The sequence below is a fragment of the Mycolicibacterium doricum genome, assembly GCF_010728155.1.
In the GTDB taxonomy this organism is placed as follows: Bacteria; Actinomycetota; Actinomycetes; order Mycobacteriales; family Mycobacteriaceae; genus Mycobacterium; species Mycobacterium doricum.
The window spans coordinates 3,590,751-3,820,319 of record NZ_AP022605.1 but is presented as its reverse complement, the minus strand read 5'-3'; the positions used below and the strand labels follow the sequence as shown (position 1 = coordinate 3,820,319).

Here is a 229,569-nt window from a genome sequence, read left to right as displayed (position 1 = left end):
GCCCCCGGGACGAGGTCGCGGGCTCATTGGGCCGAGGTGTGAATCACACGGCTGTACAGCCAGCGCCGGGCAGTTCGGCAGTGTTCTGTGTGATCCAGTTGGCGGGATTGTTGAGGATGCTAGTGGCAGTGGCGAAAGTTCCGTCGTCGGGTTCGGTCGCGATCGCGAGCCCGAGGGCGCCGGTTTCAGTTTGGTAGACGCCGATTTGACGGGCGAGGTAGTTGCCGTCGGGGTCAGGTCCCCAGCCGCCTTTGGTGGCCGCGTTGTCGAGGGCAGCCAGTCCCCATTGCTGTCCGGAGGCGATGTTGCGCATCTGGGCAAGCACGGGATCGGCATCGGGAATGCATGGCAACGTCCAGGCGAATCGAGCGGCGTCGGCTTGAGGCCAGATTGTTTGACCGTAGGGACTGTAGGGCGGCCTGATTTGTTCGGCTTGGACGTAGACGTCGGGGTTGGCGCCATCGGTGAGGACCTGGTGCACGGCCGCGGCCGCGGCGGCGGGGTCGCCGAGGGAGGCCCAGAGTTCATCGGCGGCGGCGTTGTCAGATGCGGTGATCGCCCGTTCGATCAAACTGGCGGTGTTGGGGTCGTGTCGGGTGGCGGCGATGGCTAGGCGCCCAAGCAATGTGTTTTGCTGGGGTTGCACGGGACGGCGCCGTAGGCGTTCACGATGCGCAGGTATCTGTTGGGTGGGCCCATGCGCCAGTATTCGGTTAGCACGTTGTAGGTGAACAGGCAGCTCGTAGCAGTGCTGCCGCGGCCGGCGCGGCTGCCGGGACCGGTGTGGTTGGGGTGGTCGATGCCGGCGTCGCAGCGGTGGTGGCTGGCGTCGGCGCCGGTGACGATCGGCGGCGGGGTGGAGGCCCAGTTCGTGGTGGGATCAGCCGCCACGGTGGGCGTCGGCAGAGGCGCCGGGGTATGGGTGGTCAGCGGTGGTTGTGCAGACGGCGTACTCGGGCCGGATCGATTGGCTGAGGTCACACCGATCACGAGTCCGATCGCCAACAGCAGTGCGGCGACGCCGGCCGCGCCGAGGCCGATCATCGGCCAATTGGGACCCGTGGCGGTCGGGACTGGCGGCTGGGCCGCCGTGTCGGCTGCCGGCGGTGGCGATGATGCTGCGCGGGTGTGAACGTCGGTGGCCGCCAGTACGACTGGACCTGCCATGGTTTCTAGCTGATCGGCCGGTATCGGTGAGGCTGGGGCGACGGTCAGGGCGCGCCCGGCGGCGCGTGCCAAGGCGCCGGCGGTGCCATAGCGTTCGTCAGGTTCCTTGGCCATGCCCCGGGTAATGACCGGATCGAACGCCGACAGAGCCGAGCTGGGCCGGGATGGTTGGGGTGGCGCGCTGCTCAGGTGTGCATTGAGCAGGTGTTGCATGCTGACGGTGCCAAACGGGCGGTCGCCGGTGAGGGTTTCATACAGCACGCAGGCCAGGGCGTAGATGTCAGAGGCGGCGGCGGTGGGTTCGCCGTTGAGTCGTTCGGGGGCCATGTAGGCCATGGATCCGACGGTCATGCCGGCTTTGGTGATGTGGTCTTCTCCAACGCGTTCAGCGATGCCGAAGTCGAGCAGGTAGGCGAAGTCAGTGCCCCCCGTAACGATGATGTTCTCGGGCTTGACGTCTCGGTGAAACAGCCCAGTTTTGTGAGCGTCATCGAGCGCGGTGGCAACCTGGCCGATGATGTGCACCGCGCGCTCGGGATCCAGCGGCCCGACAGCGATCAGTTCGCGCAGGGTGGCGCCGCGGACCAGCCGCATATCGATGTACAGCGAGCCGTCGATTTCGCCCCAGTCGTGGATCGGGATGATGTGGGGTTCTTGCAATTCGGCCGCTGCGTGGGCTTCGCGGGTGAAGCGGGTACGGTATTCGGGGTCTTGGGAGTACTCGTCGGCGAGGATCTTCAGCGCGACGAGGCGCTTCTTTTTGGTGTCGCGAGCCTGGTAGACCGATCCCATCCCGCCTTTGCCCAGCAGACTAATGATCTCGTAGACGCCGAATTGGGTGCCGACCCGTTTGTCCAGCGCACTCATCATTCCCCCGAAAGTTCTACCGATCGCTCCGCGGGATTGTACGACTTTGCAGGCGAATCGCGGGGGCATGTGGTTGAAGTTGGACCGCTCGCGATAAACGGGCTGGCGCCTCAGCCACGACATCCGAATGCCGTGTTGAGCCAGTGTTTTTCGCAGGCAGGCAGGCAGGCAGGCGCTATGCGCTTGTTCGTTTGGAGGTCAGCGGAATTGGGCCGGATACGCCACTGCCCGGCGGACAAACCTGCGCTCCCGTAGACATGCTTGGAGTGGGCAAACAGTATTGGCTTTGGGCGGAGGTCAGAAATTGGTGGCTTGGTAGCTGTTGCGGGGGTTGTATCGTGAAAAGGCGCATTCACCGGATTGCTGTTGGGTGCGCGATCGTTATGCGGGAGGGGTAGATGATGGGAGACCATCTGGGAGTCGATCCAGTCGACCTGCACATGTCGTCGGATCACATGGATATGCACCATGCCGACTTATCGGCTGCTCACGCGGCCGCAGATGCTGATATCGAGGCCGCACAGTCGGGGTGGGTGGGGGCATCCGCTGCGGCGTTACGTGCGAAGTTTGCCGAGTGGCAGGCCGCATCGCAGGAGATGCAGGCCGGCGTCGCTGCCCACGGCACAGCTTTTCGTGCGGCGGCCCATGGTTACACGACCGTGGATACCGAAAGTTCAAAAACCATCCAAAAGAGCTCAGAAGCTATCGAAAAACAGCTCTGATGGGCCTTACCCTTGCCGACATCGAGCGTTGGGATGCCTCGACACTTCGGGAAGTCGCTACTGCGCTCGGTAAGCGTGGTGCCAGCGCCAACGACGTCCGTTCCGGTTTGACAAAACTCCCGCTCATCGAAAGTTGGCAGGGCGGTGGTGGAGACGCGGCCCGTGCCTCATTGGACAAACTGAGCGCTTACCTCGCCTCCCATGGCGAGGAAATGGCCAGAGTCTCGTCGGCGACCAGGTCCAGCGCCGACGAGATCGAAGGCGTCAAATCAGCACTGCACCGCATCTACGAGGACGCCCGCAACGAAGGGTTCAGCATCGACCCCGTGTCCGGGGAAGTAACTGCTACCGACCAGTCGAAGGTTGGCGATCCTGTATATGCGTTGCAACAGGCGGACCTTGAAGTGCGGATCAAGGACCTGCTCGTCGCAGCAGATGAAGCGGACGACGGCTTGGCGAAGGCCATCACGGATGCGGGTGGGCATTCGGCTGGCACCGATCCGCCCGATGTGCGTGATGCCCTTGCCAAGCCGGTTCCCGATGATCCAAACCAGTTCCATGACTTTTGGGAGGGTCTGACGCCAGAAGAGCGTGACGCGCTCTATCAGCGGGACCCCACCATCGCCAACCACAACGGTATGCCTGGCGTCGACCAGGATTACTACAACCGCCAGACGTTGGACCGCGAACTGCCCCGGGCGCAGGCTGCCCAGGACCGCGTCGATGCCCTCAAGGCGCAGCACCCGGACTGGGCTGACGGCAAGAACATCCCGCCCCCTAATGAGCCCGGCGCGATCTTCGCTGACCGGCCTAAGTATGAGGCGTGGCAGCGCGAACTAAACGACGCCCAGAACGGCGCCAAGTACCTGCCGGACCTGCAGGCCATCGATAGGGCCGTCCGCGACAACCCCGAACGCAAACTGATGCTGCTGGACACCAAATCCGGCCAGCAAGTACACGCTGCCATCGCCGTGGGAGATCCCGACACTGCCGATCATGTCTCGGTGACGGCTCCGGGCCTGAACTCTAGCGTTCATGGCTCCATTGAGGGCATGGCCAATGAGGCCATGAACATGCGTAAGGAAGCGCTTGACCAACTCGATCTGGCCAAACGTAGTGACGAGACCGTCGCCGCCATCGCGTGGGTTGGTTACGACATGCCGCAGGTTCCCGGGTGGGATCAGTTGGGTGCGTCGGCAGAGGGCTTCTGGGATGTCTCGCATGACGATATGGCCCGCGCCGGAGCTCACGATTTGGCCGGGTTTTACGACGGCCTCGATGCTGCGCGTCAGGGTCCGCTGGATCTCACTGCGATCGGGCACTCCTACGGTTCGCTCACCACGGGACTGGCCTTGCAGGAATCTGGTGACCACGGTGTCGACAACGTCTTGTTCTACGGTTCGCCCGGTATCGAAGCGTCCACACCGCAAGACTTGCACATGCAACCCGGCCACGTATTCGCGATGGAGGCTCCCGATGACCCCATCCAAAAGGTGTATGACACCAGGGCCATCATGCAGGGCTTCCCGATACTCGGCACGTACCTCAACAACGAATTCGGTGACTTCGGACCAAATCCGGCCACCAACCCCAATTTCACCCAGCTCTCCACCGCGCCCACCACTTTGCCAATGCCTGATGGCCGCACGCTGGAAGGGGTGAGCGGTCCGCACGCGCACAGCCAGTACCCTCAAATGGGCGACAGTCAGCAGCTCCGCATCACCGGCTACAACATCGCTGCCGTCGTGGCAGGCACAACACCGATTCCGGACAAGTGAGCACAGCGCCTATGACCTTGAACCGCACCGTCCGCCACCAACTCAGCGTTATCACGTGCTTCGCGTCGGTTGCGCTACTAGGGACAGGATGTCACGTGAGCAATCCATACAAGCCCACCGACGCCGGCCAAGCTAGCCAAGCAGCTGACGCGCTGAAAACCCTGCCGTCACTTGAAGACACACACACGCAAGTGGAGTCCGCGATTATCAAGCTCGGCCAGCAGATCACCGCCATCGCTCCGTCAGTGACCTGGGAATGGCGACGTACGGACAGCAGAGGCGGCTGCAATCCACCGTACGAGCAATCAGACGGGCAACTGATACTGCTACGAAACTACGTATCTGACACCCCAATTCCCGAGCACAACTGGAAGCAAGCTCTCGATCTGGCGCAACAAGCAGCCTCTTCGTTGGGCGCAACCGAGCTCACCGTGTTCAAGGACCACCCCAACAATCACGACCTGCAATTCACCAGCGACACCGGGACGACGCTGCGCTTTGGATCCCAAGCCGCAGCGCTGATCACCGGCAGCACCGGGTGCCGACTGCCAAGCAAAATCAGGTAGCGGCCTCAATATCGTCTGCAGTGCGCGTGACGCTCACCAGATTGGCGCTGGCGCCTATCCCGCTCTGTCACTGGCCTGCCTCGATAGCAGCGACCTTGGTGGCGGCTTCTTCTCCGCAGAGGCGTTGCAGGTCGACCGGTCCTGCGGCGAGCAGGGCATCGATACGTGTATGCAGATCCCCTGAGGTGAGGTGGGAGTAGAGGTTAGCGCCGGGGCAGGCGGTGTCGGCGAAGTCTCGATGCCCGCCGAGGGTGCCGCTGGCCAGGTGGAACTGTTGGGCAGCCCAGGCGAACGCCGTTGCAGCACCGTTGAGTTGAGTATCGGAGGCGGTCTCCTGGTCGAAGTCACCCTCGCAGAGAACCAGGAAGTGTCCCGCTGGGTCATAGTTGGTTGCGGTGTCGCCAGCGAATTCCGGGCTGCGCAATTCGTAGATGTTGCCGTTGCGGTCAACGCCGACGTGGTAGGCGATGTCGATCCATCCCCGGTCGTCTGGTGGTACTGCTGATGCTGACGTAATCGGCTGGGGGCATTGCGGTTGTCACCGAGGACAACGGCGGTGTGGTGCAGCGTCATTCGGGTAATGGTGTGCAGACGTCCACCGGTTCTGGCCGGTGCCGCGCCCCAGGCTTGACGGCAGATCTCCACCATCGGCTGTCCGCCGGCCGTGGCGGCGGGTGGGCCAGGCTCCAGCGGCAGCGGACTGACCGCGATCGGTTCTGGCGGCAACGCCGGTGCGGTGTTAGTGGGTTGCGCGGTGGGCGTCGAAGTCGATTCGGTACTGCCAGCGCAAGCACCGAGCGTTGCGGCCAATCCGAGGCTGCCACTGAGCTGGAGCAGCCGCCGCCGACTCAGAGCGTCAAGCCGCGGCCCGCATCCGCGACTGGGCTGCATCTCCATCGTCGTCACGATACGCAGCAACTCAGGACGCCAGGGGCTCGTTGGCAAAACTGACCCGCATCCGGAACGGAGGGAATCACTCACGATGATGGGCCGTAAAAGGCCTGATCAACTCGGTGGAGCTGGGTAATATGCGCCCATGTCGATTGCCGAAGGGCAGGTGTTCGCCGGCTACCGCATCCTGCGATTGCTGGGAACCGGGGGAATGGGCGAGGTCTATCTCGCGCAACACCCACGGCTGCCCCGGCAGGAGGCGCTGAAAATTTTGCCATCGGCAGTCAGCGCGGACCCGCAGTTTCGTGCTCGATTCGCTCGCGAGGCCGACATCGCCGCGACGTTATGGCATCCGCACATCGTGGCCGTCCACGACCGCGGCGAGGACGACGGCCAACTATGGATCACGATGGACTACGTCGAAGGCAAAGACGCCGCGGAACTCCTGCGGAACCGCTACCCGCACGGGATGCCACCCGCTGAAGCATTCGAAATCGTGTCAGCGATCGCCGAAGCGCTCGACTACGCCCACGAACGGTATCTGCTCCATCGCGACGTCAAACCCGCCAACATTCTGCTCACCGACAAGCGTCAAGAAGATCGACGAATCCTGTTGGCCGACTTTGGTATTGCCCGTGATACCTTCGACAGTGGCGGATTGACCGCCACCAATGTGACGGTGGGCTCGGTCGCCTACGCTGCCCCCGAACAACTCACCGGTCAGCCGCTGGACGGTCATGCGGACCAGTACGCGCTGGCCGCCACCGCGTTTCACCTGCTCACCGGAACCGTACCGTTCTCCAATACTAACCCGGCGGTGGTGATCGGCAATCATCTGTCCTCACCACCTCCGAGGATTGCCTCCATCCGGCCCGACCTTGGCGACATCGATGACGTGCTTGGCAAAGCGATGGCCAAAGAACCACACCAACGGTTCGAGACATGCCGCGCCTTCGCCACCGCGCTTACCGGACGCGGGGCCCGCGCCGCTGGTCCCGGCGCCATCACCCAGCACGCAGTTCCAACATCGGCCGCACCAACCATGTACGCGCTCCCAGCGGCTCCGGCGCCGGAACCAGTTGTCCGTGAGGAGCACTCGTCACGGCGATGGGCGCTAATTACTGGAGCTGTCGCTGCCGGACTGCTCGCAGTCGGGCTGGTTGCGTTCCTTGGTGCTCGACTGGGCCAGCCATCTCCGCCCGCCGCACAACCTCAACCGACGGCCTCACCGTGGCCGGAAACCATCGACCCCCCATCTCAGCCGCCAACTGCTAGTGAGACCCCAACGCCGGCGACCCCGACTCGACTGCCCCCCGTGCCGACACCGCCGCCACCGACCACCACGCCTCCGGTACCGGCGACACGCTCCGGTGATTTGGGGCTGCGCCAGCCCATAAGCCGTCCAGCCTGCAACGGCCAATACATCGTCATCTTGGGCTCAGTCACCACCCCAGGCCTGTATGAGGCTGGGGTACAACGTCTTTTGGATGCCCACCCGGGTGCTTTCTATCTGCGCACCGACCAAACTTGTCCTTCGTTGCGCGCCGCGACGGAAGACGGAAACCCGATATACGCGGTGTTCGTCCCCGGCGGAAGTACTCAAGACCAGATGTGCGCCAAAGTGCAAGCCTACGGTGGTGACGCTTATGGCAAGGTGCTGGATTACGTCACCGACCCCGGATTTCCTTTCCGCTGCTGAATCGCAACCGGCTCATGATGGTTGGGAGCCCCCGATTGTTCCAACAGCGCGGGGCGTAGCTTGTCCCACACTTGATGTGGGTCAGACCACCTCGCCTGTCCCTCCTGCTCCTAGCGTCTGACCGCGGTATAGTCCGCGAATTTCTGTCCCATGCCAAGCGGCATTGCAGGATCGAATACGCAGACAGCCAGCGGCCCTGGCGAATCTCGGGACTTCGGAAGGGGCCGTGATTCTCGGCAGCGAGCCGACGCCTATCGCGCAGACAGATTCCGTGATTCATAATGAATCAGGAGGTGCAAAAATGTCGCCCGAAACCCCGATCCAGACCGCCGCCCAGAAACGACTCGCAGCCAAAGCTGCACGTCAACGAGTCTGCGAACGCGAGCTGGAACGAGAGATCTATGACGCTGCGGTGGTCCAAGGCCTCACCCAGCGGCAGATCAGCGAACTGGTCGCAAGTCAGTCTCAAGCGACCATCCAACGAATTTTGCGTCGCATCGCCGATGACCCAACCATGCTCGACGTGAAACCTGCCGAGATCATCGACCAGCGCACGGCCGGCATCATCACCACTCAGCAGATGATGGAAAGGCTCTTAGGCTGGAGTTACAGCGTTGGCCGGGTAGTCCGAATCAATGGCGTCGCCACCGACTCGTACATCGCCGGCGACTGGGATTCCATCGAAACTGCCTTCTACCGAGGCCAACTCACCGGAGACGAGTTTCAACGGCTGGCTGACCGCCAACCCCACGCCGACACCCGGTGAGCTATGCGTCCAAGTTGCCGACCAACTGGACACATTCCCGGCACCCCTGGACCTCTGTACTGCAATCCCGACGAACGGGCTAATCACTAGTCGCGATCACCGATATCGCGGTGGGCAACCTGTGTAGAAAATTCCGGATGTGAGTGGCCCGTCGCCAAGCAACCTTTGTCGGGCGCGCTTGTCAGTCGGCGGCCGTAGTGTCGGCCCAATGTCGAGGCGTCGTGGGGTTTACCTGGGCGGCCCAACGTTCCCTGATACGCCTGCCGTGCTCGGATCGCGGTCAAGGATCGTCGAAAACCGCGGGTCACACAGTCAAGGGAATGTTGATATCCGGAGCGTAACAAGTCAAGCCGGCTGTCCAGTGCCCGGCATGGGAAACGGGGGGCGAATGGATCGCGACTGTCTTAGAGCCTCGCGGCGTCGACAAGTACCCGTCAGAAGCGCCGGCCATTGTTACACTGCGCTGCAACGAGTGAGGCGAGAGCCGAAAATGGTCGGGGGATCAGGGTTGAGTAACCAGGACAAGGGGTCTCCCGGCGGGCTTCCTGTATCTGTGATGGAGCCTGGCCGATTCCTCAAATTGTTTTACGACCCCATCGCATACGACATCCAGACCAAGACAAAATTGTATCTGCATATCCTCCGCATTGACGCAGGGGATTTTGACCTCAAGGCACTGTTCAACGAACTATCAAACATCAGTCTGACCTACGTCCTCTCCCGTCAGAATGTAGAAAAGTATCTGGCCGACCCAAGCCGGATGATGGAATTCGCCAATAAGGTGCGTTCGCAGTTCAAGCCGCCCGATCCTAACGCAGGTGAGGGCGGAGAGCTGTTGTTGTACTCGTTTCTTGAAGCGCATCTCGGTGCTCCCAAGATACTCTCGAAGATGGAGCTAAAGACATCGACTGCGCACTATATACACGGTTCTGACGGCGTACATCTGCTCGAAGTAGCTCCGGGCGACTACCAGCTCATTTTTGGCGAGTCGAAGATGTACGGAGACGCCAAGGACAGGCCCGGCACGAGTGTCCGGCGCGGATTGAAAGCGGCATTCAAATCTATTGGGGATTTGCACGAAGCTGGGTTAGGGTTCGACACCTGGCTCGTGGAGTCGGAACTCCTCAAAGAAACTCTTGATGCGGAGCAGGTAAAGGCTCTTGCGGCGATTCTGTTGCCCCCTGCGAGCGGCGAAGGCTCTGCGCAGAAGTCGAACGATTTCGGAATCTTCGTCGGCTATGAGCTCGATGTTGTCGCGTATCCGTTCGGGGACCACACCAGAGAGGAAATCGCCCAGTATCTACGCGGTCTTGCTCAAGACCTCATCGCGGCCGAGATCGAAGCGATCAAGGACGAGATCAAGACGCGTGGCCTCGGAGGCTATTGCTTCCACCTCTACGCTGTTCCGTTTCTCAAGCGTCACGTCAACGGCACCGTCAAGGGAATCGAAGATGCCCGGGTTGACCTAGCTACTGAGTTGAGTGGTCGGGCCGAGAATGCCCGGTGAAAGTGCTGCTGACGCGCTCGGCAAACTAATCACAGGCCGGAGGGACTTCAGCCGCAGCTGCTCGTATGCGCCGCGCTCCCGCGACTGCGCAGGCTCGAGGCTGTCCGTCCGACCGAGCCCAATCCGGTGGGGCATGAGGCTCATCGAGATCTTCGACTGCCAACGCTGTTAGCGCGTATACCAGCAGATCTTCTCAGTCTCGAGCGGAAACGACGCGTACGCATGATAAGGCACGACGCGGGGGGTGTAGTCGTTTGGTGGTCGCGGGCTGTCGACGTGGGCGTGGTAGGCGAACGTCCTGCGAACGACTTCGTCACCGCGTTCCATCGGTATCCTTTCGGCCGCACCGTGCTCCCAGGCGGTGGCGTACAGCTGCACGTGCACCGCATCGGTTCCGATCGCGCCGAGCGATACGAGGACCCGGAAGTCGTGGCCGGCTGCGGCCGGCTCGACATGCAAAGCGCCGAACGACACCTCGCTCCAGTAGTTCGCGATCATCTCCCGCCAGCGTTGGATGTCGCTGCCGACCCGGCAGTTGTCGACAATGCGTGTGCGATAGGCGGCCGCGGCGGGGGTGTAGATGTCGTCGACGTATTGGCGGACCATGCGTTCCGAGGAGAACTGGGGCGTCAGCCTCCCCATGCTCTTGCGCACGCGCGCCATCCAGTCCTGCGGGACCCCGTCCTGGTCGCGGTTGTAGAACATTGGGACGATCTCGTGCTCGAGCAGGGTGTAGAGGCCGTTGGCCTCCTGGGCGTCCCAGTTCGGGTCGCTACCGTGTTCGGCTCCATCGCCGATCGCCCACCCCACCGCCGGGGTGTAGGCCTCGGCCCACCAGCCGTCGAGTTCCGACAGGTTGAGGCCGCCGTTGACGAGCACCTTCATCCCACTCGTCCCGCTGGCCTCCCACGGCCGGCGTGGTGTGTTGATCCAGACATCGACGCCGTTGACGAGTTGCTCGGCCAGCAGCAGGTCGTAGTCGGCGATGAACGCGACGTGCGAGCGAACATCGTCGCGTTGGGAGAACGCATACCAACGCTGGATCATCGCCTTCCCGATGGTGTCAGCCGGGTGCGCCTTGCCGGCGACGGCGATCTGAACGGGCCGTTCGGGATTGGTGAGAATGCGCGCGAAGCGATCGGGATCGTGCAGCAACAGCGCGGTGCGCTTGTACTCGGTGAAGCGCCGGGCGAAGCCCAGCGTCAGGGCCTCGGGATCGAAAATGCGCTGCCCTTCGTCGATGCGATCCGCGCCCGCGCCTGCGATCGTCAACTGGCGCGCCAGCCGTTGGCGCGCCCAGCCCACGAAGCGCTCGCGGTTGCAGTTGCGCATCTGCCACAACTCGGCCGTCGGGCGCTCCTCCATCCGCTCCACGATCGGCGTCGGCACGCCCCGCCACTGGTTGCGCAGCTCGGCGTTCGTCCACAACTCGTCGGCGGCCGGTGAGTCCCAGGACGGCACGTGCACGCCGTTGGTGACGTGCCCGACCGGAATCTCCTCGAGCGGACAGCGCGGAAACAGATCCGCGAACAGTTCCCGGCTCACCTCGCCGTGCAGCCAGCTCACGCCGTTGACGCGCGACGCCCCGCGAATCGCGAGGTAGGCCATGTTGAAAGGTTCGGAATCGTCGTCCGCCCGCATGCGGCCCAAGCCGAGGATCTTGCCGATGCTCACCCGCATCTCGGCTGCGAACGGCGAGAGGTAACCGATGACGTAGCTGGGATCGAACCGGTCGAAAGCTGCGGCGACGGGCGTGTGGGTGGTGAACACGGTGCCCGCCCTCGCGACCGTCAACGCAACATCGAACGGCACGTTCTGTTCCCGCACGATCCAGCTGGCGCGTTCCAACACGGCGAACGCCGCGTGCCCTTCGTTGAGGTGGCAGACGTGCGGATCGAGTCCCAGCTCGCGCAGCAGCCGCCAGCCGCCGAACCCGAGCGCCATCTCCTGCTTCCACCGCACTTCGGGATCGGCTGCATACAGCTGGGCGGTGATGCCCCTGTCCGACGGGTCGTTGGCAGGGTCGTTGCTGTCAAGCAAGTACAACCACAACCGTCCGACGTTGACGGCCCACGCGCGCAAATACACAGTCCGGCCCGGAAATTCGAGCGGAATGCGAATCCAGGCGCCGTCGTTGCCGCGCAACCGCTGCACCGGAATCTCACTCGGATCGCTGAATGGGTAGAGCTCGTGCTGATTACCCCTCGAGTCGAGAGCCTGACGAAAATACCCCTGCTGATAAAGAAGGCCGACTCCGACCACCGGTGCGCCGAGATCAGTCGACGACTTCATGTGATCACCTGCGAGGACACCGAGCCCGCCCGCGTAGATCGGCAGCGCCTCGGACAGACCGAACTCCATGCTGAAGTACGCAGTCAGATTGAGAGTCCCCGCTGCCTGCGACTGAGGAAACCAGAACGGGGCGCTGTTACGCTTCCGGCGATCCTCGATCAGGGCGCGCACCTGGGCAACGAACGCTTCGTCGTTGCCGAGCTTCTCGAGTTCAGGCTGGCCGACCGACTTGAGCACCGCCCAAGGATTGCGCGACGCAGCCCACAGCTCCGGATTGACGCGATGCCAGACACGATCAGCACGGTGCGACGAGATGAGCCGCATGTCGAGTGCGAGGTCGTCCATACCGTGTAGCGAGTCCGGGAGATCGATGTCCGTGCCATGATCCTCCATTGAGAGCACCTACCCTGTAGTTTGAGAGAGCGCCCGAGAATCTACCTCGGACGTCTGAACCCAAGACAACGCCTTCGTGACCGTACGGATGCTCGGCTTTCGCCGTGCGATGCTGACGCACCGCGATACCGACCGGAGGCCAAGAAATTAAGGACGGGCGCCAGAAGGCCCAGGACCGTGGTGCGGCCGCGGCCGCGCCTACCTGCTGATGTTCAAGGTTTCAACAACGCCGTCGCGCGTTGGGGCTTCGCATGACGGCCCCTCTAACCGGTTCGAAGACCTTTGTTGTCTGACCTGCGCCGGCCTGTTGTTACCGGTGTTGTTGACAGACATTGTCAACGCCCAGCGGTGGGATGCGTTGACGCAGGCCGAAGCGGAGGAGCTGCTCCGATGACGACACAGCCGACCAGGCCGACGCTCGACGGCGACAGATCGTTGAGCGAGGAGCCGTGGCGGACGGCGATGGCGTCCAGCCAGGAATCGAGCGCTTCCCCCGCCACGGGCGCGGTGTTCAGGGGTAGGCGGCGGCGCCGCGTGTCGTGCGGTGACGCCGGGTTCCACGGTCCCGGGTTTGGTTTCTCCTTCCTTGGGGTCGAACGGACACGGGGTTCCGCTCGGGTCAGGGGATGACGCGGAGGCGGTTGACGGCGGCGGCGAATTCCTGCGCCCAGGGCCAGGTTTCGGGCACCCGCAGGATCAGGTGGCGGGATCGTTTGACCAGGCGGGCCGCGGCGTGCAGCAGCCGGTAGCGCAGCGTGGCGGGTTCGGCCTTGGCCAGTGGTGCGTCCAATAACAGCAGCCGCGTCCAGCACAGCAGGTCGATGGCCAGGGCGACCGCGGTGACCCAGGCGGTGTTTGATCGCGAACGAGTGCGAGGGCCAGCGGGCCAGGCCGGTGCCCTTCCCTCCACCCGGGCATGCACCCGGTGGCGGGCCTCCAGCCGCTGGGCCTGTCCGCCGCGGGTGTTGGTCGCGATGAGCTGGTAGCGGTAGCCGTTGAGCTGCTCGAACAGCGACAACTGGCGCCTGTCCGGGGTGATGCCCGAGTCGGCGAGCCGAGTGGTGAGCCTGCACGACGTTGATGCCCGACCGATCCGCAAGGAATGCCTGGGCAAGCCCGTCGAGTTCGGCTACAAACCCAGATCCTCGACAACGCCGACGGCGCCATCCTCGATCACAACGTCGAGGTCGGCAACCCGCCGGATGCCCCACAACTGGCTTCGGCGATCGCACGGATCGCTGCATGTACCGGACACGCTCCGCGGGCAGCGACCGCCGACCGGGGCTACGGCCAGGCATCGGTGGAACAGATCTGCACGACCTCGGCGTGCGCAGTGTGGCGATACCGCGGGTGAGTAAACCCGGCGCGGCGCGCCTAAGCCTGAATCCGTGGATGGGTGAGTGGCTGATCGGCGTGTGAACAGCGAAAATGCCTTCTGTCCTAGGACATTCAGGATTGTCGAAGTCTTGAAACCCCAGTACCGGAAGGCATTCTCAGTGCAATCATCGCATACGTTCACGGTTGGGTCGGCGGTGTTCGACGAGGACAATCTGGTGTCGGCCGCAGGCCTGGTGCCGGTGCTGGAACTGGCGGAGCAGTCCGGTCTTTCGGGGTTGATTGACGAGCATGTGGACCTGCGGTCGACCCGGGTGAAGTCCGGGGCGGTCAACCCGGCCGGCAAGCTGACGTCGATCATCGCCGCGATGGCCTGTGGGGCGGACACCATCGATGACGCCGACCTGTTGCGCGCCGGCGGCACACCCCGGGTGTTCGACGAGGTGTATGCGCCCTCGACGTTGGGCACCTTCCTGCGCGAGTTCACGTTCGGGCACGCCAGCCAGCTCGCCGTGGTGGTCCGCGCGCATCTGGCGGCGCTGGCGGCGCGTACGCCGCTGTTGCTCGGGCATCGAGGAGCGCGCCTTCATCGACATCGACTCGCTGCTGCGCCCGGGTCTACGGCCACCAGAAACAGGGTGCCTCTTTTGGGCACGCCAAGATCGCCAGCCGCGCGTTGCTGCGCCTTGGTCTGTCCCCGCAGATCAGCACCCTCTCGACGGCGCAGGCCGCGCCGGTCATCGCCGAGGCGCAGCTACGCATGACCGTCGGCGGCGTCGCAACGATTGCTACCGCGCTCTAGCCATTGCCGCGGTGGTTTCAGGGCTCCTGAGTGCTGTGCTGGCGTTGGCGGTGCCGTTGCTTCCGGTAGTGGTCGACGAGCCGGCGCTGACATGGCCGCGCGCCGGTGACGTCGCTAGCGTTGATGCGCCGCTGGCTGGCTATGTGCCGCTGGATGTGGAGGTCACTATTCTGTGCGCAGTGGCTACGGGTGCCTCCGGCTCTGATCGGCTGGTGTTGGCCACGATCCCGCCGGCCACAGCGTAGGCGCAGAACTACGGGTTGATTGTGGCGGCTCAAGCCGCCGATGCTGCTGGGCCGGCACGGTTGGAGATCCGTCTGGCCGGCGCGGCCTGCAGGACTGAACCTCACCGCGCACGTGGATAACCGGTTCGCATCGACCCCATCGAGGGTGAAGCTCGCCGCAATCATCCTCTGCATCGCGGCTGCGGTGCTCACGCTGGTGATCGCGCACCGGCTTGACCGCTTCGACGGTCGCCGCGCCCGGTGGGCTCTTCCACGCCGCTGGCGCAGAGTGAGCTTGCTTGATGCGGTGGTGATCGGGGTTCTGCTGCTGTGGCATGTCGTCGGCGCGAACACCGCCGATGATGCCTGTCAACTCGGCATGGCCCGCGTGTCAGAGCAGGCCGGGTACATGGTGAACTATTTTCGGTACTTCGGCGTGCCCGAACACCGTTTGGGACAAGGTATTACCAACGTATTCGGACGGTTCATCCAGATATCGACGGCCAGCATCTGGGTGCGTATCCCAGCGCTGCTCCTGGCCGCCGCGACGTGGTGGCTGATCAGCTGCGAAGTGCTACCCCGTATCGGAACCTCGTCGGGTCGCGAACTCATTGGGTTCCCCGCGGTCCTGTTGGGCTCAGGTGTTCGCAGCGTGCTTGCGCCAGTGTGGCCGGTCCTCGACAACACCGACACCGTCGATTTCGTCGTCGGCCTGCACCGGTGCATGCGAGCAGGGGTAGCCCCGGCCACTGCGCTGAGTCAGGCTATCGGCGAGGTGTGTAATGCCGGGGTGCCCGCGGCCGTGTGGGGCGTATTCGCGGCATACGGGCAATGAGCTACGTGACTATGGCGCTGACCGCTGCGGCGGCGCGAAGCCGCACGCCTGACTGCGCGTTTCGACGCCGTCGCCGCATCAACCTATGCCGAGAACTGCCGTTTTCTGCAGCGTGGCAGCTGGCATGCCGTAGCTGACGGTTTCGGGTGTTATCGGCAGCGGCTGTTGCAATCGGCCTTTGTCTCCTCAACAGCGGAGCTCGCGGGTACGGCGTCTATGTGGAGTTCGCGCAGAGCTGGCATTGCGAGCCCGACGGAACTCCCCACTCGGGTAAGCAGCAGCGACTCACTCAATGTTTGTGGCGCGCGCGGGTTCTCAAACGCGCTCAACAGCGTTGCCCGCCGCGACCCAGTCAACTGAGACTGATAGTTGCCATCAGGTAGATCCGGCACTCGGCCGATCATCTTGGAAAGTCGTCGGCTGTACGCGACCGTCACGGGCGTCATGCCATAAAGGGCATCGTTGTTCCAATCAAGCTTGGACAGTTACCCCTGAGGAATTACGCGACCGTGGACAGAACTCCCGGCACCACAGGTTTGAATCCCCGTTCAACGAGCGATTACTGGCGAAGAGATGCCGCCGTCGGGAGTCCGGCAATCTTGGCTACGCGGGAAACGGGTTGCATGTCGTACGGGCTGGCGTAGTTGCCGTCAAAGCCGAGCAGTTCCAGCGCGCCATTGAGCCGTCGAAGCGTGTTCTGCGATCGGTTGGCGGTGTGGATGATGCACTGGGCACCCAGACCGTGCGCGAGATCGACGGCGGTGCGTGCGATCAAGAGGCGGCTCAGTGTCGAGCTGACCGGATGCAGCCCCAGATAGAGGGCCTGAGCTTTATTTGCCGGTGCCACGAACTCCGCGGCGAACACGTCTTGTTGGTGACTGACGTACAGGGTCGCGCCCAGCCGGACCGCGATACGCTGCTTTTCCTCCTGCGTTTCTAGTTCGCCGATATCGACGGAGAGGGCGTGGACGTCGGTGAACCCCATCTCGCCTAGCCGTAGCCCTCTCTCATGAGGGTACGGAGGCCAAGGCCGTCGTAATCTGCCGCGCCTTCGCGGCGCGATGCGACCGATGCCGAGCCCGAAACCGCTTCGGGCCGTCAAACCTCGTGCGATGGCGCGAACGTGGCCAGAAGGGACTGACGGGTCCGTCGACGGCTGACGGAAGGTCGATTGGTGACTGCGCGGCGGGTGCCGATGGACCTTCGGCCCTGGCCGGCGAGACCTAAGCCTCTGCCGCTAGCCACGCCGCAGGGCCGATCGTGGAAAAGGAAACCGGCCACGCTGGAGGTATAGCAATGATGTACGGAGATTGGGGCGGCTGGGGTTGGGGCTGGATGATGTTGATGCCGGTGTTATGGATCGCACTCATTGGCGTGATTGTGTGGGCGGTGGTGTGGCTCGCGCAGCCGGGCCGTCGTACCAGCAGTCGGCCCGACTACGGTCAACCGCGGCGCGAGACGCCGCAGGAGATCTTGGACCGGCGGTTCGCCTCCGGCGAGATCGACGCCGACGCCTATGTCGAAGCCCGGGATCGGCTCGCCGGTAAGCAGCCGAAGTCGTCATGACCTGGCTACGCCACCGCTGGCTGCCCGTGACTGTGCGGGTGAGCGCGGTCGGGGTGTTGGTCGGCTCGATCGCGTGGGTGGTGGGTGCCGGCTGGATGCCAACCCTGATGGGGGCCGGGCGGCATGATGGGCCCCGGCATGGGGGGCATGGCGATTGCCGGTGACGGGCCCGTGCGCGACCTTGATGATGCCGAGCGGGCCGCGGCACGGCTTGCCGACCGGTGGGGTCTGACGGTCGGTGAGGTGATGGAGTTCGACAACGGCTTCTATTCCCAACTCGCCGTACCATCCGGAACTCTTGCCACCGAGGTGCTCATCGGCCCGCGCAGCGGCGCGGTACAGGTTGAGTTCGGCCCGGCAATGATCCGGAACACCGCCTACGGCATGAACCCAACCAGCGCCGGCATCACTACCGTCAGCGGCGAGCAGGCCCGGGCGATCGCCGATCGGTGGCTGCAAGCCAACCGGCCCGGCGAGAACGCCGGCGGCGCCGACGCCTTCCCCGGCTACTACACGGTGCACACGCTGCGCGGCGATCAGGTCGCCGGGATGCTTTCAGTCAACGCCACCACCGGTGCGGTCCGGTATCACGCCTGGCATGGCCGGTTCATCGCGATGAACCAACACGACACCGACACCACAGGTGGAGGGCCGTGAGCCGTAAGGTGCTGTTCGTCCTCAACGATGCGCCGTACGGCAGCGAACGGGTCTTCAACGGCCTGCGCCTGGCTGTCGCCGTCGCCAGGCGGGAAAACAACGACGTGCGGGTGTTCTTGATGGGCGACGCGGTCGGCGCCGCCATCGCGGGCCAGAAGCTGCCAGACGGCTACTACCACCTGGACCGGATGATCGCTTCGTGTGCCCAGCACGGTGCCGACATCGGTTGCTGCAGCACCTGTCTGGACGCACGCGGTATCACCGATGACATGCTCACCGACGACACCCGCCGCTCCACCTTGGAGGAACTGGCCGACTGGACGCTGTGGGCCGACCAGGTGGTCACCTTCTAGCTTTGGTGTACGTCGCAGTCGACACACCCCGCGCACGTCGCTGACGTCGACGACCATCGCGCGCCCGTCACCGAGATCGACCAGCTAGGCGGAGTTGCCCAACCCCTCGCCGATCAGCGGAACGAGGTCAATCGTGGACATCACGCCTGCCCCAGACTCGTGAACCGTTACGCCTCCGCAGCGTCGCGGGCTTCGTCCGCACCTGTTCGCGGAATGAAGTCGTCGGGGTGATGTTCGTCGGCGTGGGCGCGACCGAGCCGGAACATCTCGTCGTCGTCGATTCCGGTCAGCGTGATCCCGCACGGGCACTCCATGGTGCGCATGACAGCCTCCACATGTCTAGCCGGGCTTCGCCCCATCCCGACGGGCATGCTGCTGCTGGTGTCGCTGGGGGCTTCGGTCCGGACGGGATGAAGACCCTGGTCCCGGACGGGATGAAGACCCTGGTCGAAACGTGTCGATCGGGTGTATGAACCGCATAGCGCGGTTGGTAGGCCTGCTGGCCGCCCGTCCGAACCGGAGCCCAATGATGACCGTAGCGCGCTGTGCCGGCGATGTCTTGTCCGATCACACGATGTTCGAGGTGGAGTCGATCGACCGCATGTATCTCAACGTGCGGGTGCCGCGGTTGGCCTATGGCGCCGGGGTGCAGGGCTTCTTCGTCGGCCACCGCGGCCACCACTACGCGTCGACGGCGTTGATGGATCCGATGACCAAGGCGTTCGTCGCCGACATCCACGGCTTCATCGCCGCGCGCGGGCTGGAGTTGGTGTCCTTCGGCAAGGAACGCAAAGACGACGTCGCCCAGCAGTTCCTGGCCCGGTTCAGCGGCACCGAGGGGGTGTTGTTCGTGGGCCGGGCGCAGGAGAAGGCGCTGGTGTGGCGCACCCAGCGCCGCTACAACCCCGCCACCGGGGAACCCTATGCCTGGCTGGTGCGCTCCACAGCGTTCATCAACTACTTCTATTTCTATTGCGTCGATGAGGATTTCGGCCCGTTCTTCATCAAGTTCGGCACGTACTTCCCCTACACCGCCAAGCTGTGCATCAACGGCAACGAGTGGGCCAAACGCCAGGCCGCCAAGGCCGGGATCGGATTCGAGGCCCTGGATAACGGGTTCGCCGCCGTCGATGACGTAGACTGGCTGCAGGCGATCTGCGACAGCCTCGGACCCGAGCGGATCGACGCGCTGCTGCGCAAATGGCTGACGATCCTGCCCAACCCGTTCACCAGCGAGGACGAGGCGGCCGGCTACCGCTACGAGCTGTCCATCCTGCAGGCCGAGTTCTCGCTGACCCAGATGCTCGACCGCCCGGTATCGGGCCGGATCTTCTTCGAGCAGGTTCTGCACGACAACCTCGACATCGGCCGCCCCGACCACGTCGGGCTGATCTTCGACCGCCGCGTCATCGCCAAGGGCCGCGCCAAAACCCAGGACGGTTCCGCACCGGGTGATCACCAACGGGGTAACCCCGTCGCTGCACGTGGACTACAAGAACACCAAGGTCAAGCAGTACTACAAACAAGGGAGGGCGCTGCGCACCGAGACCACGATCAACGACCCCCACGATTTCCGGGTCACCAAACGGCTGACCAGCCTGCCCGAACTGCGGCAGATCGGCTTTTCCGCCAACCGGCGCCTGCTCGGCGTCCAAACCATCAGCCACGACCCGATCCGGGGCGCCCAGGCGTTCACCGATCTCACCGCCCCCGTCGTCACCTGTCAGAACACCCGAATCCCCGGACTGCGCTTCGGCGACGCCAGGGTGCACGCCCTGCTGCAGGCCTTGCTCGTCCACCGGCTCCTGGTCCACGGGTTCACCAACCGTGACCTGCGCACCTTGATCGCGCCCCTGCTCGGCAAGACCGCCGAGGACATCACCGCCGGCCAGATGACCTACGACCTGCGGCGCCTACGCGCCCACGGACTCATCGAACGCGTCCCCCGCACCCGCCGCTACACCGTGACTGACACCGGCCTGCAGCACGCGCTGCTATTCACCCACGCCCACGACCACCTGCTACGCACCGGGCTCGCCCAGGTCACCGACCCCAGCCCACCACGAACATCCAAGTTGCGCAACGCAACTCGTGCATACCAAACCACTTTCGACGAACTCACCCAGCAGGCTCAGCTCGCCGCCTGACTCTTCGCGACTCCAACCACGTACTTGACTCAAGATTCACGGCTGCGCCGCTTAAGTGTTAAGCTTCGCTAAGTAGACGTTTGATCGCCTCACACCGTCGAACAGCCCAAGTGAATCGTCTGGTCGGGTCGGCCGCTTTCGTCCACGGTGACGTCTATCCGCTCGCCACGGCCTAGATGCACGCGCACAGTCCTCGGCCCGACCCATTCGATCCCTTCGAGCCTATTGCTGTCGAGGTTGACGCAGCCAAGATCTTTCTCCCGCGACAACAGGCCGTTCTGGGTACGAACACTCAACTCCCGCGTGGGGTCGATAATGTTCTGGTCCGCGTAAACGATCACTTCCATGCTGCCGTCAGGTGAGGGGTGAGGCGACAGCTCGTCAGGGTTCTCGCCAAAGGCCATGGCGAGGTATGCCAGGCCGACCACAACAACGCCCGCCATCACGAACAGGACTATGCCGACGGGCTTGAGCACCCGATGCCGGATGCCCACCCCACACGCGATCGCAAGCGAGGCACAGCCGGCGGTACCGAAGATGAATGGATGATGCAGCCAAGGGCGCAACTGGTAGTAGTCGTTCACCAACAGCCCGGTCAGCGCTAGCACCCACAGCAGCACACCGAGCACTGCCACAACAACCGCAGCTGTACGGAACCGATAGCTCACGGTATCGCTCGCCAAGTTTTGCCTCACATCCTCATCGGTTTCCCTGGTAACTCACCGTCTTCGCATTCAGCAAGTCGCATGCTCCCGTTCACAGGACGCAACCCCGAACGCGCGGCAACGCAGACCGATGACCGATTGATGTCCGTGTTCGTCGGAATGGTCAGTATCCCCCTGCCGTCGTGCCGTATCCACCCGGTTGTCCGGGGTCGTAGCCTCCTCGCGGATGGGGGATCGGCACTGGACCGGGTGCATTGCCCGGAACCGGTACGCTGCCGCTGGAATTACCTGTGGGGCCACCCACTGGGACTTCATTTGCTCCAAATCACGCCTTGTCCATCGGGGCGGATCACGACCGTTTCGCCATTGCGCACCGCCTGCTCGACCATGCCGGCGAGCTGCTCAGGAGAGGCATCGGGATTGGCGGCTGCGATTCGACGACCGACCTCGTTATTCCATAAGTCCATCGCCTCGTTGGAGGCGTTGTTGTTAGGGAGTCGCTCGTGCGCTGTCGTGAACTGGCCCGTCCACTCTTCCCCGAACCGCTGGGTCATCCGGGCGTTCCAGTAGGCGTGGCGAAAGGCGTCGTTGTGGTTGTTGACCTCGTTACCGCTGGGTGGAGCAAACCGGGAGTTGGCCTCGGCCCGCGCGGCCTCCTTGATCTGCTGCACGTCGCGCTGCCCCACTAATCCGAGATCGTCGAGCATCCGCGCCTCGCCGGCGGTGACGCTTTCCGCATCTGTGAAAATGCTCGCCGGCCATGGCGGCTCCCAGTCGACCATGCCATCGGGATCTTCTGTCACCTGATACCGCTCGAGGATCTCGTCCGGGGTCGGTTTCCGATCTCCATCTTCTGGGGATTGCTTGAAGTCGACTGCCTGGATTACGGTGCGCTCCTGGGATATGGGGCGTGGTCGGGTGCCTCTGGTGGGAACGTGAAGCCATGCATGCCAGCGGTGGCGTTGGTGATCTTGGTGGCGACTTGTTGGTCATGTTCGGCCAAATCGGCAGCGGCGGCGCGGATCTCGGCAGTGAGCGCATTCGCCTGAGGCTGTAGGGCCATCGCTTGCGCCACCGGCCTTCCCCCCACGTAAGCATTCACTGTGAGGTCTTCGCGTACCTCGAATCCCGCCGCGCGCGCGTCATCAACGGCACTGAGGACCCGTTGCTTGGCGGCGGTCAGGTCGCTTGCTCCGGCACGGGCAACCGTAGCCGCGTCCTTCAACCACCAGGCCGCCCCGCGCATCTGCATAAGATCGCCGTCGGCTCGATCCACCGCGGCATCGCGCGCTTGCCCCTCCCACCCAGAGGCTGCGAGTTGCTCGCGAACCCCGGTGAAAGTCTGCAGCCACGCATCGGCAACGGTGGTCCAGTGTTCCGCGGCTCCGTGTAGGTGGGTGACATCCCAGGCTTCGACAGCGTCCGAGTGAACCGAACTCACCGCAGCGCTGGTGGCCTGAACCACCGACCCGATACCGGCAGGCGCGGCCAAGCCGACGAGCTGACCAGCCATCGATAGCACTGAGCGGCGAGTACACCAAGCTCGTCGGTGTTGACCCAGCAAATCCAAATCGAGTATTCTAGAAGTTTGACTTCGTGGTCGCCTGCGGCACCTGCGCGGCGTATGGACGGATCCCATGACAACGTGCGGCCTTGGTGCGCGCCGCAGCAGCGCTAGGCGAACGCATCGGGGTATGAGCGCCGGTAGTAATTGACGACGGTATCCACAGCCGCGTCGAAGCTTATGTCGCCGGCGCCAACGCACAAGCAGAGATCCCCGAACCCATTCCACGACTGGAGGGCCAACCGATAGTGGGATGATTGCATCGACGGTTGTGATGGCCTCTGACGGTGTCATCGCGGAATTTGTCAAGTCAAATGAGACAGTGCTGATCAGTTGATTTGTGTTTCGGGTTCGTTGATGTAGACGGTCGTCTTCCTTTTCGGCCTCAAAGTTTCACGGTCGCCCGAGTTCTCCCCTGGTGGCGGCTGAGATCACGGGTTGATCTTGATTTCCGGGTTGTCGGTAGGCGGCACCGCCGCGTGTCGTGCGCTGACGCCGGGTTCCTCGGTCCCGGGGTGGCTGCTCCTTTCTTGGGGTCGAACGGACACGGGGTCTGCGGGTCAGGGGATGGCGCGGACGCGGTTGACGGCGGCGGCGAATTCCTGCGCCCAGGGCCAGGTTTCGGGGATCCGAAGGATCAGGTTGCGGGATCGTTTGACCAGGCGGGCCGCAGCGTGCAGCAGCCGGTAGCGCAGGGTCGCCGGTTCGGCCTTGGCGAGCGGGCCGTCCAAGAGCAGCAGCCGGGTCCAGCACAGCAGGTCGATGGCCAGGGCGACCGCGGTGACCCAGGCGGTGTTGATCGCGAATGAGTGCGATGGCCAGCGGGCCAGGCCGGTGTCCTTGCCGCAGCGGATGAACCCCTCCACCCGGGCGTGCACCCGGTGGCGGGCCTCCAACCGCTGGAGTTGCCCGCCGCGGGTGTTGGTCGCGATGAGCTGGTAGCGGTAGCCGTTGATCTGCTCGAACAGCGACAACTGGCGGCCTTCTTCGATCTTCTCGCGCCGCACCAGGATGCGCATGTCGGGCGGCCAGCCGGCCAGCCGGTCGCCGTCGGCGCCCTCGCGCAGCAGCCCGGTCAGCTCGGCCACGGCCGCGTCGTCGCGGGCCCGCCCGGCCGCATCCAGCGCCGGCTCCCACCCGGCGGCGGGCATCTGCCCGATCGCGACCCGGGCCCGCTCGTCGAGGTCGAACCCCACCGAGTAGGCCACCGACCAGCCCGCCCGCGCGTTGCGTTTGCGCAGGTGCTTGACCACGGCGTGGCTGGAGCCCGCCCCGTCGATGGTGATCAACAGGTTGCGCCGCCCCTTGGCCGGGATCGCGGCGATCGCCGCGTCGATGATCGCGATGTGATCCGCGGCGGTGTTCGACCCGGCGTTGCCGGGGCGGGCGATCGCCGCCAGCAGTTCGCCGGTGTTGTCGCACCACGCCAACAGTGGGTGAAACCCGTAGCCACCCTTGAAATTTCCCGCGGCGTGCTGCTTGTCGGAATGCGATTCAACCAGCGAGGCATCAATGCGGATCACGACCACGCCACCCAGGTCCCCATAACAGGTCCGCGACGGCGGATCGCGCCATGGCGAGCCTCGATCAACTCCCACACCCGCTCCCGGACGGTGTTGCGCACCAGCGCAACCCGGCCATGCCCTGGCGGTCGATCTCGTTCAGCGACCGCCACATCGTCGGGACCGACGCCACAGCCCCGAACAGCCGTTGCTGATTCCGCAGCACCGCGGTACCGGCCAGGTTCTGCGCGCCGCCCGCGATCGACACCGCCACGTCCCGCAACACCGCGCCCCGGTCGTGGGTCACCTCCGGCCGCGACAACGCCGCGGACAACCCGCTGGTCAGGCCCAGGTTGTCGGCCAGCATCCGGGGGATCACGTTGCCCGCGTGCCCGACCACGTCGTCGCCGCGGACCTCGACTCGAACAGTTTTCGACCAATCCGTAGTAGCCTGCATCTGATAGGTGCACTCCTCGAATCGATGATCAACGCCAGCAAACGTCGATTATCGTTGAGGCAGTGCACCTTTCACGTTCACGCCACACCTCAGCACCGAATTACGTGAACTATTGAGGTCGGTGGGGTGGGTCGGCGGCCGAATCGGGCGGGGTTGGCGTGGTAGGCGGCGGTCAGGGTGTTGTGGCGGGCCTCGTCGATAGCGTCGGCGGTGCCGAAGTGCACCGATGCCGGGGTGTGCCATCCGATGCCGGAGTGGCGGTGGACGTGGTTGTACTCGTTGAAGAACCCGTCCAGGTATATGTGCGCATCACCAAGGGAGGCAAACGATTTGGGGAAGTCGTGGACGTATTTCAGGGTCTTGAATTGGGCCTCGCTGTAGGGGTTGTCGTTGGATGTTAGGGGGCGGGAGTGCGATCGGGTGACACCGAGGTGGGCGAGCAGCTCCGACACCGATCCCGAGGTCATCGACGTGCCGCGGTCGGCGTGGATCGTGTGCGGGACCGCGCCGTTGCGGGAGACGGCCTCTTCGATGAAATCCTCTGCCTCCTCAGCGCTTTCGGTGGCCGACAGCAGCCATGCCGGGTTGTAGCGGGAGAAGATGTCGATGATGACGTACAAGTGGTACCAGACGCCCTTGGCCGGGCCACGAAGTTTGGTGATGTCCCAGGTCCAGACTTGGGAGGGGCCGTCGGCGAGCAGTTCGGGTTTGACCTTCGCCGGGTGCGTGGCCTGGCGTCGCCGTTCCCTGCTTTGGCCTGCGGCTTGGGCGATGCGGTACATGCTCGATGTCGAGCACAGGTAATTCCCTTCGTCGAGTTCACGTGCCCAGATCTGGCAGATCGCCAGGTCGGCGTACTTCGGGGTGTTGATCAGGGCGAGCACCTTCGCGCGTTCAGTGTCGGTGAGCGACTGACCGTTCTCCGGTGCCCTATGCGGCCTGGCGGGGCCCTCAACGGGCGGTGTGCGGTGCCGGTAATGGGTGGCGCGGGCGCGCCCGATCAGGGCACAGGCGCGGCGCACGGGTGCCCCGGCGGCCCGCAGGTCGTCGTAGGCGACGGTCATGGCTTGCTCAGTCGCGGCGGTGTGCCCGGCCCCTTGGAGATCGACTCCAAGAGACCGTGCAGTTTTCCCATGATCTCCAGCGCGGCCTCCGTCTGCGTGAGCTGCTTGGTCAGGCGGACGTTCTCGCGGGTGAGTCGAGCCACTTCACGGGCCGCTACCGATTCATTGGTGACGTTGACAGACAATCCGTTTCGGGACTTGCGGGTCGCGCCGGCCGTTTCCCTGGCTTGGGCCCATTCCCGCATCTGGGACTGGTAGAGTCCCTCACGGCGTAACACCGCGCCCTTCTCGCCGTGCGGGGCGGCGAGGTACTCATCGAGGATCCGGTCGCGGTACTGCGCGGTAAACGACCGCCGGGTCGGCCGGGGCGCCGGATCAACCGGCTGCTCGCCACCTACCGGGTTCGGGCTGTCCATGGGTCAGGTAACTCCAGTCTCGCCCTCGAAAAACAGTGAACTCGGGGAAGTCCGAGTGTCTCATCACAGCCTGACAGAGAGGGTCGCGGGATATCCCTGCAGGACGATTTCGTCACGAGACGCGAAGTAGTGCTGGCCCGTCCGCCGAAATGCCGGCCTGGGCGGCCGCCGCGTGCAGGGTGACACCATCGATGCCCTGCCGGGTGATCACGGCGCAGACGGCGGCGGACGGTCTCCCGGCGCTGCGTATGTCGACCAGCCGTGGCATGGCCCAAGCGTGCCACGTTGCGCAGACCCGGGATGCAGTGCAAACGTATTGCCATGGGCTCGGAGAACGCCGGGACGCCATCGGGCACATTCGAACAGCCCGCCGGCCTCTGGCGGCGATGGGGTGGGTGGTCTGGGCCGCCACGGCGTCGGCGAATCGTCCGCCCATTCCTGCTGGTCTCGGTGCTCGCGAACACGTGGCAGTGGTCGGGCCGCTCACAGCTCGGGCACTGGCGGAGCCGGGCCGGCCAGCGGCAATACCTCGACGCTTACCAAGAGGTGATGGGCGCGATGCCCACCCCGTCGCGCACCGCAGACATACCCACCGACTACGGCATCGTCCGGGCCTACCTGTTCACCCGCGACGCCGACGCAGACAAGACGCCGGCGGTGCTCCTGTCCGGCTGGGGTTCGGGTGCCCCGATGTGGAAGGAAAACCTCCCGGGGCTGCTTGAGGACCGCCCCGTCGTCGCTCTCGACGCACTCGGTGACGCGGGGATGAGCCTCCAGGCCGTCCCGCTGACGACCGCGGCAGACCAAGCCGCGTGGGTCGACCAGACCCTCGCCGGATTGGATATCACGCGGGCGCACGTTGTCGGGCACTCCTTCGGCGGGTGGACTGCCACGAACTACGCGATCCACTACCCGGGTCGGGTGGCCTCGCTCAGCGTCCTCGACCCGGTGCAGACCTTCTCGCCGCTGCGCTGGCAGATGTACGTGAAGTCCATGCCCGCGGCGTTGCCGTTCCTGCCGCAGAGCTGGCGGGACAAGGCACTGGCAGACATTGGCGGGGCCGAGGAGATCGACAAGAACGACGCCATGACCAGGATGATCTCTGCCGGCACCCGGTACTACATGTCGAAGCGGCCCTTCCCGTCCCGGTTCACCGACAGCCAGCTACGCGGCCTCACAGCACCGGTCTACGGCGCGATGGCCGGAGACAGCGCCGTGAACGCCGAGCCAGCGAAGGCGGTCCGATATGCGGAATCGACGGTCCGCGACATCCAGATTCGGCTCTGGCCAGATGCCTCCCACTCGCTGCCGATGGAACGGGTCCAGCCCGTCAACCGTGAATTGATTGCCTTCATGGCCGCGCACGACTACTAAAGATCCCCGCGAGCGCCAGACCTGCCGTTGCGAACTCCACTCGGAGTACGCGCCCCTTCCGGCTATGCGTCGAGCGCTGCTCTTATCTGCGCCGCCATGATCGGCACGCAGCAGCTACGGCAAGACATCTCGACGGCCCCACACACTTGAGCTGAGCGTCGATCCACCTCCGACTTGGACACACCGCTATTGGTGACCATCGCGGTGACCAGGTCATCGACGCTACGGGTGGACACCCCGTGCACGTAGGCCTCCAATTTCTCGTTCGCTGCGAACCATTCCCACCACACTGGCCACCGTCGTCAGTCGCGCCCCATCCCGCGCGACACCTGTGACGTCGCGCGTGATCGCAGCACTGCAAGGCCCATGAGGCCGAAAACAATGTCAGCGATGATCTCGAAAACAGCTGTCGCCCAAGACATCCAGGTGACCCGCGCACCCGGCGGCGCATTGATGAAGCTGTCACTAAAGAAGCCCCACGTCGGCAGCAGATGTGCAACAGAGAAGCCAGCTGCGCTGACAAAACCCACGACCACCGCAGAATGCGGCGCCCATTGGCTACCGAGAAACACCAGCAGGATGGTGACGACAGCTAGAGCGATTTGAATCATTCCCGCCACCATCACCGCGGGCGGGATGACATCCATGCCTCGCCGCAGGTGGTCTGCGCCGTGTAGCGCTACCGCAGCTCCAAAAACCACAGCGTAGATACGGAATCGGTTATCCCACCGATCCCGGTTTAGCTGTGATTGTCCGCGCACGTGAATCCCTTCATTGCGCTACTGCTACTACACACGGTAGTACGGATGCCTATTTAAGTACAGTCCTGCCTGGCGAGAGAGTGCAACGCAGATGAGGCGGGATGTGAGCCGTCCGAAATGTCTAGATGTGAGACACCCTTCCGGTGATGTGCAACGCGACACGCTCCAACCGGTTCACTCGCGGTACCTGCCGACGCTGACCACCAAGACTGGGAGCGCACCCGATTTGGAACCGCCGTAGCGGAACGATGATCCGCTTCAAGCGCGAGAACAGTTGCGTGAAACGACCTGCTCATTGAAGATGCCGTCCCAGTGGGATTCCGAGAGGTGGCCCCGTTGAGTGACCAAGTCAGCTGGCGGAAGCGCTGATCACACTCCACGCGCGCGGCTGCGGACGGTACTGACGTGCGCTTCGGCCTCGCCGATGGCGCGCCTGCGATGCGGACGTCAACGCTCCTGTCATGTGGTGGAGGGCAGCCAGTTGCCGTGGAAGCCCGCGGGGACGCGCTGCGGAATGGTCATGGTCGCTACATCTTCGAGGGTCTGCGCGTCGAGGAGGCACAGCTTGGTTTGTTCCTCGGCCAGATCGGTGACGAATCCCATCACAACGCCTTCACCCTCGGGCGCGGCTGGCGATGACGGATGGAAGACGAATTCTCCAACCGCCGAGCACGGGCCGAAGTCGCGTCGCGTCACGATGCCGTGGTCTGCGTGGGCACGGAACAGGTGGTGTTCGCCCGCTAGATCGTCGGTGCCTCCGACCAGCCAGCAGTCGTGCGTGCGTGCGGTGGTGAAGCGCTCGTCGTAGCGGGGAAATTCGACGTGTTCCTCGGCGAGCTGCTCTCGCCGGAACTGCCCAGCGCTGGTGTCAAGGTGCCAACGCTCGAGGCGGGGACGCCCTTCCGATGGGCCGGTGCGGTCGGTGTCGAATACACGATCGTGGACGACGAGATCGACTGTCACCCGGCGGTCAGCGCTAACCGCGTTGACGGGATGAAAGACGTAGCACGGGTCCACATCCAGCCAGTGGATGTCTCCGCCCGCGCGGGGTAGGAGGCCGACCCTGGGACGATACGTGGGATCCCACCGATATGGGAAGGTGCCGGCGGCGGTGTTGGGAAACAGGTTCATCACCATGTGCGGTATCCGAACGCGGCCGACCACCGCGTTCAGCGCCGCGGCGGCGAGTGCGCGCATCGGTGGCGGCACGCTGGCTGCCGCAGCGCTCGCCGCGTCGAACGTGACCGGGAGGTCATAGACGACCGCATAGTCGCGGGTCAGCGAGAACGCATGCACCATCGGGCTGCCGCCGACACGCACATCGGCCTTCTCCCTGAGCCGGCCGTCGCCCCCGATCACGCTGTAGCGCAGAGTCTTTCCGCGTCCGATGTGGTAGGAAACGGCATGCATATCACCGGTCAGCGGGTCAACGACGGGATGGGCCGAATACCCGCTGCTTACAGTCCCTCCAAAATCGCACACATCGATCGTGTCGAGGTCATCGGAGAGCTCCGCGCACGCGAGCCCGCCCTCGACGAGCGCAAGGGTCCGACCGGCGAAGCCGATGACATTGGTGTTCGCCGACGGCCCGTGTAAAGCGGATCGCCCGCGCTCGGCAGGTGCACGACGGCCGAGCCCCGCGGACGTCACTTCCGAGTCGACCCAGCGGTTGCGGTACCACAGTGCACGACCGCCGATGATCCGCACGCCGTGAACCATGCCATCACCGGTGAACCAGTTGTAGGTGGCGGGTGAAACCTGGGCTATGGGATTGGGCCCGTTGCGTACATAACGCCCGTCGAGCCAGTCGGGAATCGTGCCCTGGACCTCGAGGTCAAACTCGGTGACCTCGGTGCGCACTGGGGTGTAGCGCTCGGCGAGAAAACTCGTGTCCACGACAAGCCCTTCCGACGCAGTGCATAACACCGTTACAGATGTATAACACTGTTATGCCTCTGTCCGCAATGGATCGTTCCGTCCGGGGCACAGTCCTCGCCGCGGCTCTGGCAATCGTCGAGGAGGAAGGCCCCGCCGGGCTGTCTGTCCGTCGGCTCGCTGCCGACGCCGGCACGTCGACGATGAGCGTCTACACGCATTTCGGAAGCATCGCGGCGGTCGTCGCAGCGGTGATTGAACGCGGATTCATGACGCTGGCCGAACAACTCACGGCGGCCGGTACATCCGACGATCCGCTGGCGGACATATTCACCTTGGCCCTGGCGTATCTGGAGTTCGCGCGGCAACATCCCCAGCTCTACGCGACGATGTTCCAGTACACGTCCACCGAATGGACACCCAACCGACGGCAAAGCCCGGTCGAAGCCGGGAGTCCAACGACGTCGACCGCGGGCACGGCCGCATTCTCGACCTTCTCATCGATGCTCGGCCGACTCACCAATGACAACAAGGAGACCGGATTCGGGCTCGCCGTTCTCGGAGCGCAGTGCTGGAGCGCAGTTCACGGCGTGGCAATGCTGCGCCTAGTGGGCCACCTCGGAGATGACGACGTCGCGCAATCGCTGCTCATCGCATTGGCGGTCGGCAACGGTGCCGATCGTGCCGCCGCGCAGCGCGCATTCACGAAAGCGACGAAACGTCACATCGACCACGCATGAATGCGCTGAAGTTGCCCCTACAATCCGCGATTCGGCGCACCGCTAGGAATTGCACCATTCCGTGAGACAGATCGCGCCGGAACCGCCGTGAGACAAACACGAAGGAAAGCTCATCGCCGCCTCCATTCACACGCTGGGCGATCGCGCACAGTGCCATAAGCTCCCGCGTGGACCCCGACGTCATCTCGGGCCGTTGTCCGACACGGTGAGCAGGATCGGCCGGGCATCGTCGTCGGTGTCGAGGTCGACCCCGTCGGCACGACGCTCGACCCCGTCGGCACGACGCTCGACGGCCTCCAGCAGTGGATTCGTCGGGTCAGTCCACAGGGCAGACGCGGATGAGGTTGCCGTCGGGGTCCGTGATCACGAAGGTGCGGCCGAAGACGTCGTCGTGCGGCTCTTCCACCACATCGACTCCCTTTGCCGACCAACGTGCGAAGGCCTCGTCGACGGTGCACGCCGTGCCGGGCACCATCAGCCCGAGTTCGCTCGTGCGAGGGGTGCTCGAGACGGCGTGCTCGTTACGGCCGGTCCACAGTGCAAACAGGACGCCTGGGGCAACGTCGAACGCGACGTAGCGGGGGCTGGTGAAGGTCGGTTCGATCTCGAACAGGTCGCTGTAGAAGGCGGTGGCGGCCTCGGCGTCGCTGACGTAGATGAGGAACAGATTCGGTGCGGACATGGAGAGCTCCTCCGGTCGACGGGTATCGGTACTGAACCAGTGGACCAGTGAATCAAGACAAGACCTGTCGCCTTTTCGGGGAAGATTGCTCGACATGAAGGCATCGAGGCTGCTGCACCTACTGCTGATCCTGCAAAGCCGCCAGCGAGTGACCACCACCGAGCTCGCCGAGCGTCTGGAGGTGTCCCGGCGGACGATCCTGCGCGACGTCGAGGCCCTCTCGACAGCAGGCGTTCCGGTCTACGCCGAGCGAGGGCGCAACGGCGGGATCGTCCTGCTCGCCAGCGCACGGCTGAATGCCTCCCACCTGGACCCCGGTGAGATGGAGGCGCTATCCGTTGCGGGCTTGAATGACGAACTGCTCAACCAAATGGGACTCGCGGCGGCACACGAGACGGCCGCGCGCAAGATCGCCGCCCGCGAGGCTGCAGCGCCCGGGACGCGGACCGTGATCCGACTGGCTGAGCTGGTCGTCGTGGACAGCGGTGCATGGCTCGCCGGACCGGGCACGAACGTTGACGTCGCGGAGCTTGCATGGGCGCTTCGTCGGCGATGTCGGCTGCGGATCGAGTACCGACGCAGCGCGGAGGCACTGCCATCGTCCCGCGTCGTCGATCCATACGGACTTGTCGCGAAGTCGGGCCGCTGGTACCTCGTTGCCGACGTCGAAGCCACCGGCCGCCTGTTCGCCCTCGACCGGCTCTCGGACTACGAATTGCTCGACGCGCCGGCCGCCCTGCGCCACGGTCAGACCCTCCGCACTGTGTGGGCCGCCCTCAAGGAGCGTACTGAGTCGCCGGGGCGGGTCAGCGTGACCGTCCGACTCCGCGCGAGCCGACTCGACCTCGCGCGCCGCATCCTGGGTGCCCGCATCCACGCGGTCTCACAGGCGGAGGACGGCTGGTCCACGGTCATCGTTCGTTACCCGGACGTCGAGTCAGTACGCCAGCTGCTCCAGTTCGGCGACCACATCCAGGTACTCGTCCCCGAGATCGCCCGCGAACGCATCCGTCAGCTCGCCGTCGATCTTGCCGAGAGGCACTCGCCACAGCCGCAGGAGCTGCGACCGACCCGCCACGGATTCAACCAATATCCCTGACCAGTACACCTAGAGGACTGACGCGAATCACATCCTGCCGCACGACGTTAATGCTTTGAGTGCAGCGCAGCCGAGCTGCCATCATGAACCATGCCCGTCAACGAGTCGATTCGCATCAGGCAGGCCGTAGCCGAGGACGCCCCTTCACCCAGGTCGCTACCCACGGCGACATGATCTGCGGTCACGTCACCACGGGTCGCTGCCGAGACGATGACCTGCGAGGCGATGGGGAGATCTGGGCAATCTACGTCGACCCGCCCAGGTGGTGCTGCGGGATCGGACACCGCCTCATTGACGCCTGGCTGTGCGCAACTCCGCAGTCGGGGCCATGACAGGGCCTCCCTGTGGGTGCTGTCGGGTAACGACCGCGCCCTCCGCTTCTACGAATCGGCCAGGTGGCACTGCGACGGCACACAGCGAACCGACTCAATCGGCGACCACCCCGTCCACGAAGTGCGCTACCAGCGGTCACTGCAACCCATAGAGTCGGTGTCTCGGTTCTAAAGAAGCGGAAGGCGATCACATCTTGTCTCGCAGCGATGGGGTTGGCGTACCCAGCACCTTCGGGTGTCCATCAACCAGATCCTGCAGACCGGCCTGTTTTGCGCCTCTCTCTCACGAAAATTAGGTGACCACTGCTGGTGACCGATTCGGTGGCGGGTGTTATCCGGCTTGGGTGAGTGGTTCGAGGGTGACCCGGTAGCCAAGCGTTTCGAGTTGGCTGATCGCTTTTGCTTTGGTGCGGGTTGGTTGGCGTGCGGTGTAGTAGTCGGCGCCGAGGTCACGGTAGAACTCACCGTTGGTGAGCATGTTCCACATCGCTGTCAGTATCGAATGCTCAACGGCGACCAGTGCTTTCATCGGTCCTCGGCGGGCGGCGATGCGCCGGTATTTGGCCGACAGGTAGGTTCCCTTCGCGCGGGCCGCGGCCATGGCGGCGGTGCCGAGTGCGGCTTTGAGGTATCGGTTGCCGGGCCGGGTCTTGGTGGATTTGACCCGGCCGGCGGACTCGTTGGAACCGGGTGCGGTGCCCGCCCACGACGCCAGATGCCCCGCGGTGGGAAACACGCTCATGTCGGCGCCGGTTTCGGCGAGCACCACCTCAGCGACGATCCTGGAGACGCCCGGGATGCTGGTCAGCAGTTCCCGGGCCGCCGCGAAAGGTGTCATCGCCGCCTCGATCCGCTCGTCGAGATCGGCCAACGCCTGTCCGTACTGGTCGATCAGTGTCAGGTGCATGCGGATCATGTATCCGTGATGGGGGGTGAACCGGCCGGTCAGGGCCTCGGTCAGGGCCGGGATCTTCGACCGCATCCGCCGCTTCGCCAGGTCAGCCATCGCCGCCGGGGTGTCCTGGCCGGCGATCAGGGCCTCCAGCATCGCCCGGCCCGAGACCCCCATGATGTCGGTGGCCACCGAGGACAGTTTGATGCCGGCATCCTCGAGGATCTTCTCGATGCGCTGCACCTGGCGTGCGCGGTCATGAGTCAGCGCGGTGCGGGCGCGGGTCAGGTCGCGCAGCTCCCGGATCGGTGCCGGCGGCACCAGCGATCCGCGCAGCAACCCGTGGGCGCCCAGATCGGCCAGCCAGGCGGCGTCGGACACATCGGTTTTGCGGCCCGGCATGTTGCGGGCGTCGTGGGCGTTGACCAACATCACCGGCAACGCATCTTCGAGCAGATAGAAGTAGGGCTTCCAGTCGGGTAGCTCCGGCGCGTCGCCGCGCCGGAGCCCCCTAAGAACCGGCCGTGCCCGCTTTCCAGGCAACCGGCTCAAGCAAGCCCGAAGGCTCCTCAGTCGAGACGGCAGAGTGCTGGTGCACGCCGATGCGGTCTGGGTGACGGCCTCGGCAGTGTGTGTGGATGAGACGGAACGCGGTGTAACCCAATGACTCTGACCCCGAGTCGACGACGATCGCCTGACGGCGGATCGCCTTGGCGGTAGCAGTGATCCACTGCTCCCACTCGTCGGGGTGTCGCGGCTCGACCTCAGCGTGCAGCAGCAGCTGACCGCAGAGCGGACAACGCCCGCGCTGCTTGCCGATTAACCACGACCGGGTCCGGTCCAGCGGGGGTCTCCCGCGGCGGCGCCGGGCCGCCCAGTAGTCGGCCAGGGCGGGATCGTCCGGGGACGCCCAGCCCTTGACCAGGGTGTGCCGGGTGATCGCCGTCCAGGCGAATTTGACCAGGTAGGCGCCGCTGTCGCGGTCACCGAATACCCAGCGGTCGCGCCGAGAACGGTTCAACGCACCGAAGTAGCGGGACACGATCCAACGTCGTCCCTTGTGCGGATGGGTGAATCTGGCCCACTTATCGGTGAGCTTCCACACATGATTGTCCAGCGCGTTGAACACCCGGGCCGACACACAGTGCCGGTAGTAGGCCGACCACCCCCGAATGATCGGGTTGAGCCGGATGAGCACCATCTGGGCGTTATGGCCCCGCAGTGCCCGCATCTCGGCGGTCAGCCGTGCCCGGATCCGTTTCACGGCCGCCTTGCTCGGTTTGATCAGCAGCTTGCCGCGGTAGCGGCGAATGTTGAACCCCAGAAAGTCCACCCCGTCATTGAGGTGCACGATACGGGTCTTGTCCTCGTTGAAGACCAGACCCCGAGGTCGCAGCCATTCCGTGAGCCGCGCCTTGACCTGTTCGGCCTGTTCCCGCGAGTGGCACAGGGCTAGCAGGTCATCGGCGTACCTGATCAAAACTGGGGAGCCCGGCCGCGCCGTGCCGGCGTTGGTGCCGGTGCGGATGTAGCGGACTCCGGCGGCCTGTTCCATTCCGTGCAGGGCAACGTTCATCAGCAACGGGCTGATCACCCCGCCTTGTGGGCTGCCTTCCTCGGTCGGCGCGAGCCGACCTTGATCGATCACCCCCGCGCGTAGCCAAGCCGCGATCATTCCCCTGGCGGGAAACGAGCCGAGCTGCGCGAGAAGATGGGCATGATCGATGCGGTCGAACGCAGCGGCCAGGTCGGCGTCGAGCGCCCACACGCGTTTGCAGGTTGCGCCGCGAGCGGTCACGAAGATCGCCTGCATCGCGTCCTGACAGCTACGGCCCGGCCGAAACCCATACGATCGGGACTCAAACCGGGCCTCCCATTCGGGTTCTAACGCGTTGACCGTGAGCGCTTGCAGCGCCCGATCGGCAATCACGGGAATCCCGAGGCCGCGCCGTTTTCCGTTGCTCTTCGGAATGAACACCCGCTTGACCGGTCGGGGCCGCCATGTGGCGGTGTCGCGCTGCAGCCAGGTGGCCATCTCGGCCTTTTCCCATCCTGCGAGCACGACCCTGCCGTCGACCCCGGCCGTCTTGCGGCCAGCGTTGAGCTCGGTGACCCGCCGCACACTCAGCAGAGCGTTCGCGCGGGAACCAAGCATCAGTTTCTGCAGATTGCGGACCCGCTTGTGGTCCCCCGCCTGCGTCGCCGTGAAGATTCGTTGCCGCAGCCTCCGTACGTCGTCTTCGACCCGGCGCCAGTCCACGGCGTCCCAGTCGCTGATCTCGTCCTCAGGTCCGTTCACCGTCCCGGTGTCCAACTTGCCCATCGGTTCTGGAGTCTCCGATCGTCTGGTCTTCACAGGCTCACCCGACCCACGTCAGCTCCCTTTCGGGCCGGGCGGCACGCCCGTATCAGACCGGTTATGCGCCAGCCATCTGGCGGAGGGGCCAGATCGTGCGGTTGCCGGTTTCCCGTCGCCTTTCGGCGTGTCGGCGTTGGCTTCTTGGGTCATCCTGCGCCCGCTGGGGAGTTGCGCCTTCCTCACGGTTGGCCTACCGGCGACACCGGCCACCGGACCCCAACGGGGTTGTCATGTTGCGCATGAACAAGATTCGACCGGGCAGGGTGCCCCCTTTGCCCCGGGGACGATGGTGCGCTCCCGGCCGGCGATTACCCTCCGGCCGGCACCCGACGCTTTCCAGCGTCCAGTCCCTACGGCCCCGCTGACACATCCCATCGGCGGGGGTCACCTTCACGAGGCGTCATCGGGGGTTCACTCGCGTTCACCCATCACCCCAGGACAACTGGATGTCGCCCCGGAGCCGGGAAGCGACCCCGCTTCCCGCCGGTCTTTTCCTCGCCCACGGCTCCCGGATGGAACGGGAACCGCTTCGGCTTTGAACCCCGGGCTTCGCACCCCGCAGTCACCCGCAGAGCACGCCGAGGCGGAGACAGGCCCTTACGCACTGGCCCGAGTACTACACCTACGGCATCAACCGAACCTCCAAACGGTGCCTCCTACTTCACTCATGCACCCTCATGTCGCACGTAATCGCCGGTGGCTTCCATCACCACACAGCTGACCTTCTCGGCGAGCAGGTGCTCCCGCAACGCCAGGATCTGATTCGACATCGCCCCCCACGTCGTCACCGTCGCCGCCGTGGGGCGGCCCCCGGTGCCCTGGACACGCACGCAGACCTTGGCGTCCCGCTTGGAGATATCAATACCCGCGCACCGCGGATGTATCACATCCATGGCCGATCACCCTCTCGCATCATCCATCCGGCCAGTACCGGTATCACTGTGAGGCGTGCTGCGGGGAGGGCGGGTTTGACACAGAAATCTCTCACTCGTGCTCGAAGGCAACATTCCACGGTTCCCGCGGATGACGATCATGCCCTCCGCCACCATGCTGACGCGCAGGCTCACCGGCACCACAGACCGATCGGGGTTCTACCGCAACACACACCCAGAATCCTTCCCCTCACCCGCCCACCGCACCAGCGGGGGCGGCCAACCGCCAAACGCGAGATCCGCACCACATTTTCTGTCCCCACGGAGGGGCCAGCGAAGCGCCCCTGCATTGCTGACGAGAAAATAGCGCGAGCCCCAGGTCAGGCAGATGTTGATGATGGGCTACTTTCTGGGGTCCACGGTGCGCCGCAGGGCCCGGTCGGCCAGCGCGAGGTTCAGCCAGTCCTGACTGCCGCCGACACCCGGTTCGGATCTTCGCATACCGTCGATGTGCGAGCAGATTGCACGCCCGTGGTGACGCCGTCGATCAGAGTTGACAGGTAGATCTCACCCACCGTGGCGAAAACCAGAGAATCTGGTGGCAACCACCGTTGGTCGCGTGTGAGCGTGATGAGCGTGGCCGATGAGGGTCCGCCGAACCACAGGGTGAGAACGATCTCAGACCTTGCGCAGATGCGCGCTGCCCGTATAGCTTGGCATATACCCCGCTGGGGTATACCGATGAAGGGAGTATGAGGTGAGCAGGAGCACGTACGCGGTCACGGGGATGACTGCGTAGATTGCGTGCTGTCAGTCCGTGAAGAGGTCGGCGAGGTCGACGGCGTGCAGAACGTAGAAGTCAGCGCGACGACTGGGACGCTGATCGTGAACGCCGACGGATCTCGTGAAGGCATCAGGGCGGTTGGCCGCCTTCGGGGGTGGGGTTGGCGGTGGCGTTCGGCTGCGAACCACACGGTCAATGCACGTCAACCGATAGGCGAAGTCACTCAAGGAAAACATGACAAACCGCGATGACCACGCCGTAGCAACATCCCACATCAGTCGGCACGCCGACCACCACAGCCACGGCGAACACCCTGCACCCCACCCCGGGACCGACTACCACGGCCATGAAAGTCACACCGGCCACGGCGGCCATGGGGGCGACCACGTGGCCCAATTCCGCAACCTGTTCTGGATCAACCTCATCATCGCCATACCGGTCGTCGCGTTCTCAACCATGTTCGCGATGCTGCTCGGCTACGACGTCCCCGACTTCCCCGGCGCCCGCTGGATTGCGCCCCTGCTGGGGACGGTGATGTACGTCGTCGGCGGCCGCCCCTTCCTCACCGGCGCGCTGAGCGAAATCCGTTCTCGCAAACCAGGAATGATGCTGTTGATCGGACTGGCGATCACCGTCGCCTTCTTCGCATCATGGGGCGCGAGCCTGGGCCTGCTCCACCACGAGCTTGAATTCTGGTGGGAACTCGCCCTTCTCATCGTCATCATGCTGCTCGGCCACTGGGTCGAAATGCGCTCGCTGGCGCAGACAACCTCCGCGCTGGACTCACTGGCTGCGCTGCTCCCCGACGAAGCCGAGAAGATCGACGGCGACCGCACCATCACCGTGTCGCCGGCAGACCTGCACGTCGGCGATCTCGTCGTGGTCCGACCCGGCGGCAGCATCCCCGCCGACGGCAGGATCGTCGACGGACGCGCCGACATGGACGAGTCGATGGTGACCGGCGAATCCAGGCCCGTCGCCCGCGGTGTCGGCGACTCCGTCACCGCCGGCACCGTCGCCACCGATTCCGGACTTCGGGTCGAGATCACCGCCACCGGCGACGACACCGCCCTGGCGGGCATCCAACGCCTGGTCACCGAAGCGCAGAACTCGTCCTCGCGTGCCCAGCGGCTCGCCGACCGGGCCGCAGGCTGGCTGTTCTGGTTCGCCTTGATCACCGCTGGCATGACCGCGGCGGCATGGTCGATCGTCGGCGACCCCGACGCCTCGGTCGTGCGAGCGATCACCGTGCTCGTCATCGCCTGCCCCCACGCCCTTGGCCTGGCGATACCTCTGGTCGTGTCCATCGCCACCGAACGCGCCGCCCGAGGCGGTGTCTTGATCAAAGACCGGCTGGCCCTGGAAGGCATGCGTACCGTCGACGCCGTGCTCTTCGACAAGACCGGCACCCTGACCAAAGGCGAACCCACCGTGACCGCCGTCGAGACCACCGGAGACGACGACGGCGACACCGTGCTCGCGCTGGCCGCCGCCGCCGAAACCGACAGTGAACACCCCCTGGCGCGGGCCATCGTGAAAGCCGCCGAGGAGCGGGGTCTGACCGTGCCCCGCGCCAGCGGCTTCGCGTCCTCTCCCGCCGTCGGTGTGACCGCGGCTGTCGACGGGCACGAGATCCGAGTGGGTGGCCCGCGTCTCCTAGAAGAACTCGGCGCACGAGAAGTCCCCGCCGCCAGCGCGTGGCGCGGCGAAGGCGCCATCATCTTGCACGTCATCCGCGACGGCGCAGTGCTCGGGGGCCTGCGCCTGGCCGACGAGATCCGCCCGGAATCCCGCGAAGCCGTCGATGCGCTGCACAAGCTCGGCGTCGAAGTCGTCATGATCACCGGCGACGCTGAAGCCGTCGCCACAGCGGTAGGCAAGGAACTCGGTATCGACCGGGTGTTCGCCGGGGTGCGCCCAGAAGACAAAGCGTCGAAAGTCGCTGCGCTGCAATACGAGAGTAAGAACGTCGCCATGGTCGGCGATGGAGTCAACGACGCCCCTGCGTTGGCGCAGGCCGATGTCGGCATCGCCATCGGCGCCGGCACCGACGTCGCCATCGCCTCCGCCGGTGTCATCCTGGCCAGTTCCGACCCACGCTCTGTGCTGTCGGTGATCGAACTGTCCCGCGCCAGCTACCGCAAGATGAAGCAGAACCTCTGGTGGGGCGCCGGCTACAACCTCATCTCGGTCCCGTTGGCCGCCGGTGTCTTGGCGCCCATCGGCATCCTCCTGCCCATGTCGGTCGGCGCCATTCTCATGTCACTATCGACGATCGTCGTAGCGCTCAACGCGCAACTGTTGCGCCGTCTCGACCTGACGCCCGAGGCGAGCACCCGCGCCGTCCTTGATCGCTGACAAGCAGACTTTGGGCCAGGCCCCGAACAGAAAGTACAGGCCCGCAAACGTATAGCAGACCATTGTCAACATCACCGCGAGCTGGCCGGTCAATGAGGCCAACCGGCAACACCTGTAATGCCTTGCCGTGCGCGGCGACACAGCCAACATATGCACTTGTGCAACGAAACCTGAGACACCCGGCGCTTGGCTGTCACTCTCAGTGAGATCAATCGGACCGCCCATCATCTGGTGACGACCCGCAACCGGTGAAGACATCGGCACCGCACCGGTGCCATCTGGGTCCGGTGGACGAGAACTGGGACAGCGTCGCCGACTGGTACGTCGAGTTGGTTCGTGGCCGATCAGGCTATGCACCAGTTCTCCTCGTTAGATTCTACTGAATGCGCTGCCGGACAAACTTTCTAGATCGCCCCATCCTTGATGGCGGGGGTGGCGAGAGCATGCAATAGCCGCCGAGCCTGCACACCTCGCCGGAGCGGCGTACCGCCTCCACAACGGAACCGCACTAAGCTTCGTTGCCTGGCCGCAACGTCTTCAGTGCGCCGGCCCAGTCGACTAGTTCGTCGAGCATGCGTCCCAGTACGTCCTCCCGATGACGTCCCGGGTTGAATTGTCCGGGCTTGGAGGGATCGTCGATGGCGAAATCAGTGAACAGACCGAGTGCCACTTGGCTGCGAACCGCCGCCACTTTGACCTCGGCCATGGCGAGGCGCGCGTGTTCGACTGCGCGCGTGCCGCCATCGATGCCGTACCCGACGAAGCCGACGGCCTTATCGTTCCACTCTGCGAACAGGAAGTCGATCGCGTTCTTCAGCGAGGCGGGCATGGAGTGGTTGTATTCCGGGGTGACGATGACGAAGCCGTCTAGGGCGGCGATCGTCTGCGCCCACCGTTTGGTGTGCTCATGTATGTAGCCGCCGATGGCGGCAGGAACTGGTTCGTCGAGCAGCGGCAGATCGAAGTCCTTGACGTCCAGTGCAACCACGGTAACTGCACGATGCGCGAGCTTCGCTTCAGCCTGTCGGACGACCCAGTCCGCGACCATCGGTCCACGTCGGTTGGGCCGAGTGCTGGCGGTGATGACTCCTAGACGCAAGGCAACTGGCTCCATGTCGGCATGCATCGTCGGTCACCTCGATCTCGTTCCAAGTAGTACAACGACCATTGTACGTTATCCGCTACAATGGTCGTTGTAGCTGCGAGCTGAGGAGCGATCGGTGACGGCAAGGCTTCACGAGGACGACGGGTCCGCAACGGCGGCTCCAGTGACGGTGCTGGTGGAGTTCGCCGTTGACGGAACCCTCGAAGAGACGCAGAGCCTGGCGCTCCGTGTGGCCGGTGCAATCAAGGAGACGATCAGTGGGCGAGCGGGATTCGAGTCGGCAGCACTGATGGTCAGCACCGATGGACGGCGCATGGTCAATGTCGCACAGTGGGCGTCGGAAGACGCGTGGCGCGCGGCGACCGACGACTCCGACGGCCGGCATGCGCCAACGGACCGCGCTGCCGATCGCGACTGGTTGTCCCGACGCAGTGACGACGAACCGGTGGCGAAACTGCTGAGCGAAGGTGGAGCCACACTCGACCGCGTGGCGGTGTTCCGCCAGGTTGTCGCGGTTGATCGGCGCTCCGCTTGGCCTGCTCCGGCATCGACGTCAACCGACGTCAAACGGCCTGTCCTGCATCGAGACGACGCCGAAGCCCATGCGGCCGTGCAACATCTCGTCAGCCGGCTTCAGGACGGGCTCGACACTGCCGACGCCGATGTCTACGACGAGACCTTCGCAGCCGACGTCCTGTGGGGCACACCGCGGGGCGAGGTCGTCGATGGGGTCGACGTGCTGCTACCCATCCATCGACGGTTGATGGCCGCACAGACTGCGCCAGCGTCGACGTTCGAGCTGGTGTCGTGGCGAAGTCCGGCCCCGGGAGTCGCTGTCGCCCAGATTCGGCGGCGAGCGGATGCAGGTGCGCAATTCTCCGAGGTCGCGGTTTATACCCTCGTACGCCACGACCAAAGATGGTGGGTGAGCGCCGCCCAGAACACCCCGGTCCTCGACGAGGACGCCGGGGCGCGTCCCAACCGGTGAACCACGACGCACCAGTGTGCCATCATCCACCGGTGACCGGGTCCCGGGCAGACAAGCAACGAGACGTGCTCATGGGAGCGCTCAAAGTGTTCGCCCGCGACGGCTTCTCACGCGCGAGCATCGAATCCATCGCTGCGGAAGCGGGGGTGTCGACACGGACGATCTACAACCACTACGCGGACAAGGCGGAGCTGTTTCACACCGTCATCGTTGCCAGTGCCGACCGCACAGCGCGTCACCAGATCGACATCGTCCGCCGCCGACTCGGCACCGTGACCGACATCGACGCAGCGCTCGTCGGCTTTGGGACAGTGTGGGCCAGACCCGACCCCGACACCGCACTGCATTTCGCGTTGGTGCGGCAAGTGCGGGCAGATATCGACCACATTCCGATCGAGACCATCGAGGCATGGCAGCGGACCGGTCCACGCCAGGTGAAGGCTGAAATCGCTCAACATTTGCGGCGTTGGAGCGATTTGGGCCTCATCGCCATTCCGACGGGCCGACAGGCCGCAGAGTTGGCGGCCGCCCAACTTATCGCCCTCACCGCCGGGGTGGCCGACCGCCCCGGCGAGCCGCTTGGCGATGCCGCGCTCCTACGCGTCGTGAAATCAGGCGTACGGGTGTTCCTGGCCGCTCATCCGCCGCCTCCTTGACATGTCGCACAGGCGACACGTTCGTTCCCCGGGTACAGGAACTCGTCGACGCCGGCGCCATCCGACCAACTGCTGTCTCGGACGCGGTACTGGTCGCCTGGTCAAACGTCCACGGAATCGCGTCGATCGGGCGAGGGGGGCCGCTGGTGAATCCAGCCACCAACGACCGTGCGATCGACGTGGCCCAAGGTTACCGTCCGGGTCGCGGCAGTACAACGACGTCATCCGCCGAGGGCCCCGATCCTCGTAAGATGTGGCGTCCAGATTATCGACGGCCGGGATGCGACGTGACCTCCTCCGCAGTGGTGGCGACGATGAAACACAGATCCAAGGATCCCGGCGTGTCGGCAGCGCCCGATACCCCTCCGTTCAGCCTGGTCAGCGGTTGCCGACACTGACGGTTGGGAGTAGGTTATGCGCCGAGGTTGAGCCAAAGCCCGCCGCGATTGTTCATGGGCCTGCTGTGGCTCCTTTCCCGCGAGCCGAGCAGCACCGACCCGAGCAGCACCGACCATCGGTCCTAGGGGGCGTCGATGTCATGACCGCACTGCCACGATCACCGGCCGTCGAGTCGGCCGATGCGGATACCGCCCTGCGCGACCAGACAGGCGCCGCCCGGTTAACCCCTCACCAGCGCAGCACCGGCAGACTGCTCCCCGTCGCCGATGAGGTCGACGCTGCCAACGCTGAGCAACTCCTCGATCAGGTTGGCCACGACATGTGTGGTGAGTGGTTCTTGGTGGACGTGACCGCAGGGCAATCAGCGACGCCGCGAGCCTGCGGCCCCGGTACGCAATCGACGCCTAGCGCGCACGTCTTCGGCGTGCTCTGGTCACTGGTTGCCGGTCCTGCGGCTTCACGCCTTGTGAACAGCTCCGGTGTCGGTGACGATCTATCGACGAATGAGTCGCTCACCGCGGCTTTGGTGTCGGTGCAGTAACTCCCAGCTGGCACAGCGACGTGGACGGTGTGGCACGGTCGTCGACGACCGCCTGCCATTGCCTGACAAGGTGATCGAACCAGAAAAGGATACGGAACGTGCGCGTAGATGTTCTGAGTGCGGCCGCAATCACGCTGATGCCGATGTTGTTGGCCGTCGGCACCCCGACGGCGTCGGCGGAGCCATGTCCCGACGTCGAGGTGGTGTTCGCCCGCGGCACCGGCGAGCCGCCAGGGGTCGGACCGACGGGGCAAGCGTTCGTCGATGCCCTTCGCCAGCGTGCCGGCGAGAAATCATTCGGCGTCTATCCGGTGAACTACCCCGCCACCGACCAATGGGCCACGGGTATCGACGGCATTCGGGACGCGGGTGCCCACATCACGTCGATGGCCGCCACGTGCCCTGACACCAAGATGGTCCTGGGCGGGTATTCACAGGGGGCGGCTGTGATGGGCTTCGTGACCTCCCCTGCGGTACCCGACGGGGTCGATCCCGCGACCGTGCCGAAACCGTTGGAGCCCGACGTTGCCGAGCACGTCGCCGCCGTCGTGCTCTACGGGACGCCGAACATCAGGGCGATGAATTTCCTCGGCGAACCGCCCGTCGTCATCGGCCCCCAGTATGAGCCGAAAACCCTGAAAGTGTGTGCGCCCGAGGACTTCGTCTGTTCCGACGGGCTGAACTTCGCGGCGCACACGTCGTACGGCTATGACGGTCTCGTCGAACAGGGCGTCGATTTCGCCGCCAGCCGTCTCGGGCTCGAACCTACCGCGCCGCCGGATCAGTGGGACCCCCTGCCCGCACAACTGGTGCCCGCACCGGTGCCCGCGGCGCCCGCACCGGCACCGGCACCGGCACCGGCACCGGCACCGCTGGAAATGCCTTAGCTACAGCTAGGACTCGCGCGGCTGCTCTTCGCGGACTTCGATGGGATCGTTTACCGATCGTCGCGCAGCCGTACCTCTTTCGCGCCACGATCGATAAGTCGTGAGGCGAACCGCACGTGCCCGCTGCATCGGTGAGACGACTTCATCAAATCTTCATCGGATCGCGAACCGACCCATACTCGGATTCTTGACGCTGGATCGGAGCGGCGAGAGCTTGCCGCGTGGACGCATGATGTCACGAAGACGCATGGTGTCACGAAGGTGTGCGAGGAAAGGATCTGCGAATGCAACACCAAGGATTTGGATTTGGGCTCGCGGCGTTAGCGGCGTCGGCCCTGTTCGTCAGTGCCTGTTCGGATACGACGACAGACTCTCCGACATCGACGAGCACCACCTCGGCAGCAGCGTCGGCCTCGCCCAGCGCCGCCGGCAGCGATGCTGCCCATAACGACGCGGATGTCGCGTTCGCTGAAGGGATGATTCCTCACCACCAGCAGGCGATCGAGATGGTCGACATGCTGCTGGCCAAGCAGGGGATTGATCCCGAGGTCGTCTCAGTCGCGAACACGATCAAGAACGACCAAGGCCCTGAGATCGCCCAGATGCGCAGTTGGCTCCAGGAGTGGGGAGTCTCGTCTTCGTCGACGCCTGCGCCGAGCGGCACCGAGATGCCTGGCCACGATATGCCAGGCCACGACATGTCAGGCGACCAGATGCCCAGCGGTGAGATGGGTGACATGCCCGGTATGAGCGGCGGCGGACACGGCATGATGTCGGCCGCCGACATGGCTGCTCTTGAGAACGCGCAGGGCGCGGAGGCGAGTCGGCTCTTCCTGACGCAAATGATCGAGCATCACAAGGGCGCCATCATGATGGCTCAGCAGGAGATCGACAACGGCCAGTTCGCGCCGGCGGTCGAGTTGGCGCGCAGAATCGCGGCTTCTCAGCAGGCAGAGATCGACACGATGCAGGCGATGTTGGACAGGTAGCGAGGCGAGGGGCTGCCGGTCAGGTGTGCGCTGAGTCAGTCGTGACACGGTGTTGCTCCATGCGTACCGCCGCGGTGATGGGCAATTCGACGGTGAATGTCGCCCCGGCGCCTGGTCCAGGACTGGTGACTGTAATGGTTCCGCCGTGGGCGTCGACCAGCGCCTTGGCGATGGCGAGCCCCAACCCGGCGCCGCCGTGCTCGCGATCGCGGGCGGTGTCTGCCCGGTAAAACCGCTCGAACACCTGGGTCACGTGGTCGGCGGCGATCCCTTCACCGGTGTCGGCGACGGTGATCTTCAACCGGTCGCCTTGGCGAACACAGTGGACTTCTACCGACCCGCCGGGCGGTGTGTGCCGCAGCGCATTGTCCAGCAGATTGCCCAGGACTTGGGACAGGCGTTGCTCGTCGGCCCATAACGGCGGCAGCGGCTGCTGCAGGCTTACGTGCAGCCCGACTCCTTTGTCGTCGTAGCGTTCCTGTGCCGCAGCCACGCAGTGGCGCGTCAGACGGTCGACGTCAATGTTGGCGTAGGACATCGAAACGGCGCCCTCCTCGGCCTTGGCCAGGCCGAGGAGGTCCCCGGAAAACCGCACCAGGCGGCGGGTTTGGTCCCGCAACATGGCCGCGGTCTCCGGGGTCAGGATACGGACGCCGTCTTCGAGAGCCTCGATGTAGGCCTCCAGCACCGCGACTGGCGTGCGGATCTCGTGCGCCAAGTCCCCGAACAGTCGCTGTCTTGTCGAATCGACCGCTTGAAGCCGAGAGGCCATCTGGTTGAAGGCGGTCGACAGGGCGTCGAAGTCGTCGCCGAGGCGAGTTGGGGATACCCGGATCTCGTAGTTCCCTCGAGCGACATCAGTTGCGGCGGCGGCAACCTCGGTGATGGACCGTTGGAGTCGCCGACTGACGTAGAAGCTGACGGCGAGCGCGGCCAGCGCTGACACCGCCAGGGCGCCACCGATGGAAGTCACCGTCGCGTAGCCGTAGGCCTCTTCGGCGTGGACTTCCTCCGCGGAGTCCATCGGCACCCCCGCACGGTGGAGGTGCTCGCGAAACAGTGGCGGACCGACAATGGCGGCCACTACCGCGGTTGTCGCGGCTCCGACTGCAAGCACGATGGCTTGAGCTGCCAGCAGCCGCAGGCCGATGCCGGGACGGCCTCGCCGTCGACGACTGCTAGGAGTTGCCCAAGCCGGGGGCGTCACTGTCCGGTACCCATGCGGTATCCGACACCTCGCACCGTGGCGATGTAGCGCGGGCGAGCTGCGTCGTCGCCGAGTTTGCGTCGTAGATGCCCGATGTGGACGTCGACAAGGTGCTCGTTGCCGACCCATGGTCCGTCGCGGACGATCTCGAGAAGTTGTCGGCGGCTCAGTACGATTGCCGGCCGGGCGGAAAGGGCTTCGAGAATGTCGAACTCCGTGCGGGTCAACAGGATTTGTTCATCGTCGATGCGCACCTCACGGGCGGCGACGTCGATGCTCAACGGGCCGAAGCGACGCGGTGGCGCCACCTCCCGTTCGGCGGTTGCGGTGGTCGTTTGCAGGACTCGGGGCCGCCGTAACATGGCGCGGATACGCGCCACCAGTTCGCGGGGGCTGAAGGGTTTTGTGACGTAGTCGTCGGCGCCGACCGTGAGGCCGAGAACCGTGTCGAGTTCGGTATCACGAGCGGTCAGCATGACGACGTAGGCGTCAGAGAACGTCCGCAATTGCCGGCAGACCTCCAGCCCATCGATGCCGGGCAGACCGAGGTCAAGGATGACGACATCGGGGTCCAGGTGGCGCGCGACGGCGATCGCATCCACGCCGTTGCCGGCGACGACTGCCTCGAACTGCTCGCGTTCCAGGTAGCTGGCCACCACTTCGGCTAGGGGGACCTCGTCGTCGACGACCAGCGCGCGGTATCCCTTTGCCTGCTCAGCCGGTGTGCCCGGATGGTGCTCCATGTCCATATGGTGCCTGCTGCCGGCGCCGGCGGGACAGCCCCCGGTCCACGGCATCGAAGGTTGCAGCACGAGCAGCGACGCCCAATCGTCAAGCGATCTTGGCAGGCGGCGACTTTGGTTGAGGTTGGACTTGGCCGGGGTTGGCTACTCGGTGGCGTGGTTGCGTTCGGCAATGCGGATCGCGAGGAAGGTGGCGGCGCCGGCAAGGCCGGTCAGGGGCCAGCCCATGGCGATGCGGGTGATGGCGAGCCACGCGGTTTCATCGGCGTTGTAGAAGTGTTGCTGGACGAGGAATCGGGTGGTGAAGACGAGCACCCAGATCATCGTGGCGATGTCGAAGCTGAGCATTACCTTGGTGTTTCGCCGCCAGCTGGTGGCGTGGCCGTGGGCCCACGCCCACAGCAGGCCGACGGCGGGTCGGCGCAGCAATATTGACGCGGTGAAAACCAGGGCCAACAGCAGCGCGGTCCAGATGTGGATGACGAAGTAGTCTCTGCTCTGCCCGGTGAACAGCGATAGTGTGGCACCAACCACGACTCCGAGGAACCCGGCGAGTGCGGGCTGGTAACTGTCGCCTCGCAGCAGCCGCCACAGCAGCACGAGCCCGGCGGCGGTGAGTGCGAGGCCAAGCGCGGGCAGCAATGTCAAATAGGTGTCGGCGACGGCGAACGCGGCGATCGGCACGGTGGAGTAGATCAGCCCGGGCACGCCGCCGAAGCGACTGAACAGGTGCTGGGCCCTACTGCGGTCGAGTTGCACGCCCAATCCGCTCGTCGGCGGATCCCAGGCGTCCGGGCATGCTGTGTGCGATCGTGGCGTCGAGGAGTTGTTCGACCAGCTCGCCGCGTTGGGACACGTAGGCTGGATCGTTCCACCGATTGACTGACTCAGTGGGGTCGTCGACGAGGTCGTAGAGTTCGCCGAGCGGGCTACCGGGATAGCGGGTGAGGCGATGGCGGTCGGTGATCAGGGTGCGTGCGGATGCGGGCACCGGGAAGGGGAACCGGCTGGCCTGGGGTAGTTCTTCCTCGATGTAGGTCGAGCTGCGCACGGTGTGGTCGTGGACGGTCAGTGCGGGGGCCAGGCTGACGCCCTGAATGTCGTCGAAGGGGTCGACACCGGTGAGGTCCAGCAGAGTCGGCGTGATGTCGAGGGTGCTGGCCAGGGTGGTGGCCACTCCCGTGGTGACGCCGGGTCCGGTGATGACCAGCGGTACTCGTAGGCAACCGCCGTAGTGCATCATGCCTTTGAGCATCAGGCCGTGATCACCGAACATGTCGCCGTGGTCGGAGGTGAACACCACGATGGTGTTTCCGGCGGCACCGCTGTCGTTGAGGGCGGTCATGATCTGGCCGACACCGTGGTCGATGAATTCGATGGCGCCGGCTTCGGCGGCCGCGGCGGCGCGCAGCTGCTGCGGGGTGGGCCCGAACATCTGTACCGGCATCGCCGAGGGCGGCAGGGCGCGGAACCCGCTGAGATGGCTTGGGGCATCTACCCCGTAGTCGGCGAACGTGGCCGGCAACGCCATATCGGCGGGGCGGTGCCGGTGGTGCCAGCGCCCGGGCGCGGTGAACGGGTGGTGTGGGTCGGGGAAGGAGCATTGGATGAACCACGGTGACCGTCCGCCCGACAGCGCACCGATGGCCGAGACGGTGGCCTCGGTGACGAAGGTGGTGGAATACAGCTCCTCACCGAGGTGAGGTTGGTAGACCTGCCACCAGTGCGGGTCGACCCGGCGGGCGTGCCGCGGCCCTGCTCGGTTCAGGTCCTCGAGGGTGGCGCCTTTGCCCAACGCCCAGCGCAGATGGTGTCCGCCGACCATGTCGGCGTGGCCCAAAGTCAAGGCGATGTGGTCGAAGCCGTAATAGTCGCCGGGGTCGGCGAGCGAGGTCTGCAGGTAGCGGTCAGGGTCTTCGACATGGTCCCAGCCGGCCGGGTAGGGGTCGACGACCGCGGGCGACCGGGTGTCGACAGATTCGAAGCCAGCGCGCAGACCGTTCTGTAGATCGGCCTTGCCGACCAGTGCGGTGCGATAGCCGGAGCTGCGCAGCTGACGCGGCAACGTCATCGTGGTCCATGCCAAGGCGCCAGCGTTGGCCGTGACACCGTGGGAGGAGGGAGCCCGGCCGGTGAGCAGACTGGCCCGGTTCGGCATGCAGATCGGGTTGGCGACCCGGGCGCAAGGAAAGACGGCACCGCTCGCAGCCAGCGCGTCGAGGTGAGGGGTGCGGACATAAGGGCTGCCCCCGAAACCGGTGTGATCGCTGCGCAGCTGGTCACACATGATCAGCAGCACGTTGGGGCGGGCGGGATTGTCGAGCATCAGGTCTCCTGGCCGAGAGTTTGGGGGTAAGCCGATGTCGTGCCGGCGATCACGAGGCGCCGCCACGTCGGCGCGGCATCAGATAGAACGGAAAGTCCTTTTTGTTATAGCACATTCGGCGCGCGTGATTGCCGAAGCCGTGGACAAGGCCACCGGAAGGGACGCCAATCGGCGGAGACGGTGACAGATCGGGTCCTGCGGACGTCCGACGCGATGTCAGGTCGTGTCAGGGTTGTATTCGCAGAAGCGCGCGCACCGACGCGATCACGGTCTCGGTGAAGCGGGCGTGGTCCACGCTGCGTGCTCCGGAGCGCTGCGTGGCGATCCAGCCGACGTTGGCCACCCTTAGCAGCACGGCCACGGCTTCGGGGTCAGCGCACTGTGCCAGGCCGGCGTCGACGAGGCGGTTTAGCTCAGCGACGGCTTCGGCGCCGAAGAGGTCGACGATCTGTTGGCCGCGTTCCCGCAGCCGCGGTTCGGTGACCCGGTCCTGGTCGATGAACAGCCGCCGCAAAAACGGATCACGGACGACCTCACTGTTGAGCCGGCGCGCCCGGTCGAGGAAAGCCTCGACCCGGTCAGTCTCCTCGGTCGCCAACACAAAGCTGACAAGCCGCTCCACACGCTCGTTCAGCGCTGCGGTCAGCACACCGATCTTGCCGTCGGGAAAGTAGCTGTAAAGCGTGCCGATGGCGATGTGGGCCCGTTCAGCGATCTCACGCACCCCGGCCTTGTCATAGCCGACCTCGCCGAAGAGTTCCTGCGCTGCGGTGATGATGTCACCGTATTTCGCCGGCTGTTCCCCGGTGCTCGCCGCGGTCATGGCGCCACCCGGTAAGCGACGTGACACCGTAGAGCGTGCGGTCGCCGCCTGTAGAGCATGGCGTGACGTTAGCAGCGCCGCCGGGCTGGCCGGGCGCTACCAACCTCACCGCTGCCCACGGCGGGGGTGCGAGCGACTACCATGGTGTCAATTAGGACGATGCGTTATGGTGATTCTAGTCGGCGGGCACCCGAGCATGACGGTGGCTTGCATCAAGCGGGTCCTAAGTCGTCACTAAAGTCTTGCCGATGAGTGGACAGCATCGCGCGGTAGCCGGGGGCATCGTGATTGATCGCGAAGAGCAGCGACTGCGATTGAAGGAACGGATCGAAGCTGCGCAACAACGCATCGATGAACTGCGTGTTCGCCGAGAACAGATATCGCTGCGCGCGGCGACCCCAGGAGACGTCCAGCGCGCTCGCAACAACCTGCGGAAAGCTTCGCTTCGGGCAGTGGCGGCGCAGTTTGCTGTAGTCCGTCAGCTCGAGCAGTGTGCCGACGCCAGCGATGCCGCCGCCCGGGCACACGACTACGGGGCCGAACAGGCCTCGGTTGATCTGGCTGCCATCGCGCACTTGCACCTCGCCGAGGGGCACCGTTCGGCCGCCCACCAGTACCGCGAGCAGGCGAAACGTTACCGTGATTCTGCGGAAAGATGTACCAGCGAAGATGACGTTTGAGTCTTGAATTGCTGTGGCGGTCAGTCTGCTGCTACCCGCTGTGCAACGACCAACATCCCCCTCTGCAACGACCAACATCGACGGCCAACAACTCAGGACTACGGCCATTCAGGACTACAGCCATTCAGGACTACGGCCATTCAGGACTAGGGCCATCGTGGCCATCCGCGTGCTCCTCGCCGCTGTCTTGGGTGCCACTCGCCCTTGGGTGCCACTCGCCGATGATGGCAGCCGTTCGTCGGTCAGCAACGATCTGACGTCACATCTGAACCCAACGACATTCCTTCCTCACCGGGAAACGTGGGCCACCGGGCGCTGAGGGCTCACGAATGTAGATTCCACTGGCCGCAATCCTGGGCGAGGACGTCGTTGACGTCGACTTCGAATCCGCCGACCAACGGGCCTGGATTCGACTTGGTCGCCACGATGCGCTGGTAGAGAACGGCGTTGGGGTGGACGCGATTGCCGGACCAGGCCCGAGTCTGCCACGCCCACACGCGTCCTGGCGTGCGGGAGTTGCCGATCACGCCGTCGACGGCAGCCCAATGGCATACGTCGATGCCTCCGTATACGCCCGTACGCTGCACACCCAACACAGAGTTGATTCCTCGAAACCACTGCAGCGCAACCCTATTCCATGTCTCGCGGCTGATGTCCTCGTCGACGGAGAAGAAGATCGGTGCACTAGCGCCGCCCCCCGCCGCAGTGTGCAGCTGCCAGGCGGTGCGCGCGTCCGCCACACCGCCGGCGTACCCGCGGGTGAAGTCCGATGGTGCGGAGCCACCCGGCTTGCCGTATTGGTAATTGCTGACGATCACCAGCCCTGCCTTGGTCAGCGACTCGGCGTAGGGCCGCGTGATCGGCTTGGCGCCGAAGCTCGTGCCGGGACGTGACATCGAGACGTAATTCACCACCCCCGAGTATCCCGCAGCGCGAATGTGCGGTGCCGGGATCTGGTGCGCGGCGAAGTCGATCAGTTGCGGAGCAGCGGCCGCTGCGGCGGGAATGCCGGTACCTGCTGTGACCGCACCCAGTCCGGCGAGCGCCGACGCCACGGCGGCGCAGCGCAGCGCATCGCGCCGGGAAAGGGAGTGCGAAGGCCCAAGGCAACGCGTCTTCGGCGAGTCGTGCACGGCCCGATGCTAATGATGAGGCTTACGTTATCCGGGTAGCCTCGCCGAGAAATCAGGCGTCGCGAGCAGTGCGACAGCTTCGCCGACACTTCACGCGATGGCCCACAACCCGAGACTGATCACGAAGGCGCTGAGCCCCAGCGTCGTCTCCATGACAGTCCACGTCTTGAGGGTCGTCTTCACATCCATCCCGAAGAACCGACTGACCAACCAGAAACCTGAGTCGTTGACGTGGGAAAGCACCGTCGCGCCCGCCGCAATGGCCAAGACCAGCGCGGTGAGCTGGATATTGCTCAGGTCAGCCGTGGCGACGGCGGCACTGAGAAGGCCCGCTGTGGTCGTCAACGCGACAGTGGCCGATCCCTGCGCCACGCGAAGCAGCGTGGAGATGAGAAAAGCCTGCAGGATCAGCGAGACTCCGAGATTCGACAGGGAACTGCTCAGTGCTTCACCGATGCCGCTGAGCCGCAGCACACCGCCGAACATGCCGCCGGCGCCGGTGATGAGAATGATCGCGCAGATGGGGCCGAGAGCGTTGTCGAGGATATCGCTCACATCGGCCATCGTCCGGCCGCGCAACCCCAGCACCAGAGTCGCCACGATCACGGTGATCAACAGTGCGATCGACGTGTCCCCGAGCAACTTGAGATACTCCGCCCACGTGGCGCCCTCCTCGACCACGCCGGCGGTCATCAGGGTGTCGAGCACGGTATTGAAAGAGATCAGCACGAACGGCAGCAGCAGGACGCCGAGCACCGTGATGAAGGCGGGCGGTGTGCGGGTGACGGTGCGGGTGGCGCCTGCCGCCGACGTGCTGGGTTCGTCGGCGTCGCGGCCGCCGTTGACCTCGCCGAACAACGAGGTGGGGATGTCGACGTGCACCCGCCGCCCGATGATCTGGGAGACCAGGAACGCCCCGACGTACCAGGAGACGATGGCGACCGGCGCCCCGATGATCAAGGTGAGACCGATGTTGGCACCGAGCAGCTCGGCCGCCGCGACCGGACCCGGATGCGGCGGCACCAGGGCGTGCATGACCGCGAAGGCCCCGGCGGCCGGGAATGCGTACAGCAGCATCGAGCCGCCGAAGCGCCGTGCGACGGTCACGATGATCGGGAGGAAGACGACCAGCCCGGCGTCGAAGAAGATCGGGAAACCGAACAGCAGCGCGGCAACGCCGAGCGCGAGCGGCGCGCGTTTCTCGCCGAACCGGCCGATGAGGGTGTCCGCGAGCACCTGAGCGCCGCCGGTGATCTCAAGGAGGCGACCGATCATGACGCCGAACCCGACGAGCAGCGCGACCGATCCCAGAGTGCTCGAAAAGCCGAAGGCCAGCGCATCCGGGACATCGGCCACCGGGATGCCCGCAGCGAGTGCGGTCAGCGCACTCACCAGGACCAACGCCACGAAGGCGTGAAGTTTCACCTTGATGATCAGGAACAGCAGGAGAGCTACGGCGCCCACGGCGATCAGCAGCAGCGTGGTGGTGCCGAATGCGGGGTCAAAGGCCTCCACGCGAACCCCCGGCCGCGGTGTTGTCAGTACCTGGAATCATCGGTCCTCCTGGTCTACGTGGGAGTCTCGTGTCCTGACGTAAATTTCGACGATCGAATCGATGCTCTGGTCGATATCGATGGTGACCCCCCGTTCGTCGGGGTCGAGAGGCTCGAGCGTTTCGAACTGGGAAGCCAGCAGCGATGCCGGCATGAAGTGGCCCGGCCGGCTGGCCTGCCGCCTGCCGATGGTCTCGAGCGACCCCGCCAGATGGAGGAATTCCACCTCGGCGCAGTGCCGGCGCAGCTGGTCTCGATACTTGCGCTTCAGGGCGGAGCAACTCATCACTCCGCCGTCGCCGTGCAGCGCGAGCCACTCTCCGATCGACTCCAGCCACGGGTGTCGGTCGTCGTCGTCGAGGGCACGGCCGGCTGTCATCTTCGCGATGTTCTCCGGCGGATGGAAATCGTCGGCGTCGGCGAACGGAACCCGCAGTCGCTGCGCCAGCGCAGCCCCCACGGTCGACTTTCCCGACCCCGAAACACCCATGACCACGATCGGTCGTGCCATGCCCGCACCTGCTCATTGTGTACAGCATCACAACCCGGTAGTACCCGTCATGCTACTGCAAAGGCTGCTCCTCCGAAGCCAGCGGTAACGGGCGGTTTCGGGGGTCGCGTGCGAGGTGCAGTAGTCCCGCGACCGGTTGGTAACGATTCGAAACCTGTTGTGTTGCGGGATCAAACATCGGCACAAGCGTTGGCTCGCGGACACTATGGTCACGTGGTGCACCGGCGAACGGCCCTCAAAATCCCGCTGTACCTGGCGGCAGCCGCGGCACTGACCGAACTACCTCGCGTCTCCGCCCAGCCGATTCGGTGGTCGGCTGACCGCGCCAACACCTGGTATGCGGCGCAGGGATGGCTGCTCGGCGCCAACTACGTCACGTCGACCGCCGGTAACCAGATCGAGATGTTCCAGGCGGGCACCTACGACCCGCGTCGCATCGACGCCGAACTCGGACTGGCCCAGCGGATCGGTTTCAACACCGTGCGCGTGTTCCTCCACGATTTGTTATGGGCGACAGACAGGGCCGGCTTCAGCCAGAGGCTCTCCCAGTTCGTCGGCATCGCGGCGAGTCACCGGATCAAACCGCTCTTCGTCCTGTTCGACTCCTGTTGGAATCCCCAGCCGAAGCCGGGCCCTCAGCGCGCGCCGATCGCCGGAGTGCACAACTCTGGCTGGGTGCAGAGCCCTGGAGCGGCCCGTCTAGAAGATCCGGCGTATACCCGCGTCTTGCAGAGCTACGTCACCGGCGTGGTGGGCCTGTTCCGCAACGATCCTCGCGTGCTCGGCTGGGACGTCTGGAATGAGCCGGACAATCCGGCGCGCGACTACCGCAAGGCCGAGCACGAGGACAAGCAGGCACTGGTGGCGGCGTTCCTGCCGCACGTGTTTCAGTGGGTGCGCGCCGTCAATCCGGTGCAGCCGTTGACCAGCGGTGTATGGCAGGGGCGCTGGCGGGACCCTTCCGACCGTAGCGCGATCTGCAGCCTGCAGCTCGAGCACTCGGACGTCGTCAGCTTCCACAGCTACGGCGATCCCGCAGAGTTCGAGGCCCGCATCGACGAACTCACCCCGCTCGGACGCCCGATACTGTGCACCGAGTACCTGGCCCGCAACCTGGGCAGCACGGTTGAGGGCATCCTGCCGATTGCCAAGCGGCGCAAGGTCGCCGCCTACAACTGGGGGTTCGTCGCCGGGCGGACACAGACGTATCTGCCGTGGGATTCCTGGCAGGATCCGTACACCGAGGTTCCGGAGACCTGGTTCAGCGATCTGATCCATCCGGACGGACGGCCCCATGACGACAACGAGATCCGCGTGATCCAGAAGCTCGCCGGAGTGGGCAGCGCGAGCTGACCTCCGTCGGTCAGCTGAAGCGGACGTTCATCGTCGCCAGGCCGAAGATCTTCTTGCCCTCCGACTTCGCCGACACCACGATGACGCCGGAGCGTGTCGCCGGATCCAGCGATTTGATGCGGCCGGTGAACTCGATGTCAGCGCCTTCCTTGGCCGGCACGATCGCGGGTGCGGACAGCCGCACCGCGTAGCGGGTGACCGCACCGGGATCGCCTGTCCATGCCGAGGCGAACCCGGCGCCCAGGCCCATGGTGAGCATCCCGTGGGCGATCACGTCGGGCAGTCCGGCCAGCTTGGCGATGTCCTCGTCCCAGTGGATGGGATTGGCGTCACCGGCCACGCCGGCATAGTTCACGAGGTCGCCGCGGGACAGCCGGGTGTGACGTACCGGGAGTTCTTCGCCGACCTTCACCTCGTCGAACGAGCGCGTCCCCGGCGTACGCGCCACGCCACCGGCAGCGATCCGCACCTGAGCTTCGGGACGGACTGTTTTCTCGTATTCGGCGTCCAGCGAGCCGATCCCGGAGAAATCCACGTCGTGCATCATCGCGTTCTGCACTGCGGTCTTGACCTCTGGATTGAGATCCTCGGCGGTGACGCCGACGACGGTGGTGTGCAAGGTGTGCACCCGCTCGCCGGCCGTGTCGGTGAAGGTGTTGGTGACCGTGATCAGGTCCCGGCCGGCGATCCTGCGCACCGACGTCAGCTCGACGTCGACGTGCAGCTCGTCTCCCGCCACGATCGGCCGGTGCTGCTCGAAGACCTCTTCGGTCTGCAGGTAGGTGTCGTAACCGACGACGATCTGCTCGAACATGCGCCGGTTGCAGGACATCCCCGGGGCCGAGGTGAATGTCAGCGGCGCCACCAGGCCCGAGTAGCCCAAACCGGCTGCCGCGGCGACGTCCCAGTGCGCCGGGTGGTAGTCCTGCACGGCACGGGCATATTCGCGGACCTTCTCGCGGCCGACCAGATAGGTGTTGTCCATCTGATAGTAGTGGCCGACCCGGGCTTCGAGCGGCGACGCTTCCGGTGCTGCAGTCATGCCTTCACTCAACTCTTCTGTCGGCTTGTCTCTGTCGGCTTGTCGCGGAGACCGACCACAGCACACTAACCGGCGGCCACCCTCGCGCGACGAACCGATCCCGCAACCGGTGATCACGGCGTCGCGAACAACGCCCGCGGCGTACGCTGACCGATGATGGGCGCCCCGAAGGACCGGTTCCGGTGAGCCCCGGCGAGGAGGAGCCGGACTACCGCTTCACGCTGGCCAACGAGCGGACGTTCCTGGCATGGATCCGAACGGCGCTGGCGTTGATCGCCGGCGGCATAGCCGTCGCACAATTCGTGCCGTCGTTCGGCATACCCGGTTTGCGACACGGTCTCAGTGTGGCGCTGACCGCCGGTGGCGGCCTGCTTGCCGCATTGGCGGTGCGACGCTGGCAGCGCGTCCAAGCCGCGATGCGCCGTGACGAGGATCTGCCGGCCACCCTTGTTCCGCTGCTGCTCGGTGGGTCGATCTTCGTGATCACGATGGGGATCCTCGCGGTCCTGGTCATCTGGCCGCAATCCGGGCGGTGACATGCCAAGCCGCGAGCCCACCAAACCGGGGCTACCCGCCGAACGTACCCTGTTGTCCTGGGAGAGAAGCGCTTCGGGTTCGTCGTGGGGGGCGCGTTGGTACTGCTCCGCCAGCAGGGTCCGTTGGGGCCGGCGCGGACACTACTGACGATCACCGCGGCGCTGCTCGCGGTGCTGGTCCTCAGCCTCGGCTACCGGCGGACCACACAGATCCGGGACAGCCCGATCATTGCGGGCCGGGTGGTCATCTCCGCGGCAAGGGCGGAGGTGCTGGCAATCGGAGCAGCCACGCTCTGCTTCGCGACGGCCGTCGTTCTGGTGCTGTTGCTCTACCCGGTATAGACGATGGTCAGGCCAGGGCCAGGAACAGCTTCTCGAGCTCCGCTTCGGTCAACTGGGACCGACCGTCAGCGGCCTCTCCCGTTGCGCATTCCCGCAACCCGGTTGCGACGATCTTGAATCCCGCCCTGTCCAGTGCCCGCGAGACGGCAGCCAACTGGGTGACGACGTCCTTGCAGTCACGGCCCTGTTCGATCATCGCTATCACTCCGGCGAGCTGTCCCTGCGCTCTGCGCAGCCTGTTGAGCACCGCAGCGATTGCGTCGTCATCACCAACCATGGCACATCCCTTCCGACGGCAAGTGCAGCGTAGGTACCCGCCCGGGTATTCCCGACCCCGTCACGCGGCGGCGCGGCCAGAGGCCAGAGCGCCGGCCAGACGCCGCAGCGGGCAGTGTGCGTAGCGGGTGCACGCCACCGACATCGTCGCGGCGACCGCGGTGAGTCCGGCCGCGGCAATCCCGACACTCAGGTGAATCTCCTGTCCGAGGATGACCGACGACATCGCAAGCACGAACCAGCCGAAGGCTTTTCGCAGCGAATCGGGATTGACCATCGCCGTCAGCCGAGCCCCGGCCAGTGCGCCCACCACGGCTGCGCCCGTGACGGCCAAAGCCACCGTCCAGTCGATCTGAACGCTGGACAGGTACCCGCCGAGGCCGGCGAACGACTTCATGGCGATCACTACCAGCGACGTGCCCACCGCGACAGGCATCGGCAACCCGCCGAGGAGGGCGAGGGCGGGCACCACCAGGAAGCCGCCGCCGGCGCCGACCAACCCGGTGACCAGGCCGACCACCAGACCCTCGACGATGATCTTCGGGACGGGCAGGGGAGCGGTGCCGCCGGACGTCGCCACGTCCTTGCGTCCCCGCAGCATCGCGATCGCGGTGGCGACCATCATGACGGCGAAGCCGATGAGCAGCACGGTGCCCGGGATGAAGCGGGCCGACAACCCACCCGCGTAGGCGCCGGCCATGCCCGCGCCGCCGAAGATCAGGCCGGTGCGCCACTGCACCCGGCCGGCCCGAGCGTGCGAGATGGCGCCGACCGCACTGGTCACGCCGACGACCAGTAGCGACGTGGCGATCGCCTGTTTGGCGTCCATGCCGGCGACGTACGCCAAGAGCGGGACCGTCAGGATGGAACCTCCGCCGCCGAGCAGCCCCAGTGCGATACCGACGAAGACGGCCAGTCCGATGGCGAGGGCGGTCATGATCGAACCGACTTCTTGTCTGCGGCCGCCGAATCCACCAGCTGCGACACGATGCTCCGAGCGTCGCAGGTGGCGCCACGGTTGTAGGGCAGCTTCGACAGCATCATGCCCATCGCGCATGTGTTGGACAATGCGGCGAAGGTCAGTCCACCACCGATTGCGCCGGCCACCCACTTGAGTCTCGGGGCGGCGACGCTGCCCAGGATGCTGGTCACCACGATTGACCCGGCGACCAGCCGGACCTGGCGCTCGAGATCCCAGCGCTGCGCCCCGCGGTTGACTGCGAATCCGTTGGCCTGCCAGGCAGTGATGCCGCCGTCGAGGATGTGCACGTTGGTCAGTCCGGCGTTACGCAGTGTCTCCTCCGCCTGGGTGGCGCGCTGGCCGGACCGGCAGACCAGGACGACGTCCTCGTCGAGGTGCTCGACGATCTCGTCGCGGTGTTCGCGCAGCAGGTCCAACGGGACGTTGTAGGCACCGGCGATGTGAGCGGTCTCGAACTCACCCGGGGTGCGCACGTCGAGCACGCGGGGTGGCGTGGCGGACCCGAGCATCTGGCTGAGGTTGTGCGAGTCGATGGTGGCGGGAGCGGTCATGGGAGTGTCCTTTCGGTGGCGCGGCGGAGAATCGTACGTCCGATACCGCTGGGGGTATGTCGGAAGCAATGCTACACATACCTCCAGGGGTAAATGCAAGGCGGGAATTTCTTCGACCCGTCCGGACTTGACATACCCACGGGGGTATAGGAATCATGTCGGTCAGATGGCCGACCCGCCGAAGGAAAGGACCGCCACCATGAAGTTCATCCAGTACTACCTGGACTGCCTGTCCCACGCGTCGTATCTGATCGGCGACGAAACCACCGGCCGCGCAGTCGTCGTGGACCCGCAGCGCGACGTGGCGGAATACCTGGCGGACGCCAAGGAGTTCGGCTACACCATCGAGCGGGTCATCGAGACCCACTTCCACGCCGACTTCCTCTCCGGCCACCTCGAGTTGGCCAAGGCCACCGGCGCCAGGATCGTGTACTCCTCGGTCGCCGAGACCGAGTTCGACTCCATCGGGGTGGCCGACGGCGAGCGTTACTCGCTGGGCGAGGTGACGCTGGAGTTCCGGCACACCCCGGGCCACACGCCCGAGTCGATGAGCATCGTGGTCTACGAGCACGCCGATGACGAGGTGCCCTACGGCGTGCTCACCGGCGATGCACTGTTCATCGGCGACGTCGGCCGCCCTGACCTGCTGGCCTCCATCGGGTACACCCGTGAGGAACTGGCCGAGAAGCTCTACGACTCGTTGCACACCAAGTTGATGACCCTGCCCGACGCCACCCGGGTGTACCCCGCTCACGGCGCCGGCTCGGCCTGCGGGAAGAATCTCTCCACCGACCTGTGGTCCACCATGGGCGAGCAGAAGGAGACCAACTACGCGCTGCGGGCCCCCGACAAGGCCACCTTCATGGACCTGGTGACCGAAGGACAGGTGCCGGCCCCTGGCTACTTCGTCTACGACGCGGTCCTCAACCGCAAGGACCGCCAGCTGCTCGACGAGACCAAGATGCCGGCGGCGATGACCTACGAACAGGTGCGGCAGGCGATCGATGGCGGCGCCGTGCTGGTCGACGGCCGCAGTCCCGAGGAGTTCGCCCAAGGCCATCTGCGCGATGCCATCAACATCGGCCTCGAGGGCCGCTACGCCGAATTCGCCGGCTCGGTCCTGCCGTCGGACGTCGACATCGTGCTGTTCACCGAGCCCGGCCACGAGCTGGAAGGCAAGAACCGGCTCGCCCGAATCGGCTTCGACCGGGTCATCGGCTACGTGGACCAACCGTTCGAGGTGATGCTCACCCGTCCGGACGACGTGCAGATGGCGTCCCGGCTGACCGCGAAGGCATTCGACCAGCGCGCCGCGGAACTGCCCGACCTGCAGATCGTGGATGTGCGCAACCCGGGTGAGGTTGCCGCGGGAACCATCCCGAATGCAATCCCGATCCCGGTGGGTCAGCTGCCGGCGAGGCTCGGTGAGCTGGATCCGGCCAAGCCGACGGTCGTGTACTGCGCCGGGGGTTATCGCTCCTCGGTGGCCGCAAGCCTGCTGCGCCGACACGGGTTCGACGACGTCAGCGACGTCCTGGGCGGATTTGGCGCCTGGGACGAAGCCCGTCAGAGCGCCTGAATTGAAACCCGTTGCCGAGCGGGACTAAGTTCGGCGGGGTGATGTCCTCAGCTGCTGGTGCAGTCGCGCGGTGGATCGCTCCCTTGCTGACGGTGGCGGCCGTCGCCGGTACCGGTGCCCTCGTCGCGCCTGCGCCGTCGGCTCCGGCTCCGGCGGCGCGCCTGGCCGCCGACGCCAACCCGCTGGCCGGACGGCCCTTCTATGTCAATCCCACCTCCAAGGCGATGCGCGCCCTGCCGGGAAACTCTGACCCGCTGCTGGCTGCGGTGGCCAACACGCCCACGGCGTACTGGATGGACCACATCTCCACGCCCGCGATCGATGCGAAGTACATCGCCGATGCGCAGGCGGCCGGCACGACGCCGATTCTGGCGTTGTACGGCATCCCCAACCGGGACTGCGGCAGCTACGCGGCGGGCGGCTTCGGGTCCGCCGGCGCCTACCGGGGCTGGATCGACGGCGTCGCCGCAGCCATCGGCTCAGGGCCCGCGGCGGTGGTCCTCGAACCCGACGCACTCGCCATGATCGACTGCCTGTCGCCGGGTCAGCAGGAGGAACGCCTCGAACTCATCCGCTACGCCGTCGACACGCTCTCCCGCAATCCGGCCACCGGGGTATACGTCGACGCCGGTCACCCGCGCTGGGTGCCCGCCGACGTCATCGCGGGCCGGCTCAACCAGGTCGGGATCGAGAAGGCGCGCGGCTTCAGCCTCAACACCGCCAACTTCTTCACCACCGAGGAATCGGTCGGCTACGGCCAGGCTGTCTCGGGGATGACCGGCGGGAAGCCCTTCGTCGTCGACACCTCGCGCAACGGCGCCGGCCCGGTCGAGGGCGACCCGCTGTACTGGTGCAATCCGAGTGGGCGGGCACTGGGCGTTGCCCCCACGACGAACACCGGCAATCCGCAGGTGGACGCCTTCCTGTGGGTGAAGCGCCCCGGCGAGTCCGACGGTTCATGTCGCGGCGCACCCAGTGCCGGCACCTTCGTCAGCAGCTACGCCATCGATCTGGCGCGCAACGCGGGCTGGTGATCACCGGAGGTAGATTTCGGGCATGCAGCTCTTGCGTGACGCAGTCGTACTGATTCACATCGTCGGTTTCGCCGTCACCTTCGGCGCATGGGTGGCCGAAGCGGTCGCCGGTCGTTTCCACACCACCAGGCTGATGGACTACGGCGTGTTGGTGTCCCTTCTGACCGGGCTCGCGCTCGCCGCCCCGTGGCCCACCGACGTGGTGCTCAACTATCCGAAAATCGGGCTGAAACTCGCGATCCTGATCGTGCTGGGCGGCGTCCTCGGCATGAGCAACGCGCGTCAGCGCAAACGCACCGCCCCGGTACCGCGCCCGTTGTTCTACGCGGTCGGAGTGCTCTCGTTCGCCGCGGCGGCCGTCGCGGTGCTGTGGTGACAGGGCGTCATCCGACCACCAAGACCTCGGCGCCGACGACGGGAAGGTCGTCCATGCGCACCGCAGGCGTGGTGATGACGGCACAACGTGCAATGCGGTGCCCGGGACTGAGCGTTGAGGATATGAGTGTCGTCACCGATGCTGTGCTGGATATCGACACCACGGCTGTGAATGACCGGTCAGGCGGAGCGGACGACAGCCGTCGTGACGACGTGGAGCACAGCGTGTCCAACGTCACTACACCCGCACAGCCGCTCACGCCTCCGGCGGCGTCTGCAGCACTCCGCGCGCCAGCAGGTCCCGCAGCTCGGCCTGGGGATGCAGCTCCTCCCGGAAGGCGCGGCGCTGTGCGTAGAACTCCCAGCCGGGCTTCGCCGGGGGAGTGGACGACCGTCCAATCGGTCACGGCGCCGTCGACGCGAGCCCTGTTGCGGTCGCGGCCTGTCCGGCTGTCGAGCTCCGGATCGGGGGCCAAACCGGGGCGGTCGAGCACCCGGCACAGTGCCTGCAAGTCCGCGGGGAACAGTCCCCACGGCGCATCGTGGGTCGGGCCGTCGGACAGCTGGTGACCGTCGCGGACGAGCGCTTCGCCGGCGATCTCGGCGGCGAGGTGACTGGAGGTCCAGCACACGCAGGCCCGCCAGCGGAAGACCCTGGTCGCTCGGCTTGCGCCGCCTCGAACATCCCGTGCCACTGGCGTTTTGCCAGCAGGCAGATACGGACGTGCCGTCCCGACAGGGAACGACCGGGTAGCGCAGACGTTCGGTCGCCCAGTTGCGTTGCTGCGCGGCCGTCGGCACTCCTGCCGACGCCGTCCCCACGGTCCCGAACGGCGGGTCGAGCGCCTGCATCGCGCCCTCGAGGATCGCGAAGTCGACGCGGTCGCCGGCCCGGGATGCCCGAACGTGACAGTTCGCTCGTCAGGGCGTGCAGTACAGGGGCGGTGACCTGCCAGTCGCTGAAGTCCGAGTCGCGTCCGAAGTCGCTGATCGACAAGACGATCAGAGCCGGGTGGGTGCAGCGCAGCTGGTCGACGCCGAGCAGGCTTTCGGCTGCTGATCCAGGCTGGGTGTCCTCGATCAGGATGTCGGCGGCGGCAAGCATGTCGTCCACTGCTGCCGCGCCTGTTGAGCGCCGTCGCCAGGGGCACCGAATCCAGACCGATGCGGGCACCGACCCCGACGCGATGGTCGGTGACACCGGCCAGTCTCACCTCGGTCACGTCGGCACCCAGATCGGCGAGCAGACGGCCGACCGCGGTCATCGGACCGGACGACAGGTCGAGGATCCGGACCCCGGCCAGCGGCGGGTCGTAACGTCCGGTCATCGATCAGTTCCGGCGCGCGTCGCGGAACGGGATGTCGCGGTCGACTTCAGGCTCCTTCGGCAGCCCGAGGACCCGCTCACCGATGATGTTGCGCTGGATCTGATCGGTGCCGCCACCGATGGAGGTGAAGTACGCGTTGAGTGTCAGGAAGTTGATGTCGTCCGCTTCCGGGTTGTCCGGCCCGGCCAGCAGTGCCTCCGTTCCGATGATGGTGGTCTTCACTCGGGCTTCGGTGTGCAGGATGGCGGACATGGCGAGCTTGCCCAGCGACATGATCGAGCTGGACGTGCCCATCGAGGCCGATTCCTTCGCGCGAGTGTTGTTGAGCCCGTTGAGTTCTCGCAGTGCTAGCGCCGTGGCCAGCGAGTCCCGGATGACCGGATCGCCGAGGCGGCCGTGTTCGCGGGCGAGTTCGACGAGGCTGTCGGCGCGCGAACTGTTGCGGGACCCGCGACCGGTGTCGCCCATGATGGACCGCTCGTAGGCCAGTGCGGTCTGCAGTACCCGCCAGCCGTTGCCGGCACCGCCGACGAGGAAGTCGTCGGATACGTGTGCGTCACTGATGAACACCTCGTTGAAGTGCGATTCTCCGGTGATCTGCACCAGCGGCCGTACCTCGATGCCGGGTTGTTTCATCGGCAGGATGAAGAAGCTCAGGCCCTTGTGTTTGGGGACATCCCAGTCGGTGCGGGCGAGTAGCAGCCCGTAGTCGGCCGTCGCTGCTCCGGAGGTCCACACCTTCTGACCGTTGACCACCCACCGGTTGCCGTCGCGCACTGCGGTCGCGTGCACGCCGGCGAGGTCCGAGCCGGCACCGGGTTCGCTGTAGAGCAGGCAGGTGGTGGCGCGCTCGGTGAGGAAGTCGCGCATCAACCCTCGCTTGAGGCTGTCGCTGCCGAACCTCAGGACGGTGTTCGCCGGGATGCTGTACTTGTCGCGCCGCGCGCCGGGAGCCCGGACGGCCTTGAACTCCGTCTCGATCACCGACGCCAGGTGGTTCGGGTACGCCCGGCCGAACCACTCGGCCGGGTAGGTGGGGACCGCGTAGCCGGTGTCGAGCACTTTCTCCAGCCAGGCGACCCGTTCGGGGGACGCCACCCACGGATCGCTCGACCTCGGCAGGCCCTTCCAGTTCTGCGCCAGCCAGTCGCGCACCTCGGCGCGTAGGTCGTCGCCGCTCGGAGTCGTGTCGGTCATGGGTCAGGCGCCTTTCGACTGCAGGTAACGCTCGCGATGCAGGCGTGGGCCGCCGAACAGCTGCAGGCCGGTGCGGGCGCGGCGGAGGTACAGGTGTGCCGGATGCTCCCAGGTGAAGCCGATTCCGCCGTGCATCTGGATGGCCGCCGCGGTGGTGTCCCGGTACGCCTCGGCGCAGGCGAATCCGGCAAGCGCGATCGCTCCCGCGGCGGTGTTGGGGTCGTCGTCCCACCGGGACGCGGCGTTCTGTGCGGCCGACGTCGAGGACTCGACCTGGAGCAGCAGATCGGCGGCCATATGCTTGAGCGCCTGGAAACTACCGATCGGGCGGCCGAACTGGATGCGGGTCTTGAGGTACTCGATGGTGATCTCGAAGATGCGGCGGGTACCACCGCACTGTTCACCGGCGAGCGCGATCGTCGCGAGGTTCAGGGCCTGTTGCACGGCGTCCCAATCGGCGGTGCCGAGGCGACGCGCCGGGGTGTCGGCGAACGTGACGATCGACAGCCGCACCGACGGGTCGAACACCGTGGCCGCGACGCGCTGCACACCGGTGGCGTCGGTACCCACCTCGTAGACGCCGATGCCGCCCGGGGCTTGCGCCGCAACCAGCAGGATGTCGGCGACCTGTCCGTCGGTGACGTAGTGCGCACTGCCGGTCAGTCTGCCGTGGGTGTCCGCGCGCACGTCGACACCCTCGGCGGTCCAAGTGCCGGCCCGCCCGGTCACCGCGACCGTCCCGATGGCGGTCCCGTCGGCCAGGCCGGGCAGCAGCCGCTGGTGGTCCTCCCTGGTGCCCGCGGTCTGGATCAGTGCAGCCGTGAGCACCGCGCTGGAGATGAACGGCGACGGGAGGAGCGCGGCTCCGGTCTCCTCGGCCACCGCCTCCAGCTCGGCCGCTCCCAGCCCCACGCCGCCGTACTCGGCGGCGATCACGATGCCGGTGACTCCCTGGCCGGCCAGCCGGCACCACAGGTCGCGGTCGAAACCGTCGTCCCCGGCCAGCACCTGCCGCACGTCCTGCTCAGTGCATCGGCTGCGCAGCAGGTCCCGGACCGCCTCCTGCAGCGATGCCCGGTCGGCGACGTCGATCGTCATGGCGAACCGCCTTTCCTGTCGTCGGGGACATCTTGCGCGCCGATGCGGGGGGTGTAAACGACTTGGGACGACCTCGGGTTTTTCGATGGGGACATCCGCAGGTAGCTGCGCTACTTTGGAGCGGATAACCCACACGGGAGTGCACACCGAGTGCGCTGAGAGGACGGCTGAGGGCCGTCGACCGTATGAACCTGACCGGGTAATGCCGGCGTAGGGAGTGATCGATGACCGATGTGTCTCCACCTGTTCCTGTGACCGGACGTAGCTACCGCTGGCGCGTCGTCGACATCGTGGTAGCCAGCGTGCTGGCCGTGGCGTCCGGTCTGGTGTTCGTCATGTGGAACGTCGCCTCGAACCCGATCGGTGCGCCGTTGAGTGCGCTGCTGCCGGGACTGCAGGCGCTGCTCGGAGGTGGCTGGCTGTTCGCCGGGGTGCTCACCGCGATGGTGATCCGCAAGCCGGGCGCGGCGCTCTACGGGGAACTCGTCGCCGCGACGGTGTCGGCCCTGGTCGGCAACCAGTGGGGCGTCATGACACTGGAATTCGGCCTCGTGCAGGGACTGGCCGCCGAGATCGTGTTCGCCGGTTTCCTCTACCGGGTGTGGAACCTCCCGGTCGCCGTGCTGGCCGGGGCCGCCGCGGGGCTGGCCATGGCGATCAACGAACTCGTGTTGCTGTACCCGGGTTCCACGTCGGCCTTCGCGGTGGTCTACGTCGTGTCGGGCATCGTCTCCGGTGGCGTCCTCGCCGGTGGGCTGTCCTGGTGGGTGGTCCGAGGACTGGCGAAAACCGGCGCGCTGTCCCGCTTTCCGTCGGGCAGGACAGGCTCGCCGAGCGACGCCCGGCCATGACCACGGGCGGTGTCGCGGTCGCCGCCCTGGGTTGGCACTGGCGTCATGCCGGGCGCTCGACGTGGGCGGTACGCGACCTTTGCCTCACCGTCGAGCCGGGGGAGCGGGTGCTGCTTCTCGGCGCCAGCGGATCGGGCAAATCCACGCTGCTGCAAGGGCTGGCCGGCCTTCTCGGTGGCAGCGAGGACGGCGACGGAGCAGGGCGTCTACTCGTCGACGGGGTGGCACCTGCGCAGCGACGCAGCCGCATCGGCATGGTCCTGCAGAACCCCGACTCGCAGGTCATCCTGTCGCGGGTCGGCGACGACGTGGCGTTCGGGATGGAGAACGTCAACGTCGCACCCGAGGCGATCTGGCCGCGGGCAGGGCGGGCGTTGGCCGCCGTCGGGCTGACAATGCCGCTTCACCATCCCACGTCGCGGCTATCGGGGGGTCAACAGCAGCGGTTGGCACTGGCCGGTGTGCTGGCCATGGACCCCGGCCTCATCCTGCTGGACGAGCCGACCGCCAATCTCGATTCTGCCGGTGTGGTGGAGGTGCGCGACGCCGTCACCGCGGTGGCCTCGCGGACCGGCGCGACGCTGATCGTGGTCGAACACCGAACCACGGTATGGCTTCCCGTGGTCGACCGGGTGATCGTGCTCGGGCCCCGAGGTGAGGTCGTGGCCGACGGGCCGCCCGCACGCACCGTTGTCCGGGAAGGCGCGCACCTGACGCGCGCCGGTGTGTGGGTGCCCGGCGCCGCCCTGCCGTGCGTCGATCGCCGCGGCGCACCGGGGGAACCGCTGGCCGAGGCCGTCGAGCTGTCGGCCGGATACCGTGGCGGCCCCCGAACCGAAGAGATGGACTTCGACATACCCAGGGCCGCGGTCAGTGTGGTCACCGGTCCGAACGGAGCGGGCAAGACTGCGCTGGCGCTGACCCTGGGCGGGCTGCTCCCACCCCGCGGTGGGCGGGTGGAGGCACTGGACGGGTTCGCCCCGGCCGCTGGTCGCCGGGAACCCCTCCAGTGGCGATCCCGGGAACTGCTCACCCGGATCGGCAGTGTGTTCCAAAACCCGGAGCACCAGTTCCTCACCGGCAGCGTCCGCGACGAACTCGCAATCGGTCCCCGCGCCCTCGGGCACGACGACGACTCGGTCGCCCGGGTGTGTGATCCGCTGCTGGAACGGCTGCGGCTCACCGAGCTCGCCGACGCCAACCCCTACACGCTGTCCGGCGGCGAGTCGGTGGCGACGGTGCTCGCCACGCGGCCGGAGTTGGTCGTCCTCGACGAGCCCACCTTCGGCCAGGATCGCAACACCTGGGAGGAACTCGTCGGGCTGCTCGCCGAGATCGCCGACGACGGCACCGCGGTGGTCGCGGTCACCCACGACGTCGACTTCACGGCGGTGCTCGCCGACCGCCGCATCGACATTCGTTCCGGCGCGACGACCGGGCGCGCGCCGTGACCAGCGTGGCGGCCGCACCGGTGCCGACCGGCATAAACCCGGTCGCGAAACTTCTGGCCGCCATGGTGATCGCCGTCGGCCTGGTGGCCAGCGTCGACTGGGTGTCCGCCCTGACCGCGCTCGTGCTTGAGCTCCTGCTGATATTCGCGCTGCGGATCCCTTTGCGCGCGGTCCTGATCCGCGGTGGGCTGGTTGTGCTGGCCGCGGGACTCACCGCGGTGACCATCGTGCTCTACGGGGAGCGCAGCGGCACCGTGCACTGGCAGTTCCTGCTCGTCACGGTCAGTGACGGGTCGATCACGCTGGCGGTGGCCACCTTCGTGCGGGTGCTCGCCATCGCGTTGCCGTCGGTGGTCCTGTTCATCGACACCGACCCCACCGAACTTGCCGACGGACTAGGGCAGGTGCTGCGGCTTCCGGCCCGGTTCGTGCTGGGGGCTCTGGCTGGGCTACGTACGGTCGGCCTGCTCCGCGAGGACTGGCGCTACCTCGGCTATGCGCGCCGCGCGCGCGGAGTCGGCGACCGCAATCGCCTGCGGCGGATCGCGGGGCAGGCGTTCGCGTTGCTCGTCTTCGCCATCCGCCGCGGATCGATGCTCGCCACCGCGATGGAGGCGCGTGGATTCGGCGCCTACCCGACGCGGACCTGGGCACGTCCGTCGCATTTCGGCACCCGCGAAGCGGCCCTGGTGCTGGCCGGGTTCGGGATCGCCGCGGCCGCAATCGCCGTGTCCGTCGCCACCGGATACTGGAACTTCATTGGAAGTCGATGACCTACCCAGAGTCGAAGCCGGAGACTGCACATTGACGAGCACACCCGACGTGCCCGGAAAGAACCATCGGCGCCCGCTCGCCCGACGCACTGCACTCAAACTGCCCGCGCTGCTCACCGCATCGGCTGCGGCGTCGGCGCGAACTTCATCACCTCGAACGCCGTCAACCAACTAGAGATGTTCCAGGCCGCGACGTTCGATCGGCGGCGCATCGACATCGAGCTGATGCTGGCGCGCCGGATCGGGCTCAACACGGTGCGGGTGTTCCTGCACGATCAGCTGTGGGCGCAGGACCGTAACGGGTTCCTGCGTCGCCTCGCGCAGTTCGTCGCCATCGCGGCCCGGCACGGCATCCGGCCGCTGTTCGTGCTGTTCGACTCGTGCTGGGACCCGCTGCCCAAGCTCGGCCGTCAGCGCCCACCGCGGCCGGGTGTGCACAACTCCGGCTGGGTGCAGAGTCCGGGCGCCCAGTACATCGGAGACCCCGGTTATCGGCGCGTGCTGCGCGACTACGTCACCGGGGTGCTCACCCAATTCCGCGACGACGAGCGCGTCCTGGGCTGGGATCTGTGGAACGAGCCGGACAACCCGGCCAACCAGTACCGCGAGGTCGAACGCAAGGACAAGATCGAGCGGGTGGCCGAGCTGCTCCCGCAGGTGTTCGGCTGGGCCCGTGACGTCGACCCAGCGCAGCCGCTGACCAGTGGAGTGTGGGACGGAAAGTGGGCGGACCCCGCCCGCCGCAGCGCCATCGTGCGCACGCAACTCGACAACTCGGACATCATCACGTTCCACAACTACAGTGACGCCGACGAATTCGACGCGCGTATCGCCGAACTGCGCCCGCTCGGACGGCCCATCGTGTGCACTGAGTATCTGGCCCGCGAGTTCGGCAACACCGTCGAGGGAATCCTCACGCTGGCCAAGCGACGAAATGTGGGCGCCTACAACTGGGGGCTGGTGGTGGGCAAGACTCAGACCCACCTGCCGTGGGATTCATGGGACAAGCCGTACACCTCACCCCCGGAGGTCTGGTTCCACGAGTTGCTGCGCCCCGACGGGCAGCCGTACCGGGACAGCGAGGTCCGGACCATACGCTGGTTGACGGGCCGCCTCGGGCCCCCCTGAGGTTCGGAGTTTCGGCGCGGAGCTGCGCCAGCACATCGTCGCGGCCGACGACGTCGAGCACTCGAGCGGCTACCCGGTGGTCAAACACCACGCTTTCGGCCGCAACGGTCCCGCGTCGGCGCCACGGGCCGAACACGACGTCGACGTGCCGTGCGCCAAGGTGGTCGGCGCCGGAGTAGACATCGTCGGTGTCAGTTCGTAGCCTTGCCCGGGACACCGACCGCCGGACCAGTTCGTGGTCCTCGAGCGAAGGATCGTGACAATCCGCGTGACCTGGGCGCGCCGCTCACTTCGGCGGACGGTGTGCGGTCTTGTGTCCGCGGCCGTGGTGGTGGCCACGTCGATGGCTAGCGGCCATGCGGACCCGGCGACGGACGCGTTGTCCAGGCTCAACGAATTGTCCCAGCAGGCCGTGCAGAGTCGTCAGGCCGTCACGGCTGCCCAACGCGAGGCCGACGCCAGATCTGCTCAGCAGGCGGCGGCCGTTGACCGGCACCGCGCCGACCTGGCCGCCGTGGAGCTCGCGAACACCCGTCTCCAGCCGTATCAGGCCGCTGTCGACCGGGTGGCGGCGATGAACTACATGAGTGGGAGCGACGGTCAGTTCGCGGCGGTGCTGACCGCCGGCTCCCCGCAGCAGCTGATCGATCAACTGTCGGCACAACGGACAGTGGGCGCTGGCATCGCCGACCAGATGAAGGACTTTCGATCGGCCCGTGAGCGTGCGGCCGCCACCGCTCAAGCGTCGGAGAAATCGGCCGCCGACGCCGGCGCCGCGGCCGAGTCAGCCGCCGCAGTGCGTGCAGAACTGCAGGCCAAACTCAGCGAACTGCTGCGCCAGATCGCTGCCGCGGAGGCGCAGTACACCGCACTGACACCGCAACAGCGAGCGATCGTCGACAACGCACCTCTGCCGGGCGTGCCGCCCGGCGACGTCGCTCCGCCGTCCGCAGCCGCCATCCCCGAAATCCCGGAGGCGTTGCCTGTCGGGGTGGCGTTCGAGGCCGGATTGCAGCCGAACACCATCGTGGCCGCCAGGGCCGTCAGCCGCCAGTTCCCGCAGATCGCCGAAATCGACGGGGTCCGGCCGGACACGAAGCCGTGGCATCCGAGCGGCTTGGCGATCGACATCGTGATTCCCAACCCCGGAAGTCCCGAGGGCATCGCGCTCGGCGACCAGATTCTCGCGTTCGCGATGAGCAATGCCAGCCGATTCGGGTTGCAGGACGTGATCTGGCGCGGCACCTACTACACGCCGGCCGGTCCCCAGGCATCGGGTTACGGCCACTACGACCACGTGCACATCACCGTGACGCCACGCCGCTGAGCGGACCAACACCGTTCGAAGCGGATCCGGCGACGTCAGACCTTGCCGCCCGGAAACATCGTCTTGACGGCCCGGGTGATGTTTTCTCGGGCAGCCGCTTCGCCGGTGGGGTCAAGGGAGGCGATCGCCATCACGTAGCGGCGTTCGGGTCCGAAAGTACCGGTTGACACGTGCAGTTGATTGCCGCCGTTCCAGCAGCAGAACCATCCCTGCTTGACCGCGACCGGCTCGGCGTAGAGCCCCTCGGGGATACCGAACCGCTGTGGGTACCCGTCGGTTCCCGTGGGCGTCGATTGCGCGAGATTGCCGATGATGGTGTCGCCCTGTTCGGGTGGTAGTCCCCCGGCGCCGTCCAAGAGCATGTCGTAGTAGCGGACGAGATCGCCTGCGGTGCTCTGCGTGACGTCCCAGTGTCCGTTGTAGGGCGCCGTCGTGCCGGCCAACCCGTACCGCGCCTTCACGCGAGCGATGACGGCATTCCCGCCGCTGCGGTCCCAGAACATCTGGGCGGCGCTATCGTCGGAGGACCGCAGCATGGCGTCGAGGGACTTGCGGTCGGCAGCGGACAAGGCCATCTTGCCCTCCGATTCCTGCAGCAGCAGGTCGTCGGCGATGAACAACTTCACCACGGACGCGATCGGGAAGGGGTTGTTGCCCCCGCCGGAGACGGTGGCGCCAGTGTTGCGGTCCAACACGGCGGTCTCGATTTCGGCTCCGGAGGCGGCCGCGTCCGCGGTGGCTTGACGGACGCGGACGTCGAGTCCGGCGAATCCGTCCATTGGCTCCGCCGGCTGGGCGGGTGGGGCTTGGACTGTTGCGAGCGGGGCGCTTTCGGTTGCCGGCGGCGCACCCCGGACCTGTGCCTCGCAGCCGGTGACGAGCAGGGCCGCGCCCGTGATCGCCAGTACCCTGATCGTCCATTTCGGCAGCCGCCGACGCATATCTCTCCTCCGAGCAGGTCCCGAACTCAGCCAGCGGGTCGCCGCCGCGCCCGGTGTACCCACCGTAAGCGGCTTTACGCAGACGCGCCCAGGTGCATTGAGCTCGAATGCCGTGAGGGGCACACTTGTGGGCGGCTGATCCCGTGGGTGTCTGCGGGCGCAGACGCACCGGAAGCGATTAGTTCGCCCGATGGCACGGTCAGTGTGTCGATGAACTGATGGTCACGGTAGAGGTCGATTCCGAGCGCGTCGAGTCCCGGTTGGCTGCTGGGGAGGTGTCGTGCCCGTCATGCTCGGACGGGGTGTTGGTGCGGTGGGGTTTCGCCCGTTCTCGCCAGGTGGTTGGGTCGGCCGCGCCGGCGCGGCCGCGGCGGTCTCGGTGCCGATCAGCTCGTCGCTGAGCTGGTCCAGATCACCGCCCCCGTCCAGCCCCGCCAACACGGCCGTGCTCTCCGCTGTCTGGGCTGCGCGCTTGCCGGTGGCTTTGGACTGGTTCGACGGTGTACCGAGGGGTCAGGACAGTTCGGGTTTGCCGAACAGCGTCGCGTACGCCGGTTGAAGTTGGGTGAGTATTTGGTTCAACTGTCCGCCGGTGACCGCCTCGGTGACGGTGCATAACACCGCACTTGCGTCCCATTGGGCTGTTTCGGGAGAGCCATCTACAGCGGCTGCGACCCGGCGAAGGAACTCCTCGACACCGAACGACGCCGCGCCGTCTTGTGCTTTGGCGACCAGCTCGCCGATACCCTGGGGAAGTTGAGACGCGAGATCAGTGGGCTCGCCCCCCGCGAGGCGCTCTCCGAGGATGCCCAACACTGCGGCGGTGACCCGCTGGGCTTCAGCTTGATCCTTGTAGTTTCCGCGGTCGCGTACCGCAGCCAAGAACTCGTGGGCCTTCATCTTTTCAGCACTCCTTCCCGTTCACTTTGCTGGTGAGACGCCTGTGCCGTCATTGGGTAACCGGTGACCGTGCTGGTATGCGCCGAGCCGGAGAATTCTTAGCGGGACGTCTGCGCCCAGCTCGAATCCGCACGTCGGTTCGCACCGCCGGCGAACGACGTAACTCCTGCTGAAGGTGATCGAGCCCGAGGGCACGTTCGTCGGTGCAGGCCGGCGTGCGACAGGTGGCACCATTGAGCACCGTGATACTCACCGCATCGGCGTCGGCAACCGCTCTGGCCGCGGTGTGCGCTACCCGCCTCAGCACCTCGTCGAGGGGTTCACCGCCAGCAAAGATGTCGCGAAAGCGATGTTATCGCCTCGGAGGTCGCATCCAGCCGCGCCAAACGATCTGGTCGCTCACTTTCATTACCCCCTGGTCATTGCCCTGCCGTCCCCTCACATGCTCTGGTCTTCGTCAGGCGTCGCAGCGCTGGCACATCTGATCGTCGCGACGCGGTCTCCCTGGAGTTGGGCTCAACGGTGCACCTTGCGAACGAGGTGGCGGCTTCTGATTACCCGGCGATGCCGCGGGCACACCCGAGGCATGAGAAGAAACCATGCGGGTGCCATCGCAGCGGCCGGTGTCGTGCTTGCCGCCGTGGCAGCAGCCTGTTTAGTGATGCCAGCAGCCAGAGAATTGGGAACCCTGTCAGGGATGTGGATCGCTGCGGCGATCCTTGGCGTACCGGTCTTAGTGATCCTGGCGGTCTCTGGCTATCCCGCCTACGGCGGGGGTCGTTCCCTCGCTGTAGCGGTCGTCATCACGGCGTTGACTTGCGCGGTGTCGTGGGTGGTTGCGGTGTTCGCGTTCGCCAGCGCTCTAAGCGGGACAATCTCGGGGGTTCTGATGGCGATCGTGCTCTTCGGTGCTCCCGCCGCATCTGTTCTGGTGTTCGGGTTCCTGGCGCGCCGGTTGGTCACTGACCGGACCGCCGCCGGCGACGTCGCCACACCGACCACTTCCGAACAGCCATAACCGGCCCGTACGTCCGGCGGCGTCAGTCCAACCGGCCCGCGTCGACGAGACGCAGCACCGCAGCCCCCTCCTCGTCGGATGCCTCGAGATCCACCTCCACGTCGAAACCCCAGTCATGGTCGCCCGCCGGGTCGTCGAGGATCTGCCGCACCCGCCACACCCCGGGCTGCCGGTCGAAGATCAGCAGCGCGGGGCCGCGGGCGTCGGCGCCGGTGCCCACGTCGTCGTGCTCGGCGAAATACTCGTCACCGACCTGCGCCCAGCGCTGCGATGTCCAGCCTGAGTCACCGTCCAACTCACCGAGTCCGGTCCAGTCCCGCCGAGCGAACAACTCGACCCGGCGGAACAGCGCATTGCGGACCATCGCGGTGAACGCCCGCTCGTTTCCGGTCAGCGGCCGCGGACGGGCCGGCACTGCGACCGGCGCATCCAGGCGCTGATCGGGACCGGTGAGCTGTTCCCATTCATCGAGCAGGCTCGAGTCCACCTGGCGCACAAGCTCACCGAGCCACTCCACGATATCGCTGACCGCATCGGTCCGCGCCGCGGCGGGCACCCCGGAGCGCAGCGCCTTGAAGGCGTCGGACAGGTAGCGCAGCACCGCCCCCTCCGAACGGGTCAACCCGTAGACGCTGACGTACTCGCGGAAGGTGAACGCCCGCTCCCACATTTCGCGCACCACCGACTTCGGCGACAACTGGCCGTCCGCAGCCCACGGGTTGCTCTGCAGGTACACCTCGTAGGTGTGCTCGAGCAGTTCGGCTAGCGGTTTGGGATAGCTGACGTCATCGAGCAGTTCGATCCGCTCGTCGTACTCGATACCCTCGGCCTTCATCGCGGCGACCGCCTCACCCCTGGCCTTCTTCAACTGGGCGGCCAAAATCTGGCGGGGATCCTCGAGCGTCGCCTCGATCACTGAAACCACGTCGAGGGCATAGCTTTCCGAGGTCGCGTCGAGCACGTCGATGGCAGCCAGCGCGAACGTGGACAGCGGCTGGTTGAGCGCGAAATCCCGTGGCAGGTCGACGGTCAGCCGATATCGCCTGCCGTCGGGGGTGTCGACGCGTTCGATGATGCCGGCCTGCAGCAGCGAGCGCGCGATGCCGACCGCCTCACGGATGAGCTGCAGTTGCCGTTTGCGTGGTTCGTGATTGTCGGTGAGCAGGCGCCGCATCGTCTCGAAGGGATCGCCTGATCGATCTCCGGTCGCTTCGCTCGTTCCGGTCCGCGCGACGACGTCGAGGATCATCGCCGTCGACACCCGCATGTTGCTGTGCAGAGCCTCCGGGACGGCGTCCACCAGACGGGTCATGGTCGACTCGCTCCACGGCACCATGCCCTCGGGCACCTTGCGACGCACCAACTTCCGCCGCTTCTTCGGATCGTCGGCGACCTTCGCGAACTGTTTGAGGTTCTCGACCTCGTGGTCGGGCGCCTGGACCACGACGGTGCCGGCGGTGTCGTATCCGGCGCGCCCGGCCCGACCGGCGATCTGGTGGAACTCGCGCGCGTTGAGCAGACGGGTGCGCGTGCCGTCGTACTTCGACAGAGCCGAGAACACCACAGTGCGTATCGGCACGTTGATGCCGACACCCAGGGTGTCGGTGCCGCAGATGACCTTGAGCAGACCGGCCTGGGCGAGTTGTTCGACGAGGCGCCGGTACTTGGGCAGCATCCCGGCGTGATGCACGCCGATCCCGTGGCGCACCAACCGCGACAGCGTGCTGCCGAACGCCGAGGAGAAACGGAACGCGCCGATGAGGTCGGCGATCGCGGCCTTCTCCGCCTTGGTGCACACGTTGATGCTCATCAGTGCCTGCGCCCGCTCGAGGGCAGAGGCCTGGGTGAAGTGGACGACGTAGATCGGCGCCTGCTTGGTGCCGAGCAGGTCGGAGATCGTCTCGTGCATCGGGGTGGTGGCGTACGAGTAGAACAGCGGGACCGGTCGTTCGGCGTTGGCCACCAGCGCGGTCGGCCTGCCGGTACGGCGGGTGAGGTCCTCGCGCAGGAATGTGACGTCACCAAGGGTGGCCGACATCAACAGGAACTGTGCGCGTGGCAGTTCCAGCAGCGGCACCTGCCAGGCCCAGCCGCGGTCGGGGTCGCCGTAGAAGTGAAACTCGTCCATCACGACCAGCCCGATATCGGCGTCGGCTCCCTCGCGCAGCGCGATGTTGGCCAGCACTTCGGCGGTGCAGGCGATGATCGGCGCCGCGGCGTTGACCGCCGCATCGCCGGTGAGCATGCCGACGTTCTCCGCGCCGAACAGCCCACACAGCGCGAAGAACTTCTCACTGACCAGCGCTTTGATCGGCGCAGTGTAGTAGCTGCGGCCATGCCCCGCCGAAGAACGAGCAAGCGCTGCGTACTGCGCCCCGGTGGCGACGAGCGACTTCCCGGAACCCGTCGGGGTGGCGAGAATGACGTTGGCGCCGCTGACCAGTTCGATCAGCGCCTCCTCCTGCGCCGGGTACAGCGTCGTCCCGTTTCCCTCGGCCCACGCGGCGAACGAGGCGAAGAGCTCATCGGGGTCGGAGCCCCGCGCACGCAAGGGGGAGAGGTCGCCCGGGTCGCCGAGCAGTGGGGTCGTCATCAGGGTCCAGCCTGCCCGACCGGGTTGCCGCGCGTGTCAGGTGGCTTCCAGGCGGGCGCGCACGGCGGCCAGTCGCTCCTGCAATTCGGCCTCGTCGATGACACCCCGGACCAGCAGTGAGTGGGCCAGCGCAACGAGTTGGCTCTCGGGAAAGGGAAGGTCGGCGTAGACGGTCGAAGACAGTTCGTCCTCCTCGTCGCGGCGCTGCTTGAACGTCGGGATGCCGGCGTCTCCGCAGACGCCGTGGTCGAGCGCGTCGCAGAGCCCGTCGAGGCTGGTCTTCCACGGCGGCACCGGGTTCTCGACGCCGTACTTGACGGCCATCCGAGACCACACCTGACCGCGGTCGACGATGCGGGCGAGCGTTTCGATCGGTTCGGGTGCACTCATCGGCGTGGTCTCAGTCGATCGGATGGACAGCCGGCCGGGTGGCGACGATGACGTTGGTGGTGACGCCCGGTTTGGGGAGTGCGACGCCGATGAGGGCGTCGCGCGTGACGATCTCTGCGAGCTGTTCCTCGGTCCAGCCGTCGGTGCCCTCGGGACGCATGGGCATCACCATGAACCGGTGCTTCTGGTTGGAGTCCTGGACCAGGACGTCGACGTCGTCGGGAAGGTAGAGCCCGAACTCGGCCAGCACCTGCCGCGGCCAGCGAACCAGCCGCCTGCGGTAGTTGGGGGTGCGGTACCACTCCGGTGAGTTGCCGAGGATGGGCCGCGGGTAGCAGGAGCACAGCGCGCACACGATCACATGGTGCAGAGTCGGTGTGTCAGCGAGGATCTGGAACGCGGTGAAATCGCTGGGCGTTCCGAATCCGGTCGGTTCCATCCAATCGACGCCGACCTCCTTGCTGGCGGTCATCGGTTCACGCAGCGCCAGCTCTTTGAAGCCGGGGTCGAGCCACGCCCGCGCGACCAGACGCGCCGCGGGGGTGGGGCCGATCTGTTCGGCGAACTCGGTGAAGTGCCGATGCTCCTCGGCGGTGAAGATCCCCTTCTCGATGCACAGTTCGCGCAGTGCGATCTCGAGAACTTCGAAATCGGTGATCTCGTCGACCATCGGTTTGACGGTCCGGTCGTGGTCGTGGTCGTGGTCAGGGTCAGGGTCATGCGTCACGATGAGTCCTCCGGTGTTCAGCTCGCCGCTTCGAGCCAGCGCTCGGGCAGTTCGGTCTGCAGAGTGTCGGTGGCGGTGCCGGTGTAGCCGTGCCAGAGCTGCGACTGGTTGAACCGGACGACGTAGAACCACTCCGGCGTGGCGTCGGCGCGGTCCCATGTCTCGTCCTCGGCGGCCGGGCTCTCGTAGGCGACCGTCGCGATCACGCCGGTAGCACCGCGTGTGTACTCGGGGGTGCGGGTGTAGAACAGCACGGGCAGCTCCCGCACCCGCACCGCGTCGCCGACCGCGAACTTGGGCTGACCGGCCAGCCCGCCGTACACCTGTGGATCGCCCTTCCCGACCGCGTGACGGTGGTGCTCGTTGCGCTGCACCTGTGAACCGTCGCCTGCGAACTTCGGTTGCGCATCGGCTTTGCGGCCGGCGAGCCCGCCGGCGTAGCGCGCCTTCACCTCGACCATCCGCTCGGTCAGTTCGGTGAGGCCGATGTGGTGTTTCTCCACGAGCACGCGCGCGACAGCGAGCAGCCAGCGACCGTAGTAGGGCAAGCCCAGGTACTGCGCCCGGCCGACGTCGACGTTGCCGATGCGGCGTCGCTCCTCGGACAGCCAGATCCCCCGCCAGGCGAGGACTTCACAGATGACGTAGGTGGCTTCCTCCCACCGTTCGTACTGCTTGTTCTCGTACTTCATCGGCGCGTCCGGCTCACCGCCGACGTCGTGCACGGGTTTCAGATACGCCGTGATCCGGCCGTGGTCGAGCAGATCGGGTGTCGGTGCGTCCGGGAGTTCCGGATACGCCGACTTGAGTCGGGCGACGAGGTCTAACTGTGCTGCGCGCTCTGCTGCAGTACTCATGGAACTCGATTCTCGGTCACGGCGGGCACACCCGCGGCTGGTTCGCCGACTTTCGTCGGTCATCGTATTGGACGGTCAGCGAATCGTCTGCCGCGCGCCGAGCAGAGTCACGCCGGCGCCATCGACACCAGGTGGTAGATCTTCACACGCCCGGGCACTTTCGCGTGACACTGCGACAGCAGGGGCTCCGACCAGTCCTCCTCGAGGGTGATCTCGACCGGGCCGGAGTCACCGTCGAGGACCACGCGGTGATGGTGCCCGGTGTGCTCGACCGTGAGCGGTGACAGGCTTGCGATGCGATCGTCACCGTACTTGTCTCGGGCGAAGTGCTGCGCCGCCTGCACCGCATGTGGCAGCGAGGTGCGGCCGCGAAGGTACCGGTTGTCCAGCCGGCCGTCGAGATACAGCCCGACGAGTTCCACCGCATCGGTGGAGTCGACCCGCCCGTAGCACAGCCCTTCCGGCAGGATCAGCATCGTCGCCGCGAACCGGTCACCACCCAGATGCGAGCACTCCCAGGCTAGTTCGGGGTACGCATCGGCGATCGACGCGATCGCGCCGCGGCCGCGGACCGCGCAGCACTGGTCGTGCTTGCCGTGCGCGCACACGGCGACCACCGGATCGCTGGTCGGGGTGCCGTCGGAGCCGTCCAGTGCGAGGTCGAGGTAGTCGTTCGGGCTGTCGACCTCGCCGCAGTACAACGCCTCGCTGCCGATCCCGGCCCGGGCCACGAACCACCGCCACCGTGGAGTGGTGGACCGACGGCCGTGGCGGCGGATGGCCGCGATGCGCATCTTGGCGCCCTCGACGCGGCGCACGATCGCGCGCCCGAGTTGCGGATCGACCACCGCAGGAGATTGCATGAACGCCGAAGGCCCCCATCCACCGGCCAATTCGAGCAGCACCCACTCCGATCCGGCCGATGCGGTGCCGTACATCGGGTCGCCACGGCGCAGGGATTGGTCACTGCACGGTGTGTGCCTCCGTGGCGTCATGCGGTGGTCGGCACCGGCGTCACGACCGCTTCCCTCAGCAATCTACGGATGAGCACCGCCCCGTCGGACCGGTCCAGTCCGGGCAGGTTGCCGGCGTCGGCGACCGATCCGCGACACAGCGCCAGCACCGCCTGCGCACAGGAGCTGGGAAAGGAGATGGTTCGGTCAGGTAGCCGCAGCATGATGCGGTCACCGGTGATGTGCACCGACGCGATCAGCCCGTGGCGCCACCGCACCCGCGTGGTGTCGGCATGCGTCGCCGCGTCCAGTGTCGCCAACGGGCGGACGGCGACCGGACGCGTCCGCTCGGTGTGTTTGCGCGTCAGCCGATCCGCGGCCGCACCGCTGAGGGCGGTGGAGTCGTCGCGCATCCTCTCGACCATGTGTGCCATCACCTTGGTCACCGTCGTGATGACGTCGTCCCTGTCACCGGGATCACCGCCCATGGGCAGCGACGCCCGGAACGCCGGGTCACCCGCCAATGCGTCGACCACGGCCCGGGCGACGTCCACACCAGTCACCGGCGAAACGCCGACGGTGAGGTGGATCGACGTCACGTCCAGGGCCTGGGCCGAATGCACCCAGCCTCGCGGGAGATACAGCGCGTCACCCGCGGACAGCACGGTGTCGATCATCGGGTCGCCGGTGGCACGCTCGACGACCGCGTCACGGTGCTGCGTCCACGGCTGCGACGGCAGCGGGTGCGGATGGACGGGTTCGTGGACCACCCAGCGCTTCTGGCCTGCGGTCTGCAGCACGAAGACGTCGTGAACGTCGTAGTGGGGGTCGAAGCCCCGGTTGCTCGGGGGCGTGATGTAGGCGTTGGCCTGCACTGGGTGGCCGAGGTCGTCGACGAGGTGGCGGACGAAGCCGGTCACCGGGGGCCAAAGGCGGTGCAGGCCCTGCAGGACGATGGTGGCGCCCGCGGCGAACTGGGTCAGCACCTTGGCCGAGTCCACCTGGTCGGGCATCTCCGCGCCGAATCCGGCAGGTCCGAGGTAGCAGTCCTTGGCGAGGACGTCACCCTCTTTGGCGAGCCGGATGAACGGTGCGCGAACCCCGCGCTCGGCGATCAACTCGTCGACCATGTCGGACGAGAGCAGATCGCCGAAGTCGCGGGGCAGCGCTCCGCAACGGCTGAGCAGCGGCCGGCGACCCCAGTATTCGGCGGCGAACCTGTGCGGGTCGGTGGCGATGCAGCGGCTCAGCATGTCGATCGATCAGGCGGTGCCGTCGGCTCCGCCGTCGTGACCTTCCGGGTTCGAGCCGCCGTCGGCGGTTCCTTCGCCCGCGTCTGCGGTGCCGTCGGCTCCGCCGTCGTGGCCTTCGGGGTTGCTGCCGCCGTCAGCGGTGCCCTCTCCGCTGCCTGGCGTGGTGGTGATGTCGTCGTCGTCGAGCGCCATGGTGTTCCCTTTCTGTCGCCGCAACCGTGTCGAGTACCGACTCCGGCCGTCAGGGCGGCCGAGAGCGGGCCCGGTACCCGCACGCTGGCCCTGCCAGTGTTGCCGATGTCAGCCCCGGCGAAACGGCGTGGGTGCTCGGAAGTTCGCTACTTGTCGACGCGACGTTGATGTTCGAGCCGATTGTCGCGGCTGCGGTCGGTGAACGCCTTGTCGCGTCGAACCCGCGCGAGCGCCCAGCGCGCGTCGGCGGCCCGGCTGGCGGCCCGTTCGCTGGCGGCGACCAGGCGTGCGAGCGATCTGGGGGGGCTCATCGGCTGACGGGCTTCGGGGAGACGGCGCCGGTCGGAAAAGGTCCTTTGACAAACATCGGGAAGCCTTGGTTTTCGTGGTGGAGCTTCAGTACACGCCTGCTGCGGCAGCGCTGTCAACGCGATGACCACCGAGTTGTGAACGCCCGGTCAATCGATGAGCGACAAGGCGTGGGCCCGGCGCAGCTTCCCGGAGGGCGTCTTCGGGATCGTGCCGGGCTCGAGCACCACCACATTGCGAGGACGCACGTCGACCTCCGCGACAACCTCGTGGGCTACCTGACGCTGGATACGCCGCACCTGCTCGGCATCATCGACGTGCTTGCTCTCCACCGCCACCGCGAAAGTCTCACGCGGGTGACCGCCCTCCAGTCGGATGGCCACCGCACAGCCCGGCCGCACACCGGTGACGCGGGCAGCGGCGCGTTCGATGTCCGTCGGGTAGATGTTGCGGCCGGCCATGATGATCACGTCCTTGAGGCGGCCGCAGACCACGATCTCGCCGCCCTCGGTGAGGTAGCCGAGATCGCCCGTGTCGTACCAACCGAGTTCGTCCTGCGCCGGGACGAATCCTGCTGTGGTGGTGTAGCCGCGGGTCACCGGGCGGCCCCGTACCTCGATCACGCCCACTCCGCGCGCAGCGAGTACCGCACCGGCCTCGTCGAGGACCCGCACCTCCAGGCCCTGCAGTGGCCGCCCGAGGGACACCAGCCGCCGGGTGTGCCCCTTGTTGGCCGGAACCGCGCGATGCAGGACCGCCAGCAGATCGGCATCCACCTCGTCGACGACCATGCCGCCGCCGCATTCGGCAAACGACACCGCCACCGTCGTCTCGGCCATGCCGTACGCCGGGATGATCGCGTCTGGATTCAACCCGAACGGGGCACCCGCCTCACAGAGATCCTCGACGTCGAGCGGATCGACCTGTTCGGCGCCCGACAACGCCCATCGCAGCGACGACAGGTCGAACTCACCGGGGGACGCGAGCCTGCGCAACCGCTTGGCGAGCAGGTTGTAGGCGAAGTTCGGTGCCGCAGTCATGGTCCCGCCGTACTTGTCGATGAGCTTCGCCCACAGCAGTGTGTCGCGCAGGAAGTCCATCGGGGTCACCTTGACCAGTTCGGCGCCGAAGAACATGGGCACCGTGAGATAACCCGTCATCCCCATGTCGTGGAAGCATGGCAGCCAGCTGACGATCACATCCTTGTCGATGTCGAAGTCACACCCGACGATCATCGCCTCGGCGTTGGCGACCACGTTGGCGTGCGTGATCTGCACGGCCTTGGGCGAACCCGTCGACCCGGACGTCAACTGCATCAGCGCGATGTCGTCGTCATCGGTTCGGACCGGCTCGACCGGGGCATGCTCCAGCAGGTCGGCGATGGTCAGTACCAGTATGCCCAGCCCGGCCAGCAGCGGAGCCGCGGGCATGAACGGATCGGAGACGATCACTGCCCGGGCGTCGATCATGTCGATGACCGCCGTGGTCTCCTCGGCCCAGCGCTGCAGGTCCGTGCGCGGAGTCGGCTGATGCAGCATCGTCAGGCTGGCGCCGCGCATCCAGATGCCCTGGGCTGTGGGTGCGATTTCGACCGGAGCCCCGGCAAGCACGGCGATCGCGTCGCCATGACCGACCCCCGCCGCCGCGAGGCCGCCGGCAACCTGTCGGGCCCGCTCGTGGACTTCGATCCAGCTGTGGCGAACGGGAAGGTCCGGTTCACCGGTGACCATCCCGTTCACACTCGAGCGGGCGTTGCTGTACATGGTTTCGGTAAAAGTGCTCACCGCAGTCCTTCGACCCGTACGGCAGGCGCACGAGATATCGAGCTCGGCACCCTTCGCGGAGCGCAGAGCTATGGAGACGAAAGGGGATTCGTACACAACCGACGGTTGCGACGTGCGCTGAGTTCCGTTGGGCGACGTCGGAGCAATTCGGCTCGTGCGGCGGGGAGTGTGGCTCGCCACCGTGACGCGTCCTCGGGCTGTCAGGTCAACCCGCTCCGACCGTACCGGGTGAGCCGGCGACCGAGGCGACTTTGGGCTCGGGACGCGCCAAACTTCCGTGTGGAGGAGCGCGCGGTCAGCCGCGTGGGTGGGCCATCCCGAACGGCACCGCCTTGAGCGGCGTCAGATTCGGCCGACTGGGGGGTGGGGTGTGTCATCGGTCGGCACGGAAGGGCGGCGACGGCGCCACCGGCGGTAACCGCGGTGCGCGGCGAAGGTGCCCACCACCGCAGTCACCACCCAGATGCCGATCGCCGTGTACGCCAGCGGCGACGACAGGTCGCCGATCGACGCGCCCAACGCTGTGTAGACGAACGCACGCGGCACCGAACCGATGAAGGCCCCGACCGCCATCTGCCACAGCGGCACGCCGAACGCCCCTAATGCGTACGAGGCCAGCGCGTCGGAGATGCCCGGGATGAACCGCTGTCCCACCACAGCCCATAGGCCACGCCGCTCGATCTGCGCGTCGATGAGGTCGGCACGCTGGGGCCCCAACAGCGCGCGGGCGCTGTCCCGGCCCGCCCGACGCCCGACGAGGCTGGCCACCACCGCCGTGCCGACCGTCGCGCCCAGCGTGACGAACGTGCCCAGCACCGGACCGAACAGCAGTCCGCTGAGGCCGGCCAACAGCGGCCCGGGCACGAACAGGGCACCGAGCGTCGCCGACACCACGACATAGGTCAGCGGAGCGACGGGTCCGGTGGCCGCCACCGCACCGCGGACGGTGTCCACGTCGATCACCCGCTCGACCGTGACCAGATAGAACAGCCCGAACACCAGCGCGGCGAAGAGGGTCAGCCGCGCGATGTGGCGCCGCCGGGAGGTCACCGGCGCAATTCTGCCGTAGCGCGCTGCCGGTCGCCGCGTTCGCCCGGACTTCGGTGGTCTTCGGACTGTCTCGGGGACCTAACGAATCAGTTGTGTCTCGGTGTCGACGCTCGCCTCCGGCGGCCGGGCGTGGTCGAGTGGAGGGTGATGCCGACCCCTCGCCTCCTCATCCGCTGGTCCGTCGCCGCCGCTGCGGGGACGGCGCTGCTGAGTTTCGCAGCGCTTCCGGCCGCGGCCAGGCCCGCCTCCGACGCCCAGGGCTTCATCGACTCCACCGCTCGCTGCGCGTCTCCGAGCACCGCGGTGGCGTACGGCAGAACCGACAGCTCCCGCGTCGCGGTGTGCAAATCGCCCGACGGCAAGTACCAGTACCGTGGCGTGCGGGTCCGCGACGGCGCCAAGCTGATCACCGCGGCGACGGCCACGGGAGACGGCGAGTACGTCGCCTCCAACGACGTCGTCACCTACACCGTCACCTCTGAAGAGTTGATAGTCGCCATCGGCGACGATGTCCTCCGCGAGGAGACGATGCTGGAATTCCACGGCCCGGGAGCCTCCACCGCGCCGGCGTCCCCGGGGGCCGGGCCGGCACCGGCCAAGCCCACGCCGACCACTCCGCTTCCGCCGCCGCTGCCCGCCGAGGAGGGCCACCGCGGCGCTTAGTCTCAGACGCTGAGCCGCTCGCCGACGTTGACACCGTATTAGCATCGGTCTCCGGCCCGGGTGGTGACGTGACAGTGGGGGTGGAATGAGCGTCGTCGCGACGTGGAAAGCGGTGCGCCGGCTGACTGGGGCCACCGGTGTGGGGATGGCGCTGACGTCGGCGGCCGTGTCCGGCGGGACGGTGCCCGTCGCGTCGGCGCAGCCGTGCCCGGACATCGAGGTGATCTTCGCCCGTGGCACCGCCGAACCGCCGGGAGTCGGCGGAACCGGCCAGGCCTTCGTCGACTCGCTGCGTTCCCAGATCGGCTGGCGCACCCTCGGCGTGTACGCCGTCAACTATCCGGCCAGCAATGACTTCGCCAGCCCCGACTTCCCGAGGACCGTCGTCGACGGCATCCGCGACGCGTCGAACCGGGTGCAGGTGATGTCGGTGATCTGCCCCAACACCCGCCTGGTTCTCGGCGGGTTCTCGCAGGGGGCGATGGTCTCGGGCTTCGTCACCGGTGACGCGGTACCCCAGGGCGTGACGCCCGCCCCGATGCCGCCAGCGCTGGCTCCTGAGGTCGCCGACAACGTCGCCGCGGTGGTACTGCTCGGCAAACCGTCGGGGCCGTTCCTGCAGAAGTACGCCATGCCCCCGGTGGTCACCGGACCGCTGTATGCGACCAGGACGATCGAGCTGTGCGCGGCGGGTGATCCGGTCTGCGGACCCGGGGGCAACACCACCGCTCACGGCTCGTATCCGTTCAACGGCATGGTTCAGCAGGGGGCGGGGTTCGCGGCCACCCACCTCTGAGAGTTCAGCCAACGCCCGCCGGCTCACCTGCCGCGAGCCGCTCCCGCTGTGGCACCACAACGTATTTCGGGTCCTTCGTCGACTCCACACCGGCCTCCAAGACGCCGAAGCGCTGCAGCGCGCTGCCGGCCAGCAGCGCCGCGCCTGACAGCGCGATCACGGCCCGGTTCCGTCCGACGACCGCCCCGGCCGCGCCGCCGACGGTCAGGATCTCCGACCACTGCCGCAGCCGGTGCGCTTTACCGGTGGTGTAAGCCTCGCCGACGATGCCGAGCCGGCGCTCCATCGTCCGCGACGCCGCCACCTCGAGCCCCGCGCCGGCGACCGCCATCCGGCGGGCCGGCCCCGATTCGTCGAGCGGTGCCAGCAGCATGCCCAGCCCGCCGCCACTGGCCGCCGCCGAGCCGGTGAACACAAACGGCAGATAAGGGTACGCCAAGTTCCATGCGGGAACCGCGGTGTGCGACAACAGGACCGCTGTGTAGGACGCGACACCGGGCGCCACCGCCGCGGCCTCCAGCCCGGCCGGGCGCGCCGCCCTGTCGAGCAACCGCCCCGCCCACGTCCGCCGCAGACGAGCTGGCATCAGTTCCGCCACCGCCGCCACCCCCGCCCCGGGGCCGTAGGCGCCAAGGATCCAGGTGCCCACGCTCATCGGCGAGCTGGGTTTGGCGACCCGCAGCATGTGGTGGAACCGTTCGGGCCGGCCGAGATCGCCGATGAGGAAATACATACTCGCCAGCAGGCTCATCAGCGATCCGATCCGCGAGACCTTGCGCAGCCCTGGCCTGTCCGTCAGATCCGCGCCGGCGCCCAACATCGCCGACCCGGCCGACAGCCCGCCGGCGAAGAAGTACGCCGCGATCATCCAGTTCCACACGGGCGTCTTGAGGATCTGGCGCCCGTAGTAGGACCGGAACTCGGCCTTCGGCACGGCCAGCTGTTCGCGCGCCATCAGGACCGCCCCAGAAAAGCCGAGACCGCCACCCCGACCAGCGCCGAGGCGGCCATCCCGGCGTAACGCCACATCGCTCCGGCGTCGCGGGTGGGCACCACCGGATCCGGCGGCAGCCCATACACTTCCGGCTCGTCGAGCAACAGGAAGAAGGCGCCGTCACCGCCCACCCCGTCGTTCGGGTCGTGGCCGTACAGCCGGGCCTCGGTCGCCCCGCGCTGGTGCAGCTGCTCCACCCGCTGCGCCGCCCGTTCCCGCAGCTCGTCGAGTGGACCGAACTGGATCGAGTCCGTCGGGCACGCCTTGGCGCATGCGGGTTCGAGGCCGTCGTGCAGCCGGTCGTAGCACAGCGTGCACTTCCACGCCCGGCCGTCGCCCTCACGCCGCTCGATCACCCCGTACGGGCAACCCGAGACGCAGTAGCCGCAGCCGTTGCAGATGTCCTGCTGCACAACGACAGTCGAGAACTCGGTGCGGAACAGCGCCCCGGTGGGGCACACGTCGAGGCACCCCGCGTGGGTGCAGTGCTTGCAGACGTCGGAGGCCATCAGCCACCGGAAGTCGGGGCGTTGACCCACCATGTCGATCCCCGCGCCGCTGACGTCGGGCATGCCCGGGTCGACGGGTTCGGAACCGGTTCGCGAGGCGGGCTGCTCGATGAACGCCACGTGCCGCCACGAGTTCGCACCCAGGCTGCCGGTGTTGTCGAACGACATGCCCAGCAGGTTGAATCCGTCGTCGGGCACCTCGTTCCACTCCTTGCACGCGACCTCGCAGGCTTTGCAGCCGATGCACACCGAGGTGTCGGTGAAGAACCCGACCCGCTCGGGGTGTCCGGAGTGGCCGGCCTCACCGGCCGGATCCGTGAGCGGGCCGTAGAAGCTGTTGTCGTTCATGGTGGTTCCTCGGTGTGGTCGGTCGACGGTTCGGTGGTGTCGAGGTCCGTCCCGGTGTCGATCGTGATGCGGGCCCGCTGGCGGTACATCGCGACGTACTCGAGCAGTGCGGGTCCGCGCGGCCGCCTGCCGGGCTGGATGTCGCATGTGGCGACCTTGCTCTCCTGGATGAACACGTTGGGGTCGACGACCACACCGAGCAGGTCGTTGACCACGTCACCGTCGACCAGCCCGGCGTTGCCCCAGTGATAGGGCATCCAGATCTGGTGCACGACATGGTCGTCGATCCGAAGCGGGCGCATCCGGTCGGTCACGAACACGCGGGCGTCGACCGCCGCCCGGCTGGTGATCACGTGCGCCCACTCCATATGGCTCAGCCCGCGTTCGGCCGCCAGCTGCGGCGATACCTCCACGAACAACCCGGGCTGCAGCTCGGCCAGGTAGGGCAGTTGCCGGCTCATGCCGCCGGCGGTGTGGTGTTCGGTCAACCGGGCCGCGGTGAACACGAACGGGAACACGTCGCCGTGCAGTTCCGGCGGCGACGGATTCGATGGGTTATCCGCGCGCCCATACACTTTGCGGGCCGGGTTGCCCTGCTGCGCATAGAGCGGGTTGCGCACCGGCGACTCGTGCGGCTCGTAGTGCGTGGGCAGCGGACCGTCCGCGACACCGTTCGGCGCGAACAGCCACCCCTTACCGTCGGCCTGCATGATGAACGGGTCGTCACCGTGCAGTGCCTCGACGCCGACCGCCTCGGGTGAGGGCCGGTAGTCCGGCGCCTTGTTCTTCTCGAAGTCCGGGATGTCGTAGCCGGTCCACTCCCCCTCATCGGGGTCCCACCAGACGAGCTTCTTGCGCTCACTCCACGGCCGGCCCTGCGGATCCGCGGACGCGCGGTTGTAGAGCACGCGCCGGTTCATCGGCCACGTCCAGCCCCACTCGCTCTCGTAGCGCCCCTGCTGGTCGTGCGGTTTGCGGCGCGCCGCCTGGTTGACCTCGTCGGCGTATACGCCGCTGTAGATCCAGCAGCCGCACATGGTGCTGCCGTCGGCCTTGAGTGACATGTAGTTGTCCACCGCACGGCCGGTCGTCAGGTCGACACCGTTGATTCGGCGGAGCACGTCCTCACCCGAGGGCTCGTCGCCCTCCATCGCGTAGTCCCAGGACAATTCGAGCAACGGGCGGTCCCGCTCGTCGGTGGAACCGGCCAGCTTCTCCCGCAGGATCCGGCCCAGGTGGTAGAAGAACCACAGCTCCGAGCGGGCGTCGCCCGGTGGTTCGACGGCCTTGTCGCGCCACTGCAGCATCCGCTGGGTCTGGGTGAACGTGCCGGCCTTCTCGACGTGCGAGGCGGCGGGGAACAGGAACACCTCGGTGCGGCAGGTTTCGGGGGTGATCTCGCCCGTCTCGATTTCCGGACCGCTCTTCCAGAACGTGGCGCTCTCGATCTCGACGAGATCGCGCACCACCAGCCAGTCGAGGTTGGCCATGCCCAGGCGTTGCAGCCGCCCGTGCGCCGACCCGACTGCCGGATTCTGGCCGAGCAGGAAGTACCCGAACACCTTCCCGTCGACCATGTCCATCACGGTGCGGTAGGTGCCGTGGTCGCCGTTGATGCGCGGCAGGTAGTCGAAGCAGAAGTCGTTGTCCGCGGTCGCGTGTTGCCCCCAGTACTCCTTGAGCAGCGACACCATGTAGGCATCGGCGTTGTGCCAGAAGCCCTTCTGGTTGCGGCTCTTGACGTCGTCGATGTAGTCCGCAAGCGTCTCTTGGCCGGCCTTGGGCATCGCCAGGTAGCCGGGCAGCAGGTTGAACAGCGTCGGCACGTCGGTCGAGCCCTGGATGCTGGCGTGCCCCCGCAGGGCCAGCACACCGCCGCCGGGGCGGCCGATGTTGCCCAGCAGCAACTGGATGATTGCGCCGGCGCGGATGAACTGTGCACCCATCGTGTGCTGGGTCCAGCCGACGCTGTAGACCAGTGCCGCGGTCCGCTCCCGTCCCGAGTTCTCGGTCCACTTGCGGGCCACCTCGAGGAACTGTTGGGCGGGCACGCCGCACACCCGCTCCACCATCTCCGGGGTGTAGCGGGCGTAGTGCCGTTTGAGGAGCTGGTAGACGCAGCGCGGATGCTGCAGCGTCTCGTCGCGTGGGATCGGCCCGGCACCGCCCTCGACCGGCGGCCCGCCGGACCCGGACTCGTAGGCCGCGCTCTCCTCCTTGGCCTCGGCGCCGCCCTGCTCTGAATCGGTCGTCTCGTACTGCCACGTCGACGGGTCGTAGGACGCCGTCTCGTCGTCGTAGCCGGAGAACAGACCGTCGAGATCCTCGGCGCCACGGAATTTCTCGTCGACGATGAACGATGCGTTGGTGTACGCGGTGACGTACTCCCGGAAGTCCAGCTCGTTGCTGAGGATGTGATTGATCACCCCGCCGAGGAAGGCGATGTCGCTACCGGCGCGCAGCGACACGTGCCGGTCGGCCAGTGCGCTGGTGCGGGTGAACCGGGGGTCGATGTGCACCACCTCGGTGCCGCGGCTCTTCGCCTCCACCACCCACTGGAACCCGACCGGATGGGCTTCGGCCATGTTGGAGCCCATGATCACGATGAAGTCCGAGTTGACGAGGTCTTGCTGATAGTCCGTCGCCCCGCCGCGACCGAATGAGGCTCCCAGACCGGGAACCGTGGCGCTGTGTCAAATACGCGCCTGGTTCTCGATCTGTAGCGCCCCGAGCGCGGTGAACAGTTTCTTGATCAGGTAGTTCTCTTCGTTGTCGAGCGTCGCGCCACCCAGGCTGGCCACTCCCATGGTGCGGCGCAGCGTGTTCCGGTCGGCGTCGAACTGCTGCCAACCCTTCTCGCGCGCGTCGAGCAGGCGGTTGGCGACCATGTCCATGGCCGTGTCCAGGTCGAGGTCCTGCCACTCGGTCGCGTACGGCGGCCGGTACTTGATCTTGGTGAGACGCTGCGGACCCGTCACCAGCTGCTTGCTGGCGGAACCCTTGGGACACAGGCGCCCGCGCGAGATCGGGCTGTCCGGGTTGCCCTCGATCTGGACCACTTTGTCGTCCTTGACGTACACCTGCTGCGCGCATCCCACCGCGCAGAACGGACAGACGGAGTGGGCGACGTGGTCGGCTTCGGCGGTGCGGGGCGTCAGGGTCAGCGAGCGCTTGGACTGCGCGGCCGTACCGCGGCCCAGCGTGTCGCCGCCGGTGAGCTGCCGGTACACCGGCCAGGACTCGATCAGCTTCCTGAGGTCCACGATCACCTTCCTCTCGTGCTGATCTCACCTTACGAGTTGGCGGCGGTTTCCTCCCGGGCTTGGGCAGCCGCGAGTACCCGCGGAGGAGGAAACAAACCGCGGTCTTCGGCCCGTGTGGCCTGCCAATCTCTGACCCCGGCCGGAGTGCCGGGTATGGCGAGCTAGCGTTGGGTGACCGTGTGCGTGCCGCCGGTCTCTCGACGCGTGATCCGCTGCGCGTCGAGCTGCTCGAGCAGTGGCACCGCGACGCGACGGGTGGTGCCCAGTGCGTGTTTGGCCTCGGCGACGGTGAAGGGCTGGGGGAGGGCCGCCAGGATCTCGGCGGCGCGTTGCAGCGCGTCGGCGCCCAGGACGACACCGTCGGCGATCCGCGTCAGCCGTCCGGTACGCACCGCCGCGGCCAATTCCGGTGCTCCGAGTCCCAAGGCGGCGAGCGTCTGCGCATCCGGTGCGCGGAACGGGTCGGCGGCCAGGGAGTCCTCGACGGCGCGAACTGCCTCGTCGACCCGCGGCGGCAGCGTCATCCCGGGCTCCCGAACCCGTCCGCCGGACACCTCCAGGGCGGTGTCCGCCAACACCGGGGCGACGAGTTCGGGTGACGGAAGACCCGTCTCACGGCGCAACGTCTCCAACGGCATCCCCGCCGCCACTGCGTGGTCGGCCGACCACCGCCGCACGGCGGCCACCGCATGCTCGCGCCGCTGTGCCCACCAGGTCTCGTCGACCACCCATGCGCCGACGCGCCTGCCGGTCTGCGGCAACCCCATCGCACGGAGATCCGACGCGCGGGCGCACAGCGGCGGACGTGTCCGGCCCGCGGCCAGCTCGGCGGCGCGCTCCAAAGCCGCCCCCCGACGCCGCAGCGGCGGCGGGCGCACGTCGAGCACCACGACGCCGGCGGCGATGCGATGTTGCCCGGGGTCGCGCAACAATCCGACATCCCCGACCCGCAGCGGCAGTCGACGCGCCAACCGCAGGCGGGCGGCGGCGCCCAAGGGGCGGACGCGTACCGGTACCGCGGCCGACCCGATGTGCAGCACGAGTTGGCGGTGCAGGTCGTCGGCGCCCCGCAGCGCGACGTCGACCTCGTCGGTGTCTAGCCAGGCGCCCGGGGTGCGTAGCGCGTCACCGCGGCCGATCTCCTGCCGGTCGACGCCGCGCAGGTTAACCGCCACGCGCGCCACCGGCCCGACGGCGCTGCGCTGCTGTCCGAGCGACTGCAGTCCCCGCACGGTAACGCGCTGCCCTGAGTGGTCGAGTTCGTCACCCACCCGCAGGGTTCCTGCGGTGATGGTGCCGGTGACCACGGTGCCCGCTCCGCGCACGGTGAAGGAGCGGTCGACCCAGAACCGAACATCGGCGGCGTCGTCGGGTGTGGGCAACCGGTCGACGAGGCCGACGAGTGCGGCCCGCACGCCGTCGAGGTCGGTGCTGACGGCCACCGGCGGATTGGCCATACCGGTGGCGGCGAACGCTTCCAGGGCCTGTGTGACGGCGGAGCCGGGGTCGGCGAGGTCGGCTTTCGTGACGACCAGCAGGGTGTGCCGGACGCCGAGCGCATCGAGCGCAGTGAGGTGCTCCGCAGACTGCGGCATCCAGCCCTCGGTCGCGGCGACGACGAACATCACCGCGGGCACTGGCCCGACCCCCGCCAGCATGTTCGCGACGAACCGTTCGTGTCCGGGGACGTCGACGAACGCCATCTCGCGACCGCCGATGTCCGCCCAGGCGAAGCCCAGGTCGATCGTCAGGCCGCGGCGCTGCTCTTCGGCGAGCCGGTCGGGCCACATCCCGGTGAGCCGCTGCACCAACGTGGACTTGCCGTGGTCGACGTGGCCTGCGGTGGCTACGACGTACACGCCCGCACCGCCTCGAGGAGCACGGCGTCGTCGTCCGGCCCGACTGTGCGGAGGTCCAGGAGGCAGCGGCCGGCCTCGACGCGGCCCACCACCGGCGGCGTCCCCGAGCGCAGCGCCTGCGCGAACGGCTCGGGCAGACCGACACCGGCGCTGGGCAGCGCGACCTCCGGGGCGCCACCCCCGCCGACCGCCGCGACGCAGTCGACGGCCTGCGCCTCGGGAAGCTGCGCGGCGATGCGCTGCGCACGCTCCCGCAGGCCGGCGACGTCGGCGGCCAACGCGCGGTCGACCGGTGTCGGCGCACCCACCAGGGTCGCTTCGAGGGCGGCGAGCGTGAGCTTGTCGACCCGCAGCGCCCGCGCAGCCGGATGCCTGCGGAGCCGTTCGATCAGCTCCGCGCTGCCCAACAGCAGGCCCGCCTGCGGGCCGCCGAGCAGTTTGTCGCCGCTGGCGGTGACGAGGTCGGCGCCGTCGCGCAGCGCTGTCGTGGCATCAGGCTCGTCGGGCAGCACCGGGTGCGGCGTCAGCAGTCCCGAACCGATGTCGACGACCAGCGGCACGTCGAGCCGGGCCAGTTCGGCGATGGATACCGCCTTGGTGAAGCCGGTGACGTAGTAGTTCGACGGGTGCACCTTGAGCACGAAGGCGGTGTCCGGCCCGATCGCGTCGGCGTAGTCGCGCAGATGGGTGCGGTTGGTGGTGCCGACCTCGCGGATGCGCGCCCCGGTCGACTCGAGCAGTTCGGGGATGCGGAAGCCGTCGCCGATCTCGATGAGTTCCCCTCGGCTGACGACGATTTCACGCCCGGTCGCCAGCGTCATCGCGGTCAGCAGCAGCGCGGCCGCGTTGTTGTTGACCACGTGCACACCACCGGCGGCGGGCACCGCCTGCGCGAGTGCGGCGAGCGCGCCACGGCCGCGGCGAGCGCGCCGGCCGGTCGCCAGGTCGAATTCGACGTCGGTCGCTCCGCTGGCCCTCACCACCGCATCGACCGCGGGCTGCGACAGCGGTGCACGCCCGAGGTTCGTGTGAACGACGACCCCGGTCGCGTTGATCACCGGGCGCAGGCTCGCCGCGGCCGACGGCAGCGCGGCGACGGCGTGGTCGGCGACCTGCTCGGGCGCGATGTCACCGGCGCGGGCCCGCTGCTGCGCGTCGGCGATCACGGACTTGACCAGCGTGCGCCCCAGGATGCGTTCGGCCTCGGCCAGCCGTGGGTCGGCGAGCAGCGTGTCGGTGCGGGGGACGCGGCGACGGGGGTCGATCACCCCGCCCCCTTGCGGACGGTATGGCGGAGGCGGACGGGAATCGAACCCGCCAACGACAGATTCTGCCGTTCGACGATTTTGAAGATCGCGCCGGTCACCAGACCGGATACGCCTCCCTGGACCATGGCCCCATCATCGCAGGCACCATGGTGGGCGTGACTTCCCGACCGACCTACCGCTTGACGCAGTTCGCCCACGGCGGCGGATGCGCGTGCAAGATTCCCCCTGGCGAACTGGAGCACGTCCTGCGCGGGCTGACGGTCACGCAGCCGCTCAACCCGGTGGGGGAGCTGCTGGTGGGTCTGCAGGACGGCGACGACGCCGCGGCTGTCCGGATCGCCGGGGGCACCGCGTTGATCGCCACGACGGACTTCTTCACCCCGGTCGTGGACGATCCGTACGACTGGGGCCGTATCGCGGCGACGAACGCGCTGTCGGACGTGTACGCGATGGGCGGCCGCCCGGTGGTGGCGGTCAACCTGCTGGGCTGGCCGCGCGACGTGCTGCCGTTGGAACTCGCCGCCGAGACGCTGCGCGGTGGGCTCGACGTCTGCAACGCGGCGGGCTGTCATCTCGCCGGCGGGCACAGCGTCGACGACCCCGAACCCAAGTACGGATTGGCGGTGACCGGCATCGCCGATCCCGACCGCTTGCTGCGCAACGACGCCGGAAGACCGGGCACACCGCTGTCACTGACGAAACCCCTGGGGATCGGGGTGCTCAACAGCAGGCACAAAGCCACCGGTGAGCGGTCTGAGGAGGCCATCGCGGTGATGACGACGCTCAACGCACAGGCGGCGGTGGCGGCGCTCGACGCCGGAGCCGAATGTGCCACCGACGTGACGGGATTCGGCCTGCTCGGTCATCTGTACAAGCTCGCGAGGGCCAGCGGTGTCACCGCGGTCGTCGACGCGGCGGCCGTGCCCTACATCGTCGGGGCGCGCGAGGCGCTGGCGGCGGGCTACGTCAGCGGTGGAACCCGGCGCAACCTCGACTGGGTGGCCCCGCACGCCGACCTGTCGGCGGTCGGTGAGGACGACGCGCTGCTGCTGGCCGACGCCCAGACCTCTGGCGGTTTGCTGATCGCGGGCGAAATTCCCGGCGCGCCGGTCATCGGCGAACTCGTGCCGCGCGGCGAACACACGATCGCCGTGCGGTGACGGGCTCGACGTCACGGCGCCGGCGTCGCTACGCCGCCGGGGCGCAGGAGGAACTCGGTGAGCACCACCGCCATCGCCGGTATGGCAGTGCGGGCGATCACCTCGTAGCCGTGGGTGCTCAGGGTCGGCAAACACAGTAGACCGGCCCTCGGCGTGAGTCCGCTGGCCTTCGCGTGCGACGCGTCGGATTCGAACGCCCCGAGCACGGCCGCCTGCGGCGACAGTCCACGCTGCGAGGCGATGTCCATCAGCCGGTCGGCGACGTCCTTGTCGTAGACGCACATCGCGTCGCTGTATCCGACGATTGGGCCACCGCCGCACGTGGTGTCGTACTCGGCTTCGGTCGGGCCCACCTCCAGCGCCAGTGTCAGGTCACCGGGGAGGGTGCGGCTGGCGTACGACCCGCCGACGCCGCCGATCTCCTCGTTGGTGGTGAAGACGAAGTAGACGTCACCGGCGGGCCGCTGCCCCGATTCGCGCAGCCGGCGGGCCGTGTCGAGCAGCGCGGTGCACGCCGCCCGGTCGTCGAGGAAGTAGCATCCGAGGTAGTCGCCGAACTCGAACAGCGTGCGCTTGCTGCGGTCGACGCACACGCGGGTGCCGGGCCCGATCCCCGCGGCCGCCAACTCCTCGGTGGTCCGTCCGGTGAACACGTAGACGTGGAGCCAGTCCAGTGCCTTGTCGCCCTGATCAGGTTTGGTATCCCAGATCCGTTGGCTCTCACTCGTCGTGTGCTCGGAGCCCAGGGTCAGCACACCGGTCAGCGTCTCGCGGTCTCCGAGCAGCGCGACCGGGCCCAGCCCGAAGTTGCCCGGGTACATGGTTCCCAGCGGGGTGAGGTGCAGGTTGCCGTCCGGGTCGATCCGCTTCACCAGCATGGACAACTCGTCGAGGTGCGCCATGACGCGGGTGCCCGCGCTGTCGCCGGTGTCACCGCGGACGACGCCGACCAGGTTGGCCGCCTCGTCGACCCACAGTTCGTCGACGAAGGGTTCGAGCTCGCGGCGGCACACTTCGCGCACCGCGGCTTCCTGGCCGCACGGCCCGTAGGTCAGCAGGAGCTCCTGGAGGAGGTCACGGCGGAATTCGCTCATCGGTGCCCTCTACCCAGATGTCCCGCGATGTCACCTAAAGTGGGCCGATTCAGCCGGTGACGCTCGGCAGCCCCGTCCGCAGGGCGATGGCCTGCTTGATGCCGGTGTCGGTGACGACGTCGGGCGGGGTGGGGTCCCCGGGCGCACTCTGGAATTCCAAGCGTGCCAACGCGGGCCCCTCGGTGAAGAGCAGGGCGGTGACGTCCTTGGCGCCGTCGGGCGATGTCCCGACGACCACCGTGCCGTCGGTGCCGACCGGTGAGGCTGTCGGTTCTCCACCGGTTACGGTGGCGCCGATCGCCTCCAGGCTCGCCTCCAGCGCGGCTTTCGCCGCGGCCTCGTCCGGCAGGATGGTGATCGTCACGCCGATCGCCCGGGTGTCGGACTGGTTGACGAACAGGGCCGAGACTCCCTTGCCGCCGCGACGGTTCGGCGTGGTCGAGCGGTTCACGAACGTGTCGTACTCGCTGTTGACGTCCGTTGGCTCGATGAGGAGGCGCGAGTAGTCGACGACGGCCGAGCTGTTTTCCTTCGGCGCCGAGCTAGTAGTGCTCGGTTCATTCGACGCGGAGGTGGGCAGGCCGGGTGCCGACGGTGCCGGAGCCGAATCGGTCGGGGTGCACCCGGTGATTCCGACGGCGAGCACCGCCGCACCGATGGTGGTTGCGACGAAAGCCGTCCTGTTCCCGAAGACGGACGTGTTGCCGAACATGCTGCGCATGGATATCTGCCGAAGCCCCAATCAATTCGAAACCTGAGAATATAGTGGACAGAGTGTCCACAAAAGACGGTACACGGTCTCCGGCGAGGCGTGCAATCACTGCAGCGGAGCCACCCCGACGGGGGCGGCCCCGCAATGCCGAACTGCGCGCCGCGGTCCTGCAGGCCGCAACCGATCTCGCGCTCGCCGGCGGTACCGGCGCCGTCAGCATCGACGCGATCGCCAAACGCGCGGCGGTGAGCCGCACCACCATCTACAAGTGGTGGCCGTCAGCGGCGGCGATCGTCCTCGAAGGACTCCTTGCGTCGATGCGGGACTCCATCGTTCCGCCGACGGGCAGCGGGACCAGGGGTGGGATCGACCACCAGGTCCGCGCGCTCAACGGCATCCTCGCCGACCCGACAACCGGCCCGCTGCTCCGACGCGTCATCGCGGCGGCGGGTTCGAACGGCGAGGTCGCCACCGCGCTGCTCGACCAGTGGCTGCTGCCGCGCCGCGCCGCGGTCACCGCCGTACTGCTCGACGGCGTCGCCGCCGGCGAACTGCGGCCCGACCTCGACGTCGAGGTCACTGTCGACGCGCTGTTCTCCCCGGCGTACTACCGCCTGGTGTTTTCGATGCCGCCGCTCGACGAGGCCGCACTGACCCAGCTGATCGACACCGTCTGGCGCGGGTGTGCGCGCCCCGACTACCGCCCCTCTTCACCGCCCGCGGATCGGTTGGGCGACCATGAAGGGCGTGTATGACGAGGTCTCTTTCGAATCCCACGACTCCGACCAGATCGGATCGCGCATCGATCCGGTCCTCGCGCGCAGCTGGCTCCTGGTCAACGGCGCCCACGGTGACCGATTCGAAGCCGCGGCCCGCTCGCGCGCCGACATCGTCGTGCTCGACATCGAGGATGCCGTCGCGCCCAAAGACAAGGTGACGGCCCGCGACAACGTCGTGGGCTGGCTCGGCGCGGGAAACTCCGACTGGGTCCGGATCAACGGCTTCGGCACGCCGTGGTGGGCCGACGACCTGGAAGCGCTCGCGGGCACCTCCGTCGGCGGTCTGATGCTGGCGATGGCCGAATCGGTCGACCACGTGACCGAAACCGCCAAACGTCTCCCCGACGTGCCGATCGTGGCGCTCGTCGAGACGGCCCGCGGGTTGGAACGCATCACCGAGATCGCCGCGGCCAAGGGCACCTTCCGGCTGGCGTTCGGTATCGGCGACTTCCGCCGCGACACCGGTTTCGGTGACAATCCCGCCACGCTCGCGTACGCCCGTTCCCGGTTCACCATCGCGGCAAAGGCCGCCCACCTCCCCAGCGCGATCGACGGCCCGACGATCGGCTCGAGCCCGCTGCGGCTGATCGAGGCGACGGCGGTGTCCGCGGAGTTCGGCATGACCGGCAAGATCTGCCTGAGCCCCGAACAGTGCTCGGTGGTCAACGAAGGGCTCTCGCCCTCACACGACGAGGTCGCCTGGGCGAAGGAGTTCTTCGCGGAGTTCGAGCGGGACGGCGGCGAGATCCGCAACGGGTCAGACCTTCCGCGGATCGCGCGGGCGACCAAAATTCTCGACCTGGCCCGCGCCTACGGAATCGAGGCCACCGAGTTCGAGGACGAACCCGTGCACATGCCTGCACCTTCGGACACGTACCACTACTAGAACTTCTCAGCACGTAGAACTTCTCAGCACGTAGAACTTCTCGGCACGGCCAGGCGTTTGAAGTTGCCGAGCCGTGGTATGTCCGCCGTATGTCCAGTCAACGTATGAAGATCGCGCCGGTCCTCGCAATCGGCGCCTCCGCATTTGCCGTTGCCTTCGCCGTTCCGGCCGGCGCCACCCCGCTTCTTCCGGCGGGCGGCCCACCCGGCTGCGTCGACCTCAACGGCACCGGTTGTGGCGCCGTACCACCCCCACCGCCACCCCCACCCCCACCGCCACCGGCGCCTGGAATATTCGTTCCGCCGCCGCCGCCGCCGCCGCCGCCGGGAGTGTACGTCCCGCCGCCGCCCACCGTCGCGGGTGCAGTTCCGGGTGGTCCTGCTGGTGTGGCGGGTCCGCAGGGTGCGGCCGGTTCGATCCCGGGCGGTCCGTCCGGTGCGGCAGGTCCGCAGGGTGCGACGGGCGCCATCCCGGGTGGGCCCGCCGGTACGGTGGGCCCGGGTGGCGCCAGCGGGTGTATCCCCGGCGTCGGTTGCGCCAGCACGCCGTAGCGCTCAGGTACCGCAGAAGGTGCGGTACCGGCCGAACTCTTCAGGAGCCGGTTCCGCATAACGCTCGAGACCGGGCCGTTCCTCGAACGGCCCGGTCACTGCGTCGAGCAGGTTCTGGAACGGCATCAAATCCCCCGCGGAGCCCGCGGTCAGCGCCTCCTCGACGAGGTGGTTGCGCGGGATGTAGACCGGATTCACGGCATCCATCGCGTCACCGTCCGGGCCCAGCGACTGCCAGCGATTGCGCCACGCGTCGAAGCCGGCCAGGTCGACGAACATTCCACGCACGGGTTCGGCATCGCCACGGGCAGCGTGGGCCAGTACGCGGAAGAACGACGTGAAGTCGATGCGGTTGCTGCCCAACAACTCTGGCAGCTCGTCAAGCAACGGGGCGACGGCCGCGTCGTCAGCTCCGACGAGGCCGAGCTTGGCCTGCATGCCGGTGGAGAATGCGGCTTCGAAATGCCGGCTGAACCCGCCGAGCGCGGTCTCGGCCACGGTGATGGCCCGGTCGACGTCGTCGTCGAGGAACGTCAGCAGGGTCTCGGCGAAACGGGCCAAATTCCACGCCGCGATCGCCGGCTGGTTGCCGTAGGCGTAGCGCCCCCAGGTGTCGATGGAGCTGAACACCGTTGCGGGGTCGTAGATTTCCATGAACGCGCACGGCCCGTAGTCGATCGTCTCGCCGGAGATCGTCATGTTGTCGGTGTTCATCACGCCATGGACAAAACCGACGAGCATCCACTGGGCGATCAACTGCGCCTGGGCCGAGACAACAGCCTCGAACAACGCCAGATAAGGGTTCTCCGCGCCCGCGGCCTCGGGATGGTGGCGGGCAACGGCGTGGTCGGCGAGCCGACGTAGCAGATCCTGATCCCCGGTCGCTGCGGCGTACTGGAAGCTGCCGACGCGCAGGTGGCTGCTCGCCACCCGGGTCAGCACCGCCCCGTCGAGCATGCTTTCGCGCCGGACCCGACGTCCCGTGGCGACCACGGCCAGCGAGCGGGTGGTCGGGATGCCCAGGGCGTGCATGGCCTCGCTGAGGATGTACTCGCGCAACATCGGGCCCACGGCGGCCAACCCGTCACCGGCGCGGGCGAACGGTGTGTGTCCCGATCCCTTGAGCTGCAGATCGCGAAGGCGGCCCTGGCTGTCGACGAGTTCACCGAGCAGCAGCGCCCGGCCGTCGCCGAGAAGTGGTGCGAACCCACCGAACTGGTGGCCGGCGTAGGCCTGGGCCACCGGGGTGGCGCCGCTGGGGACCGAGTTGCCGACCAGCAGACGCACCCCGTCGGGGGTGCGTAGCCAGTCGGCGTCGAGACCGAGGCCGGCCGCCAGCTGCTCGTTGAGCACGAGCAGCCGCGGGTCGGGGGCCTCCTCGGCCTTCCAGCGGACCGCCATCTCCGGCAGTTCCCGCGCGAAGCGGCCGTCCAGGCTGAGGTTCGTCACAGGTGAAGCGCTCACCTCATCCAGACTACGGAGCGACCGGTTACGTCTTGTTCGGATCGATTGCGCCCTTGAGCTTGCCCATAGGCTGCGGGTCGGCGAGGAACTTGCCGGTGTGCCGACGTCCGGCAGCGGCCCAGCGGCCCAGCGGCGTCCGCGCCGTCGGACAGGTGCCACAGCGTGCTCGCGTGTTCCTCGTATAACAGATCGTTCAGTGCCACGACGCCCTCCGCCCGGGGGCCTGCAATTCCTCGATCGCCGCCAGCCACATGGTCTGGTGATAGGTGCCTTCTGGCGGTAGGTGTCGCCGGCGCAGTCAACTTGAGGATGGCCTTGACACCCCGGCAACGACGGCGGCACCCGTGCGTATGGGAGGCAAACGCTGTACGACCGTCTGATTCGGTGATGCGCGGTCGAGGTTTGAAGACGCACACGCGGGGCACAGCCTCTCCACTGGAAGGAGTGCTCATGACGTCATCCCTTGCCGACCAGAACCCCGATCAGCTCGGCGTGCCCCACAGCATCCTCACGGGCCTGAAGCGTGACCACATCGAACTCGAGCGGCTGCTGCACAGGATCGACGCGAGCACCGGCGGTGAACCGCAGGACGATCTGGCCGACTCGTGTCGGCTGGTGTCTCCGCACCTGCCGCCACTCACCCCCGGGGGTTGCACCCGAGCATGAATACCCCGCGCCGGCCCGAGAAGTCGTCATGAGCGGCATCCCGGCGTGGAAAGTGGACTTGGAACGGCGAATCAACACCAGGAAGGCCCAGCAGGAAAGCGAGCCAGGGCCGGCGCGCAAATCCGCTGACGCCACGCCGATCGGCGATGCGATCGAGGCCTTCCACGACCGCGGTGATCTCTCGCTGGGGATCCCTGCGCACCGCTCCGGAACCGGTCGGCACGACCCGGTGGCCGCGCGGTGGCTGGGCACCGAGGCGTTCCGCGCAGACATCGGCATGAACAACGGCGTCGACAACCGCCATCAGTCATGGCAGGTGGAACCCACGGCGATGGAGTTGTTCGCCGAGGCCGTCGGCGCGGATCAGACGCTGTTCTCCACCAACGGCAGCACCGAGAACGTCCATGTCGCGATGATGGCGGCGGTGCGGCCCGGCGAGACGTTGGTGATGGCGCGCAACGGCCACAAGTCGGCGTTCTCCGGTCTGGTGCTGTCGGGGGCGATGCCGGTGTACGTCGACCCCGACTACGACCACCGCTGGGATGTGGCGCACGGGGTGGATCCCGCCCGGCTCCAGCAGGTCCTGAGCGAGCACCCAGAAGCCGCTGCCGCAATGGTTTTCACGCCGAGCTACTACGGGGTGAGCGCCGACGTCCGGGCGCTGGCCGACGTGGCGCACGCGCACGGCGTCCCCCTCGTCACCGACGACGCCTGGGGTCTTGACTACAGCTTCTGCACCAGGCTGCCACCCTCGGCGCTGGAATCAGGAGCGGACCTGTGCATCGGCAGTGTGCACAAGTCGCTCAACGGTCTGTCGCAGACATCGGTGCTCAGCTCCAAGGGCGAACGCATCGATCCCACCCGGCTCTCGATGGTGTTCGAGCTGACCCAGTCGACGAGCGCGTCGTCGCTACTGCTGTCCTCGATCGACGCCGCGCGCCGACAGTTCCAGGAGCACGGCGAGGAACTCCTCGGGCATGCGATCGACCTCGCCGAGCGGATCAGGGCGGCCGTCGCCGATATCGATGGCCTCGACCTGATGGGTGAGGACGTGCTGCGCCACCCCGGTGCCATGGCGCTCGACCCCACGCACGTCACCGTCGACGTCATCGGGTTGGGTGTGACCGGATACCAGGCAGGTGACTGGCTGCGCGAGCGGTGCGGCGTCCACGTGGAACTTGCCGACCAACGCCGGATCATGGCGCTGATCACTTTCGCCGACACCGACGACGAGGCGGACCGGTTCGTCGATGCGCTCACGAAGCTGGCGCGTGAACACGCCGACCGGGCGCCCCTCGAGCCAGGCGAGCGCCCGGTTCTCGACGAATTGCGCACCGAGACGGTCATGCTGCCCCGCGACGCCTATCTCGGCCACACCGAGATGGTGCCGTGGCGGAAAGCGGCCGGACGGATCTCGGCGGAGATGATCTGCCCGTACCCGCCCGGCATCCCGATCGTCGCACCGGGTGAGCTGATCACCGACGCCATCGTCGACTATCTCGAACGCCAGGCGGCCGCGGGCGTCATGGTCGAAGGTGCTGCCGATGAGTCCCTCGCCCAGATGCGGGTGGTGGCCGGCTGACGGCTATGTGGAGGCCGCGTCACCCTGGTCGTCCGCGTCGCGGACCCCCTCGGGCGGCGGCGCCGAGTACCCGGGGCTGGCGCTCGGTACCCCGGTCTCGGGCTGCAGGGCGTCGTCCGGCGTCTGTTCCGGTGAGCTCATCGAATTCTCCTCGCGGGGTTGGTAAACCACAGAACTACCCAGCACGTCCCATCGGAAACCGGCTCGACGAACAGTTGGATGAAAGCACTGACGCGGGTTACGGCTCAACACCTGCGGCCGCAGTGGTCACTTCGACTGCTACACCAGGTCGGCCAGGGCGCGGCCGGCCGCGCGGCCGGAGAAGATGCAGCCTCCGAGGAAGGTGCCCTCGAGGGCGTTGTAGCCGTGCACCCCACCGCCGCCGAAACCCGCCACCTCGCCGGCGGCGTACAGGCCGTCGATCGGTTGTCCATTCAGACCGATGGCCCGTGAGGCGAGGTCGGTCTGGATGCCGCCCAACGTCTTTCGCGTCAGGATGTGCAACTTTATGCCGATCAGCGGTCCCGCGGCCGGATCGAGGATGCGGTGCGGTGCCGTCGTACGGCCGATCCGGTCGGGCAGCGCTCGCCGGGAATTGTGGATGCCCTGGATCTGCGCGTCCTTGCTGAAGGGGTTGGCGACCTGCAGATCGCGGGCCTCGATCTGGCGACGGATCACCGTGGGGTCGAGCAGCGGTTCGTCGGTCAGCGCGTTCATCTTCCGGACGAGTTCGGTGAGGTCGTCGGCGACGACGAAATCCACCCCGTGCTGCTTGAACGACTCGACCGGGCCGGGCGCCCCCTTGCGGAACAGCCGCTCCTTGACGAACCCGTGGCGGTCCTTGGCGGTGATGTCGGGGTTCTGTTCGGACCCCGACAGCGCGAATTCCTTCTCGATGATGCGCTGGGTCAGGATGAACCAGGAGTGGTCGTAGGCGGCGATGTCGGGGGTGGTACGCAGGTAGCGCAGTGTGCCCAGGGTGTCGTAGCCGGGCAGGTAGGGCGCGGGCAGCCGGCGGCCCAGCGCGTCGAACCACATCGACGACGGTCCGGGCAGGATCCGGATGGCGTGGTCCGGCCAGATCGGATCCCAGTTGACGACGCCTTCGGTGTAATGCCACATCCGGTCCCGGTTGACCAGGCGGACACCGCAATCGGCGGCGACGTCGAGCATCCTGCCGTCGACGTGGGCGGGCACCCCGCTGATCATCGACTTCGGTGCGGAGCCCAGCCGGGCCGGCCAGAAGCGGCGGACGACCTCCTGGTTGGCGCCGATGCCGCCGGAGGTCACGACGACGGCCTGCGCGGACAGCTCGAACTCACCGACGGCGTCGCGGTTCGACGGCGCCCCACGCTTCGCGTGGTCGGGTGCCAGAACCGTGCCGCGCACCCCGGTGACGGCCCCGTCGGTGAACACCAGCCCGTCGACGCGGTGGCGGTGGTGGAACCGCACCAGCCCGCGTTGGGCGGCGGACTGCGCCGAGTCGGTGAACGGGCCCACGATGCCGGTGCCGGTACCCCAGGCGACGTGGAAGCGGGGTACGGAGTTGCCGTGCCCGGTTGCGCGCAGGTCGCCGCGTTCCGCCCAGCCGACGGTCGGCAGGAACGAGATGCCGTGGCCGGTGAGGTAATCGCGCTTCTCGCCGGCCGCCCATTCGACGTAGGCCCGGCCCCATTTGGCCGCCCACACGTCCTCGTCGTCGAGGCGGTCGAACCCCGCGCTGCCCTGCCAGTCGCTCCACGCCAGCTCGAAGGAGTCCCTGATCCGCATCCGGCGCTGTTCGGGGCTGTCTACCAGGAAGACCCCGCCCAAGGACCAGTACGCCTGACCGCCGAGGTTGGCGGCGTTCTCCTGGTCGACGAGCGCGACCCGTTTACCGCGGCGGGTCAACTCGTGGGTGGTGACCAGGCCGGCGAGGCCGGCGCCCACCACGATGACGTCAGCGTCCATGGGACTCAACGTAGCGAAGCGGGTCTCGGCGGTTGATCCGCGGATGAGCAGGCCCGCGCGCTATCGGTGCCCGGCGGTTGCGGTGACCTCGTAGGCGACGGTGACGTGGTGCGGTCAACGGAGCCTCCGTACGTGGTTCGAGGGTAGGCCGAACAGGCTGAACACAGCATGCAGCGGTATGGTGACGGTTCCCGGGGGGAAGCACGGCGGACACGCCGCCTCTCAGTCATGCAGCCAAAGGAGCAACCGTTGCCCCTGAACACCGTTGCACTCGAACTCGTGCCGCCCAATGTCGACCGTGGTCGTGAGCATGCGCTCGAAGACGCCCACAAGGTGCTGCGCTGCTCGGCCGAGGCCGGCATCGAGGGCCGGATCGGGCACGTCATGATCCCGGGGATGATCGAGGAGGACAGCGGTCGTCCCGTCGAGATGAAACCGAAGATGGACGTGCTGGACTTCTGGCGGATCATCAAGCCGGAGCTGCCGGGGGTTCGGGGGCTGTGCACTCAGGTGACCGCGTTCCTCGACGAGTCCGCGCTGCGTCTGCGGCTGACGGAGCTGAGCGCGGCGGGATTCGACGGCATCGCGTTCGTGGGGGTGCCCCGGACGATGAACGACGGAGAGGGCAGCGGCGTCGCCCCCACCGACGCGCTGTCGCTCTACGAGGATTTGGTCTCCAACCGGGGCGCGATCCTCATCCCCACGCGCGACGGTGAGCACGGTCGTTTCACGTTCAAGTGCAAGCAGGGCGCCACGTACGGGATGACACAACTGCTGTACTCGGACGCAATCGTCGCCTTCCTGGAGGAGTTCGCGGCGGCCAACGAGTACCGGCCGGAGATCCTGCTGTCGTTCGGGTTCGTGCCGAAGATGGAGAGCCGTGTCGGGCTCATCCACTGGTTGATCCAGGATCCGGGCAATGCGGCGGTGGCCGCTGAGCAGGAGTTCGTCAAGACGCTGGCGGCCAGCCAGCCGGCCGACAAGCGCCGGATGCTGCTCGATCTGTACAAGCGGGTGGTCGACGGGGTGGGTGAGCTGGGCTTCCCCATGAGCATTCACCTGGAGGCCACCTACGGGGTGTCGACGCCGGCGTTCGAGACGTTCGCCGAGATGCTGGATTACTGGTCGCCCGATCAGCGCTGAGCCGCCACTATCCTGGCGGGAGTGTCCCAACCGTCCGTACGTGAGCTCCGCAGGCGTCTGGACGGCCTGACCTACCGTGACGCCGCCCGCCTCGGCCGGCGCCTGCGCCACGCCGAACCCGACAAGCTCGCGCAACTCGCCGATCAGATCGCCGCCGCCGAAGGCCTCGTCGCCACCCGGTTGGCCGCCGTTCCGCCGATCACCTACCCGGACCTGCCCGTCAGCGAGCGCCGCGACGAGATCGCCAAGGCCATCGCCGAGAACCAGGTGGTCGTCGTCGCCGGCGAGACGGGCTCCGGCAAGACCACGCAATTGCCGAAGATCTGCCTGGAACTCGGCCGCGGCATCCGCGGCACCGTCGGCCACACCCAGCCGCGCCGCCTGGCCGCCCGCACGGTGGCCCAGCGGATCGCCGACGAACTCGGCACACCGCTCGGCGACGCCGTCGGCTACACGGTCCGCTTCACCGCCCACGCCTCCGACCGCACACTGGTCAAGCTGATGACCGACGGCATCCTGCTCGCAGATATCCAGCGCGACCGCAGGCTGCTCCGCTACGACACCCTCATCCTCGATGAGGCCCACGAGCGCAGCCTCAACATCGATTTCCTGCTCGGCTATCTGCGCGAACTGCTGCCGCGGCGACCCGACCTCAAGGTCATCGTCACCTCCGCGACCATCGAACCCGAGCGGTTCGCCGCGCACTTCGGTGACGCCCCGATCGTCGAGGTGTCCGGTCGCGCGTACCCCGTGGAGATCCGTTACCGGCCGCTCGAGGTGCCCGTGATGTCGGCGGCCGACGAAAACGGCACAGCGGACCCCGACGATCCGGACCACGAGATCGTCCGCGCCCCGGCCCCTGGTCTTCGCGCAAGCGGCTCGTCCGAGGTGCGCGACCCCACCGACGCCATCGTCGACGCCGTCCGCGAACTCGAGGCCGAACCGCCCGGCGACGTGCTGGTGTTCCTGTCCGGCGAGCGAGAGATCCGCGACACCGCCGAAGTGCTACGTGGTGCTCTCGATCAGCACACCGAGGTGCTGCCGCTCTACGCGCGCCTGCCGACCGCCGAACAGCAGAAGGTCTTCGCGGCGCACCCCGGGCGGCGGGTGGTACTGGCCACCAACGTCGCCGAGACGTCGTTGACCGTGCCGGGCATCCGCTACGTCGTCGACCCCGGCACTGCGCGCATCTCCCGCTACAGCCGGCGCACCAAGGTGCAGCGGTTGCCGATCGAGCCGATCTCGCAGGCCTCGGCGGCCCAACGGGCCGGCCGGTCCGGGCGCACCGCCCCCGGCGTGTGCATCCGGCTGTATTCCGAGGAGGACTTCGCGGGCCGGCCGCGCTACACCGATCCGGAGATCCTGCGGACCAACCTCGCTGCGGTCATCCTCCAAATGGCGGCCCTCGGGCTGGGCGACATCGAGGAGTTCCCATTCCTCGATCCGCCGGAGAAGCGCAGCATCCGCGACGGCGTTGCCCTGTTGCAGGAACTCGGTGCGTTCGATCGTGAAGGGGGACTCACCCGCACCGGCCGCCGGCTGGCTCGAATCCCACTTGATCCGCGCATCGGCCGGATGATCCTGCAGGCCGACACCGAAGGCTGCGTGCGCGAGATGCTGGTGCTGGCCGCCGCGCTGTCGATCCCCGATCCGCGCGAACGCCCCGCCGGGCGTGCGGACGCCGCCCGCCAGAAGCACGCCCGCTTCAATGACGAGCACTCCGACTTCACCTCCTACCTCAACCTCTGGCGGTATCTCGGTGAACAGCGGGAAGAGCGGTCCGGCAGTTCGTTCCGCCGGATGTGTCGTGAGGAGTTCCTGCACTACCTGCGGATCCGGGAGTGGCAGGACCTGACGGGCCAGCTGCGCAGCATCGCCGGCGACCTCGGCATCCGGGAGTCCGACGAACCTGCTTCGCCGGCGAGCGTGCACGCCGCACTGTTGGCCGGGCTGCTGTCGCACGTCGGGCTGCGCGAAGGCGACACCCAGGCGCGCACCCGAGGAGCGAATCCAGCGCAGTACCAGGGCGCCCGCAACTCGCGGTTCGTGCTGGCGCCCGGGTCGGTGCTGACCAAGCGTCCGCCGCGCTGGATCGTCGTCGCCGACCTGGTGGAGACCAGTCGGTTGTTCGGCCGTGTCGGCGCCCGCATCGACCCCGACACCGTCGAGCGGATCGCGGGCGACCTAGTCCAGCGCACGCACAGCGAACCCCACTGGGACGCCGAACGCGGTGCGGTGATGGGCTTCGAGCGGGTCACCCTCTACGGGTTGCCGCTGGTGGCGCGCCGTCGCGTCAACTACTCCGAGATCGACCCGGGACTGGCCCGGGAACTGTTCATCCGCCACGCGCTGGTCGAGGGCAACTGGCGTACCAAACACCACTTCTTCGGCGACAACGCGCGGCTGCGTGAGGAACTCGAAGAGGTCGAGGAGCGGGCCCGTCGGCGGGACCTGCTGGTCGGCGACGAAGAGGTGTTCGCGTTCTACAACGCGCGTATCCCGCAAACCGTGCTCTCGGCACGGCATTTCGACGCGTGGTGGCGCAAACAACGGCACACGACCCCCGACATGTTGACGATGACCCGCGACGACCTGCTCCGGCGGGACAGCGCCGACGACCTGCCCGACGAATGGCGCGCCGGTGACCTGGCGCTGCCGCTGACCTATCGTTTCGAACCCGGCTCGTCCGACGACGGCATCACGGTACACGTGCCCGTCGAGGTGCTCGCCCGCCTCGGCGGCGACGAATTCGCCTGGCACGTCCCGGCCATGCGCGAGGAGTTGATCACCGCCCTGATCAAGTCACTGCCCAAGGACCTGCGGCGCAACTTCGTGCCCGTGCCGGACACCGCGCGAGACGTGCTGCGCACGATGAACCCGGGTAGCGGGCCGCTATTGAAGTCCCTGCAGCACGAGCTGTGGCGGCGCAGCGGAGTGTCGGTGCCGATCGACGCGTTCGACCTCGACAAGATCCCGCCGCACCTGCGGGTGACCTTCGCCGTCGAGGAGGACGGCACCGAGGTGGCGCGCGGCAAAGACTTGGACACCCTGCAGGAGCAGTTGGCCGCACCGGTGCGCGGCGCCGTGGCCCGCGCGGTCGCCGACGGGCTGGAACGCTCCGGATTACGTTCCTGGCCAGACGATCTCGGCGAGCTGCCGCGTACGGTCGAGCGCACCTCGGGCGGCCACCAGGTCCGGGGCTACCCGGCGTTGGTGGACACGGGTGCCGGGGTCGGCGTACGGGTATTCGCCACCCCGGCCGAACAGCGGGCGGCCATGAGGCCGGGTGTCCGGCGGCTGCTGCGGTTGTCGGCGCCGTCGCCGGTGAAGAACGTCGAACGCGCGCTGGACATGCGTCAGCGCCTGGTGCTCGGTGCCAATCCCGACGGGTCACTGGCCGCGTTGATCGACGACTGCGCAGACGCGGCGGTGGACGCACTGATGCGTGAACCGGTCTGGAGCCGTGGCGATTTCGACACGCTGCGGCAGCGAGTGGCCGCCGCGTTGGTCCCGACGACGCTCGACATCGTGCACCGGGTGGAGAAGGTGTTGACCACCGCGCAGCAGGTGCAGGTGGCGCTGCCCGCCAACCCGCCACCCGCGCAGGTCGAGGCGATCGCCGACATCCGCGCGCAGCTGGCCGCGCTGCTGCCGAAGGGGTTCGTGTGCGCGACGGGAGCCGCGCACCTGGCCGATCTCACGCGCTACCTGACCGGGATCGGCCGCCGCCTGGAACGGTTACCGCACGCGATCGGTGCCGACCGCGAGCGCATGGGCCGGGTGCACGCCGTGCAGCAGGCCTACGACGGACTGCGGCAATCACTTTCACCGTCGCGAGCCGCGGCCGAGGACGTCCGCGACATCGGGCGGATGATCGAGGAGCTGCGGGTCAGCCTGTGGGCGCAGCAGCTCGGCACGCCGCGGCCGGTCAGCGAACAGCGGATCTACCGCGCGATCGACGCGGTGACGACGTAGACAGTTCACCTCACTCCGGTGGGTAGGGCATCCCGAACTGCTCGGCCAGCAGGCTCTGCACGACGATCATCGCCGCCTGCGCACCACCCGCGATCGAGCCCGCCACGTACGGATGCTCGGTGCACACGTCACCCGCGGCGAACACCGACTGCGCCGACGTGCGGTGCAGAGCGTCGATACGGACCGTGTCCGGCGCCAGCGGACCCGGTCCACACGAGGCCCCGAGTTGCTCGGCAAGTTTCGAGCGCTGGCGCAGCGGCGCCTCCACCAGAAGCCCGTCACGATCCAGCCGGCTGCCGTCGTTGAATGCGATCGCCTCGAGCTGCCCGTCGGTGCCGATCAGTTCGGTGATTCGGCGGTCGTCGATCGTGATCCCGGCGGCCTGCAGCCGCTCGTGGTCCTTGCCGTCGAGTTGGGGGTGCCCGTCTGTCAGCAGGACGACGTCGTCGCTCCAGCCGCGCAGCATCAGCGAGGCATGGATGGCCTCCTCGCCCGCCGCCAGCGACGCCAGGCGCTTGTCGCGCATCTCCCAGCCGTGGCAGAACGGGCACTGGAAGACCGACTTGCCCCATAGCGGTTCGAGGCCGGGCAACTCCGGCGGGCAGTACTGCATGCCGGTGGCCAGCAGCACCCGGCGGGTGGTGACCCGGTCACCTGCGTCGAGTGAGAGGACGAAACCGTCGCCCTCCGGGGCGCCGTGCACCACCGTGGCCGCCCGGTACTCGACCGTCGGGTACGCTTCGACCTCGCGGCGGCCGGCCTCGTACAGCTCGGCTGGCGGGCGCTGGTCGTAACCGAGCATCCCCCCGATGCCGGTGGAGAACCTGTTGCTCTGTTCGCCCGCGTCGACGAGCAGCGTGCGCCGGCGCGCCCGTCCGAGGACCAACGTGGCGCTCAGCCCGGCCGCGCCACCGCCGACAACGACGCATTCCCATTCGTGTGTCATCGCCTCCACCGATTCCCGGGCGAGAGGTTGATCAAACGGTCACTTGGTGCCGAAGATCCGGTCGCCCGCGTCGCCGAGCCCCGGCCTGATGTAACCGTGCTCGTCGAGTTGACGGTCGACGGCCGCGGTGAAGACCGGGACGTCGGGATGGGCCTCCTGCATCGCCGCGATGCCCTCGGGACACGTCAGCAGGCAGACGAACTTGATCGACTTGGGCCCGCACTCCTTGATCCGATCCACCGCGGCCACCGCCGAGTGGCCAGTGGCCAGCATGGGATCGACCACGACCACGTCGCGCTCGTCGAGGCCGGCGGGCATCTTGAAATAGTACTCGACGGCGACGAGCGTCCTGGGGTCGCGGTACAGCCCGATGTGACCGACACGCGCGCCGGGCACCACGGCCAGCATGCCGTCGAGCAGGCCCGTGCCGGCCCGCAGGATCGACACGAACACTAGCTTCTTCCCGTCGATCACCTTGCCGACGGTGGTCTCCAGCGGGGTTTCGACCTCGAAATCCTGGGTCGGGATGTCGCGCAGCACCTCGTAGGCCATCAGTGCGGAGATCTCCTGCAGGAGTTGGCGGAAGCTATGGGTGGAGGCGTCCTTGCGGCGCAGCAACGTCAGCTTGTGCGCAACCAGCGGATGGTCGACCAGATGTACTTCACCCATGTGTTGTCCTGTTCTGCCTCAGAAGACGGTGCCGTCGCTGTCGACGGTCAGTGGCGGCAGCCCGCCGCGGCGCTGTTGCGCCAGAAGGCGCCCGGCCGCCCAGGTCCCGCCCTCCAGCACGCAAGCCAGCGGCATGTCGGTGCCGAGCCGCGCGCATACCAGTGGGGCAAGCTCGTCGAGCAGCGCGACGGTGAGCGCGCGCCACTCGACCACCAGCTCGTCACCGACCTGCCAGGCCCGAGAAGCGAACTGGTCGTCCCGCAGTCGCAGTACCCCGGTGTCGAGGAACAACCCGCCGTTGCGGTACTCCGGCAGCCCGGTGAGCGCATCCACGCCCACCACCGGCACCCCCGCCCACTCGAACGGTTCGAGCAACGAGTAGGTCAGCCACTGCGAGAGTTTGTGGAACGGCACCCACCCGGCCGTGCCGCCCTCGCCGCCCACCGCCGCGTGCCGCCAGCAGTCACCCAGCGGCTCGTCACCGAGGGGATTGGCGCTCAACCAGATCGGGGACAGGGTTTCGAGCAGCAGCCGGAGGATGTCATGGGCGTGTACGGCAGGTCCCGACGCCGTGAGCGCGTCGAACAACCCGCCGGGCCGACCGCCGAACACCTCGGTGCTCACGGCGTCGGCGAGACGGTGCAGCAGTTGCACCCGGCCGTCGAGGCCCACCAGCGGATTGCGGTCCGACACCTGGAATGCCGCAGCCAACCGGTCGACGGACAGTGCCCGCAGACCCGCCGCGTCAACGCGCAGCGGGACAACGGAGTCCGAGGAGAAGACGCCGTCGGCGAACGCCTGCCAACTCGCGACCGCCAACCCCTCGGAGCGGGAGAACCGTCGGCCGGTCGCGGTCTCGGCGAAGGTCCAGTCGGCGCCGGCACCGGCGTCGAGCAGCACGCTGACCACGGCCAGGTCGATCATCGCCCGTGGGTCACCCTCGAGCCTGGACGTGCGGGTCATTCCACCGGCCTCGAAATGCCGCCATCGGCTGTGGAACGGGATCCTCAGATCCGGATAGCGGGAACGGGTGACTTCGGCGACGACGCCGGCCGCCGGTTCCAGCGCGTCGTCATGCACGGTAAACCATGCCGAATCGTCGGCGCGGGCGCGCCGCAGCAGTTGGCCGGAGCGCTCCCGGACGGCGCCGGTGGTCCGTAGGGTGCCTGCCACGCTCATTGAGACAACCCGCGACCCTTGACCTTCTTGAGCTGTTCGGCGTCGGGCGCCGGACCCGGGGTGAAGTACCCGGCCGCCATCTTCGCGTCGATCTCCACCCGGGCGTCGGGCGGGACGAGTTCGTCGGGAATGTTCACCCGTTGTCCCACGTCGATTCCCGAGCTGGTGATCGCGTCGTACTTCATGTTGCTCATCGACACCAGGCGGTGGATCTTGCGGATCCCGAACCAGTGCAGCACGTCGGGCATCAGTTCCTGGAAGCGCATGTCCTGCACGCCGGCCACGCATTCGGTGCGGGCGAAGTACTGGTCGGCGGTGTCGCCGCCGACCTGTCGCTTGCGGGCGTTGTACACGAGGAACTTGGTCACTTCGCCGAGCGCGCGGCCCTCCTTGCGGGAGTAGGCGACCAGGCCCACCCCGCCGTTCTGGGCGCAGCGGATGCACTCCTCGATCGCATGCGTGAGATATGGACGGCACGTGCAGATGTCCGAGCCGAAGACGTCCGAACCGTTGCACTCGTCGTGCACGCGGGCGGTCAGCTCGACCGAAGGATCGGCGAGATCGGTAGCGCTGCCGAAGATGTAGACGGTCTGCCCGCCGATCGGCGGGAGGAACACCTCGAGGTCCGAGCGCGTCACGAGCTCCGGGTACATGCCGCCGGTCTCCTCGAACAGCACCCGGCGCAGATCGTTCTCGGCGCACCCGAACCGCTGCGCCACCCCGGGTAGCCACCACACGGGTTCGACCGCCGCCTTGGTGACCAGCGCGGCACCACTGGCGAGCAGGATGCGACCGTCCGGGACCAGGCGACCCTTGGCGATCGCATCGGTGATCTCGGGCAGGATCACATGCGCCTTGGTGATCGCGATGGTCGGTCGGATGTCGAGCCCCGCAGCGAGTTCGGCGGCAAAAACGTCGGCGACACTGGCGCCCCACGGGTCCATGCTGACGATCGTGGCAGGTTCGCTCCACTGCGGGTACGGGCCGATGGTGTCAGTGGGGGAGGTGTCGGTCAGGTCCGCGCGGTGCTCGCGTTTGAGCGCGCCCGCCGCCACGGCCAGTGCCCGGTAGACGCTGTACGACCCGCTGTGCGTTCCGATGACGTTGCGATGCGCACGGGTGGCGGTCGTCCCGATCACCGGCCCGCGTTCGGCCGCGGTCGGCGCACCCCAACGGATCGTCGGGGTGCCCACCGCACCCCTGTGCGACGTCAACCGGATGTGGCCGCCCCCGAACCTGGGCGTGGCGGCGGCGCCGGGCTCAGCGGGCATGTCCACTCCTGCGTGTTCAGGGGAAAGGCGCCAGCATAGCGACTTCCCGGCCCACGCGCCGGGCGTCGACTCAGCGGGGTACGCCGGCGGTCACCCACGGGAGACGCTCAGGTGTCGCGGTGTCGAGCATCAGGTCGGCGCCGCGCGCATCGGTGGTGTATCCCGTTCCGGGTCGGGGCGAGTTCAGCGTTGATCCGATCGAGCAGCGCAGGGTACCGGTTGGCTTCGCGGTGTCGGCCCGGCTTGCCACTGCTCACCACACCCACGGCCAGACCGCGCGCCGGATCCGCCCAGACGGCAATGTCCACCAGCCCGGTGTGGCCGAACGCTGCGGGGGCGTCACGGCCGAACGGGCCGAACCGCTTGGAGCCCAACATGTATCCGGTTCCCCAGCGCAGCGGCATCAGCCCGGTGGCCAGGTCCGGGCGCAGTCGCCTGCACTCCCGAGTGGCCTGATGGAGCGTCTCCGGTGCGAGCACCCGGACGCCGTCGAGTTCACCACCGCGCCGTAGCAGTTCGGCGAACCGCGACAGCTCCTGCGCCGTCGACACCGTGCTCGACGACGGCACCACACCGGTGAGGAACAGTGGGGTGTTGGTGAACGGGATGATCTGGTGCAGCGTGCCGCCGACGGCTGTGCGGAACGCTGCGGCGATCGGCGGCGGCAGCGGCTTGCCGGTCGCGTGGCTCGGTGCGACAAGTGGGACATCCGACTCGGCGACCCCGAAGTTGGTCCAGCGGAAGCCGAGTGGTTCGAGGATCTCCTCGGCCAGGATCTCGCGGATGCCCCGGCCCGTCGCGGCCGACACGATCTCTCTCACCAGCGGACCCCACGTCAGAGCGTGGTAGATATGCACCAGTCCGGGCCGGTACAGCGGCCGAAGGTCACCGAGCATCTGGCGGGCATACGCGCTGTCGTTCATGCGCTTGAGGTTGGGCCGTTCGCCGGTCGGGAAGGGGACGCCCGCGCTGTGGGTCATGACGTGGCGGATCGTCGTGCGGTCCTTGCCGTGGCTGGTGTAGTTCGGTAGGTATTCGCACACCCGGTCGTCCAATGAGAACTGCCCGCGTTCGACCAGCATGTGCACGACGGTCGTGGTGATCGCCTTCGCGGCGCTGTACACGCAGAACGGCGTGTCCGGGGTGACCGCGATCTGCTCGGCGTCGTCGGGGTCGTCGGGTCCATTGCCCCATGCATGCCCGATGGCGCGGTTGAGCACGACACGACCGTGGTGGCGCACGCAGACCTGGATGGCGGGGTGCATCCCTGCGGCGTACCAGTGGCGCGCCGCCTGCCAGATCCGCTCCACCGCCGCGGCGTCCACCCCGGAGTGGTCCTCGTCGCCGATGGTGGTGACCGCGTCGAGATCAGCGGGCACCCGGATGCGGCCCTCCTGTTGTGCGGGTTTGGTCATCGGACAAGGGTAGCCACCGGGAACACCGGCGACGCGACGACTTGTCGGTCTCCAGAGGGTCGTCATGGCTTGCATGCGCGCCGGTTCGGGTACTTGGTATCGCACCGTCGCCGGAAGAGTCGCTTCCGGCCCATCTGCTGGAGGTACGGATGTCATCGGAAGCGACTGAACAGGTGCCGGGGGAGCTGGCGGCCACCGACAAGCTCAAACGCAAGATCACCGGGCCGTTGCTGTTTCTGTTCATCCTCGGCGACGTGCTGGGCGCGGGTGTCTACGCGTTGATGGGGGTGTTGGCCCAGGACGTCGGCGGCGCACTGTGGGCGCCGCTGATCGTCGCTCTTCTGCTGGCGCTGCTGACGGCCGGCTCCTACGCGGAGCTGGTCACCAAGTATCCGAAGGCCGGTGGAGCCGCGGTTTTCGCCGAGCGGGCGTTCAAACGGCCGGTGGTGTCGTTCCTCGTCGGCTTCAGCATGTTGGCGGCCGGCGTCACCAGCGCGGCCGGGTTGGGGCTGGCCTTCGCGGGGGATTACCTGTCCACGTTCATCGACGTGCCTGCCATACCCGCCGCCATCGTGTTCCTCACCCTCGTGGCGGCCCTCAACGCGCGCGGCATCAACGAATCGGTCAAGAGCAACGTCGTGATGACTGTCATCGAGCTGAGCGGTCTGCTCATCGTCATCGTCGCCGTGGCGATGATGGTGGGGGGTGGTCGCGGTGACGTGCGCCGCGTCGGGGAGTTCCCCGAGGGGGCCACCCCGGCCCTGGCTATCCTGGCCGGCGCCATCGTCGCGTACTACTCGTTCGTCGGCTTCGAGACGTCGGCCAATGTCGCCGAAGAGATACGGAATCCGAGCAAGGTGTATCCGGCGGCGCTCTTCGGTGCGCTGATCGCGGCAGGAGCGGTCTACGCGCTGGTCGGGTTGGCCAGCGCTATCGCACTACCTCCCGACGAGCTGTCCGCTTCGTCGGGGCCGCTGCTCGAGGTGGTCTCGGCGGCCGGTGTCGGCGTGCCGGACTGGTTGTTCAGTGCCATCGCGCTGGTCGCGGTCGCCAACGGCGCACTGCTGACGATGATCATGTCAAGCCGGCTGACCTACGGAATGGCCGAACATGGGCTTCTCCCGTCGATGCTGAGCCGCCTGCTGCCCGAGCGCCGCACCCCGTGGGTGGCGATCGTCGCCACAACCCTGGTGGCGATGCTCCTCACGCTCATCGGCGAGTTGTCGACGTTGGCCGAGACCGTGGTGCTGTTGCTGCTGGTGGTGTTCATCTCCACCAACGTGGCCGTACTCGTGCTGCGCCGCGACCACGTCCACCACGACCACTTCCGGGTCTGGACCGCGGTGCCGGTGTTCGGCGTGGCGTCGTGCGTACTGCTGATGGCCCAGCAGGCCGCCGAGGTGTGGTTGTTGGGGGCGATCATGCTGGCCGTCGGCGCCGTCCTCTACGGGCTGGCCCGTGTCGCCACGAAGCGTGAGGGCGCCGCGGCCTGAGGGGTGGGCCCCCAGCACGACGAAACCCCGCAGCCGGAGGCCAGGATCGCCCGTAGTTGCGTGAGCAACTCGGTGGTCTCGGCATTCGTCCCGTGCTTTTCGCTCCCATTTGCGTTGACTTGACGTTGTCGGCGCTTGGGTACACCACGGCCCGGGTTGGGCGTTGAGGGAAACGTACAACCCTTCTCCGGCCCGATGTGACTTAGGTCATCGGCGGCTCGCTGATGCCCACCGGCTTGCCTATAACGGTTTGATATCGCTATCCATCACGATCAATTAAGGGAATGCCGCAAAGATTGAGAAAGCGCGGCCGTCACGAGCCGGCGACGGCAGCATGTCACCGATATTGAGGCGGACATCACAGACTACTGGTGTAACGCCGACGACGGGCAGCGGGTGCGCCGAATTGCTCGCTAATGCCCTGAATTCCATTGGGGGTACTTTTGTTTCGGGGCGGGGAAAAGCGCTGTGGACAGCGCAACGTATTCGGAGATCCGCAGAGGAAGTGATCATGAAATCCAGAGGTAATGCTGCTCGCCGGGGGATCGCCGGTGTGTTCACCGGTTGCCTGTTAAGCGGTGTCGCCGCGGCAACCATTGCGGCGCCGACGGCTTCGGCCGCGGTGGACTGTTCGGCCAGCGGCGTGGCGAACACGGTCAGCAGTGTGACCGGCTCGGCACGCCAGTACCTGTCCGACCATCCGGGCACCAATCAGGTGGTGACCGCGGCGATGAACCAGCCGCGCCCGCAGGCGGAGGCGAACATCCGCGGCTACTTCACCGCCAACCCGCAGGAGTACTACGAACTGCGCGGCATCCTGACCCCGATCGGCGACACGCAGCGTCAGTGCAACGTCACCGTCCTTTCGCCAGAACTCGCGTCGGCCTACGACCAGTTCATGGCCGGCTGACACAGGCGCAGCACGGCGGCCCGTCCTCGCGACCGAGTGTCGCGGCGGCGGGCCGTCGTCGTCTGCTCGGTTCGGCATGCCGTTTGAGCCGTTCCCGCCCGGGTAACTAGAGAGCTCGAGACCTGCAGCTCGTGCAGTACGAGGAGGAGACCCCGATGGCCGAGCGCGTGCCCGCCCCTGCCGACGCGACGACCGAGGCGATTGCCACCACTGCGTTGTTCCTCAACTTCGCCGCCGTGATCGCACTGGCGGTGTGCCTCGCGAGATTCGGCATGTCGGACATGACGGTCGCGATGATCGCCGGTGTGGTCGCAGTGCTGAGCTTCGCGGCCAGCATCCTGTGCTTCAGCGCGCAGGCTCGCGACCGGCAATGCCAGGAAGTGGCCACGGCGCAGGTGGTGCCGGCCACCACCTGACCCGACACCGCCGTGTTGACTGCGGCCTATTTCGGCATAGCGGCGTCGAGCGCGTTGGTACTCGGCGCCCTTGTCGGGGTCCGGTGGAGCCCGCCGAAACGGGTGACCGGCGTCCTGCTCGCATTCGCCAGCGGCGCGCTGATCTCAGCGCTGACCTTCGAACTTTTCGAAGAGGCGTTCGCGATGGCCGGTGGCTTGCACGCCGGCCTCGGATTGCTCCTCGGGGCAGCAGTTTTCGTCATCGCCGACACCCTGCTCGACAAGTACGTGGCTGGCCGGTCGGATCCGGACGGACGTGGGGCGGCAGCCTCCGGCGCCAGGCGCGGGGTCGGTCTGGCGTTGCTGGCCGCCGTCACGCTCGACGGAGTGCCGGAGAACCTCGCGCTCGGGGCGTCCTTGGTTGGCGGTGCATCGATGTCGCTGCTCGCGGCGATCTTCTTCTCGAATCTCCCGGAGTCGCTCGTCGGTGCCGTCGCGATGCGGAGCTCCGGGATGTCCGGGCGCACGGTGATCGGTACCTGGGTCGCGTGTGCGGCGCTGCTGGCCGTCGCCGTGGTGCTCGGCCGGGCGACGGCCGGTGTGCTCAATGAGGACGTCCTCGCGTTGGCACTGGCCTTCGCCGGCGGCGCAGTGCTCGCTTCACTGGCCGACACCCTGATGCCCGAGGCGTTCGAGCACGGCCGCCCACTGAACGCGTTCGCCACGGCGGGCGGGTTCTTCGTGTCCTTCATGCTCGCTGCCTGAGTTCCGCAGCGCCGCATCGCGAGATTCAGGGCATCGGGCCCTTGGCCCGGCCGGGGCCGAACATGCCGCCCAACTGGCCGAGCATCTCGAGTGGACCGGGGGGCGGGGGCGGCGGCGGGCATGCGGTGCCACAGGAGGCCAGCTGCCACGTCTGGCAGTCGTTGGTGGTGAAGCTGGCATCGGTCGCTTCGACCCGCACCGTCGCGGGTTTCTTGGTCAGGGCGTTGTCGAGCAATTTGCCGTCCGCGCCGACACGTTTCCAGTAGCACGTCACGTCCTCGCCGGGCGCCCCGGCGTTGTAGGTGCCCGGCAGGATGTCGACGCCCACCTTGTAGGTACCGTCCTTGTCGATCGTCGACGCGGGCGCCGGCGGAGCGGGCGGCGGTGACGGCTCGGGGTCGGCCAGCGCGGGGGCCGCGACGGTGACGGCCATGGCGATCGAGGCGGCAGCAGCCGCGGCGAGCCTGATTGCCTTCATGCCGTGGATCGTACCGCTAGCCAGACTAAGCGTCACGCGGCAAAGCGTCCTACCTCAGGCCTGCCGAGGCCCTGTGATTTCTGTTTATACTCACTAAGTTTTCAACGGACGCCAGGAGGAACCGACGTGCCCATAGTCGCGATGAGCTGCAGTGACGCGGTTCTCGCCGCGTCCTCAAAAGCGCGCGGGGCGCGGTCGCGGTTTCGCGCCCGTCGTTTTTTGCGACAAGATAGCGCCACATCGAGTGGCACGGCCGTGTTCCGTGTGGCCGGTTGACCGTGACGATGAGCCAGCGAATGTCGGGGAAATGACAACATTGTTGAGTGCCGCCAAAAAGGTGTGGATACCACTGGTCGTGCTGGTCGTGGTACTGATCGCGGGGACCACCGTGTACCGCGTCCGGGGCTTCTTCGGCTCCGAAGGCATCACGGTCACCCCACGGGTGTTCGCCGACGATCCGGAACCGTTCGACCCTAAGGTGGTCCGGTACGAGGTGACAGGTAGCGGCAGCTACGTCAACATCAACTACCTGGATCTCGATGCCAAACCGCAACGGCTGGACGGCGCATCGCTCCCCTGGGAACTCACCCTGCAGACCACCGAGCCCTCGGCGGCCCCGAACATTCTGGCCCAAGGTGATGGTGATTCGATCACCTGCCGAATCGTCGTCGACGACGAGGTGAAAGACGAGAGGACCGCAACCGGCGTGAACGCCCTGACCTACTGCTTTGTGAAGTCCGCATGAGCGCGCCCACTCACGACGCGCCGACCGACGCGTTCCCGCCGCCCAAGCACAACCGCCGACCGTTCCTCCCCCGGATGATCCGCACCCTCGCGGTGCCGATCATCCTGGGCTGGATCGCCATCATCGCGGTCCTCAACGTGATCGTCCCGCAGCTCGAAGAAGTCGGGCGGATGCGCGCGGTGTCGATGAGCCCGCAGGACGCGCCGGCGATGATCTCGATGCAGCGCGTCGGCGAGGTCTTCGAAGAAGGCGACTCCGACAGCAACGTGATGGTTGTGCTGGAGGGTCAAGAGCCACTCGGGGACGCCGCGCACGCGTTCTACGACCAGATGATCGACAAGCTCGAAGCCGACACCGCGCACGTCCAGTCGGTCCAGGACTTCTGGAGCGATCCGATGACCGCCTCCGGGTCGCAGAGCAACGACGGCAAGGCCGCCTACGTCCAGGTGAAGTTGGCCGGTAACCAGGGCGAGTCGCTGGCCAACGAGTCGGTGGAAGCCGTCCAGCACATCGCCGCCAGCCTCGAGCCGCCGCCGGGGGTTCAGGTGTTCGTCACCGGTCCGGCTGCCCTGGCCGCCGACCAGCACATCGCTGGCGACCGCAGCCTGCGGACGATCGAGATGGTCACCTTCACGGTGATCATCGTGATGCTGCTGATGGTCTACCGCTCGATCGTCACCATGGTGCTGATGCTCGGCACCGTTGTGCTGTCGCTGGCCGCGGCGCGCGGTGTGGTGTCGTTCCTCGGCTACTACGAGATCATCGGTCTCTCCACGTTCGCCACCAGCCTCCTGGTGACGCTGGCGATCGCGGCGGCGACCGACTACGCGATCTTCTTGATCGGCCGATACCAGGAAGCCCGAGGTCTCGGCGAGGACAAGGAGACCGCCTTCTACACGATGTTCCACGGCACCGCGCACGTCGTGGTCGGCTCGGGCCTGACCATCGCCGGCGCCACGTTCTGCCTCAGCTTCACCCGGCTGCCGTACTTCCAGACGCTCGGCGTTCCGCTGGCGATCGGCATGGTCGTCGTGGTGTTGACCGCACTGACACTGGGATCGGCGATGATCACCGTCGCCAGCAAGTTCGGCCTGCTCGAGCCCAAGCGGGCGATGCGGGTCCGCGGCTGGCGCAAGATCGGCGCCGCGACCGTGCGCTGGCCTGGGCCGGTCCTGGTCGCCACCATCGCGCTGTCGCTGGTCGGCCTACTGACGCTGCCCGGCTACCGGACGAACTACAACGACCGGAACTACCTGCCTGCGGACCTGCCCGCCAACGCGGGGTACGCGGCGGCGGACCGTCACTTCTCCAATGCCCGGATGAACCCCGAGCTACTGATGATCGAAAGCGATCACGATCTGCGGAACTCGGCGGACTTCCTCGTCATCGACAAGATCGCCAAGGCGGTGTTCCGAGTCGAGGGAATCTCACGGGTGCAGTCCATCACGCGGCCGGACGGCAAGCCGATCGCGCATACGTCGATCCCGTTCATGATCAGCATGCAGGGCACGCAGCAGAAGCTGACCGAGAAGTACAACCAGGACATGACGGACCAGATGCTGGAACAGGCCGCCGAAATGCAGACGACCATCGACAACATGGAGACGATGCAGGGCATCACCGTGCAGATGGCCGAGACCACGCACAGCATGGTCACGAAGATGAAGCACATGACCGTCGACGTCGAGGAATTGCGCGACTACATCGCGAATTTCGACGACTTCTTCCGGCCGATCCGCAACTACTTCTACTGGGAGCCGCACTGCTACAACATCCCGGTCTGCTTCGCGATCCGGTCGGTGTTCGACACCCTCGACGGCATCAACGTGATGACCGACGACTTCAAGGCGATCATCCCTGACATGGAACGCCTCGACACGCTGATGCCGCAGATGGTCGCGCTGATGCCGAAGATGATCGCGACGATGAAGACCATGAAAGTCATGATGCTGAACATGCACTCCACCCAGAAGGGCATTCAGGATCAGATGTCGGCGATGCAGGCGGATTCGAGCGAGATGGGTGAAGCGTTCGACGCGTCGATGAACGACGACTCGTTCTATCTGCCGCCCGAGGTGTTCGACAACGCGGACTTCCAACGCGGTTTGGAACAGTTCATTTCGCCGGACGGCAAGTCGGTGCGGTTCATCATCAGCCACGACGGTGATCCGCTGACGCCGGAGGGCATCGCCAAGATCGACAAGATCGAAACCGCCGCCAAGGAGGCGGTCAAGGGAACCCCGCTGGAAGGCTCGACGATCTACCTCGGCGGTAGCGCGGCGATGTTCAAGGACATGAACGACGGCAACACCTATGACCTGCTGATCGCCGCAATCGCCTCGCTCGCACTGATTTTCATCATCATGCTGTTGATCACCCGAAGCGTGGTCGCCTCGGCGGTGATCGTCGGCACGGTGGTGTTGTCGCTGGGCGCCTCGTTCGGTCTGTCGGTACTCATCTGGCAGCACATCATCGGCATCGAACTGCACTGGATGGTGATGGCGATGTCGGTCATCATCCTCCTGGCGGTCGGCGCGGACTACAACCTGCTACTGGTCTCCCGCCTCAAGGAGGAGATTCACGCGGGCCTGCGAACCGGCATCATCCGGGCCATGGGCGGCAGCGGTTCGGTGGTGACCTCGGCAGGTCTGGTGTTCGCCTTCACGATGATGTCGATGGCGGTTAGTGAGCTGACGGTCATCGCCCAGGTCGGCACCACCATCGGCCTGGGCCTGCTGTTCGACACCCTGGTTATCCGCGCCTTCATGACGCCGTCGATCGCGGCGCTGCTGGGCAAGTGGTTCTGGTGGCCGCAGCGGGTGCGCAACCAGCCGGTGCCGTCGCCGTGGCCTTCGCCACCGCCGAAGGCGCCCGAACCTGTCAGCAGCGTCTGACGGGCAGGCGGCGCGTTCAGTCGGCGAAACCCAGCAACTGCTTCCAGCTGTCGTGTCGCAGATCGCTTGAGTCGGTGACCGAGTAGCGGACGCCGTCGGGGCCGACCACCTCACCGCTGGCGGGACTGTATGTCGCCGTCATACCCGGTGCCGGTGTGTACACGCACGGATTGGGCTGTTGTCCGCTGCATGTGACGCGACCTTGGCCGGGCCGGCTGAGCGGGTCGCTGACCGGTGAGGGCGGCGCGGGCAGCTGATCCGCGGGCAGCGGATTACGGCCGTTGTTGATCGACGGGGCGGGGATGACCCGGCCGGGGTCCACCCCGCGGTCACAGCGGGCGCCCGGTGCCGGGCAAGACACGATCTGGTTGGGATCGCCGTACCATGGGTCGGTGCCCAGCGGAACGTAGGGTTCACCGCTTCGGCATTCCTGGACCGTCGCGGCCCGCTTGCCCGGCACGTCGACGCAGGGGTAGTTGCGTGCGCCGCGAACGACGTTAGCCTGCGCGTCCTTCGGGATCTTGCAGTAATTGCCTTTCGGCAGCGGTGCGGTGGTGGTGTCGGCAGGCGAGCGCCATTCTGATGCCGGCACGAACCCGGTCAGGCATGCGGGTGGCTGGTTGAGGCCTAGGTTGAAATCGATCTTGGCGTATTTGTCGAACGGCAGCACAACCGATTGTGCGACCGCGCCGCCCTGGGGCAGGATGACCAGCGTCTGCTCGAGATTGCGGTTGTAGCGCTTGAGCATGTCGGTGACCACCGTGAGGTTCGCCAGGGTCTGCGGCAGTGACTCCCGGACATCGCTGAAGACGGCGTTGAACTGATCAGCGGTGGGGGCGGCTTGCTCGAGGCCGCTGCGCAACGCCTCATTCTGAGCGGCTGACTGCCCAGCCAGGGTGTTGAGGCCGGCCGACCAACGCTCGATGGCGTCGCCCGAATTCGTTTGACTCTCGAGGATCGGGGTCGAGTTCACGATGAGGTCGTTGACCGCCGGCAGGTTGTCCTTGAAACCCCGCGCCACGTTCGTCGTCGAGTCGACCAGTCGCTGCAGCGCCGGACCCAGTCCGCCGACGGCTGTCGACGTCTCGGTGAGCAGGGAGTCGATCTTGCCCTGGGGCAGCACGGCGAGTGCTCTGTTGGCGGCGTCGAGCGCGGGCCCCACCTCGGTGGGTACTGTGCTGTCGGCGATGGTTTGGCCGTCGCGGTAGTACTGGTCGGAGTCGCCGGTCGAGACCAGGTCGAGGTATTGCTCGCCGATCGCCGAGACGGAATGTACGTTCGCCGCCGCGTCGATCGGGACTTTGTAGCGGCTGTCAATACTCATCTCGGCACGCGCGCCGTCATCGGTGGGTTCCACCGCGGTGACCTTCCCGATCTGTATGCCGCGGTAGGTGACGTTGGCGGTGTCGTACAGACCGCCGGACCGGGGCAGCTCGGCGTACAGGGTGTACTGGCCGATGCCGAGCAGTGTGGGGACCCGCAGGTAGTACCAGCCCAGCGCCACGATCGCGACGATCGTGAGAATGGTGAACAGCACCAGCTGGATCTTGATGAAACGGGTGAGCACTGCTCACTCACCCCTCTCGACCAGCGGCCCGTTCGGGGCGTCGTGGGGGTTCGGGGTGAAACGCACATCCGGGATCATGGTGGCCGGGTCGCGGCCCCAGGCCTGCTCGAGCGCGCGTAAGGACCCGGAAAACCCGGTCCCGGTGAGAAGTGCGTTGTCCACCGTGGACAGCGTCAGGTCGATCGTTGCCGACACGTTGAGGTAGTCGCCGCGAACGATCTTCGGGACGTTCTCGATGGAGAACGGCGCGGTCAGGATTAGTTTGAGCGCGCCTATCACGTACGGCGATGCCTTGCCCAGCTGCTTGAGCGGGCGTTGCAGGCTCACCAGGTTCGTGTGCAGGTCGTCGCCGGTCGGCGCCAGCGCGTTGTCGGCTGCAACGCTGAGCCGGCCCAGCGCCTCGACGGCGTCGGCGAACAGTTCGCGGGTGTCGGCGAAATGCCGGATCAGCGGCGGGAATTCAGTGAGCACCCGGTCCAGCGTGTCGTTACGCTGCGCGACGATGGCCAGCAGCCGGTCGGTCGACTCGATCGCGCGGGTGATGTCGTCGCGCTGCTTGTTGAGTTCGTCGGTGAAGGTGTCCAACTGGTGGAGGAACTCGCGGACCTGGTCGGCACGGCCGGTGAGCACATTGTTGATCTCGGTCTGGATCACCTCGAGGTTCGGGATGCCGCCGCCGGTCAAGATGGTGGCGATGCTGGCCTGCACCCGTTCGGTGGTGGGGAACGCCGAACTGTTACGCAGCGCAATGGTGTCGCCGGTTTTCAGCAGTTGCGGTGAGGGCTGCGGTGGGGGATCCAGCTGCACGTGCTGGGTGCCCAGCAGGGTAGTCTGCCCGATCTTGGCCAGCGTGTTCTGCGGCAGCGTGACGTCGGGCTGCAGGTCCAGGGTCAGGGTTGCCACCCAGTTCTTCAGCTCGATCGACCGCACCCGGCCGACGTAGACGTCGGCGACCCGTACCCGGCTGTTGACGTTGAGCGCCAACGTATTCGGCGTCTCAACGTAGATGGTCATCCGCTCTGACCCGGTGCCCGGCCCGCCCGGCAGCGCGACATTGCCGATACCGCGCCAGCTCCCGCACGAGGTGAGCACCGCCGCCACCGCGATGAAGCAGACGGTACGGCGGGCGATTGCGATCACGCTGCCCGGTTTCATCGCGGCTCCCCTTCTGGGCGTGAGCAGCCCCCCATCACCGTGCTCCTGCCTCGGCTGGCAGCGGTCCGGCGGGGATCGGTGCGGCCGCCACCGGGGGCGCGGTTGCGGTGAGCGGGTCGCCGGGTATCACGCCGGGGGCCGCAGCAGGTGGCGGCCCGGGTTGTGGGTACCACGGCGGGGGCAGCGGGTTGTGCTCGTCGTAGGAGTTCGGCGGGCCCGGCAGGTTCCCGCCGGGCGGCACCCCGAACGCGGGCGGTGCCGGCGGCGGCACGATGTCCGGGCCACCCATCAACTCGGCCAGCGAGTCGGGGGTGAGCATGTTGGCGGTGAACGGCTGCACCTCGACGCCCTGCATGCCGGGCGCGACGATCCATCCCGGTTCGTGGTTGCCGTGGCTGAACAGGGTGTCACGCGCCCAGATGCCCGGCACGGTGGTGTCCTTGTATCCCGGTGGCGGTCGCAACCGGTCCTCGGAATAGGCGATCTGCTTGGGCAGCGTGCTGGCGGTGCTTATGGCGTTCAGGCCGAAGGGGGGAAAGTTGAATTTGATCGCGTCGAGGATGGGCCCGAGATACTGCGCGCACAGCTCGGCCGAGTCCTGGTACCCCAAGCGGCTGCCGGCCTGGATCGCGCTGCAGATGAACTGCATGGGGTTGGCGAAGTTGGCGATCACCGGCAGACCGGAGAGATTGCTGTGCGTCGGTTCGTACATGTTCAGCACATTGGACCCGTAGGTCGGAACCACATGGAGGATGTTCTCCAAACCATTCTTGGGTTCGGGCTGCAAAATCGCGGTGGTGGCCTGGGCCAGGTTGTCGACGTCGTGGGTCAGTACGTCGCCGTTGTCGTCGAGGAACTGCCGGGTGTCCGACAGCAGTTGGTTCAGGTCGGTGAGCGCGGTGGCCAGTTCCTGGTCGGTGTTGGTGAACGCGTCGGTGAACTGAGCGAGGTCGTCGTTGAGTGCGACGAACTGTTGGTCACTTCGGTGTAGCGCGTTGACGAACAGCGCCAAACTCTTGATGACGCCGAACAGGTCGCCGCGGCCCTCGTTGAGGGTGTACACCGCGTCGGACAGTGAACTCAGCGTCGTGTTGAGTTGCTCGCCCTTGCCGGCGAGTCCGTCTGCGGCCGATTCGATGATGTCGCCGAACGGCCCCTTGGGCTGCTCGGGTGTGGGACCCAGATCGGTCAGGATGCGGTTGATGGAGTCGCGCAGCTCGTCGTACTCGACCGGCACCTGGGTGCGCTCGATCGGGATCACCGCGTTGTCCTCCATCACGGGCCCACCGGTGTAGGGCGGGGCCAGCTGGATGGCGCGCGACGCGACCAGGCTGGGGTTGAGGATCGATGCGGTGGCGTTGGCCGGCACCGGGTACTTGCTGTCGTAGTGGAAGGTGACCTTGAGTTTGTCGCCGGCGGGTTCGATGCCGTCGATCGAGCCGACCTTGACCCCCATGATCTGGACCTTGTCGCCCGAGTACAACGCCAGCGTGTCGGAGAAGTAGGCGACGACCGTGTTGGTGGTGAGCCTCTGGTAGAAGTTCCATCCCAAGAAGGCGGACACGATGGCCAGCACCACGATCAGTGCGCCGATGATCACCGATGCTCGGGACAATTCGGGCAGCCGCAGATTTCGCATGTCGAAGATTGTTGACATCAGCTGTCGTCCTATCCTTGCTGCGATCCTGGCGGCAGAAACGGCGGGTTGCCCGGTAGCGGGGCACTGCCGACCGGCGGCAATTGCGGACCGGGGCCCGGTGCGGGCGGCGGGGGCAGCGCCGGCGGTAACGGGGCGATAGCCGGTGTGAAGGCCGGTGCGGAAGGCTGCGGCACCGTGCGCGCACCGGGCGGGCCGGGCGCCGTTGACGGTGGGGGCGCCCCTGGAACGTCGGGTGACGGCTGGCCCGGGATCGCCGCGCTCGGTACACCCGGCGACGGCTGCGGGCCATGCGCATTCGGCTGTGAAGTCGCCACGTTCGGCGGCCCATAGCCACCGGGCACCGGCCCGTACGGCCCCTGGGTCAGATCGGCGCAGGGCAAGGGGTCCCCTGGCCGTGGCAGGCCGTCGGGCGGCGGGGTGTAGGAGCAGGGTGAACCGGGTGGCACCGCAGGGCCGGGATGCTCCGGTGTTCCCTCCAGCGGAACCGGCGCCGGCGGCGGCGCCCCGTTGGAGAACCTCTGGCCGTTGGGATCAGGGAACCGGAATGCCGGCAGGCCGGCGTCGCGCCAGAACTGCTCGGGGTCGATGCCGCGCTTCTTGAAGGCGGCGTCGACGAACGGCTGCAGGATCTGGTAGGGCAGGAGATTGGCCAACAGCACCTTGAAGTAGGGCCCGGAACCCAGCGCTTCGGCCAACGAGGCGATGAAGGTGCTCACCGTGGTGAGCGCGTCGGCCAAGTCGGTTTGGCGCGCGACCAGAATGTCGCTGACGGTGCGCAGCTGCTCAAGTACCCGGTTGAGGTTCGGGTTGTCGTCGATAAGGCCCATCACCTGCTGTGATACGGCCGAAACCCGTTCGAGCAGCTGGTCGATCGCCTGGCCGCGGTCGTTCATCGCGGCCAGCAATGCCTGCGCGTTGACCAGTAACGCGTTGATCTGCTCGCTGCGGTCACCCAGGACAGTGGCGATCTTGTTGGCGTTGGCCAACAAGTGTTCGATGTCGTCGTCGCGTTCGCCGATGGTGTCGGAGAACCGGGCCACCCCGTCGAGCGCGGCGCTCAGGTGGGGATATGTTTGGTCGATGGTTTCCGACAGCACGTTCAGTGACCGCCTGACGGTCTGGGTGTCCCAGCCCGAGGCCGCCTTGGTCACGTCGAAGAACGCGTCGTAGATCTGATACGGCGTGGTGGTCTGCCCCAGCGGAAGCATGCCATTGACGCGCAGCGGTTCCGCGCCGCGCGGCTCGATCTGGAGGTTGCGCCGACCCAGGATGGTGTCGGTGCGGATCACCGCCCGGCTGTCGGTGCCGATCTGGGTGCCACCCAGCGAGTAGCCGATCACGACCTTGTCGCCGTCGATGTCCATCGACCGCACCGACCCGAGGTCCACGCCGGCGATGCGCACCTTGTCGCCGGGGTTGATCCCGCCGGTGTCGGAGAACTCGGCGTAGTACGTCGGCGTCGCGAACAGCACCGGCACGTCGGCGACACTTTGACCCACGCCGACGACGAGGATGAGGATGAGGATGCCCTTCAACCCGTTGCGGCCCCGACTTGACCCCTGAAGCGTCCTCATTGCGGCGTGCACCGCCCTGACGGCTGCGAGGTGACCCTGACAGTGCGCACTGGGCCACCGGGCTGCAAGCCGTTGAGTTGCAACGCGATATCGCAAATGTAGAAGTTGAAGAAGTCGCCGTAGACACCACCGGCGCGTCCGATGATCTTCAACGCCGACGGCACCCTGACGAGTAGGTCGTTGAGCTGTGCCTGCTGGTCGATCAACGGCTGCTGGAGACCCTCCAGATGGCCGACGGTGCTCTGCAGCAGCGGACGGTTGTCGGCGAGCAGATCGCTCAGCGTGCCGGCGGCGTCGCTGAAGTCGGCGACCGAAGTGGCGATCGGGTCGGCCCGGTTCTTCAGGCCGGTGATCAGCGCCTCGAAATTCTGCAGGGTCTCATCGAACTGCTGCTGGTGCTTGACGGTCGTGTCGAGCACGGTGTTGAGATTGCGGATCACTTCGCCAATGGCCTGGTCCCGGTCGGCCAACGCGGTGGTGAGTGAGGCGGTCTGGTCGAGGATGTCGTTGATGGTGCCGCCCTCGCCTTGGAAGATCGTCACCAGCGACTGCGCGATGTTGTTGACCTTGGCGGGGTCCAGCGCCCGGAACACCGGCCGGAACCCGCCGATCAAAGCGTCGAGATCCAGCGCAGGCTGGGTGCGTTCGATCGGGATGGTGCCGCCGTCGGGCAACGGCTTGCCGCTGTCGCCGCGCGTCAGTTCCATATAGCGGTCGCCGATCAGGTTCAGATAGCGAATCGAGGCCGTGGTTCCCTCCAATAGCGGCAGCGACCGGTCCACCTCGAAGTCGACTTTCGCCTGCGTACCGCCGCTGATCAGTTCCACCCTGGCGACCTTGCCTACCTCGACGCCGGATGCGCGCACGAACTGACCGGCTCGCAGGCCGCTGGCGTTGGAAAAGATGGCCGAGTACCCGGTGGTGTGGTTGAACCGCATCTGGCCGAACACCACGACGATGAGCGCGGTGAACAGCAGCAGCACCAGCGAGGCGGCGCCGAGCTTGAAGGCGGTACCGGTGATTTTCATGGGTTGATCGTGTTCTCCCCGACCTGGCGCCCCCACACGTATTCGATCAGGAGCGGCTGGCCCAACTCGAAGTGGTTGTAGGGCGCGATCGTGGCCCCGTTGTCCATCACCAGGGCAGGAGCGGGCCACAGCTCGCGGGTGATCGGCTGCCAGCAGCCCGGCCGGCCTCCCGGACCACCGCGCGCGTTCACGCGCGGCAGGTTATCCGGATAGACATAGGGGTTCTCCGATCCGGTCAGAGATGCGGCAACGTTGATGGAGTAGCCGTTAGAGCCGCCCTCTGCCACTGCGACCTTGCGTTCGACGTCGTGGAAGTTGCGGACAGTGCAGAACAGCGCCGGACTGTACGTGTCCAACAATTTCGAGGTAGGCACGAGATCTTCGGCGGCGCGGACCAGATACGGTCCGCCGCGCTCGAAGATGTCGGCGCCGGTGTTGCCGAAGCCGAGTGTGGCCATCAATGCTTGGTCGAGGTTGTCGCGCTGCTCGTTGAGGGTCTGTGCAGTGGTGGCGGCGTTTTCCAGGCCGTCGAACAGATTCGGGGCGGCGTCGGCGTACACGTCGCCAAGGTCGGCCAGCAACTCGTTGTCCCGCCGGATCTGCGGCATCCGTGGGTTCAGGTCGGCGAGGATCGCGTTGCCGTCGACGATCGACTGCCCGAATCGCTCGCCCAGCCCGTCGAGCGCCTCGGCGGTGGCGGTCAGGGTCTGGTTGAGCTTGATCGGGTCGACCTTCTCGGCCACCGACACGATCGTCTCGAAGAGCGTGTTGAACTCGGTGGTCACCGCCGTCACGTCGATGACGTCGGAGGGACTGATCCGTTGGACCACAGGGCTTTCCGGCGATGAGAAGTTGACGTATTTGTTGCCGAACACGGTGGTGGCGTCAACGCTGGCATCGACGTTTCTGGGTATCAGTCCGAGGTATTTCGTGTCCACCGCCAGCGTGATCTTGGCTTTGGGTTCCTGCCCGACGGTGACCGCATCCACGGCGGACACGCGGCCGATCTCCACCCCGTTGTAGGTGACCTTGGCGCCCGGCTCCATCGACAAACCGGCGCGTGCACCCATCAAAGTGAGCTGCGTGCGATCGAGAAACTCTCCTCGGAACTGCAGATAAACCAGGCTCAGCACCAGGGCGGCGACCACCGACAGCGCCAAGCCGGCCCGCTTGTACGACGGTATCCGGGGATCGTTCAACGGTGCTGTCATGTCGCCACCGTCGACCCGGCGAGGGGCTCGGGTGTGGATTCACCAGGGGCCGAGAACCCGGACAATTCCGGGCTGGTAGGCGGCCCCGGAGGCCGCCGTCGCATCTCCACCGTCAGACGCTGCTTCACGGCATCGAGTGTCCATACAGCTCCAGTCCTTCACCTATGCGTAGAAGTACGCATACCAAGGCGCGGTCAAATTGCAGGGTGTGGTGTATCGAGCGGTCCGGATCCTCGTCGCGACGTTCGTCGAGGAGCCGTGGCAGCCCCTACAGCAATCGGTTGAGCTTGAGGCGCAACAGGTTTGGGGGAGTGCGCCGAACCCCAAGGGCTCCAACCAGTAACCCGACCGGCAGGCCGACACCGGCGGGATACGGCCACTCGACACCACCAAGCCCTAGGCCGTCGCCGCCAGCCACCACATCGACCGGGAGGCATGGGCCCGCCCATCACCGGATTGACCGGCGAATACTGCAAGCCCTCTGAATATCGGCGTTCGGAGCCACAATTTACGGGCCCGATAACCTTCGGTCACCGGGCTACGACACTGGGCTCACGTGATCTGGCCGAGTTCGTAGACCACTCCGCTGGAGACGACGCCGGGGAGCGCCTCGCGGCCTGTCGCGGTCGTATGCAGCATTCCGAGTGACTGTGCGCGTCGTACGGCGAGAAGTCTGTCGTGCGCATCGAGCTTCCGGTAGACGCTGCCGAGATGCTTGTGCACGGTGCGCTCGGAAACCTCCAGCCGCGCCGCGATCGATCGGGCCAGCAGCCCCTCACTGAGCATCTCCAGCACCTCGCGTTCGCGGGAAGTGAGTTGCACGGTGCAGTCTTCCGGTGCGCTCGAGGGGGCGGCATCCCGCGGGAACAGGCGGTCGACGAGTGCCTCGATGAGCAGGAGCGCGGATCGGGAGCGCGCCAGCGCCTCAGTGTCGGAGTCCTCGAACGGCTGCTGTCGCTTCAGCACCATCAAACTCGGCGAGGCGGCGCTGGTGCGCAGCGGCAACTCGGCCAGGTGCCCGGCGCCCAGCTTGTCATAAACCCGGCGTCTGGTGACGCTGACGATCCACCATTCCTGCCCCGGCGGCACCGGGTTCTCCCGCTGGTGCTGCAGGACGGTGTGGGCCGACCGGTGTCTGTACCAAGCGCACCAGCAGGCCTCGGCAGCGCCCCACCGCAGATCGATATAGCTGCCGGCATCAGCTTTCACGAGGTCGGCGCCGAACTGGCACAAAATCCTCAGGCCGTCGGTTCGCGCCGACGCACCGACCTCGATATCGAGCACATCTTGTAGGCACTCGAGTGCGGGTGCGGACATCCTTTCTACCGACCCTTGTGGAGCAGACGCCATCTCGAACCCAAACAGTCGACACGACTAGGCGTGCTGCCGGTTCGGCTGCCGCTTCTTACGTTTGCCCGCCCTCACCGACAACCTCCCCGCGACGGTACTGACTTCCCCGGCAGACGCTACAACGCCGCCCGCCAGCAGATGTCCGATTTGCAGGATTGCATCGCTGCCGAGCACTTCGCGCGCACCCGCGCACCCGCGCACCCGCGCAGCCGCGCAGCCGCGCAGCCGCGCAGCCAGGAAACGCCTCCGCCGTGACGAAAACCCGGTCAACGGGCGAGGACGCGGTCGAACGTGAGGTTGCCGATCGAGCGGCGCAGTTCCCCGGTCGTCGCGGGTGTTCGCCTCTGGCGTAGCCGCCGCTGCCGCCCACAGGTGTGAGAACGCGCGCCCGGGGTAATCCACGCCGAACATGACTGCCGTACGAATACGACCCGATCAGCGATCCCTGGCCGAGACACAGCGCGTCGTTCGCGCGGTCGGCGACGCTTTCGCCGCCAAGGTGGTCGGCCAGCAGAATCTGCGCGAGTCGCTGCTGATCGCCCTGCTGACCGGCGGGCATATCCTCATCGAGAGCGTGCCCGGCCTGGCGAAGACCACCGCCGCGCGGGTCATCGCCGCCGCGATCGACGGCGCCTTCCAGCGCATCCAATGCACGCCCGACCTGTTGCCCAGCGACATCGTCGGTACCCAGATCTACGACTCGGCCACCAACAGGTTTGTGACCCAATTGGGCCCGGTGCACGCCAACATCGTGCTGCTCGACGAGATCAACCGCTCGAGCGCCAAGACGCAAAGCGCGATGCTCGAGGCAATGGAGGAACGCCAGACGACCATCGCCGGCCAGGTTCACCCGCTGCCCGAACCGTTCCTGGTCATCGCGACCCAGAACCCCGTCGACCAGGAGGGCACATACCCGCTCTCGGAGGCCCAGACCGACCGGTTCATGATCAAGGACCTGCTGGAGTACCCGACCATCGACGAAGAGGTCGAGGTGATGGCCCGCATCGACGCGGGCGTCTACGACACCGACCACCACACCGCGCCGGTCGTCGGTCTCGACGACGTCCGGCGTGCGCAGCACGTGGTGCGGGGCGTCCACATGGACCCGGTGCTGGTGCAGTACGCCAGCCGCCTCGTCGAGGTGACGCGCCGCCCCGAACAATACCTCCCCGCGCAGATCGCGCGGTTCCTCTCCTACGGGGCCAGTCCACGCGCCACCATCGCCCTCTGCCAGGCGGCCCGCGCGCGCGCGGTGCTGGCCGGGCGCGCACACGTATTGCCGGAGGATGTCGCTGCGGTGACGCACCGCGTCCTGCGCCACCGGCTGATCCTCGGATTCGAAGCGGCCAACGCCGACGTCACCGCCGACCGTGTCATCGACGCCGTGTTACAGGCCGTGCGGGTGCCCTAACCTGTGGGCAAGCACCTGAACCGAGCCCGGGCGCACTTCGGCAAGGACACCCGCGGACTGCTCGACGGCGGCCGGTATGCGCTGTTGCACACGCGCAGCCTGGAATTCGACGATCTACGCCCGTACGTCCCCGGCGATGACGTCCGCGACATCGACTGGAAGGCGTCGGCGCGTTCGGGCAGTGTGCTGATCAAGCGGTTCGTCTCCGAGAAACACCACAAGATTCTGTTGGTCGCCGACGCCGGCCGCAACATGTCCGCGCTGTCGCCAAGTGCGGAGTGCAAACGCGACGTCGCCGCCCATGCCATGGGGGCCGTCGGACTGATCAGCCTGAACCGCCTCGACGAGGTGGGGATGGTGTTCGGCGATGCAGGCGGTTGCGCTCACGTACCGGCCCGCCGAGGTGAGAACCACGTCGAGAGCCTGCTGCACCGCTGGTACCAGCACAGCCTCGCCGAGCCCGGACCGAGTGACATCACGTGTCAACTGGACTACGTGGCAAGCCATTACGGTCACAGTAGGCTCGTCGTCGTGGTGTCCGACGAACCGGACACCACCGGGCGCCTCGACGAGATCCTGAGCCGGCTGTCCGCCCGCCACGACGTCATGTGGCTCATGACGTCGGACATGTCGCCGCTTGGCGGGCCCGAAGACGCTGACGGCTATGACGTTTCGACGGGCAAGGTCGTCCTCAACGGTGCCACGCTCGGCAGACGAGTGGTCGCCGCGTACCGTCGCGCGGAAAAGGCCCGCCTACGCAGACTCGACGCCCTGCTGACCCGGCACGCCATCCGGTACACCACGCTGTCCGGCAGCGCGGACATCCGCCGCGAACTCGTCGCACTCAGCGAGGTGCTCGCTCGTGCGCGATGAGTTGCTGCGGCATGTGATCGGCCCGACCCCGTACTGGCCATGGTGGTTGTGGACGGCGGTGCTTCTGCTGGTTCTCGTGACCGCCTGGTTTGCACTGGTGTTCATCGCCACCCTCCCTTCGGATCGGCTGCGCGGGCGCCCCGTCGTCGGTCCGGTGCATGCCCGGCTGCTGCGGCGCCGGTACGCCGCCCGCATCGCCGACATCACCGCCGACCACGAAGCCGGACGGATGTCTGCGGCCGACGCCTGCGCCGCCATCAGCCGTGTCCTGCGCAGCTTCCTGCATCAGGCGACCGGTGTGCGCGCACAGTACATGCAGATCGACGCCCTCGAAGGCAGCAGCGCCAGCGCGGCGGCCCCGGTGCTGGCCGACCTGGGGGACGCTCGGTTCACCGCCGCCCCACCCGCCGACGTCGGGCAACTGGGCGCCCGTGCGCAGGAGCTGGTGCGCACATGGATTTGAGGTGGTGGCCGATCGCGGTGATCGGATTGCTCGGGCTGCTCGCCTGTTTTGCGCTGGCGATCGTGCTTCCGCTGGCGCCGGACCGGCGCAGCCTGCGGCCGCTGGCGAACGTCGACCGGCTGATCCGGCTGCCGGAGTACGCCCGCGCGGCGCGGTTGCGCTCGGTGTCCACGGTGGCCACACTGGTGCTGCTGGTCGTGTTGTTCGGTGCGGCCGCGGTGGCCGCGGCCCGGCCGACCGGCGCCGACGAGACGTTCGCCCGTGCGCACCCCGAAGACGTGATGCTGTGCGTCGCGGACCCGGTCACCGAGCCGACGACCGGCGCGTTACTGGGTCACTTCGCCGAGCGGGCCGGCACCTTCCAGACCGAGCGGGTCGGCCTGACATCGGTGAACACCCGGGTCGTGCCGCTCACCCGTGACTACCAGTACGCGGCCGGACGGTTCAACGACCTGTCCGCGGCGTCCGCAGTGCCGGACCCGGAACGCGCCCTGATCGACCAGTTCTCCGCGCCGGTCACCTACACCGACTATGCGGCCAGCGTGGAGGACGTTCTGTCATTGTGCCTCACCGGATTTCCTGACTTCCAGCAGAAGAGTTCGCACCGCCGCTCGGTGATATATCTCGGGCCGCCGTCTCTGCGGGCACCGAGCGAGCAACGACCCGCGCTCTTCGGCGCAGAACATGTCGCCGACCTGGCCGACGCCGCGGGCGCCCAGATCAACGTGATCGCCTCCGGCGAGGATGCAGCGCTGCGCGCACTGGCCGAGCAGACCGACGGCCAATTCGTGCTCGGCGAAACCGAAGGCGCAGTGCGCGACGGCCTCGAGCGGATCAACGACCGGCCGGCCCCGCTGGTGCTGGCCGACGGGACCCGGGTGACCGGGCAGACCCAGGACGCGCCGGTTGTGGTGCTGGCCGTGGTGCTGGTGGTCACCGCGACGCTCAGTGTGACGCTGGTGGTGCTGCGTCGATGACCTTCGACCCGATCATCCCGTTCGAGATCTTCGCCGTCGTCGCGGTCGCGCTCGTCGGCGCCCGCCTGGTGACCTTGCGCCAGGGGCTCGCCGCGACCGGGGCGCACCGCAGGAGTGCGCTGGCACGGTGGGGTGCCATGACTCTCGCGGTCACCTTCCTGCTCCTTGCCACCACCCGCCCGGCCCTCACGGCGACCGACGACGAGGCGGGTGAGCGCGGTAGCGGCGCCAACACCAACCTCTTCCTCGTGCTTGACCGCACCGTGGACGCGCGCTCCGACATGGACGCGCTGCTCGGCCGGTATCCCGAGGCGCGGTTCGCGCTGATCACCTTCGCGCCGGAGCCGGCCCTCACCTGGCCGCTGTCGCCGGACGTGTGGAGCCTGCAACCCGAGGTCAGCGCGCTGACCGCGCTACCGCCGGGCAACCCCGAACTCTCTGACGCGGCCGCGCCGGGAAACATCCTGCGCTATCAGTTGATCCAGGCCACCCAGCAGTACCCGGGCTCACGCAACGTCGTGGTGTACGCGGGTGCCGGCGCCCCGGGAGCGTCCACCGCCCAGGGCAGCTTCGACGTTCCGGCCGATTCGGTGAGCGGGGGCGCCGTGCTGGGTCACCCTGCCGACGGTGCGATCGACGAGGCCACGCTGCGTCGCGTCGCCGACGATCTCGGCGTGCCCTATGTCGACCGCCGAGCCGGCGGTGAACTCCCGCCGCTCCAGACGCGCCCCGATGCGCGAGAAGCGACCCAGCCCGTCCCCGCCGGGGAACGCACCGAACTGTACTGGCTGCTCTGTCTGCTGGCCGCGGGGTTGCTCCTCAACGAGATCTGGCTCAGCGTCCGGGAACTGCGGCACAGCCGGGTGGCGCGACGGGACGTGCGCTCATGAGGCGCCGTCGAACCGGCCGGATTCCGGCGAGGCTGCGGACTCGGCGGCGGCTAGTGCTTTGGAGCACGCCGCTGGCGCTGGCGGTCGTGCTGGTTGCCGTGAAACTGCTGTCGGTGGTTTTCGTGGGCAACGCCGCGGTGCGCGATTATGCCGACAGCGACGCCGAATCGCTGGCCACCGACGCCGCGATCCTCGGCGTCGCCAATGTGATCGAACCGGCCAAGGCGCCATTCGTGAAGGGCGCGCAGGCCGTCCTCGAGCGTCGGCTCGACGATGCCGACGCGCTGTTCGACGAGGCGCTCACCCGCACCCGCGACGCACAGTCGTGCCCCGTGCGGGTGAACCTCACACTGGTCCGCGAGCGCCGCGGTGACGACGCCGCGTTCATCGGCCGCAACGCCGACGCGCGCGACCTCTACACGCAGGCGCTGGGCATCGTCGCGCAGGCGCCCGGAAACTGCTTCGCCGGCAACACCGACCCCGACCAGGAGCGCCGCGCCGTGCGCGCCGACGCCGCAGCCCGGTTGCAGGCAAAGATCGACGGATTGCGGGATGCGCCGCCGATGGCCCCGCCACCACCTCCTCCGCCCCCGCCGCCCCCGCCGCCGCCGCCGACTGTGGGTGCCGACGGTGATCCCGAACCCGACGCTCCCCGCGAACTCAATTTGCGAGGGGCGGATCCGATCGAGCGGCTGCGCCAGATCCTGCGGGATTCCGCGAGTTGACCACGCCGGGTGTGAACCCGCACGAAGTGCCTGACGCCTACGTGCAGGGCGACAAGCACGACGCCGTGCCCGCGGAAGCCTCCGCCTGAGAAGCCCGCCGATGCCGGTCGGCTCGCCTGGTTGCCGTCGTGCTCTGTTTTCGGGGACGAAAGGGTTGAGACCGCAGCCTTGCCAGTCATGGCCCGCATCTCGTCGGGGCGGGTGCGAGAAATTGGGTGAGAGTTGGACGGTCAGGAGTTCGGTGTCGAACAGTCGCATGGACGCGTCGCCGTGGTAAGCGTCACAGGGGTACGCGTCACAGGGGTACGCGTCACAGGGGTACGCGTAACAGGGGCCGTCGACATGTTGACCGCGCCGCCCGGGAGGACACCGTGATCCGCGCCGCCCGGGAGAAGGAGCCGACCGGTCTGATCGTCGACCTCAGCGATGCGGAGTTCCTGTCGTCGGCGGGGATGCACGTGCTGGTCACCATGCACCACGAACTCACACCCGCCGCGCGGTTCGCGGTGGTGGCGGACGGCCCCGGCATCAGCAGACCGTTGAAGATCACCGGACTGCCCGACGTCATCGACGTGTTCTCCACGCTGGACGCGGCGCTGCGCAAACTTGCCGAATGACACCCCGGCGAATCGGGTATCCGGGGCGCACCATGGGTTCTTCGAGTCTCCAGCCGGACGGGGCCGACGTGTGCTTACTTCGTAGGGCCGCCGCCGATTCGCAGGCGGTGGCGCGCCTGCGGAAGGAGTTTGCGCGCTGGCTTTGTGACCATTTCGAACTGGACGACGTCCGGTCCAGCGACGTCGTGCTGGTGGTGAACGAAGCGCTGTCCAATGCCGCGGAGTTCGCATACCGCGATCGCGAGATGGGCCACAACATCACTCTGCAGACCTCATACGCGGCCGACACGGGCACGCTGGCGATCACGGTCGCCGATCGTGGCCAGTGGCGCCAGAGCGATACGTCGAGTCAGCAACGCTCACGCGGCCGTGGCATCCCGCTGATGCGGGCGCTGTCCGACCGCGTCGACATCGAGCAGACACCGCAGGGCACGCAGGTACACCTGTACTTCGACCGCTGCCAACGCCGCGCCCCCCTGCGGTCCAGAGCGTCGGCTCAGGCGTGAGCGGTTTGGGTCAATGTTGGCGGGGATGAGCGGTGTGCGCTGGGCGGCTCCACGCCGCGTCCGACCGCCGACGGAGCGCCACCGTGACCATCACCCGGCTGCACGGTCTCTCTCGTCCGCATGCCCGCGGGCTGGCGCTGTCCACGCGCGCGCCGGGACGGCAACCGTATAAGCGGATCTGCGTCGCAGTGCGCGGTGAGGTGGACGCCGCCAATGCCAAGGCGCCGCGCGGTGTGCGAAGCCGTCGATTTTCGGCATGCCGGGCCGGGCGGTGTCGCGTCTGGTGGCGTTGTGCGACCCGGAGGGTGTTATCCCGCGCGCTGACACGGCTCAGGAGGCGTCGGAGGCGTCGCCCGCCTGAGCGGCGCCGAGCCACCCCTGACCCGCAGTCTCACCTACCCGGATACGGCACCGCACACCGCGCCGTTGGCATGATGGTCGTCGAGTACCCAAGGAGACGAGGTGGCCGTGAAGCCCGACCTGTTGAGCCCCGCTTTCGAGGTCAGCGTGGTGACGACGAATCTCGACGCGATGGTGGATCACCACGGCGGATCCCAACGGTGCCACTCCTCCCCGCGAGCCGAGCGCGTCGCACCCGGCGGCGGTCGTAATTGGGTGGAACCGTCCGGGACCCTCGATGATGCGGAATCGAAGCGATGAGCCATCCCCAGTACCGGCAGTCTCCGGCCCAGGCGCCGACCTGTTACCGGCACCCTGACCGCCAGACCTACGTGCAGTGCACCCGGTGCGGGCGGTTCATCTGCCCGGAGTGCATGCGATCGGCCGCCGTCGGGCATCAGTGTCCGGACTGCGTCGGCCAGGCGGCTCGGTCGGCGCCGCGCGCCCGTGCGCCGTTCGGCGGGCGGTTGTCCGACTCGAAGCCGGTGGTCACCTACACCCTCATTGCGGTCAACGTGCTGGCGTTCCTGCTGCAGAGCACGTCGGGTCAGGTGGAGCGCGAATTCGTGCTGTGGACGCCGGGGGTCGCCGACGGTGAGTGGTACCGCCTTGTCACCGCGGCGTTCCTGCACTATGGCGCGATGCACCTGCTGTTCAACATGTGGGCGCTCTACGTCGTCGGGCCGCCGCTCGAGATGTGGTTGGGCCAGTTGCGCTACGGCGCGCTGTACGCGCTCAGCGCTCTCGGCGGTTCCGTGCTGGTATACCTGCTCTCACCGGTGAACGCCGCGACCGCCGGTGCATCCGGGGCCGTTTTCGGCTTGTTCGGGGCGATGTTCGTGGTGGCCCGTAGGCTCAACCTCGACATCCGCGGGATCGCGGCGATCATCATCCTCAACCTGGTGTTCACGTTCGTGTATCCGCTGATCAGCTCACAGGGCATCAGCTGGCAAGGGCACGTCGGCGGCCTGGTCACCGGTGCGGCGATCGCCGCTGTGTACGCATATGCGCCCGCCGCCCGCCGCAACCTCGTGCAGGCCGGCGTGACGGCGGCGGTCCTGGTGCTGTTCGTGGTGCTGGTCGTGTGGCGTACGGAGGAGATCTTCACCCTGTTCGGCGTGCGGTGAGCCGCTGTTGGCGCACCCGTGGCAGCACGTCACGCTGCCACGACGGAACCAGGAGCTCGGTGTCCCGGCCGATCTGCTGCTCAGCACCGATTCTGTGGTCCGGCTTTGGCGCGAGCGTGCCAGACGTCGGCGAAAGCGCCCGGCCGGCGGTCAACCGGCGTCAGCCTTCGGGGTGGGGCTTTGCGTGGACTCCCACTTCGACTCCAATGACCGGGTCACCGTGGCCCCCGAGGGGAATTCGTGCTCGAAGGTCTCACCGTCGGCGCCTTCCATAGTCACCAGGTAGGAGTCGTGGCCGTCGTTCTTGTGGACGACCTTGTACGACTGCGGGCCCGATCCGCGGTCCATGGTGATGGCGTCACCCGGGGCGACCACATCGATCGTCTCGTCGGCGAACTCGTTGCTCATGCGCCGGCAGTTACCCCGCGTGTGCGTCGGCCCAAACCCGTGGTGTGTCACCAGGACGGTAGATCGCCTCTAGAACGACGCCAACGCGGGTCCCGTCATGTATTGCTCGCTAGGCGGTGTTGGCGATCGCCGACTACCTTTGCGACGGTTGACAGCGGTTCCCGCCATCATGGGTGGTATGGCCGACGACCCGCTGGACCAGCTGTACGCGGTGGCGCCCGACGAGTTCACCGCATTGCGCAGCCGGTTGGCCGCCGACGCCAAGCAACGCGGTGACGCGGTAGCGGCCAAACGGATCACCGGGGCCCGCAAGCCCACGATGTCGGCCGCGGTGGTCAACCGACTCGTCCACGGGGAACCCGAAGTGACAGAACGCCTTGGTGAACTAGGTGAGGAGTTGCGAGCCGCTCACGCCGCCATGGATGGCCACCGCATCCGCGAACTGTCCGGGCGGCAGCGAACACTGATCGAACAGCTGACCAGGGCCGCGCTCGAGATGTCCGACATCCGGTCGCCGGCCAGCGCGCTACGCGGCGACGTGACCGACACCCTGCATGCGGCGATCGCCGACCCGGACGTCAGATCCCGGCTCGGCCGGCTGGCGCAGGCCGAACACTGGTCAGGTTTCGGTGATACCGAGATGGTGTTCGCCGAAGCACCCGACAAGCCGGCACCGAAGAAGGCCGCACGGAACGAGGAGACTACCGAACCCGAGAACCCGCCGGACCGGGAACGCCGGCGCAGAGGCGAACAGGCGCGCGGCGCGCTGGCGGCCGCGCAGCGGGCGAAGGCCGACGCCGACGACAAGATGGAAGACCGGCACAGGGATCTGGCCAGCGCCCGGCTGCGCGTCGATGACGCCAAAGAGCGTCTGGCCCAAGCGGAGCATGCACTCAGCGAGGCCGCCGCCGCCTATGAGGGCGCCAAGCGCGTCAGCGGCGAAGCCGGCGCGGTGGTCAAGGCAGCGAAGGCCTCCCAGCGTGCAAACGCGCGAAAGCGCCGAAACGGATAACCACTCCTGCTGACTGCCAAACATGTTTGCCCAAAGCTTCTGAAAGTGGCAATCATCATGCTTTTTGCGGTGGGGTGTAGTTCACTACAACTGATGGCCAAGTGTCCTCGCGCCAAGGTACTGTGGCGTTCATGGCGATATTCCTTCATCGAATCGGCCGATTCGCGTTCGGACGTCCTTGGCCTGTCATCGCCGGTTGGGTCGCGCTGATCGCCGTGGTTGCGGGGCTTCTCGCCCTCAACCCGCCGAAGATCTCGAACGAGATGCGGATCGACGGCGTTCCTGCCCAGGAGGTCATCGACCAGCTGGCCGAGAAGATGCCGCAGTCCTCTGGCGGGCAGGGCAGCATCGCCTTCGCCGCACCGCAGGGCCAGCGGATCGACGACGGCGCCAACCGCGACGCCGTGCTGGCCGCGGTCGACGCGGTCTCGCGGACAGAGCATGTGGTCGATCCTCGTCAGCTGGCGCAAGAGGAGCTGGCCAAGGGGCCGGATAGCCCGATGCTCGCCGCCTCGGCGGCGGTGGCTCGCGCCCAGGTGGACGCCCCGCCGTCACCGGATGCGCCGCAGCCGCTGACCGTCGACGGCCGGCCGGTGCCTGGCGTGACGGTCTCCGCAGATGGTGCCGTCGCGCTCTACCAGTTCCAGTTCGACAGGCAGACCCCCGAACTGCCCACGGGAGTGGTTGAGCGCACCGTCGATGCGGCGCAGGAGGCAGTGGCCGACCGCGGCATCGAGGTGCTGCCGTCGGCGAGCATGGCGGAGATGCCCGAGATCGCGGGCGCCGCCGAGGTCATCGGCGTCATGGTGGCCGCGGTGGTGCTGATCATCACCCTCGGGTCCCTGATCGCCGCCGGCCTGCCGTTGGTGACCGCGCTGATCTCGGTGGCCCTGGGAGTCGGCGGCACCTTCCTGTTCTCGCATCTGTTCGAAATGCAGTCGATGACGGCGGTGCTCGCGCTCATGCTCGGCCTCGCGGTCGGCATCGACTATTCAATGTTCATCGTCAACCGGCAGCGGCGGCTGATCCTCGACCGCGGCTTGAGCGCAGGCGACGCGGCCGCCCGCGCGATCGGCACCGCAGGCAGCGCCGTCGTCTTCGCCGGGACGACCGTGGTGATCGCGCTCGTCGCGCTGACGGTCGTGGGCATTTCGCTGCTCACTCCAATGGCACTGGCGGCTGCAGCCACAGTCGTCGTCGCCGTCGTCGCCGCCATCACCCTGTTGCCCGCGCTGCTGGGACTGGTGGGCGAGCGCATCGCCTCGCCGAAGGCCCGGCGCAGCGCCGCGACCGAGGAGAGCAACCACCGCTTGGCTACGGCGTGGGTGGGCGCAATCCTGCGCAACCGCATCCCCGCCGCACTGGCAGGCATCCTGGTCACCGGTGTGATCGGCCTGCCGGCGCTGACGATGACGCTCGGCATGCCGGACGGCACCAGCTACAACGAGGGCACCCCGCAGCGCGAGAGTTACGACGTGATCGCCGAGCATTACGGCAAGGGCTACAACGGTCCACTCATCGTCTCTGCCGAAGCAGCGGCTGGCGGGCAACTGAGCCCGGCGGACATCGCGGGCGCCTACAGCGACCTGCGCCGGATGCCGGGTGTGGCCGATGTGGCCTTCGGCGGCGTCAACGACGCCTCCGACACCGCAGTGTTCTCCGTCGTGCCGGAAAACGGGCCGACCGAGGAGGCCACCGCACAACTCGTGCGCGACATCCGCGCTCAGACCGGCGCGCTGGCGGAACTCGACAATGCCGAATTCGGGGTCACCGGCATCACCGCCATGGGGATCGACATGTCCGATCGGCTGGGCGAAGCGATCCCCGTGTATGTCGGCATCGTGATGGGTCTGTCGATCCTCGTGCTGATGGTGGTGTTCCGTTCGGTCGCCGTCCCGCTCAAGGCGACCGCGGGGTTCCTGCTCACCGTATTCGCGGCGTTCGGTGCCACCACCGCGGTGTTCCAGTGGGGCTGGTTACAGCAGCTGATCGGACTGTCGGCGACCGGGCCGATCGTGTCGATGCTGCCGATCATGGTTGTCGGCGTGCTCTATGGCCTGGCGATGGACTACGAGGTGTTCCTGGTCTCCTCGATGAAGGAGGCGCACGTCCACGGCGATCGTGGGGAAGCAGCGGTGGAGCACGGATTCACCCAGGCTAGCCGGGTCGTGGTGGCGGCAGCCCTGATCATGACGGCGGTGTTCGCCGGCTTCGTGTTCAACGCCGACCCGATCATCAAGCAGATGGGCTTCGCACTGGCCTTCGGTGTGCTCGTCGACGCGTTCGTGGTGCGGATGACCGTCGTGCCCGCGGTGATGGCTATGCTGGGCGACCGCGCATGGTGGCTGCCGAACTGGCTGGCGCGGATTCTGCCCGATCTAGACATCGAGGGTGAGGCGCTCAACCGCCGACTCGAGCAGGAGCGGTCCGAGCGGCCGGTCTCCGTCTGACCCGTCTCTGTGACCATGGATCGTGCCAACCCGATGACCGGTCGCCCCACCGAAGTGTGACGGTGGCCGACTCCGGTGCGCGAATGAGGCAGTGATGTGGGTCACTTCACGGCGTGATCTGTGTCACAGCTCAGCTTCACCGGCGGCAACCGCGTCGTTAGTCTTGGGCAAGCACTCACGACGGGGAGTATGCACATGAGGTACCGACTGATGCCGTACGTCACTCTGGAGGTCGACGACCGCCTGCGTAGAGAGGTCCGGTCCTTCGGTGAACACCTGCGGGTAACCGTGCGCGCCTACCTGCTGAGCGCCGCTGACGACGTCGACACGGCCGGAGAACGGGTCCGCGGGATGTGCGACAAGGCGGTCAACAGGGTGGACACCGTGGTGGCGTCGATGAACGACAAGATCGCTCCATCCTCGGCTGCGCGGCACTCCGGCCGCGAGGCCATCTAGCTCGATGGCGGCGCCAGCGGTACCGCTGGCGCAGACGGAAGAGGCCCTCGGCGCCGGTGACCGCCACGGTGATCACGGGTTCGCAATACCCGGCCCCCGCCGATAGGGCCGAACTTGCGCACTGCCTCTACGGTGGTGGGTGCTGTCTGTCGTCAGCACCGTTCCGCTACGCAAAGGGGTGTCCGGCTTGGTGGGCCATGGGTTTGCGGTGTCCTTCGCCTTGCTTGCGGCGATCTTCATGGCGATCGGCATCGTGATCCGCCAGCGCGCCACACTCGATGTGCCGCCCGAGAAGGGCATCAGCACGGTCATGCTGATGACGCTGCTGCGCCGGCCGGTGTGGTGGGTGGGCACCGGGGCCGCGGTGGCGGGATTCATCTTCCAGGCCCTCGCGCTGGGATACGGGTCGCTACTGCTGGTGCAGCCGGTGCTGGTCTCGGCCCTGCTGTTCGCCCTGCCGCTGAGCGCGCGCCTCGCCGGCCGCCGCGTGAGCCGCGCCGAGTGGATGTGGGCGTTGTTGCTGACGGCAGCATTGACCGTGTTCGTCGCCTTGGCCAAGTCCACCGCCGGCGACTACGACATCCCCGTCGCACTGACGGTGATCGTGGTCGCGGTCTGTGTCGGCGTCGTGCTCGCGTGCGTGCTGATCGCGGTGCGTGCCAGCAACTGGCGGCGCGCGGTGATGCTCGCGGCGGGGGTCGGGGTGCTGTTCGGACTCGTCGCAGTGCTCACCAAGATCGTCATGCACATGATCACCGAGGGGCAGGTCCGCACGGCGCTGACCACCCCGGCGCTCTACCTGCTGGTGCTGCTCGGCGTCGGTGCGACGCTGCTGCAGCAGTCAGCTTTCCACGCCGGATCCCTGCAGACGTCAGTTCCGACGATGCTGGTGCTCGAGCCCGTGGTCGCCGTCGTCCTCGGCGCCATCGTCCTCAACGAGCACATGCAGATCAGCGCACTGGAACCGATCGCGCTCGGTGCCGCCGCCGCCGCGATGATCGCCGCGACGGTCGCGCTCGGCCGCGATGAAGGCGCCTACGAGGAAAAGCTCGAAGCCGAGCTCGCCGAACGGGTGGCCTGACCCGAGACGTCGGCGAGGGCGGCGAGCAGTTAACTCAGCTGTCGGGCCAGCTTGGCGACAGCGCCGCGGTGATGCCGCCAGCACGTCGGGGCGCGGTCCAGGCGGCCGTGCAACAGCAGCGCCTCCACCAGCCTGGTCTTCCCGCCCCCGGACGGGCCGACCAATGTGATGTTGCGGGACGGGGCGGCGTGGTTTGGGCGGCGTGGGTTTGGGCGGCGTGGGTTTGGACGGCGTGGGTTTGGACGGCGTGCGTTTGGACACTGTACGTGCGGGGAATTCGCGATCGGACGGGGGCCCGAGCCGCGCGGCAGCGCGGTGGGGGGTGAATGCAAATCGCACAAGCGTAAGGGGCCAGCATGAATCTGAAGAAGCTCGCAGCGACAGCAACGATGACAGGTGCGCTGGGCTTCGCGGCTGTCGGACTGGGCGCCGGTACGGCGCAGGCCGATCCACACTGTTGGTGGGTTCCCGATCCACTTCAGGGCCCGGGGCCGGGCTGCCTGGCGCCGCCCGGACACCTCAATCACGTTTCCGATGTCCCACCTGGACACTGGAAAGTCAAACCCGGCAAGGTCAACCACTGGTAAATCGCTCATCGGACGGCAACGTGGTCTGCTTCCATCGACCACCCGACCGACCACCCGACCGGGACTGCGCCACGAGGACGAGCACCGTCGCCGGACCGTCGCGGACGCCGAAGCCGTGAGCAATTCGCAGCCACATCACGCCTGCCACGACGACCACCGCCGCACCTCGACGCTGATCACCGGCCCGTCGAGGGCGAGGCGCTGATACTGCGGATACTTCTGCCGCAACGCTCCGTACCCGGTCGCCATCTGGTCGCCGCTGTGATGCACCGTGGCGACCCCGTCCGCTCGCACCCACCACAGCTGACTCCAGTCGTCGGAGTAGTTGTCGGCGATGAGGCACACTCGGGGATCGGCGTCGATGTTGGCCAACCGCCGCAACCGCTGGGTTGACTTCCGTTTGGCGTCCACCGCCGTGTACACCGTCTCCCGGTGCACGGCGAACACGACCGGCACGAGATGCGGTGTTCCGTCGGGGTTGATCGTGGCCAGCGCCGCCGCACGGGCGGCGGCGAACATTTCGACCGCGTCGAATCCGGACATGCCGTCAGCGTATTGGCCGGCCGCGGGGCCGTGAGTCAATCCGGCTCGCGCGGATTGTTCGGTTTACGGATGGCCGGGCTCTTCGTCACACCGATCTCAGGCTTCTTCCTCTGGCTCGGACGCTGCGTCTGCCGCCACGTCGGTCCGGTTTCGGCCGGTAGCTGCACCGACGGCGGTGGTGGCGGTGGAGGGGGAGGCGGCGGTGGTGGTTCGCGCGTGCGCGACGGTGCCGGCGCCACCGTCGATGACGGGGTCGGGTCAACGGTTGACTCCTCGTCCGCGCCGCCTCCGCGGCCAACGAGGAGTAACAGCACCGCGGACACCACGAGGGCGACGGCGGCCAGCGCGACGATCACGAGTGCCGTCACCGCCTGCCGGGTTCGGTACCACGGCGGCGGCGGGCGGCGGAAGGTCCACGTGTTGGCGTCGAACGCATCGAAGGTGTTGGCGTCGAACGCATCGAAGCGGTCCTCAGGCATGGGCACGTGCGGGGGCTCCACGTGCTGCGGCTCGACGTATCGGGGTGCGTCGGCATACTCCGCGACAGTCGGCTGGTAGACCTCGACATAGTCCTGATCAACGTCATAGTCCTGATCAACGTCATAGTCGGGATCAACCCCCGCGTCGTCCGGTCCGGCGCGCGCACCCCCCAAAAGGGGCGGTTCATCCCAGCGATAGTCGAAGTCCTTTGGGGCTTCGCGTTCGGCCACGCCCCAGATGCTATCCCGCGCCACCAGCACAAACGCGCGGGCACGGTAGCGTGGGTGGTCTTGATCAACGTACCCCGCCTGATCCGCCTGGCCACGGGAGTGTTCTGACGCCCGTTCGGATCGGTTCACCGCGTCACCGAGGAGTGGTAACCGCCGTCCAATCGCGGTGCTTCCTGACCATCGGAAGATTCGGCAATGGGCACTTTGCGCCTGCTGGCAGATTGAGAAGGCGAACTCGACGTCATCGCGCTGCCCCTGGACTGGGCCAACTACGGCGCGATCGAAAGTAGGTAGCGCGGCGGACCCCTGCCTTCAGGCGTGGGGGTGAGCGCGTCAAGTTCCTGCTTTGGGTGGCCACTGCGCGGGTACGGTTCCGGCGTGTTGAAACATTAGATGGTTGATCGCTGTCTAATGTTGTCGGGTGTGGGTGTTACGTTGCGGACGAACGCGAATATCGCGTTCCGGTGCGCCTATCACGTTGTCTGGTGCCCGAAATACAGACGCAAGGTGATCGGCGGGCGGATGGAGCAGCGGCTCAAGGACATCATCGTCGAGGTGATCGAGGAGAAGGGGGCATGGTTGATCGAGATGGAGACCATGCCTGACCACGTGCATCTGCTGGTGGAGGTCGACCCGCAGTTGGGGGTTCACAAGCTGGTGAAGGCCATCAAGGGCAGGTCCTCGCGGCTGCTGCGGCAGGAGTTCCCGTGGCTGAAATCGCGGTTGCCGACATTGTGGACGAATTCGTATTTCGTGGCGACGGTGGGTGGGGCACCGTTGTCGGTGATCAACCGCTACGTCGAGTCGCAGAAGGATCGTTGAGATCGTGGTGACGGGGCGGCGGTTTCGGGTGGAGTTCACCGACGCGCAGGCGGTGTTCGCCGAGCAGATCGGGGCAGTGTGTCGGGCGGTGTGGAACACCGGGTTGGAGCAGCGCGGTGAATACCGCCGCCGCGGGGCGTGGATGAACTACGGGCCCCAGGCCAAAGAGTTGGCCGAAGCCAAGACTGAGCATTCGTGGCTCAGAGACGTTTCGGGGCACTGCCTGCAGCAGACACTGATGGATCTGGATAAGGCGTGCCGTGAGCAGGGGACGTTTCGGGTGCATTGGCGTTCGGGTCGGCGGTGGGCGCCGTCGTTCCGGTTCCCCGAGGGCAACAAGATGGTGGTGGAGAAGCTCAGCCGCAAACATGCGCGGGTGAAGCTGCCCAAGCTTGGGTGGGTGAAATTCCGGGCGTCACGCAGCCTGCAGGGGGAAACCGTCCGCTCGGCCACCCTGTCGCGGGACGGTGCGCACTGGTTCGTGTCGTTGCTCGTCGACGACGGGATCGCGGCCCCGGCAGAGCACGCCGCCCCGGGGACCGCGGTGGGGGTGGATCGTGGTGTGGTGGTGGCGGTGGCCACCAGCGACGGTGAGCTGGCTGACCGGGAGTTCGTCACGACCGGTGAACGCCGCCGCCTGGTAGCGCTGCAACGCAGGCTGTCCCGCGCGGCCAAGGGGTCGGCAAACCGCACCAAGACCCGGCGGGCTCTGGCGAAGTTGCGGGCCACTGAGCGGCACCGCCGCCAGGATTTCTGCGTCCAGACCGCGCACCGCCTGGCCCAGTCGAACGCAGTCGTGGTGCTCGAAGATCTCAAGACCCGCAACATGACGCGCCGTGCTGCTCGGGTCGAAGATCCCGGCAACGCCGGGGCGTTCCTGCCGAACGGCGCGTCGAGTAAATCAGGTTTGAATCGGGCTGTACTGGGGAAAGGATGGTATCGGTTCGAGCAAGCGTTGATGTCTGTGTCGCGTTATACCGGGACACAGGTGATCAAGGTTCCGGCGGCCTTCACGTCGCAACGGTGTCCGGTGTGTGGGCATGTTGACCCGAAATCCCGTGAGAGCCAAGCGGTGTTTCGGTGCACAAACTGCCCGCACGGGCCCGTACACGCTGATGTGAACGCCGCCAAGAATGTATTGGCCGCAGGGCTTGCGGTCACCGCCTGCCGAGAAACCACAGCGCCTGCGGGTGTTGCGGTGACGTCGACGCAGGAACCAGCAGGAAACCGCGAGGAATTACTGCTCCAACCCGTCTAACAGGTTGGAATCCCCCGACTTTCAGCCGTGGGGAGGAACGTCAACCCGCCACGTCCTCGAAGAAGAAGAAGTACGGCCGCTCACCGTCGGGATGGAGCCGACCCTGGTGCTCGTCAGACTGCTTCGATCGGTTCGATCCCGAGATCCCGGTAGGTCACCAGCGCCGCGAACGGGACGCCCCGCTCGGCGAACAGCGCTGCCGCGACGTCACCGCGGTCGACCATCGGGATGACGCCGCTCACCACCGCGCCAGCTGCGACCACCCGGTCGAATGCCAGCGCCGTCGAGCCGCCGGTGCTGATCACGTCGTCGACGAGCAGCACCCGCATACCGGGTGCGATGCGCGTGCCCTCGATCCACTGTTCGCGCCCGCGCTGCTTCTGTTCCTTGCGGACCGAAAACCAGGCCGCTCCGGTGACCATCGCCACGCCGTGGGCGAGCGGATCGGCCCCCATTGTCAACCCGCCGACGGCCTCGAACTCGATGCCGGTCCGGGCGGCCAGATCCGCGACGGCGCGGCTCACGATCGTCAGCCGTTCCCCGTTGTCGACGGCGTATTTGCCGTCGATGTAGTCGTGGCTGAGTTGACCGCTGGCAAGGCGGAACGGCTCCTCACGGTGCTCGTACCCGCGCGTGCGGATCAACTCGAACGCCGCATGCCAGGATTCCGGACGGTCGCTCGGCGCAGACATACCGCAGATCGTATGCGACGCGTCTCACCCCCGGCGGGCCCGCTGCGTCAACTCCACGGCGGCAGAGCGCAGTTCGGCAGGCGAACTCAGCGGCGCGGCATAGCCTACCCGGGTGTAGGCGATGCCGCGTTCGGTTTCGAGCCGAAGATCGAGTCCGTAGCGATCCGCCCGGGTGCACGACGCGGTGGTCGCGTCCAGATAGCCGCCGAGTACCCGCGCCATCGCCAACAGCGACTCGGCGTGGTCGGCGTTGAGGTGCGCGACCGCTCCCGCGGCCTGAAGCGCCACCGGATCGGCTTCGGCGGCAGAATAATCCGCGCCGCTGCACGAACCCATCCGGCCGTAGCCGCCGACCCAACGGACACGCCGAACGCGCAGCACCCACACGGTGAAGTCGCTGTAGTCGATGTAGTACTTCGCCGCCGGCACCGCGGCCAGGTGCGCCTCCCGAGCCGCGTGGGGCTCGTCCCCGATGGGCCGCTCGACCACCCCGGCCAGCGTTACCCGGCCGTTGGAGAGCGGATCGGATGCCGAGGACGGCGCGACGATCGCGACGCTCGCCCGCGGATCAGCGGCCAGGTTGCGGCCGTGCTCGGCGAGGTCCGACACGCACAGCACCGGGGCGCCGTCGAGCAGCCCGTAGGTGACGAACGACGCCCACGGGTCCCCGTCGGCCGTCAGTGTGGCCAGCGTGGCGGTGTTGGCCGAGGCCGCGATTGTCCGGGACTCCTCGGCGGCTGACGGTCGTACGGCGTCGGCAGCGGGGCGCAGCGGCGGAGGCACCGACGGCGCACCGCCGGGGTCGCCGTGATCGCGGTTGGCCACTTCGGCACCATACCGCTGCGCCGCGGTCGCGCGGCGGCCCGCACTGGGCCACGATTCAGGTACCACGACGATGGGTAGGACTGAGGACCGATGGACCACAGCAGCGGCTCACCCGCCCACCCCGATCACGACCCGGCGGAGGGCAGCCATGTCGAGGGCGGCCTCGTCGAGCATCCGAACGCCGACGACTTCGGCCACGCGCGGCTGGTCCCGCAGGACCGGACCTGGTTCAAGCGTGCGGTGTTCTACGAGGTGTTGGTGCGGGCGTTCCACGACTCGGACGCCGACGGCTCCGGCGATCTGCGGGGGCTGACCGAACGGCTGGACTACCTGCAGTGGCTCGGCGTCGACTGTCTGTGGCTGCCGCCGTTCTACGATTCGCCGCTGCGCGACGGTGGATACGACATCCGCGACTTCTACAAGGTGCTCCCCGAATTCGGTACCGTCGACGACTTCGTCGCGCTGCTCGACGCCGCGCACCGCCGCGGCATCCGGGTCATCACCGACCTGGTGATGAACCACACGTCCGACTCGCACCCGTGGTTCCAGGAGTCGCGCCGCGACCCCGACGGCCCTTACGGCGACTTCTACGTGTGGAGCGACACCAGCGAAAAGTACGCCGATGCCCGGATCATCTTCGTCGACACCGAGGAATCGAACTGGACCTTCGACCCGGTGCGACGCCAGTTCTACTGGCACCGGTTCTTCTCTCACCAACCAGATCTGAACTACGACAACCGCGCCGTGCAGGAAGCGATGCTCGACGTGCTGCGCTTCTGGCTCGACCTGGGGATCGACGGCTTCCGGCTCGACGCCGTGCCGTACCTGTTCGAACGCGAGGGCACCAACTGCGAGAACCTGCCCGAGACGCACGCGTTCCTGCGGCACTGCCGCAAGGTGATCGACGACGAGTACCCAGGCCGGGTGCTACTCGCCGAGGCCAACCAGTGGCCGGCGGATGTGGTCGAGTATTTCGGCGATCCGGACACCGGCGGCGACGAGTGCCATATGGCCTTCCACTTCCCGCTGATGCCTAGGATTTTCATGGCTGTCCGGCGTGAGTCACGTTTCCCGATATCCGAGATCCTCGCGCAGACGCCGGAGATCCCGGACATGGCGCAGTGGGGCATCTTCCTGCGCAACCACGACGAGTTGACGCTCGAGATGGTCACCGACGAAGAGCGCGACTACATGTACGCCGAGTACGCCAAAGACCCACGGATGAAAGCGAATGTCGGGATCCGGCGCCGCCTGGCCCCCCTACTGGAGAACGACCGCAACCAGATCGAGTTGTTCACCGCGCTGCTGCTGTCGTTGCCCGGGTCGCCGGTGCTGTACTACGGCGACGAGATCGGGATGGGCGACATCATCTGGCTGGGTGACCGCGACGGTGTCCGCACCCCGATGCAGTGGACGCCCGATCGCAACGCCGGCTTCTCGAAGGCCACGCCCGGCCGCCTGTACCTGCCGCCCAACCAGGACGCGATCTACGGTTACCAGGCGGTGAATGTGGAAGCGCAGCGGGACAGTTCGAATTCGCTGCTGAACTGGACGAAGACCATGCTCGCCGTGAGAAGACGCCACGACGCGTTCGCCATCGGGACGTTCCGCGAACTCGGCGGGTCGAACCCGTCGGTGCTGGCGTTCGTACGGGAGACAAGCGGCAGCGAAACGGTGCTCTGCGTGAACAACCTGTCCCGGTTTCCGCAGCCCATCGAGCTCAACCTGCAGCAGTGGAACCGCTTCACTCCGGTCGAGATGACCGGATACGTCGACTTCCCGAGCATCGGGGCACTGCCCTACCTGCTGACTCTGCCCGGCCACGGGTTCTATTGGTTCGAGCTTCGCGCCCCCGACCCCGAGCCCGAAGGAGTGCAGCCATGAACCTTCCCTTCGACGACTGGCTACCGCAACAGCGGTGGTACGGTGGCCGCAGTCGCCAATTCGTCTCTGCCACGGCGGATGTGGTGGTCCCGCTACGCGACGACATCGACCTGGTGCTGCTCAGGGTCGACTACGCCGAAGGCACACCGGAGCGCTACCAGATCCTCGTACGTTGGGATTCGGCGCCGATCGACGAGTACAGTGCGGTCGCCCGGATCGGCAGAGACACGGCGCCCGACGGCGACCGCACTGGCTACGACGCGTTGTACGACCCCGCGGCGGCGCACTTCCTCCTGACGCTGATCGACTCCTCGGCGCAGGTCGGTGACATCCGGTTCGTGAAGGAGCCGGAGGTGACGCTGCCGCTGCAGGCCGCGCCGCGGGTGTCCAGCGCCGAGCAGAGCAATACCAGCGTCATTTTCGACCAGGACGCAATCCTCAAGGTGTTCCGGCGTATCGCCCCCGGCATCAACCCCGATATCGAGTTGAACCGGGCGCTTGCCCGAGCGGGCAACCCGCATGTCGCGCGGCTGCTCGGCTCGTTCGAGACCACGTTCGACGGGGAGCCGTATGCGCTCGGCATGGTGACCGAGTTCGCGGCCAACTCGGCCGAGGGCTGGGACATGGCGCTCACCAGCACTCGCGACCTGTTCGCCGAAGGCGACCTCTACGCCGACGAGGTGGGCGGCGACTTCGCGGGGGAGTCGCACCGCCTCGGTGAGGCGGTGGCGTCGGTGCACGCGACGCTGGCCGCCGAACTTGGCGCGTCGTCGGTGCCGTTTCCGCTCGACACCGTGCTGGAGAGGCTGCGGTCGGTGGCCGACGCGGTAGCCGAACTGCAGCCGCACGCCGCCCTGATCGAGGAGCGATACCGCAAACTCGCCGGCCAGGAGATCACCGTCCACCGGGTGCACGGCGACCTGCATCTCGGGCAGGTGCTGCGAACCACGGAGGGCTGGCTGCTGATCGACTTCGAGGGCGAACCGGGCCAACCGCTCGACGAACGCCGCCGGCCCGACTCCCCGATGCGCGACGTCGCGGGCATGCTGCGGTCCTACGAATACGCCGCCTATCAACGGTTGATCGAACGCGGCGGCGACGCCGCGCACGACAAACAGCTCGCTGCCCGGGCCAGGGAATGGGTCGACCGCAACGTCAGCTCGTTCTGCGACGGGTACGCCGCCGCCTCGGGCACCGATCCGCGCGGCGACGCCGAATTGCTGGCCGCCTACGAACTCGACAAGGCGGTCTACGAGGTCGGCTACGAGGCGCGGTACCGGCCCAGCTGGCTGCCGATCCCGATGAAGTCCATCCTGCGGATCGTCGGGGCGTGAACGCCTGGCTCAGCACCCCCGAAGTGTGCCCGCCGAGATCGACGAAATGCCGCCGCCTTCTCGCACCTCTGCGCCCGTTTGTTCGTTTCGGCGCTGGAGCAACTAGAGGGTGACCACCTCGTAGTCGCTCAGCCCGCCCATCAGCACGTGCAGCTGGTCCTGCGCCGACCCGAGCGTCTGTTCGATCGCGGTCAGCCGCGCGGCGTAGTGGCCGACCGGATACTCCGCGGTGACACCGATACCGCCGTGCAGCTGGATGGCCTCCTGGGCGATGTGCCGACCCGAGCGGCCGATCTGCAGCTTCGCGCGGGCGGCGATCGCCGGGTCGAAGTCACCGTCGGCTATCGACATGGCCGCGTAGTACGCCATACTGCGGGCCAACTCCAGCGAGACGTACATGTCGGCGGCCCGCTGCGTCAGCGTCTGGAACTTGCTGAGCGTGACGCCGAACTGCTTGCGGCTCTTGAGGTAGTCGGTCGTCAAGCGCAGCGCTTCCTCCATCGCGCCCAGCGCTTCGGCGCACAGCGCCGACTGCAGCCGCACCAGGGCCCGAGAGATCGCGTCGGTGGCGTCCCCGCCGGCACCCAGCGGCGTGGCGGTCACCCCGTCGAGGTCGATCTCGGCTCCGCGCTGACCGTCGAAGGTCCGGAACGGTTTCCGGGAGACCGCGGTGCCCTCGACCACGAACAGACCCGTCCCGCCGTCGGCCAGGGCGGCGCTGACGATCAGCGTGTCGGCGCTGTCACCGGCGATCACCGGATTCTTGCGCCCGGTGAGCGTCCAGGAATCCCCCTGCTGCTCAGCGGTGGTTGAGAGCTTGCCGCCGACGCCACGCATACCGGGTTCGGTATGGGCGAAGGCGAGCAGGTGCTGACCGGCGCCGACCGCGTCGAGCAGCTGCTTCTGTTTGTCGCTGCCGACCTCGGCGATCAGGGCGCCGGGTCCCAGCGCCGCGGAGAGCACCGGTTCGGGCGCCAGCCGCCGACCGATCTCGGTGGCGACCACCATGATCTCGAGCTGCCCGCCGGCGTCCTCCTCGAAGCCGAGGCCGAGGATGCCGATCTCGGCGAGCTGGTTCCACACGTCGCGGCTCCAGCCGAGCTCGGAGTCGACGACCTTGAGCCGTGTCTCGATGTCGTAGGTGCGTGCCAGCACCTCGCGGCTGGTGTCGCGGAGCAGTTCCTGCTCGTCGGTGAAGTCGAAATCCATGACTACCTCACAATCCGAGAATGGTCGACGCGATGATGGTGCGCTGGACCTCGTTGCTGCCGCCGTAGATCGACGTCTTGCGGTAGTTGAGGTACGTCGGCGCGCTGTGGCGGGCCCACTCGGGCGACGCGAGATCGGCTCCGGCGTCGAAGGGGAGCACGTCGGGACCGGCGACCTCGACGAGGAGCTCGGTGGCCAGCTGCTGGAGCTGGCTGCCGCGAAGCTTGAGCACCGACGATGCGGGATTGGGCTTGCCGTCCACCGAGCCGGACGCCACCCGCATCTGGGTCAGCTCGAGTGCGAGCACGTCGTTCTCCGCTTCGGCGAGCCGGGCGGCGAAAAGTGGATCGTCGAGTAGCCCGGACTCCTTGGCACGGGCCTTGACGTCGGCCAGTTTGACCTTGGTGCGGCCCACCTGGGTGATGCCGGTGCGCTCGTTGCCGAGCAAGAACTTGGCGTAGCTCCAACCCTGGTTTTCCTCGCCGACGAGCTGGTCGGCGGGCACCCGGACGTCTTCGAAGAAGACCTCGTTCACCTCGAAGCTGCCGTCGACGAGTTTGATCGGGCGCAGCGTGATGCCCGGGGTGTTCATGTCCATCAGCAGGAACGAGATACCGGCCTGCTTCTTCGGTGCGTTCGGGTCGGTGCGCACGAGGCAGAAGATCCAGTCGGCGTACTGGCCCAGCGTCGTCCACGTCTTCTGGCCGTTGACGACGTAGGTGTCGCCGTCGCGGATGGCCGTCGTGCGCAGAGACGCCAGGTCGGAGCCTGCCTCCGGTTCTGAGAAGCCCTGGCACCACCAGATGTCCAGCGCCGCCGTCGGCGGCAGGAACCGCTCTTTGATGGCCTGGGAACCGAACTCCGCGATCACCGGACCGACCATCTTGGAGTTGAAGGTCAGCGGCTCCGGGACGCATGCCAGCTGCATCTCGTCGAGCCAGATCTGGTGCTGGACGGGCGTCCAGTCCTTACCGCCCCACTCGACCGGCCAGTTCGGCACGGCGAGTCCGTGGTCGTTGAGGATCTTGTGCGTGGTGATGATGTCGTCTCTGTCGACCTCACCGCCCTGCCGGGACCGTTCCCGGATCTCGGCGGGGATCTCGGTGCGGTAGAAGGACCGAAGCTCGTCGCGAAAGGCGGCTTCCTCTTCGGTCAGCGCCAGCTGCATGTTTGACTCCCTGATCGGTGACTGAGGGCCTGAATTCACCCTAACTCACCGGTTGGTCAGGTCAGCTGCCGGTCAGGATGAATACCGGTCGCGACTCTCGGCGGGGGTCGGTGTCGACGTCGGCGATGGAACGCAAGCGCCCGTGGTCGTCGCATCAGGTTTAGTGCCCAGGGCGGCGGGGCAACCGGCCCCACGTGAGCGACAACGACGACCTTCAGTCCGCCAACGACGTCGACGGCCCCGGCGACACCCTGCGGCCAACGGAGGGGCTCGACCCTGACGACGTCCGCAACGACGACGGCGACAACGTCGTCGACCCGCCCGACGACTGGGCCGAAGCCGACCGCTCGTATCAGCTGCCGCGTGGTGAAGTGGGCGGTGGCGAATCGCTCGACGAGAAGCTCGCCGCCGAGGTGCCCGATAGCGCGGCGGAGGCCCCACCCGCCGACGACTCAGCGCCGGCGGGTGAGGTGGAACCCAGACCAGAAGACCAGATCGACAACATCACGCCGGACCATCACGGCACCGACGCCGGTCAGGTCAGCGGCACCCCAGAGGACGGTGACTCGTTCTTCACCGTCGTGGAGTGACTCCCGCTTAGGGCTCGTTGACCGCCTGCAACACCAGCACCGAGCGGTCCGCGACCTGGATCTTGGCGCCCGCAGTCACCGACTCGCGGACGTCATTGTCGTCTGCGGTGTTGATCACCGGCAGCCACGCCCGGCCGAATTCCGGTGCCGGCGTGACGAATTCGAGCGGCTCATGGTAGGCGTTGAAGCACAGCAGGAACGAGTCGTCGGTGACCCGGTGACCGCGGACGTCGAGATCGGGGATTCCCTCGCCGTTGAGGTACACCGCGATCGACTTGGCGAAGCCGCTCTCCCAGTCCTCGTCGGTCATCTCCGCCCCGTCAGGGGCGAACCAGGCGATGTCTGGTAGGCCCGGCGCGCCGCGCTGGCGCACCGGCCGGCCGGAGAAGAACCGGCGCCTGCGGAACACCGGGTGGGCGGCACGCAGCTCCGAGACCTTCTGGGTGAACGCCATCAAATCGGTGTCGGCGGTCGACCAGTCGATCCAGGACAGTTCGTTGTCCTGGCAGTAGACGTTGTTGTTGCCCTGCTGGGTGCGACCGAGTTCGTCACCGTGGCAGATCATCGGCACGCCCTGACTGAGCAGCAGCGTGGTCAGGAAGTTGCGCTGCTGACGGCTGCGCAGCGCGGTGACCTCAGGATCGTCCGTCGGCCCCTCCACACCGCAGTTCCACGACCGGTTGTGACTCTCCCCGTCCTTGTTGTCCTCGCCGTTGGCCTCGTTGTGTTTCTCGTTGTAGGACACCAGGTCGCGCAGCGTGAAACCGTCGTGGGCGGTGACGAAGTTGATCGAGGCGACAGGCCGTCGCGCGGTTTGCTCGTAGAGGTCCGACGACCCGGTGAGCCGGGACGCGAACTCGTCGAGTGTGGCCGATTCGCCGCGCCAGTAGTCACGCACGGTGTCGCGGTACTTGCCGTTCCACTCCGTCCACTGCGGAGGGAAGTTGCCGACCTGGTATCCGCCGGGCCCGACGTCCCACGGTTCGGCGATCAGCTTGACCTGACTGACCGTCGGGTCTTGCTGTACGAGCTCGAAAAACGTGGCCAGCCGGTCGACGTCGTAGAACTCACGGGCCAGCGTGGAGGCGAGGTCGAACCGGAAACCGTCGACGTGCATCTCGGTCACCCAGTACCGCAGTGAATCCATGATCAGCTGCAGGGCATGCGGATGGCCGACGTTGAGGCTGTTGCCGGTGCCGGTGTAGTCCATGTAATAGCGCTTGTCGTCGTCGACGAGCCGGTAGTAGGCGGCGTTGTCGATGCCCCGGAAGGACAGCGTCGGGCCCATGTGGTTGCCTTCGGCGGTGTGGTTGTAGACCACGTCGAGAATGACCTCGATCCCCGCCTCGTGCAGGGTGCGCACCATTGCCTTGAACTCCTGCACCTGCCCACCGGGCGTGGTGCTCGAGCTGTACTTCGGATCCGGTGCCAGGAACCCGATCGTGTTGTAGCCCCAGTAGTTCGAAAGCCCCTTCTCCAGCAGCGTCGAGTCGTTGGCGAAGTGGTGCACCGGCATCAGTTCGATCGCGTTGACGCCGAGCGCCCTGAAGTGCTCGATGATCACGGGGTGGGCCACCGCGGAGTAGGTTCCGCGGATCTGTTCGGGGATGTCCGGATGGGTCTGCGTCAGTCCCTTGACGTGTGCCTCGTAGATCACGGTGTCGGCGTATTCGTGTTTGGGCGGACGGTCCACCCCCCAGTCGAAGTACGGGTTGATCACCACCGACTTCGGCATGTTGGCCGCCGAGTCGTCGTCGTTGCGGCTGTCCGGATCGCCGAAGTTGTAGCCGAACAACGGCTGGCCCCAGTCGAAGGTGCCGTCGATGGCCTTCGCGTACGGGTCGAGCAGCAGCTTGTTCGGGTTGCACCGCTGGCCGTTGGGCGGATCGTACGGGCCGTGCACGCGGTAGCCGTAGCGCTGACCCGGCTCGATGTTCGGGATGAACCCGTGCCAGACGAATCCGTCGACCTCGGGCAGGGTGACAGACGCCGTCTGCCCGCCGTCGGCGTCGAACAGGCATAGCTCCACTCGCTCGGCGGCTTCGCTGAACAGGGCGAAGTTGGTGCCGAAGCCGTCATACGTCGCCCCGAGAGGATAGGCCTTGCCTGGCCATAATTCGGGGACGATGTTCGGGTTGGGGGCTGCGGCCAATGTGCACGCTCCTGGGGGTCGGTTCACGGACGGGGGCGACGTTACGGGGCGATCGGCGTGGGACAACACGGCCGGGCCCTTGGCGGCGTCGCAGAGATATACCCACTTCCGGACTTCTCAACGGCCTGCCGGGTCACCCTGGCTGCGCCACGTTCAGACCACGGCGACGCCGGCGCCGCGCAGCGCCTCGACCGCCTCGGCGGTCGAATCCTCGGCGACCCCCGCGGTGAGGTCGAGCAGCACTCGTGTGGTGAAACCGGCCGCCGCGGCGTCGGCCGCGGTGGCGCGGACGCAGTAGTCGGTGGCGATCCCGACGACGTCGACCTCGTCGACGCCCCGCTCGCGCAGCCAGTCGCTCAGCGGCGTTCCCGCGGCGTCCCTGCCTTCGAACCCGCTGTAGGCCGCGGAGTGCTCACCCTTGGTGAAGACCGCCTCGAGCGGCGACGGGTCGAGGTCGGGGTGGAACTGGGCTCCCTCGGTGCCCACGACACAGTGGCGCGGCCACGACATGCGGTAGTCCGGCGTGTCGGAGAAGTGCTCGCCGGGGTCGATGTGGAAGTCCTTGGTCGCCAGGACGTGGTGATACCCGGTGCCCGACGTGGTGTCGTTGGCTGCGAGCAGGTCGCTGATGCGCCGGGCGACGGCGGCCCCGCCGGTCACGGCCAGCGAGCCGCCTTCGCAGAAGTCGTTCTGGACGTCGACGACGATGAGCGCGCGCATAGTGTCACGGTAGCGCCGCGCGGCCGGTCACACACCTGCCGCGTGCACCCGGTGGTGCACCGTCAGCAGCAGGTGGTCGAACGCCGAGCGTGGCGGCAGCGTTTCCTCGTAATACAGGGCGGTGACGTCGGCGAGCAGCCGTTCGGCGAAGGTGCGCAGCTTCACCCCGGCTTCGGCGGCGCGCCACTTGAGCAGCTCGAAGGCAGCGACCGCGTCGACGCGGTAGACCAGCATGAGCATTCCTTTGGCGCGTTCGATCGACGCACGGTGCTCGACCATCGCCGCCGCGGTGGCGGCCGCCATCTCGCGGGTTGAATCGTCCAGACGGCTCGTAGTCACGTCGACGTAGAAACCCTGTGTGCCGACGATGTCCCCGGTGTCGTCGAACATGCGGTCGGCGATTACCACCACGTCGTGGATGCGTTTCTCGGTGTCGATGATCCGGTGACGGGCGCTGAAGGTGCGGCGGGTGCGCCGGATGTCGTCGAGCGTTGCCGCCACCGAGACGTAGTCGTCGGGGTGCTTGTGGGCGAGCACCAGTTCAGTGGTGGGAGTGACGGTTCCTGGCTGGTATCCGTGCATGTGGTGCACCTGGTCCGACCACTCCCAGCGGCCGTCCGCGAAGTGGTAACGGAACCATCCGACGTTCTGGGGCGACCCACCGGCCAGTGCCCGCTCCAGTGACTCTTCGGGGGGCACTGTGCCAGAGTAACCCGCCGGGTGTGACCTCACCCGCCGAATAGCGAATAGAAGGTACAAACCCAAGAATGTGTAGTCGACCATGACGAGCATCATCGCGAGCTGTCCGGTGATCTCGTGCGCCGACGGCAGCAGCTTGAGCGCGCGGTCGTGCGCGGCGACGACACCTGCCATGTGGCCGGCCACCACGAACGCCACCTTGACCGTCGCCAGCCGCGCTGCAGCGGATCGGCCAGCAGGCGTCGAGTAGCCGAACAGTGCTGCGCCGGTGCCCTGGTCGCGGTTCTGTGTGGTCTCGCACTGACTCTGCAGACCGCGGCCGCACATCCAGCAGGTCCCGCAGGAGATGTTGAACGGAATCACCACGCGGTCACCGACCTGGAGGTCACCGGTCTCGGCGCCCACCCCTCTCGACCACACCCATGGCCTTGTGGCCGATGATGTCGCCGGGGTTCATGAACGCGGTCAGCACTTCGTACAGGTGCAGGTCGGACCCGCAGATGTTGGTGCCGGTGACACGGATGATGGCGTCGGTCGGCTCTTTGATCACCGGGTCCGGCACGTTATCCACGGAAACCTTGCGACGTCCCTGCCAAGTCACTGCATGCATTCTCCTCGAGGCCGATTTCTCCGAACGAGCGTGCCGGTCAAACGAGTGCCGGGTCAAACGCGTGCCGTTGCATCTCGCTGGTGCCCGATTCCGAGCGCCTGCGCGGCGACCATGGGCGGGTCCGCTCGAAGGTCCCCAGCGCTCAGTCCAGCATCGTCTCGGCCGGCTACGACAACGACGACCGCGTCCTCTACGTCGCCGTGCGACCGCGAGGGGCACACGGGCGGCGGAGTGACCACCTCCAACGAATCGAACGTATGATCGATCAGTGGGCGATTTGCAGGCGATCGGCTACAACGGGCAGCCGGTGCCGCCGGCGTTCCGGCGGGTCGACCCTCCCGTCGCCGTGCTCGTCGACCTCGCGGTGCTGTTCCCCCGCGAGCCGCACCGGCACGGCGGCTACAGCCCGGCCGGACTGCAGATGCACGCCGTCGTGGAGGGGCGACTGACGTGCTGGGGGATGTGCGAGCAGGGCTACTGGTGGGGCTTGGTGACCTATGACATCGCCTATGGCGCCCACCGCAAATCGGTCACCCACTGGGTGCCCGCGTGGGTGCTCAAGCGGCAGACGGACCCGCGTTGACGGCTTCGTCGATGCGGCGCTGCGCCTCCCCCGGGGAGATGCGCAGGCGCTGGGCCAGCACCTCGGCCGAGGTTCGGGCGCCGAACCGGAGGGGGCGACCCGAGGTCACGAGCCGTCCCGTCAATCGACGCTCCACCTCCTGTACGCGCTCGCGCAGCCGGCCGAGCCGGATCAGCACCGCCTGGGCCTCCGTCCGGCTCATCCCGGCCACCGGCAGCCCGCCGAGGCGCGCGGACAATGTTTCGACGGTGTCCATCGTGTCCATGACCTGATCCCGTGTCGAACTCATGTTCGACATGTTAGCGCTGGGGTGTGACAACTGCGGCGCTGTGATAGTCAGGCGCAAGTGCACGCGTTGCGTCTCCTAGCGCGTCAAACTATAGTCTGGACACATGTCCAGAAGGTTCGGAGTCTCTGCGTGACGCGATTCGACCAGACCAGCCTGGCCCGGCCGGTCCGCCTCGAAGCCATCTGAGTATGCGCATTGCGCTGTTGTCCTACCGCAGCAAGACGCACTGCGGCGGCCAAGGTGTCTATGTCCGTCATCTCAGTCGGGGACTCGTCGAGCTGGGTCACGACGTCGAAGTGTTCTCCGGCCAACCCTATCCCGAGGGGCTCCACCCGCGGGTCCAGCTGACCAAGGTGCCCAGCCTCGACCTCTATCGTGAGCCCGATCCATTCCGGGTGCCCCGACCCAGCGAGATCCACGACCGGATCGACCTGCAGGAGCTGTTGACCACCTGGACCGCGGGGTTTCCCGAGCCCAAGACCTTCACCCTGCGGGTGGCGCGCATTCTCTCCGAGCGGCGCGCCGACTTCGACGTAGTCCACGACAACCAGAGCCTCGGCACCGGCCTGCTGCAGATCGCCGCGATGGGGCTGCCGGTGGTGGCCACCGTCCACCATCCGATCACCCGGGACAAGGTGGTCGACGTCGCGGCCGCCCGCTGGTGGCGTAAGCCGCTGGTGCGCCGCTGGTACGAATTCGCCGAGATGCAGAAGCAGGTCGCCCGCCAGATCCCGGAACTGCTCACCGTCTCGTCGTCCTCGGCCACTGACATCGCGGAGGACTTCGGCGTCTCGCCAGGGCAGTTGCACGTCATACCGCTCGGGGTGAACACCGAACTGTTCCGGCCCGCGGACAACCGGGTGCGTGGTCGCGTCATCGCCATCGCGAGTGCCGACGTGCCGCTCAAGGGCATCAGCCATCTGTTGCACGCCGTCGCCCGCCTGCGGGCCGAGCACAACCTCGACGTCCAACTGGTCTCGAAGCTCGAACCCAACGGGCCAACCGAGAAGCTAATCGCCGAACTAGGGATCTCCGACATCGTGCACAGCTCCAGCGGGCTGTCCGACGAGGAGCTGGCCGGGCTGCTGGCCTCAGCAGAGGTGGCCTGCATTCCGTCGCTGTACGAAGGGTTCTCGCTGCCCGCGGTGGAGGCGATGGCCAGCGGGACGCCGATCGTGGCCAGCCGGGCCGGTGCGTTGCCCGAGGTGGTGGGCGACGACGGCGAATGCGCACGCCTGGTGACACCCGGCGACGTGGAGGACCTGACCCGCGCGCTCGGCGAACTCCTCGAATCGCCCGCGCAGCGGCACCGCCTCGGCGTCGCAGGACGGCGTCGGGCACTCGACGTGTTCAGCTGGGCATCGGTTGCCGCACAGACCGTGTCGGTCTACGAGCGGGCGATGGCGACATGCTGACCGTCGACTTCGACCGGCTGGGAATCGGGCCGGGATCCAAGGTGATCGACGTCGGCTGCGGTGCGGGCAGGCACACCTTCGAGGCGTACCGCCGCGGTGCCGACGTCGTCGGCTTCGACCAGAACGCGCAGGATCTCAACGACGTCGAGGAGATCCTGCAGGCGATGAAAGAACAGGGCGAGGCGCCGCCGTCGGCGAAAGCGGAAGTCGTCAAAGGCGACGCGCTCGACCTGCCCTACGCCGACGGCACCTTCGACTGCGTGATCGCCTCGGAGATCCTCGAACACGTACCGCAGGACACCGATGCCATCGCGGAGCTGGTGCGGGTCCTCGAACCCGGTGGCAAACTCGCGATCACGGTGCCCCGCTGGCTGCCGGAACGGATCTGCTGGCTGCTGTCCGACGAGTACCACGCCAACGAGGGCGGCCACGTCCGCATCTACAAGGCCGACGAACTGCGGGGCAAGGTGACCGCACACGGGTTGACGTTCACCCACAGCCACCACGCCCATGCGCTGCACTCGCCGTTCTGGTGGCTCAAATGCGCTGTGGGTACTTCGAAGAACGACCACCCGGCCGTCGCGGCGTACCACAAGCTGCTGGTGTGGGACATGGTCTCGGCGCCCTGGTTGACCCGCCGCGGCGAGCAGCTGCTCGACCCTCTCATCGGTAAGAGTGTCGCTCTCTATTTCGAGAAAGCGGCAGACTGCGGGAAACAGGCGGTCCTGGATGCTCGCCGCTGACCTGCCCGGGATACCCGGCATCTTCAGCCCTGCGCAGTGCAGGCAGACCGCGGAGTCCATTGCCGCCGAGCAGGAGCCGTCGGGGGCCATTCCGTGGTTCACCGGCGGGCACACCGACCCATGGGACCACGTCGAGTCGGCGATGGCGCTGACCGTCGCCGGTCTGCTCGAACCGGCACGTGCTGCGTACGAATGGTGCCGGGTCACCCAGCGTGCCGACGGTTCGTGGCCGATCCAGTTCCGCAAGGGCGTCGTCGAAGACGCCAACAGCGACAGCAACTTCTGTGCCTACATCGCCGCAGGTGTGTGGCATCACCTGCTGATCACCGCAGACCACTCCTTCGCCGAGACGATGTGGCCGGTGGTGGCCAGGGCGATGGACTTCGTGCTCGGCCTGCAGCGGCCCAACGGCGAGATCTCCTGGGCGCAAAGCAAAGCCGGCCCGATCCCGGAGGCATTGCTGACCGGATGCGCCAGCATCCACCACAGCATTCGGTGCGCCCTGGCTCTGGCCGACTACATGGGCGAGCCGCAGCCCGAGTGGGAGGTGGCCGTCGGGCGGCTGGGGCACGCGATCGTCGCGCATCCCGAGTCCTTCGTGCCCAAGGATCGACACGCGATGGAGTGGTACTACCCGGTGCTCTGCGGTGCGCTGCGCGGACCGGCCGCCCGGGCCCGGATCGGAGAACGCTGGGACGATTTCGTGGTGCCCGGCCTGGGCATCCGGTGTGTCGACGACCGTCCCTGGGTCACCGGTGCCGAGACCTGCGAACTGGTGATGGCGCTGGACGCGATCGGCGACCGGGCGCGCGCACACCAGCAGTTCGCCGCCATGCACCATCTGCGCGAGGACGACGGATCGTATTGGACAGGGTTGGTGTTCGCCGACGGTAAGCGCTGGCCCGAGGAGCGGACCACGTGGACCGGCGCCGCCGTCATCCTCGCCGCGGACGCACTCACGGGCGCCACCCCTGGTAGCGGGATCTTCCGCGGCGCGGATCTGCCGCGCGGCCTCGACGACGAATTCGACTGCGCCTGCGCCGTCAGCGACCGCTAGCGGGAGTCCCAACGTCAGGACGGTGCGTCGATCAGTTCCCCCACCGTCTGCGAGGAATCGAGCGGGTGCCGGAGCCGGCCCTTCGGGCTGACCGCATAGCTGTTGCGGCGGCCCACCTCGACTTCTTCCCGCCGGGTTGCCTCCAGAGGGGGCATTACGCCAGCGAACCCGCGTGTCCCGCGGTGCGTTCCAGCACGCGCATGGAACCCGTCGCACCCACCTCGCGGAACGCGCCCGTGGCCAGCGCACGCTGGTAGATGTGGAACGGCGCCTGTCCGCCCTCGTCGGGATTCGGGAACACGTCGTGGATTATCAGCGCACCGCCCGGCTCGACCCACTTGGCCCAGCCGTCGAAGTCGCGCTGGGCGGCCTCCTCGGTGTGTCCGCCGTCGATGAACAACAGCCGCAACGGGCTCCGCCATCCACGTGCCACCACCGGGGAGCGCCCGAGCACGGCGACGACATGGTCGTCTAAGTCGGCCGCGTCGAGGGTGTGCCGCATGGTCGGCAACGTGTCGAACCTTCCCGTGACGGGGTCGACCATCGTGGTGTCGTGGTACTCCCAGCCGGGCTGGTGTTCCTCGGAGCCGTGGTGGTGGTCGATCGTGTAGATCACACCACCGGTCTCCTGCGCCGCCGCGCCGAGCATCAGCGTGGACTTGCCGCAGTACGTACCGATCTCGACGCCGGTGCCGTCGCCCAAATATCGCACCGCGGTGTCGTAGAGGGTGCGACCCTCGTCGGCGGGCATGAAGCCGACGGCCTCGTCGGCGAGGGCGAACAGGCCCGCAACGCGCGGCGGGAGATCGGTGGTGTCGGTCACGTTCATGGCTACCCAACCTAGCCGTTGCTGGTCCTGTGGCGTTGTAGTAGCGTCCGAACACGTGTCCGATCCGGCTCTGGAGTCGACTCGGCGCCGTCTGACCGCGAAACAAGCCGACACCGTCGACCGGCTGGGACGCGCTGCGGTCGACATCCTCAACCGTGACGGCTTCGCCGGTCTGACCGTGCGGCGCGTAGCCGCCGAAGCCGGTGTCGGGGCGGCCACCGCCTACACGTACTTCTCGTCGAAGGAGCACCTCGTCGCGGAGGTGTTCTGGCGCCGGCTGTCCGCGGCGCCCCCGGCCGCGCACGTCTCGGACGACCCCGCCACCCGCGTCGTCGGGGTGTTACGGGACATCGCACTGCTCGTCGCCGACGAGCCGGACTTCGCCGGGGCGGTCACCAACGCTCTGCTGGGGAAGGATCCCGACGTCGAGGTGCTGCGGCAGCGCATCGGACGCGACGTGCGGGACCGCCTGGTGGGCGCACTGGGCGCGCCGGTCGACTTCGACGTGATCGAGGCGCTCGAGCTGCTGTACGTCGGTGCGTTGGTGTGGGCCGGGATGGGCTATTCGTCCTACGACGACATGACTCAGCGGCTGGAGCGCTCGGCCCGCCTGCTGCTGCACTAGCCGCCGAGCAGCGGAATCCGGGGGTTTGCTACTCAGGCCGATAGGCAATCCACACCGCGCCCCGGGGAGAAGACACGCTCCCGCGGGGATCGCTATACGCCCGAAAGCCGCGGGCAGGTCAGCCTGTACGGCAGATCCCGACCGCTGGCCTGGTCAGGTTCGTGCGTCCGCGCGCTTGGGCAGCTTCCAGTCGGGCCGCGGGAAGTGGCAGGTGTACCCCCACGGCATCCGCTCCAGGTAGTCCTGGTGCTCCGGTTCGGCCTCCCAGAATTCACTGGCCGGCGTCACCTCGGTGACCACCTTGCCCGGCCACAGCCTGGACGCGTCGACGTCGGCGATCGTGTCGAGCGCGACGCGCCTCTGCTCCTCGTCGGTGTAGAAGATCGCCGAGCGGTAGCTGGTGCCGACGTCATTGCCCTGACGGTTCTTCGTCGTCGGATCATGGATCTGGAAGAAGAACTCGAGCAGCGCCCGGTAGTCGGTCTTCGCCGGGTCGTAGATGATCTCGATCGCCTCGGCGTGGCCGGGGTGGTTGCGATAGGTCGCGTTGGCGTTCTGTCCACCGGTGTAGCCGACGCGTGTCGACACCACACCGGGCTGCTTGCGAATCAGATCCTGCATGCCCCAGAAGCAGCCGCCGGCCAGGATCGCCTTCTTGAGTTCGGTCATCGCGCTTCCTCCTCGGTGTCGAACAGAGTCTTGTACACCCCATATCCTTGCGCCTCGAGTTCATCGAGGTGGGTGAACCGCAGCGCGGCGGAGTTGATGCAGTACCGCAGCCCGCCCTCGAAACGGGGTCCGTCGGTGAATACGTGGCCGAGCGGGTGAAGCTCGGCCAGCCGCTCCCGCTCTCGAACGTGTCGACGGGGGGCGAACAAGGTGGCTGAATTCTTGTGGTGGCTGGTGCTGTTCTGGCGGCGCTGTGCCACGTGACCTCCTCGTGCGCACCCACTACAACCGTATGCCGGGCCGTGATCTTCCCTGATCGGCGCGCCGCATCCGCGACAAACGCACATGGAGTGGGTGGTCCTAATAGTTCTGGATGTGACGAGCACGGATTGCGCCCGGTTCGCCCAGTCCGAGCTGATGTCGGACTTCGGGACTTTCCAGGAGCAGGTGGATATCACGCTCAGTGAAGGCCACTGTTCCGTTGGTCGGTGAGCCATCGCGCCGCTGATTGGTGGGCCGCTGCTCCGGTGTGGGGCGAGCCGCGTGCGTCTTGGGCTTGGGGTAGTGCCGGTGGGACGGGCCAGCTGGTGGTCCGCCCCACCGGCGGCTGGTCAGCCGGGCAGGCCGAAGTGCTTGCGCATTGATTCGTCGCAGGTCAGCACGGTGGCATGGGCGTTGGTGGTGATGCGATCGATAATCGCGTCGGCGAGGATCTTCTCCTCCATGCGGTCGTGCCACTGGCCGGGCGGCAGCTGGGTGCAGTAGATCGTCGATGCCGTCTTATGCCGTCGATCGATCAAGGCGTGCAGCTGCTGAATCTGCTGGCGGCTCGGCGTGGTGAGGAACCAGTCATCGATGATCAACAACTCCACCTTGACCAGGGTGTCCAGGCAGCGTTTGCGCTCCCCGGTGCGTTCGGCGATGGTGAGCCGGTCGAACAGTTCACCGGCCGGCAAGTACAGCACACTGCGGTATTGCTGGCAGGCCTTGTTGCCCAGCGCGCAGGCTACATAGGTCTTCCCGGCGCCGGTCGGGCCCTGCAGGATGACGTCCTGACGGTTTTGCAGGTAGTTGCCGACGGCGAGGCGGGCGATCAGCTCGGCATCCACGTTGCGGCCGGGCATGGCTTTGATGTCAGCGATGTCGGCGGCGGGTTGGGCCAGTGCTGCGTGTCGGCGCAGTCGGTGCAGCTTGCTGTTGCGGCGGCGTTCGTATTCCCAGTCGACGGCCATCTTGACCATCTCCGGGCCGGTGGGCGGTTGCGCACCGGTGACGGCGGCGAGGTTCTCGAAGTACTCGGCCATGCCTGACAGGCGCATCGCCTTGAGCCTGTCCAAGGTCTGCACGTCGATCATGATTGGCCCCCGCCCTGGCCGTAGTAGTCGGCGCCGCGCACGAAGCCGGCGTCACCGAGGGACGCCACCGGTGGTGGATCGGCAGGTTCCCACGTGGCCCATAGCTTCTTGATCAGCGTGTAGGACGGTGCCGGTGTCGCGCCCAGCGCCCGGCCACAGGTGTCTTCGAGCCGAGCCGCACCGCCTTGGCGTTTGGCCAATGCCATCACCCCCAAACACGACCGGTAGGACTGCTCGACGATCGTGCGGGAGGCCAGGATCGCCTGGATCGACGCCATGGTGTTCGGGCCGATGGTTGCCGCCCACTGCTCGAAGCGGGCCGGGCTCCAGTCGGCCAGTCGGTGTCGATGCCCGGCAGGCATGTGCTCGGCCACGGTGGCATACCGGCCGCGAACACCTTTGAACCGGACATGGCAGGCCACGCGTTCGGTGCCGACGAAGACCTCCACGGTGCCTGAGGTCAGGCGCACATCCAGACTCTGCCCGATCAGCGTCGATGGCACTGAGTAGAAATTGCGGTCCACTTGAATGTGATAGTTCGGTCCTGCCTTGGCTTTTCGTAGATCCGCTAACTCGAACCGCACCGGCGGCAAGGGATGCAGCAGTGGCTGCTCGTCTCGTAGGAATACGATCTGCCTGGAGTCCTCCCGCTTCTGAAATGGCCGCGCATTGATCGCCTCGACCACATCGAAGAGGGCCTCGTTCAACTCGGCCAGGCCCACGAACCTGCGATCACGCAGCACCGCGGCGACCTGGTTGGCGACGAACCGCACGCTGCCTTCCACGACCGGCTTGTCGCGCGGCCGCTTGACCCTGGCCGGGATGATCGCGGTGCCGTAATGCTCGGCCAGCCCGGCATAAGCCGGGTTCAGCGCCGGTTCGTAGCGGTCGGCCCGCGATACGCCGGTGCGAAGGTTGTCCGGGACCAGCAGTCGGGCCGTGCCGCCAAAAGCCTCGAATGCGTGCACATGCGCATCGATCCACGACACCAGCGTCATATCGGTGAACGCCTCCACATACGTGAAAGCCGAAAACGACAGCGCGGCCACGAACAGCCACGCCTCGGTCGCCGCACCGGTCAGCGGGTCGGCGAAGCTCATCGCATCACCGGCCCAGTCGACCTCGATGGATTCGCCCGGGTGCGCACGATGCGCATCGATGCCCCCGTCGCGGCCACCCAGCGGCGGTACTGTTCGTTGAAGAACGAGTACCGATACGGCACTCCACCGCTGGCCCGGCACGCCGCGACGTACTCATTCCACAACAGCAACAGCGTCACCGACGGGCGCCCGAGTTCGCGGTGCACATGCTCGAAATCCGGCGCCACACGGTCTGAGTCCGGCCTGATCGGTGCGGGCAACAACCGGTGGCGGACCTCGTCAGCAGCGAGGTCCGCCACCTCCCCGAAGCCCACGCCGGCCGCAGTTGCGGCTGCGAACACCGACGCCACGGTGTTGCGCGAGCAGCCCAGCACATCGGCGATACCGCGCTGACTCACCCCTTCTGCACGTAGCCGCAGGATCTGTTTGTAGTCGACCATCGAAGGCGACCCCTTTCGTCACGTCCGCGTCCCAATGACGCGGACCGACGAACGGTCGCACCCACAACATCAGCGGCACCACGGCTCATCCGCCACCGGCATAGTGGCTCACCCCGCAACGGAACGATGGCTCACCCAACCCCGGAACAATGGCCCTAACCAGCCGTAATATCCAGCAGGCCGTCGGTGCCGACACGAACGTCGCGCAGCGGGTCGTGGACCGCCAAGTCCAAGGTGACCGATCTGGGACACACCCTGGCCGGGACGCGGCGAACCGACGTCCACACGCTCTAGGTGGCTGCGGTCGAGTCGTCACCCGTCGAGTGGTTTCCCTGGTGCACGGGCGATTCCCACGTGTACGGCTCCTCGGGGTGGCCGGACCCGCCGATGATGAAGGTGCGGTCACTCCGGTTGGCCCGCGCGATGGACACCATCCATGTTCCGACGGTACTGAAGCGGTTTCGTACGCCGGTGAGGAATGCGATGTGGATGAAACCCCACCCCAACCAGCCGAGGGCACCAGTGAGTTTGACCGGCCCGGCCTGCAACAGGGCGTGTCCGCGGCTGATGTACGCGGCCGACCCGAGGTCTCGGTACCGGAAGTCCTTGCGCCCGGCTCCGCCGATGTCACGCCGAATGCAGGCAGCGGCGTGCAGTCCGCCCTGCATGGCGTTCTCTGCCACCCCCGGCAGCCCGTCCCGTCCCGCCAGGTCGCCGATGACGAACACCTCGGGGTGTCCGGGCACCGACAGATCGGCGTTCACCGTGATGCGCCCAGATCGGTCGGTCTCGGCGCCGAGCTGGTCGGCGGCATGGCGCGCAAAGGGCACCGCCTCGACGCCGGCCGTCCACAGCACCGTGCGGGTCGCGTAATCCTGTTTTGGGCCACCCCCCTTAGGGCTCACAGTCACGCCGTCACGACGCACGTCGGTCACGTGGACGCCGAAATGCAGCTCGACACCCAACGCGTTCAGCGTCCGCGAAGCCCGTTCCGAGAGGCCCGGCGCGAAGCTTTTGAGCACGCGGTCCCCGCCGTCGAACAGCAGCACCCGCGCCTCCTGCGGTTCGATGCTGTGGAACTCGTTGGCCAGCGCACGGGTCGCCAATTCCCTGATCTGGCCGGCTAATTCGACGCCGGTCGGGCCGCCCCCGGCGACGGCGAACGTGAGCCACTGTTCCCGATCGGGGCCAGGCGGCAAGGTCTCGGCGATCTCGAACGCCGCGAAGATCCGGCGACGGATGCTGAGCGCGTCGTGGAGCGTCTTCATGCCCGGCGCCCATGCGGCGAATTCCTCTTTGCCGAAATAGGACTGCCGCATCCCCGCCGCGATAACCAGGTAGTCGTACTGCAGGTCGAAGGTCGACTCGTCGGGACGACGGGCGGTGACGCGCCGCGCATCGGCATCGAGTCGGACGGCCTCTCCGAGAAGAGTCGTGACGTTGTCATGGTGTGCCAGTTCTTCCCGCAACGACCGGCTGATCTGACCGATGCTCAACGTTCCTGTCGCGCACTGGTAGAGCAGCGGTTGGAACACATGGGACGCCGCGCGGTCGAGGAGCGTGACATCGACGTCGACCCGACCGAGGCGGCGGGCACAGAAGAGACCGCCGAACCCTCCGCCGATGATGAGTACTTTCGGGCGGCCGTTGAGCATGGACATTCGGTACCCGTTCTGCCCGGTGTTGACTCCGCCCCCAACGGCGAGAGATGTCGCGACGGCAGCGCCAAGCAAGCACGGTGAACGGCGGTGTAAGAGCAGTCCCCCCGGCAGCGCGCTGAACGTGACGGTGTCGAGCTACGTCGACCAACGCCCCTACGCCAGGATCCGCACCCCAGCAGGTTTCACCGAGACCGGACCCGCCTCGAGCCGGGCAACTATCGCGAGCGCACCGTGTAGCGGCGCTCCGCGTAGGCGAGGTCGTCGCGCCACAACTTCGTCGCCGCATGCCGCATGAACGGCGTGATCAGCGGCGCAACCTTCTGCCCGAACCCGAACCGGGGGCGATCGGAATGCGCGACGACGGCTTCGATCACCGCCGTCCGCGGCCGTCCGTCCGGTCCCGGCCCGATGGGCGTGGCGTGGGTTTCGACGACGCTGCCCGCCCCCTCGCCGTCGACGATCCGCATGACGATCGTGCGTGGTTCGGGTGCGACGAACTCGGCGACCACCGGCACCCCCAGCCTGCCGATGCGGAACGTGACCGCCACGAGAAACCGGTCCTCCCGCTCGGACACCACCCCGGCCGGGGGTGCGCTGAGCACCTCCAGACGGGCGAACGAGTACGGGTGGAACCAGGCGCCGTGCCACGGGTCGAGTCGGTTGGCGATCACGTCGTCGGGCTCGCAGACGCCGACCAGGCGTGTCACGGCGTGCAGGGTGGGGCCGTCCGGACGCACCGGGATGATCGGGCGCTCTGTCGGCTCTTCGCCACCGACACGGTCGAGACGTGCCCAGGACAGCACGCCGTCGTCGAAGGACGGCAACGGTTTCCACCCGAACCCGCGGCGTTCCCCGGACAACCGCAGGCCGTGCCACGGGCAGATCAGGGCGCCGCAGTCGACGGTTCCGGTGGACAGGTCGGCACCTAGATGCGGACAGCTCGCCGGCCCGACGTGGAGTTCGCCGCCGGTGCCCCGCCAGGCGACGAGTTCCACGCCGCCCACCGTGGCGCCCACCGGTTTGCGCCGGATGGTGTCGCTGGCCGCGAACGGGAACCAGTTGCCGCTCGGGCGGGACTTGGCCCGGGCCAGCGCATCGTTGATCAGGGCCGGCTGCGCGTCCTGGTAGGTGGGCTGCTGCTCGGCCCAGTCGAGGTGCGGAAGAACCCGGAACGGCGACGATTTCACCCACTTGGCCTTGATGTCGGCGAGCACGTTCATGACTGCAGTTGCCTTCCTCGCCCGGCGAGTCGCCGCAGCGTCGCGGATCGGCCGGTGGTCGGCACCGTCGTCAGGGCGTGCCCCGCGACGCCGAAATGTGCGAGCAGACGGTTGGCGGCCGCCCACCCCGTTGTGGCGGCACGCTCCATCAACGCCACCGGCAGGTCGATGCGGATTCCGTCACCGGCCAACGCCAGACCGTCGACCGGGGTCTCCACGGTGGGCCGGACGGCGAAGTCACCGGGGGCGAACCGCGGACAGTCACCGCGCAGCAGGAGGCGCTCACCGACGATCCCGGCCTGCGCCGTCTCGGGGAAGATTGCGTGCATCCGGGCCATCAGCTGCCGCGGCAGCTCATCGGAGGTGTCGGTCACCGCGTAGGAGTGCAGTTCGACGACCGATCCACCGGTGCGCCGAGCCCACTCGGCGGCCTGGCGTTCGTAGCGTTCGAGCACGCTGACGTTGTCCAGCGGTCTCAGGCCGCCGGTGCCCAGGAACGCGGGCCGGTCGGGCGCGACCGGGCGGTCCAGCCAGAGGCGGTGCACCAGGAACGGCGGGGCGGTCCCGAGCCCGTCGACCGCCGCGCGCCAGCCCTCGTCGCCCAAAGACTTCGACCGGCCTACGATCCCACGCAGACCGCCGACATCGGTGGCCAGCACCACTCCGTCGGCGGACAACGACCGTCCCGAATCGCACTGCACAGTGAACCCCGGCTCCACCGCCGTCACCGACGCACCGGTGTGGAACTGGACACCGCGGCCCTCGAGATAGCGCCGCAACGGCTCCCACAGCGCCACGTCGAAGTTGTCGTTCGCGACGTCGAACACCAGCCCTTCGCTGGAACCGAGGAAGTAGATGTGGAACATCGTCGCCAACTCCGCCGCCGACAGGTCCGGCGGCTGGGCGAAGAAGCTGCGGGAGAAGACTTCGAACGCCAGGTGCCGCGCGGCCTCGGGGAAGTTGATGTGGCGCAGGAAACTGTCGGCGTCGACGTGGTCCAGCCGGTCGTAGATGTCGGGCACCGACACCGTCGCCAAAGGTGCCGCCGCCCGCGCGTTGAGCCGAGCCAGGTCACGCAACCGGAACGTGGGACTGCGCAGCGCGAAGGCCACGGCGTTGAACGGTGGTGTCTGCGGCAGGCCGCGGAAGGTGTCGCGTCGGCCCTGGCCGTCGATGAGCGGGTAGTCCTCGACCGGGACCAGCATCGACAGTTGCGGGTCGACGCGGCGCAGAAGTTCGCGCAGGTTGTAGTACTGGCGGAAGAACGCGTGGAAGCCCCGGTTCATCGCCGCCGCACCGAGACCGTCCACATCGTCGGTCCATCCGCCGACCCGGCCGCCCAGGTACGGCTCCCGCTCGACGACGTCCACCTCGACGCCGCGTTCGGCCAGTCCGGTGGCGGCGGTCAACCCGGCGATACCACCACCGACCACGACCGCGCGCGGACGGGTGCCCAGCGCGGCGGCGTCGGGAACGCCTTCAGGCGCCGGATGCACGACGCGGCGGGGATCCTTCATCGCGCTCCTCTGCTCTTCGCGCAAGCGCTCATCGGGCTCCTCTGCTCTTCGGGGCCCTCGCGGTGAACGTGTGCACGATGTCGCGCTGCCAACCCGGCATCGTCTCGCTACGGACATCAGTGAAGCCGTTGCGCTGCAACCTGGCCCGGAATACGGAAGCGCCGTCGAAGTCGAGGACGCTGCGCCGCAGATAGGTGTACAGCGATGCGTCGCCCGTGCGCAGGCGGCCGGCCGGGATGATGATCGCCCAGCACACCGCATTCCACACCGCAGTCGCCACGGCCGAGTCGCGAACGGAGTATTCGTGCACGGCCAGCGGGGCGCCGGGGCGGAGCATGCCGCGGAACGTGCGCAGCTGGGTGTCCGGCTCGGCGAGGTTGCGCAGTAGATAGGCGGCGAAGATGCCGTCGAATGGGCCGGTCACACCGGCCTCGGCGATGTCCTCGATGCGGCTGTGGAGGAAGCGCACCGAGCCGGGCCACGGCTTCGACCGCGCCTCGGCGAGCATCCCTGCCGAGGCGTCGACGGCGACGATCTCGGCGTGCGGGGCCGCGGCGAGCAGCGCGGCGGTCGACGCGCCGGTGCCGCACCCCGCGTCGAGCAGCCGCATACCGCGCCCCCCGCCGGGAAGCCCCATCCGCTGTGCAGACAGCCGAAGGTGGGCGTGATAGCCGGGATTGGCGCCGACGAGCTTGTCGTAGGTGGCCGCGCCGACGTCGAACGCGGCGGGCACCTGGGCGTGGGGGAGCGCGTCACTCATCGCGGCCTCGGGTGGCGCCCACGCTCGCGCCGCCTCTCGTGCGCTGACGCTCCCAGAGCAGTAGCACGCCCGTCACGAGCGCGAACCCGAACAGGAAGTCCTCGACCGGGATGTCCCAGGGAAACCGGATACCACTGGTGTGCTGCTCGTCGTAGACGACGATGGGGGCGCTGAGCTTCGTCAGCCAGCCGTCGACCGGGATCTGGAAGGCGAGCACGATGACCATCGAGATCCAGTACGAAGCCCGCCGGAACAACCCCGTGCGCAGAATCCACAGCTCCCACGCGATCACCAGGAACACCGCGACGATCGCCGGCAGGGTGTAGCCGAGACCGATCATGACGACTGCGCCGATCGGTCGCGAAGCCGTCGTTTGAGGTAGGTGAGGATGGTGTCGACGGCGTTGTAGGTGAGAAGTCCACACAGCGGGATCACGATGAAGAACAGCAATTCCTCGATCGGCACCCCCGGGAACCCGATACCGGTGACGTACTTCGCGTTATAGCCCCAGATGTCGGCGAAGATCGCGATCAGATCCCAGACGACGAACACCGCCGTCACCGGCAGGATGGCCGCCGCAGCCCGGCGGGGCTGCCGGTACACGCCCGCCCCGAAGACCTCCAGCGGCAGGGTGATCAGCAGGCAGGCCCCCAGGACCATCAGGTATTGGAAGCGATCCATGCCTAGACCTTCGCAGGGTGCGCGACGCGGGCGCCCCAGGCTCGCAGCAGCCCGATGCCCGCCGCCTGGAGCCGGCGTCCGTTCCCCACGGTGGCGCGTTGGTTGAAGATGTCGAAATCCATGGCCTCGATGCGGTCCAGTATCTCCGAATAGAGCACCGCGGCGGTACCGACACACGCCCGGGAGCGGGGATGCAGCAGGTCGACCCCGTGCCGCGCGTACTCGTACACGCGCCGAGTCACGGCGTGCTGCTCGGCCAGTGCGTTGCGCACCCGGATGTCGGTGCGCTTGGTCGTGTGACACCACATCAGCAGATCGCGGTCGACGCCGTGCGCGGCCAGTTCGTCGGCGGGCAGGTACACCCGCCTCCGGTCGAGGTCTTCGTCGACATCGCGGAGGAAGTTGGTCAGCTGGAAGGCCTTGCCGAGCGCCGCTGCGTAGGGCGCGGCCTCCTCGCGCGGGACCACGGTGCCGAGGACCGGCAGCATCTGCAGCCCGATCACCTCTGCGGAGCCGTACATGTAGCGGTCGATCGACGCGCGGTCCGGATAGTCGGTGATCGTCAGATCCATCCGCATCGACGCCAGGAAGTCGTCGAACAACTCCCACGGGAGCCCGTAGCGGCGAGCGGTGTGCACCACGGCCGCCAGCGCCGGGTCACCGCCGGTGGCGTTGCCCTGGACGAGGCCGTCGAACAGTTGAGTGGCCAGCCGATGCAGCCGGTCGGCGCGCTCGGCGGTGCTGGCGGAGGAGCCCAGATCGTCGAGTATGTCGTCGGCGCGGCGGGCGAACCCGTACAGCGCGTGCACCGCCGGACGCTGTTCGGGCGCCAGCAGCCGGGTCGCCAGATAGAAGGTCCGGCCGTGTTCGGCGTTGAGCACCCGGCAGCAGCGGTAGGCGTTGCGCAGCGCCGGGTCGCGTACCCCGGCGGCGTCGAGTTCCGATCCGATCATGACAGCTCGCTCCTCGCTGTGGTCGGGGCTGCCGTGGGGGTGGACCGCGTGACGGTCCCGGTGATTCGGTCTGCGGCCAACCGGCCGGACAGCAACGCTGTCGGCACCCCGACTCCGGGGACCGTGGATGACCCGGCCAGCACCACGTTGTCCGCACCGCGGACGGTGTTGGCGGGGCGGAACGGTCCCGTCTGGCCGAATGTGTGCGCCAGCGCGAATGGGGTTCCCGCCGCCATGTCCTGGCGGGCCCAGCCGTCGGGGTCCACGACGTGCAGCAACTCAAGATCGTCGCCGACCGCGGGCATCCGCCTGCGCACCGTGGCCAGCATGCCCTCGACGTAGGCGTCGCTCGCGCGTGACCAGTCGACCTGTCCCACAGCGTTGTTCGGTGCGGGGGCCAGTATGTACAAGAGGTCCCGACCCGGCGGTGCGAGGCTCGGGTCACCGGCGGTGGGCCGGGTGACCAGCAGCGACGGGTCGCTCATCACGCGGCCTTCCTCGATGATGTCCCGGAACGTCTGCTCCCAGGCGCCGCCGAACAGGATGTTGTGGTGCGCCACACCCGCGTCGACGGCCCCGCATCCCACGTGGGCGACCACCGCCGACGGCGCTGGACGCAACGGCAGCAGGCGCCGCGGGGTGCGGCCGAGCAGGCGGTAGGTCGTCGGCAACTCCGTGGTCAGGACGACGGCGTCGGTGGGGATGCGGTCACCCGCATCGGTGCGGACTGCCGTGACTCGTCCGTCGGCGCTGCGTTCGAGCACTGAAACGGTTGACCCGTAACGGAATTCGACTCCAGCATCGGTGGCGGACGCCGCCATCGCGTCCGGCACGGCCCGCATACCGCCGCGGGGAAAGTACACCCCGGCAACGGTGTCCATGTAGGCGATCACCGCGTAGGCGGCCAGCGCCTTGTGCGGCGGCACCCCGGCGTAGAGGGCCTGGAAGGTGAAGATGCGGCGCAGTCGCTCATCGGTGATGTACTTGCGCACCATGCGATCCCACCGCCGGAACCCACCCATCGCGGCAAGCCGGGCCAGCTGTGGCGTCAGGAGTGAGAGCGGTGAATCGAAGTTGGAGGCGATGAACCCGTTGAACTCGGCCTGGTATAGCCGGGTTAGCCAGGTCCGCAGCCGCAGATAACCCTCGGCGGCGTCGGAGCCGGCGAAGCGTTCGATCTCGCCGGCCATCGTCGTGGGGTCGGTGTGCACGTGCAGACTGCTGCCATCGGCGAAGGACGCGCGGTAGGCGGGGTCGACACGGTCGAGCTCGAGGCGCCCGGTCATCGAATCGCCCACGGCGGCGAAGGCATCCTCGATGATGTCGGGCATGGTCAGCACGGTGGGTCCGGTGTCGAGCCGGTAACCGTTGATGTCCAGCCGGCCCATTCGGCCGCCCGCGAAAGTCTCGCGCTCGAGCACCGTGACGGTGCGGCCGCGCCCGGCCAGCTGCAGTGCAGCCGACAGGCCGGACAGTCCGGCGCCGACCACAACCACGCGATCTGTTCGCCCCCCGACGGTGCGCATCAGTTCATTCTCCTACCTGTGTTCGGATCACGCTGCTCGTTGAGTGCAAACCGCCGCCATGTTGACCAGGGCGGTTCGCACGGTGTCGTCGAGTGGGCTGGTGTGGATGCGCTCCAGCGCTTGGGACAGGCGCCGGTCGATCAACTGCTCGATCCACTGCACTGCGGCGGTGGCGGCGCTCAGGTTCCGCCAGCGGGCGATGTCACCGGCGTGCAGATGGGATCGCGACATCAGCTCGGTGAGCTGAGTGCGCACCGCCGGTTCGGCCAGTCGGTGCGCCACGACGACCACGCTGGTCGCCTTGTGTTCCGAGAGGTCGCCGCCGGCGGGTTTGCCGGTCACCGTCGGGGTGCCGAAGATGCCGAGCAGGTCGTCGCGCAGCTGAAACGCCTCGCCGACCGCCGCGCCGTAGCAGCCGAGCAACCGCAGCGTCGGCTCGGGACAACCCGCCAGCGCACCGCCGATCTCCAGGGGGCGGCGCACCGTGTAGTTCCCCGATGTGCGGCGTGCGACGTCGAGCACGTCCTCCAGTGTCGGCCGTCCGCCCGCATCATTGACCAAATCGGCGAACTGGCCCACGGCGAGTTTCGCGCACATCGCGTCGTAGCGCGGCCAGGCCCGCCCCAGCGCTGACCCGCCAACACCGCTCTCGCGCATCATCTGTCCCGCCCACACCAGGCAGAGGTCACCGAGCACACCGCCGCCGAGGCGCCGAACCGCTCCGCGGACCCCTTGAGCCCGTTGTCCCGGTGCCACTCGGCGAACCGCGCATGGGCCGCCGGACGGCCCCGGCGCAGCGATCGGCCACGAACTCCGTCACCGCGTCGATCACCGCGCGGCGCCCGTCCTCGCGCCAGGTGCCGGATGAGTCCGCGGTGAGCCGGTCGGAACCGGACGCAGCGCTGCGGCGAGCAGCCGATCGTCGACACCACCCACCCGAAGCCTTCCTCGTCACCCTGCTGCGATCACCACACTAGGGTTCGGGGTGTCCGTACCCCTGATCGTGGAAACCAGTCTGGATCCGATGTCACGATTGCGTCATCACTTCACTCGTCCGTGGGAGGCCGCAGTGCAGGCTGACCAGGCCCTTCGTCGCAACGTGGTGTTCAGTGGGCCGGTCAGCCCGGAGCTGACCCTCATGCCATTGCGGCGCGGCCGCGGCGACCCCTGCTTCCACGTCGCCGCAGACGGTTCGATGTGGCGGACGAGCCTGCCGCCGACCGGTCCGGTGACCGCCCGGATCACCCGGTCCGCGGCGGATGCCGTCGACGTCGATGCGTGGGGTCCCGGGGCGGCCGAGTTCCTCGACGGCGCGCCCGCTCTGCTCGGCGCCTTCGATGACGACGCGGGGTTCGCCCCGCAGGAGCCCACGATCGCCCTGGCGCACCGGCGGGTGCGCGATCTGAGGTTGGGCAGTACCAGCCGGGTGCTCGAAGCGCTGATCCCCGCGGTGCTCGAGCAGCGGGTGACCGGCATGGACGCGTTCCGCGCCTGGCGGCTGCTGGTCACGAAGTTCGGCACACCCGCACCCGGCCCCGCACCGGCGCACCTGCGGGTACCGCCCGGTGCGCAGGTGTGGCGGCGCATCCCGTCGTGGGAGTTCCACCGTGCCAACGTCGACCCGCGCCGGGCGCGCACGGTGGTGTTGTGCGCCCAACGGGCCGAATCACTCGAGCGGCTGTCCGCCCAGCCGACGGAGCAAGCGCGTGCGGCGATGATGTCGCTTCCCGGGGTCGGGGAGTGGACCGCCGCGGAGACCGCGCAGCGGGCGTGGGGCGACCCCGACGCACTTTCGGTCGGCGACTATCACCTCGCGAAGACGGTCGGGTGGAGCCTGCTCGGCCATCCGATCGACGACCCGGAGATGCTCGAGTTGCTCGAGCCGATGCGCCCGCACCGTCACCGCGCGGTGCGGCTGCTGCTGGCCGGCGGGATGGCGCGAAACCCGCGCTTCGGCGCTCGCCTGGCGATCCCGAGACTTGCCGAACTGTGACGTGGACCGGCGCGCTGATTACGCTGCGACGGCTAGGGGTAGTCGGGGCCCGAGGACTTGATCACCACGCGCACGAAGGAGATGTTCCATGGCGTACACCGTTCCCGGGATGACCGACAAAGAAGGCGCGCAGGTCGCCGAGCTCCTGCAGAAGCAGCTCAGCCGGTACAACGATCTGCACCTGACGCTCAAGCACATTCACTGGAACGTCGTCGGCCCCAACTTCATCGGTGTCCACGAGATGATCGATCCGCAGGTCGAGCTGGTACGCGGCTACGCCGACGAGGTGGCCGAGCGCATCGCGACCTTGGGCGGCTCTCCGAAGGGCACGCCCGGGGCGATCGTCAACGACCGCACGTGGGACGACTACTCACTGGAGCGCGACACCGTCCAGGCGCATCTGGCCGCACTCGATCTGGTTTACGACGGGATCATCGAGGACACCCGCAAGAACATCGAGGAGACCGAGGATCCCGACCCGGTCACCAACGACATGTTGATCGGGCATGCCGCCGAGCTGGAGAAGTTCCAGTGGTTCGTACGTGCCCACCTGGAGAACGCCGGCGGGGAGCTCAAGCACGATGGCAAATCCACCGAGAAGGGTGCGGCCGAGGCTGCCAAGGGCTAGCCTGCCGCACCGGGTTAAGGCACCGGGTTAACAAGGCCCAGGTCCGCGACCCGGGCCTTGTTCGTGTCGGATCAGCCGCCGTTGGTCACAGGGTTCTTCGACAGTGCGATGAAGCCGCCGTTGATCCACACGCCCCAGCGACCACCCCAGGCAGAAGTCCACACGACGGGTTGTCCGTGCCAGAACTCGGCCGGCTTGCGCGGTGCCCACGCGGGCACCGGCTCACCCTGAGCCGGCGGCGGCGGGGGAGGAGGTTGCGCGATGGAGGTTGCTGCGCCCAGGCCGAGGGCGGCCGCGCTGAGCGTGGCGGCAACCGCGACGGCAGACAAAGTCGTTTTCATGGTCATCAGAGGTTTCCTCAACGCCGTTGGTTGTGGCCCCAATTCCACACTGAGGGGTCGGACGGCGGGTAGTTCATGCAGACGTCGGTGGCGTGGGCGACGACACCCTTGTTGTTGAAGAAGAGCTTGGCCCAGTTACCCCAGCGCGTGGCCATCTGCTCGTAGAAGACGTTGGTGGCGGTGTTCTCCGAGTACTGCCGGCGGGCGGGGTAATCCAGGGAGAAGAACCAGTAGATCCGGTTACGGGCGCCCTGCTGGACGTCGAACGGCCGGTTGTTGTAGTCGATCATGTACCGCTCGTAGTAGACCGGCGAGGTGTCGCGCGCCGCGGCCATGTACTGGTCGACCGTGCAGGTGGTCCGCATGATCCGGTTCGGGATCGGATAGTCGTCGGTGGCGTCGGCAGAGGCGACCGCCGGGGCCGCCAGCACGCCCATCGCCATGGCGGCGCTGACCGCCCCCGTCCACAGCACGTTCAGACGGCTGGCCATGCCACTCCCTCGCTTGTGGGTCGATTGCGCACGGACGCTCATGCGGGCTTCTCCGCAGCCATCTGAAGCAGCGCCTGGTGGACCGGGCAATACGCAGGGTACGCCAGGCCCAGGAACTTCCACGCCTGTTCGGTGGTGCTGCCCTTGGGTAGCTGGCGCCCGACGAACGTCGCCGACGCGAAGGCGTCGCGGTCGACACCGCGATCGATCCGTTCACAGGCGATCTTGGCGATCCAGGCGTTGTAGTCCTTCTGCCCGTAGACGCCGATGGTCTGAAGTGAATTCGAGAAATCGGTGTCGACGTCGGCGTGCGCGACGGCCGGCGTGGCGAGCGTCAGGCCGGCGAATGCAACCGCCAGGACCGCTCTCTTCATGGCGAGCTTCATGGCGAGGATGTTAGCCTGCCTAATTCTGCTTGTCACGGCCACCCGCTGTTGCCGTCGGCGGCGGGGTGCGCGCTACCGCATCTCTGGATCGGGCCCGGTGGCGGTGCGATGGCCGCCGGTGCCCTCGAAGGACTCGATGCCGGACCGGTCCAAGGGGTGTTGAGCGGGTGTGACATCGCGCTCAGCATGCGTGAGGCCCGCTTGGCTCACATCCGCCGGGGTATCGGCGTGGCATGGTCGAGATCGATTGCGTGCCAGAACTATCAGCCGGCAACCAGCCGGAATGACGTGTCGCGGCGCCCGCTCAGGCCCCGCGCCAGCGTTGTCTAAGAATCTGACTAGGCTTTCTGCAAACGCCCTACGCTCAACAAGGCCAGCAAAACGCTATAGAAATAGGTGTCCAGCAAACTATTCGAACGGAATGGCGATCGCTGGGCAGGATGTGGTTTCAGACGCCTCCCGGCGGGATGCCCACCAAAACAACTGTGTCACAGGCGATTCGATGCCGTCGACGGATGTCGCACGGCACGTCGGCAACGCGGCGGGCGAGGTCGGTTAGGTCTGACTAAGTTGGCATGTCAGCCAGGGTTTGAATTATCGTTTTCTTCACTTGTGGCGAGTGGAAAATGGCCGCTGTTCAATGCTGCACAGAGGACCGCCTCCGCCTCGTCGGCTCACGCCGTCGCAGACGGCAGCCAGCTGAAGCTTCGCCGAGGTTCGAGAGTAAGGGTCAGGTGGGATCCAGTGGGACCAGTGCCCAGCGGGCTGTACAACCCCGCGTACGAGCACGACTCGTGTGGCGTGGCGATGGTGGCCGACATGCACGGGCGCCGCAGCCGCGACATCGTCGACAAGGCCATCACGGCCCTGCTCAACCTCGAGCACCGCGGTGCCCAGGGCGCCGAACCGAACACCGGCGACGGGGCGGGCATCCTGCTGCAGGTTCCCGACGACTTCTTCCGTGCGGTCGTGGACTTCGACCTGCCCGACCCGGGCAGCTACGCCACCGGTATCGCGTTCCTGCCGCAGTCGTCCAAGGACGCCGCGACCGCCTGTGAGCAGGTGGAGAAGATCGCCGAGGCCGAGGGGCTGACGGTGCTCGGCTGGCGCGATGTGCCGACCGACGATTCGTCGCTCGGCGCACTGGCCCGCGACGCGATGCCGACGTTCCGCCAGGTCTTCCTGGGCCTGGGCGAGCGGAGCGACGGAAAGATGCTGGGCGAGCGGAGCGACGGGAAGATACTGGGCGCGCAAGACATGGAGCTCGAGCGCCGCGCCTACGTGGTGCGTAAGCGCGCAAAGCACGAGCTGGGCACCAAGGGTCCGGGCCAGGACGGTCCGGGCCGGGAGACGGTTTACTTCCCGAGCCTGTCTGGTCAGACATTCGTCTACAAGGGCATGCTGACCACCCCGCAGCTGCGGGCGTTTTACCTCGACCTGCAGGACGAGCGGCTGACCAGCGCGCTGGGCATCGTGCACTCCCGCTTCTCGACCAACACCTTCCCGTCGTGGCCGCTGGCGCATCCCTTCCGTCGGGTCGCGCACAACGGTGAGATCAACACCGTCACCGGTAACGAGAACTGGATGAGGGCACGCGAGGCGCTGATCAAGACCGACGTGTTCGGCACCCGGGCGGGCCTCGACAAGATCATCCCCGTCTGTACGCCGGGCGCCTCGGACACCGCCCGCTTCGACGAGGTTCTCGAACTGCTGCACCTCGGTGGCCGCAGCCTGCCGCACGCCGTGCTGATGATGATCCCCGAGGCGTGGGAGCACCAGGAGTCGATGGACGCGGCACGCCGGGACTTCTACCGCTACCACGCCTCGCTCATGGAACCGTGGGACGGCCCGGCGGCGGTGTGCTTCACCGACGGCACCGTGATCGGCGCCGTGCTCGACCGCAACGGCCTGCGTCCGTCGCGAATCTGGGTCACCGCGGACGGCCTCGTCGTGATGGCGTCGGAGGCAGGCGTGCTCGACCTCGACCCGTCGACCGTCGTGCAGAAGATGCGCCTGCAGCCCGGCCGGATGTTCCTGGTCGACACCGCGCAGGGCCGCATCGTCTCCGACGAGGAAATCAAGGCCGAACTGGCCGCCGAACAGCCGTACGGCGAGTGGCTCGAGGCCGGTCTGTTCCAGCTCGAGGAGCTGCCGCCGGGTGACTACGTCCGGATGCCGCACCACCGGGTGGTGCTGCGCCAGCAGGCGTTCGGCTACACCTACGAAGAGCTCAACCTGCTCGTCGCGCCGATGGCACGCACCGGCGCCGAGCCGATCGGATCGATGGGCACCGACACGCCGGTCGCCGTGCTCTCGCAGCGGCCGCGCATGCTGTTCGACTACTTCCAGCAGCTCTTCGCCCAGGTGACCAACCCGCCGCTGGACGCCATCCGCGAGGAGGTGGTGACCAGCCTGCAGGGCGTCATCGGCCCGGAGGGTGATCTGCTCAACCCCAATGCCGAATCGTGCCGCCAGATCGTGCTGCCGCAGCCGATCCTGCGCAACGCCGAGCTGTCGAAACTGATCTGCGTCGACCCGGACCACGAGATCCGTGGACACAAGCACGGGATGCGCGCTGCGGTGATCCGCTGTCTGTACCCGGTGAACCGGGGTGGGCAGGGTCTGCGCGAGGCGCTCGACAACGTCCGGGCCAAGGTGTCGGCGGCGATCCGCGACGGGGCGCGCATCATCGTGCTCTCCGACCGCGAATCCGACGACCAGATGGCGCCGATCCCATCGCTGCTGAGCGTGTCGGCGGTGCATCACCACCTGGTCCGGGAGCGCACCCGCACCCAGGTAGGGCTCGTCGTCGAGGCCGGCGACGCCCGCGAGGTGCACCACATGGCGGCGCTGTGCGGTTTCGGCGCAGCGGCCATCAACCCCTACATGGCGTTCGAGTCGATCGAGGACATGGTCGACCGCGGCGTCATCACCGGCATCAGCAGCGACCAGGCCAAGGCCAACTACGTCAAGGCCGCGGGCAAGGGCGTGCTCAAGGTGATGTCCAAGATGGGCATCTCGACACTCGCTTCCTACACCGGCGCGCAGCTGTTCCAGGCGATCGGCATCGACCAGAAGGTGCTCGACGAGTACTTCACCGGATTGAGCTGCCCGGTCGGCGGCATCGACCTCGACGACATCGCCGACGAGGTCGCCGCCCGGCACGCGCTGGCCTACCTCGACCGACCCGACGAGCGGGCGCACCGCGAACTCGAGGTCGGCGGCGAGTACCAGTGGCGGCGCGAAGGGGAGTACCACCTCTTCAACCCCGACACGGTGTTCAAACTGCAGCACTCGACCCGCACCGGGCAGTACTCGATCTTCAAGGAGTACACCAAGCTCATCGACGACCAGTCCGAGCGGATGGCCTCGCTGCGCGGCCTGCTGAAGTTCAAAGACGATGTGCGTCGGCCCATTCCGATCGACGAGGTGGAACCGGCCAGCGAGATCGTCAAACGCTTTTCCACCGGTGCGATGAGCTACGGGTCGATCTCCGCCGAGGCACACGAGACGCTCGCGATCGCGATGAACCGCCTGGGCGGCCGGTCGAACTCGGGGGAGGGCGGCGAGGCCGTGTCCCGCTTCGACCGCGACGAGAACGGCGACTGGCGGCGCAGTGCGATCAAGCAGGTGGCGTCGGGGCGCTTCGGTGTCACCAGCCACTACCTGAGCAACTGCACCGACATTCAGATCAAGATGGCCCAGGGCGCCAAACCCGGTGAGGGCGGTCAACTACCGGGACACAAGGTGTATCCCTGGGTCGCCGAGGTCCGGCACTCCACACCGGGTGTCGGCCTGATCTCGCCGCCGCCGCACCACGATATCTACTCGATCGAGGACCTCGCACAGCTGATCCACGACCTCAAGAACGCCAACCCGCAGGCCCGCGTGCACGTGAAGCTGGTGAGTGAGAACGGCGTTGGAACGGTCGCGGCCGGCGTCTCCAAGGCACACGCGGACGTGGTGCTTATCTCCGGCCACGACGGCGGCACCGGTGCGACTCCGCTGACGTCGATGAAGCACGCCGGCGCGCCCTGGGAGCTGGGCCTGGCCGAGACGCAGCAGACGCTGCTGCTCAACGGACTCCGCGACCGCATCGTGGTGCAGGTCGACGGTCAGCTCAAGACCGGCCGCGACGTGGTCGTCGCCGCGTTGCTCGGCGCCGAGGAGTTCGGCTTCGCGACCGCGCCGCTGGTGGTCTCCGGCTGCATCATGATGCGGGTGTGCCACCTCGACACCTGCCCCGTCGGCGTGGCCACCCAGAACCCGGTGCTACGGGAGCGGTTCAACGGCAAACCCGAGTTCGTCGAGAACTTCTTCATGTTCATCGCCGAGGAGGTGCGCGAGACCATGGCGCAGTTGGGGTTCCGCACGGTCAACGAGATGGTCGGTCAGGTCGGCGTGTTGGACACGACCGAGGCGGCCGAGCACTGGAAGGCCCACAAGCTCGACCTGTCGCCGGTGCTGCACGAGCCGGAGTCGGCGTTCATGAACCAGGATCTGTACTGCAGTTCGCGTCAGGATCACGGCCTCGACAAGGCGCTCGACCAGCAATTGATCGTGATGTGCCGGGAGGCGCTGGATTCCGGAACACCGGTCAAGTTCGCGACCACCATCGCCAATGTCAACCGCACGGTCGGCACCATGCTCGGCCACGAGGTGACCAAGGCCTACGGCGGGCAGGGCCTTCCGGATGGCACCATCGACATCACGTTCGACGGTTCGGCGGGCAACAGCTTCGGCGCGTTCGTCCCCAAGGGCATCACGCTGCGGGTCTACGGCGATGCCAACGACTACGTGGGCAAGGGGCTTTCGGGCGGCCGGGTGGTGGTGCGCCCGGCCGACAACGCCCCCGCCGACTACGTCGCGGAGGACAACATCATCGCCGGCAACGTCGTGCTGTTCGGGGCGACGAGCGGTGAGATGTTCCTGCGCGGGCAGGTCGGGGAACGCTTCGCAGTCCGCAACTCCGGCGCCGTCGCCGTCGTCGAGGGTGTGGGCGACCACGGCTGCGAGTACATGACCGGCGGCAAGGTTGTCATCCTGGGGCCCACCGGGCGAAACTTCGCGGCCGGCATGTCCGGCGGGACGGCCTACGTCTACGACCCCGCCGGTGTGCTGCCGGACAACCTCAACGCCGAGATGGTGGAGCCCGAAGACATCGGGGTGGAGGACGCCGACGATGTGGCGTGGCTGCACGGGATGCTGCAGGCCCACGTCGACGCCACAGATTCCGCGGTAGCGCAACGGGTTCTGAACAACTGGGAAGAAGAGTTGAAGCATTTCGTCAAGGTCATGCCGCGCGACTTCAAGCGCGTGCTGGCCGCAATCGCCGAGGCGGACCGCACCGGCGCGGACAAGAACGAGGCGATCATGGCGGCCGCAAGTGGCTGATCCGCGGGGTTTTCTCAAGCACACCCATCGTGAACTCCCGCCGCGCCGGCCGGTGCCGCTGCGTCTGCGCGACTGGAATGAGGTCTACGAGGACTTCTCCCACGAGAGACTGCAGATCCAGGCCGCCCGCTGCATGGACTGCGGGATCCCGTTTTGCCACAACGGTTGTCCACTCGGGAACTTGATTCCCGAGTGGAACGACCTGGTCTTCAAGGACCGGTGGCACGACGCGATCGAGCGCCTGCACGCGACCAACAACTTCCCGGAGTTCACCGGGCGGCTGTGTCCGGCGCCGTGTGAGGCGTCGTGCGTGCTCGGCATCAACCAGGACGCGGTCACCATCAAGCAGGTCGAAGTCGAGATCATCGACAACGCCTTTGACCAGGGCTGGGTGGTTCCGTTGCCGCCCGACCGGCTGACCGGCAAGAAGGTCGCCGTCGTCGGTTCTGGCCCGGCCGGCCTGGCCGCCGCCCAGCAGCTGACGCGCGCCGGTCACACCGTGACTGTGTTCGAGCGCGCCGACCGCATCGGCGGGCTGCTGCGCTACGGCATCCCCGAGTTCAAGATGGAGAAGCGACACATCGACCGCCGGCTGGAACAGATGGAGGCCGAAGGCACCCAGTTCCGCACCGGCGTCGACGTCGGCGTGGACATCAGCGACGCGCAGCTACGTTCGGAGTTCGACGCGGTGGTGCTGGCCGGTGGCGCAACGGCGTGGCGCGACCTGCCGGTCCCCGGCCGCGAGCTGGACGGCATCCACCAGGCGATGGAGTTCCTGCCGTGGGCCAACCGGGTCCAGCTGGGCGATCCGGTGACCGACGAGGACGGTCAGCCGCCGCTCACCGCGAAAGGCAAGAAGGTCGTCATCATCGGTGGCGGCGACACCGGCGCCGACTGCCTTGGCACCTCACACCGGCAGGGTGCGGTGAGCGTGCACCAGTTCGAGATCATGCCGCGACCGCCGGAGACGCGGGCCGACAGCACGCCGTGGCCCACCTATCCGCTGATGTTCCGTGTGACGTCGGCACACGAAGAGGGCGGCGAGCGGGTGTACTCGGTCAACACCGAGGAGTTCTGCGGTGATGGGAACGGCCACGTCAAGTCGCTGAAGGTGCACGAGGTCGAGATGAAGGCCGGCGGGTTCGAGAAGGTCGAGGGCTCGGACTTCGAGTTGGAGGCTGACCTGGTGCTGCTCGCCATGGGGTTCGTCGGGCCCGAGAAGCAGGGCCTGTTGACCGATCTCAAGGTGGAGCTGACCGACCGCGGCAACGTGGCGCGCGACGACGACTTCGCGACGTCGGTGCCCGGTGTGTTCGTGGCCGGCGACATGGGCCGCGGGCAGTCGCTGATCGTGTGGGCGATCGCCGAGGGGAGGGCCGCCGCCGCGGGAGTCGACCGGTACCTGATGGGCAAGAGCGCGCTGCCGGCCCCGATCAAGCCGACGGCCGTCCCCCAGCGCTAGCCCGAACCGCACCGAGTCATGGCAGTCACGCCGGGAACTCGTCGCGACCATGTCGGCGCGCCTCATGACGTTTGCCGGGCAGGCGAACTCTAATGACTTGATGTGGGTTTTGCGATAAGGTGGCCCACGGTCAGCAAGTGAGTTGTCGCAGGAGTGATCACCGTGTACATCAACCCGATCTCCCGGTCGCGGGTGGGTCGAATCGCCTGGTCATTGTTCCGTCATCCCGTCAGGAGCCGTGAATTCCCCGCCAAGCAGGAACGGCTCATCACCGCCGACGAACTGGTCCGCTACGGCGTCTAGCTAAGCGGTGGCCTCGCCATCAGGCGGTCAACCCGTGTCGCCCGGGATTTTGCCGGATCCTTATGCATTCGTGACCGTCAGCCCGGAGTCCCTGATCGCCTCGGCGAGGGGTTCGAGCACCGCTGTGTCGTGGGGCGGCGGCAGGTACACGATCGCCAGATCAAGGCCCTCGGCGCCGAGGGCGGCCGCCTCGTCGATCACCTTCGCGTAGTCCCGGTCCTGGCCAAGGCGGACGTGCGCCGAGATCATCAGCTCCTTCGGATCCCGTCCGATGTCGGCGCAGTGCGAGGCCAGCACGTCCCGCTTGCGGGCGAACTCCTCCGGCGGCCCGCCGACGAAGTTCCAATGCTGCGCCCAGCGTGCGGTGATCCGCAGCGTCCGCCTCTCGCCGCTTCCCCCGATGCAGATCGGGGGATGCGGCTGCTGTGGGCCCTTCGGCTCGTTACGCGCGTCTTTCAGCTGGTAGTACTTGCCGTCGAAGCTCGTCGTCTTCTGGGAGAGCAGGCCGGTCAGCACCTCGCACGCCTCCTCGAAGCGGTCGAACCGTTCCTTGACCGATCCGAGCTCGATTCCGTAGGCGCCGGACTCCTCCTCGTTCCAGCCCGCGCCGATACCGAGTTCGAGCCGGCCGTTCGAGATGATGTCCAGCGCCGACGCCATATTGGCCAGGACCGCGGGGTGGCGGTAGTGGATGCCGGTGACGAGCACACCGACGCGCAATCGCTTGGTGGCCTGCGCCAGCGCGGTCAGCGTTACCCAACCCTCCAGGCATGGGCCGGTCGAATCGGAGAAGATTGGATAGAAGTGGTCGAACGTCCAGCCCGACTCGTAGACGTCGATGTCGTCGGCGGCCTGCCAGATCGGCAGCATCTGGGCCCAGCTGGTGTTCTGCGGTGAGGTCTTGAAGGCGAATCGCACGTCCACCTACGGTAGTCCGGATTCCTTATGGTCGTGCGATGAGTTTCCCTGCCCGGGGAAGCCCGTATGCGCACGACCGACCTCCGCCCAGCCTGCCGGTGCACCCGGCGATAACGACTCGCGCAGCGCGTATCCGCTACCACTGAGGGCACACTGGGGACATGGACCCCGTGACGGCGCTGCGCCAGATCGCGTACTACAAGGACCGCGCCGGCGAAGACTCCCGGCGGGTGATGGCCTACCGCAACGCCGCTGACATCCTGCAGCGGCTCACCGAGGCAGAGCGCGACCGCCACGGCACCGCCAACTCGTGGCAGACGCTGCCGGGTATCGGTCCCAAGACCGCGAAGGTGATCGCGCAGGCCTGGGCAGGCGGAGAACCCGATGTGCTCGTCGAATTACGGGAGAAGGCAGTTGATCTGGGCGGCGGTGAGATCCGGGCAGCGCTCAAGGGCGATCTGCACGTCCACTCGAACTGGTCGGACGGTTCGGCGCCCATCGAGGAGATGATGTCGGCCGCCCGCGATCTAGGGCACGAGTATTGCGCGTTGACCGACCACTCGCCGCGCCTGACCATCGCCAACGGACTGTCCCCGGACCGGCTGCGCAAACAGCTCGACGTCATCGACGAGCTGCGCGAAGTCGTTGCGCCACTTAGTATCCTGACCGGCATCGAGGTCGACATCCTCGAGGACGGCTCGCTGGACCAGGAAGAGGAACTGCTCGAACGCCTCGACGTGGTGGTAGCCAGCGTGCACTCGAAGCTCTCCATGGACGCCCCGGCGATGACGCGGCGCATGCTCAAGGCGGTGGCCAACCCGCACACCGACGTTCTCGGCCACTGCACCGGACGGCTGGTCACCGGCAACCGCGGTATCCGGCCGGAGTCCAAGTTCGACGCCGAGAAGGTCTTCAGCGCGTGCCGCGACAACGGCACTGCCGTCGAGATCAACTCCCGCCCGGAGCGCAGGGATCCACCCACCCGGCTGCTGAGTCTGGCACTCGACATCGGTTGTGTGTTCTCGATCGACACGGATTCGCATGCGCCCGGTCAGCTGGACTTCCTCGGCTACGGCGCACAGCGGGCGCTGGATGCCGGGGTGCCCGTCGAGCGGATTGTCAACACCTGGCCGGCCGAGGATCTGTTGGCCTGGACGGGTTCCTGAGCCTCGCGCAAAGACCCGCGGAGTTCAGTTCGAACGGCTCTGGGGAAGTCGCCGGGGAATGACGAGGGGATCGTGCACTGCGCCGTGGGTTCACTGCCGATCGAGGGGACCCCATGGCGCGGGGTCGCGGAGCCAAAGAGACATCAACAGCGTCGTCAAAGACGCCGAGGACAAAGTCGACGCCAATGACGAAGTCGACGCTAATGACGAAGTCGACGCCAAGGGCAAAGTCAAAGAAGCCGCAGAGCGGATGCAGCACCACAGCCCGGGCTGCATCCCCGGGGCGGACCCGATCTCCGCACGGCCACCGGCCTTTCGGTCGGTGGCGGTTAGTGCCCGCGCGGACAGCAGGGTGGGTGGGAGCGGCGTCTCGGAACCCGGGGTCACACCCGAGCAGCGCACCGCGGGAGGATCCCGACGGTGATCCCCAGCCCTACCTCGTCGCCCACCCTGGCCCGCTGCTCGACCGAAGCCGTAGAAGCCGAAGCCGTAGAAGCCGAAGCCGTAGAAGCCGAAGCCGTAGAAGGAGGTGAGGTCAGCGGCATTCCCCGTAGACCGCGCATGTCCACACGTGCACGAGCGAGTCGAGGACCCGGTCGGGGGGAATGCCGGGGGTCTGGCCGGCGAACGCGGCGAGCAGCGTGCGTTCGTTCATCAGATTGAGCGCCGTGGCGAGGTCGTGGGCGGGCAGCGTCTCCGGGGCGGCCCCGCGCCGCCGTTCGGCCTCGATTGTCGCCGCAGTGAAGTCGATCCACTTCTGCATGAACTTCCCGAAGACGTCACGGATCTCGGCGTTGTCCGAACTGGATGCCGCGACGGTGACAGCTCGGTGGGCGCCGAAGGTGTCGAAGAACACCTTGATGCCCGGACGCCATACGTTTTCCGACGTCGCGGTGGAGGCGGCCCGCTCGAGCGCGGTATCGGCCTCCCTGATGACCCGCTCCCACAGCGTCAGCAGTACGGATTCTTTGGAGCCGAAGTAGAAGTAGAAGGTCGGGCGCGAGATACCCGCACCCTTCGCCAGGTCGTCCACGGAGATCTCGGCGAACGGGCGCGCGTCGAGTAGCTGTTCGGCGGTAGCCAGGATCGCCTGTTCACGGTCGTCGCCCGAGGGCCGGGCCGACCTGCGGCCGCGCGGTGCCCGGGCCTCGCTGGCGGTGGTCACAATCGGGTACTTTACACTGCGTCGATCTCCTCAACACAATGTTGACGATCTCGACGGAGTGTTGATAGCTTGACACTATGACTGAATTTGTCGACGTCGCCATCGTCGGAGCCGGGATCTCCGGTATCAGCGCCGCGTGGCACCTGCAGGGCCAGAATCCGGACAAGACCTACGCGATCCTCGAGCGGCGCGACAGGCTCGGCGGGACGTGGGACCTGTTCAAGTACCCGGGCATCCGGTCGGACTCCGACATGTACACGCTGGGCTTCCACTTCAAGCCGTGGGTGACCGACCAGAGCATCGCCGACGGCGCCTCGATCTGGAACTACCTCAACGAGGCCGCCACCGAGAACGGCATCGACAAGCACATGCGGTACGGCCACAAGGTCGTCGCCGCCAACTGGTCGGATGAGGACAACCGTTGGGAGCTGACCGTCGAACACGACGGCGAACAGATCCAGCTCAACGCCGGGTTCCTGTGGGCCTGCAGCGGCTACTACGACTACGACCGGGGTTATTCGCCCGAGTTCCCCGGCGCCGAGGACTTCGCCGGCACCATCGTGCACCCGCAGCACTGGCCGCAAGACCTTGACTACCAAGGCAAGAAGGTCGTCGTGATCGGCAGCGGGGCCACCGCGATCACCCTCATCCCGGCGTTGATCGACGGCGGCGCCGGCCACGTGACGATGTTGCAGCGCACGCCCACCTACATCGGTTCGCTGCCCGACAAGGACCCCTTCGCCGCACGTGCCTATCGGTTGCTTCCGGAGAAACCCGCCTACACCGCCGTGCGGTGGAAGGCCATCATGCTGGCGGTGATGCAGTATCAAATCGCGCGCGCCTTCCCGAATACCTTCCGGAAACTGTTGCGCAAGATGGCCGAGCGCCGTCTTCCCGAGGGCTACGACTACGACAGGCACTTCGCACCCGACTACAAACCGTGGGATCAGCGGGTGTGTCTGGCCCCCAACGGCGACATCTTCAAGGCGATCCGCAACGGTAAGGCCGACGTGGTCACCGACGCGATCGACCGGTTCACCACCGAAGGCATCCTGCTGAAGTCCGGTGAGCGCATCGACGCCGACATCATTATCACGGCAACCGGTTTGAACGTGCAGTTCTTCGGTGGCGCGGAGGTGCTGCGCAACGGCGAGCCCATGGACCTCGCCGACACCGTGGCCTACAAGGGCATGATGCTCTCCGGTATCCCGAACATGGCGTTCACCTTCGGCTACACGAATGCCTCCTGGACGCTCAAGGCGGACCTCACATCCGAATACGTCAGCCGACTGCTCAACTACATGGACGACAAGGGATACGACACCGTCGAGCCGCGCCGCCCCGGTCCCGACGTCGAGCGTTTGCCGTTCGTAGACCTGGCGTCGGGTTACATCAAGCGCGCCCTCGACCGGCTGCCCAAGTCGGGCGGTAAGGCGCCGTGGCGGCTGAAGCAGAACTACCTGGTCGACCTGCGCGTCATTCGCAACGGCAAGATCGACGACGACACCCTGCAGTTCTCCAAGCACCGGGCCCCGGTCACGGTTTAGTTTCCCGCGCGCGGCCGGGGCGTGAGTCGCGCTACGGCGCGACGACGACGATGCCGTCGTCGTCGCTGTAGGCGACATCACCCGGCGTGAACGTCACGCCGCCGAACTCGACGGGGACCTGCCGTTCGCCCGCGCCTGTTTTCGTGCTCTTGCGGGGATTCGTGCCGAGGGCCTTGATGCCGATGTCGAGGGTGCGCAGCGTCGACGCGTCGCGTACGGCGCCGTTGACGATCAGCCCGCTCCACCCATTGTCGCGGCCGAGCGCGGCGATCACGTCACCGACCAGGGCGGTGTGTAGTGAGCCGTCGCCGTCGATCACCAGCACGCCGCCGTCGCCGGGCTCCGACAGCACCGATTTGAGCAGCGCATTGTCCTGAAAACACCGCACCGTGGTGACCCGCCCGGCGAACTCCGGTCGCCCGCCGAACTGGCGAAGTTGCAGATCACAGCTGCGGACGCCGGGTCCGATGTCGTCGACGAGGTCGGCGGTGGCGCGCGGTTCGATGGTCACCGCTCGATGCTAGCGACGACCACATCGTGCAGAAACCCGGCAGCCCCGGTGCGCCAAGCCGACTATCGAGCTGACGTCGCGTCAGGGTTACGGGGATTTCAGCGGCGGCGGGCGACCAGGACGGCGAGCAGGGCGAGAACGGCCGCGACCGCCGCGGCCGTGAGCGTCAGCCGCGACTGGTCCGGGGGGTCGACGGTGGCCGGCGCAGGTCCGGCGACCGGGTTGCTGGCCGTGGTCACCGTAGCCTTCGCCTGGGCCGCGACCTCTTCGGCTGCCGCCGCTAGGTCGCCGTCGGCGGTGACCAGGTCCGCCGGTGTGGGAGGCGGCTGCTTCTTGGTGGGTGCCGTGTTCTTGGTGGGTGCCTTCTTGACGGCTTTGGCGGGTGCCTTCTTGGCCGCCGCCTTCTTTGCGGGTGTCGTCTTCACCGGAGGCGCGGCCCCCGCGGCCTCCGCGGCGGGCGGCGTGGGCTCGGCGGGAGTGTCGGCCTGCTCGGCGGACCCATCATGGCGGTCTGCCATCGACGCTGCTCCTTCGCGGTATCTGGGTTAGGCGACGGTGGCTCCATCATGCCAGGCGTCCGCGCCCGCTCGTCCGGTGACGGCCAGGGCGGCCGCCAGGGTCAAGCGTCGGACATACCGCCCAGTTCCAGCAGCGGCTGCAGTTGCGCGCTCACTGCCCGCGGTGTCGAGCAGGAGTACCACCGCTAGCGCGAGCGTGACGGTCGCGCCGCAGTCCGTCCGCCGTGCGGGCCGAGGTGCGGCTGCAGGAGTTCTGGGCCGGCCCAGCGCCCACGACGCCACCGATAGGCCGCGACGACGCCGATCGATCGCCGCACGCCAGGGCGACGCTTCACGTACGGCGTCGCGCCGTCCACAGCGCAGCTGCCCCCACGGCAACACAGGCACCGACGATGAACGGCCATACCGGCGGATCCTCGGCCGGCGCGACCGGGGGCGCGTCCGCAGCGGCCGACGGCCCGGGCGTCCCGGTGCCGCCGGCGGTGAGCTCGAAAGTCCACGACCCCGTGACGACGTGACCGTCGGCGGATGTCGCGCGGTAGTTGACGGTGTAGACGCCCGCCGGGCCCAGCGGCCGCAGGTTCACCGACACGACCGTGTCCTGCACCTGCGGGGCGCCCGTCGACCAGAGGTTTCCGTCGGGACCCACGACGGTCATCGCTGCGAACGCAGGCTGCATGGCCTCGCTGAAGGTCGCGCTCACCCGTGCCGGCGCCTCGGCTACCGGCGCGCCGTCGGCGGGATCGGTGGCGATGACCGTCGCGTGGGCCGACGTCACGCCCGCTCCGACCAGGGAGAGGGCGACCAGGGTCACAGCCGCCACCGCGGCAGTCAACCTGCATATGAGTGCTTGCATGTGACGGTCTCTCGGTGTCAGGCCACGCCGAGACGGGCCATCAGGTCGGCGTCGATCCCGTCGAGTTGTTCCGCGATCGCGGCGTGGGCGGCCCGCCGGCGCGCGGTCGGCATGTTCTCCGCGGCGGCGACGGCCGCCGACAGGTCACCGAGACGCTCGGTGATCGCGGCGACGAACCGTTTGGTTTCGGCGTCCTTCGGTTTCTTCTCGGCGACCAGCCGAGCCGACTGCTCCGCACCGGAGATGCGCGCGGACAGCTCACCGCCGTGTCCGGAGAACTGGCCGAGCTGGCTCAGCGGCACCCCGAGCCGGTCGGCTCGCCGTTCGTCGACGAAGCCACGGGCCGCCACCGACGCGCGGTAGACCAGCGGCACCGCGATGGGGGCAAGCAGCCGGGCGACGGTCAGCGTGCGACGGATCCGGCCGGGGGAGAGGATCTTGCCCTCCCTGGCCGCCCGCAGTTGCGTCTCAGCGACCTTGAGCGCGGTCCGGTCACTTTCCCGCTGAGCGCGCAGCTGGGCCTTGAGCGCCCGCGCCTCGGCCTTCGCCTGGGACTTGTAGCGACGCGCCTCGTTCTTTGCCGAGAGCCTGGCCTCCAGCTTGGCCTTGGCCTTGATCGCGCGCGCCTCGGCTCGGCGGGTAGCACGGCTTTTGCGTCGCCTGAACAAACCCATTCCCCGCTGCCCTCCGGTCCTCGGTTCCCCAGCCGCTGAGCGCGGCCGCATCGGTGCAGTCCAACCCTAGCGGTCGGGTGGGGCCTGGCGACGCCCGCGCCCCGTCGCCCGATCCATCTACGCGGGCACCGCCCCGGGGAAGTGCCAGCTCGGGAGCGTAGGCAAACAACGCCCCCTTCGCCAACCGCCGCCGCGACAAGACCTCAGTCGTCGAGGTGTTCCTTGCGCCGCAGTTCGTCGACCTTGGCCACGATGTCCTTTTGCGCTTCGGGCGACAACCCGACCGAACGCGAGGCGATCCGGCGGACGCCTTCATCCCGCATGTTGGCCAGCCAGGTGAGTTCCTTGTCGAGTTTCTCGTAGTACTCGTCGTCGGTGAAGTACGCCGGCTTGATCCGGAAGAAGTTGGCCAGGGCCGCCATGGTGGCCTGCGAGGGGTTCGTTCGGTTGCCTGAACGCAGCTGGGAGAGGTATGGCGCAGACATCGTGATGCCCTCGGCCTTCAGCGCACCGATGACTTCGGCGGACGTGTGCGGTCCCCGGCCTGGCGGATAAACCGTGTCGAATAGTCGGTTCAGCCGTGCGGCGAACGTCTTGCTCATCGGATTGACCTCCATATGGTGACGAGCGGGCTAAAGGGCGGCGCGTTTGCTGACCATCGTAGCGAGAGTTATACCTACAACCAAGTGCAAACCACCCAAATGTGCGTGTCAGCGCGCTTGCGTGGGCACCGAACCCCCATGATCTGCGGGTTCTTCGGTTGTATCCCCTATTCAGCGATGATAGTAAGCAAATAATAACGGTCCCGTAGCATCCCCTGTGCTGGAGCGTCTCTCAGGTGGCTCCCAGCAATCGCGGTGTCAACCGACCGGGCCGGTCAGTGCCGCACTCGTGACGAAGTCACGCGTTTGCCGACGGCACGTCGCACCGACAAAGGGCGAGGTAGGAGTGCACGCCACCGCTGACGGACGGTGATCGGCCATCGGCAGAAGATAGCCAGGCGCAGCTCAGACGGGGTCGGACGACGTTTCGCGAGGCGCCGTGGAGGTGGCACGGTCCCGCCTGGCGCGTACGGTCCGCGCCACGGCGACCAGCACTGCGGCCACCGCCACCCCACCGATCCCGGCCAGTGCCACGGCCCGCCAACCGAGCGCGGCGTCGAAGAGCATCCAAAGGCCGAACATAAGGAACAGCACGCTCGCCACCGCGTGCAGAAACCCCTCGGGCAGCCGCTTGTGCAGCATTGCGCCGACGACGATGGCAACGCCGTCGGCGAGCACCATGCCCACGGTCGCGCCGATCCAGACGCCGATGGCATCGCGGTCGCTGGCCAGCGCCACCGTCGCCAGCATGGTCTTGTCGCCCAGTTCGGCGAGCACGAACGACGAGACGATGGCGGGAACGGCGAATCGGGGTTCGGCCACCCGCACGTCCTCGTCGCCGGCGTTGCGTCCCTCGCGCCAGGTCCACGCCGCGAACAACAGGAAGGCGATGGCCGCGGCGAATGCGATGGGCTTCTCGGGCAGCGTCACCCCGAGGAAGTGGCCGATCGCCACCGACAGCCCGTGCACGAGTACCGCGGCGATACCGACCCCGGACAACACTACCCACCAGCGGTGCCGCAGCGCGTAGGTCATCGTGATGAGCTGTGATTTGTCGCCGAGTTCGGCGACGAAAACCACCGCGAGGCTGACCAAAACAGCGCCGAGCATCACGCACACCTTTCGACACGTCGCCGTGCGTACGCCTAATGCGCGCGGCGTCTGAGTCGAAGGTCTCGCCCACCGAGGGTGCGGTTCGCCGGCCGGGCCACGTGGGCCAGTATGTCGACACGACGATTCGGGGCTACTCCCCTTCGCTGACGCCTTCGACCATAGCGGCGGCTTCTCCGGTGCGCCAGCGTCAGAGCCGGGTTCGGGCGGCCGTATTCTCGGCTTCGGTAGCTCGTCTTCTCAGGTTACGGGCCCTTCACGCGACGAGCAGCATGGCCAGCACCGCGGTGTCGGGATGGCTGATGGGGTCGACTCCGACACGGCTGACCATCGAAGTGACGGTCCCGTCGGATTCCGCCTCCACCCAGGCTGCCCGGTGCTCGAGCCCCAGATGCGGCAGGCCCGGCAGGAGGACACAGCCTGATGCGGCCCCGCTGCATTCCGGCAGCGACGGGGTGGTCTCCGACGGCGGATGCAGCATCAGCAGGGCGGGTGGTTGGCGCTCGGCGAAGTAGCCGGGCGGCACGGCGGCGTCCCCGACGACGGTGCCCTCGGCGAGCACCAGCCCGACGGTGCCCGGTTCCGGCTCGTCGGGTAACTCCTCGCGCACACCGAATATCGTTGTCGTCGAGAGCAATCCGGGCAGTGACGCAACGCGGACGGCGACCGTCAGCAACTGCGCCCACTCCTTGGTCGAGTCGGGCCAGCGCCCCGACACGACGAAGCCTTTGAGTGAACCGCCGGAATGAAAGGGCGCGATCTCGATCGCCCGACCGGACCCTGTCTCCATATCGCCTCCGAGGCATCGGTGTTCGCGGACCGACACGCCTGTGGGTCGTGTGAAACAGGATGCTGTAGTGGCGTACTGGCACACAAGCCCACACGAGTGCTAACGGCTGGTGTATCCCAGAAGACGAACAGGGGGTGGCGCGCGGAATCCCGCGCCCCACCCCCTCGTATGGGTCTGGCGGTGACCGGTGTCAGCCGACGATGATGCCGCTGGCCGAGTTGGTGGCCTTGGTGAAACGGCTCTGCACGTCGTCCCAGTTGACGACGTTCCAGAACGCTTTCACGTAGTCGGCCTTCACGTTCTTGTACTGCAGGTAGTACGCGTGCTCCCACATGTCGACCTGCAGCAGCGGGATGATGCCCAGCGGGACGTTGCCCTGCTGATCGAACAGTTGGAAGGTCAGCAGCTTCTGGCCCAGTGTGTCGTAACCGAGCACCGCCCAGCCGGAACCCTGCAGTCCGTTGGCCGCGGCGGTGAACTGTGCGCGGAAGCTGTCGAATGAACCGAACGCGTCGTCGATCGCGGCCGCCAGCTCACCGGTCGGATTGTCGCCACCGTTGGGCGAGAGGTTCTTCCACCAGATGGTGTGGTTCACGTGGCCACCGAGGTGGAAGGCCAGGTTCTTCTCATTGAGGAAGATCGCGGAGTGGTCCCCGGACTCCCGCGCCTCCGCCAACTTCGACAGGGCGTCGTTCGCCCCCTTCACGTACGTCGCGTGGTGTTTGCTGTGGTGGAGCTCGTTGATCTGCCCCGAGATGTGCGGTTCGAGCGCGCCGTAATCGTAATCAAGATCGGGCAAGGTGTATTCAGCCACAAGATTCCTTCCTCAGCAGTGATTGATGGAGCTCGACATCCTCGACATCGATGTCAACCTTGCTCCATAGCAGCGCACATCGCAAGGACGCGCGTCCGCCCACACCAATACCCGACTACGAGGCCTTCAGAACAGGACCATCAACGCGAGGATGGCGAGCAGAACCAAGGCGATGACTCCCGCGCGCAGACACGCCATCAGTTGGCTGCGGGCGTAGACGCTGGCCGACGTCTGCCACTCCGACGGCGGCATGGCCGAACTGCTTCCCATTGAGTGAGACGCCATCAGTGGCCCCTGGCCTGCACGAACAAATTCAAACCCCCAGTGATATCAATCACACGCCAGCCCTGTGACGCCGATCGTAACCGGTCGGCGACCGCGGAGCGAAATCGGGTGAGCGCGGGGTGGCGGCGGGTGGTCCGCCGACGTCAACTGGCACCCGGCCGGCCCGGGCGACCGCGCGTTCACTCCACCACCGCCCGTAGGCGTCGGCCCAGAAGCTCGATTAGCAGCCTTAAGCATTTCGCTCGGCGGTTTCGTTACCGGCATGTGACCTTTGCCTGTAGGCGGCGCTATGCACAATTTCGATAAGCAAGCGCACCACACGACTTGCGCTTATCCGCTCGGATGCGAACAGGACCTGTGGATGAAGCTGTGGAAACTGTGGATAAATCCACCATTGCTGTCCGCAGAGACATACGCCGGGTGGACGGCGGCGTGACGGCATGAGACGCATGGACGACGTCGAGGTGACACAGGCCGACGTGGCCGCCGCGGTCGACCCTGAGGCCACTGTCTACGTGATGTGCCACGCCGGCGGCCGCTCCCAATGAGTGGCGCAGGGAACGCGTGACCAGCGCCGCTAGGCTGGTCGGATGATCCAGGTGTGTTCCCGCTGCGGAACGCGGTGGAACGTGCGCGACCGCGAGCGGCAGGTGTGTCCCCGGTGCCAGGGCACGTTGATGGCGCCGTCCGCGCCGCCCACACCGGGTGCCGAGTGGAGCGCGCGTCAGGCCCGCCCAGGCAGCGCCGGCGCCCCGCCGCGTCTGCCGGCCGGCTACCGCTGGATCGCCGTGCGACCCGGTGCGCCGCCTCCACCCCGTGCGCGGCGCCGACCGCTCGGCCCGACGCCGCGCTATCCGACGATCCCGCGGTGGGGCCTCGTCGAGCACTTCGACACCGTCGACCCGTCGGCGACCCAGACGCGTACCGGTCCGTCGGGCTCCGCGGTCCGTATGACCCTGCTCATCACCATGGGGGTGCTCGGCGCCGCGGCCGCGATGCACGCGCTTCGATATCTGCTGCTGTTGATCAACCGCACCGTACTGCTCAGCCCGATTGTGGCCGGTGTGGCGACGTGGCTGGGGGTCGCGTTGAGCGTCGTGGCGGCCTTCCTGGTGGTCGGCAGCATCGTGCTGATGACCAACTGGCTGATCGCGCGCCGCGGCGCGGCCTACGGGTACCACGGACAGTCGGATCCTCGGGACGCGCTGCGTCTGCGGCTGGGATGCCTGGTGCCGTTCGTGAATCTGTTCTTCGCGCCGGTGTACGTGCTGGAACTGGCCGGGGTCGAGAGCCGGATGTCGACGCTGCGCAAGCCGATCATCGTGTGGTGGATCCTGTGGGTGCTCAGCACCGTGGTCTCGGTGTTCTCGATCGCCACCAGCTTCGCCACGGACCCGCAGGGCATCGCCGACAACACCATGGTCACGACGATCGCCTACTTGATGGCGCTGGCCGCGCTGCTGGTCGCGTACCGGGTGGTGTCGGGGTTCGACCAGGCGCCGGCGTCGCGACCTGTCCACCGGTGGGTGATGGTGCCCGATGATGCGCCGGCCGCGCAGCCTGACGGCCAATCGGCTCGTCCGGTTGAGTGCAGCGGGCAAAACCCGGCAGCATAGGCCTCATGAAGACGGATGACGGCGCGGTCGGCAGTCATCCGTTCGTCGTCGCGCACCGAGGGGCTTCGGCCGACCGGCCCGAACACACACTGGCGGCTTACCAACTGGCCCTCGATGAGGGTGCGGACGGAGTCGAGTGCGATGTCCGGCTGACCCGCGACGGCCATCTGGTGTGCCTACACGACCGGCGCGTCGACCGGACCTCGTCGGGCACCGGCGTGGTCAGCGAGATGACGCTGGCCGAGTTGCGGGAGCTCGACTTCGGGTCCTGGCACGCCAGTTCAGGACCGGATGCGGGCCCCGACATCACGGATCTGCTGACGCTTGAGCGGCTGGTGGAACTGGTTCTGGACTGGCACCGGCCGGTGAAGTTGTTCATCGAGACGAAACACCCGGTCCGCTACGGGGCGCTCGTGGAGAGCAAGGTGCTCGCGCTGCTGCACCGGTTCGGCATCGCGACACCGGCCTCGGCCGACCTCTCGAGGGCGGTCGTGATGTCGTTCTCCGCTGCCGCGGTGTGGCGGATCCGCCGCGCCGCGCCGATGCTCCCGACCGTGCTGCTCGGCGAGACGTCGCGCTATCTCGGCGGCAGCGCCGCGACGACCGTAGGTGCGACAGCGGTGGGGCCGTCGATCATGACGCTGCGCGAACACCCCGAGCTCGTCGACCGGGCGGCCGCCCAGGGCAGGGCGCTGTACTGCTGGACGGTCGACCACTACGAGGACGTGCGCTACTGCCGCGATCTCGGCGTGGCCTGGTTGGCGACGAACCACCCCGGCCGGACCAAGGACTGGCTGCAGAACGGGTTGACCGGCGCGGCAGGCACCGATCGCTGAAGCTTGGGCGGCGGTCTCCTAAGCAGGAGTGTCGAGCACGTCGGCCGGGATGGGCTTGTCGGTGGCCAACGCGTCGAAGAGGCGTCCGGCGGCATCGCTGTCCCACACCACGACGGCGCCGGAGCCGGCGCTGGTGAACTCCCCGATAGGCACCGTCGTGGTGGTCAGGTCACCGCGCAACGCCCAGCCGAGGCGAGCGAGATCCCACACGTGTGCACCGGTGTCGACGGTCAGTGCGCCGCCGACCGCCCGCGCCACCGGATACCAGCGCAGCGGGTTGAGCAGGACCGCAGGGCTGGCGGCGCGGTGCAGGAGCGCCGACACGAACTCCCGCTGATGGGTCATCCGGTCGAGATCGGCCCGCGGGGTGGCGCGGGTACGGACGAATCCCAGCGCGTTGCGCCCGTCGAGCTCCTGGCATCCGGCCGGTAGGTCGATGCCGGCCAGCGGATCGCTCATGGGTTCCGCGGGGCACATGGTGACGCCGCCGACGGCGTCGACGACCGAGGCAAACCCGTCGAACCCGACCTCGGCGTAGTGGTCGAGCCGCAGACCTGTGGCCTGCTCGACGGTCTGGGCGAGCAGCGGCGCCCCGCCCAGCGCGAAGGCGGCGTTGATCTTGTCCTCGCCGTACCCCGGGATCGGCACGTAGGAGTCCCGTGGGATGGACACCATGGTCGCCGGGGCGCTCGAGGTCAGGCGTGGCAGGTGGACCACCAGGATCGTGTCGGTGCGCCCGTTGCCGACGTCACCGCCGGTGGCCAGCTCGGTCTGCTGTTCGGCGTCGAGGCCGGCGCGGCTGTCGGAGCCGACGAGTAACCAGGTCGTGCCGCGACCGGCCGCGGGCCGGTCCGGGTAGGCGGCCAGCGCGGGAGTGCGCCGCAGCGACGTGTCGACCCAGACGGTGAGGCCGATCAGCGACACCATCATGACCAGCAGCACGGTCATGACGATCCGGCCCCAGTGCCGTTTCCGGCGGGGCCTGGCGGTGGCGGGCGCGACAGACGGACGGACGGACCGCCCCAATGGACTGGCGGGCGGGCGCACCGGCGGCGGTGGCGCAGACTGGGGAGGCCGGGGCGGCGGCTGACGACGGGGCTGCGCCGTCGGCGGGGGCAGACGCTGCTCCCACGCCGGCGGCGGAACACGCGGCGGCGGAACACGCGGTGGGGGGCTCGGGGGATTCGGCGGCCACGCCGGCGGCGGCCGCTGCCCGGGAGCGCGGCGGATCACCTGCGACGGCTCTGGCGGGGCGTTCGGCCCCCTCCCGCCGCCGAGCGGGCCAGGCCCTCCGCTCTCCGGCCGATTCGGGTTCACAGCGAAAAATGTACGTGTGCATCGGCCGGATCACTGCAGCCAGCCCAGGTGGTCGGCCAGCAGCGCGTATCCGACGAACGCCACAGCGTCGATCAGCGCATGCGCGACGATCAGCGGCCAGAGTCGTCCGGTGCGGTGCCAGGCGTATCCGAACACCAGCCCCATCGCCACGTTGCCGAGGCCGGCGCCGAAGCCCTGGTACAGGTGGTACAGCCCACGCAGCAGGCTTGCCGCCACGATCGCGACGACCGGGTTCACCCGCAACTGACGCAACCGGGTCAACAGGAACCCCACGACGACGATCTCCTCGGCCCAGCCATTGGCGAACGAGATGGCCAGTAGCACCGGGATGCGCCACCAGGTGTCGTAGATTTCGGCGGGTTCGACCGAGGCGTTGATCCCCAGCACCCGGCTGAGCTGGTACAAGGCCAGCCCCGGCAGTCCGATGAGTGCGGCGAGTGCCAGCCCCCCGAGCAGGTCGGGGCGCACCCGCGGGCGTGCCAGCCCGATGTCGGCCAATCGGAACCCACTGCGCCACAACAGGTAGAGCCCTAGGGCCCCCCAGCCCAGGAGTTGGAAGACGCCGGCGAGGTTCAGCCCGAGGTCGAGGAGGTCGAAGGTGGACCGGCGTGGATTGAGCGCGACGACCTGGCCGGACAGGCCGAGCAGAACAGCCTCGAGCAGGCGCAGCAGCGCGGTGTACGCGCTGAGGCCGAACGTGACGGCGAGGACGATCACGATCTCGATGCGGATCGCCAGGCGTTGGCCGTGGTCCAACAGGTCAGGCAACTCGTCGGGCGGCCGGCTCACCGTCCATAGGCTAGCGCTAGCCGCCGGGGCGTTCGACGCGTCGGGCCTGCAGCCCGTTGAGGAACGGGCATCCCATGAGTACGCGGATGGCCTGGCTCAATCCGGTCACGTCGTCGACGGGATTGGGGAACGGCAGGCGCACATCGTGGTCGCCGTCGGTGGCCTCGACCCGCAGCCGGACGCCGTATCGGTCCAGGCCCAGAGGGCGTACTCGGCCGCGTCGCATGGTGGCGGGCAACCGGCTGGCCAGGCGGTGGACGACGTCCTGATGCGCCGACTCCAGGTGCTGCAACCAGCAGGACTCCATCGCGCAGAAGGGGTCGGGCCGGGCCTGCAGCAGCGCGTCGAGGCCGACCGACTCCGCGCCGGTCGCGTCGGCGACCACCACCGACTCGATCTGCAGCCGCATCAACGCGTATCGCGACTGGCCGCCCGAATTGACCTCTAGGAGAGCGGGATTCGGGTCGACACCGGCGACCAGGTCGAGTAGTTCGGAGACGTCGGTGTTCGGCACGGCGTGGACTCCTCCACGGATCCATACCAGCGATCGCACCGGTTCCCGCAGCCGCAGCGGCGCATAGTCGGTCATCTCGAGCACCGCCTGCACGCCCGCGGTACCGGCCGATACCACGATCGCCCAGAGGGGGGCATCGACGGGGATGGTGACCGCGAACGATCCGTCGTCGAGGAGGTGGTGCACCGGGGTGCTGACCGGGTCGACGCCTTCCACCGCGAGCATCGCGCCGCCGCCGCCGGCGCATGTGCTGCGGATTCGCTCCGCCGAGGAAGGTCCAGCCGGTGTCGTCGTCGGTGCGGTCGTCGCAGAAGTCTTGACCATCTCGCTGCCTTCCGGGATAAGGTTAGGTGAGGTAAGCCTTACTAAACTATGGAGGACCGGCTCACGCAAGGCGTTCCCGGGGGCAGCGCGGTCAGCGGATAGTGTTGGAACGTGCCGCGCATCGCCTATCTCGGCCCTGAGGGGACGTTCACCGAGTCGGCGTTACTGCAAATGGCGTCCGGCGCGATGGTTCCGGGCGACGGTCCGGTGACCCCGGTACCGACCGACAGCACGCCCGCCGGGCTGGAGGCCGTGCGGGCCGGGGAGGCCGACTACGCCTGCGTGCCGATCGAGAACTCCATCGAGGGTTCGGTGCTACCGACACTCGACAGTCTCGCGATGGGCGCGCCGCTGCAGATCTTCGCCGAACTCACCCTCGCCGTGTCGTTCAGCATCGTAGTGCGCCCAGGCCACGTCGGCGACGTCGCGACGGTCGCTGCATTCCCGGTGGCCGCAGCGCAGGTGCGGCGCTGGTTGTCCGCGCACCTGCCGGGAGCGCGACTGGTGCCCGCCCACTCCAACGCGGCAGCGGCTGCCGACGTCGCCGGTGGCCGCGCCGACGCCGGGGTGAGCACGGCGCTGGCCGCCGAGCGCTACGGGCTGCACAGCGTGGCCGCAGGTGTCGTCGACGAACCGAACGCCCGCACCCGGTTCGTCCTCGTGGGACGGCCCGCCCCGCCGCCCGCCCGCACCGGCGCCGACCGCACCGCGGTCGCCCTGCGTCTGCCGAACACCCCCGGCGCGCTGGTCGCCGCGATGACCGAACTGTCGATCCGCGACATCGACCTGACCCGGATCGAGTCGCGACCCACCCGCACCGAACTCGGCGCCTACGTGTTCTTCCTCGACTGTGTCGGGCACCTCGAAGACGATGCCGTCGCCGAGGCACTCAAAGCGCTGCACCGTCGTTGTGCACATGTGAGATATCTGGGTTCCTGGCCGACCGGGACGGCCGCAGGCACGCCACCGCCGGACAGCGACGAGGCGACACGCTGGCTGACACGACTGCGCGAAGGTGTGCCGACACCGCTGGAGCGCCGCCGATGAGCGGCAGGCTGATACTGGTCCGACACGGACAATCGCACGCCAACGTCGAACGGCGGCTCGACACCCGTCCGCCCGGGGAGGCGTTGACCGACCTGGGCCGCGAACAGGCCCGCAGATTCGCGAGCGGACTGCTGCGGCGGCCGGCGTTGCTCGCACACTCGTTGGCCCGCCGCGCGGCCGAGACCGCCGCCGAGATCGCCGCCGCCGCGAGACTCGGCCCACTGCCGTTCGACGGCCTGCACGAGGTTCAGGTCGGCGAGCTCGAGAACCGCTCCGACGACGAGGCCATCACCGAGTTCGAGTCGATCTACGAACGCTGGCAGCGCGGCGACCTCCACGTCCCGATGCCCGGCGGGGAGACCGGCGACGAGGTGCTCGACCGCTACGTGCCGGTGCTGACGCAGCTGCGCATGCGCTACCTCGACGACGACGCATGGCAGGACGACATCGTGGTGGTCAGCCACGGCGCCGCGATCAGGTTGGTGTCGGCGGTCCTGGCCGGCGTCGACGGCACGTTCGCGCTCGACCACCACCTTGCCAACACCGAGTCGGTGGTGCTCACACCAGTCACCGATGGACGCTGGAGTTGCGTGCAGTGGGGGACCCGGACGCCGCCGTTCTACCCTGAACCCGACGCCGATCCGGTGCGCGACGCACTGGAGTCCGGCGATCCGATGGGCTGATGACGGGCGGATTCAGATCACGGCCCTGGCGGCCGACGCGCCGCACGGGCAACCGACCGCCTCGCAGTCGATGCTGAACGTGTGCACCACCTCAGAGGCGGTGCAGTCATCCTCGGTGCATTCGATTCGGTAGCGGGCGTGGTGGATGACAGTGCCGTGGCAGTGTTCCAGCCCGGCCCGACACTCCCGGCACTGGATGCTCATGGTCTCCTTCCTAGCACTGCCCGCCGACACATGGTGAGTGCCGCGCTCAGGCCCAGCCGAGTTGGTGCAACCGGTCGTCGTCGATGCCGAAATGGTGTGCGATCTCGTGGATCACCGTGATCGCCACCTCCTCCACCACGTCCCCGTCGCTGTCGCAGATGTCGAGCAAAGCGTCGCGGTAGATCGTGATGGTGTCGGGCAGCGCGCCCGCGTAGGTGCTATCGCGTTCGGTGAGCGCGATGCCCTCGTAGAGCCCGAGCAGTTCAGGTTCCTCGGGATGGCGGTTCTCGACGAGCACCACGACGTTGTCGATTGCGGCGGCCAACTCGGGCGGGATGAGGTCGAGCGCATCGGAGACCAGTTCGTCGAACCGCTGCGCGCTCATCCGTACGGCCACGCGGTTACGGTCCCGGGGGCGGAGGTGGCGGAACCGGTTGGACCGGCTCGACCGCCGGGGCCGGTCCCGGCGCGGGAGGAGGCGGAGCCGGCGCGGGAAAGGGCGGAGCCGGCGCGGGTGGCGGTGGCAGCGCTTCCGGGCCCAGCGGTGGCGGTGCGGGCACGCCCGGTGGCGGCGGGGGCGGAGTGGCAGGGGCGCCCGGAGGCGGCGGGGGTGGAAGGGGTGGAACCGCATCGGTCGGCGGCGGTGTCTCGCTGGTCGGCGCCGACGTCGTCTGCGGACCGTGCTGAGTCTGGCTGGTCTCCGTCTGCTCGGACTCGCTGTAGTCCGGCTCGCTCTGCTGGGAGGACGTGTCGACGGCGTCGGGCATCGGGATCGGCGGCAGGCTCAGCCGTTCCTCGGGGATGTCCGGCGGCGGCACCGGGGGCTGCCCGTTGATCTGCAGCGGACCCTTGGCGCTGTTGAGCAGCGTCGACCAGCCTCCGTTGCCGAGGGTCGCGCCGATGCTGCAGGACACCCGGTGACTACCCGCGGCCCAGCTGGGCAGCGAGACCGTGCTGTAGATCAAGGTGAGCGTGGTGTTGCGGAGCTCGATCGGCGCCAGATAGGCATCGGTCATCCCCGTGCAGGCATCCTTGATGAACGCGTCCTGCTCGGGCTCCGGCGGCAGCGCGCCCGGGAACTTCTCCTTGAGGTTGACCGCGCCGGTGACCTCCATGGCATGCGGGGCGGCACAGTCGACCGGAATGTCGGTGGGCTGGTTGGTGGCCGGGTCGATGCCCAGGCAGGTGCCCGCCGGCCAGACCTTCGACTGGTCGATCTCGGCGACCTTACCGGTGAAGGGCAGCTGCTGGTTGTTCGCGCCCGGCAGTTGCAGACCGCACAGCATGCGACGTTCGCCGGCCTGGCGCCACGCCTTGTCTCCGGACCACAACATGCTGATGGTGAAGCGGCTGTTCGGATCGAAGCGCGGGCCGAGGTAACGGCGCACCGCTGCCTGGCACTGCTCCTGGCTGATCTGCTGGATGCGGGCCGGGGACGGCGGTTCGGCGTCGGCGCCGTACTCGCTGCCCGGGAAGGTACGCATGTCGACCGATTCGGCGACCTCGAAGCGGTGCTCCTCCTTGCATTCGACGATCTGCGCCCCGTCGGGGTTGCGCTCGGGCCAGTTCAGGCAGTCACCGCTCTCAGCGTGATTGAAGGTGTCGTTGCCGCGGGGGCCCAGGGTGATGGCACTGGCGCTGAGGCCGGGGCCGTTGGTGCCCTCACTGCCCGGTACGGCCGTGACGAGCCCGGCGATCAGCAGCCCGCCGAGCGCCGTCAGCAGCAGGGCGCGCCGGGTGGACGCGGCGTGCAGGCTGTGCCACCACGGCGCCTCGTCGTGGGCCTCGTCGTGGGCGCCGTCGTGGGCGTCGTCGCCGGGCCGGTCGCGTTCTGGTGCCTCCAACATCCGGTCCATTGTGACAGGCGCGCCAGGTGCTGTGACAACTAATGCAGTCGTGAAGTTGTGCGGTTGCGCCGGCCTGGCGCCGCGATCCTCGGCCACAGCGGCTACCTCGAGAAGTTCGGAACGGCCGGGCAAAAGTAGGGTGGCGGCCGTGATCGACCTCAAACTCCTGCGCGAAAACCCCGACGCCGTGCGCGCCTCACAACGGGCGCGCGGCGAGGACCCCGCGCTCGTCGACGTCCTCCTCGACGCCGACGCGGCCCGGCGCGCCGCGGTGTCGGCCGCCGACAACCTGCGCGCCCGACAGAAGGCGGCCAGCAAGGGAGTCGGCAAGGCCTCTGCGGAGGAGCGGCCCGCATTGCTGGCTGAGGCGAAGGACCTGGCCGAGCAGGTGAAGGCCGCCGAAGCCGCGCAAGCCGACGCCGACCGCAGGTTCACCGCCGCCCACATGGCGATCTCCAATGTCGTCATCGAAGGGGTGCCCGCGGGCGGCGAGGACTGCTTCACCGTCCTCGACGTCGTCGGAGAGCCGCCCCGGGTCGACGATCCGAAGGACCACCTCGAACTCGGCGAGGCGCTCGGGCTGATCGACATGGAGCGGGGCGCCAAGGTGGCCGGCTCGCGTTTCTACTTCCTCACCGGATTGGGCGCGATGCTGCAACTGGGCCTCATGCAACTGGCGGTGCGGTTGGCCACCGACAACGGGTTCACGCTGGTCATCCCGCCGGTGCTGGTGCGCCCCGAGGTGATGGCGGGCACCGGCTTCCTCGGCGCCCACGCCGACGAGGTCTACCGACTGGAGTCCGACGACATGTACCTCGTCGGCACCTCGGAGGTCCCGCTGGCCGGCTACCACGCCGACGAGATCATCGACCTGTCCGCGGGGCCGCGCCGCTACGCCGGGTGGTCGTCCTGCTTCCGCAGGGAGGCAGGGAGCTATGGAAAGGACACCCGCGGAATCATCCGTGTGCACCAGTTCGACAAGGTCGAGGGCTTCATCTACTGCAAACCCGAAGACGCCGAGGCCGAACACCAACGCCTACTGGGCTGGCAACGCGAGATGCTCGCCCACATCGAGGTGCCGTACCGAGTGATCGACGTCGCCGCGGGCGATCTCGGGTCTTCAGCCGCCCGCAAATTCGACTGTGAGGCGTGGGTGCCCACGCAGCAGACCTACCGCGAGCTGACCTCGACGTCGAACTGCACGACCTTCCAGGCCAGGCGGCTGTCCACCCGCTACCGCGACGAGAACGGCAAACCGCAGATCGCCGCCACCCTCAACGGCACGCTGGCCACCACGAGGTGGCTGGTGGCGATCCTGGAGAACCACCAGCAGCCCGACGGTAGCGTGCGGGTACCGGCGGCCCTGGTGCCGTTCGTCGGGACCGAGGTGCTCGAATCGTGATCGATCTGCGACTCGACGAGCTGCGCTCGCCGGAGCGGTAGCGGGGGATCAAGCACCCAAGGGGATCTTCCCGTGGTACGCGCCGGGCGTCGCCGGCCAGTTGGGCGAGTTCGGCGCTGTCGCACGACCGGATCGTGCTGCCCAACAGTGACCAGCCCCTGATCTGCAGATCGAACCCGAGGTCGGGCTCGCGTGCCGGGTGGTGTGGGACGGCGACACCGTCGTGCGGCTCGACCCGTTCGCGCTTGGCGCGTTCAATGACTGCTCGGTCCGCAGACCCGGCGCCGCCAAGATCAGCCACAAGCCGCCAAGATCAGCCACAAGAAGAACGGAGGTATGTCGCTCGAAGGGCGTGGCGCCGCGGTTCTTCGACATCGGCGGCCTCACCGCGGAGGGGCCGACCGCCACGCTGCGGCTGGTGTGCTTCCTGCGGGACCGTGACGGACACGAACACGCCTACGGCCTCGACAGCCCGCTACTCGGCTATTCCTACTGACCGGGATCGGCGCGACGCGCTACACCGAACTGGGACGCTACACCGAACTGGGGCAGTCGACGTTCCTGCAATCCGGCGACGAGGCCATCGTCCGGGTCTACGACACCGAATCGGGCGAAGCCCCGGAACTGCGGCAGACCGTCGTCACGCGGTAGGCGCCCCGGCCGTTTCGCCGCATCCGGGCCGGGTATGGGTTGGGTCATGCGTGCCATGGTCTACCGGGGTCCCTACAAGATCCGGGTCGAAGAGAAGGACATCCCGCGGATCGAGCATCCCAACGATGCCGTCGTCCGGGTGGAGCTGGCCGCGATCTGCGGCTCCGATCTTCACCTGTATCACGGGATGATGCCCGACACCCGGGTCGGGATGACGTTTGGACACGAGTTCATCGGTGTGGTGCACGAAGTCGGCCCGTCGGTGCAGAACCTCCGACCCGGCGACCGGGTGATGGTGCCGTTCAACATCTACTGCGGCTCGTGCTACTTCTGTGCCCGCGGCCTGTACTCCAACTGCCACAACGTCAATCCGAACGCCACGGCAGTCGGCGGCATCTACGGCTACTCCCACACCTGCGGCGGGTACGACGGCGGCCAGGCGGAGTTCGTCCGGGTGCCGTTCGCCGATGTGGGACCCGCCCTGATCCCGGACACCATTTCTGACGAGGACGCGCTGATGTGCACCGACGCGCTGGCGACCGGGTACTTCGGCGCGCAACTCGGTGACATCGTCGAGGGCGACGTCGTGGTGGTGTTCGGCGCGGGCCCGGTCGGCCTGTTCGCCGCCCAGTCGGCGTGGCTGATGGGCGCAGGGAGGGTGATCGTCATCGACCACCTCGAGTACCGGTTGGAGAAGGCCCGTGCCATGGCCCACGCCGAGACGTACAACTTCGCCGAGTACGACGACATCGTCGTCCAGATGAAGAAGGCCACCGGCCATCTCGGTGCCGACGTCGTGATCGACGCGGTCGGCGCCGAAGCCGACGGCAACTTCCTGCAGCACGTGGCGGCCGCGAAGTTCAAGATGCAGGGCGGGTCGCCCATTGCGCTGAACTGGGCGATCGACTCGGCGCGCAAGGGCGGGACCATCTCGGTGATGGGTGCGTACGGGCCGATCTTCAGCGCGGTGAAGTTCGGCGACGCGATGAACAAAGGCCTGACGTTGCGGATGAACCAGTGCCCGGCCAAACGGCAGTGGCCGCGATTGTTCTCGCACATCGAGAACGGCTACCTCAAGCCCAGTGAGATCGTGACGCATCGGATTCCGCTCGAGCACATCGCCGAGGCGTATCACATCTTCTCCGCCAAACTCGACAACTGCATCAAGCCGATCATCGTGCCCAGCTCAGCGTGAGGACTGACATGACCTACACCGCAGACCATCCGCCCGTCCCGTCGTCCGAGGAACTGCGGGCCCGTATCCCCGGCTGGGGAGCCGATCTGGACCCTGCCGACCGGCCGTCGGTCCCCAAGCTTCGGCCCGAACCGACCGGGGCGCATTGGGATTTCCCCGAACGGCAATCCGAGAGGTGGCCGCGGGAACGCTCGATCGAGCATGAATTCCTCACCCCGGTCTTCGGCACCTCCGCTCCGCCGCGGGCGCTGTCGGGGGCGATCCGCAAGTACTCCTACGCCAGGCACAGCGAGGGCAAGGCGGCGCACTGGTTGCTGCTGATCCTCGCCGACCGGGTTGACGCCGTAGAACACCACCTGCAGTCGTTCGCGAGCCTGCGCCCGGACAACCCGATCACCGAGACCGGCGTCAAGGCGGAGTTCACCCACAACGGGCTGGCCGCCCGCACCAACACGAAACGCGTTGACCGCAAGCACATGTGGATCGACCCGATCATGGTCGCGGGGCCATGGGTGGTGTCGGCGTGGGTGGCGGCGCGCGGCGTCAAGACAATCGTCGATCGAATCCGTTCCTGACGGGACCGCATGGCCACCAGAGTGAGCATCCTCGGCGTTGGACAGCCCCAACGGCTGACGACTCTGCGTATCGACGACTCTGCGTATCGACGCACCCTGCGTATCGACGATCGGTCGGCCCTCTCGATGGCGGTCCGACTCGCCGACCGGGAGCACCAGTCGGTACCCATGGGCGCCAGGAAGCTGCTACGACGCACTAGCGGCCCAGCAGTTCGTCGAGCATCGCGGTGAACCGCTCGGGGTCGGCCGGGGTGAACGCCGGACGCCACCGGTCGCCGGCCACGTCGAGGGTGACCAACGTCGACTTGAACGGACGGCGCATGTCGAGCGGTAACCACCGTCGCAGATCCGAACTGCCCCACATCCGGAACCGGTGCAGGAACGACCCGAGCGGCTCGGCGGTGTAACTACGGACCTGCTGCAGCGGAATCACCTTCGACGTGCCCGACGGGAAGTGGTAGCGCCGCAACGTGATTGCCTGCTTGTCGAGCTGGACCTGTCCGTCGTCGTAGTACTGCCGCGGTGCGCTCACAGCTGCCCGGTCCGCAGTTCGTGACCCTTGGTCGTCAGGCATCGCCCGTTGTCCAGATTCCATTGCCATCCGTGCAGATTGCATGTCAGCGTGTTGCCCTCGACCACACCGAACTTCGACAGGTCGGCCTTGAGGTGCGGGCAGCGCCGCTGGAACTGGTAGCCGCCCATGGTGATCGACGCCGAATCGTCGTACGCCTCGGCGAACCACCCGTCGGCGTACGCGACGCGTTCGTCGGTGAGGCATTTGAAGAACGTGTACAGGTACTCGTTGTAGCCGCCGACCCGCCAGGCCCGGAAGCGGGTGGACAGGAAGATGGTGTTGACCCAGTCCGGTTCGGCGTCGCGCAGCACGGTGCGCACCAACTCGGGTGCGATCTCGAACCCGTAGCGGAACTTCTCGTCGGCAACCGGCTCGCGCACAACCCTCTTCGGGAAGTCGACGACGACCGTCTCGGCGCCGATCCGCAATTCGACCGGGTAGCCGATACCGTCGCAGATCTGGTCGCTCTGCACCATGATCGGTTCGAACCTGTCGCGCAGCGGCTCGAGTAGCGAGTCGCCGTGCGCCGACGCCCACGTCGCCTTCTCTGCGGCCAGCACCGGCGCCATGCGCTGCGCGAAGGCCTCGAGGTAGTCCGCCTTGCCGGTGGTGAAGATCTCCTCCACCTCGTCGTCGGGCAGCGGGTGGGTCAGCGAATGCAACTGGGAGCCGGTGAACTCCGCGGTCGATCCGGGGATCATCAGCAGGCCACCGTCGTGGCCGTGTCTGCGCATCTGGTCGAGGAACACCATCTGGTCGGGGAAGATGTTTGCCGGATCGCCGTGGTCGTCGTTGAGGTCGCGCAGTTCGGGATCGAGGAAGCACGGCGGGCCCGCCGACGGAATTATCCAGGTGGCGCCGACCTGCGCGATGTACTGGCGGCACCGGTCCATCTGACGCTGCCGCTTCTGCGTGCCGAAGGCCTCCTTCGCCCGGGTGGGCATGTCGTAGACCATTGGGTACCAGATCGCGCCCGAGTACTGCAGCATGTGAACGTCGACGTGGCCGAAGTCGGCGGCCAGCACATCGAGGTCGACGGGCCGCGCGTCGTTCATGTTGAACGCGACGGTGTCGCCGTCGTCGACCACCAGACCGGAGTCTCCGATCGGACCGTCGGCCGGCGCCCGCAGCGCGATGATCATCACGTCGAGGTCGCCCTTGGGTCCGCTGACGCGGTGCTTGACCGAGTTCGTAGTCTCGAAGAAGCGGCGGAAACCTAGTTTCTGCAGTTCGCGCTGGAGATCGGGCACCGGATAGTCGGGCAGCAGCACGACGGCGTCCTTGTTGACGTGCTCGCTCAGGTTCTTCGGGTCGAAGTGGTCCTTGTGCAGGTGGGAGACGTAGAGATAGTCGACGTCGCCGAGGGCGTCCCAGTCGAGCTGGGTGTTGTCCGGGAACGGGAACCACGAGGCGAAGTAGGCCGGGTTGACCCACGGGTCACACAGGATGCTCCCCGCCTTGGTGTCGATCCGGAAGCCGGCGTGCCCGACGCTGGTGACTTGCACGTTTTCCCTCCCTGCACGTGATGTCACGTGCATGACCACGTCGCCCCAGTCTAAGCGCCGCGGCGGGTGCAGATCGCCCCGCCGCGACCGGGTGGGGTATGGCTTACCGCGCTGCCATGTCTGGCCCACTACGCTGGCCCTGTGGAACCGGTATACGGAACAGTCATCCAACTCGCGCGGCTGACGTGGCGCATGCAGGGGTTGAAGTTCAGCGTCACCGGCGTCGAGAACCTTCCCGCGACCGGCGGCGCCGTGATCGCGATCAACCACACCAGCTATTTCGACTTCACCTTCGCCGGTTTGCCGGCCTATCGGCAGGGCCTGGGCCGCAAGGTCCGTTTCATGGCGAAGAAGGAAGTGTTCGACCATAAGATCACCGGACCGATCATGCGCAGCCTGCGCCACATCGAAGTGGACCGCGACAGCGGCGCCGCCTCGTTCGAGCACGCCTGCCAGGCGCTGGCGGCTGGCGAGCTGGTCGGCGTCTACCCCGAGGCGACGATCAGCCGCAGCTTCGAGATCAAGGAGTTCAAGTCGGGGGCGGCGCGGATGGCGATCGCTGCGCAGGTGCCGATCGTCCCGCACATCGTGTGGGGGGCACAGCGCATCTGGACCAAAGGGCATCCCAAGAAGCTGGCGCGCCCGAAGGTGCCGATCTCGGTCGCCGTCGGCGAACCGATCGAGCCCACGCTGCCGGCGCCGGAGTTGTCGGCGCTGCTGCACCACCGGATGCAGCATCTGCTCGAACGAGTGCAGGACGCCTACGGCCCCCATCCGCCGGGAGAGTTCTGGGTTCCGCACCGGCTCGGTGGCGGGGCCCCCACGCTGGCGGAGGCCAACCGGATGGACATGGAGGAAGCGGCGGAGAAGGCGGCCCGCCGCGCCGAGCGGCCCGGGCCCGGTGGGGTGCCGGAGTAGCGCCTATGGAGCCCGTCTTTCGCACGCTCGAGATCGCCGCGGAGGCGGCGACGAGGGCCACCGGGACACGGATCACCTACCACGGACTCGACAATCTCCCCGCTCACGGCGGAGCGGTCGTCGCGATCAACCACACCGGATACATCGACTTCTTGCCGGCTGCGCTGGCGGCCAAGCGCCGCGGGCGGCGCATGCGGTTCATGATCAAAGCGGAGATGGAGCAGGTCAGAGTGGTCGGCTATCTGATCAGGCACAGCGGCACCATCCCCGTCGACCGGCGTGCGGGCGCCGGCGCGTATGCCGCCGCAGTCCAGGCGCTGCGCGCCGGCGAACTGGTCGGTGTGTACCCCGAGGCAACGATCAGCCGCAGCTTCGAACTCAAGGAGTTCAAGACCGGTGCGGTGCGCATGGCGATCGAGGCCGGGGTGCCGATCGTCCCACTGGTCGTCTGGGGTGCCCAACGCGTGTGGACCAAGGACCATCCCCGCGCGCTGGGCCGCAGGCGGATCCCGATCACGGTGGTGGTGGGCGAGCCGATCACTCCGGCGGGGCCGGTTTCGGAACTGAGCGCCACGCTGCGTGCGGCGATGAACGTTCTGCTGGAGCAGGCACAGGCAGACTATCCCGCCCCCGCCGGGCAGTATTGGGTGCCGCGCAGGCTGGGAGGTGGCGCGCCCACCCTCGATCAAGCCAGACGCCTCGACGAGGCGGAGTTGGCGGAACGTGCCCGGAGGCGGGCAGAAGGCAGACGCGCGAGGTGACGACACACGAGATGACGTTGACAACATGACCCTGCCCGCGATGATCGCCACCGACGTGGACGGCACGCTGCTCGACGACGACGAAAAGGTCTCGCCGCGCACGCGCGCGGCCGTGCACGCCGCCGTCGACGCGGGCGTGCATTTCGTGCTCGCGACCGGACGCCCACCCCGCTGGATTGCGCCGGTCGTCGACGGGCTCGGTCTGGCGCCGATGGCGGTGTGCGCCAACGGCGCGGTCATCTACGACCCGGCCACCGACCGCATCGTGTCGGCGCGCACCCTGTCCACCGACACGTTGTGCCAACTGGCCGACATCGCCGCCCGAGTCATCCCCGGCTCCGGTCTGGCCGTGGAGCGGGTCGGCCACTCCGCCCACGACGCGGCGACACCGCAGTTCGTCAGCTCACCCGGGTACGAACACGCCTGGCTCAACCCCGACAACACCGAGGTGTCGCTCGACGACCTGCTCAGCGCGCCCGCGGTCAAACTGCTCATTCGCAAGTCGGGGGGGAGCAGTGCCGAGATGGCGGCGGAGCTGGCCAAACACGTCACCGTCGAGGGGGACATCACCTATTCGACGAACAACGGGCTGATCGAGGTCATGCCGCCCGGTATCAGCAAGGCCAGTGGCATCCAACAGCTCGCCGGTCCGCTCGGGCTGGTCGCCGGCGACGTACTGACGTTCGGCGACATGCCCAACGACGTGCCGATGCTGCGCTGGGCCGGCCACGGTGTGGCGATGGGTAACGCGCATCCCGAGGCGGTGTCCGCCGCCGACGAGGTGACGTCCCGCAACTCCGACGACGGTGTGGCGCGGGTCCTCGAGCGCTGGTGGCTCTAGCTCCGATCGATCGTCGGACCTTCTCTGCCAGGCTCATGCTCGCCGCTCGAGCGTCGTAACCACTAGGGGTTGATCGGGGCGGTGAAGCGCTCGAGCTGCACCGGCGGGGTGTGCGACGACGCGGGCGGCAAATCCAGTGGCACACCGTCGATCACACGGGTCACGGTGCTCTTCTCGCGGTCGAAGTTCAGCGTGCCGTGCTGGAAGTTCTGCTTGACCCACAGCGGTTCCTGGATCTCGCCGCTGGTGGGCAGTCCGAGGGCGCCGCGTTCGAATCCGAGCGACCCCCATGCGTCGTAGATGGCGCCCGTCACCGGTGCCGCACCGGTTTCCGGTGACCAGTACATCGCGCCGCGTTCGAACCGCACGTAGCGGGCAGTCTCCGCACCGGCGGCCTCCGGTGAAGTGGGTGCGCCGAGCGCGCCGGCCATCCCACCCATCTTGGTCCAGCGGTCGAAAATGGCTCCGCCACGCAGGCTCTCGGCGAGATCCTCCGGCCCTGGCGGTGCGTTGAACCGGGCGGCGATCGCCCGCAGGTCACCCATCGCGGCGTACGCGGCGTTGCCGGGGCATTCGGTGTTGCCGACGTCGCGGTGGGTGAAGATGCTCGGCAGCGTGGGCGTCGAGCCGGCCGGGAAGTGCGTGAAGGAGCCGCCGGCGCTGGTCAGCGCCGTGGTGCCCATCGGGTCGATGTGGTCGAGACCCAGCCGCCAGCCCAGCAGCCTGCCGGTGGTGCGTAGCTGGATCGGCGTGGGTGGAACCACCTCGAAGTTGCCCATCATCGCGACACCCCAGGTGTCGGTGTTGAAGCCGCCGGTGTGGGACGCCTCGACCGGGCGGTCCATTCCGCCGGCGCGGCCTTCGAAGACCTGGCCGAACTTGTCGACCAGGGCGTTGTAACCGAGGTCGCACCAGCCCAGCGTGCGGGTGTGGTACTCGTAGATCGACCGGACCATTCCGGCCGAATCCTCGGGCCGGTAGTCGTTGCTGCCGGCGGTGTGGTGTACGACCCCGGCGCGGACGGCGGCGTCATAGCGCGGCGCTCCGCACCGCATCGATTCGTCGGCGCCCCACTGTGCCCGCGTGATGACCCGCGGCGGCACCCCGGGGGCCAACACCGCGTTGGGCAGCGGCGCGGCGTCCGCCGGCGCCTGCGGCGGGCTGATCAGCACCGCGTTGATGTTCTGCGCGAACGGCTGCTCGACGGTGGCGGGCACGTAGCCGAGGTCGGGACCGCGGTGTTCGTCGGCGGACGGCGCGCTCGGGGGCGCGTTGGTCGGCCGCGTCACGGCGATCTGGACGGCCGTGGTGCGTCCGACGAACACCGGATCGGTCCCGCGGCGCGCGGCGGTTTCCTCGCCGACCCCTTCGAGGGGTTCGGCCTCGTACCACGGTCCCCAGGAGCCGTCGCCCTTCTTGGCGCGCACCCGTGCGGAGGTACCGGTGAGGTCGTCGGCGGTCAACGCGACCATGGAGAACGGGGTGTCCTGGTGGATCTCGCGGACGGTCTCTCCACCGCCCAGCCCGGCGAGGGGTCGTTCGGTCAGGGTCGGGGCGCCGGCGGCCGCGGATACACCGTCGTCCCCGGGCAGCCCGTCGATCGCCCATGGAAGGACCACGAGCGTCGCCGCAAGCGCGGTGAAGAAGAGCGACGGCGCGGGTCGGCGGGACAGCACGGACTGATGTTACGTATGTGCAAGTTGTTACCGATGTTTCGACACGGCCGAAAACCGCAACCGATCACATCGCAACGGCACCGCAGAGCCGCTTGGCTTCTGCGGTGCCGTTTCGATGCAGGACTTCTAGCCGCCCGCGGCGGCTGGCGGCGGCGGGGGGAGCGGCGCACCCGCCGGTGGCGCCGCCGACTTGATGGCCCCGGTGATCGCGGGCACCACGACACCTTTGAGCAGGTCGATGGCCTGGCTGGCGCCCAGCTGGTTTGCCGCGCTGGACAGGTCGCCGAGCAGCCCTGTGCTGGCGGGAGCGGTGGGCACCGTCGCCATCAGCGGATCGCCGAGGATGGGATAGGTCCCCAGCGCCGGATCCGCGCCCAGCGGCGCCAAGATCGGCACCTCGCCCGGCATCGTCAGGGCGCCGGTGGAGATCGGGGTGAGTGCCGGGTCGAGACCGGCTGCCGGCGTAGTGAGGCCCGGTGTGCTCAGCCCGGGGGCCGTCAGCCCCGACAGGTCACCGGCCGGGCTGGTCAGCGCGGGACTGGTGAGCGCGGGGTTGGCCAGGCCGGCGTCGAGTCCCGGGGTCGTCGCGGTCAGTGGCGGCACCTCGGCACCCGGCGTCGTCAGGCCGGGGGCGGTCAGACCGGGGCTGGCCAGGCTGGGCGCAGTCAGACCCGGGGAGGTGAGCCCTGGCGTGGCCAGCCCCGGTGTGGTCAGCGTGGTGGGGGCGGCCGGCGCGCCGTTCAGCATCGGCGGCAGGTTGATGCCGAACGACGACAGCCCCTGGGACAACGCGGACATCAGCTCACTGGGCAGGTCGGTGACCATGGCGGCTTGAACGAACTCACGGTGCTGAGGCGCATCGGTGGACCCCGAGAGCTCGGTCACGGCAACGGCTGCGACTGGACTTGCGACGGCCAGGGCGGCGAACGCGCTCATGGCTGTCGAGGCCTTGCTGCGACGTCGGTTCGGCACGGAAGTCTCCTCAATACATGGACTACATCTGGTTATCGGTCGTAGGGCCAATCGGTGTCGAGCGCGCCCAACTCCCTGCCTCGAGCCCACGCTCCGACGTAATCGATGCTACTGGCGTGACTAGTGCGACTAGAGTGGCGATACTGAATCGTGAGCTAATTGCGACCTCGACTCGCCGACCCGATACGGCGCGGGCGCGGCCAGCATGTCGGGGACAGTGGCCACAGTCGGATACCCTGGCTGCCGATGAGCTCCCACTTCGACCTTTTCGTCGTCGGCTCCGGCTTCTTCGGTCTGACGATCGCCGAGCGTGTGGCGACCCAGTTGGACAAGCGGGTCCTCGTCATCGAGCGACGGCCGCACCTCGGGGGTAACGCCTACTCCGAACCGGAGCCGCAGACCGGCATCGAGGTGCACCGCTACGGTGCGCACCTGTTCCACACCTCCAATCGACGGGTGTGGGACTACGTGCGTCAGTTCACCGAGTTCACCGGCTATCAGCACCGGGTGTTCGCCCTGCACAACGGCCAGGCCTACCAGTTCCCGATGGGGCTCGGGCTGGTCAGCCAGTTCTTCGGCCGCTACTTCACCCCTGACGAGGCGCGGGCCCTGATCGCCGAGCAGGCCGCCGAGATCGACACCGTGGACGCGCAGAACCTCGAGGAGAAGGCGATCTCGCTGATCGGCCGGCCGCTCTACGAGGCATTCGTCAAGCACTACACCGCCAAGCAGTGGCAGACCGACCCGAAGGAGCTGCCCGCATCGACGATCAACCGCCTGCCGGTGCGCTACACCTTCGACAACCGCTACTTCAACGACACCTATGAAGGTCTGCCCGTCGAGGGCTACACGAAGTGGCTGGAGAACATGGCCGCCGACGACCGCATCGAGGTCAGGCTGGACACCGACTGGTTCGACGTCCGTGACCAACTCCGGGCCACCAGCCCCGGCGCCCCGGTCGTCTACACCGGGCCGGTCGACCGTTACTTCGACTACGACGAGGGCCGGCTGGGCTGGCGCACCCTCGACTTCGAGCTCGAGGTGCTCGACACCGGCGATTTCCAGGGCACCCCGGTGATGAACTACAACGACGCCGACGTGCCGTACACCCGTATCCACGAGTTCCGGCACTTCCATCCCGAGCGGGCGTACCCGACGGACAAGACCGTGATCATGCGCGAGTTCTCCCGGTTCGCCGACGAGGACGACGAGCCCTACTATCCGATCAACACCGAGTCCGACCGCGCGCTGCTGGCCGCCTACCGGGCGAAGGCCAAGGCCGAGACCGCGTCGGCCAAGGTGCTGTTCGGCGGGCGACTGGGCACCTACCAGTACCTCGACATGCATATGGCGATCGCCAGCGCGCTGAACATGTACGACAACACGCTGGCGCCGCACCTGCGCGACGGCAGTGCGCTGACCTGCCCCAAAGAAGATTGAGTGAGAGCAACCCAGAATGAGTGAGATCCCGACCGGTGGGCCGGCCGCCGGCGATTCCCGCGCAGTCAGCCTGCTGTCGCGGGTGATCCTGCCCCGGCCGGGCGAACCTCTCGATGTCCGCAAGCTCTATGTGGAGGAATCCGACACCAACGCCCGCCGGGCCCACGCCCGCACCCGCACCACCCTGGAGATCGGCGCCGAGTCCGAGGTGTCGTTCGCGACCTACTTCAACGCGTTCCCGGCGAGCTACTGGCGGCGCTGGTCGACGCTGACCTCGGTGGTCCTGCGGACCGAGCTGACGGGCAGCGGTCGGGTCGACCTCTACCGCACCAAGGCCACCGGGGCCCGCATCTTCGTGGAAGGCAAGGCGTTCGCGAGTGAGGCCGACCGTCGCACGGCCGTCGAGGTGGAGATCGGCCTCCAGCCGTTCGAGGACGGTGGCTGGATCTGGTTCGACATCACCACCGACAGTGCCGTCACACTGCACAGCGCCGGCTGGTACGCGCCGGTGCCCGCGCCGGGGGTGGCCAACATCGCAGTCGGCATCCCGACCTTCAACCGTCCCGACGACTGTGTGAACTCGTTGCGGGCACTGACGTCGGACCCGTTGGTCGACAAGGTGATCGGCGCCGTGATCGTGCCGGACCAGGGCAACCGGAAGCTGCGCGATCACCCCGACTTCGCCGAGGCGGTGGCGCCGCTGGGCAACCGACTGTCCATCCACGACCAGCCCAACCTGGGCGGGTCCGGCGGCTACAGCCGGGTGATGTACGAGGCGCTGAAGAACACCGACTGCGAACAGATCCTGTTCATGGACGACGACATCCGCGTCGAACCCGACTCGATCCTGCGCGCCCTGTCGTTGAACCGGTTCGCCAAGTCACCGATGCTGGTCGGCGGACAGATGTTGAACCTGCAGGAGCCGTCGCACTTGCACATCATGGGCGAGGTTGTCGACCGGGCCGACTTCATGTGGACATCGGCGCCCTACACCGAGTACGACCACGACTTTGCCAGGTATCCGCTGCACGCCGACGACTATCGCAGCCGGCTGCTGCACCGGCGCATCGACGTCGACTACAACGGCTGGTGGATGTGCATGATCCCGCGCGAGGTCGCCGAGGAACTGGGCCAGCCCTTGCCGTTGTTCATCAAGTGGGACGACGCCGAATACGGGCTGCGCGCCGCCGAACGGGGATATCCGACCGCCACCATGCCTGGGACCGCGATCTGGCACATGGCGTGGAGCGACAAGGACGACGCGATCGACTGGCAGGCGTACTTCCACCTGCGCAACCGGTTGGTGGTGGCGGCGCTGCACTGGGACGGCGACATCGGCGGCCTGGTCCGCAGTCATTTCAAGGCCACCCTCAAACACCTGGCCTGCCTCGAGTACTCGACCGTCGAGATCCAGAACAAGGCGATGGACGACTTCCTCGCCGGGCCCGAGCACATCTTCTCGATCCTCGAGAGCGCGCTGCCCGAGGTGCACCGCATCCGCAAGCAGTATCCGGACGCCGTGGTGATGCCCGCGGCAAGTGAGCTGCCGCCGCCGTCGGAGAAGCTGCAGAAGATCGACCCGCCGGTGGCCAAACCGGTCATCGCCTACCACCTGATCCGTGGCATCGTGCATAACGCCAGGAAGGCCGACCCGCAGCACCACCAGCGCCCGCAGCTCAACGTGCCGACCCAGAACTCCCGATGGTTCCTGCTGTCCAAGTACGACGGTGTGACGGTGACGACCGCCGACGGCCGCGGCGTCGTCTACCGCCAGCGGGACCGCGCGAAGATGCTCGCACTGCTTCGTCAGTCGCTGCGCAGGCAGCGCCGGCTGGCCCGCCGATTCGACGACATGCGGCGCGTCTATCGGGAAGCGCTGCCGGCGCTGGCCAGCAAGCAGAAATGGGAATCGGTGCTGCTTTCCCTGCAAGAAGCTCAAGAAGAGCGATGAGCGATGGTTGACGAACCGCGCGGCGAGGATGCCGCGTTGGTGGCGGTGCAGGCGGCGCTCGCCGGCCGCCCCGGAGTGCTCTCGGGTGCACGGGCACTGTCCCACTTCGGTGAGCACAGCGCTGGCTGGCTGGCGGTGGCCGGACTGGGCGCGCTGCTGCAGCCCGGACGCCGTCGCGACTGGCTCGTCGCCGGCGCGGGCGCGTTCGCCGCACACATCGCCGCGGTGCTGATCAAACCGGTGGTGCGCCGGGAACGGCCGCATCATCCGGCGATCGCCGTCAACGTCGGCACCCCTAGCCGGCTGAGTCTCCCCTCTGCGCATGCGACCTCCACCACCGCGGCTGCGGTGCTGCTCGGCCGGGTGACCGGATTGCCGTTGCCCGCGGTGCTGGTGCCCCCGATGGCGTTGTCGCGACTGGTGCTGGGCGTGCACTATCCCAGTGACGTGATGACCGGTGTCGCGGTCGGTGCGGTGGTCGCCGAGGTCACCGCGCGGATGGCGGAGCGAACCGGCGCCCGGGGACGACACTGCCCGGGGACGACACTGATGGCCGGCAGAGGTGAGCACAACGCAATGGAGCGGATCGAGATGGGTTCTGGGCGTCATGGGTATCGGAATGAGTGAGGAGGCGGCGCCGGTCACCGGGCCGCCGCGCAGCCTGCCCGCAGGGATCATCAAGGCGATCCGGCCGCGGCAGTGGGTCAAGAACCTCCTGGTGCTCGCTGCGCCGCTGGTGGCCCTCGGCGACGACCGGTTCACCTATGACTACCGCACCGTGCTGATCAAGGTGTCGGTGGCATTCGTCGTGTTTTGCCTGGCAGCGTCGAGCGTCTACCTGGTCAACGACGCCCGTGACGTCGAGGCCGACCGCGCCCACCCCACCAAACGGTTCCGGCCCATCGCGGCCGGTGTGGTGTCCCAACGGCTGGCCTACGGCCTCGCTATCGCGCTAGGCGCGGCCTCGCTGATCGTCTCGTGGCTGCTCACGCCGAACCTCGCGCTGGTGATGGCGATCTACATCGCGATCCAGCTGGCGTACTGCTTCGGTCTCAAACACCAAGCAGTCCTTGACATCTGCATCGTCTCGTCCGGATTCCTGATCCGGGCCATCGCGGGCGGTGTGGCCGCCGACGTCCCGCTGTCGCAGTGGTTCCTGCTCGTGATGGCATTCGGATCGTTGTTCATGGCGGCCGGTAAGCGGTACGCCGAACTACAGCTGGCCGAACGGACCGGCGCCAAGATCCGAAAGTCGCTCGAGCGCTACACCACCACCTACCTGCGGTTCGTGTGGACGATGTCCGCGACGGCGGTGGTGCTCTGCTACGGCCTGTGGGCGTTCGGGCGTGACGACCAGGGCGGAACGTCGTGGTTCGTCGTATCGATGATCCCGTTCACCATCGCGATCCTGCGTTACGCCGTCGACGTCGACGGCGGGATGGCCGGTGAGCCAGAGGAGATCGCGCTGCGCGACCGGGTGCTGCAGTTGCTCGCCGTGGCGTGGATCGGAACTGTCGGTGTGGCAGTCGTCTTGGGCTGACCCAGTGCGGCCGACGCACCCATCCGGCACAGTGCGGCCGACGCACCCATCCGGCACAGTGCGGCCGACGCACCCATCCGGCACAGTGCGGCCGACGCACCCATCCGGCACAGTGCGGCCGACGCACCCATCCGGCACAGTGCGGCCGACGCACCCATCCGGCACAGTGCGGGCTACCGGGTCGGTTCTGGCGCGCCGACTGGTCCGCGGCCCGGCATTCCCCTTCGACGTCACCGTGCGGGTCAGCCTGTGGGTGAGCGTGACCGTGGTGGCGGTGTTGTTCGGCTGGGGCGCCTGGCAGCGCCGGTGGATCGCCGACGACGGTCTGATCGTGCTGCGCACGGTGCGCAACCTGCTGGCAGGCAACGGGCCGGTTTTCAACGCCGGCGAACGCGTCGAGGCCAACACCTCGACGCTGTGGACCTACCTGATCGCCGCAGGCGCGTGGGTCGGCGGATCGGTGCAACTCGAGTACATCGCGTTCGTGTTCGCGTTCGTGCTCAGCGTGGCCGGGGTGGTGTTGGCGATGCTCGGCACCGCCCGGCTCTACGCGCCCAGCCTGCAGGGCCGCCGCGCGCTGCTGTTACCCGCCGGGGTGCTCGTCTACATCGCGGTGCCCCCCGCGCGCGACTTCGCCACCTCCGGGCTGGAGAACGGCCTGGTTCTCGCCTACCTCGGGCTGCTCTGGTGGATGCTGGTGTGCTGGTCGCAGGGGTTGCGCAGCCCGTTCGGGCCGGGCCGCGACGCGGTGAGCCGACCGTTCACCGCCGCGCTGGCCTTCCTCGCCGGGGTGAGCGTGCTGGTGCGCCCGGAACTCGCGCTGATCGGCGTCGGAGCGCTGATGATGATGCTGGTGGCCGCCCGCTCCTGGCGGCGCCGGCTACTGATCGTCGCCGCGGGCGGGCTCCTGCCGGTGGTATACCAGATATTCCGGATGGGCTACTACGCCCTGGTCGTGCCCGGCACCGCGGTGGCCAAAGACGCCGCCGGCGCCAAGTGGCCCCAGGGGTTCACCTACCTCACCAACTTCGCCGAGCCGTATCTGCTGTGGGTGCCCGCGGTCCTGCTGATCCTGACCGGTGTCGTGCTGGTGAGCACCCGCAGCCGGCCGTGGTGGATCCGGCATCAGCCGCCGCGCGGCTACGGCCGGTTGGCCCGGATAGTGCAGAGCCCTCCAGCGGTGGTGCTGTTCATCGTGTGCAGCGGTCTGCTGCAGGGCATCTACTGGATCCGCCAGGGCGGCGACTTCATGCACGGACGGGTGCTGCTCACCCCGCTGTTCTGCATGCTGCTGCCGGTCTCGGTGATCCCGATCGTCCTGCCCGACGGCAGCCGGTTCAGCCGGGAGACTGGGTTTTTGCTGGCCGGGGCCACCAGCGCGCTGTGGCTCGCGGTCGCGGGCTGGTCACTGTGGGCGGCCAATGCGCCGGGGATGGGCCCGGACGCCACGCGCGTCACCGACACCGGGATCGTCGACGAACGCCGCTTCTACGCGCAGGCGACCGGGCACGCCCACCCCCTGACCGCCGCCGACTACCTGGACTACCCGCGCATGCGGGCGGTGCTGACCGCGCTGGAGAACACGCCCGACGGGGCCCTTCTGCTGCCCGCGGGCAGTTACGATCTGTGGGACGTGGTGCCCGCGCTCCCGCCGCCGCCCGACGCTCCCGACGACTACATCGGGCCGCACACCGTGTTCTTCACCAACCTGGGAATGCTCGGAATGAACGTCGGCCTCGACGTGCGGGTGATCGACCAGATCGGACTGGCCAACCCGGTGGCCGCGCACACCGAACGCCTCGAGGACGGGCGCATCGGCCACGACAAGAACCTCTTCCCGGACTGGGCGATCGCCGAGGGCCCCTTCCTCAAGATCCCGCCCTATCTGCCGGTGTACGTCGACCGGGACTGGGTGGCGCAGGCCCAGGCGGCGCTGAAGTGTCCGGCCACCGAATCTGTGCTGAACTCGATCCGCGCTCCGCTGACCGCCCGCCGTTTCCTGTCCAACGTGGTGCACGCCTACGAGTTCACCCAGTACCGCTTGGAGCGGGTGCCACGCTACGAGCTCATCCGCTGCGGATTGCCCATCCCCGAACCGCACGAGCCGCCCTACACCGGTATGCCGGCGGCCGGACCGTGACGGGACCCTGGTGGCGTACGCCGAGTTGTGGGCCGGGTGCCGTCTGTTTGGGTAACGCCGGAGACAGGTCCAGGCGAACCCGGTTCAGGTGTCCCGGACACCGGTTGGACACTGCCCCTGACGACAGTTCCGGCAACGGCGCCGAACCTCACCGAAAGGACCGCAGATGCATAGCACTCCGTGTCGACCCGGCT

The 229,569-nt window shown here is 67.3% G+C and carries 213 protein-coding genes, 1 tRNA gene, 13 pseudogenes and 1 riboswitch; of the genes and pseudogenes, 101 read left to right on the top strand and 126 right to left on the bottom strand.

Going from position 1 to position 229,569, the window contains the following annotated elements:
- Nucleotides 1–43: 43 nt before the first annotated feature.
- Together G6N07_RS18705 and G6N07_RS18700 are read right to left on the bottom strand one after the other, a co-directional pair.
- On the bottom strand, nt 44–625 hold the full coding sequence (locus G6N07_RS18705; RefSeq protein WP_133055544.1) for a hypothetical protein: 582 nt from the start codon (nt 623–625) through the stop codon (nt 44–46).
- The gene (locus G6N07_RS18700; RefSeq protein ID WP_235849812.1) at nt 610–2,037 is read right to left on the bottom strand and encodes a serine/threonine-protein kinase; all 1,428 of its coding nucleotides are present in this window, start codon (nt 2,035–2,037) and stop codon (nt 610–612) included. Before G6N07_RS18700 ends, G6N07_RS18705 begins: the two co-directional genes overlap by 16 nt.
- Before the next feature lie 395 nt (nt 2,038–2,432).
- Between G6N07_RS18700 and G6N07_RS18695 the strand changes: the two genes are divergently transcribed.
- From G6N07_RS18695 to G6N07_RS18685, 3 genes are all read left to right on the top strand, one after another.
- The gene (locus G6N07_RS18695; RefSeq protein WP_085191669.1) at nt 2,433–2,756 is read left to right on the top strand and encodes a WXG100 family type VII secretion target; all 324 of its coding nucleotides are present in this window, start codon (nt 2,433–2,435) and stop codon (nt 2,754–2,756) included.
- Complete coding sequence (locus tag G6N07_RS18690; RefSeq protein ID WP_085191671.1) at nt 2,756–4,534, top strand: alpha/beta hydrolase; 1,779 nt, start codon at nt 2,756–2,758, stop codon at nt 4,532–4,534. The genes G6N07_RS18695 and G6N07_RS18690 overlap by 1 nt, the downstream gene beginning before the upstream one ends.
- Before the next feature lie 95 nt (nt 4,535–4,629).
- Entirely contained in the window at nt 4,630–5,100 is a 471-nt protein-coding gene (locus G6N07_RS18685) for an LppA family lipoprotein (protein WP_163784275.1), read from the top strand.
- A 67-nt stretch (nt 5,101–5,167) separates the two neighbouring features.
- Here G6N07_RS18685 and G6N07_RS20600 read toward each other — a convergent pair whose 3' ends face one another.
- Complete coding sequence (locus G6N07_RS20600) at nt 5,168–5,524, bottom strand: N-acetylmuramoyl-L-alanine amidase (RefSeq protein ID WP_235849814.1); 357 nt, start codon at nt 5,522–5,524, stop codon at nt 5,168–5,170.
- 612 nt (nt 5,525–6,136) lie between these two features.
- Here G6N07_RS20600 and G6N07_RS18675 point away from each other — a divergent pair.
- From G6N07_RS18675 to G6N07_RS18665, 3 genes are all read left to right on the top strand, one after another.
- Entirely contained in the window at nt 6,137–7,690 is a 1,554-nt protein-coding gene (locus G6N07_RS18675; protein WP_085191675.1) for a serine/threonine-protein kinase, read from the top strand.
- A 226-nt stretch (nt 7,691–7,916) separates the two neighbouring features.
- The gene (locus G6N07_RS18670; RefSeq protein WP_372507534.1) at nt 7,917–8,456 is read left to right on the top strand and encodes a winged helix-turn-helix domain-containing protein; all 540 of its coding nucleotides are present in this window, start codon (nt 7,917–7,919) and stop codon (nt 8,454–8,456) included.
- Nucleotides 8,457–8,964: 508 nt separating this feature from the next.
- Nucleotides 8,965–9,963 carry a HamA C-terminal domain-containing protein gene (locus G6N07_RS18665; protein ID WP_163784274.1) on the top strand — a complete coding sequence of 333 codons (999 nt, stop codon included), beginning with the start codon at nt 8,965–8,967 and terminating at the stop codon, nt 9,961–9,963.
- A 168-nt stretch (nt 9,964–10,131) separates the two neighbouring features.
- Here G6N07_RS18665 and glgP read toward each other — a convergent pair whose 3' ends face one another.
- Complete coding sequence (gene glgP / locus G6N07_RS18660; RefSeq protein ID WP_085191679.1) at nt 10,132–12,648, bottom strand: alpha-glucan family phosphorylase; 2,517 nt, start codon at nt 12,646–12,648, stop codon at nt 10,132–10,134.
- Nucleotides 12,649–13,267: 619 nt separating this feature from the next.
- Complete coding sequence (locus G6N07_RS18655) at nt 13,268–13,558, bottom strand: transposase (RefSeq protein ID WP_235849815.1); 291 nt, start codon at nt 13,556–13,558, stop codon at nt 13,268–13,270.
- 112 nt (nt 13,559–13,670) lie between these two features.
- Between G6N07_RS18655 and G6N07_RS18650 the strand changes: the two are divergent.
- From G6N07_RS18650 to G6N07_RS18635, 4 genes and pseudogenes are all read left to right on the top strand, one after another.
- A pseudogene (locus tag G6N07_RS18650) lies at nt 13,671–14,067 on the top strand (ISNCY family transposase); the annotation flags it as partial.
- Nucleotides 14,068–14,144: 77 nt separating this feature from the next.
- Nucleotides 14,145–14,743: pseudogene (locus G6N07_RS18645) on the top strand (IS1380 family transposase); the annotation flags it as partial.
- Between the two features lie 53 nt (nt 14,744–14,796).
- Entirely contained in the window at nt 14,797–15,030 is a 234-nt protein-coding gene (locus G6N07_RS18640) for a hypothetical protein (protein ID WP_085191683.1), read from the top strand.
- Between the two features lie 145 nt (nt 15,031–15,175).
- A complete protein-coding gene (locus G6N07_RS18635) occupies nt 15,176–15,844 on the top strand; it encodes an arabinosyltransferase domain-containing protein (protein ID WP_163784270.1) in 669 nt (222 codons plus the stop codon).
- Between the two features lie 559 nt (nt 15,845–16,403).
- On the opposite strand, the gene G6N07_RS18630 is transcribed toward G6N07_RS18635, so the two are convergent.
- A complete protein-coding gene (locus tag G6N07_RS18630) occupies nt 16,404–16,829 on the bottom strand; it encodes an argininosuccinate synthase domain-containing protein (RefSeq protein WP_085191687.1) in 426 nt (141 codons plus the stop codon).
- Between the two features lie 311 nt (nt 16,830–17,140).
- Here G6N07_RS18630 and G6N07_RS18625 point away from each other — a divergent pair, with 311 nt between their 5' ends.
- The 3 genes from G6N07_RS18625 (at nt 17,141) to G6N07_RS18615 (ending at nt 18,420) form a co-directional block, all read left to right on the top strand.
- A complete protein-coding gene (locus tag G6N07_RS18625; protein ID WP_085191688.1) occupies nt 17,141–17,410 on the top strand; it encodes an SHOCT domain-containing protein in 270 nt (89 codons plus the stop codon).
- A 147-nt stretch (nt 17,411–17,557) separates the two neighbouring features.
- Nucleotides 17,558–18,067 (top strand): hypothetical protein, encoded by a 510-nt coding sequence (locus G6N07_RS18620; RefSeq protein WP_197913031.1) that lies wholly within the window; start codon nt 17,558–17,560, stop codon nt 18,065–18,067.
- On the top strand, nt 18,064–18,420 hold the full coding sequence (locus tag G6N07_RS18615) for a DsrE/DsrF/TusD sulfur relay family protein (protein ID WP_085191690.1): 357 nt from the start codon (nt 18,064–18,066) through the stop codon (nt 18,418–18,420). The genes G6N07_RS18620 and G6N07_RS18615 overlap by 4 nt, the downstream gene beginning before the upstream one ends.
- A 167-nt stretch (nt 18,421–18,587) precedes the next feature.
- Here G6N07_RS18615 and G6N07_RS18610 read toward each other — a convergent pair whose 3' ends face one another.
- Entirely contained in the window at nt 18,588–18,743 is a 156-nt protein-coding gene (locus G6N07_RS18610) for a hypothetical protein (RefSeq protein ID WP_163784268.1), read from the bottom strand.
- A gap of 260 nt (nt 18,744–19,003) precedes the next feature.
- Here G6N07_RS18610 and G6N07_RS18605 point away from each other — a divergent pair, with 260 nt between their 5' ends.
- Both G6N07_RS18605 and G6N07_RS20595 read left to right on the top strand, forming a co-directional pair.
- On the top strand, nt 19,004–20,251 hold the full coding sequence (locus tag G6N07_RS18605; protein WP_244949083.1) for a chromosomal replication initiator protein DnaA: 1,248 nt from the start codon (nt 19,004–19,006) through the stop codon (nt 20,249–20,251).
- Nucleotides 20,252–20,261: 10 nt separating this feature from the next.
- Complete coding sequence (locus tag G6N07_RS20595; RefSeq protein WP_244949082.1) at nt 20,262–20,567, top strand: hypothetical protein; 306 nt, start codon at nt 20,262–20,264, stop codon at nt 20,565–20,567.
- 89 nt (nt 20,568–20,656) lie between these two features.
- Here the strand turns inward: G6N07_RS20595 and G6N07_RS18600 are convergent, their stop codons facing one another.
- The 7 genes from G6N07_RS18600 to G6N07_RS18575 all read right to left on the bottom strand — a co-directional run bounded on the left by G6N07_RS18600 (nt 20,657) and on the right by G6N07_RS18575 (nt 26,235).
- The gene (locus tag G6N07_RS18600; protein ID WP_133055571.1) at nt 20,657–21,250 is read right to left on the bottom strand and encodes a hypothetical protein; all 594 of its coding nucleotides are present in this window, start codon (nt 21,248–21,250) and stop codon (nt 20,657–20,659) included.
- Nucleotides 21,251–21,543: 293 nt separating this feature from the next.
- Nucleotides 21,544–22,035: a DUF6973 domain-containing protein gene (locus G6N07_RS18595; protein ID WP_085192472.1), complete on the bottom strand. Its 492-nt coding sequence runs from the start codon at nt 22,033–22,035 to the stop codon at nt 21,544–21,546.
- A gap of 80 nt (nt 22,036–22,115) precedes the next feature.
- Nucleotides 22,116–22,697 carry a hypothetical protein gene (locus G6N07_RS18590; protein ID WP_163784267.1) on the bottom strand — a complete coding sequence of 194 codons (582 nt, stop codon included), beginning with the start codon at nt 22,695–22,697 and terminating at the stop codon, nt 22,116–22,118.
- 659 nt (nt 22,698–23,356) lie between these two features.
- The gene (locus G6N07_RS18585) at nt 23,357–24,319 is read right to left on the bottom strand and encodes an IS1380 family transposase (protein WP_263858049.1); all 963 of its coding nucleotides are present in this window, start codon (nt 24,317–24,319) and stop codon (nt 23,357–23,359) included.
- Nucleotides 24,320–24,383: 64 nt separating this feature from the next.
- Nucleotides 24,384–24,755, bottom strand: a complete 372-nt coding sequence (locus tag G6N07_RS20760; RefSeq protein ID WP_263858048.1) for a transposase — start codon at nt 24,753–24,755, stop codon at nt 24,384–24,386.
- A gap of 89 nt (nt 24,756–24,844) precedes the next feature.
- Nucleotides 24,845–25,819: an IS3 family transposase gene (locus G6N07_RS18580; RefSeq protein WP_085192298.1), complete on the bottom strand. Its 975-nt coding sequence runs from the start codon at nt 25,817–25,819 to the stop codon at nt 24,845–24,847.
- The gene (locus G6N07_RS18575; RefSeq protein WP_085192297.1) at nt 25,816–26,235 is read right to left on the bottom strand and encodes a hypothetical protein; all 420 of its coding nucleotides are present in this window, start codon (nt 26,233–26,235) and stop codon (nt 25,816–25,818) included. Before G6N07_RS18575 ends, G6N07_RS18580 begins: the two co-directional genes overlap by 4 nt.
- Nucleotides 26,236–26,556: 321 nt before the next feature.
- On the opposite strand from G6N07_RS18575, the gene G6N07_RS18570 reads away from it, so the two are divergent.
- Nucleotides 26,557–27,609, top strand: a complete 1,053-nt coding sequence (locus G6N07_RS18570; protein WP_085192296.1) for an alpha/beta fold hydrolase — start codon at nt 26,557–26,559, stop codon at nt 27,607–27,609.
- Nucleotides 27,610–27,743: 134 nt separating this feature from the next.
- On the opposite strand, the pseudogene G6N07_RS18565 reads toward G6N07_RS18570, so the two are convergent.
- From G6N07_RS18565 to G6N07_RS18555, 3 genes and pseudogenes are all read right to left on the bottom strand, one after another.
- Nucleotides 27,744–27,863, bottom strand: a pseudogene (locus G6N07_RS18565) (transposase); the annotation flags it as partial.
- Between the two features lie 48 nt (nt 27,864–27,911).
- Nucleotides 27,912–28,256: a hypothetical protein gene (locus tag G6N07_RS18560; RefSeq protein WP_085192310.1), complete on the bottom strand. Its 345-nt coding sequence runs from the start codon at nt 28,254–28,256 to the stop codon at nt 27,912–27,914.
- 573 nt (nt 28,257–28,829) lie between these two features.
- Nucleotides 28,830–30,266, bottom strand: coding sequence for a carotenoid oxygenase family protein (locus tag G6N07_RS18555; RefSeq protein ID WP_085192294.1), 1,437 nt, complete (start codon nt 30,264–30,266; stop codon nt 28,830–28,832).
- Nucleotides 30,267–30,334: 68 nt separating this feature from the next.
- On the opposite strand from G6N07_RS18555, the gene G6N07_RS18550 reads away from it, so the two are divergent.
- Complete coding sequence (locus G6N07_RS18550) at nt 30,335–30,985, top strand: TetR/AcrR family transcriptional regulator (RefSeq protein ID WP_163784266.1); 651 nt, start codon at nt 30,335–30,337, stop codon at nt 30,983–30,985.
- A 316-nt stretch (nt 30,986–31,301) separates the two neighbouring features.
- Here G6N07_RS18550 and G6N07_RS18545 read toward each other — a convergent pair whose 3' ends face one another.
- Nucleotides 31,302–31,667 (bottom strand): VOC family protein, encoded by a 366-nt coding sequence (locus G6N07_RS18545; RefSeq protein ID WP_085192292.1) that lies wholly within the window; start codon nt 31,665–31,667, stop codon nt 31,302–31,304.
- A gap of 94 nt (nt 31,668–31,761) precedes the next feature.
- On the opposite strand from G6N07_RS18545, the gene G6N07_RS18540 reads away from it, so the two are divergent.
- Together G6N07_RS18540 and G6N07_RS21115 are read left to right on the top strand one after the other, a co-directional pair.
- Nucleotides 31,762–32,766: a helix-turn-helix transcriptional regulator gene (locus tag G6N07_RS18540; RefSeq protein ID WP_085192291.1), complete on the top strand. Its 1,005-nt coding sequence runs from the start codon at nt 31,762–31,764 to the stop codon at nt 32,764–32,766.
- Between the two features lie 83 nt (nt 32,767–32,849).
- Nucleotides 32,850–33,098, top strand: coding sequence for a GNAT family N-acetyltransferase (locus G6N07_RS21115; RefSeq protein WP_109749325.1), 249 nt, complete (start codon nt 32,850–32,852; stop codon nt 33,096–33,098).
- Nucleotides 33,099–33,429: 331 nt separating this feature from the next.
- Here the strand turns inward: G6N07_RS21115 and G6N07_RS18530 are convergent.
- The 3 genes and pseudogenes from G6N07_RS18530 to G6N07_RS18520 form a co-directional block, all read right to left on the bottom strand.
- Nucleotides 33,430–34,464, bottom strand: a pseudogene (locus tag G6N07_RS18530) (IS110 family transposase); the annotation flags it as partial.
- A gap of 37 nt (nt 34,465–34,501) precedes the next feature.
- A complete protein-coding gene (ltrA, locus tag G6N07_RS18525) occupies nt 34,502–36,313 on the bottom strand; it encodes a group II intron reverse transcriptase/maturase (protein WP_085192290.1) in 1,812 nt (603 codons plus the stop codon).
- A gap of 716 nt (nt 36,314–37,029) precedes the next feature.
- Nucleotides 37,030–37,242 (bottom strand): annotated as a pseudogene (locus G6N07_RS18520) (IS110 family transposase); the annotation flags it as partial.
- Nucleotides 37,243–37,978: 736 nt separating this feature from the next.
- Here G6N07_RS18520 and G6N07_RS21205 point away from each other — a divergent pair.
- Both G6N07_RS21205 and G6N07_RS18510 read left to right on the top strand, forming a co-directional pair.
- Nucleotides 37,979–38,121, top strand: a pseudogene (locus G6N07_RS21205) (heavy-metal-associated domain-containing protein); the annotation flags it as partial.
- Nucleotides 38,122–38,239: 118 nt separating this feature from the next.
- Nucleotides 38,240–40,363: a heavy metal translocating P-type ATPase gene (locus G6N07_RS18510; RefSeq protein ID WP_099050280.1), complete on the top strand. Its 2,124-nt coding sequence runs from the start codon at nt 38,240–38,242 to the stop codon at nt 40,361–40,363.
- A 508-nt stretch (nt 40,364–40,871) separates the two neighbouring features.
- Here G6N07_RS18510 and G6N07_RS18505 read toward each other — a convergent pair.
- Complete coding sequence (locus G6N07_RS18505) at nt 40,872–41,489, bottom strand: NADPH-dependent FMN reductase (RefSeq protein WP_085192288.1); 618 nt, start codon at nt 41,487–41,489, stop codon at nt 40,872–40,874.
- A gap of 94 nt (nt 41,490–41,583) precedes the next feature.
- Here G6N07_RS18505 and G6N07_RS18500 point away from each other — a divergent pair, with 94 nt between their 5' ends.
- The 4 genes from G6N07_RS18500 (at nt 41,584) to G6N07_RS18485 (ending at nt 45,928) form a co-directional block, all read left to right on the top strand.
- Nucleotides 41,584–42,456, top strand: coding sequence for a DUF4440 domain-containing protein (locus G6N07_RS18500; RefSeq protein ID WP_085192287.1), 873 nt, complete (start codon nt 41,584–41,586; stop codon nt 42,454–42,456).
- Nucleotides 42,457–42,488: 32 nt separating this feature from the next.
- Nucleotides 42,489–43,112, top strand: a complete 624-nt coding sequence (locus G6N07_RS18495; protein WP_220096644.1) for a TetR/AcrR family transcriptional regulator — start codon at nt 42,489–42,491, stop codon at nt 43,110–43,112.
- Between the two features lie 1,077 nt (nt 43,113–44,189).
- Entirely contained in the window at nt 44,190–44,939 is a 750-nt protein-coding gene (locus tag G6N07_RS18490) for a cutinase family protein (RefSeq protein WP_099050282.1), read from the top strand.
- A 284-nt stretch (nt 44,940–45,223) separates the two neighbouring features.
- Nucleotides 45,224–45,928, top strand: coding sequence for a DUF305 domain-containing protein (locus G6N07_RS18485; RefSeq protein ID WP_085192284.1), 705 nt, complete (start codon nt 45,224–45,226; stop codon nt 45,926–45,928).
- A 19-nt stretch (nt 45,929–45,947) separates the two neighbouring features.
- Here the strand turns inward: G6N07_RS18485 and G6N07_RS18480 are convergent, their stop codons facing one another.
- The 9 genes from G6N07_RS18480 to G6N07_RS18440 all read right to left on the bottom strand — a co-directional run bounded on the left by G6N07_RS18480 (nt 45,948) and on the right by G6N07_RS18440 (nt 54,904).
- Nucleotides 45,948–47,135: a sensor histidine kinase gene (locus tag G6N07_RS18480; RefSeq protein ID WP_085192283.1), complete on the bottom strand. Its 1,188-nt coding sequence runs from the start codon at nt 47,133–47,135 to the stop codon at nt 45,948–45,950.
- Nucleotides 47,132–47,884, bottom strand: coding sequence for a response regulator (locus G6N07_RS18475; RefSeq protein ID WP_085192282.1), 753 nt, complete (start codon nt 47,882–47,884; stop codon nt 47,132–47,134). Before G6N07_RS18475 ends, G6N07_RS18480 begins: the two co-directional genes overlap by 4 nt.
- A 138-nt stretch (nt 47,885–48,022) precedes the next feature.
- A complete protein-coding gene (locus G6N07_RS18470; protein WP_179960005.1) occupies nt 48,023–48,637 on the bottom strand; it encodes a DUF3159 domain-containing protein in 615 nt (204 codons plus the stop codon).
- Entirely contained in the window at nt 48,618–50,204 is a 1,587-nt protein-coding gene (locus G6N07_RS18465; protein WP_085192281.1) for a sulfatase family protein, read from the bottom strand. Before G6N07_RS18465 ends, G6N07_RS18470 begins: the two co-directional genes overlap by 20 nt.
- A gap of 226 nt (nt 50,205–50,430) precedes the next feature.
- Nucleotides 50,431–51,027, bottom strand: a complete 597-nt coding sequence (locus G6N07_RS18460) for a TetR/AcrR family transcriptional regulator (RefSeq protein WP_085192280.1) — start codon at nt 51,025–51,027, stop codon at nt 50,431–50,433.
- Between the two features lie 212 nt (nt 51,028–51,239).
- On the bottom strand, nt 51,240–51,608 hold the full coding sequence (locus tag G6N07_RS18455; RefSeq protein ID WP_133055567.1) for a hypothetical protein: 369 nt from the start codon (nt 51,606–51,608) through the stop codon (nt 51,240–51,242).
- 422 nt (nt 51,609–52,030) lie between these two features.
- Nucleotides 52,031–52,840 (bottom strand): DUF1906 domain-containing protein, encoded by an 810-nt coding sequence (locus tag G6N07_RS18450; RefSeq protein WP_085192278.1) that lies wholly within the window; start codon nt 52,838–52,840, stop codon nt 52,031–52,033.
- Between the two features lie 90 nt (nt 52,841–52,930).
- A complete protein-coding gene (locus tag G6N07_RS18445; RefSeq protein WP_085192277.1) occupies nt 52,931–54,355 on the bottom strand; it encodes a GntP family permease in 1,425 nt (474 codons plus the stop codon).
- A 36-nt stretch (nt 54,356–54,391) separates the two neighbouring features.
- The gene (locus tag G6N07_RS18440) at nt 54,392–54,904 is read right to left on the bottom strand and encodes a gluconokinase (protein ID WP_085192276.1); all 513 of its coding nucleotides are present in this window, start codon (nt 54,902–54,904) and stop codon (nt 54,392–54,394) included.
- 216 nt (nt 54,905–55,120) lie between these two features.
- Between G6N07_RS18440 and G6N07_RS18435 the strand changes: the two genes are divergently transcribed.
- Nucleotides 55,121–56,257 (top strand): glycoside hydrolase 5 family protein, encoded by a 1,137-nt coding sequence (locus tag G6N07_RS18435; RefSeq protein ID WP_085192306.1) that lies wholly within the window; start codon nt 55,121–55,123, stop codon nt 56,255–56,257.
- Between the two features lie 10 nt (nt 56,258–56,267).
- Here the strand turns inward: G6N07_RS18435 and G6N07_RS18430 are convergent, their stop codons facing one another.
- Complete coding sequence (locus G6N07_RS18430; RefSeq protein ID WP_085192275.1) at nt 56,268–57,299, bottom strand: fused (3R)-hydroxyacyl-ACP dehydratase subunits HadA/HadB; 1,032 nt, start codon at nt 57,297–57,299, stop codon at nt 56,268–56,270.
- 182 nt (nt 57,300–57,481) lie between these two features.
- Here G6N07_RS18430 and G6N07_RS18425 point away from each other — a divergent pair, with 182 nt between their 5' ends.
- Together G6N07_RS18425 and G6N07_RS18420 are read left to right on the top strand one after the other, a co-directional pair.
- Nucleotides 57,482–57,835, top strand: coding sequence for a YidH family protein (locus G6N07_RS18425; protein WP_085192274.1), 354 nt, complete (start codon nt 57,482–57,484; stop codon nt 57,833–57,835).
- An 84-nt stretch (nt 57,836–57,919) separates the two neighbouring features.
- Entirely contained in the window at nt 57,920–58,177 is a 258-nt protein-coding gene (locus G6N07_RS18420; protein ID WP_235849902.1) for a hypothetical protein, read from the top strand.
- A gap of 7 nt (nt 58,178–58,184) precedes the next feature.
- Here G6N07_RS18420 and G6N07_RS18415 read toward each other — a convergent pair whose 3' ends face one another.
- From G6N07_RS18415 to G6N07_RS18405, 3 genes are read right to left on the bottom strand one after another with little or no spacing between them, the layout of a single operon-like run.
- Nucleotides 58,185–58,454 carry a metal-sensitive transcriptional regulator gene (locus G6N07_RS18415; protein ID WP_085192273.1) on the bottom strand — a complete coding sequence of 90 codons (270 nt, stop codon included), beginning with the start codon at nt 58,452–58,454 and terminating at the stop codon, nt 58,185–58,187.
- Between the two features lie 60 nt (nt 58,455–58,514).
- Nucleotides 58,515–59,390 (bottom strand): sulfite exporter TauE/SafE family protein, encoded by an 876-nt coding sequence (locus G6N07_RS18410; RefSeq protein WP_085192272.1) that lies wholly within the window; start codon nt 59,388–59,390, stop codon nt 58,515–58,517.
- The gene (locus G6N07_RS18405) at nt 59,387–59,986 is read right to left on the bottom strand and encodes a rhodanese-like domain-containing protein (RefSeq protein WP_085192271.1); all 600 of its coding nucleotides are present in this window, start codon (nt 59,984–59,986) and stop codon (nt 59,387–59,389) included. The genes G6N07_RS18410 and G6N07_RS18405 overlap by 4 nt, the downstream gene beginning before the upstream one ends.
- Nucleotides 59,987–60,185: 199 nt before the next feature.
- On the opposite strand from G6N07_RS18405, the gene G6N07_RS18400 reads away from it, so the two are divergent.
- From G6N07_RS18400 to G6N07_RS18390, 3 genes are read left to right on the top strand one after another with little or no spacing between them, the layout of a single operon-like run.
- Nucleotides 60,186–61,565, top strand: a complete 1,380-nt coding sequence (locus tag G6N07_RS18400; protein WP_085192305.1) for an MBL fold metallo-hydrolase — start codon at nt 60,186–60,188, stop codon at nt 61,563–61,565.
- A 41-nt stretch (nt 61,566–61,606) separates the two neighbouring features.
- Nucleotides 61,607–62,599, top strand: coding sequence for a glycoside hydrolase family 6 protein (locus G6N07_RS18395; RefSeq protein WP_085192304.1), 993 nt, complete (start codon nt 61,607–61,609; stop codon nt 62,597–62,599).
- Nucleotides 62,600–62,621: 22 nt separating this feature from the next.
- A complete protein-coding gene (locus G6N07_RS18390; RefSeq protein WP_085192270.1) occupies nt 62,622–62,975 on the top strand; it encodes a Fe-S protein in 354 nt (117 codons plus the stop codon).
- A 678-nt stretch (nt 62,976–63,653) separates the two neighbouring features.
- Here the strand turns inward: G6N07_RS18390 and G6N07_RS18385 are convergent.
- The 3 genes and pseudogenes from G6N07_RS18385 to G6N07_RS18375 form a co-directional block, all read right to left on the bottom strand.
- Nucleotides 63,654–64,302, bottom strand: a pseudogene (locus G6N07_RS18385) (CoA transferase); the annotation flags it as partial.
- 3 nt (nt 64,303–64,305) lie between these two features.
- Nucleotides 64,306–65,499: an acyl-CoA dehydrogenase family protein gene (locus G6N07_RS18380; RefSeq protein ID WP_085192269.1), complete on the bottom strand. Its 1,194-nt coding sequence runs from the start codon at nt 65,497–65,499 to the stop codon at nt 64,306–64,308.
- 3 nt (nt 65,500–65,502) lie between these two features.
- The gene (locus tag G6N07_RS18375; protein WP_109749324.1) at nt 65,503–66,597 is read right to left on the bottom strand and encodes an acyl-CoA dehydrogenase family protein; all 1,095 of its coding nucleotides are present in this window, start codon (nt 66,595–66,597) and stop codon (nt 65,503–65,505) included.
- 123 nt (nt 66,598–66,720) lie between these two features.
- Nucleotides 66,721–66,831, top strand: a riboswitch (TPP riboswitch).
- Here G6N07_RS18375 and G6N07_RS18370 point away from each other — a divergent pair.
- From G6N07_RS18370 to G6N07_RS18350, 5 genes are all read left to right on the top strand, one after another.
- Entirely contained in the window at nt 66,822–67,448 is a 627-nt protein-coding gene (locus G6N07_RS18370; RefSeq protein WP_085192303.1) for an ECF transporter S component, read from the top strand. (Overlaps the previous riboswitch by 10 nt.)
- Complete coding sequence (locus G6N07_RS18365; protein WP_163784265.1) at nt 67,445–68,899, top strand: ABC transporter ATP-binding protein; 1,455 nt, start codon at nt 67,445–67,447, stop codon at nt 68,897–68,899. The genes G6N07_RS18370 and G6N07_RS18365 overlap by 4 nt, the downstream gene beginning before the upstream one ends.
- Entirely contained in the window at nt 68,896–69,672 is a 777-nt protein-coding gene (locus G6N07_RS18360; protein WP_085192267.1) for an energy-coupling factor transporter transmembrane component T family protein, read from the top strand. Before G6N07_RS18365 ends, G6N07_RS18360 begins: the two co-directional genes overlap by 4 nt.
- Nucleotides 69,673–69,696: 24 nt before the next feature.
- Nucleotides 69,697–70,800, top strand: coding sequence for a cellulase family glycosylhydrolase (locus G6N07_RS18355; protein ID WP_372507577.1), 1,104 nt, complete (start codon nt 69,697–69,699; stop codon nt 70,798–70,800).
- 268 nt (nt 70,801–71,068) lie between these two features.
- Nucleotides 71,069–72,127: a coiled-coil domain-containing protein gene (locus G6N07_RS18350; protein WP_085192302.1), complete on the top strand. Its 1,059-nt coding sequence runs from the start codon at nt 71,069–71,071 to the stop codon at nt 72,125–72,127.
- A 35-nt stretch (nt 72,128–72,162) separates the two neighbouring features.
- Here the strand turns inward: G6N07_RS18350 and G6N07_RS18345 are convergent, their stop codons facing one another.
- Nucleotides 72,163–73,068 carry a serine hydrolase gene (locus G6N07_RS18345; RefSeq protein WP_085192266.1) on the bottom strand — a complete coding sequence of 302 codons (906 nt, stop codon included), beginning with the start codon at nt 73,066–73,068 and terminating at the stop codon, nt 72,163–72,165.
- 218 nt (nt 73,069–73,286) lie between these two features.
- Between G6N07_RS18345 and G6N07_RS20590 the strand changes: the two are divergent.
- Nucleotides 73,287–73,451, top strand: a pseudogene (locus G6N07_RS20590) (helix-turn-helix domain-containing protein); the annotation flags it as partial.
- 130 nt (nt 73,452–73,581) lie between these two features.
- Here G6N07_RS20590 and G6N07_RS18340 read toward each other — a convergent pair.
- Nucleotides 73,582–73,968 carry a DUF2267 domain-containing protein gene (locus G6N07_RS18340; RefSeq protein ID WP_085192264.1) on the bottom strand — a complete coding sequence of 129 codons (387 nt, stop codon included), beginning with the start codon at nt 73,966–73,968 and terminating at the stop codon, nt 73,582–73,584.
- Nucleotides 73,969–74,629: 661 nt separating this feature from the next.
- On the opposite strand from G6N07_RS18340, the gene G6N07_RS18335 reads away from it, so the two are divergent.
- Nucleotides 74,630–74,986, top strand: a complete 357-nt coding sequence (locus tag G6N07_RS18335) for a hypothetical protein (protein ID WP_133055566.1) — start codon at nt 74,630–74,632, stop codon at nt 74,984–74,986.
- A 22-nt stretch (nt 74,987–75,008) separates the two neighbouring features.
- Here G6N07_RS18335 and G6N07_RS18330 read toward each other — a convergent pair whose 3' ends face one another.
- From G6N07_RS18330 to G6N07_RS18285, 10 genes and pseudogenes are all read right to left on the bottom strand, one after another.
- Nucleotides 75,009–77,579, bottom strand: coding sequence for a DEAD/DEAH box helicase (locus G6N07_RS18330; protein ID WP_085192262.1), 2,571 nt, complete (start codon nt 77,577–77,579; stop codon nt 75,009–75,011).
- A gap of 36 nt (nt 77,580–77,615) precedes the next feature.
- Entirely contained in the window at nt 77,616–77,969 is a 354-nt protein-coding gene (locus G6N07_RS18325; protein ID WP_085192261.1) for a thiocyanate hydrolase, read from the bottom strand.
- A 10-nt stretch (nt 77,970–77,979) separates the two neighbouring features.
- Nucleotides 77,980–78,639 carry a thiocyanate hydrolase subunit gamma gene (scnC, locus tag G6N07_RS18320; protein ID WP_099050281.1) on the bottom strand — a complete coding sequence of 220 codons (660 nt, stop codon included), beginning with the start codon at nt 78,637–78,639 and terminating at the stop codon, nt 77,980–77,982.
- Nucleotides 78,640–78,713: 74 nt separating this feature from the next.
- Nucleotides 78,714–79,553, bottom strand: coding sequence for an SH3-like domain-containing protein (locus G6N07_RS18315; protein ID WP_085192259.1), 840 nt, complete (start codon nt 79,551–79,553; stop codon nt 78,714–78,716).
- A gap of 107 nt (nt 79,554–79,660) precedes the next feature.
- The gene (locus G6N07_RS18310) at nt 79,661–80,548 is read right to left on the bottom strand and encodes a ferredoxin family protein (RefSeq protein ID WP_085192258.1); all 888 of its coding nucleotides are present in this window, start codon (nt 80,546–80,548) and stop codon (nt 79,661–79,663) included.
- Entirely contained in the window at nt 80,545–81,759 is a 1,215-nt protein-coding gene (locus G6N07_RS18305; protein WP_085192257.1) for a cupin domain-containing protein, read from the bottom strand. The genes G6N07_RS18310 and G6N07_RS18305 overlap by 4 nt, the downstream gene beginning before the upstream one ends.
- Nucleotides 81,760–81,771: 12 nt before the next feature.
- Nucleotides 81,772–81,951 (bottom strand): annotated as a pseudogene (locus tag G6N07_RS18300) (hypothetical protein); the annotation flags it as partial.
- A gap of 146 nt (nt 81,952–82,097) precedes the next feature.
- Nucleotides 82,098–82,262, bottom strand: a complete 165-nt coding sequence (locus G6N07_RS18295) for a hypothetical protein (protein ID WP_163784264.1) — start codon at nt 82,260–82,262, stop codon at nt 82,098–82,100.
- Nucleotides 82,263–82,409: 147 nt separating this feature from the next.
- Nucleotides 82,410–84,044, bottom strand: coding sequence for a fatty acyl-AMP ligase (locus G6N07_RS18290; protein ID WP_085192255.1), 1,635 nt, complete (start codon nt 84,042–84,044; stop codon nt 82,410–82,412).
- 342 nt (nt 84,045–84,386) lie between these two features.
- Nucleotides 84,387–85,094 (bottom strand): TVP38/TMEM64 family protein, encoded by a 708-nt coding sequence (locus G6N07_RS18285; RefSeq protein ID WP_085192254.1) that lies wholly within the window; start codon nt 85,092–85,094, stop codon nt 84,387–84,389.
- 90 nt (nt 85,095–85,184) lie between these two features.
- Here G6N07_RS18285 and G6N07_RS18280 point away from each other — a divergent pair, with 90 nt between their 5' ends.
- A complete protein-coding gene (locus G6N07_RS18280; RefSeq protein ID WP_085192253.1) occupies nt 85,185–85,757 on the top strand; it encodes a hypothetical protein in 573 nt (190 codons plus the stop codon).
- 85 nt (nt 85,758–85,842) lie between these two features.
- Complete coding sequence (locus G6N07_RS18275) at nt 85,843–86,553, top strand: cutinase family protein (protein WP_085192252.1); 711 nt, start codon at nt 85,843–85,845, stop codon at nt 86,551–86,553.
- 4 nt (nt 86,554–86,557) lie between these two features.
- Here G6N07_RS18275 and nrfD read toward each other — a convergent pair whose 3' ends face one another.
- The 6 genes from nrfD to G6N07_RS18240 form a co-directional block, all read right to left on the bottom strand.
- On the bottom strand, nt 86,558–87,508 hold the full coding sequence (gene nrfD / locus G6N07_RS18270; RefSeq protein ID WP_085192251.1) for an NrfD/PsrC family molybdoenzyme membrane anchor subunit: 951 nt from the start codon (nt 87,506–87,508) through the stop codon (nt 86,558–86,560).
- Nucleotides 87,508–88,404, bottom strand: coding sequence for a 4Fe-4S dicluster domain-containing protein (locus G6N07_RS18265; RefSeq protein WP_085192250.1), 897 nt, complete (start codon nt 88,402–88,404; stop codon nt 87,508–87,510). The genes nrfD and G6N07_RS18265 overlap by 1 nt, the downstream gene beginning before the upstream one ends.
- Nucleotides 88,401–91,667: a formate dehydrogenase gene (gene fdh, locus G6N07_RS18260; protein WP_235849901.1), complete on the bottom strand. Its 3,267-nt coding sequence runs from the start codon at nt 91,665–91,667 to the stop codon at nt 88,401–88,403. Before fdh ends, G6N07_RS18265 begins: the two co-directional genes overlap by 4 nt.
- A 161-nt stretch (nt 91,668–91,828) precedes the next feature.
- Nucleotides 91,829–93,526 (bottom strand): selenocysteine-specific translation elongation factor, encoded by a 1,698-nt coding sequence (locus G6N07_RS18250; protein WP_085192248.1) that lies wholly within the window; start codon nt 93,524–93,526, stop codon nt 91,829–91,831.
- On the bottom strand, nt 93,514–94,794 hold the full coding sequence (gene selA, locus G6N07_RS18245) for an L-seryl-tRNA(Sec) selenium transferase (RefSeq protein ID WP_085192247.1): 1,281 nt from the start codon (nt 94,792–94,794) through the stop codon (nt 93,514–93,516). Before selA ends, G6N07_RS18250 begins: the two co-directional genes overlap by 13 nt.
- A 21-nt stretch (nt 94,795–94,815) precedes the next feature.
- Nucleotides 94,816–94,910, bottom strand: a tRNA-Sec gene (locus G6N07_RS18240).
- A gap of 39 nt (nt 94,911–94,949) precedes the next feature.
- Between G6N07_RS18240 and selD the strand changes: the two genes are divergently transcribed.
- Nucleotides 94,950–95,954, top strand: coding sequence for a selenide, water dikinase SelD (gene selD / locus G6N07_RS18235; protein WP_404822148.1), 1,005 nt, complete (start codon nt 94,950–94,952; stop codon nt 95,952–95,954).
- 11 nt (nt 95,955–95,965) lie between these two features.
- Here the strand turns inward: selD and G6N07_RS18230 are convergent, their stop codons facing one another.
- A complete protein-coding gene (locus G6N07_RS18230; RefSeq protein ID WP_085192245.1) occupies nt 95,966–97,048 on the bottom strand; it encodes a M42 family metallopeptidase in 1,083 nt (360 codons plus the stop codon).
- 49 nt (nt 97,049–97,097) lie between these two features.
- A complete protein-coding gene (locus tag G6N07_RS18225) occupies nt 97,098–97,760 on the bottom strand; it encodes a hypothetical protein (protein WP_244949081.1) in 663 nt (220 codons plus the stop codon).
- Between the two features lie 62 nt (nt 97,761–97,822).
- On the opposite strand from G6N07_RS18225, the gene G6N07_RS18220 reads away from it, so the two are divergent.
- The 3 genes from G6N07_RS18220 (at nt 97,823) to G6N07_RS20585 (ending at nt 99,976) form a co-directional block, all read left to right on the top strand.
- Complete coding sequence (locus G6N07_RS18220; RefSeq protein WP_235849899.1) at nt 97,823–98,515, top strand: TetR/AcrR family transcriptional regulator; 693 nt, start codon at nt 97,823–97,825, stop codon at nt 98,513–98,515.
- Nucleotides 98,508–99,425: an HpcH/HpaI aldolase/citrate lyase family protein gene (locus tag G6N07_RS18215; protein ID WP_085192299.1), complete on the top strand. Its 918-nt coding sequence runs from the start codon at nt 98,508–98,510 to the stop codon at nt 99,423–99,425. The genes G6N07_RS18220 and G6N07_RS18215 overlap by 8 nt, the downstream gene beginning before the upstream one ends.
- Before the next feature lie 89 nt (nt 99,426–99,514).
- Nucleotides 99,515–99,976: a hypothetical protein gene (locus tag G6N07_RS20585; RefSeq protein WP_170301071.1), complete on the top strand. Its 462-nt coding sequence runs from the start codon at nt 99,515–99,517 to the stop codon at nt 99,974–99,976.
- Between the two features lie 3 nt (nt 99,977–99,979).
- Here G6N07_RS20585 and G6N07_RS18210 read toward each other — a convergent pair whose 3' ends face one another.
- Complete coding sequence (locus G6N07_RS18210) at nt 99,980–101,425, bottom strand: protein adenylyltransferase SelO (RefSeq protein WP_179960053.1); 1,446 nt, start codon at nt 101,423–101,425, stop codon at nt 99,980–99,982.
- 465 nt (nt 101,426–101,890) lie between these two features.
- On the opposite strand from G6N07_RS18210, the gene G6N07_RS18205 reads away from it, so the two are divergent.
- Nucleotides 101,891–102,106: a hypothetical protein gene (locus tag G6N07_RS18205; protein ID WP_133055508.1), complete on the top strand. Its 216-nt coding sequence runs from the start codon at nt 101,891–101,893 to the stop codon at nt 102,104–102,106.
- Between the two features lie 28 nt (nt 102,107–102,134).
- The gene (locus tag G6N07_RS18200) at nt 102,135–103,688 is read left to right on the top strand and encodes an aminotransferase class I/II-fold pyridoxal phosphate-dependent enzyme (protein ID WP_085187040.1); all 1,554 of its coding nucleotides are present in this window, start codon (nt 102,135–102,137) and stop codon (nt 103,686–103,688) included.
- Nucleotides 103,689–103,691: 3 nt separating this feature from the next.
- Here the strand turns inward: G6N07_RS18200 and G6N07_RS18195 are convergent, their stop codons facing one another.
- Complete coding sequence (locus G6N07_RS18195) at nt 103,692–103,829, bottom strand: hypothetical protein (protein ID WP_163784263.1); 138 nt, start codon at nt 103,827–103,829, stop codon at nt 103,692–103,694.
- 138 nt (nt 103,830–103,967) lie between these two features.
- Nucleotides 103,968–105,638, bottom strand: a complete 1,671-nt coding sequence (locus G6N07_RS18190) for an FAD-binding dehydrogenase (protein ID WP_085187037.1) — start codon at nt 105,636–105,638, stop codon at nt 103,968–103,970.
- 249 nt (nt 105,639–105,887) lie between these two features.
- On the opposite strand from G6N07_RS18190, the gene G6N07_RS18185 reads away from it, so the two are divergent.
- Nucleotides 105,888–106,781 (top strand): mycobacterial-type methylenetetrahydrofolate reductase, encoded by an 894-nt coding sequence (locus G6N07_RS18185; protein ID WP_085187064.1) that lies wholly within the window; start codon nt 105,888–105,890, stop codon nt 106,779–106,781.
- Between the two features lie 21 nt (nt 106,782–106,802).
- A complete protein-coding gene (hrpA, locus tag G6N07_RS18180; protein ID WP_085187034.1) occupies nt 106,803–110,756 on the top strand; it encodes an ATP-dependent RNA helicase HrpA in 3,954 nt (1,317 codons plus the stop codon).
- Nucleotides 110,757–110,766: 10 nt separating this feature from the next.
- On the opposite strand, the gene G6N07_RS18175 is transcribed toward hrpA, so the two are convergent.
- The 5 genes from G6N07_RS18175 to lipE all read right to left on the bottom strand — a co-directional run bounded on the left by G6N07_RS18175 (nt 110,767) and on the right by lipE (nt 116,236).
- A complete protein-coding gene (locus G6N07_RS18175; protein WP_085187061.1) occupies nt 110,767–111,702 on the bottom strand; it encodes an NAD(P)/FAD-dependent oxidoreductase in 936 nt (311 codons plus the stop codon).
- 39 nt (nt 111,703–111,741) lie between these two features.
- Nucleotides 111,742–112,371 carry a uracil phosphoribosyltransferase gene (gene upp, locus G6N07_RS18170; protein WP_085187032.1) on the bottom strand — a complete coding sequence of 210 codons (630 nt, stop codon included), beginning with the start codon at nt 112,369–112,371 and terminating at the stop codon, nt 111,742–111,744.
- Between the two features lie 18 nt (nt 112,372–112,389).
- Nucleotides 112,390–113,550 carry a URC4/urg3 family protein gene (locus G6N07_RS18165; protein ID WP_085187029.1) on the bottom strand — a complete coding sequence of 387 codons (1,161 nt, stop codon included), beginning with the start codon at nt 113,548–113,550 and terminating at the stop codon, nt 112,390–112,392.
- A complete protein-coding gene (locus tag G6N07_RS18160; protein ID WP_085187059.1) occupies nt 113,547–114,821 on the bottom strand; it encodes a GTP cyclohydrolase II in 1,275 nt (424 codons plus the stop codon). Before G6N07_RS18160 ends, G6N07_RS18165 begins: the two co-directional genes overlap by 4 nt.
- A gap of 107 nt (nt 114,822–114,928) precedes the next feature.
- Entirely contained in the window at nt 114,929–116,236 is a 1,308-nt protein-coding gene (gene lipE, locus G6N07_RS18155) for a lipase LipE (protein WP_085187026.1), read from the bottom strand.
- Nucleotides 116,237–116,385: 149 nt separating this feature from the next.
- Here lipE and G6N07_RS18150 point away from each other — a divergent pair, with 149 nt between their 5' ends.
- The 4 genes from G6N07_RS18150 (at nt 116,386) to G6N07_RS18135 (ending at nt 119,799) form a co-directional block, all read left to right on the top strand.
- Entirely contained in the window at nt 116,386–117,729 is a 1,344-nt protein-coding gene (locus G6N07_RS18150; RefSeq protein ID WP_085187023.1) for an APC family permease, read from the top strand.
- Between the two features lie 511 nt (nt 117,730–118,240).
- Nucleotides 118,241–118,639: a heme-binding protein gene (locus tag G6N07_RS18145; RefSeq protein WP_085187056.1), complete on the top strand. Its 399-nt coding sequence runs from the start codon at nt 118,241–118,243 to the stop codon at nt 118,637–118,639.
- A gap of 155 nt (nt 118,640–118,794) precedes the next feature.
- The gene (locus G6N07_RS18140) at nt 118,795–119,055 is read left to right on the top strand and encodes a hypothetical protein (protein ID WP_085187053.1); all 261 of its coding nucleotides are present in this window, start codon (nt 118,795–118,797) and stop codon (nt 119,053–119,055) included.
- A gap of 12 nt (nt 119,056–119,067) precedes the next feature.
- Nucleotides 119,068–119,799, top strand: coding sequence for a ZIP family metal transporter (locus G6N07_RS18135; RefSeq protein WP_085187020.1), 732 nt, complete (start codon nt 119,068–119,070; stop codon nt 119,797–119,799).
- 25 nt (nt 119,800–119,824) lie between these two features.
- Here G6N07_RS18135 and G6N07_RS18130 read toward each other — a convergent pair whose 3' ends face one another.
- Complete coding sequence (locus tag G6N07_RS18130) at nt 119,825–120,277, bottom strand: Rv1352/Rv1906c domain-containing protein (RefSeq protein WP_085187017.1); 453 nt, start codon at nt 120,275–120,277, stop codon at nt 119,825–119,827.
- A 307-nt stretch (nt 120,278–120,584) separates the two neighbouring features.
- Here G6N07_RS18130 and G6N07_RS18125 point away from each other — a divergent pair, with 307 nt between their 5' ends.
- Both G6N07_RS18125 and G6N07_RS18120 read left to right on the top strand, forming a co-directional pair.
- Entirely contained in the window at nt 120,585–121,022 is a 438-nt protein-coding gene (locus G6N07_RS18125; RefSeq protein ID WP_372507575.1) for an MmpS family transport accessory protein, read from the top strand.
- Nucleotides 121,019–123,916 (top strand): MMPL/RND family transporter, encoded by a 2,898-nt coding sequence (locus tag G6N07_RS18120; RefSeq protein WP_085187014.1) that lies wholly within the window; start codon nt 121,019–121,021, stop codon nt 123,914–123,916. Before G6N07_RS18125 ends, G6N07_RS18120 begins: the two co-directional genes overlap by 4 nt.
- A 16-nt stretch (nt 123,917–123,932) precedes the next feature.
- Here G6N07_RS18120 and G6N07_RS18115 read toward each other — a convergent pair whose 3' ends face one another.
- The 7 genes from G6N07_RS18115 to G6N07_RS18085 all read right to left on the bottom strand — a co-directional run bounded on the left by G6N07_RS18115 (nt 123,933) and on the right by G6N07_RS18085 (nt 133,428).
- On the bottom strand, nt 123,933–125,483 hold the full coding sequence (locus G6N07_RS18115) for an MCE family protein (protein ID WP_085187011.1): 1,551 nt from the start codon (nt 125,481–125,483) through the stop codon (nt 123,933–123,935).
- A 3-nt stretch (nt 125,484–125,486) separates the two neighbouring features.
- A complete protein-coding gene (locus tag G6N07_RS18110; protein ID WP_085187008.1) occupies nt 125,487–126,638 on the bottom strand; it encodes an MCE family protein in 1,152 nt (383 codons plus the stop codon).
- Between the two features lie 34 nt (nt 126,639–126,672).
- Nucleotides 126,673–128,295 carry a virulence factor Mce family protein gene (locus G6N07_RS18105; RefSeq protein WP_085187005.1) on the bottom strand — a complete coding sequence of 541 codons (1,623 nt, stop codon included), beginning with the start codon at nt 128,293–128,295 and terminating at the stop codon, nt 126,673–126,675.
- An 11-nt stretch (nt 128,296–128,306) separates the two neighbouring features.
- On the bottom strand, nt 128,307–129,872 hold the full coding sequence (locus G6N07_RS18100) for a virulence factor Mce family protein (protein ID WP_085187002.1): 1,566 nt from the start codon (nt 129,870–129,872) through the stop codon (nt 128,307–128,309).
- Nucleotides 129,869–130,900, bottom strand: a complete 1,032-nt coding sequence (locus G6N07_RS18095; protein WP_085186999.1) for an MCE family protein — start codon at nt 130,898–130,900, stop codon at nt 129,869–129,871. The genes G6N07_RS18100 and G6N07_RS18095 overlap by 4 nt, the downstream gene beginning before the upstream one ends.
- On the bottom strand, nt 130,897–132,111 hold the full coding sequence (locus tag G6N07_RS18090) for an MCE family protein (protein ID WP_085186996.1): 1,215 nt from the start codon (nt 132,109–132,111) through the stop codon (nt 130,897–130,899). Before G6N07_RS18090 ends, G6N07_RS18095 begins: the two co-directional genes overlap by 4 nt.
- 552 nt (nt 132,112–132,663) lie before the next feature.
- Nucleotides 132,664–133,428, bottom strand: coding sequence for a helix-turn-helix transcriptional regulator (locus G6N07_RS18085; protein ID WP_163784262.1), 765 nt, complete (start codon nt 133,426–133,428; stop codon nt 132,664–132,666).
- Nucleotides 133,429–133,870: 442 nt separating this feature from the next.
- On the opposite strand from G6N07_RS18085, the gene G6N07_RS18080 reads away from it, so the two are divergent.
- The 10 genes from G6N07_RS18080 (at nt 133,871) to G6N07_RS18035 (ending at nt 141,449) form a co-directional block, all read left to right on the top strand.
- The gene (locus tag G6N07_RS18080) at nt 133,871–134,872 is read left to right on the top strand and encodes an AAA family ATPase (protein ID WP_085186989.1); all 1,002 of its coding nucleotides are present in this window, start codon (nt 133,871–133,873) and stop codon (nt 134,870–134,872) included.
- A gap of 3 nt (nt 134,873–134,875) precedes the next feature.
- Complete coding sequence (locus G6N07_RS18075; RefSeq protein WP_085186986.1) at nt 134,876–135,745, top strand: DUF58 domain-containing protein; 870 nt, start codon at nt 134,876–134,878, stop codon at nt 135,743–135,745.
- Complete coding sequence (locus tag G6N07_RS18070; protein WP_085186983.1) at nt 135,735–136,208, top strand: hypothetical protein; 474 nt, start codon at nt 135,735–135,737, stop codon at nt 136,206–136,208. Before G6N07_RS18075 ends, G6N07_RS18070 begins: the two co-directional genes overlap by 11 nt.
- Complete coding sequence (locus G6N07_RS18065; RefSeq protein WP_085186980.1) at nt 136,199–137,185, top strand: vWA domain-containing protein; 987 nt, start codon at nt 136,199–136,201, stop codon at nt 137,183–137,185. The genes G6N07_RS18070 and G6N07_RS18065 overlap by 10 nt, the downstream gene beginning before the upstream one ends.
- Nucleotides 137,182–138,075, top strand: a complete 894-nt coding sequence (locus G6N07_RS18060) for a hypothetical protein (protein ID WP_085186977.1) — start codon at nt 137,182–137,184, stop codon at nt 138,073–138,075. Before G6N07_RS18065 ends, G6N07_RS18060 begins: the two co-directional genes overlap by 4 nt.
- Nucleotides 138,072–138,800: a hypothetical protein gene (locus G6N07_RS18055; RefSeq protein ID WP_163784259.1), complete on the top strand. Its 729-nt coding sequence runs from the start codon at nt 138,072–138,074 to the stop codon at nt 138,798–138,800. Before G6N07_RS18060 ends, G6N07_RS18055 begins: the two co-directional genes overlap by 4 nt.
- 371 nt (nt 138,801–139,171) lie before the next feature.
- A complete protein-coding gene (locus G6N07_RS18050; RefSeq protein WP_308214552.1) occupies nt 139,172–139,417 on the top strand; it encodes an STAS domain-containing protein in 246 nt (81 codons plus the stop codon).
- Complete coding sequence (locus G6N07_RS18045; RefSeq protein WP_235849488.1) at nt 139,414–139,923, top strand: ATP-binding protein; 510 nt, start codon at nt 139,414–139,416, stop codon at nt 139,921–139,923. Before G6N07_RS18050 ends, G6N07_RS18045 begins: the two co-directional genes overlap by 4 nt.
- Nucleotides 139,924–140,385: 462 nt before the next feature.
- On the top strand, nt 140,386–140,583 hold the full coding sequence (locus tag G6N07_RS18040; RefSeq protein ID WP_085186941.1) for a hypothetical protein: 198 nt from the start codon (nt 140,386–140,388) through the stop codon (nt 140,581–140,583).
- The gene (locus tag G6N07_RS18035) at nt 140,580–141,449 is read left to right on the top strand and encodes a rhomboid family intramembrane serine protease (protein ID WP_085186943.1); all 870 of its coding nucleotides are present in this window, start codon (nt 140,580–140,582) and stop codon (nt 141,447–141,449) included. Before G6N07_RS18040 ends, G6N07_RS18035 begins: the two co-directional genes overlap by 4 nt.
- Before the next feature lie 150 nt (nt 141,450–141,599).
- Here G6N07_RS18035 and G6N07_RS18030 read toward each other — a convergent pair whose 3' ends face one another.
- The gene (locus G6N07_RS18030) at nt 141,600–141,857 is read right to left on the bottom strand and encodes a hypothetical protein (protein WP_085186946.1); all 258 of its coding nucleotides are present in this window, start codon (nt 141,855–141,857) and stop codon (nt 141,600–141,602) included.
- A gap of 169 nt (nt 141,858–142,026) precedes the next feature.
- Between G6N07_RS18030 and G6N07_RS18025 the strand changes: the two genes are divergently transcribed.
- The 4 genes from G6N07_RS18025 (at nt 142,027) to G6N07_RS18010 (ending at nt 146,856) form a co-directional block, all read left to right on the top strand.
- Nucleotides 142,027–142,869: a hypothetical protein gene (locus G6N07_RS18025; RefSeq protein ID WP_085186949.1), complete on the top strand. Its 843-nt coding sequence runs from the start codon at nt 142,027–142,029 to the stop codon at nt 142,867–142,869.
- A gap of 131 nt (nt 142,870–143,000) precedes the next feature.
- Nucleotides 143,001–145,319 carry an MMPL family transporter gene (locus G6N07_RS18020; RefSeq protein WP_085186961.1) on the top strand — a complete coding sequence of 773 codons (2,319 nt, stop codon included), beginning with the start codon at nt 143,001–143,003 and terminating at the stop codon, nt 145,317–145,319.
- Between the two features lie 195 nt (nt 145,320–145,514).
- Complete coding sequence (locus tag G6N07_RS18015; protein ID WP_085186964.1) at nt 145,515–145,775, top strand: hypothetical protein; 261 nt, start codon at nt 145,515–145,517, stop codon at nt 145,773–145,775.
- A gap of 187 nt (nt 145,776–145,962) precedes the next feature.
- Nucleotides 145,963–146,856 (top strand): DMT family transporter, encoded by an 894-nt coding sequence (locus G6N07_RS18010; RefSeq protein WP_165756732.1) that lies wholly within the window; start codon nt 145,963–145,965, stop codon nt 146,854–146,856.
- A gap of 722 nt (nt 146,857–147,578) precedes the next feature.
- Here the strand turns inward: G6N07_RS18010 and G6N07_RS18000 are convergent.
- Both G6N07_RS18000 and G6N07_RS17995 read right to left on the bottom strand, forming a co-directional pair.
- Complete coding sequence (locus G6N07_RS18000) at nt 147,579–147,986, bottom strand: TIGR03668 family PPOX class F420-dependent oxidoreductase (protein WP_085186958.1); 408 nt, start codon at nt 147,984–147,986, stop codon at nt 147,579–147,581.
- Between the two features lie 35 nt (nt 147,987–148,021).
- A complete protein-coding gene (locus G6N07_RS17995; RefSeq protein ID WP_085186967.1) occupies nt 148,022–148,696 on the bottom strand; it encodes a hypothetical protein in 675 nt (224 codons plus the stop codon).
- Nucleotides 148,697–149,119: 423 nt separating this feature from the next.
- On the opposite strand from G6N07_RS17995, the gene tnpA reads away from it, so the two are divergent.
- Both tnpA and G6N07_RS17985 read left to right on the top strand, forming a co-directional pair.
- The gene (tnpA, locus tag G6N07_RS17990; RefSeq protein ID WP_163784256.1) at nt 149,120–149,518 is read left to right on the top strand and encodes an IS200/IS605 family transposase; all 399 of its coding nucleotides are present in this window, start codon (nt 149,120–149,122) and stop codon (nt 149,516–149,518) included.
- A 4-nt stretch (nt 149,519–149,522) separates the two neighbouring features.
- Entirely contained in the window at nt 149,523–150,776 is a 1,254-nt protein-coding gene (locus G6N07_RS17985) for an RNA-guided endonuclease InsQ/TnpB family protein (RefSeq protein WP_163784254.1), read from the top strand.
- Between the two features lie 113 nt (nt 150,777–150,889).
- On the opposite strand, the gene G6N07_RS17980 is transcribed toward G6N07_RS17985, so the two are convergent.
- Complete coding sequence (locus tag G6N07_RS17980; RefSeq protein ID WP_085188206.1) at nt 150,890–151,468, bottom strand: orotate phosphoribosyltransferase; 579 nt, start codon at nt 151,466–151,468, stop codon at nt 150,890–150,892.
- 24 nt (nt 151,469–151,492) lie between these two features.
- Nucleotides 151,493–152,293, bottom strand: a complete 801-nt coding sequence (locus tag G6N07_RS17975; RefSeq protein ID WP_085188210.1) for a HugZ family pyridoxamine 5'-phosphate oxidase — start codon at nt 152,291–152,293, stop codon at nt 151,493–151,495.
- 90 nt (nt 152,294–152,383) lie between these two features.
- On the opposite strand from G6N07_RS17975, the gene treS reads away from it, so the two are divergent.
- Together treS and G6N07_RS17965 are read left to right on the top strand one after the other, a co-directional pair.
- Nucleotides 152,384–154,177, top strand: coding sequence for a maltose alpha-D-glucosyltransferase (treS, locus tag G6N07_RS17970; protein ID WP_085188204.1), 1,794 nt, complete (start codon nt 152,384–152,386; stop codon nt 154,175–154,177).
- Nucleotides 154,174–155,511, top strand: a complete 1,338-nt coding sequence (locus G6N07_RS17965) for a maltokinase N-terminal cap-like domain-containing protein (protein WP_085188202.1) — start codon at nt 154,174–154,176, stop codon at nt 155,509–155,511. The genes treS and G6N07_RS17965 overlap by 4 nt, the downstream gene beginning before the upstream one ends.
- Before the next feature lie 102 nt (nt 155,512–155,613).
- Here G6N07_RS17965 and G6N07_RS17960 read toward each other — a convergent pair whose 3' ends face one another.
- Together G6N07_RS17960 and G6N07_RS17955 are read right to left on the bottom strand one after the other, a co-directional pair.
- The gene (locus G6N07_RS17960; protein WP_085188200.1) at nt 155,614–156,720 is read right to left on the bottom strand and encodes an acyl-CoA dehydrogenase family protein; all 1,107 of its coding nucleotides are present in this window, start codon (nt 156,718–156,720) and stop codon (nt 155,614–155,616) included.
- Nucleotides 156,721–156,727: 7 nt separating this feature from the next.
- Complete coding sequence (locus G6N07_RS17955; protein WP_085188199.1) at nt 156,728–157,888, bottom strand: acyl-CoA dehydrogenase family protein; 1,161 nt, start codon at nt 157,886–157,888, stop codon at nt 156,728–156,730.
- A gap of 194 nt (nt 157,889–158,082) precedes the next feature.
- Between G6N07_RS17955 and G6N07_RS17950 the strand changes: the two genes are divergently transcribed.
- The gene (locus tag G6N07_RS17950; RefSeq protein ID WP_085188197.1) at nt 158,083–158,478 is read left to right on the top strand and encodes a hypothetical protein; all 396 of its coding nucleotides are present in this window, start codon (nt 158,083–158,085) and stop codon (nt 158,476–158,478) included.
- 7 nt (nt 158,479–158,485) lie between these two features.
- Here the strand turns inward: G6N07_RS17950 and glgX are convergent, their stop codons facing one another.
- From glgX to G6N07_RS17930, 4 genes and pseudogenes are all read right to left on the bottom strand, one after another.
- Nucleotides 158,486–160,630 (bottom strand): glycogen debranching protein GlgX, encoded by a 2,145-nt coding sequence (gene glgX, locus G6N07_RS17945; RefSeq protein ID WP_085188195.1) that lies wholly within the window; start codon nt 160,628–160,630, stop codon nt 158,486–158,488.
- Nucleotides 160,631–160,783: 153 nt separating this feature from the next.
- Complete coding sequence (locus tag G6N07_RS17940; RefSeq protein WP_085188193.1) at nt 160,784–161,350, bottom strand: isochorismatase family protein; 567 nt, start codon at nt 161,348–161,350, stop codon at nt 160,784–160,786.
- A gap of 27 nt (nt 161,351–161,377) precedes the next feature.
- A complete protein-coding gene (locus G6N07_RS17935; protein WP_085188208.1) occupies nt 161,378–162,049 on the bottom strand; it encodes a PAS and ANTAR domain-containing protein in 672 nt (223 codons plus the stop codon).
- Between the two features lie 210 nt (nt 162,050–162,259).
- Nucleotides 162,260–162,659: pseudogene (locus tag G6N07_RS17930) on the bottom strand (alcohol dehydrogenase catalytic domain-containing protein); the annotation flags it as partial.
- 268 nt (nt 162,660–162,927) lie between these two features.
- Here G6N07_RS17930 and G6N07_RS17925 point away from each other — a divergent pair.
- A complete protein-coding gene (locus G6N07_RS17925; RefSeq protein ID WP_085188191.1) occupies nt 162,928–163,242 on the top strand; it encodes a hypothetical protein in 315 nt (104 codons plus the stop codon).
- On the opposite strand, the gene G6N07_RS17920 is transcribed toward G6N07_RS17925, so the two are convergent.
- On the bottom strand, nt 163,217–163,531 hold the full coding sequence (locus G6N07_RS17920; protein ID WP_085188189.1) for a DUF222 domain-containing protein: 315 nt from the start codon (nt 163,529–163,531) through the stop codon (nt 163,217–163,219). The genes G6N07_RS17925 and G6N07_RS17920 overlap by 26 nt on opposite strands.
- A gap of 188 nt (nt 163,532–163,719) precedes the next feature.
- On the opposite strand from G6N07_RS17920, the gene G6N07_RS17915 reads away from it, so the two are divergent.
- The 3 genes from G6N07_RS17915 to G6N07_RS17905 are packed head-to-tail and all read left to right on the top strand — an operon-like array spanning nt 163,720 to nt 166,746.
- Nucleotides 163,720–164,946, top strand: a complete 1,227-nt coding sequence (locus tag G6N07_RS17915; protein ID WP_085188187.1) for an MMP alpha-(1->4)-mannosyltransferase — start codon at nt 163,720–163,722, stop codon at nt 164,944–164,946.
- The gene (locus G6N07_RS17910) at nt 164,940–165,689 is read left to right on the top strand and encodes a class I SAM-dependent methyltransferase (protein ID WP_085188185.1); all 750 of its coding nucleotides are present in this window, start codon (nt 164,940–164,942) and stop codon (nt 165,687–165,689) included. Before G6N07_RS17915 ends, G6N07_RS17910 begins: the two co-directional genes overlap by 7 nt.
- On the top strand, nt 165,676–166,746 hold the full coding sequence (locus G6N07_RS17905) for an MMP endo-(1,4)-3-O-methyl-alpha-D-mannosidase (RefSeq protein ID WP_085188183.1): 1,071 nt from the start codon (nt 165,676–165,678) through the stop codon (nt 166,744–166,746). Before G6N07_RS17910 ends, G6N07_RS17905 begins: the two co-directional genes overlap by 14 nt.
- 14 nt (nt 166,747–166,760) lie before the next feature.
- On the opposite strand, the gene G6N07_RS17900 is transcribed toward G6N07_RS17905, so the two are convergent.
- On the bottom strand, nt 166,761–166,901 hold the full coding sequence (locus G6N07_RS17900) for a hypothetical protein (RefSeq protein ID WP_235849548.1): 141 nt from the start codon (nt 166,899–166,901) through the stop codon (nt 166,761–166,763).
- Entirely contained in the window at nt 166,901–167,575 is a 675-nt protein-coding gene (locus G6N07_RS17895) for a class I SAM-dependent methyltransferase (protein WP_085188181.1), read from the bottom strand. Before G6N07_RS17895 ends, G6N07_RS17900 begins: the two co-directional genes overlap by 1 nt.
- A 55-nt stretch (nt 167,576–167,630) precedes the next feature.
- Here G6N07_RS17895 and G6N07_RS17890 point away from each other — a divergent pair, with 55 nt between their 5' ends.
- Nucleotides 167,631–168,200, top strand: a complete 570-nt coding sequence (locus tag G6N07_RS17890; RefSeq protein ID WP_085188179.1) for a TetR/AcrR family transcriptional regulator — start codon at nt 167,631–167,633, stop codon at nt 168,198–168,200.
- A 153-nt stretch (nt 168,201–168,353) separates the two neighbouring features.
- Here the strand turns inward: G6N07_RS17890 and msrA are convergent, their stop codons facing one another.
- From msrA to G6N07_RS17820, 14 genes and pseudogenes are all read right to left on the bottom strand, one after another.
- The gene (msrA, locus tag G6N07_RS17885; RefSeq protein ID WP_085188177.1) at nt 168,354–168,869 is read right to left on the bottom strand and encodes a peptide-methionine (S)-S-oxide reductase MsrA; all 516 of its coding nucleotides are present in this window, start codon (nt 168,867–168,869) and stop codon (nt 168,354–168,356) included.
- Complete coding sequence (locus G6N07_RS17880) at nt 168,866–169,129, bottom strand: peptide-methionine (R)-S-oxide reductase (protein WP_165756745.1); 264 nt, start codon at nt 169,127–169,129, stop codon at nt 168,866–168,868. Before G6N07_RS17880 ends, msrA begins: the two co-directional genes overlap by 4 nt.
- Before the next feature lie 351 nt (nt 169,130–169,480).
- Complete coding sequence (locus G6N07_RS17875; RefSeq protein WP_220096643.1) at nt 169,481–170,224, bottom strand: ATP-binding protein; 744 nt, start codon at nt 170,222–170,224, stop codon at nt 169,481–169,483.
- Nucleotides 170,221–171,324, bottom strand: coding sequence for an IS21 family transposase (gene istA, locus G6N07_RS17870; protein WP_170301067.1), 1,104 nt, complete (start codon nt 171,322–171,324; stop codon nt 170,221–170,223). Before istA ends, G6N07_RS17875 begins: the two co-directional genes overlap by 4 nt.
- On the bottom strand, nt 171,321–171,764 hold the full coding sequence (locus G6N07_RS17865; RefSeq protein WP_163784248.1) for a helix-turn-helix domain-containing protein: 444 nt from the start codon (nt 171,762–171,764) through the stop codon (nt 171,321–171,323). The genes istA and G6N07_RS17865 overlap by 4 nt, the downstream gene beginning before the upstream one ends.
- 290 nt (nt 171,765–172,054) lie before the next feature.
- Nucleotides 172,055–173,419 carry an NAD(P)/FAD-dependent oxidoreductase gene (locus G6N07_RS17860; protein WP_085188767.1) on the bottom strand — a complete coding sequence of 455 codons (1,365 nt, stop codon included), beginning with the start codon at nt 173,417–173,419 and terminating at the stop codon, nt 172,055–172,057.
- 221 nt (nt 173,420–173,640) lie between these two features.
- Nucleotides 173,641–174,645, bottom strand: coding sequence for a Rieske (2Fe-2S) protein (locus G6N07_RS17855; RefSeq protein WP_085188663.1), 1,005 nt, complete (start codon nt 174,643–174,645; stop codon nt 173,641–173,643).
- Nucleotides 174,642–176,162, bottom strand: a complete 1,521-nt coding sequence (locus tag G6N07_RS17850; protein WP_085188665.1) for a hydroxysqualene dehydroxylase — start codon at nt 176,160–176,162, stop codon at nt 174,642–174,644. Before G6N07_RS17850 ends, G6N07_RS17855 begins: the two co-directional genes overlap by 4 nt.
- Nucleotides 176,163–176,190: 28 nt before the next feature.
- On the bottom strand, nt 176,191–176,922 hold the full coding sequence (locus G6N07_RS17845) for a class I SAM-dependent methyltransferase (RefSeq protein ID WP_085188667.1): 732 nt from the start codon (nt 176,920–176,922) through the stop codon (nt 176,191–176,193).
- Nucleotides 176,915–177,262: a lycopene cyclase domain-containing protein gene (locus G6N07_RS17840; protein WP_085188669.1), complete on the bottom strand. Its 348-nt coding sequence runs from the start codon at nt 177,260–177,262 to the stop codon at nt 176,915–176,917. Before G6N07_RS17840 ends, G6N07_RS17845 begins: the two co-directional genes overlap by 8 nt.
- Nucleotides 177,259–177,603: a lycopene cyclase domain-containing protein gene (locus G6N07_RS17835; RefSeq protein WP_085188671.1), complete on the bottom strand. Its 345-nt coding sequence runs from the start codon at nt 177,601–177,603 to the stop codon at nt 177,259–177,261. Before G6N07_RS17835 ends, G6N07_RS17840 begins: the two co-directional genes overlap by 4 nt.
- Before the next feature lie 2 nt (nt 177,604–177,605).
- Nucleotides 177,606–178,556: a phytoene/squalene synthase family protein gene (locus G6N07_RS17830; protein WP_085188673.1), complete on the bottom strand. Its 951-nt coding sequence runs from the start codon at nt 178,554–178,556 to the stop codon at nt 177,606–177,608.
- Nucleotides 178,553–180,082, bottom strand: a complete 1,530-nt coding sequence (gene crtI, locus G6N07_RS17825; protein ID WP_085188675.1) for a phytoene desaturase family protein — start codon at nt 180,080–180,082, stop codon at nt 178,553–178,555. The genes G6N07_RS17830 and crtI overlap by 4 nt, the downstream gene beginning before the upstream one ends.
- A gap of 27 nt (nt 180,083–180,109) precedes the next feature.
- Nucleotides 180,110–180,900: pseudogene (locus G6N07_RS17820) on the bottom strand (polyprenyl synthetase family protein); the annotation flags it as partial.
- A gap of 251 nt (nt 180,901–181,151) precedes the next feature.
- On the opposite strand from G6N07_RS17820, the gene G6N07_RS17815 reads away from it, so the two are divergent.
- The gene (locus tag G6N07_RS17815; protein WP_085188770.1) at nt 181,152–182,075 is read left to right on the top strand and encodes a DNA-3-methyladenine glycosylase family protein; all 924 of its coding nucleotides are present in this window, start codon (nt 181,152–181,154) and stop codon (nt 182,073–182,075) included.
- 88 nt (nt 182,076–182,163) lie between these two features.
- Nucleotides 182,164–182,703: a DNA starvation/stationary phase protection protein Dps gene (gene dps, locus G6N07_RS17810; protein ID WP_085188677.1), complete on the top strand. Its 540-nt coding sequence runs from the start codon at nt 182,164–182,166 to the stop codon at nt 182,701–182,703.
- 71 nt (nt 182,704–182,774) lie between these two features.
- Here the strand turns inward: dps and G6N07_RS17805 are convergent, their stop codons facing one another.
- From G6N07_RS17805 to G6N07_RS17795, 3 genes are read right to left on the bottom strand one after another with little or no spacing between them, the layout of a single operon-like run.
- Complete coding sequence (locus G6N07_RS17805) at nt 182,775–183,050, bottom strand: hypothetical protein (protein ID WP_372507564.1); 276 nt, start codon at nt 183,048–183,050, stop codon at nt 182,775–182,777.
- An 11-nt stretch (nt 183,051–183,061) separates the two neighbouring features.
- Nucleotides 183,062–183,535 (bottom strand): DUF5078 domain-containing protein, encoded by a 474-nt coding sequence (locus tag G6N07_RS17800; protein ID WP_085188679.1) that lies wholly within the window; start codon nt 183,533–183,535, stop codon nt 183,062–183,064.
- Nucleotides 183,536–183,573: 38 nt separating this feature from the next.
- Complete coding sequence (locus G6N07_RS17795) at nt 183,574–183,921, bottom strand: DUF732 domain-containing protein (protein WP_372507565.1); 348 nt, start codon at nt 183,919–183,921, stop codon at nt 183,574–183,576.
- Between the two features lie 744 nt (nt 183,922–184,665).
- Between G6N07_RS17795 and gltB the strand changes: the two genes are divergently transcribed.
- From gltB to G6N07_RS17780, 3 genes are all read left to right on the top strand, one after another.
- Nucleotides 184,666–189,315: a glutamate synthase large subunit gene (gene gltB / locus G6N07_RS17790; protein ID WP_085188681.1), complete on the top strand. Its 4,650-nt coding sequence runs from the start codon at nt 184,666–184,668 to the stop codon at nt 189,313–189,315.
- Nucleotides 189,308–190,777, top strand: a complete 1,470-nt coding sequence (locus tag G6N07_RS17785) for a glutamate synthase subunit beta (protein ID WP_085188683.1) — start codon at nt 189,308–189,310, stop codon at nt 190,775–190,777. The genes gltB and G6N07_RS17785 overlap by 8 nt, the downstream gene beginning before the upstream one ends.
- Nucleotides 190,778–190,930: 153 nt before the next feature.
- Nucleotides 190,931–191,080, top strand: coding sequence for a hypothetical protein (locus tag G6N07_RS17780; RefSeq protein ID WP_163784017.1), 150 nt, complete (start codon nt 190,931–190,933; stop codon nt 191,078–191,080).
- Between the two features lie 60 nt (nt 191,081–191,140).
- On the opposite strand, the gene G6N07_RS17775 is transcribed toward G6N07_RS17780, so the two are convergent.
- Nucleotides 191,141–191,998, bottom strand: coding sequence for an LLM class F420-dependent oxidoreductase (locus G6N07_RS17775; RefSeq protein ID WP_085188776.1), 858 nt, complete (start codon nt 191,996–191,998; stop codon nt 191,141–191,143).
- Between the two features lie 161 nt (nt 191,999–192,159).
- Between G6N07_RS17775 and G6N07_RS17770 the strand changes: the two genes are divergently transcribed.
- On the top strand, nt 192,160–193,164 hold the full coding sequence (locus G6N07_RS17770) for a PHP domain-containing protein (RefSeq protein ID WP_085188685.1): 1,005 nt from the start codon (nt 192,160–192,162) through the stop codon (nt 193,162–193,164).
- 535 nt (nt 193,165–193,699) lie between these two features.
- Here the strand turns inward: G6N07_RS17770 and G6N07_RS17765 are convergent.
- Nucleotides 193,700–194,329, bottom strand: a complete 630-nt coding sequence (locus tag G6N07_RS17765) for a TetR/AcrR family transcriptional regulator (protein ID WP_085188687.1) — start codon at nt 194,327–194,329, stop codon at nt 193,700–193,702.
- A gap of 77 nt (nt 194,330–194,406) precedes the next feature.
- Between G6N07_RS17765 and G6N07_RS17760 the strand changes: the two genes are divergently transcribed.
- Nucleotides 194,407–195,876: a flavin-containing monooxygenase gene (locus G6N07_RS17760; RefSeq protein WP_085188689.1), complete on the top strand. Its 1,470-nt coding sequence runs from the start codon at nt 194,407–194,409 to the stop codon at nt 195,874–195,876.
- A 31-nt stretch (nt 195,877–195,907) separates the two neighbouring features.
- Here G6N07_RS17760 and rraA read toward each other — a convergent pair whose 3' ends face one another.
- The 9 genes from rraA to G6N07_RS17715 form a co-directional block, all read right to left on the bottom strand.
- Nucleotides 195,908–196,387 (bottom strand): ribonuclease E activity regulator RraA, encoded by a 480-nt coding sequence (rraA, locus tag G6N07_RS17755; RefSeq protein ID WP_085188691.1) that lies wholly within the window; start codon nt 196,385–196,387, stop codon nt 195,908–195,910.
- A 98-nt stretch (nt 196,388–196,485) separates the two neighbouring features.
- Nucleotides 196,486–196,905, bottom strand: a complete 420-nt coding sequence (locus G6N07_RS17750; protein ID WP_085188693.1) for a hypothetical protein — start codon at nt 196,903–196,905, stop codon at nt 196,486–196,488.
- A 331-nt stretch (nt 196,906–197,236) separates the two neighbouring features.
- Nucleotides 197,237–197,761 (bottom strand): copper resistance CopC family protein, encoded by a 525-nt coding sequence (locus G6N07_RS17745; RefSeq protein ID WP_085188695.1) that lies wholly within the window; start codon nt 197,759–197,761, stop codon nt 197,237–197,239.
- A 17-nt stretch (nt 197,762–197,778) separates the two neighbouring features.
- Nucleotides 197,779–198,435 (bottom strand): DUF6474 family protein, encoded by a 657-nt coding sequence (locus G6N07_RS17740; protein WP_085188697.1) that lies wholly within the window; start codon nt 198,433–198,435, stop codon nt 197,779–197,781.
- A 203-nt stretch (nt 198,436–198,638) separates the two neighbouring features.
- Nucleotides 198,639–199,037, bottom strand: coding sequence for a helix-turn-helix domain-containing protein (locus tag G6N07_RS17735; RefSeq protein WP_085188778.1), 399 nt, complete (start codon nt 199,035–199,037; stop codon nt 198,639–198,641).
- A gap of 405 nt (nt 199,038–199,442) precedes the next feature.
- The gene (locus G6N07_RS17730) at nt 199,443–200,147 is read right to left on the bottom strand and encodes a TMEM165/GDT1 family protein (protein ID WP_085188699.1); all 705 of its coding nucleotides are present in this window, start codon (nt 200,145–200,147) and stop codon (nt 199,443–199,445) included.
- A gap of 256 nt (nt 200,148–200,403) precedes the next feature.
- Nucleotides 200,404–200,937, bottom strand: coding sequence for a peptidase (locus tag G6N07_RS17725; protein ID WP_085188701.1), 534 nt, complete (start codon nt 200,935–200,937; stop codon nt 200,404–200,406).
- A 190-nt stretch (nt 200,938–201,127) separates the two neighbouring features.
- Nucleotides 201,128–201,751, bottom strand: coding sequence for a superoxide dismutase (locus tag G6N07_RS17720; RefSeq protein WP_085188703.1), 624 nt, complete (start codon nt 201,749–201,751; stop codon nt 201,128–201,130).
- 126 nt (nt 201,752–201,877) lie between these two features.
- Nucleotides 201,878–202,021 carry a hypothetical protein gene (locus G6N07_RS17715; protein ID WP_163784015.1) on the bottom strand — a complete coding sequence of 48 codons (144 nt, stop codon included), beginning with the start codon at nt 202,019–202,021 and terminating at the stop codon, nt 201,878–201,880.
- Nucleotides 202,022–202,626: 605 nt separating this feature from the next.
- On the opposite strand from G6N07_RS17715, the gene G6N07_RS17705 reads away from it, so the two are divergent.
- Nucleotides 202,627–203,652: a DUF4328 domain-containing protein gene (locus G6N07_RS17705; RefSeq protein ID WP_085188705.1), complete on the top strand. Its 1,026-nt coding sequence runs from the start codon at nt 202,627–202,629 to the stop codon at nt 203,650–203,652.
- Between the two features lie 5 nt (nt 203,653–203,657).
- The gene (locus tag G6N07_RS17700) at nt 203,658–204,488 is read left to right on the top strand and encodes a glycerophosphodiester phosphodiesterase (protein ID WP_085188707.1); all 831 of its coding nucleotides are present in this window, start codon (nt 203,658–203,660) and stop codon (nt 204,486–204,488) included.
- An 18-nt stretch (nt 204,489–204,506) separates the two neighbouring features.
- Here the strand turns inward: G6N07_RS17700 and G6N07_RS17695 are convergent, their stop codons facing one another.
- The 3 genes from G6N07_RS17695 to G6N07_RS17685 all read right to left on the bottom strand — a co-directional run bounded on the left by G6N07_RS17695 (nt 204,507) and on the right by G6N07_RS17685 (nt 207,453).
- Nucleotides 204,507–205,721 carry an LCP family protein gene (locus tag G6N07_RS17695; RefSeq protein ID WP_372507568.1) on the bottom strand — a complete coding sequence of 405 codons (1,215 nt, stop codon included), beginning with the start codon at nt 205,719–205,721 and terminating at the stop codon, nt 204,507–204,509.
- A 114-nt stretch (nt 205,722–205,835) separates the two neighbouring features.
- Nucleotides 205,836–206,615, bottom strand: a complete 780-nt coding sequence (locus G6N07_RS17690; RefSeq protein WP_085188711.1) for a CPBP family intramembrane glutamic endopeptidase — start codon at nt 206,613–206,615, stop codon at nt 205,836–205,838.
- A 16-nt stretch (nt 206,616–206,631) separates the two neighbouring features.
- Nucleotides 206,632–207,453 carry a DUF2470 domain-containing protein gene (locus tag G6N07_RS17685; protein ID WP_085188713.1) on the bottom strand — a complete coding sequence of 274 codons (822 nt, stop codon included), beginning with the start codon at nt 207,451–207,453 and terminating at the stop codon, nt 206,632–206,634.
- 111 nt (nt 207,454–207,564) lie between these two features.
- On the opposite strand from G6N07_RS17685, the gene pheA reads away from it, so the two are divergent.
- Nucleotides 207,565–208,500, top strand: coding sequence for a prephenate dehydratase (pheA, locus tag G6N07_RS17680; protein WP_085188715.1), 936 nt, complete (start codon nt 207,565–207,567; stop codon nt 208,498–208,500).
- On the top strand, nt 208,497–209,183 hold the full coding sequence (locus tag G6N07_RS17675; RefSeq protein ID WP_085188717.1) for a histidine phosphatase family protein: 687 nt from the start codon (nt 208,497–208,499) through the stop codon (nt 209,181–209,183). The genes pheA and G6N07_RS17675 overlap by 4 nt, the downstream gene beginning before the upstream one ends.
- A gap of 12 nt (nt 209,184–209,195) precedes the next feature.
- Here G6N07_RS17675 and G6N07_RS17670 read toward each other — a convergent pair whose 3' ends face one another.
- Genes G6N07_RS17670 through G6N07_RS17660 form a run of 3 tightly spaced genes read right to left on the bottom strand, consistent with a single transcriptional unit; the run spans nt 209,196 to nt 211,243 of the window.
- Nucleotides 209,196–209,387 (bottom strand): hypothetical protein, encoded by a 192-nt coding sequence (locus tag G6N07_RS17670; RefSeq protein WP_085188719.1) that lies wholly within the window; start codon nt 209,385–209,387, stop codon nt 209,196–209,198.
- 46 nt (nt 209,388–209,433) lie between these two features.
- Nucleotides 209,434–209,784, bottom strand: a complete 351-nt coding sequence (locus tag G6N07_RS17665) for a metallopeptidase family protein (RefSeq protein WP_085188721.1) — start codon at nt 209,782–209,784, stop codon at nt 209,434–209,436.
- Between the two features lie 4 nt (nt 209,785–209,788).
- Nucleotides 209,789–211,243 carry a septum formation family protein gene (locus tag G6N07_RS17660; protein WP_085188723.1) on the bottom strand — a complete coding sequence of 485 codons (1,455 nt, stop codon included), beginning with the start codon at nt 211,241–211,243 and terminating at the stop codon, nt 209,789–209,791.
- A 139-nt stretch (nt 211,244–211,382) separates the two neighbouring features.
- Here G6N07_RS17660 and serS point away from each other — a divergent pair, with 139 nt between their 5' ends.
- From serS to G6N07_RS17640, 4 genes and pseudogenes are all read left to right on the top strand, one after another.
- Nucleotides 211,383–212,636: a serine--tRNA ligase gene (gene serS, locus G6N07_RS17655; protein ID WP_085188780.1), complete on the top strand. Its 1,254-nt coding sequence runs from the start codon at nt 211,383–211,385 to the stop codon at nt 212,634–212,636.
- Between the two features lie 199 nt (nt 212,637–212,835).
- Nucleotides 212,836–213,287: pseudogene (locus tag G6N07_RS17650) on the top strand (DUF5718 family protein).
- Between the two features lie 46 nt (nt 213,288–213,333).
- Entirely contained in the window at nt 213,334–214,482 is a 1,149-nt protein-coding gene (locus tag G6N07_RS17645) for a zinc-dependent alcohol dehydrogenase (RefSeq protein ID WP_085188782.1), read from the top strand.
- 8 nt (nt 214,483–214,490) lie between these two features.
- A complete protein-coding gene (locus G6N07_RS17640; protein ID WP_085188725.1) occupies nt 214,491–215,057 on the top strand; it encodes a hypothetical protein in 567 nt (188 codons plus the stop codon).
- Nucleotides 215,058–215,253: 196 nt separating this feature from the next.
- On the opposite strand, the gene G6N07_RS17635 is transcribed toward G6N07_RS17640, so the two are convergent.
- Nucleotides 215,254–215,589 carry a hypothetical protein gene (locus G6N07_RS17635; RefSeq protein ID WP_085188727.1) on the bottom strand — a complete coding sequence of 112 codons (336 nt, stop codon included), beginning with the start codon at nt 215,587–215,589 and terminating at the stop codon, nt 215,254–215,256.
- A complete protein-coding gene (locus G6N07_RS17630) occupies nt 215,586–217,136 on the bottom strand; it encodes an MBL fold metallo-hydrolase (RefSeq protein WP_085188729.1) in 1,551 nt (516 codons plus the stop codon). Before G6N07_RS17630 ends, G6N07_RS17635 begins: the two co-directional genes overlap by 4 nt.
- 141 nt (nt 217,137–217,277) lie before the next feature.
- Here G6N07_RS17630 and G6N07_RS17625 point away from each other — a divergent pair, with 141 nt between their 5' ends.
- The 3 genes from G6N07_RS17625 to G6N07_RS17615 are packed head-to-tail and all read left to right on the top strand — an operon-like array spanning nt 217,278 to nt 219,656.
- Nucleotides 217,278–218,054: a lysophospholipid acyltransferase family protein gene (locus G6N07_RS17625; protein ID WP_085188731.1), complete on the top strand. Its 777-nt coding sequence runs from the start codon at nt 217,278–217,280 to the stop codon at nt 218,052–218,054.
- A 5-nt stretch (nt 218,055–218,059) separates the two neighbouring features.
- On the top strand, nt 218,060–218,815 hold the full coding sequence (locus G6N07_RS17620; RefSeq protein WP_085188733.1) for a lysophospholipid acyltransferase family protein: 756 nt from the start codon (nt 218,060–218,062) through the stop codon (nt 218,813–218,815).
- A gap of 25 nt (nt 218,816–218,840) precedes the next feature.
- Entirely contained in the window at nt 218,841–219,656 is an 816-nt protein-coding gene (locus G6N07_RS17615) for a Cof-type HAD-IIB family hydrolase (RefSeq protein ID WP_085188784.1), read from the top strand.
- 62 nt (nt 219,657–219,718) lie between these two features.
- Here G6N07_RS17615 and G6N07_RS17610 read toward each other — a convergent pair whose 3' ends face one another.
- Together G6N07_RS17610 and G6N07_RS17605 are read right to left on the bottom strand one after the other, a co-directional pair.
- Entirely contained in the window at nt 219,719–221,332 is a 1,614-nt protein-coding gene (locus G6N07_RS17610) for an N-acetylmuramoyl-L-alanine amidase (RefSeq protein ID WP_085188735.1), read from the bottom strand.
- 126 nt (nt 221,333–221,458) lie between these two features.
- A complete protein-coding gene (locus G6N07_RS17605; RefSeq protein WP_085188737.1) occupies nt 221,459–222,304 on the bottom strand; it encodes a hypothetical protein in 846 nt (281 codons plus the stop codon).
- Nucleotides 222,305–222,550: 246 nt separating this feature from the next.
- Between G6N07_RS17605 and glf the strand changes: the two genes are divergently transcribed.
- From glf to zomB, 5 genes and pseudogenes are all read left to right on the top strand, one after another.
- Nucleotides 222,551–223,744 carry a UDP-galactopyranose mutase gene (gene glf / locus G6N07_RS17600; RefSeq protein WP_085188739.1) on the top strand — a complete coding sequence of 398 codons (1,194 nt, stop codon included), beginning with the start codon at nt 222,551–222,553 and terminating at the stop codon, nt 223,742–223,744.
- 16 nt (nt 223,745–223,760) lie between these two features.
- Entirely contained in the window at nt 223,761–225,695 is a 1,935-nt protein-coding gene (locus G6N07_RS17595) for a glycosyltransferase (RefSeq protein ID WP_085188741.1), read from the top strand.
- Nucleotides 225,696–225,698: 3 nt separating this feature from the next.
- Nucleotides 225,699–226,220: pseudogene (locus G6N07_RS17590) on the top strand (phosphatase PAP2 family protein); the annotation flags it as partial.
- Between the two features lie 94 nt (nt 226,221–226,314).
- Nucleotides 226,315–227,235 (top strand): decaprenyl-phosphate phosphoribosyltransferase, encoded by a 921-nt coding sequence (locus G6N07_RS17585; protein ID WP_165756748.1) that lies wholly within the window; start codon nt 226,315–226,317, stop codon nt 227,233–227,235.
- A gap of 166 nt (nt 227,236–227,401) precedes the next feature.
- Nucleotides 227,402–229,375, top strand: coding sequence for a terminal beta-(1->2)-arabinofuranosyltransferase (gene zomB / locus G6N07_RS17580; protein ID WP_275086244.1), 1,974 nt, complete (start codon nt 227,402–227,404; stop codon nt 229,373–229,375).
- The last annotated feature ends 194 nt before the right edge of the window (nt 229,376–229,569 follow it).

Coding starts and splice junctions, on each gene's coding strand:
- G6N07_RS18700 (WP_235849812.1), bottom strand. CDS start 2,037: ATGATGAGTGCGCTGGACAAACGGGTCGGCACCCAATTCGGCGTCTAC.
- G6N07_RS18695 (WP_085191669.1), top strand. CDS start 2,433: ATGATGGGAGACCATCTGGGAGTCGATCCAGTCGACCTGCACATGTCG.
- G6N07_RS18690 (WP_085191671.1), top strand. CDS start 2,756: ATGGGCCTTACCCTTGCCGACATCGAGCGTTGGGATGCCTCGACACTT.
- G6N07_RS18675 (WP_085191675.1), top strand. CDS start 6,137: ATGTCGATTGCCGAAGGGCAGGTGTTCGCCGGCTACCGCATCCTGCGA.
- glgP (WP_085191679.1), bottom strand. CDS start 12,648: ATGGAGGATCATGGCACGGACATCGATCTCCCGGACTCGCTACACGGT.
- G6N07_RS18630 (WP_085191687.1), bottom strand. CDS start 16,829: ATGGGGTTCACCGACGTCCACGCCCTCTCCGTCGATATCGGCGAACTA.
- G6N07_RS18625 (WP_085191688.1), top strand. CDS start 17,141: ATGATGTACGGAGATTGGGGCGGCTGGGGTTGGGGCTGGATGATGTTG.
- G6N07_RS18620 (WP_197913031.1), top strand. CDS start 17,558: ATGGCGATTGCCGGTGACGGGCCCGTGCGCGACCTTGATGATGCCGAG.
- G6N07_RS18610 (WP_163784268.1), bottom strand. CDS start 18,743: ATGCGCACCATGGAGTGCCCGTGCGGGATCACGCTGACCGGAATCGAC.
- G6N07_RS20760 (WP_263858048.1), bottom strand. CDS start 24,755: ATGCAGGCTACTACGGATTGGTCGAAAACTGTTCGAGTCGAGGTCCGC.
- G6N07_RS18580 (WP_085192298.1), bottom strand. CDS start 25,819: ATGACCGTCGCCTACGACGACCTGCGGGCCGCCGGGGCACCCGTGCGC.
- G6N07_RS18575 (WP_085192297.1), bottom strand. CDS start 26,235: ATGGACAGCCCGAACCCGGTAGGTGGCGAGCAGCCGGTTGATCCGGCG.
- G6N07_RS18570 (WP_085192296.1), top strand. CDS start 26,557: ATGGGCTCGGAGAACGCCGGGACGCCATCGGGCACATTCGAACAGCCC.
- G6N07_RS18560 (WP_085192310.1), bottom strand. CDS start 28,256: ATGGATGTCATCCCGCCCGCGGTGATGGTGGCGGGAATGATTCAAATC.
- G6N07_RS18550 (WP_163784266.1), top strand. CDS start 30,335: ATGGATCGTTCCGTCCGGGGCACAGTCCTCGCCGCGGCTCTGGCAATC.
- G6N07_RS18545 (WP_085192292.1), bottom strand. CDS start 31,667: ATGTCCGCACCGAATCTGTTCCTCATCTACGTCAGCGACGCCGAGGCC.
- G6N07_RS18540 (WP_085192291.1), top strand. CDS start 31,762: ATGAAGGCATCGAGGCTGCTGCACCTACTGCTGATCCTGCAAAGCCGC.
- G6N07_RS21115 (WP_109749325.1), top strand. CDS start 32,850: ATGAACCATGCCCGTCAACGAGTCGATTCGCATCAGGCAGGCCGTAGC.
- ltrA (WP_085192290.1), bottom strand. CDS start 36,313: ATGGGCAAGTTGGACACCGGGACGGTGAACGGACCTGAGGACGAGATC.
- G6N07_RS18510 (WP_099050280.1), top strand. CDS start 38,240: ATGACAAACCGCGATGACCACGCCGTAGCAACATCCCACATCAGTCGG.
- G6N07_RS18505 (WP_085192288.1), bottom strand. CDS start 41,489: ATGCATGCCGACATGGAGCCAGTTGCCTTGCGTCTAGGAGTCATCACC.
- G6N07_RS18490 (WP_099050282.1), top strand. CDS start 44,190: ATGCCGATGTTGTTGGCCGTCGGCACCCCGACGGCGTCGGCGGAGCCA.
- G6N07_RS18485 (WP_085192284.1), top strand. CDS start 45,224: ATGCAACACCAAGGATTTGGATTTGGGCTCGCGGCGTTAGCGGCGTCG.
- G6N07_RS18475 (WP_085192282.1), bottom strand. CDS start 47,884: ATGGACATGGAGCACCATCCGGGCACACCGGCTGAGCAGGCAAAGGGA.
- G6N07_RS18465 (WP_085192281.1), bottom strand. CDS start 50,204: ATGCTCGACAATCCCGCCCGCCCCAACGTGCTGCTGATCATGTGTGAC.
- G6N07_RS18460 (WP_085192280.1), bottom strand. CDS start 51,027: ATGACCGCGGCGAGCACCGGGGAACAGCCGGCGAAATACGGTGACATC.
- G6N07_RS18440 (WP_085192276.1), bottom strand. CDS start 54,904: ATGGCACGACCGATCGTGGTCATGGGTGTTTCGGGGTCGGGAAAGTCG.
- G6N07_RS18430 (WP_085192275.1), bottom strand. CDS start 57,299: ATGACTGCAGCACCGGAAGCGTCGCCGCTCGAAGCCCGGGTCGGCCAC.
- G6N07_RS18415 (WP_085192273.1), bottom strand. CDS start 58,454: ATGGTTGGTGATGACGACGCAATCGCTGCGGTGCTCAACAGGCTGCGC.
- G6N07_RS18410 (WP_085192272.1), bottom strand. CDS start 59,390: ATGACCGCCCTCGCCATCGGACTGGCCGTCTTCGTCGGTATCGCACTG.
- G6N07_RS18405 (WP_085192271.1), bottom strand. CDS start 59,986: ATGACCGCTCCCGCCACCATCGACTCGCACAACCTCAGCCAGATGCTC.
- G6N07_RS18400 (WP_085192305.1), top strand. CDS start 60,186: ATGAAGTTCATCCAGTACTACCTGGACTGCCTGTCCCACGCGTCGTAT.
- G6N07_RS18395 (WP_085192304.1), top strand. CDS start 61,607: ATGTCCTCAGCTGCTGGTGCAGTCGCGCGGTGGATCGCTCCCTTGCTG.
- G6N07_RS18390 (WP_085192270.1), top strand. CDS start 62,622: ATGCAGCTCTTGCGTGACGCAGTCGTACTGATTCACATCGTCGGTTTC.
- G6N07_RS18380 (WP_085192269.1), bottom strand. CDS start 65,499: ATGACCGACACGACTCCGAGCGGCGACGACCTACGCGCCGAGGTGCGC.
- G6N07_RS18375 (WP_109749324.1), bottom strand. CDS start 66,597: ATGACGATCGACGTCGCCGACCGGGCATCGCTGCAGGAGGCGGTCCGG.
- G6N07_RS18370 (WP_085192303.1), top strand. CDS start 66,822: ATGACCGATGTGTCTCCACCTGTTCCTGTGACCGGACGTAGCTACCGC.
- G6N07_RS18365 (WP_163784265.1), top strand. CDS start 67,445: ATGACCACGGGCGGTGTCGCGGTCGCCGCCCTGGGTTGGCACTGGCGT.
- G6N07_RS18345 (WP_085192266.1), bottom strand. CDS start 73,068: ATGCGTCGGCGGCTGCCGAAATGGACGATCAGGGTACTGGCGATCACG.
- G6N07_RS18340 (WP_085192264.1), bottom strand. CDS start 73,968: ATGAAGGCCCACGAGTTCTTGGCTGCGGTACGCGACCGCGGAAACTAC.
- G6N07_RS18335 (WP_133055566.1), top strand. CDS start 74,630: ATGCCAGCAGCCAGAGAATTGGGAACCCTGTCAGGGATGTGGATCGCT.
- G6N07_RS18330 (WP_085192262.1), bottom strand. CDS start 77,579: ATGACGACCCCACTGCTCGGCGACCCGGGCGACCTCTCCCCCTTGCGT.
- G6N07_RS18325 (WP_085192261.1), bottom strand. CDS start 77,969: ATGAGTGCACCCGAACCGATCGAAACGCTCGCCCGCATCGTCGACCGC.
- scnC (WP_099050281.1), bottom strand. CDS start 78,639: ATGGTCGACGAGATCACCGATTTCGAAGTTCTCGAGATCGCACTGCGC.
- G6N07_RS18315 (WP_085192259.1), bottom strand. CDS start 79,553: ATGAGTACTGCAGCAGAGCGCGCAGCACAGTTAGACCTCGTCGCCCGA.
- G6N07_RS18310 (WP_085192258.1), bottom strand. CDS start 80,548: ATGACGCCACGGAGGCACACACCGTGCAGTGACCAATCCCTGCGCCGT.
- G6N07_RS18305 (WP_085192257.1), bottom strand. CDS start 81,759: ATGCTGAGCCGCTGCATCGCCACCGACCCGCACAGGTTCGCCGCCGAA.
- G6N07_RS18295 (WP_163784264.1), bottom strand. CDS start 82,262: ATGAGCCCCCCCAGATCGCTCGCACGCCTGGTCGCCGCCAGCGAACGG.
- G6N07_RS18275 (WP_085192252.1), top strand. CDS start 85,843: ATGAGCGTCGTCGCGACGTGGAAAGCGGTGCGCCGGCTGACTGGGGCC.
- nrfD (WP_085192251.1), bottom strand. CDS start 87,508: ATGGCGCGCGAACAGCTGGCCGTGCCGAAGGCCGAGTTCCGGTCCTAC.
- G6N07_RS18265 (WP_085192250.1), bottom strand. CDS start 88,404: ATGAACGACAACAGCTTCTACGGCCCGCTCACGGATCCGGCCGGTGAG.
- G6N07_RS18230 (WP_085192245.1), bottom strand. CDS start 97,048: ATGAGCGAATTCCGCCGTGACCTCCTCCAGGAGCTCCTGCTGACCTAC.
- G6N07_RS18225 (WP_244949081.1), bottom strand. CDS start 97,760: ATGTTCGGCAACACGTCCGTCTTCGGGAACAGGACGGCTTTCGTCGCA.
- G6N07_RS20585 (WP_170301071.1), top strand. CDS start 99,515: ATGTCCAGTCAACGTATGAAGATCGCGCCGGTCCTCGCAATCGGCGCC.
- G6N07_RS18205 (WP_133055508.1), top strand. CDS start 101,891: ATGACGTCATCCCTTGCCGACCAGAACCCCGATCAGCTCGGCGTGCCC.
- G6N07_RS18200 (WP_085187040.1), top strand. CDS start 102,135: ATGAGCGGCATCCCGGCGTGGAAAGTGGACTTGGAACGGCGAATCAAC.
- G6N07_RS18195 (WP_163784263.1), bottom strand. CDS start 103,829: ATGAGCTCACCGGAACAGACGCCGGACGACGCCCTGCAGCCCGAGACC.
- G6N07_RS18190 (WP_085187037.1), bottom strand. CDS start 105,638: ATGGACGCTGACGTCATCGTGGTGGGCGCCGGCCTCGCCGGCCTGGTC.
- G6N07_RS18175 (WP_085187061.1), bottom strand. CDS start 111,702: ATGACACACGAATGGGAATGCGTCGTTGTCGGCGGTGGCGCGGCCGGG.
- upp (WP_085187032.1), bottom strand. CDS start 112,371: ATGGGTGAAGTACATCTGGTCGACCATCCGCTGGTTGCGCACAAGCTG.
- G6N07_RS18165 (WP_085187029.1), bottom strand. CDS start 113,550: ATGAGCGTGGCAGGCACCCTACGGACCACCGGCGCCGTCCGGGAGCGC.
- G6N07_RS18160 (WP_085187059.1), bottom strand. CDS start 114,821: ATGCCCGCTGAGCCCGGCGCCGCCGCCACGCCCAGGTTCGGGGGCGGC.
- lipE (WP_085187026.1), bottom strand. CDS start 116,236: ATGACCAAACCCGCACAACAGGAGGGCCGCATCCGGGTGCCCGCTGAT.
- G6N07_RS18150 (WP_085187023.1), top strand. CDS start 116,386: ATGTCATCGGAAGCGACTGAACAGGTGCCGGGGGAGCTGGCGGCCACC.
- G6N07_RS18145 (WP_085187056.1), top strand. CDS start 118,241: ATGAAATCCAGAGGTAATGCTGCTCGCCGGGGGATCGCCGGTGTGTTC.
- G6N07_RS18140 (WP_085187053.1), top strand. CDS start 118,795: ATGGCCGAGCGCGTGCCCGCCCCTGCCGACGCGACGACCGAGGCGATT.
- G6N07_RS18130 (WP_085187017.1), bottom strand. CDS start 120,277: ATGAAGGCAATCAGGCTCGCCGCGGCTGCTGCCGCCTCGATCGCCATG.
- G6N07_RS18125 (WP_372507575.1), top strand. CDS start 120,585: ATGACAACATTGTTGAGTGCCGCCAAAAAGGTGTGGATACCACTGGTC.
- G6N07_RS18120 (WP_085187014.1), top strand. CDS start 121,019: ATGAGCGCGCCCACTCACGACGCGCCGACCGACGCGTTCCCGCCGCCC.
- G6N07_RS18110 (WP_085187008.1), bottom strand. CDS start 126,638: ATGAAACCGGGCAGCGTGATCGCAATCGCCCGCCGTACCGTCTGCTTC.
- G6N07_RS18105 (WP_085187005.1), bottom strand. CDS start 128,295: ATGTCAACAATCTTCGACATGCGAAATCTGCGGCTGCCCGAATTGTCC.
- G6N07_RS18100 (WP_085187002.1), bottom strand. CDS start 129,872: ATGAGGACGCTTCAGGGGTCAAGTCGGGGCCGCAACGGGTTGAAGGGC.
- G6N07_RS18095 (WP_085186999.1), bottom strand. CDS start 130,900: ATGAAAATCACCGGTACCGCCTTCAAGCTCGGCGCCGCCTCGCTGGTG.
- G6N07_RS18090 (WP_085186996.1), bottom strand. CDS start 132,111: ATGACAGCACCGTTGAACGATCCCCGGATACCGTCGTACAAGCGGGCC.
- G6N07_RS18085 (WP_163784262.1), bottom strand. CDS start 133,428: ATGTCCGCACCCGCACTCGAGTGCCTACAAGATGTGCTCGATATCGAG.
- G6N07_RS18080 (WP_085186989.1), top strand. CDS start 133,871: ATGACTGCCGTACGAATACGACCCGATCAGCGATCCCTGGCCGAGACA.
- G6N07_RS18065 (WP_085186980.1), top strand. CDS start 136,199: ATGGATTTGAGGTGGTGGCCGATCGCGGTGATCGGATTGCTCGGGCTG.
- G6N07_RS18060 (WP_085186977.1), top strand. CDS start 137,182: ATGACCTTCGACCCGATCATCCCGTTCGAGATCTTCGCCGTCGTCGCG.
- G6N07_RS18055 (WP_163784259.1), top strand. CDS start 138,072: ATGAGGCGCCGTCGAACCGGCCGGATTCCGGCGAGGCTGCGGACTCGG.
- G6N07_RS18045 (WP_235849488.1), top strand. CDS start 139,414: ATGACACCCCGGCGAATCGGGTATCCGGGGCGCACCATGGGTTCTTCG.
- G6N07_RS18035 (WP_085186943.1), top strand. CDS start 140,580: ATGAGCCATCCCCAGTACCGGCAGTCTCCGGCCCAGGCGCCGACCTGT.
- G6N07_RS18030 (WP_085186946.1), bottom strand. CDS start 141,857: ATGAGCAACGAGTTCGCCGACGAGACGATCGATGTGGTCGCCCCGGGT.
- G6N07_RS18025 (WP_085186949.1), top strand. CDS start 142,027: ATGGGTGGTATGGCCGACGACCCGCTGGACCAGCTGTACGCGGTGGCG.
- G6N07_RS18020 (WP_085186961.1), top strand. CDS start 143,001: ATGGCGATATTCCTTCATCGAATCGGCCGATTCGCGTTCGGACGTCCT.
- G6N07_RS18015 (WP_085186964.1), top strand. CDS start 145,515: ATGAGGTACCGACTGATGCCGTACGTCACTCTGGAGGTCGACGACCGC.
- G6N07_RS18000 (WP_085186958.1), bottom strand. CDS start 147,986: ATGTCCGGATTCGACGCGGTCGAAATGTTCGCCGCCGCCCGTGCGGCG.
- G6N07_RS17980 (WP_085188206.1), bottom strand. CDS start 151,468: ATGTCTGCGCCGAGCGACCGTCCGGAATCCTGGCATGCGGCGTTCGAG.
- treS (WP_085188204.1), top strand. CDS start 152,384: ATGGACCACAGCAGCGGCTCACCCGCCCACCCCGATCACGACCCGGCG.
- G6N07_RS17965 (WP_085188202.1), top strand. CDS start 154,174: ATGAACCTTCCCTTCGACGACTGGCTACCGCAACAGCGGTGGTACGGT.
- G6N07_RS17960 (WP_085188200.1), bottom strand. CDS start 156,720: ATGGATTTCGACTTCACCGACGAGCAGGAACTGCTCCGCGACACCAGC.
- G6N07_RS17955 (WP_085188199.1), bottom strand. CDS start 157,888: ATGCAGCTGGCGCTGACCGAAGAGGAAGCCGCCTTTCGCGACGAGCTT.
- G6N07_RS17940 (WP_085188193.1), bottom strand. CDS start 161,350: ATGCGCGCGCTCATCGTCGTCGACGTCCAGAACGACTTCTGCGAAGGC.
- G6N07_RS17920 (WP_085188189.1), bottom strand. CDS start 163,531: ATGAGTTCGACACGGGATCAGGTCATGGACACGATGGACACCGTCGAA.
- G6N07_RS17915 (WP_085188187.1), top strand. CDS start 163,720: ATGCGCATTGCGCTGTTGTCCTACCGCAGCAAGACGCACTGCGGCGGC.
- G6N07_RS17910 (WP_085188185.1), top strand. CDS start 164,940: ATGCTGACCGTCGACTTCGACCGGCTGGGAATCGGGCCGGGATCCAAG.
- G6N07_RS17905 (WP_085188183.1), top strand. CDS start 165,676: ATGCTCGCCGCTGACCTGCCCGGGATACCCGGCATCTTCAGCCCTGCG.
- G6N07_RS17900 (WP_235849548.1), bottom strand. CDS start 166,901: ATGCCCCCTCTGGAGGCAACCCGGCGGGAAGAAGTCGAGGTGGGCCGC.
- G6N07_RS17895 (WP_085188181.1), bottom strand. CDS start 167,575: ATGAACGTGACCGACACCACCGATCTCCCGCCGCGCGTTGCGGGCCTG.
- msrA (WP_085188177.1), bottom strand. CDS start 168,869: ATGACCGAACTCAAGAAGGCGATCCTGGCCGGCGGCTGCTTCTGGGGC.
- G6N07_RS17875 (WP_220096643.1), bottom strand. CDS start 170,224: ATGATCGACGTGCAGACCTTGGACAGGCTCAAGGCGATGCGCCTGTCA.
- istA (WP_170301067.1), bottom strand. CDS start 171,324: ATGAGCTTCGCCGACCCGCTGACCGGTGCGGCGACCGAGGCGTGGCTG.
- G6N07_RS17865 (WP_163784248.1), bottom strand. CDS start 171,764: ATGGTCGACTACAAACAGATCCTGCGGCTACGTGCAGAAGGGGTGAGT.
- G6N07_RS17860 (WP_085188767.1), bottom strand. CDS start 173,419: ATGCTCAACGGCCGCCCGAAAGTACTCATCATCGGCGGAGGGTTCGGC.
- G6N07_RS17855 (WP_085188663.1), bottom strand. CDS start 174,645: ATGAACGTGCTCGCCGACATCAAGGCCAAGTGGGTGAAATCGTCGCCG.
- G6N07_RS17850 (WP_085188665.1), bottom strand. CDS start 176,162: ATGAAGGATCCCCGCCGCGTCGTGCATCCGGCGCCTGAAGGCGTTCCC.
- G6N07_RS17845 (WP_085188667.1), bottom strand. CDS start 176,922: ATGAGTGACGCGCTCCCCCACGCCCAGGTGCCCGCCGCGTTCGACGTC.
- G6N07_RS17840 (WP_085188669.1), bottom strand. CDS start 177,262: ATGATCGGTCTCGGCTACACCCTGCCGGCGATCGTCGCGGTGTTCCTG.
- G6N07_RS17835 (WP_085188671.1), bottom strand. CDS start 177,603: ATGGATCGCTTCCAATACCTGATGGTCCTGGGGGCCTGCCTGCTGATC.
- G6N07_RS17830 (WP_085188673.1), bottom strand. CDS start 178,556: ATGATCGGATCGGAACTCGACGCCGCCGGGGTACGCGACCCGGCGCTG.
- crtI (WP_085188675.1), bottom strand. CDS start 180,082: ATGCGCACCGTCGGGGGGCGAACAGATCGCGTGGTTGTGGTCGGCGCC.
- dps (WP_085188677.1), top strand. CDS start 182,164: ATGGCGTACACCGTTCCCGGGATGACCGACAAAGAAGGCGCGCAGGTC.
- G6N07_RS17805 (WP_372507564.1), bottom strand. CDS start 183,050: ATGACCATGAAAACGACTTTGTCTGCCGTCGCGGTTGCCGCCACGCTC.
- G6N07_RS17800 (WP_085188679.1), bottom strand. CDS start 183,535: ATGGCCAGCCGTCTGAACGTGCTGTGGACGGGGGCGGTCAGCGCCGCC.
- G6N07_RS17795 (WP_372507565.1), bottom strand. CDS start 183,921: ATGAAGCTCGCCATGAAGAGAGCGGTCCTGGCGGTTGCATTCGCCGGC.
- G6N07_RS17770 (WP_085188685.1), top strand. CDS start 192,160: ATGGACCCCGTGACGGCGCTGCGCCAGATCGCGTACTACAAGGACCGC.
- G6N07_RS17760 (WP_085188689.1), top strand. CDS start 194,407: ATGACTGAATTTGTCGACGTCGCCATCGTCGGAGCCGGGATCTCCGGT.
- G6N07_RS17750 (WP_085188693.1), bottom strand. CDS start 196,905: ATGGCAGACCGCCATGATGGGTCCGCCGAGCAGGCCGACACTCCCGCC.
- G6N07_RS17745 (WP_085188695.1), bottom strand. CDS start 197,761: ATGCAAGCACTCATATGCAGGTTGACTGCCGCGGTGGCGGCTGTGACC.
- G6N07_RS17740 (WP_085188697.1), bottom strand. CDS start 198,435: ATGGGTTTGTTCAGGCGACGCAAAAGCCGTGCTACCCGCCGAGCCGAG.
- G6N07_RS17735 (WP_085188778.1), bottom strand. CDS start 199,037: ATGAGCAAGACGTTCGCCGCACGGCTGAACCGACTATTCGACACGGTT.
- G6N07_RS17730 (WP_085188699.1), bottom strand. CDS start 200,147: ATGCTCGGCGCTGTTTTGGTCAGCCTCGCGGTGGTTTTCGTCGCCGAA.
- G6N07_RS17725 (WP_085188701.1), bottom strand. CDS start 200,937: ATGGAGACAGGGTCCGGTCGGGCGATCGAGATCGCGCCCTTTCATTCC.
- G6N07_RS17715 (WP_163784015.1), bottom strand. CDS start 202,021: ATGGGAAGCAGTTCGGCCATGCCGCCGTCGGAGTGGCAGACGTCGGCC.
- G6N07_RS17705 (WP_085188705.1), top strand. CDS start 202,627: ATGATCCAGGTGTGTTCCCGCTGCGGAACGCGGTGGAACGTGCGCGAC.
- G6N07_RS17700 (WP_085188707.1), top strand. CDS start 203,658: ATGAAGACGGATGACGGCGCGGTCGGCAGTCATCCGTTCGTCGTCGCG.
- G6N07_RS17685 (WP_085188713.1), bottom strand. CDS start 207,453: ATGGTCAAGACTTCTGCGACGACCGCACCGACGACGACACCGGCTGGA.
- G6N07_RS17675 (WP_085188717.1), top strand. CDS start 208,497: ATGAGCGGCAGGCTGATACTGGTCCGACACGGACAATCGCACGCCAAC.
- G6N07_RS17670 (WP_085188719.1), bottom strand. CDS start 209,387: ATGAGCATCCAGTGCCGGGAGTGTCGGGCCGGGCTGGAACACTGCCAC.
- G6N07_RS17660 (WP_085188723.1), bottom strand. CDS start 211,243: ATGGACCGGATGTTGGAGGCACCAGAACGCGACCGGCCCGGCGACGAC.
- G6N07_RS17645 (WP_085188782.1), top strand. CDS start 213,334: ATGCGTGCCATGGTCTACCGGGGTCCCTACAAGATCCGGGTCGAAGAG.
- G6N07_RS17640 (WP_085188725.1), top strand. CDS start 214,491: ATGACCTACACCGCAGACCATCCGCCCGTCCCGTCGTCCGAGGAACTG.
- G6N07_RS17620 (WP_085188733.1), top strand. CDS start 218,060: ATGGAGCCCGTCTTTCGCACGCTCGAGATCGCCGCGGAGGCGGCGACG.
- G6N07_RS17615 (WP_085188784.1), top strand. CDS start 218,841: ATGACCCTGCCCGCGATGATCGCCACCGACGTGGACGGCACGCTGCTC.
- glf (WP_085188739.1), top strand. CDS start 222,551: ATGAGCTCCCACTTCGACCTTTTCGTCGTCGGCTCCGGCTTCTTCGGT.
- G6N07_RS17595 (WP_085188741.1), top strand. CDS start 223,761: ATGAGTGAGATCCCGACCGGTGGGCCGGCCGCCGGCGATTCCCGCGCA.
- G6N07_RS17585 (WP_165756748.1), top strand. CDS start 226,315: ATGAGTGAGGAGGCGGCGCCGGTCACCGGGCCGCCGCGCAGCCTGCCC.